206 protein-coding genes, 12 tRNA genes, 1 other RNA gene and 2 pseudogenes (2 of these 221 running past the window's edge) are annotated in these 226,986 nt (G+C 69.2%); 118 read left to right on the top strand and 103 right to left on the bottom strand.

What is annotated here, in order from left to right; translation table 11 throughout:
• On the bottom strand, positions 1-81 hold the 5' end (the start) of the coding sequence (locus J8M50_RS04410) for a helix-turn-helix domain-containing protein (protein WP_010352064.1). It extends 1,179 nt beyond the left edge of the window; only the first 81 of its 1,260 coding nucleotides appear in the window; it begins with the start codon at positions 79-81; the stop codon falls past the left edge of the window.
• 176 nt (positions 82-257) lie between these two features.
• Between J8M50_RS04410 and J8M50_RS04405 the strand changes: the two genes are divergently transcribed.
• From J8M50_RS04405 to J8M50_RS04375, 7 genes are all read left to right on the top strand, one after another.
• Positions 258-689 carry an ATP-binding protein gene (locus tag J8M50_RS04405; protein ID WP_010352065.1) on the top strand — a complete coding sequence of 144 codons (432 nt, stop codon included), beginning with the start codon at positions 258-260 and terminating at the stop codon, positions 687-689.
• A gap of 39 nt (positions 690-728) precedes the next feature.
• Positions 729-2,012 (top strand): UDP-N-acetylglucosamine 1-carboxyvinyltransferase, encoded by a 1,284-nt coding sequence (locus J8M50_RS04400; protein WP_010352067.1) that lies wholly within the window; start codon positions 729-731, stop codon positions 2,010-2,012.
• Entirely contained in the window at positions 2,009-3,205 is a 1,197-nt protein-coding gene (locus J8M50_RS04395; protein WP_029183626.1) for a metallophosphoesterase, read from the top strand. The genes J8M50_RS04400 and J8M50_RS04395 overlap by 4 nt, the downstream gene beginning before the upstream one ends.
• The gene (dcd, locus tag J8M50_RS04390) at positions 3,202-3,741 is read left to right on the top strand and encodes a dCTP deaminase (RefSeq protein WP_010352069.1); all 540 of its coding nucleotides are present in this window, start codon (positions 3,202-3,204) and stop codon (positions 3,739-3,741) included. Before J8M50_RS04395 ends, dcd begins: the two co-directional genes overlap by 4 nt.
• On the top strand, positions 3,738-4,274 hold the full coding sequence (locus J8M50_RS04385; protein WP_010352070.1) for a dCTP deaminase: 537 nt from the start codon (positions 3,738-3,740) through the stop codon (positions 4,272-4,274). The genes dcd and J8M50_RS04385 overlap by 4 nt, the downstream gene beginning before the upstream one ends.
• On the top strand, positions 4,271-5,356 hold the full coding sequence (locus tag J8M50_RS04380; protein WP_010352071.1) for a glycosyltransferase family 4 protein: 1,086 nt from the start codon (positions 4,271-4,273) through the stop codon (positions 5,354-5,356). The genes J8M50_RS04385 and J8M50_RS04380 overlap by 4 nt, the downstream gene beginning before the upstream one ends.
• 121 nt (positions 5,357-5,477) lie before the next feature.
• Positions 5,478-6,512 carry a serine hydrolase domain-containing protein gene (locus tag J8M50_RS04375; protein WP_010352072.1) on the top strand — a complete coding sequence of 345 codons (1,035 nt, stop codon included), beginning with the start codon at positions 5,478-5,480 and terminating at the stop codon, positions 6,510-6,512.
• 66 nt (positions 6,513-6,578) lie between these two features.
• Here J8M50_RS04375 and J8M50_RS04370 read toward each other — a convergent pair whose 3' ends face one another.
• Positions 6,579-7,739 (bottom strand): hypothetical protein, encoded by a 1,161-nt coding sequence (locus J8M50_RS04370; protein ID WP_141655551.1) that lies wholly within the window; start codon positions 7,737-7,739, stop codon positions 6,579-6,581.
• Positions 7,740-7,951: 212 nt separating this feature from the next.
• On the opposite strand from J8M50_RS04370, the gene J8M50_RS04365 reads away from it, so the two are divergent.
• The gene (locus tag J8M50_RS04365) at positions 7,952-8,329 is read left to right on the top strand and encodes a hypothetical protein (RefSeq protein WP_141655552.1); all 378 of its coding nucleotides are present in this window, start codon (positions 7,952-7,954) and stop codon (positions 8,327-8,329) included.
• On the top strand, positions 8,313-8,744 hold the full coding sequence (locus J8M50_RS04360) for a hypothetical protein (RefSeq protein WP_010352074.1): 432 nt from the start codon (positions 8,313-8,315) through the stop codon (positions 8,742-8,744). Before J8M50_RS04365 ends, J8M50_RS04360 begins: the two co-directional genes overlap by 17 nt.
• A gap of 356 nt (positions 8,745-9,100) precedes the next feature.
• On the opposite strand, the gene J8M50_RS04355 is transcribed toward J8M50_RS04360, so the two are convergent.
• Positions 9,101-9,664: a DUF4232 domain-containing protein gene (locus J8M50_RS04355; protein ID WP_010352075.1), complete on the bottom strand. Its 564-nt coding sequence runs from the start codon at positions 9,662-9,664 to the stop codon at positions 9,101-9,103.
• 167 nt (positions 9,665-9,831) lie between these two features.
• Positions 9,832-10,686, bottom strand: a complete 855-nt coding sequence (locus J8M50_RS04350) for a helix-turn-helix domain-containing protein (protein ID WP_010352076.1) — start codon at positions 10,684-10,686, stop codon at positions 9,832-9,834.
• Between the two features lie 176 nt (positions 10,687-10,862).
• On the opposite strand from J8M50_RS04350, the gene J8M50_RS04345 reads away from it, so the two are divergent.
• Complete coding sequence (locus J8M50_RS04345) at positions 10,863-12,284, top strand: MFS transporter (protein WP_078480613.1); 1,422 nt, start codon at positions 10,863-10,865, stop codon at positions 12,282-12,284.
• On the opposite strand, the gene J8M50_RS04340 is transcribed toward J8M50_RS04345, so the two are convergent.
• From J8M50_RS04340 to J8M50_RS04330, 3 genes are all read right to left on the bottom strand, one after another.
• Positions 12,197-14,329 carry a DEAD/DEAH box helicase gene (locus J8M50_RS04340; protein WP_010352078.1) on the bottom strand — a complete coding sequence of 711 codons (2,133 nt, stop codon included), beginning with the start codon at positions 14,327-14,329 and terminating at the stop codon, positions 12,197-12,199. The two genes, J8M50_RS04345 and J8M50_RS04340, sit on opposite strands and share 88 nt — an antisense overlap.
• A gap of 200 nt (positions 14,330-14,529) precedes the next feature.
• Positions 14,530-15,006 carry a hypothetical protein gene (locus tag J8M50_RS04335; protein ID WP_010352079.1) on the bottom strand — a complete coding sequence of 159 codons (477 nt, stop codon included), beginning with the start codon at positions 15,004-15,006 and terminating at the stop codon, positions 14,530-14,532.
• 68 nt (positions 15,007-15,074) lie between these two features.
• The gene (locus tag J8M50_RS04330) at positions 15,075-15,425 is read right to left on the bottom strand and encodes a metallopeptidase family protein (RefSeq protein ID WP_010352080.1); all 351 of its coding nucleotides are present in this window, start codon (positions 15,423-15,425) and stop codon (positions 15,075-15,077) included.
• 56 nt (positions 15,426-15,481) lie between these two features.
• Between J8M50_RS04330 and J8M50_RS04325 the strand changes: the two genes are divergently transcribed.
• The 6 genes from J8M50_RS04325 (at position 15,482) to J8M50_RS04300 (ending at position 21,697) form a co-directional block, all read left to right on the top strand.
• Positions 15,482-16,915 (top strand): metallophosphoesterase family protein, encoded by a 1,434-nt coding sequence (locus J8M50_RS04325; RefSeq protein WP_010352081.1) that lies wholly within the window; start codon positions 15,482-15,484, stop codon positions 16,913-16,915.
• An 81-nt stretch (positions 16,916-16,996) separates the two neighbouring features.
• Positions 16,997-17,069: transfer RNA gene (locus J8M50_RS04320), tRNA-Glu, on the top strand.
• A 35-nt stretch (positions 17,070-17,104) separates the two neighbouring features.
• A tRNA-Asp gene (locus J8M50_RS04315) sits at positions 17,105-17,179 on the top strand.
• 27 nt (positions 17,180-17,206) lie between these two features.
• A tRNA-Phe gene (locus tag J8M50_RS04310) sits at positions 17,207-17,280 on the top strand.
• A gap of 266 nt (positions 17,281-17,546) precedes the next feature.
• A complete protein-coding gene (hrpA, locus tag J8M50_RS04305; protein WP_010352082.1) occupies positions 17,547-21,524 on the top strand; it encodes an ATP-dependent RNA helicase HrpA in 3,978 nt (1,325 codons plus the stop codon).
• 98 nt (positions 21,525-21,622) lie between these two features.
• Positions 21,623-21,697 (top strand) — tRNA-Asp (locus J8M50_RS04300).
• 573 nt (positions 21,698-22,270) lie between these two features.
• Here the strand turns inward: J8M50_RS04300 and bldC are convergent.
• Positions 22,271-22,477, bottom strand: coding sequence for a developmental transcriptional regulator BldC (gene bldC / locus J8M50_RS04295; RefSeq protein WP_003949541.1), 207 nt, complete (start codon positions 22,475-22,477; stop codon positions 22,271-22,273).
• Positions 22,478-23,024: 547 nt separating this feature from the next.
• Positions 23,025-23,867: a DUF8083 family protein gene (locus J8M50_RS04290; RefSeq protein WP_010352089.1), complete on the bottom strand. Its 843-nt coding sequence runs from the start codon at positions 23,865-23,867 to the stop codon at positions 23,025-23,027.
• A gap of 221 nt (positions 23,868-24,088) precedes the next feature.
• Here J8M50_RS04290 and J8M50_RS04285 point away from each other — a divergent pair, with 221 nt between their 5' ends.
• Both J8M50_RS04285 and J8M50_RS04280 read left to right on the top strand, forming a co-directional pair.
• On the top strand, positions 24,089-25,180 hold the full coding sequence (locus J8M50_RS04285; protein ID WP_010352090.1) for a Leu/Phe/Val dehydrogenase: 1,092 nt from the start codon (positions 24,089-24,091) through the stop codon (positions 25,178-25,180).
• Between the two features lie 293 nt (positions 25,181-25,473).
• Positions 25,474-25,737: a DUF3073 domain-containing protein gene (locus tag J8M50_RS04280; RefSeq protein WP_050372848.1), complete on the top strand. Its 264-nt coding sequence runs from the start codon at positions 25,474-25,476 to the stop codon at positions 25,735-25,737.
• A 134-nt stretch (positions 25,738-25,871) separates the two neighbouring features.
• Here J8M50_RS04280 and purM read toward each other — a convergent pair whose 3' ends face one another.
• The 3 genes from purM to J8M50_RS04265 all read right to left on the bottom strand — a co-directional run bounded on the left by purM (position 25,872) and on the right by J8M50_RS04265 (position 29,465).
• The gene (purM, locus tag J8M50_RS04275; RefSeq protein WP_010352091.1) at positions 25,872-26,939 is read right to left on the bottom strand and encodes a phosphoribosylformylglycinamidine cyclo-ligase; all 1,068 of its coding nucleotides are present in this window, start codon (positions 26,937-26,939) and stop codon (positions 25,872-25,874) included.
• A 45-nt stretch (positions 26,940-26,984) separates the two neighbouring features.
• Entirely contained in the window at positions 26,985-28,514 is a 1,530-nt protein-coding gene (purF, locus tag J8M50_RS04270) for an amidophosphoribosyltransferase (protein ID WP_010352092.1), read from the bottom strand.
• Positions 28,515-28,679: 165 nt separating this feature from the next.
• On the bottom strand, positions 28,680-29,465 hold the full coding sequence (locus tag J8M50_RS04265) for a maleylpyruvate isomerase family mycothiol-dependent enzyme (protein ID WP_029183627.1): 786 nt from the start codon (positions 29,463-29,465) through the stop codon (positions 28,680-28,682).
• A gap of 163 nt (positions 29,466-29,628) precedes the next feature.
• Here J8M50_RS04265 and J8M50_RS04260 point away from each other — a divergent pair, with 163 nt between their 5' ends.
• Positions 29,629-29,925, top strand: a complete 297-nt coding sequence (locus tag J8M50_RS04260) for a hypothetical protein (RefSeq protein ID WP_010352094.1) — start codon at positions 29,629-29,631, stop codon at positions 29,923-29,925.
• Here J8M50_RS04260 and J8M50_RS04255 read toward each other — a convergent pair.
• The 4 genes from J8M50_RS04255 to J8M50_RS04240 form a co-directional block, all read right to left on the bottom strand.
• Entirely contained in the window at positions 29,912-30,556 is a 645-nt protein-coding gene (locus tag J8M50_RS04255; RefSeq protein ID WP_010352095.1) for a hypothetical protein, read from the bottom strand. The genes J8M50_RS04260 and J8M50_RS04255 overlap by 14 nt on opposite strands.
• 3 nt (positions 30,557-30,559) lie before the next feature.
• Positions 30,560-30,826 (bottom strand): hypothetical protein, encoded by a 267-nt coding sequence (locus J8M50_RS04250; RefSeq protein WP_010352096.1) that lies wholly within the window; start codon positions 30,824-30,826, stop codon positions 30,560-30,562.
• Between the two features lie 44 nt (positions 30,827-30,870).
• On the bottom strand, positions 30,871-31,821 hold the full coding sequence (locus tag J8M50_RS04245) for a hypothetical protein (protein WP_158002779.1): 951 nt from the start codon (positions 31,819-31,821) through the stop codon (positions 30,871-30,873).
• Between the two features lie 89 nt (positions 31,822-31,910).
• Complete coding sequence (locus tag J8M50_RS04240) at positions 31,911-33,032, bottom strand: alpha/beta hydrolase family protein (protein ID WP_010352098.1); 1,122 nt, start codon at positions 33,030-33,032, stop codon at positions 31,911-31,913.
• 145 nt (positions 33,033-33,177) lie between these two features.
• Between J8M50_RS04240 and J8M50_RS04235 the strand changes: the two genes are divergently transcribed.
• The gene (locus J8M50_RS04235) at positions 33,178-33,681 is read left to right on the top strand and encodes a hypothetical protein (RefSeq protein ID WP_010352099.1); all 504 of its coding nucleotides are present in this window, start codon (positions 33,178-33,180) and stop codon (positions 33,679-33,681) included.
• Between the two features lie 65 nt (positions 33,682-33,746).
• Here J8M50_RS04235 and purL read toward each other — a convergent pair whose 3' ends face one another.
• From purL to purS, 3 genes are read right to left on the bottom strand one after another with little or no spacing between them, the layout of a single operon-like run.
• Positions 33,747-36,005: a phosphoribosylformylglycinamidine synthase subunit PurL gene (purL, locus tag J8M50_RS04230; RefSeq protein WP_010352100.1), complete on the bottom strand. Its 2,259-nt coding sequence runs from the start codon at positions 36,003-36,005 to the stop codon at positions 33,747-33,749.
• Positions 36,002-36,682 carry a phosphoribosylformylglycinamidine synthase subunit PurQ gene (purQ, locus tag J8M50_RS04225; protein ID WP_010352101.1) on the bottom strand — a complete coding sequence of 227 codons (681 nt, stop codon included), beginning with the start codon at positions 36,680-36,682 and terminating at the stop codon, positions 36,002-36,004. Before purQ ends, purL begins: the two co-directional genes overlap by 4 nt.
• Positions 36,679-36,942 (bottom strand): phosphoribosylformylglycinamidine synthase subunit PurS, encoded by a 264-nt coding sequence (purS, locus tag J8M50_RS04220; protein ID WP_010352102.1) that lies wholly within the window; start codon positions 36,940-36,942, stop codon positions 36,679-36,681. Before purS ends, purQ begins: the two co-directional genes overlap by 4 nt.
• Before the next feature lie 292 nt (positions 36,943-37,234).
• Here purS and J8M50_RS04215 point away from each other — a divergent pair, with 292 nt between their 5' ends.
• The 8 genes from J8M50_RS04215 to J8M50_RS04180 all read left to right on the top strand — a co-directional run bounded on the left by J8M50_RS04215 (position 37,235) and on the right by J8M50_RS04180 (position 41,681).
• Complete coding sequence (locus J8M50_RS04215) at positions 37,235-37,552, top strand: histone-like nucleoid-structuring protein Lsr2 (RefSeq protein ID WP_010352103.1); 318 nt, start codon at positions 37,235-37,237, stop codon at positions 37,550-37,552.
• A gap of 133 nt (positions 37,553-37,685) precedes the next feature.
• Positions 37,686-37,757, top strand: a tRNA-Gly gene (locus J8M50_RS04210).
• A gap of 80 nt (positions 37,758-37,837) precedes the next feature.
• Positions 37,838-37,910 (top strand) — tRNA-Gly (locus J8M50_RS04205).
• Positions 37,911-38,038: 128 nt separating this feature from the next.
• Positions 38,039-38,986 (top strand): ABC transporter ATP-binding protein, encoded by a 948-nt coding sequence (locus J8M50_RS04200; protein WP_029183630.1) that lies wholly within the window; start codon positions 38,039-38,041, stop codon positions 38,984-38,986.
• A complete protein-coding gene (locus tag J8M50_RS04195; RefSeq protein WP_075661461.1) occupies positions 38,983-39,762 on the top strand; it encodes an ABC transporter permease in 780 nt (259 codons plus the stop codon). Before J8M50_RS04200 ends, J8M50_RS04195 begins: the two co-directional genes overlap by 4 nt.
• 13 nt (positions 39,763-39,775) lie before the next feature.
• On the top strand, positions 39,776-40,978 hold the full coding sequence (locus tag J8M50_RS04190; protein ID WP_010352682.1) for a sensor histidine kinase: 1,203 nt from the start codon (positions 39,776-39,778) through the stop codon (positions 40,976-40,978).
• A complete protein-coding gene (locus J8M50_RS04185) occupies positions 40,975-41,583 on the top strand; it encodes a response regulator transcription factor (protein WP_010352683.1) in 609 nt (202 codons plus the stop codon). The genes J8M50_RS04190 and J8M50_RS04185 overlap by 4 nt, the downstream gene beginning before the upstream one ends.
• A 25-nt stretch (positions 41,584-41,608) precedes the next feature.
• Positions 41,609-41,681, top strand: a tRNA-Gly gene (locus tag J8M50_RS04180).
• A 171-nt stretch (positions 41,682-41,852) separates the two neighbouring features.
• Here J8M50_RS04180 and J8M50_RS04175 read toward each other — a convergent pair.
• From J8M50_RS04175 to ffs, 6 genes are all read right to left on the bottom strand, one after another.
• A complete protein-coding gene (locus J8M50_RS04175) occupies positions 41,853-42,755 on the bottom strand; it encodes a phosphoribosylaminoimidazolesuccinocarboxamide synthase (protein ID WP_010352684.1) in 903 nt (300 codons plus the stop codon).
• Positions 42,756-42,824: 69 nt separating this feature from the next.
• Positions 42,825-44,264: a N,N-dimethylformamidase beta subunit family domain-containing protein gene (locus J8M50_RS04170; RefSeq protein ID WP_029183709.1), complete on the bottom strand. Its 1,440-nt coding sequence runs from the start codon at positions 44,262-44,264 to the stop codon at positions 42,825-42,827.
• Between the two features lie 425 nt (positions 44,265-44,689).
• Positions 44,690-46,756: a M48 family metalloprotease gene (locus tag J8M50_RS04165; RefSeq protein ID WP_010352686.1), complete on the bottom strand. Its 2,067-nt coding sequence runs from the start codon at positions 46,754-46,756 to the stop codon at positions 44,690-44,692.
• Between the two features lie 319 nt (positions 46,757-47,075).
• Positions 47,076-48,329, bottom strand: a complete 1,254-nt coding sequence (purD, locus tag J8M50_RS04160) for a phosphoribosylamine--glycine ligase (protein WP_010352687.1) — start codon at positions 48,327-48,329, stop codon at positions 47,076-47,078.
• A gap of 84 nt (positions 48,330-48,413) precedes the next feature.
• Positions 48,414-50,654, bottom strand: a complete 2,241-nt coding sequence (locus J8M50_RS04155) for a DNA polymerase III subunit gamma and tau (protein ID WP_223786160.1) — start codon at positions 50,652-50,654, stop codon at positions 48,414-48,416.
• 91 nt (positions 50,655-50,745) lie between these two features.
• Positions 50,746-50,842: signal recognition particle sRNA small type (ffs, locus tag J8M50_RS04150), an RNA gene on the bottom strand.
• Between the two features lie 97 nt (positions 50,843-50,939).
• On the opposite strand from ffs, the gene J8M50_RS04145 reads away from it, so the two are divergent.
• A tRNA-Ser gene (locus J8M50_RS04145) sits at positions 50,940-51,027 on the top strand.
• Between the two features lie 109 nt (positions 51,028-51,136).
• Here J8M50_RS04145 and J8M50_RS04140 read toward each other — a convergent pair.
• Positions 51,137-51,329: pseudogene (locus J8M50_RS04140) on the bottom strand (site-specific integrase); the annotation flags it as partial.
• 1,156 nt (positions 51,330-52,485) lie between these two features.
• On the opposite strand from J8M50_RS04140, the gene J8M50_RS50375 reads away from it, so the two are divergent.
• Both J8M50_RS50375 and J8M50_RS50005 read left to right on the top strand, forming a co-directional pair.
• Positions 52,486-53,555, top strand: a protein-coding gene (locus J8M50_RS50375; RefSeq protein ID WP_422397533.1) for an IS630 family transposase whose coding sequence is annotated in 2 segments (ribosomal slippage) — positions 52,486-52,972 and positions 52,972-53,555 — 1,071 coding nt in all. Because the reading frame shifts where the segments join, the coding sequence is not laid out codon by codon here.
• Between the two features lie 635 nt (positions 53,556-54,190).
• Positions 54,191-54,541: a sigma factor-like helix-turn-helix DNA-binding protein gene (locus J8M50_RS50005; RefSeq protein WP_075661459.1), complete on the top strand. Its 351-nt coding sequence runs from the start codon at positions 54,191-54,193 to the stop codon at positions 54,539-54,541.
• A gap of 6 nt (positions 54,542-54,547) precedes the next feature.
• Here the strand turns inward: J8M50_RS50005 and J8M50_RS04115 are convergent.
• A protein-coding gene (locus tag J8M50_RS04115; protein WP_223786159.1) for an IS5 family transposase occupies positions 54,548-55,359 on the bottom strand; the annotation gives its coding sequence in 2 pieces (ribosomal slippage) (positions 54,548-55,033 and positions 55,036-55,359; 810 coding nt in all).
• A gap of 99 nt (positions 55,360-55,458) precedes the next feature.
• Between J8M50_RS04115 and J8M50_RS04110 the strand changes: the two genes are divergently transcribed.
• From J8M50_RS04110 to J8M50_RS04085, 6 genes are all read left to right on the top strand, one after another.
• Complete coding sequence (locus J8M50_RS04110) at positions 55,459-56,373, top strand: hypothetical protein (protein WP_010352249.1); 915 nt, start codon at positions 55,459-55,461, stop codon at positions 56,371-56,373.
• 318 nt (positions 56,374-56,691) lie between these two features.
• Complete coding sequence (locus J8M50_RS04105) at positions 56,692-57,399, top strand: HNH endonuclease (protein ID WP_010352250.1); 708 nt, start codon at positions 56,692-56,694, stop codon at positions 57,397-57,399.
• On the top strand, positions 57,396-58,046 hold the full coding sequence (locus J8M50_RS04100; protein WP_141655555.1) for a hypothetical protein: 651 nt from the start codon (positions 57,396-57,398) through the stop codon (positions 58,044-58,046). The genes J8M50_RS04105 and J8M50_RS04100 overlap by 4 nt, the downstream gene beginning before the upstream one ends.
• A 357-nt stretch (positions 58,047-58,403) precedes the next feature.
• On the top strand, positions 58,404-58,790 hold the full coding sequence (locus J8M50_RS04095) for a hypothetical protein (RefSeq protein WP_010352251.1): 387 nt from the start codon (positions 58,404-58,406) through the stop codon (positions 58,788-58,790).
• Between the two features lie 301 nt (positions 58,791-59,091).
• Positions 59,092-59,937 (top strand): hypothetical protein, encoded by an 846-nt coding sequence (locus J8M50_RS04090; protein WP_010352252.1) that lies wholly within the window; start codon positions 59,092-59,094, stop codon positions 59,935-59,937.
• Positions 59,938-60,303: 366 nt separating this feature from the next.
• Complete coding sequence (locus J8M50_RS04085) at positions 60,304-61,725, top strand: ATP-binding protein (protein WP_010352253.1); 1,422 nt, start codon at positions 60,304-60,306, stop codon at positions 61,723-61,725.
• 23 nt (positions 61,726-61,748) lie between these two features.
• Here the strand turns inward: J8M50_RS04085 and J8M50_RS04080 are convergent, their stop codons facing one another.
• Positions 61,749-62,918, bottom strand: coding sequence for a hypothetical protein (locus J8M50_RS04080; protein ID WP_010352254.1), 1,170 nt, complete (start codon positions 62,916-62,918; stop codon positions 61,749-61,751).
• A 519-nt stretch (positions 62,919-63,437) separates the two neighbouring features.
• On the opposite strand from J8M50_RS04080, the gene J8M50_RS04075 reads away from it, so the two are divergent.
• Together J8M50_RS04075 and J8M50_RS04070 are read left to right on the top strand one after the other, a co-directional pair.
• On the top strand, positions 63,438-64,907 hold the full coding sequence (locus J8M50_RS04075) for an MFS transporter (protein ID WP_010352256.1): 1,470 nt from the start codon (positions 63,438-63,440) through the stop codon (positions 64,905-64,907).
• Positions 64,908-65,022: 115 nt separating this feature from the next.
• The gene (locus tag J8M50_RS04070) at positions 65,023-65,583 is read left to right on the top strand and encodes a GtrA domain-containing protein (protein ID WP_010352257.1); all 561 of its coding nucleotides are present in this window, start codon (positions 65,023-65,025) and stop codon (positions 65,581-65,583) included.
• 93 nt (positions 65,584-65,676) lie between these two features.
• On the opposite strand, the gene J8M50_RS50000 is transcribed toward J8M50_RS04070, so the two are convergent.
• Positions 65,677-66,045, bottom strand: coding sequence for an IS110 family transposase (locus J8M50_RS50000; protein ID WP_010352258.1), 369 nt, complete (start codon positions 66,043-66,045; stop codon positions 65,677-65,679).
• 755 nt (positions 66,046-66,800) lie between these two features.
• Here J8M50_RS50000 and J8M50_RS04055 point away from each other — a divergent pair.
• The gene (locus tag J8M50_RS04055) at positions 66,801-67,667 is read left to right on the top strand and encodes a phosphorothioated DNA-binding restriction endonuclease (protein WP_029183646.1); all 867 of its coding nucleotides are present in this window, start codon (positions 66,801-66,803) and stop codon (positions 67,665-67,667) included.
• Between the two features lie 346 nt (positions 67,668-68,013).
• Here J8M50_RS04055 and J8M50_RS04050 read toward each other — a convergent pair whose 3' ends face one another.
• The 4 genes from J8M50_RS04050 to J8M50_RS04035 all read right to left on the bottom strand — a co-directional run bounded on the left by J8M50_RS04050 (position 68,014) and on the right by J8M50_RS04035 (position 73,700).
• Entirely contained in the window at positions 68,014-70,170 is a 2,157-nt protein-coding gene (locus J8M50_RS04050) for a copper resistance protein CopC (RefSeq protein ID WP_010352260.1), read from the bottom strand.
• A gap of 98 nt (positions 70,171-70,268) precedes the next feature.
• Positions 70,269-70,736 (bottom strand): cupin domain-containing protein, encoded by a 468-nt coding sequence (locus J8M50_RS04045; RefSeq protein ID WP_010352261.1) that lies wholly within the window; start codon positions 70,734-70,736, stop codon positions 70,269-70,271.
• Positions 70,733-71,308 carry a GNAT family N-acetyltransferase gene (locus tag J8M50_RS04040; RefSeq protein WP_010352262.1) on the bottom strand — a complete coding sequence of 192 codons (576 nt, stop codon included), beginning with the start codon at positions 71,306-71,308 and terminating at the stop codon, positions 70,733-70,735. The genes J8M50_RS04045 and J8M50_RS04040 overlap by 4 nt, the downstream gene beginning before the upstream one ends.
• On the bottom strand, positions 71,295-73,700 hold the full coding sequence (locus tag J8M50_RS04035) for a penicillin acylase family protein (protein ID WP_075825634.1): 2,406 nt from the start codon (positions 73,698-73,700) through the stop codon (positions 71,295-71,297). Before J8M50_RS04035 ends, J8M50_RS04040 begins: the two co-directional genes overlap by 14 nt.
• A gap of 70 nt (positions 73,701-73,770) precedes the next feature.
• On the opposite strand from J8M50_RS04035, the gene J8M50_RS04030 reads away from it, so the two are divergent.
• Positions 73,771-74,466, top strand: coding sequence for a siderophore-interacting protein (locus J8M50_RS04030; RefSeq protein ID WP_029183648.1), 696 nt, complete (start codon positions 73,771-73,773; stop codon positions 74,464-74,466).
• Positions 74,467-74,490: 24 nt separating this feature from the next.
• Positions 74,491-75,069, top strand: coding sequence for an HhH-GPD-type base excision DNA repair protein (locus J8M50_RS04025; protein WP_010352265.1), 579 nt, complete (start codon positions 74,491-74,493; stop codon positions 75,067-75,069).
• Between the two features lie 691 nt (positions 75,070-75,760).
• On the opposite strand, the gene J8M50_RS04020 is transcribed toward J8M50_RS04025, so the two are convergent.
• A complete protein-coding gene (locus J8M50_RS04020; RefSeq protein WP_010352267.1) occupies positions 75,761-77,302 on the bottom strand; it encodes a helicase HerA-like domain-containing protein in 1,542 nt (513 codons plus the stop codon).
• 106 nt (positions 77,303-77,408) lie between these two features.
• On the opposite strand from J8M50_RS04020, the gene J8M50_RS04015 reads away from it, so the two are divergent.
• A complete protein-coding gene (locus J8M50_RS04015; RefSeq protein WP_010352268.1) occupies positions 77,409-77,705 on the top strand; it encodes a type II toxin-antitoxin system VapB family antitoxin in 297 nt (98 codons plus the stop codon).
• Between the two features lie 111 nt (positions 77,706-77,816).
• Positions 77,817-78,458, top strand: a complete 642-nt coding sequence (locus J8M50_RS04010; protein WP_370516613.1) for a LytR C-terminal domain-containing protein — start codon at positions 77,817-77,819, stop codon at positions 78,456-78,458.
• 83 nt (positions 78,459-78,541) lie between these two features.
• Here the strand turns inward: J8M50_RS04010 and upp are convergent, their stop codons facing one another.
• Positions 78,542-79,177, bottom strand: a complete 636-nt coding sequence (upp, locus tag J8M50_RS04005) for a uracil phosphoribosyltransferase (protein WP_010352270.1) — start codon at positions 79,175-79,177, stop codon at positions 78,542-78,544.
• A gap of 100 nt (positions 79,178-79,277) precedes the next feature.
• On the opposite strand from upp, the gene J8M50_RS04000 reads away from it, so the two are divergent.
• From J8M50_RS04000 to J8M50_RS03955, 10 genes are all read left to right on the top strand, one after another.
• Complete coding sequence (locus J8M50_RS04000; RefSeq protein WP_075661458.1) at positions 79,278-79,460, top strand: hypothetical protein; 183 nt, start codon at positions 79,278-79,280, stop codon at positions 79,458-79,460.
• A 336-nt stretch (positions 79,461-79,796) separates the two neighbouring features.
• Positions 79,797-80,309 (top strand): tRNA adenosine deaminase-associated protein, encoded by a 513-nt coding sequence (locus J8M50_RS03995; protein WP_010352271.1) that lies wholly within the window; start codon positions 79,797-79,799, stop codon positions 80,307-80,309.
• Between the two features lie 35 nt (positions 80,310-80,344).
• Complete coding sequence (gene tadA / locus J8M50_RS03990) at positions 80,345-80,770, top strand: tRNA adenosine(34) deaminase TadA (protein WP_010352273.1); 426 nt, start codon at positions 80,345-80,347, stop codon at positions 80,768-80,770.
• 55 nt (positions 80,771-80,825) lie between these two features.
• Positions 80,826-80,910: transfer RNA gene (locus J8M50_RS03985), tRNA-Ser, on the top strand.
• A gap of 1,003 nt (positions 80,911-81,913) precedes the next feature.
• Entirely contained in the window at positions 81,914-82,156 is a 243-nt protein-coding gene (locus J8M50_RS03980) for a FitA-like ribbon-helix-helix domain-containing protein (protein ID WP_010352274.1), read from the top strand.
• Entirely contained in the window at positions 82,153-82,590 is a 438-nt protein-coding gene (locus J8M50_RS03975) for a type II toxin-antitoxin system VapC family toxin (RefSeq protein WP_010352276.1), read from the top strand. Before J8M50_RS03980 ends, J8M50_RS03975 begins: the two co-directional genes overlap by 4 nt.
• A 127-nt stretch (positions 82,591-82,717) precedes the next feature.
• On the top strand, positions 82,718-82,894 hold the full coding sequence (locus J8M50_RS03970; protein ID WP_010352277.1) for a hypothetical protein: 177 nt from the start codon (positions 82,718-82,720) through the stop codon (positions 82,892-82,894).
• Between the two features lie 26 nt (positions 82,895-82,920).
• Positions 82,921-83,214 carry a Dabb family protein gene (locus J8M50_RS03965; RefSeq protein ID WP_010352278.1) on the top strand — a complete coding sequence of 98 codons (294 nt, stop codon included), beginning with the start codon at positions 82,921-82,923 and terminating at the stop codon, positions 83,212-83,214.
• 104 nt (positions 83,215-83,318) lie between these two features.
• Positions 83,319-84,179, top strand: a complete 861-nt coding sequence (locus J8M50_RS03960) for an RNA polymerase sigma factor SigF (RefSeq protein WP_010352279.1) — start codon at positions 83,319-83,321, stop codon at positions 84,177-84,179.
• A gap of 285 nt (positions 84,180-84,464) precedes the next feature.
• The gene (locus J8M50_RS03955) at positions 84,465-85,382 is read left to right on the top strand and encodes an RNA polymerase sigma factor SigF (RefSeq protein ID WP_010352280.1); all 918 of its coding nucleotides are present in this window, start codon (positions 84,465-84,467) and stop codon (positions 85,380-85,382) included.
• Positions 85,383-85,439: 57 nt separating this feature from the next.
• Here the strand turns inward: J8M50_RS03955 and J8M50_RS03950 are convergent, their stop codons facing one another.
• Together J8M50_RS03950 and J8M50_RS03945 are read right to left on the bottom strand one after the other, a co-directional pair.
• Positions 85,440-85,637: a hypothetical protein gene (locus tag J8M50_RS03950; RefSeq protein WP_141655557.1), complete on the bottom strand. Its 198-nt coding sequence runs from the start codon at positions 85,635-85,637 to the stop codon at positions 85,440-85,442.
• Positions 85,634-86,023 carry a hypothetical protein gene (locus J8M50_RS03945; RefSeq protein WP_010352281.1) on the bottom strand — a complete coding sequence of 130 codons (390 nt, stop codon included), beginning with the start codon at positions 86,021-86,023 and terminating at the stop codon, positions 85,634-85,636. Before J8M50_RS03945 ends, J8M50_RS03950 begins: the two co-directional genes overlap by 4 nt.
• A gap of 168 nt (positions 86,024-86,191) precedes the next feature.
• On the opposite strand from J8M50_RS03945, the gene J8M50_RS03940 reads away from it, so the two are divergent.
• From J8M50_RS03940 to J8M50_RS03930, 3 genes are read left to right on the top strand one after another with little or no spacing between them, the layout of a single operon-like run.
• Positions 86,192-87,034: a helix-turn-helix domain-containing protein gene (locus tag J8M50_RS03940; protein WP_010352282.1), complete on the top strand. Its 843-nt coding sequence runs from the start codon at positions 86,192-86,194 to the stop codon at positions 87,032-87,034.
• A complete protein-coding gene (locus J8M50_RS03935) occupies positions 87,016-87,285 on the top strand; it encodes a DUF397 domain-containing protein (RefSeq protein WP_010352283.1) in 270 nt (89 codons plus the stop codon). Before J8M50_RS03940 ends, J8M50_RS03935 begins: the two co-directional genes overlap by 19 nt.
• Positions 87,282-87,668 (top strand): barstar family protein, encoded by a 387-nt coding sequence (locus J8M50_RS03930; RefSeq protein ID WP_010352284.1) that lies wholly within the window; start codon positions 87,282-87,284, stop codon positions 87,666-87,668. The genes J8M50_RS03935 and J8M50_RS03930 overlap by 4 nt, the downstream gene beginning before the upstream one ends.
• Before the next feature lie 2 nt (positions 87,669-87,670).
• On the opposite strand, the gene J8M50_RS03925 is transcribed toward J8M50_RS03930, so the two are convergent.
• The 4 genes from J8M50_RS03925 to J8M50_RS03910 form a co-directional block, all read right to left on the bottom strand.
• The gene (locus J8M50_RS03925) at positions 87,671-88,333 is read right to left on the bottom strand and encodes a class I SAM-dependent methyltransferase (RefSeq protein ID WP_010352285.1); all 663 of its coding nucleotides are present in this window, start codon (positions 88,331-88,333) and stop codon (positions 87,671-87,673) included.
• A gap of 160 nt (positions 88,334-88,493) precedes the next feature.
• Positions 88,494-89,138, bottom strand: a complete 645-nt coding sequence (locus J8M50_RS03920) for a glycine-rich domain-containing protein (protein WP_010352286.1) — start codon at positions 89,136-89,138, stop codon at positions 88,494-88,496.
• A 10-nt stretch (positions 89,139-89,148) separates the two neighbouring features.
• Complete coding sequence (locus J8M50_RS03915) at positions 89,149-90,357, bottom strand: helix-turn-helix domain-containing protein (RefSeq protein ID WP_010352287.1); 1,209 nt, start codon at positions 90,355-90,357, stop codon at positions 89,149-89,151.
• Between the two features lie 219 nt (positions 90,358-90,576).
• Entirely contained in the window at positions 90,577-91,533 is a 957-nt protein-coding gene (locus J8M50_RS03910; protein WP_040835894.1) for an alpha/beta fold hydrolase, read from the bottom strand.
• A 63-nt stretch (positions 91,534-91,596) separates the two neighbouring features.
• Here J8M50_RS03910 and J8M50_RS03905 point away from each other — a divergent pair, with 63 nt between their 5' ends.
• Positions 91,597-92,544, top strand: a complete 948-nt coding sequence (locus J8M50_RS03905; protein ID WP_010352289.1) for a helix-turn-helix transcriptional regulator — start codon at positions 91,597-91,599, stop codon at positions 92,542-92,544.
• A 23-nt stretch (positions 92,545-92,567) separates the two neighbouring features.
• On the opposite strand, the gene J8M50_RS03900 is transcribed toward J8M50_RS03905, so the two are convergent.
• Genes J8M50_RS03900 through J8M50_RS03885 form a run of 4 tightly spaced genes read right to left on the bottom strand, consistent with a single transcriptional unit; the run spans position 92,568 to position 95,017 of the window.
• Entirely contained in the window at positions 92,568-93,353 is a 786-nt protein-coding gene (locus tag J8M50_RS03900; protein WP_010352290.1) for an alpha/beta fold hydrolase, read from the bottom strand.
• A gap of 12 nt (positions 93,354-93,365) precedes the next feature.
• Positions 93,366-94,226: a helix-turn-helix domain-containing protein gene (locus J8M50_RS03895; RefSeq protein ID WP_010352291.1), complete on the bottom strand. Its 861-nt coding sequence runs from the start codon at positions 94,224-94,226 to the stop codon at positions 93,366-93,368.
• Positions 94,227-94,251: 25 nt separating this feature from the next.
• Positions 94,252-94,785 (bottom strand): DUF6879 family protein, encoded by a 534-nt coding sequence (locus J8M50_RS03890; protein ID WP_010352292.1) that lies wholly within the window; start codon positions 94,783-94,785, stop codon positions 94,252-94,254.
• Positions 94,760-95,017, bottom strand: a complete 258-nt coding sequence (locus J8M50_RS03885) for a hypothetical protein (RefSeq protein WP_029183652.1) — start codon at positions 95,015-95,017, stop codon at positions 94,760-94,762. The genes J8M50_RS03890 and J8M50_RS03885 overlap by 26 nt, the downstream gene beginning before the upstream one ends.
• 187 nt (positions 95,018-95,204) lie before the next feature.
• Here J8M50_RS03885 and J8M50_RS03880 point away from each other — a divergent pair, with 187 nt between their 5' ends.
• Positions 95,205-95,639 carry a UCP032817 domain-containing protein gene (locus J8M50_RS03880; protein ID WP_010352294.1) on the top strand — a complete coding sequence of 145 codons (435 nt, stop codon included), beginning with the start codon at positions 95,205-95,207 and terminating at the stop codon, positions 95,637-95,639.
• A 74-nt stretch (positions 95,640-95,713) separates the two neighbouring features.
• On the top strand, positions 95,714-96,091 hold the full coding sequence (locus tag J8M50_RS03875; RefSeq protein WP_010352295.1) for a hypothetical protein: 378 nt from the start codon (positions 95,714-95,716) through the stop codon (positions 96,089-96,091).
• Positions 96,092-96,268: 177 nt separating this feature from the next.
• Here J8M50_RS03875 and J8M50_RS03870 read toward each other — a convergent pair whose 3' ends face one another.
• Positions 96,269-96,475 (bottom strand): hypothetical protein, encoded by a 207-nt coding sequence (locus J8M50_RS03870; RefSeq protein WP_010352296.1) that lies wholly within the window; start codon positions 96,473-96,475, stop codon positions 96,269-96,271.
• Between the two features lie 300 nt (positions 96,476-96,775).
• Between J8M50_RS03870 and J8M50_RS03865 the strand changes: the two are divergent.
• From J8M50_RS03865 to J8M50_RS03850, 4 genes and pseudogenes are all read left to right on the top strand, one after another.
• Positions 96,776-97,246 (top strand): annotated as a pseudogene (locus J8M50_RS03865) (MarR family winged helix-turn-helix transcriptional regulator); the annotation flags it as partial.
• A gap of 541 nt (positions 97,247-97,787) precedes the next feature.
• Positions 97,788-100,235 (top strand): MFS transporter, encoded by a 2,448-nt coding sequence (locus J8M50_RS03860; protein ID WP_462218600.1) that lies wholly within the window; start codon positions 97,788-97,790, stop codon positions 100,233-100,235.
• Between the two features lie 81 nt (positions 100,236-100,316).
• Positions 100,317-101,123: a YceI family protein gene (locus J8M50_RS03855; RefSeq protein ID WP_010352298.1), complete on the top strand. Its 807-nt coding sequence runs from the start codon at positions 100,317-100,319 to the stop codon at positions 101,121-101,123.
• Between the two features lie 10 nt (positions 101,124-101,133).
• Positions 101,134-101,601: a PPOX class F420-dependent oxidoreductase gene (locus J8M50_RS03850; protein ID WP_010352299.1), complete on the top strand. Its 468-nt coding sequence runs from the start codon at positions 101,134-101,136 to the stop codon at positions 101,599-101,601.
• 286 nt (positions 101,602-101,887) lie between these two features.
• Here J8M50_RS03850 and J8M50_RS03845 read toward each other — a convergent pair whose 3' ends face one another.
• Both J8M50_RS03845 and J8M50_RS03840 read right to left on the bottom strand, forming a co-directional pair.
• Positions 101,888-102,241 carry a hypothetical protein gene (locus J8M50_RS03845; RefSeq protein WP_010352300.1) on the bottom strand — a complete coding sequence of 118 codons (354 nt, stop codon included), beginning with the start codon at positions 102,239-102,241 and terminating at the stop codon, positions 101,888-101,890.
• Positions 102,242-102,478: 237 nt separating this feature from the next.
• Complete coding sequence (locus J8M50_RS03840) at positions 102,479-103,138, bottom strand: DUF1269 domain-containing protein (RefSeq protein WP_010352301.1); 660 nt, start codon at positions 103,136-103,138, stop codon at positions 102,479-102,481.
• 211 nt (positions 103,139-103,349) lie between these two features.
• Here J8M50_RS03840 and J8M50_RS03835 point away from each other — a divergent pair, with 211 nt between their 5' ends.
• Positions 103,350-103,988, top strand: a complete 639-nt coding sequence (locus tag J8M50_RS03835; protein ID WP_078480628.1) for a TetR/AcrR family transcriptional regulator — start codon at positions 103,350-103,352, stop codon at positions 103,986-103,988.
• A 26-nt stretch (positions 103,989-104,014) separates the two neighbouring features.
• Here the strand turns inward: J8M50_RS03835 and J8M50_RS03830 are convergent, their stop codons facing one another.
• From J8M50_RS03830 to J8M50_RS03795, 8 genes are all read right to left on the bottom strand, one after another.
• Positions 104,015-104,740: a TetR/AcrR family transcriptional regulator gene (locus J8M50_RS03830; RefSeq protein ID WP_029183653.1), complete on the bottom strand. Its 726-nt coding sequence runs from the start codon at positions 104,738-104,740 to the stop codon at positions 104,015-104,017.
• An 87-nt stretch (positions 104,741-104,827) separates the two neighbouring features.
• Positions 104,828-105,844, bottom strand: a complete 1,017-nt coding sequence (locus J8M50_RS03825) for a serine hydrolase (protein WP_223786158.1) — start codon at positions 105,842-105,844, stop codon at positions 104,828-104,830.
• 1,573 nt (positions 105,845-107,417) lie between these two features.
• Entirely contained in the window at positions 107,418-108,845 is a 1,428-nt protein-coding gene (locus tag J8M50_RS03820) for an MFS transporter (RefSeq protein ID WP_050987415.1), read from the bottom strand.
• 108 nt (positions 108,846-108,953) lie between these two features.
• Entirely contained in the window at positions 108,954-111,041 is a 2,088-nt protein-coding gene (locus J8M50_RS03815) for an ArnT family glycosyltransferase (RefSeq protein WP_010360252.1), read from the bottom strand.
• Between the two features lie 101 nt (positions 111,042-111,142).
• Complete coding sequence (locus J8M50_RS03810) at positions 111,143-112,462, bottom strand: bifunctional glycosyltransferase family 2/GtrA family protein (protein ID WP_010360250.1); 1,320 nt, start codon at positions 112,460-112,462, stop codon at positions 111,143-111,145.
• Positions 112,463-112,476: 14 nt separating this feature from the next.
• Positions 112,477-114,048, bottom strand: coding sequence for a sensor histidine kinase (locus J8M50_RS03805; RefSeq protein ID WP_029184646.1), 1,572 nt, complete (start codon positions 114,046-114,048; stop codon positions 112,477-112,479).
• Positions 114,045-114,785: a response regulator transcription factor gene (locus J8M50_RS03800; protein WP_010360248.1), complete on the bottom strand. Its 741-nt coding sequence runs from the start codon at positions 114,783-114,785 to the stop codon at positions 114,045-114,047. The genes J8M50_RS03805 and J8M50_RS03800 overlap by 4 nt, the downstream gene beginning before the upstream one ends.
• Positions 114,786-115,748: 963 nt before the next feature.
• Positions 115,749-116,627: a DUF2797 domain-containing protein gene (locus J8M50_RS03795; protein WP_075779120.1), complete on the bottom strand. Its 879-nt coding sequence runs from the start codon at positions 116,625-116,627 to the stop codon at positions 115,749-115,751.
• A 130-nt stretch (positions 116,628-116,757) separates the two neighbouring features.
• Between J8M50_RS03795 and J8M50_RS03790 the strand changes: the two genes are divergently transcribed.
• The 5 genes from J8M50_RS03790 to J8M50_RS03770 all read left to right on the top strand — a co-directional run bounded on the left by J8M50_RS03790 (position 116,758) and on the right by J8M50_RS03770 (position 121,944).
• The gene (locus tag J8M50_RS03790; protein WP_010350763.1) at positions 116,758-117,237 is read left to right on the top strand and encodes a hypothetical protein; all 480 of its coding nucleotides are present in this window, start codon (positions 116,758-116,760) and stop codon (positions 117,235-117,237) included.
• A 129-nt stretch (positions 117,238-117,366) separates the two neighbouring features.
• Positions 117,367-117,816 (top strand): hypothetical protein, encoded by a 450-nt coding sequence (locus tag J8M50_RS03785; protein ID WP_010350762.1) that lies wholly within the window; start codon positions 117,367-117,369, stop codon positions 117,814-117,816.
• Positions 117,817-117,916: 100 nt separating this feature from the next.
• The gene (locus J8M50_RS03780) at positions 117,917-120,445 is read left to right on the top strand and encodes a hypothetical protein (RefSeq protein WP_141655533.1); all 2,529 of its coding nucleotides are present in this window, start codon (positions 117,917-117,919) and stop codon (positions 120,443-120,445) included.
• A 122-nt stretch (positions 120,446-120,567) separates the two neighbouring features.
• Positions 120,568-121,002, top strand: coding sequence for a hypothetical protein (locus tag J8M50_RS03775; protein WP_010350761.1), 435 nt, complete (start codon positions 120,568-120,570; stop codon positions 121,000-121,002).
• Positions 121,003-121,410: 408 nt separating this feature from the next.
• Positions 121,411-121,944 (top strand): NUDIX hydrolase, encoded by a 534-nt coding sequence (locus tag J8M50_RS03770; RefSeq protein WP_010350760.1) that lies wholly within the window; start codon positions 121,411-121,413, stop codon positions 121,942-121,944.
• On the opposite strand, the gene J8M50_RS03765 is transcribed toward J8M50_RS03770, so the two are convergent.
• Entirely contained in the window at positions 121,922-123,256 is a 1,335-nt protein-coding gene (locus J8M50_RS03765) for a helix-turn-helix domain-containing protein (RefSeq protein ID WP_010350759.1), read from the bottom strand. The genes J8M50_RS03770 and J8M50_RS03765 overlap by 23 nt on opposite strands.
• Positions 123,257-123,379: 123 nt before the next feature.
• Between J8M50_RS03765 and J8M50_RS03760 the strand changes: the two genes are divergently transcribed.
• From J8M50_RS03760 to J8M50_RS03750, 3 genes are all read left to right on the top strand, one after another.
• Positions 123,380-123,610 carry a hypothetical protein gene (locus J8M50_RS03760; RefSeq protein WP_010350758.1) on the top strand — a complete coding sequence of 77 codons (231 nt, stop codon included), beginning with the start codon at positions 123,380-123,382 and terminating at the stop codon, positions 123,608-123,610.
• A gap of 38 nt (positions 123,611-123,648) precedes the next feature.
• Positions 123,649-124,092, top strand: a complete 444-nt coding sequence (locus J8M50_RS03755; RefSeq protein ID WP_010350757.1) for a glycine-rich domain-containing protein — start codon at positions 123,649-123,651, stop codon at positions 124,090-124,092.
• A gap of 100 nt (positions 124,093-124,192) precedes the next feature.
• Entirely contained in the window at positions 124,193-125,008 is an 816-nt protein-coding gene (locus tag J8M50_RS03750; protein WP_370516847.1) for a protein kinase domain-containing protein, read from the top strand.
• A gap of 254 nt (positions 125,009-125,262) precedes the next feature.
• On the opposite strand, the gene J8M50_RS03745 is transcribed toward J8M50_RS03750, so the two are convergent.
• The 3 genes from J8M50_RS03745 to J8M50_RS03735 all read right to left on the bottom strand — a co-directional run bounded on the left by J8M50_RS03745 (position 125,263) and on the right by J8M50_RS03735 (position 131,809).
• On the bottom strand, positions 125,263-128,871 hold the full coding sequence (locus tag J8M50_RS03745) for a DEAD/DEAH box helicase family protein (RefSeq protein WP_010350755.1): 3,609 nt from the start codon (positions 128,869-128,871) through the stop codon (positions 125,263-125,265).
• Positions 128,872-129,059: 188 nt separating this feature from the next.
• Positions 129,060-130,292, bottom strand: a complete 1,233-nt coding sequence (locus tag J8M50_RS03740; RefSeq protein WP_075662177.1) for a restriction endonuclease subunit S — start codon at positions 130,290-130,292, stop codon at positions 129,060-129,062.
• On the bottom strand, positions 130,289-131,809 hold the full coding sequence (locus tag J8M50_RS03735) for a type I restriction-modification system subunit M (RefSeq protein ID WP_010350753.1): 1,521 nt from the start codon (positions 131,807-131,809) through the stop codon (positions 130,289-130,291). Before J8M50_RS03735 ends, J8M50_RS03740 begins: the two co-directional genes overlap by 4 nt.
• Before the next feature lie 335 nt (positions 131,810-132,144).
• On the opposite strand from J8M50_RS03735, the gene J8M50_RS03730 reads away from it, so the two are divergent.
• The 6 genes from J8M50_RS03730 (at position 132,145) to J8M50_RS03705 (ending at position 137,128) form a co-directional block, all read left to right on the top strand.
• A complete protein-coding gene (locus J8M50_RS03730; RefSeq protein ID WP_010350752.1) occupies positions 132,145-133,083 on the top strand; it encodes a DUF3800 domain-containing protein in 939 nt (312 codons plus the stop codon).
• A gap of 196 nt (positions 133,084-133,279) precedes the next feature.
• Entirely contained in the window at positions 133,280-134,509 is a 1,230-nt protein-coding gene (locus J8M50_RS03725; protein WP_010350751.1) for a helix-turn-helix domain-containing protein, read from the top strand.
• A 280-nt stretch (positions 134,510-134,789) separates the two neighbouring features.
• Positions 134,790-135,005: a hypothetical protein gene (locus J8M50_RS03720; RefSeq protein WP_223786157.1), complete on the top strand. Its 216-nt coding sequence runs from the start codon at positions 134,790-134,792 to the stop codon at positions 135,003-135,005.
• 215 nt (positions 135,006-135,220) lie between these two features.
• The gene (locus tag J8M50_RS03715) at positions 135,221-135,523 is read left to right on the top strand and encodes a hypothetical protein (protein WP_223786156.1); all 303 of its coding nucleotides are present in this window, start codon (positions 135,221-135,223) and stop codon (positions 135,521-135,523) included.
• A 133-nt stretch (positions 135,524-135,656) separates the two neighbouring features.
• Positions 135,657-136,772 (top strand): hypothetical protein, encoded by a 1,116-nt coding sequence (locus J8M50_RS03710; RefSeq protein WP_010350748.1) that lies wholly within the window; start codon positions 135,657-135,659, stop codon positions 136,770-136,772.
• On the top strand, positions 136,769-137,128 hold the full coding sequence (locus J8M50_RS03705; RefSeq protein WP_010350747.1) for an ASCH domain-containing protein: 360 nt from the start codon (positions 136,769-136,771) through the stop codon (positions 137,126-137,128). Before J8M50_RS03710 ends, J8M50_RS03705 begins: the two co-directional genes overlap by 4 nt.
• Before the next feature lie 123 nt (positions 137,129-137,251).
• Here J8M50_RS03705 and J8M50_RS03700 read toward each other — a convergent pair.
• A tRNA-Arg gene (locus tag J8M50_RS03700) sits at positions 137,252-137,324 on the bottom strand.
• A 167-nt stretch (positions 137,325-137,491) separates the two neighbouring features.
• Positions 137,492-137,582: transfer RNA gene (locus J8M50_RS03695), tRNA-Ser, on the bottom strand.
• Between the two features lie 415 nt (positions 137,583-137,997).
• Between J8M50_RS03695 and J8M50_RS03690 the strand changes: the two genes are divergently transcribed.
• Complete coding sequence (locus J8M50_RS03690; protein WP_223786155.1) at positions 137,998-142,923, top strand: response regulator; 4,926 nt, start codon at positions 137,998-138,000, stop codon at positions 142,921-142,923.
• A gap of 40 nt (positions 142,924-142,963) precedes the next feature.
• On the opposite strand, the gene J8M50_RS03685 is transcribed toward J8M50_RS03690, so the two are convergent.
• Positions 142,964-143,542 (bottom strand): TetR/AcrR family transcriptional regulator, encoded by a 579-nt coding sequence (locus tag J8M50_RS03685; RefSeq protein WP_010360158.1) that lies wholly within the window; start codon positions 143,540-143,542, stop codon positions 142,964-142,966.
• Positions 143,543-143,663: 121 nt separating this feature from the next.
• On the opposite strand from J8M50_RS03685, the gene J8M50_RS03680 reads away from it, so the two are divergent.
• Positions 143,664-144,869 (top strand): MFS transporter, encoded by a 1,206-nt coding sequence (locus J8M50_RS03680; RefSeq protein ID WP_010360160.1) that lies wholly within the window; start codon positions 143,664-143,666, stop codon positions 144,867-144,869.
• Between the two features lie 463 nt (positions 144,870-145,332).
• Here J8M50_RS03680 and J8M50_RS03675 read toward each other — a convergent pair whose 3' ends face one another.
• The 5 genes from J8M50_RS03675 to J8M50_RS03655 form a co-directional block, all read right to left on the bottom strand.
• Positions 145,333-145,746: a VOC family protein gene (locus tag J8M50_RS03675; RefSeq protein WP_010355928.1), complete on the bottom strand. Its 414-nt coding sequence runs from the start codon at positions 145,744-145,746 to the stop codon at positions 145,333-145,335.
• A gap of 37 nt (positions 145,747-145,783) precedes the next feature.
• Positions 145,784-147,439, bottom strand: a complete 1,656-nt coding sequence (locus J8M50_RS03670; RefSeq protein WP_010355929.1) for a long-chain fatty acid--CoA ligase — start codon at positions 147,437-147,439, stop codon at positions 145,784-145,786.
• Positions 147,440-147,603: 164 nt separating this feature from the next.
• Positions 147,604-147,951, bottom strand: a complete 348-nt coding sequence (locus tag J8M50_RS03665) for a hypothetical protein (RefSeq protein ID WP_010355930.1) — start codon at positions 147,949-147,951, stop codon at positions 147,604-147,606.
• A 197-nt stretch (positions 147,952-148,148) separates the two neighbouring features.
• Positions 148,149-149,210, bottom strand: a complete 1,062-nt coding sequence (locus J8M50_RS03660; protein WP_063748096.1) for an NsdA family TPR-like regulatory protein — start codon at positions 149,208-149,210, stop codon at positions 148,149-148,151.
• Between the two features lie 140 nt (positions 149,211-149,350).
• Positions 149,351-150,217 carry a helix-turn-helix domain-containing protein gene (locus J8M50_RS03655; RefSeq protein WP_040837198.1) on the bottom strand — a complete coding sequence of 289 codons (867 nt, stop codon included), beginning with the start codon at positions 150,215-150,217 and terminating at the stop codon, positions 149,351-149,353.
• A gap of 221 nt (positions 150,218-150,438) precedes the next feature.
• Between J8M50_RS03655 and J8M50_RS03650 the strand changes: the two genes are divergently transcribed.
• Positions 150,439-151,296 carry an ATP-binding protein gene (locus J8M50_RS03650; RefSeq protein WP_010355933.1) on the top strand — a complete coding sequence of 286 codons (858 nt, stop codon included), beginning with the start codon at positions 150,439-150,441 and terminating at the stop codon, positions 151,294-151,296.
• A gap of 225 nt (positions 151,297-151,521) precedes the next feature.
• Here J8M50_RS03650 and J8M50_RS03645 read toward each other — a convergent pair whose 3' ends face one another.
• The 5 genes from J8M50_RS03645 to J8M50_RS03625 all read right to left on the bottom strand — a co-directional run bounded on the left by J8M50_RS03645 (position 151,522) and on the right by J8M50_RS03625 (position 155,191).
• Positions 151,522-152,085: a SigE family RNA polymerase sigma factor gene (locus J8M50_RS03645; protein WP_010355935.1), complete on the bottom strand. Its 564-nt coding sequence runs from the start codon at positions 152,083-152,085 to the stop codon at positions 151,522-151,524.
• A gap of 147 nt (positions 152,086-152,232) precedes the next feature.
• Positions 152,233-153,381, bottom strand: a complete 1,149-nt coding sequence (locus tag J8M50_RS03640; protein WP_010355936.1) for a lipid-transfer protein — start codon at positions 153,379-153,381, stop codon at positions 152,233-152,235.
• Complete coding sequence (locus J8M50_RS03635) at positions 153,378-153,758, bottom strand: MaoC family dehydratase (RefSeq protein WP_010355937.1); 381 nt, start codon at positions 153,756-153,758, stop codon at positions 153,378-153,380. The genes J8M50_RS03640 and J8M50_RS03635 overlap by 4 nt, the downstream gene beginning before the upstream one ends.
• On the bottom strand, positions 153,755-154,660 hold the full coding sequence (locus J8M50_RS03630; protein ID WP_010355938.1) for a bifunctional MaoC family dehydratase N-terminal/OB-fold nucleic acid binding domain-containing protein: 906 nt from the start codon (positions 154,658-154,660) through the stop codon (positions 153,755-153,757). The genes J8M50_RS03635 and J8M50_RS03630 overlap by 4 nt, the downstream gene beginning before the upstream one ends.
• 216 nt (positions 154,661-154,876) lie before the next feature.
• Positions 154,877-155,191, bottom strand: a complete 315-nt coding sequence (locus J8M50_RS03625; protein ID WP_010355939.1) for a hypothetical protein — start codon at positions 155,189-155,191, stop codon at positions 154,877-154,879.
• Between the two features lie 359 nt (positions 155,192-155,550).
• Between J8M50_RS03625 and J8M50_RS03620 the strand changes: the two genes are divergently transcribed.
• Together J8M50_RS03620 and J8M50_RS03615 are read left to right on the top strand one after the other, a co-directional pair.
• Positions 155,551-156,666 carry a bifunctional DNA primase/polymerase gene (locus J8M50_RS03620; protein WP_010355940.1) on the top strand — a complete coding sequence of 372 codons (1,116 nt, stop codon included), beginning with the start codon at positions 155,551-155,553 and terminating at the stop codon, positions 156,664-156,666.
• A 167-nt stretch (positions 156,667-156,833) separates the two neighbouring features.
• On the top strand, positions 156,834-157,268 hold the full coding sequence (locus tag J8M50_RS03615) for a hypothetical protein (RefSeq protein ID WP_010355941.1): 435 nt from the start codon (positions 156,834-156,836) through the stop codon (positions 157,266-157,268).
• Positions 157,269-157,318: 50 nt separating this feature from the next.
• On the opposite strand, the gene J8M50_RS03610 is transcribed toward J8M50_RS03615, so the two are convergent.
• Positions 157,319-157,405 (bottom strand) — tRNA-Ser (locus J8M50_RS03610).
• Positions 157,406-157,635: 230 nt separating this feature from the next.
• Here J8M50_RS03610 and J8M50_RS03605 point away from each other — a divergent pair.
• Complete coding sequence (locus J8M50_RS03605; RefSeq protein ID WP_223786154.1) at positions 157,636-158,424, top strand: hypothetical protein; 789 nt, start codon at positions 157,636-157,638, stop codon at positions 158,422-158,424.
• On the opposite strand, the gene J8M50_RS03600 is transcribed toward J8M50_RS03605, so the two are convergent.
• The 3 genes from J8M50_RS03600 to J8M50_RS03590 form a co-directional block, all read right to left on the bottom strand.
• Positions 158,421-159,461, bottom strand: a complete 1,041-nt coding sequence (locus J8M50_RS03600) for a hypothetical protein (RefSeq protein ID WP_141655603.1) — start codon at positions 159,459-159,461, stop codon at positions 158,421-158,423. The genes J8M50_RS03605 and J8M50_RS03600 overlap by 4 nt on opposite strands.
• Positions 159,458-159,790, bottom strand: coding sequence for a PadR family transcriptional regulator (locus J8M50_RS03595; RefSeq protein WP_010355944.1), 333 nt, complete (start codon positions 159,788-159,790; stop codon positions 159,458-159,460). The genes J8M50_RS03600 and J8M50_RS03595 overlap by 4 nt, the downstream gene beginning before the upstream one ends.
• Positions 159,791-159,913: 123 nt before the next feature.
• Positions 159,914-161,389 (bottom strand): S1C family serine protease, encoded by a 1,476-nt coding sequence (locus J8M50_RS03590; RefSeq protein WP_059044600.1) that lies wholly within the window; start codon positions 161,387-161,389, stop codon positions 159,914-159,916.
• Positions 161,390-161,625: 236 nt separating this feature from the next.
• Here J8M50_RS03590 and J8M50_RS03585 point away from each other — a divergent pair, with 236 nt between their 5' ends.
• From J8M50_RS03585 to J8M50_RS03575, 3 genes are read left to right on the top strand one after another with little or no spacing between them, the layout of a single operon-like run.
• Positions 161,626-162,465, top strand: coding sequence for a glycerophosphodiester phosphodiesterase (locus tag J8M50_RS03585; RefSeq protein WP_010354154.1), 840 nt, complete (start codon positions 161,626-161,628; stop codon positions 162,463-162,465).
• A 50-nt stretch (positions 162,466-162,515) separates the two neighbouring features.
• Positions 162,516-163,121 (top strand): ATP-binding protein, encoded by a 606-nt coding sequence (locus J8M50_RS03580; protein ID WP_063133262.1) that lies wholly within the window; start codon positions 162,516-162,518, stop codon positions 163,119-163,121.
• 41 nt (positions 163,122-163,162) lie between these two features.
• A complete protein-coding gene (locus J8M50_RS03575; protein WP_010354151.1) occupies positions 163,163-164,128 on the top strand; it encodes a DUF5926 family protein in 966 nt (321 codons plus the stop codon).
• A gap of 259 nt (positions 164,129-164,387) precedes the next feature.
• Here the strand turns inward: J8M50_RS03575 and J8M50_RS03570 are convergent, their stop codons facing one another.
• On the bottom strand, positions 164,388-164,942 hold the full coding sequence (locus J8M50_RS03570) for a hypothetical protein (protein WP_010354150.1): 555 nt from the start codon (positions 164,940-164,942) through the stop codon (positions 164,388-164,390).
• Between the two features lie 55 nt (positions 164,943-164,997).
• On the bottom strand, positions 164,998-165,663 hold the full coding sequence (locus J8M50_RS03565) for a bifunctional DNA primase/polymerase (RefSeq protein ID WP_010354149.1): 666 nt from the start codon (positions 165,661-165,663) through the stop codon (positions 164,998-165,000).
• Positions 165,664-166,277: 614 nt separating this feature from the next.
• Between J8M50_RS03565 and J8M50_RS03560 the strand changes: the two genes are divergently transcribed.
• Together J8M50_RS03560 and J8M50_RS03555 are read left to right on the top strand one after the other, a co-directional pair.
• A complete protein-coding gene (locus J8M50_RS03560; protein WP_010354148.1) occupies positions 166,278-167,882 on the top strand; it encodes a PP2C family protein-serine/threonine phosphatase in 1,605 nt (534 codons plus the stop codon).
• A gap of 130 nt (positions 167,883-168,012) precedes the next feature.
• Positions 168,013-169,467 carry an aminopeptidase P family protein gene (locus J8M50_RS03555; protein WP_010354147.1) on the top strand — a complete coding sequence of 485 codons (1,455 nt, stop codon included), beginning with the start codon at positions 168,013-168,015 and terminating at the stop codon, positions 169,465-169,467.
• 91 nt (positions 169,468-169,558) lie between these two features.
• On the opposite strand, the gene J8M50_RS03550 is transcribed toward J8M50_RS03555, so the two are convergent.
• Together J8M50_RS03550 and J8M50_RS03545 are read right to left on the bottom strand one after the other, a co-directional pair.
• Entirely contained in the window at positions 169,559-170,377 is an 819-nt protein-coding gene (locus tag J8M50_RS03550) for a triphosphoribosyl-dephospho-CoA synthase (RefSeq protein WP_010354146.1), read from the bottom strand.
• A gap of 102 nt (positions 170,378-170,479) precedes the next feature.
• Positions 170,480-170,917 carry an ATP-binding protein gene (locus tag J8M50_RS03545; RefSeq protein WP_010354145.1) on the bottom strand — a complete coding sequence of 146 codons (438 nt, stop codon included), beginning with the start codon at positions 170,915-170,917 and terminating at the stop codon, positions 170,480-170,482.
• A 216-nt stretch (positions 170,918-171,133) separates the two neighbouring features.
• Here J8M50_RS03545 and J8M50_RS03540 point away from each other — a divergent pair, with 216 nt between their 5' ends.
• The 9 genes from J8M50_RS03540 to J8M50_RS03500 all read left to right on the top strand — a co-directional run bounded on the left by J8M50_RS03540 (position 171,134) and on the right by J8M50_RS03500 (position 180,852).
• On the top strand, positions 171,134-171,892 hold the full coding sequence (locus J8M50_RS03540) for a hypothetical protein (RefSeq protein WP_010354144.1): 759 nt from the start codon (positions 171,134-171,136) through the stop codon (positions 171,890-171,892).
• Positions 171,893-171,985: 93 nt separating this feature from the next.
• Entirely contained in the window at positions 171,986-172,723 is a 738-nt protein-coding gene (locus tag J8M50_RS03535; RefSeq protein ID WP_010354143.1) for a YcnI family copper-binding membrane protein, read from the top strand.
• A gap of 77 nt (positions 172,724-172,800) precedes the next feature.
• Positions 172,801-173,460, top strand: a complete 660-nt coding sequence (locus J8M50_RS03530; RefSeq protein ID WP_010354142.1) for an SCO family protein — start codon at positions 172,801-172,803, stop codon at positions 173,458-173,460.
• The gene (locus J8M50_RS03525) at positions 173,457-173,894 is read left to right on the top strand and encodes a copper chaperone PCu(A)C (RefSeq protein ID WP_010354141.1); all 438 of its coding nucleotides are present in this window, start codon (positions 173,457-173,459) and stop codon (positions 173,892-173,894) included. Before J8M50_RS03530 ends, J8M50_RS03525 begins: the two co-directional genes overlap by 4 nt.
• 13 nt (positions 173,895-173,907) lie before the next feature.
• The gene (locus tag J8M50_RS03520; protein ID WP_010354140.1) at positions 173,908-175,845 is read left to right on the top strand and encodes a copper resistance CopC/CopD family protein; all 1,938 of its coding nucleotides are present in this window, start codon (positions 173,908-173,910) and stop codon (positions 175,843-175,845) included.
• 3 nt (positions 175,846-175,848) lie between these two features.
• The gene (efeB, locus tag J8M50_RS03515) at positions 175,849-177,120 is read left to right on the top strand and encodes an iron uptake transporter deferrochelatase/peroxidase subunit (protein WP_029183916.1); all 1,272 of its coding nucleotides are present in this window, start codon (positions 175,849-175,851) and stop codon (positions 177,118-177,120) included.
• A 68-nt stretch (positions 177,121-177,188) separates the two neighbouring features.
• A complete protein-coding gene (gene pheA / locus J8M50_RS03510; protein WP_010354136.1) occupies positions 177,189-178,124 on the top strand; it encodes a prephenate dehydratase in 936 nt (311 codons plus the stop codon).
• 524 nt (positions 178,125-178,648) lie between these two features.
• Positions 178,649-179,926, top strand: a complete 1,278-nt coding sequence (gene serS / locus J8M50_RS03505) for a serine--tRNA ligase (protein WP_010354135.1) — start codon at positions 178,649-178,651, stop codon at positions 179,924-179,926.
• 110 nt (positions 179,927-180,036) lie between these two features.
• On the top strand, positions 180,037-180,852 hold the full coding sequence (locus tag J8M50_RS03500; RefSeq protein WP_010354134.1) for an HAD family hydrolase: 816 nt from the start codon (positions 180,037-180,039) through the stop codon (positions 180,850-180,852).
• Between the two features lie 534 nt (positions 180,853-181,386).
• Here J8M50_RS03500 and J8M50_RS03495 read toward each other — a convergent pair.
• The 5 genes from J8M50_RS03495 to J8M50_RS03475 all read right to left on the bottom strand — a co-directional run bounded on the left by J8M50_RS03495 (position 181,387) and on the right by J8M50_RS03475 (position 185,184).
• Positions 181,387-181,605 carry an SGM_3592 family protein gene (locus tag J8M50_RS03495; protein ID WP_010354133.1) on the bottom strand — a complete coding sequence of 73 codons (219 nt, stop codon included), beginning with the start codon at positions 181,603-181,605 and terminating at the stop codon, positions 181,387-181,389.
• 81 nt (positions 181,606-181,686) lie between these two features.
• Positions 181,687-182,406 carry an ABC transporter permease gene (locus tag J8M50_RS03490; RefSeq protein WP_010354132.1) on the bottom strand — a complete coding sequence of 240 codons (720 nt, stop codon included), beginning with the start codon at positions 182,404-182,406 and terminating at the stop codon, positions 181,687-181,689.
• Positions 182,407-182,415: 9 nt separating this feature from the next.
• Positions 182,416-183,327, bottom strand: coding sequence for an ABC transporter ATP-binding protein (locus tag J8M50_RS03485; protein ID WP_010354131.1), 912 nt, complete (start codon positions 183,325-183,327; stop codon positions 182,416-182,418).
• Positions 183,324-184,220: an ABC transporter permease subunit gene (locus J8M50_RS03480; protein ID WP_010354130.1), complete on the bottom strand. Its 897-nt coding sequence runs from the start codon at positions 184,218-184,220 to the stop codon at positions 183,324-183,326. Before J8M50_RS03480 ends, J8M50_RS03485 begins: the two co-directional genes overlap by 4 nt.
• Positions 184,210-185,184 (bottom strand): ABC transporter ATP-binding protein, encoded by a 975-nt coding sequence (locus tag J8M50_RS03475; protein ID WP_010354129.1) that lies wholly within the window; start codon positions 185,182-185,184, stop codon positions 184,210-184,212. Before J8M50_RS03475 ends, J8M50_RS03480 begins: the two co-directional genes overlap by 11 nt.
• Positions 185,185-185,432: 248 nt before the next feature.
• On the opposite strand from J8M50_RS03475, the gene J8M50_RS03470 reads away from it, so the two are divergent.
• The 3 genes from J8M50_RS03470 to J8M50_RS03460 all read left to right on the top strand — a co-directional run bounded on the left by J8M50_RS03470 (position 185,433) and on the right by J8M50_RS03460 (position 188,760).
• Entirely contained in the window at positions 185,433-186,278 is an 846-nt protein-coding gene (locus J8M50_RS03470) for a M24 family metallopeptidase (RefSeq protein WP_050987231.1), read from the top strand.
• Complete coding sequence (locus tag J8M50_RS03465; protein ID WP_010354127.1) at positions 186,275-188,035, top strand: SDR family oxidoreductase; 1,761 nt, start codon at positions 186,275-186,277, stop codon at positions 188,033-188,035. The genes J8M50_RS03470 and J8M50_RS03465 overlap by 4 nt, the downstream gene beginning before the upstream one ends.
• A 173-nt stretch (positions 188,036-188,208) precedes the next feature.
• Positions 188,209-188,760 carry an RNA 2'-phosphotransferase gene (locus J8M50_RS03460; RefSeq protein ID WP_010354126.1) on the top strand — a complete coding sequence of 184 codons (552 nt, stop codon included), beginning with the start codon at positions 188,209-188,211 and terminating at the stop codon, positions 188,758-188,760.
• Positions 188,761-188,773: 13 nt separating this feature from the next.
• On the opposite strand, the gene J8M50_RS03455 is transcribed toward J8M50_RS03460, so the two are convergent.
• Positions 188,774-189,667, bottom strand: a complete 894-nt coding sequence (locus J8M50_RS03455) for an LLM class flavin-dependent oxidoreductase (RefSeq protein ID WP_010354125.1) — start codon at positions 189,665-189,667, stop codon at positions 188,774-188,776.
• A gap of 10 nt (positions 189,668-189,677) precedes the next feature.
• Positions 189,678-189,947 carry a hypothetical protein gene (locus tag J8M50_RS03450; RefSeq protein WP_010354124.1) on the bottom strand — a complete coding sequence of 90 codons (270 nt, stop codon included), beginning with the start codon at positions 189,945-189,947 and terminating at the stop codon, positions 189,678-189,680.
• Between the two features lie 172 nt (positions 189,948-190,119).
• Between J8M50_RS03450 and J8M50_RS03445 the strand changes: the two genes are divergently transcribed.
• Entirely contained in the window at positions 190,120-190,989 is an 870-nt protein-coding gene (locus J8M50_RS03445) for a Cof-type HAD-IIB family hydrolase (protein WP_010354123.1), read from the top strand.
• 76 nt (positions 190,990-191,065) lie between these two features.
• Here J8M50_RS03445 and J8M50_RS03440 read toward each other — a convergent pair whose 3' ends face one another.
• The 6 genes from J8M50_RS03440 to hisC form a co-directional block, all read right to left on the bottom strand.
• Positions 191,066-192,124: a M23 family metallopeptidase gene (locus J8M50_RS03440; protein WP_010354122.1), complete on the bottom strand. Its 1,059-nt coding sequence runs from the start codon at positions 192,122-192,124 to the stop codon at positions 191,066-191,068.
• A 125-nt stretch (positions 192,125-192,249) separates the two neighbouring features.
• Complete coding sequence (locus tag J8M50_RS03435) at positions 192,250-193,665, bottom strand: sensor histidine kinase (RefSeq protein WP_010354121.1); 1,416 nt, start codon at positions 193,663-193,665, stop codon at positions 192,250-192,252.
• A 108-nt stretch (positions 193,666-193,773) separates the two neighbouring features.
• Positions 193,774-197,376: a thiol reductant ABC exporter subunit CydD gene (gene cydD, locus J8M50_RS03430; protein WP_010354120.1), complete on the bottom strand. Its 3,603-nt coding sequence runs from the start codon at positions 197,374-197,376 to the stop codon at positions 193,774-193,776.
• Positions 197,377-197,460: 84 nt separating this feature from the next.
• Positions 197,461-198,462 carry a cytochrome d ubiquinol oxidase subunit II gene (gene cydB / locus J8M50_RS03425; protein ID WP_010354119.1) on the bottom strand — a complete coding sequence of 334 codons (1,002 nt, stop codon included), beginning with the start codon at positions 198,460-198,462 and terminating at the stop codon, positions 197,461-197,463.
• A 20-nt stretch (positions 198,463-198,482) separates the two neighbouring features.
• Positions 198,483-199,991 carry a cytochrome ubiquinol oxidase subunit I gene (locus J8M50_RS03420; protein WP_010354118.1) on the bottom strand — a complete coding sequence of 503 codons (1,509 nt, stop codon included), beginning with the start codon at positions 199,989-199,991 and terminating at the stop codon, positions 198,483-198,485.
• Positions 199,992-200,197: 206 nt separating this feature from the next.
• Entirely contained in the window at positions 200,198-201,289 is a 1,092-nt protein-coding gene (hisC, locus tag J8M50_RS03415; RefSeq protein WP_010354117.1) for a histidinol-phosphate transaminase, read from the bottom strand.
• 400 nt (positions 201,290-201,689) lie between these two features.
• Between hisC and J8M50_RS03410 the strand changes: the two genes are divergently transcribed.
• From J8M50_RS03410 to J8M50_RS03400, 3 genes are all read left to right on the top strand, one after another.
• Positions 201,690-202,799: a LacI family DNA-binding transcriptional regulator gene (locus J8M50_RS03410; RefSeq protein WP_050987230.1), complete on the top strand. Its 1,110-nt coding sequence runs from the start codon at positions 201,690-201,692 to the stop codon at positions 202,797-202,799.
• A gap of 230 nt (positions 202,800-203,029) precedes the next feature.
• Positions 203,030-204,130: a metallophosphoesterase gene (locus tag J8M50_RS03405; protein ID WP_010354115.1), complete on the top strand. Its 1,101-nt coding sequence runs from the start codon at positions 203,030-203,032 to the stop codon at positions 204,128-204,130.
• Between the two features lie 156 nt (positions 204,131-204,286).
• The gene (locus J8M50_RS03400; RefSeq protein WP_010354114.1) at positions 204,287-205,156 is read left to right on the top strand and encodes a hypothetical protein; all 870 of its coding nucleotides are present in this window, start codon (positions 204,287-204,289) and stop codon (positions 205,154-205,156) included.
• Positions 205,157-205,230: 74 nt separating this feature from the next.
• Here J8M50_RS03400 and thiC read toward each other — a convergent pair whose 3' ends face one another.
• Entirely contained in the window at positions 205,231-207,003 is a 1,773-nt protein-coding gene (thiC, locus tag J8M50_RS03395; RefSeq protein WP_010354113.1) for a phosphomethylpyrimidine synthase ThiC, read from the bottom strand.
• Between the two features lie 688 nt (positions 207,004-207,691).
• Between thiC and J8M50_RS03390 the strand changes: the two genes are divergently transcribed.
• Positions 207,692-209,128 (top strand): YibE/F family protein, encoded by a 1,437-nt coding sequence (locus J8M50_RS03390; protein WP_050987233.1) that lies wholly within the window; start codon positions 207,692-207,694, stop codon positions 209,126-209,128.
• Positions 209,129-209,254: 126 nt separating this feature from the next.
• On the opposite strand, the gene J8M50_RS03385 is transcribed toward J8M50_RS03390, so the two are convergent.
• The 4 genes from J8M50_RS03385 to J8M50_RS03370 all read right to left on the bottom strand — a co-directional run bounded on the left by J8M50_RS03385 (position 209,255) and on the right by J8M50_RS03370 (position 211,525).
• Positions 209,255-209,701 carry an SsgA family sporulation/cell division regulator gene (locus J8M50_RS03385; RefSeq protein ID WP_029183914.1) on the bottom strand — a complete coding sequence of 149 codons (447 nt, stop codon included), beginning with the start codon at positions 209,699-209,701 and terminating at the stop codon, positions 209,255-209,257.
• 97 nt (positions 209,702-209,798) lie between these two features.
• Complete coding sequence (locus tag J8M50_RS03380; RefSeq protein ID WP_010354110.1) at positions 209,799-210,647, bottom strand: IclR family transcriptional regulator; 849 nt, start codon at positions 210,645-210,647, stop codon at positions 209,799-209,801.
• A 152-nt stretch (positions 210,648-210,799) separates the two neighbouring features.
• Complete coding sequence (locus J8M50_RS03375) at positions 210,800-211,012, bottom strand: DUF5326 family protein (RefSeq protein WP_010354109.1); 213 nt, start codon at positions 211,010-211,012, stop codon at positions 210,800-210,802.
• A gap of 195 nt (positions 211,013-211,207) precedes the next feature.
• The gene (locus J8M50_RS03370) at positions 211,208-211,525 is read right to left on the bottom strand and encodes a cupin domain-containing protein (protein WP_010354107.1); all 318 of its coding nucleotides are present in this window, start codon (positions 211,523-211,525) and stop codon (positions 211,208-211,210) included.
• A 60-nt stretch (positions 211,526-211,585) separates the two neighbouring features.
• Here J8M50_RS03370 and J8M50_RS03365 point away from each other — a divergent pair, with 60 nt between their 5' ends.
• The 5 genes from J8M50_RS03365 to J8M50_RS03345 all read left to right on the top strand — a co-directional run bounded on the left by J8M50_RS03365 (position 211,586) and on the right by J8M50_RS03345 (position 215,304).
• Complete coding sequence (locus tag J8M50_RS03365; protein WP_010354106.1) at positions 211,586-211,963, top strand: phage holin family protein; 378 nt, start codon at positions 211,586-211,588, stop codon at positions 211,961-211,963.
• 6 nt (positions 211,964-211,969) lie between these two features.
• Positions 211,970-212,464, top strand: coding sequence for a low molecular weight protein-tyrosine-phosphatase (locus J8M50_RS03360; RefSeq protein WP_010354105.1), 495 nt, complete (start codon positions 211,970-211,972; stop codon positions 212,462-212,464).
• Positions 212,461-213,594, top strand: a complete 1,134-nt coding sequence (locus tag J8M50_RS03355; RefSeq protein ID WP_029183913.1) for a cystathionine gamma-lyase — start codon at positions 212,461-212,463, stop codon at positions 213,592-213,594. The genes J8M50_RS03360 and J8M50_RS03355 overlap by 4 nt, the downstream gene beginning before the upstream one ends.
• Before the next feature lie 212 nt (positions 213,595-213,806).
• Complete coding sequence (locus tag J8M50_RS03350) at positions 213,807-214,748, top strand: LysR family transcriptional regulator (RefSeq protein WP_010354102.1); 942 nt, start codon at positions 213,807-213,809, stop codon at positions 214,746-214,748.
• Positions 214,749-214,821: 73 nt separating this feature from the next.
• Complete coding sequence (locus J8M50_RS03345; protein ID WP_010354101.1) at positions 214,822-215,304, top strand: NUDIX domain-containing protein; 483 nt, start codon at positions 214,822-214,824, stop codon at positions 215,302-215,304.
• 3 nt (positions 215,305-215,307) lie between these two features.
• Here the strand turns inward: J8M50_RS03345 and J8M50_RS50370 are convergent, their stop codons facing one another.
• Entirely contained in the window at positions 215,308-217,809 is a 2,502-nt protein-coding gene (locus J8M50_RS50370) for a globin domain-containing protein (RefSeq protein WP_233450298.1), read from the bottom strand.
• Between the two features lie 546 nt (positions 217,810-218,355).
• Here J8M50_RS50370 and J8M50_RS03335 point away from each other — a divergent pair.
• Positions 218,356-219,222 carry a GNAT family N-acetyltransferase gene (locus J8M50_RS03335; RefSeq protein WP_010354099.1) on the top strand — a complete coding sequence of 289 codons (867 nt, stop codon included), beginning with the start codon at positions 218,356-218,358 and terminating at the stop codon, positions 219,220-219,222.
• 18 nt (positions 219,223-219,240) lie between these two features.
• On the opposite strand, the gene J8M50_RS03330 is transcribed toward J8M50_RS03335, so the two are convergent.
• Positions 219,241-220,446: an MFS transporter gene (locus J8M50_RS03330; RefSeq protein ID WP_010354097.1), complete on the bottom strand. Its 1,206-nt coding sequence runs from the start codon at positions 220,444-220,446 to the stop codon at positions 219,241-219,243.
• Between the two features lie 144 nt (positions 220,447-220,590).
• Here J8M50_RS03330 and J8M50_RS03325 point away from each other — a divergent pair, with 144 nt between their 5' ends.
• Complete coding sequence (locus J8M50_RS03325; protein ID WP_010354096.1) at positions 220,591-221,049, top strand: MarR family winged helix-turn-helix transcriptional regulator; 459 nt, start codon at positions 220,591-220,593, stop codon at positions 221,047-221,049.
• A gap of 47 nt (positions 221,050-221,096) precedes the next feature.
• Positions 221,097-221,564 (top strand): GNAT family N-acetyltransferase, encoded by a 468-nt coding sequence (locus J8M50_RS03320; protein WP_010354095.1) that lies wholly within the window; start codon positions 221,097-221,099, stop codon positions 221,562-221,564.
• 93 nt (positions 221,565-221,657) lie between these two features.
• Here the strand turns inward: J8M50_RS03320 and J8M50_RS03315 are convergent, their stop codons facing one another.
• Positions 221,658-223,043: a serine hydrolase domain-containing protein gene (locus tag J8M50_RS03315; RefSeq protein ID WP_010354094.1), complete on the bottom strand. Its 1,386-nt coding sequence runs from the start codon at positions 223,041-223,043 to the stop codon at positions 221,658-221,660.
• Positions 223,044-223,155: 112 nt separating this feature from the next.
• Between J8M50_RS03315 and J8M50_RS03310 the strand changes: the two genes are divergently transcribed.
• Together J8M50_RS03310 and J8M50_RS03305 are read left to right on the top strand one after the other, a co-directional pair.
• On the top strand, positions 223,156-224,070 hold the full coding sequence (locus J8M50_RS03310) for an MBL fold metallo-hydrolase (RefSeq protein ID WP_010354093.1): 915 nt from the start codon (positions 223,156-223,158) through the stop codon (positions 224,068-224,070).
• 91 nt (positions 224,071-224,161) lie between these two features.
• Positions 224,162-224,725: a dihydrofolate reductase family protein gene (locus J8M50_RS03305; protein WP_010354092.1), complete on the top strand. Its 564-nt coding sequence runs from the start codon at positions 224,162-224,164 to the stop codon at positions 224,723-224,725.
• Between the two features lie 6 nt (positions 224,726-224,731).
• On the opposite strand, the gene dnaB is transcribed toward J8M50_RS03305, so the two are convergent.
• On the bottom strand, positions 224,732-226,222 hold the full coding sequence (dnaB, locus tag J8M50_RS03300) for a replicative DNA helicase (protein ID WP_010354091.1): 1,491 nt from the start codon (positions 226,220-226,222) through the stop codon (positions 224,732-224,734).
• Between the two features lie 461 nt (positions 226,223-226,683).
• On the opposite strand from dnaB, the gene J8M50_RS03295 reads away from it, so the two are divergent.
• Positions 226,684-226,986: the start of an MATE family efflux transporter gene (locus tag J8M50_RS03295; RefSeq protein ID WP_029183911.1), read on the top strand. The gene runs 1,035 nt beyond the window's last position; the window shows 303 of its 1,338 coding nt (coding positions 1-303); its start codon is at positions 226,684-226,686; its stop codon lies off the right edge, out of view.

The following is a 226,986-nucleotide window of genomic DNA, read 5'->3' as shown; positions in this document are numbered from 1 at the left end:
CGTCTGCGAGCGCCGCTGCAACACGCGTGCCTGACGGATCACTTCGCCGATCCGTCTCGCCTCAGTCTGTGCCTCGGCCATCTGTGCCACGGCCCCTTCTGCCGCCGCCGATCCTGCCTGCTCAACCGAGCGTAACCGAGCGGCAATTGGACGCGATGCAGCTCCTGCATAAGTGATGCGGCGACGGCACACGGCGTGGCCCCGATTGCCTCCGAAGCGGTTGCGTGGAGCCGCCACACCGATCCAGGAGGCCGCTCATGGAAGCGCATCAGATCCACTTTCCCGTTCACGGCACCGCTGCTGCCTCCAGTTCGGCACGCCGGCGGCTCGCGATCGGGATACGGGGCTGGGACGCCTCCCTCGATCAGGAACTTCTGGAGACGGCGGAACTGGTCGCCGCCGAGTTGCTTGCCAACGCGGTACGGCACGCGGGCCACGGTCCCATCTCGGCCGGCGCCCGCTTGTACGACGAACGCCTGCTGATCGAGGTGACCGATGCCAGCTCCCAGGCCCCACAGGTCGGGCTTCCGGACGCGGAAGAGGAGGGCGGACGCGGCCTGCTCATCGTCGCCGCCTTCGCGGATCGCCACGGGATCGACCTGCTGCCCTCCGGCAAGCGGTGCTGGGCCGAGTTCAAGGTCACCGGTCCGGAACAGCCCTCACAATGCCTTCCCCCGCAAAGGAGTTGACGGTTGACAGCCGTAAGGATTCCCCCGGTCGCCGCTGAAGTGGTCGCCATCCGGCCCGGGACCCCTCTCGCAGGTTCCGTGACAGTCGACGGGTCCAAGAACGCGGCCCTGCCCCTTCTGGCCGCCGCCGCGACCCTGCACCGGCCGGTACACCTGGGCAACGTCCCGGCGAACACCGACGTCGAAACGATGCTCGCCCTGCTCCAGCAGTCCGGCTGGCACACAGCACGCCCCGTCTCCGATCCGCACACCGTGGCCATCCTGCCCAGCGGCAGGCCGAAATCGGGGCCCGACCCCGAGACCGCCGCACGCATCCGAGCCTCGTACTACCTCGTGCCGGCACTGCTCGGTGCATACGGACGGGCCCGGCTCCCCTGGCCGGGCGGATGCCGGATCGGGGAGCGCGGTATGGAGCAGCACTTCACGGTCTACGAGCGCTTCGGTGACCGCGCGACCGTCGACGACCGGGGCTACCTCGTGGAAGCAGCCGCCGCGCGGACCGGAACGGTCTCGATCATGCTGCCCTTCCGTTCCCGAGGTGCGACCATCGCCGCCGTTCTGCGCGCTGTCGTGGCCGGACGGCCGCTGAGGCTGGGTGGGCCCAACCTCTCGCCGGAAGTGCTCAGTGTCGTAGAGGCGTTACGGACGACTGGATGGCATTGCCGGGCCGCCGGGTCCCTTCTCTCGCTCGCACCACTCCCGACCACCCTCACGGAGGCCATCGCCTGGAAGGTACCCGGCGACAAGATCGAAGCCGGCACGCTGGCCTGTGCCGTCGCGGTGACGGGCGGCGACGCACGTATCTGCGGTGTACGCGGCGACGACGTCGTACCCCTGGTCAGCGCCCTGCGAAGGCTCGGCGTGCCGACCAGCGTCGAAGACGACGTACTGACCGTCCACGCCCACGACACCCGGCCCACCGGCCGGCCGCTACGAGCCGTCGCCTCCCTCTCCCCCGGCGGCCTGGACGCCGACTTCGAACCGTCCTTGATGGCTTTGGCCCTCACCCGCCCTGGCACCCATCTCTTCTCCGACACCATCAACCCCGGCCGCCACGGCAACCTCCTGCCCCAATTCACCCGTCTCGGCGCCGAGATCCACGACCTGTCGCCCACCAAGTGCCGCCTCACCGGCCCGCAGCAACTGACCGGGACCAGAGTGGAGGCCACCGACATCCGCACGGGCTCCGCCCTGCTCATCACCGGCCTCACCGCGCGCGGTGCCACCACGCTGGGCGGCCTCGACCAACTCCGGCGCGGACACGCCGACCTGCCCACCAAACTGCACGCCCTCGGCGCTGACATCTACGAGGTCACCCCATGAGCCGATGGTTACGGAAGATCATCGCTACGACCGACGTCCACTCGGCCTTCGATGTGGCCACGCCAATGCTCACGCACCTCCACACCGCCAGGGCCGAGAGCCTGATCGTGGACTGCGGCGACTTCTTCGAAGGGAGCGGCTACCACCGCTTCGGCAAGGGCCGGATCGAGCGCGAGATCCTCACCAGCCTGTACGACCTGCTCGCGCCCGGGAATCACGGCTGGCCGCACTACTTCGAACCAGGGCTGCACGAGATGACCTTGTGCGCCAACGCCTCCGACGCCAACGGCAAACCGCTCTTCGACCGGGTCTGCGTCAAGAGGATCGGCAGCCAACGGGTCGCCATCACGACGGTGATCGGTCCCCAGGCGTTCCACACGATCCCCACCCGCGACCGCAACGGCCACCACGTCACCGACCCCGCTCACGCCCTGCGCGAGGTGATGCTGGAGAACCACCACCGAGCCGACGCCTGGATCGTGTTGTCCCACTCCGGCTTCGAGAAGGACCTGGAGCTGGCCGCCGCCTGCCCGCGCGTGGACGTCATCTTTGCCGGGCACTGCCACAGCGACACCTACGGCCCGGTGCGCATCGGTGACACGCTGATCGTCAAGGGGTGTGAACTCGGCATCGGCTATGCCACCGCGACATCGGTCGGCAGCGGCTGGACCGCTCGCACATGCACCTTTCCCAACGCTGCCGCAGTTCCCGAAGACCTCGCCACGGTGCAGGAGAAGATTTCCTTCATCGGCCGGAAGCTGGCGAGTCCGCTCGGAACCGTGAACGAGCCCTATCGCAATGGCGAGTTGGACCGAAGCCGTCTGCTGCGAGAGATCGCCGGCCGACTCCGCTCCGGCCTCGGCGCGGACGCAGTGATCCTCAACGAGACCGCGCTCCGCTCCGTACCGCTCGGCGAAGTGCTCACCCTCGGCGACCTGTTGGCCGTCGAGCCCTTCGACAACCACCTCGTCCACGCCGCTCTTCCAGACGAGCGCGCTCAGCTCTTCGGGCAACTCGCCGAACATGTAGGCCCGTTGGCCATCGCCCCTATGCCTCTTCCATTGGCGGTGAGCAGCGTGCTGACAACCGACTACCTCGCCGACAACCACTTGGGCGGACGAACGCGCCAAGCCGGGCTACGACTTGGCCAAGCCGTACAACGCGTCGTTACTGCCGCAGGAGGCGAGCAGTGATCCTCACCGGACCCGAGATCACCGCAGCTGCCCGCGACGGTCGTCTGACCATCGACCCCTTCGAGCTGGAACAGGTCAACCCCAACAGCTACAACGTCCGCCTCGGTCCCACCCTGCTGACCTATGCCGACACGGTGATCGACTCCTACCGTCCGAACCTCACGCGTGAGTGGGAAATCGGGACGGACGGATACGTGCTCCAGCCCGGCGAGTTGTACCTCGGGCACACTCTCGAACACGTCGGCTCCGATTCCTTCGTGCCGCTGCTGTTCGGCCGTTCCTCGGTCGGCAGGCTCGGCCTCTTCGTCGAGATCACCGCCCCCATCGGCGACATCGGCTTCCACGGCCAATGGACGCTGATGCTCTCGCCGGTCCGTCCGGTGCGGGTGTACACCGGGATGAAGATCGCGCAGATCATGTTCTTCGTCTCCACCGGCGAAATCACCCCTTACCAAGGCAAGTACCAGGCCGCCACAGGCCCGCAGCCGTCGAAGTACTGGCGGGATGTCACCCCGTTGAAGCCGGTCGCCTCGTGATCCTCACCGGCCCCGCGATCAGCGCTGCCCTCCAGACCGGCGAGATCACGATCGACCCGTACGACCCCGCCCGCCTTTCCCCGAACGCCTACGACTGGCGGCTCGGAGACAGGCTCCGCATGTGTGCCGGTGACCTGGATACCGCCGCTCCCACCGCGTTCGTCGAACAGGCCATCCCCGCAACGGGTCTGGTGTTGCAGCCGGGGATGCTCTACCTCGGCATCACGCTGGAGAGGACCGGCTCGGAGACGTACGCGCAGATGCTCAACGGCGACCGCACCATCGGCGCACTCGGCATCTGGGTCCACGTCTCCGCCCCGCTCGGCCACCAAGGCCACGCCATCCGCTGGACGTTGGAGATCCGCGCTGCCAAGCCCGTCCGGGTCTATCCGGGGATGACGTTCGGCAAGCTCGTCTTCCTCACCGCCTACGGCACGCCTGCCAGCTATCAGCAGCAACTCTCCAAGTACGCGAACACGGAGGGCATCGACATCTCCCGCCTCTACGAAGAGATCCGCGGAGGAGTCCTGTGAGTCCCCATCCGGCCGCCACCCTGCTGGACCTGCCCGCCGGAAGCCCGGGCGGCAGCGTCGAACTCTTCCTCGATCTCTACACCGGTGACCGCCCTTTGATCCCGGCACGCGCGTTCATGCTGGGCCCGCCCGACGTCAGACACCACCTCCCGGCCGGGCTCGACCTGCTTCCCGTCGCCGGGAAGTGCTTGGAAGGCCCGGCATTCGGCCGTTACGTCGCAGCCCTGAGCGAGGCTCTTTCAGCCGCGATCGACCCAGCTCGGATCAGCGTCCTGCACCTCCAGCACCTCACCTTCGGAGCCAGCCCCGCGCTGATCCGAGCCCTGCCCCTGCACCCCCGCATCGCTCTGGTCCACGGCACCGACCTGATCTTCGCCGAGGCTCACCGCGATCAACTCCGTGTCCTGCGGGAGACCGCCAGAGCCGCCGACGCGATCGTCGTACCGACGGGAGCAATGGCCGACCGCCTCCTCGAACTCGCCCCGCAGACCGACCGCCGGAAGGTCACCCAGATCTCCTGGGGCATCCCCGATCACCTGCTCACTGACCCGCCACCCCGGCCACCCCGCACCACCAGCCACCTACGGCTGCTGTACGCGGGACGGCTGACAGCCGAGAAGGGGGCCGAGGCACTGGTCAAAAGCCTGGCGCCCGTGCCGGGTGTCGAACTGAGCATCGCCGCACCCCAGGCCCAATTCCACGCCCTGGCACCGTTGTTGCACCGGGCCGACATACGGCCCCGCTACCTCGGCTGGTTACGCCGCCCGCATCTGTGGAAGGTGTTCGCCGAACACGACGTGCTGGTCATGCCGTCCACCACCCTGGAGGCCATGGGCCTGGTCGCGCTGGAGGCCCAAGCCTGTGGACTGCCCGTCCTCCACCAACCCGTACCCGGCCTCAACGAGACCCTCGCCGCCTCCGGCGTCGCCACCGACTTCACCAACTCGGCTGCTCTCGCCCGCGATCTGGATCGGCTCCGAACCTCACCCGGCCTGCTGTCCGAGCTGCGGCAGGCGGGTTACGCGAACGCTGCTCGATACCCGCTGTCGCGTGCCGCACAAGCTCTGCTCGAACTCTCCTGAGCAGGTACGGAGACCAAGCCGTCCGGAGGCGAAGGCAGCCCCGCACGCCGTTCCTCCACTCATCCCGCCCGCGTCACTACGCTGACCGGCGGGATGCCCACTGCGAACAGGGAGACCATGCATGACGTACCGCATCGAACAACTCCTGAGCGAAGGCGTCCGCGACAAGGTCTACCCCGGCGCTGTATGGGCCGTCGGAGACGCCGCCGGAACTCACGTCCACGGCACCACAGGGGTCCTCGACCCCGCGCAGCCGGATGTGCCGATGCGGCCCGACACCGTCTTCGACGCCGCCAGTCTCACCAAGATCCTCGCGGTGTGGTCCTCCATCGGCTCCCTGCGGGAAGAAGGCAAGCTCGACCTCGACTCCCCCCTCGGTACCTTCTGGCCCGAGGTCGAAGACCACGCGCTCGGATCGGTGACCGCCCGCCAGTTGCTGACCCACACGGCCGGCGTTCCGCTGCGGGCCCAACTGAAGAACCTCTACGGCACCGACCCGCAGGACATCCGCGACGGCGTACTGAGAGAAGGACTGCACCGCCAGCCCGGAGAGGCCGTCGAGTACACCGACCGGGCCGCCCTCGTCCTCGGCTACCTCGCCGAGCACCTCTCGGGCCGACGCCTCGACCAACTCGCCACGGAGCGGAGCTGGCAGCCGCTCGGTATGAACACCACCCGGTTCGGGCCGCTGCCGACGGAGATCACCGCGAGGTGCGCACCGACCGAGTTCGACCAGGACACCGGGGCTCACCTCAAAGGCGTCGCCCATGACTTCTCCGCGCGGCTCCTGGGCGGCGTGTGCGGCATCGCCGGCGCCTTCACCGTCCTCGACGACCTCGCCGCGTTCCTGTGTCACATGCTGGGCGACACCTCTGCACCGGAGCAGGCCGGCTTCGGGCCGGCCTGGGTGACTGAGTCGCTGACGATCCAGACCGGTGAACTGGAGCCCGTACGCGGCCTGTTCTGGCACCCGGCTCCCGGAACCAAGCCGACCCAGGATGTCTGGGTGCACTACGGCTTCACCGGAACGGGCATGTGGATCTCCCCCGACCAGGGACGCTGGGCCGTACTACTGACCAACAAGCTCTACTACACCCGCGACCGCCAGCCCCTCACCGAAATCCGCAACACCTTCCGCGAACTCGCCTTCGGCTGAGACAGCGACTCTTTCGCCGTCAGCTCGAAGACAAATCCAACTGCTGCTGTGACCAGGAGTCGGCCGTCAGCGTGGCCGGAAAAGATCGAACGCGTCCCCGGTCTCTCGTCCGCCATGGCGTTTGTTGACCCGCCACATCACTAAGCCCGCAAGAGCAGGTCCCGCTACGGTGGCAGCACCATCGGGAAGTCCCGCCGCCGCTGCTCCCGCTGTGACAGCGACGATGCCGCTCACCATCAGAGTGAGTTGCCACCCCTCACGGTGTCGAACGGGCGTGAGCCCTTCCAAATCATTTTTCGGCAGAAGAGCCCCCAAGTGACCGTCAGAATAGCGCTCAGCAATGGTGATCAACATTTCGGCCAGGCGCTTCAATGCTTCGTCGCATTCGGGGCCGTCGAGACGCAGTGCTTCCTTCCGGAGGGCGGCAGCCACCAGACCAGCATGCTCTTGCAGCGCATGCCTCCGGTGCTTTACAGCGCGCTCCTTCAATGTAGGCCACCGCTTCCACGCGGTCAGTATGAAGTGTTCCGCTGAAAGCAGATGCCGCTCCATCATGGCGGCTGGTGACGATTCCCATGGATTATTCTGCCTTCGATAGGCGATTCCACAGCGGTTGGCTGCAGAAGCGAGCACCGCGGTGGCTCGGAATCTACGCTCAAGCGTTGCAGCCCACGCCAGCGAATTGATCACCCTCTGCAGCGGGTGCGTCCACCTGGGCGGTTCCAAGGGGCGACGGACCTGAGCATTGGGGAGTCCTCGGAACAGCCAGTACACAACCAGGACGATGAAGATCCACCGCATGGTCACACTCTGCAGGAGATGGAGGGCGATGCCGGGGTGGTCCCAGATTATTGCCGACTTGTTTTCCAGCCACGAAGCGGCCTTGACCACTTTCTCTACGGACAGGGGTTCAGGTGGTGACTCATCGGATGGAATGTCGGAAATCAAGACAAGAACGAGGATCCACCCGGCCAATGATAACCTCATGCACCATTTCCGAAAGGGCCTCCACAGTGCGGCGCTGAATGCCCAAGCGCGTACACCATCTGCGACGGGTCTGGGTATCTCCCAGTCCGGCTGCATCGCATTCAATGATTGCTGTATCCCGGCCAGCCTGTCTTGGCCATGCTGCTGTCGCGCGCTGTCGAACGCCTCGCGGAGGCCATGCTGGAACGCCCGTAGCTGCTCTTGAACTCGCGTGAAGCGATCGCGTATCTGTGTGATCACAGCCGCCTAGCATGTCACTGTAATGCTTCACTCGCGCCGCATTTCGTCTATGACGCCACTTTTGAAGCCAAGCGTGCCGACGGCAGACAGGCCGCTCGGGGGGGGGTAGTTGCGCGCGAGCGTCTGGGAGGAAGCGGTGTTGTTCATCGATCTCTCTGACAGAGTGCGTTGCCCTCCATAGTCTTGATGCATCCGAAGCGACAGGGGGATGCATGCCAGATTTGGGCTTTGTGGCTGAGAGCGTCACGACGGCACTTACCGGACTACTGGTCAGCGATGCCTACACATCCTTACGACCGAGGTTGAGCGCGATCTTGAGCCGCTCGCGAAACAACGAAGGCGCCAGCATCGAAGATCTTGACCGTCTTCGCGAGGTGGACCCCGCGAGGTTGCATAGCGCCGTGCACGAGTACGTCCAGCGACTTGCAGCGTCCGATGGACGCCTTGTCCAGCAGCTCCGGGACGTCCTGGGAGAGCCGGAGCCTCGTATTCAACTGAACGTTCACGACAACCAGTTCCGTGGGCCGACGCAGGTGGGCGGCATTCAGATCGTCAACATGCATGAGGTGGAACATGAGCCAGAACTCTGACGCCCCAGAGGTTCACCACAATGTTTTCACCGGACCCACCGTGATCGGCGGCACCCAGAATCTGGTCGGCGTCACCCCTGTCCAGACGTCCCTGCGGCCGTCGATGCTCTCGCAAGTCTGGACGACGATCATGCTGGTCTGGGCGCTCTGCCCGATGGCAGCCTGGTGGACGCAGTCTGTTCCTGATGGTGAACTCTTCTCAAGGCTCGCGGACCTCGTCCATGCCGCCACGCTGTACATATGGCTGGCCGGTGGCGTCGCTCTCTTCCTCGACGCGATGGTCTACTTGCTGTACCGGCACTGGCCTGTAGTGCAGCGAGCAATCACTCACCCCGTCACGTGGAAGCTGCGGTTGCTTGCAGTTGCCCTTGGGGGTGTTGCCCTGGCGACAGTCATATTCATGAGTGGTCAGTAGCTCGGGGCCAGGCGCGGTCGTAGTAGCGAATTATTCTGGTGCAGCGCGAACCTGCTGCTCAACGGCCCGCCATGCGTGAGCGATGCGTGAGCGGACGGTGCGGCACAGCCGATCACGGTGTGGCCGCCGCAGAGTGCGCCGCCCTGCCTGACCAGGTGGTTCCGGACACGGAGGAACCGTCCAGAACCACCCAGCAAGCCCTGAACAGGACTTTTAATCCATTGGTTGTGGGTTCGAGTCCCACAGGGCCTACTGCCGCAGGGGCGGGAAACCCCTCTGAACCGCTACGAAGCGCCCGGATCGACTTCGGTCGACCCGGGCGCTTCGGCGTTTTCGGGGCCTCTCCCCCTGTGGGGTCAGGAAGGCTTGACCGCCGAGACCGGGGTGGCGGTCACCTTGTTGTCGCACTCGGCCCACCACCCGTCGTTCAGAGCGACCTGGTGCTTCCCGGAGCGCGGCAGCCCGATGACCATCGTCGGAAACGCCGACGGCTTCTTGCCCGACACGCAGTAGCCGTCGCCCTCCCCCTGGACCTGGACGAACGTCAGCTTCACCCATGCCTTGCCGTGCGGCCGGACCGTCACGGTGGACGCCTTGCCGGTGGGGGTGACCTTGAGCGGGGTGTTGCGGGAAGGGGAGCCGTTGCCGGCGCCCGCGAGCGTCGGATAGCCCTTCAGGACGCACGTCTTCCGGGAGACGTTGGTGAACTGCACGACCGCCGCCCCGGTCCCGGTCCCGACGGGCGGGTGGGCGGCCTGCCGGGCGCTGACCTGGAGGGCGGAGGCCGCGCAGGCGGGCGGCGGGGTGGTGGTCGTCGTCGCCATGGCGGTGCCGGGCAGGATGCCGGTCACCGCCGCCGCGACGGCCGTGATCGTCGTCGTCGCCAGAGCCGCCCTGCGAATCCCGTTGCTGTGCCGCATGCTGTCGTCCCCCTGAGTCGTATCGCCCGCGGGTTCCGGTCGGTTGTCGCCCCGCGGTACGTGAGTGCAGACAGGGCGGGAGAGCGGCAGGGTTCCGTACGGCGACTGCTCGTGACAAAACGGTGACGACAGGCTGCACCCGCGCGGAGAGCCGATGGGCCACCGGACTAGCTCTGCCCCCGAGAGGGTGAGACGGAGGCGGCGAGGTCGAGGAGCGTCATCCTGTCGTGGTCCGGGCTGCCCGGCGGCGCCATGTAGACGACGAGCCGCTGGCCTTGCGCGCGGTTGAGGGACAGCCCTTCGTGCGAGAGCGTCATCGTGCCGACCTCCGGGTGCCGCAGCGTCTTCTCGCCGTCGCCGATCGTGTGCACCTCGTACCGCTCCCAGAGCCGGTTGAAGTCGGGGCTCTTGACGATCAACTCGCCTACGAGCGCGGCGAGATCGGGCGCGTCCGGATCGCTGCCGGCGATCGCCCGCAACTGGGCGACACACCCCTTGGCCTTCCGCTCCCAGTCCACCCACAGCTCGCGGGCGGCCGGGTGCAGGAAGACGTACCGCACGGTGTTCCGCTGCCGCTCCGGCCAGTCGGCGATGCCGTGGAGCAGCCGCAGCCCGCCGGGATTGGCCGCCAGCAGGTCGTTGGTGCGGCTCACGACGTACGCCGGGCTGGGCCGCAGCGTCTCCAGGAGCTGCCTGACGGTCGGACGGACCCGCCGTGACGGCAGGGGACGCAGCTCAGGTGCACGCCGCGCCGCGCGCGCCGCCAGCTCGTGCAGGAAGCCGCTCTCCTCCTGGCTGAGGCGGAGCGCGCAGGCCAGCGCCTCGATCACGGAGGGGCTCGGCCGGGTCTCCTTGCCGCGTTCCAGACGTACGTAGTAGTCGATGCTGACACCGGCCAGCGCCGCGACCTCCTCCCGGCGCAGACCCGGCGTACGGCGCGTACCGGGTCCGGCGGGCAGTCCGACGTCCGCCGGGCGTACGCCACCACGGCGAGCCCGCAGGAACTTCCCGAACTCGGTCATGCCGTCATTCTGCCAGCGGGGACCGGCCCGCAGCCTGGCCCTGTCGCACCCCCCTGTGGCGCCCCCCGGAAGACCACGGTCTGCCTCGCCCTCGCGCGCCTCACCAGCCTGGACAGGTGACCACTCTTGAACAGCAGCACACGGCCGCACCGAAGCTGATCCTGGCGACCACGCTCATGGGCATCTTCCTGCTCAACCTCAACACCATGGCGCTGAACGTGGCACTGCCCGGCATCGGGCGGGACCTCGGCGGCAGCACGGCGGGACTGCAATGGATCGTGGACGCCTACACGCTGATGTTCGCCGCGCTCCTGCTCTCCGCAGGCGCGCTCTGCGACCGCGTCGGGGCGAGCCGCGCGTACGGCGCCGGCGTCGCGGTCTTCACGATCGCCTCGGCCGCGTGCGCACTGGCGCCGGGGCTGGGCGAGCTGATCGCCGCCCGCGTGATCCAGGGGAGCGCGGCGGCGGTCATGCTGCCCTCCTCGCTGGCCCTCGTCCGGCAGGCTTTTCCGGACGCGGGCCGACGGGCCCGGGCCATCGCGCTGTGGACCGCCGGCGGAGCCGTCGCGGTCGCCGCAGGACCGGTGGCCGGCGGGGTGCTGGCCGACGCTCTGAGCTGGCGGGCGATCTTCTACGTCAACCTGCCCGTCGGCATCGCCACCCTCGCCGTGCTGACCCGCGCGGAGCGCTCACCGCGCCGCGCCGTGCCTCTCGATCCGTACGGCCAGCTCACGGCGATCGTCGCGCTCGCGGCGCTCACCTTCGCGGTGATCGACGCGGGGGAGAACGGCTTCGGCGAACCCAGGGTGCCGGTCTGCCTGGGGCTCGCCGCAGCGGCGACGGCCGCGTTCGTCATGATCGAGGCACGTACCGCCGCGCCGTTGGTCCCGCTCGGCCTCTTCCGTTCGCGCACGGTGACGGTCTCGGTCGTGATCGGCTTCGTCGTCAATGCCGCGTTCTACGGGCTGGTGTTCGTGCTGAGCCTGTTCTTCCAGGACGTGCTGCACCTGTCCGCCATGGCCGCGGGGCTGATGTTCCTGCCGATGACGGCCGTGATCGCCGGAGCCAACCTGGCCTCGGCCAGGGCCGCGGCACGCTTCGGGCCGAGGATGCCGATCGCCACGGGACAAGCGGTCCTCGCGCTGGCGATGTCCGGCCTGCTCTGGATCGACGAGGGCACCGGCAGACCGGTGATCGCGGCGATGCTCGTCCCGGTCGGCCTCGGCCTGGGCTTCTTCGTACCGTCCCTGACCGCCGTCCTGCTGAACGACATCCCCGCGGACCGGGCCGGAACGGCCGCCGGGATCCTGAACTCCTTCCGGCAGACGGGCGGCGCGCTCGCCGTGGCCGTCTTCGGAGCCCTGGTCGCGGACCGGGGCATCGCGGGGCTGCGGGTCGCCCTGTGCGTCGCGGCCGTGGCGCTGATGGCCACCACGGCAGCGGCCCTCATGCTGCCGAACGGCAGAAGGGCCCCCCGCCGAAGCAGAGGGCCCTCCAGATTCACTCAGACTCAGCCGTTGCGCTTCCAGCGCGGCTTGTCGTCGCGACGGAAGGACGAGGACGACGACGGGCCCGTGCCCGTGCCCGAACCCCGGTGATCGTCACGGCGGAAGGACGGACGCTCGTGGCCGCCGGCGCGGAAGCCCGGACGGTCGTCGCGACGGTCACGGTTGAAGGGACGGTCGCTGCCACGGTGACCGGAACGGTCGTCGCGACGGAAGCCACCACGGTCGTTGCTGTCCCGACGCTCGAAGCCCGGACGGTCGCTGTTGTTGTCACGGCGCTCGAAGCCCGGACGCTCGTTGTCCCGACGCTCGAAGCTACGGCCACCACGGTCACCACCGCGGTCGTCACGGCGGTCACGGTTGAACGGACGGTCGTCGCGACGGAAGCCGCCACGGTCGTTGTCCCGACGCTCGAAGCCCGGACGGTCGCTGTTGTTGTCGCGACGCTCAAAGCCACGCCCACCACGGTCGTCCCGACGGTCACGGCCGGCCGGACGGTCGTCACGGTCCCGGCGGAACCCGCCACGGTCGTTGTTGTCCCGACGCTCGAAGCCACGCCCACCACGGTCACCACCGCGGTCGTCCCGACGGGACTCCCGCTCCCGGCGCTCGGCCGCGACCTCGGCGGCGGCGGCCTCCTCGACAGCCGCCTGAACCTCGGCGACGGCCTGCTCCTGCGCCTCGGCGACAGCGGCCTCCGGGTCCTCGCCACGCTCACGCGCGACGCGGGCCACCAGCCGGTCGGCCTCGTCACGCAGCTCGGCGGCACGCTTCTGCGCCCGCTCCAGCTGCTTGGCGAGCTGCGCGACCTCACGCTCGGCCTGCTGAGCCGCGTTGCCCGCGGACTCGGACTGCACCTCGGTCATCGACCGGGCACCGGTGATGTCCGCGACCTCGGGCTCGAACGCCGACCCACCCTGGATGATGTGCCGCCCGGCGTCGACGCCGGCGTCCTCCATGAGGCGGAAGATCTGGCGGCGCTGGTGCGGCAGGGACAGCGATACGACGGTCCCGGTGCGACCGGCGCGAGCGGTACGCCCGGCGCGGTGCAGGTAGTCCTTGTGGTCCCCGGCCGGGTCCACGTTCAGGACGAGGTCGATGCCGTCGACGTGGATGCCGCGCGCGGCGACGTCGGTGGCGACGAGGACGTTGACGTACCCGTCCTTGAAGTCGGCCAGGGTCCGCGTACGGGCGCCCTGGGTCATGCCGCCGTGCAGCGCGTCGGCCTTCACGCCGGACTCGCGCAGCTGCTCCGCGACGCGGTCCGCGCCGAGCTGGGTGCGGACGAAGATGATCGTGCGGCCCTTGCGGGAGGCGATCGCGGCGGTGACCGGCGCCTTGTCCTTGGGCTTCACGATGAGGATGTGGTGCGACATGGTCGTGACGTTGCCCTGGGCGCTGTCGACCTCGTGCGTGACGGGGTTGTTCAGGTAGCGCTTGACCAGCGTGGAGATCTCGTTCTCCATCGTCGCGGAGAACAGCATCCGCTGGCCGCCCGCCGGGACCTGGTCGAGCAGCTCGGTGACCTCGGGCAGGAAGCCCAGGTCGGACATCTGGTCGGCCTCGTCGAGGACGGTGACCTGGACGTCTTCGAGGGAGCAGGCGCCGCGGTTGATGATGTCGCGCAGCCGGCCCGGGGTGGCGACGAGGATGTCGACGCCGCGCTCCAGGGCGTAGATCTGGTTGCTCATCGACGTACCGCCGCAGACGACCTTCATCTTCAGGCCGACGACGTCGCCGTAGGGCTGGAGCGCGTCCGCGACCTGCATCGCGAGCTCGCGGGTCGGGGTGAGGATGACGGCGCGCGGGCGCTTCTTCTCGGTACGGCCGCCGGCCAGCCGCGCGAGCGTCGGGAGGCCGAAGGAGAGGGTCTTGCCGGAGCCGGTGCGGCCACGGCCGAGGATGTCCTTGCCGAGCAGCGCGTCCGGGATGGTCGCGGCCTGGATCGGGAAGGGGGACGTCACGCCGTTCTGCGCGAGCTTGCGCACGACACCCTCGGGGAGACCGAGGTCGGCGAAGGTGCTCTCGGGAGCGGAGGCCTCGACGGTCTCGTCCGAAACGACGGTCTCTACGACCTCTTCGGACTCGATGACCTCGACGACCGACTCGACGACCTGATCAGAACTGGAAATGGACATGCGTATGCGAAACCTTCCGGAGTCTCGTCGGCACGCGCCCGTCAACTCCGTGATTTCTGCAATACGACCGCCTCTATGCGGTCCGCCACGGCTGGGGAGAGTACGCGCCACACGGCGCGCTCTGCGTTGGCGCCGGGCAAATGGGATCAAACGATCTACCACCATACGCACCTCACCCCCCACTAGGCAAATCCCGCAGGTCAGCCCCCGGGCGCGGGCTCCTGCGCGGACGGCGACGGCTCCACCGGAGACGGCTCCGGCGAGGACGACGGCTGCGGCGGGGACGGCGTCGGCGGCTCGGGCGAGGACTGCGGCGGCTCGGGTACGGCCGAGCGGCTCGGCGACGGCCTGCCGGGGCCCGGCTTGCCCGGTTTCGGCGCGGGCGCGGTGGGCGAGGCGCTCACGGAGAGCGACGCGGACGGGGTCGCCGAGGGGGCCCCGGTGCCGTCACCGTCGGGCGCGCCCTTGTCGTCGCCCTGGTGCGGCGAGCCGTTCACGTACCGGCCCGACCCCACCTTGCCGCCGTCCGGCGCGGCGTCCCCCGGCCGGCCCGCCGACTGCGACGGCTTCGCGGCGCCCGCGCCGTCACCGTCGTCCCCCACGCTCATGCAGCCGGAGGCGGCGGCGACGGCCAGCACCGAGGCGGCCAGCCGGACGGAAAGGGAACAGGAGCGCACGGGAGCCTCCGGGTGAGGAGTGGGAAGTCATCCCTCCCAACTCCCGCCGGACTCAAGAAGACACGCGATCAGCCGTACCCCAGCGCGTGCAGCCGCTCGTCGTCGATGCCGAAGTGGTGCGCGATCTCGTGGACGACCGTCACCTCCGTCTCCGCGACGACCTCCTCCCGCGTCCCGCACATCCGCAGCGTCGGCCCCCGGTAGATGGTGATCCGGTCGGGCAGGACACCGGCGTACCACTCCCCCCGGTCGGTCAGCGGCGTGCCCTCGTACAACCCGAGCAACTCCGGGTCGTCCGCGGGTGGTTCGTCCTCGACGAACACCGCCACGTTGTCCATGAGCCGCGTCAGCTCCGGGGGGATCCGGTCGAGCGCCTCGGCGACCAGTTCCTCGAACTCCTCGCGCGTCATCTCCAGCACACCCCCATTGTCCGGCACGGCACATATCCGCACACGCCCCCGGGCATACGGCACCAATGGTCCGTCTCCGGGAGTCCCTGATCCGCTGGCGCCGCGCCCTCGCCATGGTCACCGTGGTCGTCGCCGGCGCCTGGCTGGGCCTGCTGACCGTCGGCGACGTCCGTACGTCGGTCGGCCCGATGGATACGACGATGACGCTGCGGCCGTCCCTCACCGGCGGCACGAAGATCAACGTCTCCCCGCTCGGCGCGCTCTCCTTCGCCACCCACACCGCGCCCGTCCGCCTCGACGTCAACGTCGACCAGCTCGACCCCGTCCGCTCCCAGGCCCTCGTCGACCACCCCGAACGCCTCTCCGGACTCCAGGAGGAGGTGGCCCGCGACGCCTCCCACGGCGCGCGCGACCTCGCCGTACGCTCCTGCGCGGCGGTCGTGACGGGGGCGACGGCGCTGGGGCTCGCGGTGTACCGGCGTCCGCGCAAGGCCCTGCTCGCGGGCGGCCTCGCGCTGTCGCTGCTGGCCGCGTCCGGCGTCACCGCGTACGCCACCTGGAAGCCGGAGTCCGTGCTGGAACCCCGCTACTCCGGGCTCCTGTCCTCCGCGCCCTCCCTGGTCGGCAACGCCCGCGGCATCGTCACCGACTTCGACGTCTACCAGCGGGAACTCGCCCGGCTCGTGACGAACGTGACCAAGCTGTACGACGTGACCTCGACGCTTCCGGCGTACCAGCCCGACCCCACGACCGTCCGCGTCCTGCACGTCTCCGACATCCACCTCAACCCCGCGAGCTGGAAGATCATCGCGTCGCTCGTCGAGCAGTACGACGTGGACGTCATCGTCGACTCCGGCGACACGATGGACCACGGGTCGGCGGCCGAGAACCCCTTCCTGGACCCCATCCCCGATCTGGGCGCGCCGTACGTCTGGGTGCGCGGCAACCACGACTCCCTCGTCACCCAGCGGTACCTGGCCGGGCTGCGCAACGTCCACGTCCTCGACGAGGGGCGCGCGGTCACCCTCGCCGGGCTGCGGTTCGCGGGGATCGGCGATCCCCAGTTCACGCCGGACCGGTCGGCGGCCCGGGAGAAGGGCGTCCAGGAGGCCGCCGGACGGCAGCTCGCGGGCGCGCTGCGGCTGGGGCCGCCGGCCGACATCGCGGTCGTCCACGAGCCGTCCGCCGCACGCGAGGTCGACGGGACCGTTCCCCTCGTCCTGGCGGGGCACCTCCATCACCGGGAGACCGAGGTCATGAAGAAGGGCACCCGGCTGCGCGTCGAGGGGTCCACCGGGGGCAGCGGGCTGCGCGCCGTCGAGGGCAAACACCCCGACCCCATCGAGGCGTCGATCCTCTACTTCGACCGCGACAGCCGACGGCTCCAGGCGTGGGACGAGATCCGGCTGGGCGGGCTCGGGGAGACAACAGCCCAGGTCAGCCGCCATCTCACCCAGGAGAACAAGCCGCAGCCGCGCCCCTCTCCCTCCCCCTCGTAAACCGTTTTGGCGATACCCCCTGCCATCCCATATGCTTCAACACGTCCCCGACGCGCTGCGAAGCGCCCAGGCGGGCCGATAGCCCTCATCGTCTAGCGGCCTAGGACGCCGCCCTTTCAAGGCGGTAGCACGGGTTCGAATCCCGTTGGGGGCACGCAACACCTGTGCGACACTGTTCGCACAACGCAAGGTCCTGTGGAGCAGTTTGGAGTGCTCGCCACCCTGTCAAGGTGGAGGCCGCGGGTTCAAATCCCGTCAGGACCGCTGGAGTTCCACTTGCTGGATCTCCTCGGCTGGGTAGCTCAGTTGGTACGAGCGACCGCCTGAAAAGCGGTAGGTCGCCGGTTCGACCCCGGCCCCAGCCACAGCACAGACCCTGATCCTCGGATCGGGGTCTTGTTGTTTCCCCCACACCCGTGAGGCCGCGCCCGCGGCGGAGCCGCAATCGGACACAGCAAATCCCGTCAGGACCGCTGGAGTTCCACTTGCTGGATCTGGCGGTAGGTCGCCGGTTCGACCCCGGCCCCAGCCACCTGATCCCCGGATCGGGGTCTTGTTGTTTCCCCTCCCGGCCCGCCCCGGGCAAAAGCGTTCGCCAGTATTTTCTCCGGGATGAGATCCTGGGGAGCGTATGTCTACGCAGCCTGCCCCCGCCCTCGGGAACCTCGCTTCCCGCCTCGTCGAGTTGTCGTTGCGCGATGCGCAGCGGCTCGGGCGACGGATGGAGGGTGCGCGGAAGATCCGGAAACCGGAGGCGCGTGCCGCCGTCCTCGCCGAGATCGGGGAGGAGGTGGAGCGGTGTGCCGAGCGGATGGCCACAAGAGCTGGGCGCGTGCCCGCCGTCTCCTACCCCGAGCAGCTCCCCGTCAGCCAGAAGAAGGACGACATCGCGGCGGCCATCCGCGATCACCAGGTCGTCATCGTCGCGGGGGAGACGGGGTCCGGCAAGACCACCCAGATCCCCAAGATCTGCCTTGAGCTGGGGCGCGGCGTACGCGGCATGATCGGGCACACCCAGCCCCGCCGGATCGCCGCCCGGACCGTCGCGGAGCGCGTCGCCGAGGAGCTGCGTACGCCTCTCGGCGAGGCCGTCGGCTGGAAGGTGCGGTTCACCGACCAGGTCGACCCGGACGCGACGTTCGTGAAGCTGATGACGGACGGCATCCTGCTCGCGGAGATCCAGACGGACCGCGAGCTGCGCGCCTACGACACGATCATCATCGACGAGGCGCACGAGCGGTCCCTGAACATCGACTTCCTGCTCGGATACCTCGCGCAGCTCCTGCCGAGACGCCCCGACCTGAAGGTCGTCATCACATCCGCGACGATCGACCCGGAGCGCTTCTCCCGCCACTTCGGCGACGCCCCGATCGTCGAGGTGAGCGGCCGGACGTACCCGGTGGAGGTCCGCTACCGGCCCCTGCTCGAAGAGGACGCCGAGGACTCCGACCGCGACCAGATCACGGCGATCTGCGACGCGGTGGAGGAACTCCAGGGCGAGGGCTCCGGCGACATCCTCGTCTTCCTCTCCGGCGAGCGGGAGATCCGCGACACCGCCGACGCCCTCGAAAAAAAGAAGTACCGCTTCACCGAGGTACTCCCCCTCTACGCCCGCCTCTCCCACGCCGAACAGCACCGCGTCTTCCAGCCCCACACCGGCCGCAGGATCGTTCTGGCGACGAACGTCGCGGAGACCTCGCTGACGGTCCCCGGCATCAAGTACGTCATCGACCCGGGCTTCGCGAGGATCAGCCGCTACAGCCACCGTACGAAGGTGCAGCGGCTGCCGATCGAAGCGGTCAGCCAGGCGAGCGCGAACCAGCGCAAGGGCCGCTGCGGCCGGACCAGCGACGGCATCTGCATCCGCCTGTACAGCGAGGACGACTTCGTCACCCGCCCGGAGTTCACGGACGCGGAGATCCTGCGGACGAACCTCGCCTCGGTCATCCTCCAGATGACGGCGGCCGGTCTCGGCGACATCGAGAAGTTCCCGTTCATCGACCCGCCGGACCACCGCAACATCCGCGACGGCGTCCAACTCCTGCAAGAACTCAACGCGTTGGACCCGGCGCAGAAGGACCAGCGCAACCGGCTCACACAGACGGGCCGCAAGCTCGCACAGCTCCCCGTCGACCCCCGGCTCGCCCGCATGGTCCTGGAGGCCGACAAGAACGGCTGCGCCCGCGAGGTCATGGTGATAGCCGCCGCGCTGTCCATCCAGGACCCGCGCGAGCGCCCGTCGGACAAACAGGCGCAGGCGGACCAGCAGCACGCCCGCTTCAAGGACGAGACCAGCGACTTCCTCGCGTTCCTGAACCTGTGGCGGTACGTGCGGGAGCAGCAGCGCGAGCGGGGTTCCAGCTCGTTCCGCCGGATGTGCAAGCAGGAGTACCTGAACTTCCTGCGCATCCGCGAGTGGCAGGACATCTACACCCAACTCCGCACGGTGGCCAAGCAGATGGGCATCCATCTGAACGAGGAGGACGCCGACGCGGACCGCATCCACGTCTCGCTCCTCGCCGGTCTCCTCTCCCACGTCGGGATGAAGGACGTGAAGGAGACGAAGGACGCGACGGCCAACCCGCGCAAGGAGGGTGGCCGGAACGAGTATCTCGGCGCCCGCAACGCCAAGTTCGCGATCTTCCCGGGCTCCGCGCTGTTCAAGAAGCCCCCGAGGTTCGTGATGTCCGCCGAGCTGGTGGAGACCTCGCGCCTCTGGGCCCGCGTCAACGCGCGCATCGAGCCCGAGTGGGTCGAGCCGCTCGCCGAGCACCTCCTGAAGCGGACGTACTCCGAACCGCACTGGGAGAAGGACCAGGCGGCGGTGATGGCGTACGAGAAGGTCACGCTGTACGGCGTACCGATCGTCGCGCAGCGGAAGGTCAACTACGGCCGGGTGGACGCGGAGGTCAGCCGCGAGCTGTTCATCCGCAACGCGCTGGTCGAGGGGGACTGGCGTACGCACCACAAGTTCTTCGCGGACAACAGGAAGCTGTTGAGCGAGGTCGAGGAACTCGAACACCGCGCCCGGCGGCGGGACATCGTCGTCGACGACGACACGCTGTTCGACTTCTACGACCAGCGGGTGCCCGAACACGTCGTGTCCGGCGCCCACTTCGACTCCTGGTGGAAGCACAAGCGGCACGAGCAGCCCGAGTTCCTGGACTTCGAGCGGGAGATGCTCATCCGGGAGTCCGCGGAGGCGGTCACCAAGGCGGACTATCCCGACAGTTGGCGCCAGGGGCAGCTCAAGTTCCGTGTGACGTACCAGTTCGAGCCGGGGGCGGACGCGGACGGCGTGACCGTGCACGTCCCGCTCCAGGTGCTGAACCAGGTCACGGACGACGGCTTCGACTGGCAGATCCCGGGCCTGCGCGAGGAGTTGGTGACGGAGCTGATCCGTTCCCTGCCGAAGCCGATCCGGCGGAACTATGTGCCGGCGCCGAACTTCGCAAAGCGCTTCCTGGATGCGGTAGTTCCTCTTCAGGAGCCGCTGACGACCGCCATGGCGCGGGAGTTGAAGCGCATGGTCGGCGTCCCCTTCGACGCGGACGACTTCGACTGGGCCCGCGTCCCCGAGCACCTGCGCATCACGTTCCGCATCGTCGACGAGCGGCGGCGGAAGCTCGCCGAGGACAAGGACCTTGAGGCGCTGCGCCTCCAGCTCAAGCCGAAGGCACGGCAGGAGCTGTCCAAGGTCGCCGCGGCCACCGCCGAACGCGAGGGCGGTGAGTCCCTCGAACGCAAGGGCCTCACCGACTGGACGATCGGCTCCCTCAGCCGGGTCTTCGAGACCCGGCGCGCGGGGCAGCCCGTCAAGGCGTACCCGGCGCTGGTCGACGACGGGGACACCGTCTCCGTACGGCTCTTCGACACGGAGGCCGAGCAGCAGGCGGCGATGTGGAAGGGGACGCGGCGGCTGATCCTGCGCAACATTCCGGTCAACCCCGCAAAGTTCGCTTCCGAGAAGCTGACCAACGCGCAGAAGCTCGCGCTGTCGGCGAATCCGCACGGTTCCATCCAGGCGCTGTTCGACGACTGCGCGATGGCCGCCGCCGACAAGCTGATCGGGGACTTCGGGGGGCCGGCCTGGGACGAGTCGTCGTACCGGAAGCTGTACGACAAGGTGCGCGCGGAGATCGTCGACACGACCGTGCGGACGGTGGGGGCGGTGCAGCAGGTCCTCGCCGCCTGGCAGGCCGCCGAGCGGCGCCTCAAGGGCGTACGCAGTCCGGCGCTGCTCGCGAACCTCGCGGACGTGCGGGCGCAGCTCGACGCGCTCGTGCGGCCCGGGTTCGTCACGCAGGCCGGGATCCGGCGGCTCGGCGACCTGATGCGGTACCTGGTCGCGGTGGACCGCCGGCTCCAGCAGATGCCGACCAACGTCCAGCGGGACACCACCCGCATGGAGAAGGTCCACGAGATGCGGGACGAGTACGCCTGGCTCCTGGAGCAGCTCCCCAAGGGGCGTCCCGTGCCCACCTCGGTCCTGGACATCCGCTGGATGATCGAGGAGCTCCGGGTGAGCTACTTCGCGCACGCGCTGGGCACGGCGTACGCGATCTCCGACAAGCGGATCGTGAAGGCGATCGACGCGGAAGTTCCGTGACCGGTCACTGACGGAGGGTGAGTTCGACCTGGCCACTCACCCTCCTGTACAGTCCTTCTCGCAGCCAGGGAAACCCAAGCCCCAGCCGCACAACGCAAGGTCCTGTGGAGCAGTTTGGAGTGCTCGCCACCCTGTCAAGGTGGAGGCCGCGGGTTCAAATCCCGTCAGGACCGCATCATTAAGAGGCCCGTCATCCGTCAAGGATGGCGGGTCTTCTTCGTTCCCTCCCCAGATTCAGGGTGCGGCTCTGTGCCCCCTGTAGCCCGCCTCTGTCGCTCCCCGGTGAACTTCTGCCTGACCGTCAAGATCGTGCCCCCACAGGGCCGTTGAGGGGTTCTGTGGCGTACCGGTGAGAAGTGGAGGTGGGTCGGGGCGCGTGTGCGGGTAGGTATGGAGGTGCGGGGAAGTTCCTTAGGGGAAGCGGGGGTTGGGGGCAAGAGGGTGGGGGTGTGATGGGTGTCACCGGGATTGTTCGCCCGAGTGGGGTTCTTACCCGCCTCCTACAAGGGGTCAATTTAATATGTGCAATTGCACTGGTCCGAAAGGACGTGCGAAGCGCACAAAAAAATCGCGCTGGACTCGGCGGAGCCCAGCGCGATCGACGACACACCCGTGAGGGTCAGGGGGTCCTGTTGGGGCAGGGCCCGCGCCGTATGGAGCTGTGGTGCGGCAAAGCGGTCATGCGGTGAAACGGTTGGACATCACGGCTGATGGGGGGACCGCCGTGATGCCCGCTCAGTCGGCGGTCAGGCTTCGCTACGCTGCTGCGGAATGCCCGCAAGCAGTGCGCGAACCTCAGCCTCGCGATAGCGACGGTGTCCGCCGAGCGTACGGATGGACGTGAGCTTCCCGGCCTTCGCCCACCGCGTGACCGTCTTGGGGTCGACGCGGAACATGGTGGCGACCTCAGCCGGGGTCAGCAGCGGCTCAGCATCAGGGGTGCGAGCGGTCATGAGCGGCCTCCTCGGGAGAACCGAACCTTCTCGGTTCTTTCCTCTAAATTCTGCACCTTGACCCGCGTTGCCCGAAATGGGCGGACGAGGGTCGAGTCGGTTATAGGACGAACGGCTTGTCCTCGGCACTACAACTACACCATCTGTCCAGCCGCGTCGGCCAAACCGATGGAATTGCCCTCCCAGGTAGTCATCAGCCGCGGAAGCCGATGGACCATGCCATAGCGGACAGTCACACCACTGTGACGATCAGTCACGGCGGTGATCAGGAGTCACAAGACCCCCCAAAGCAGGTAATGCTGAGCCAGAACCTCCCCCGGGCTCCTTGTCCTATTTTGGCACGAGGAGCGGCAAGGGACGCAAGGGCCAGTTACGTGCGATCTGTCACGCTTGACACAAAAGCCCGGATCGGGACCAACGTCCCGTCAGTTTCCGAACCTCAGGACGAAGTACGGCAGACCGTACGCTGTTCGACAACGTTCGAGCCGTGACCTACGTCACTTTTGATGACGGATCAGTTACTTGCAACGTCTTGTTAACTCACTGGTCAGTTCGCTGACCTCAGATCCCGCACCGCACGCCACCGCTCGACGAGCCGCACATAAGCCGCCCCGGCGGCCTCCCCGTCACCGCGCCGCAGGGCCTCGATCCCCTCGGCGACGTCCGCCGCGGAGTGGTCGACCTCCAGGTCCCCGGCGGCCAGGACGTGCACGAGCCCGCCGTAGTCGACCTCGACGAGCGAGCGGGGGTGGAACTCCTCCAGCCAGCGCCCGACGTCCACCAGCCCGTCGATCAGCGGCCCTTCGTCGACCGCGTCCCGAAGCGCCCGCAGCCCCCGCGCGACCCGGCGCCTGGCCTGCACCATCGGCGTCCGGTAGCGCAGCGTCGGCGGCTCGTCGGCGGTGCCCTTGTCGTAGCGCCGCTCCTCGTCGGAGACCAGCAGGAACCAGTTCAGCGGCACCTGCCAGGTCGCCGTACGGATCCAGGGCCGCGCGTCCGGATTGCGCTCGCGCCAGCGCTCGTGGTCCTGGGCCGCCTGGCGCCGGACGACCTCCGGGACCGCCGCGTCGAGGACCGGCCCGGGGAGGTGCTCGTCGAGTGCGGCGAGGGCCTCCCAGCCGCGCAGCCGGGTCCGCCAGGGGCACACGCACAGCACACCGTCCGCCTCGACGACGAACGCGTCGGTGCTCTCGTGCACCGGCACCGCGACCGGCGGGGTGGGCAGCAGGTCGGCGAGCGAGCGGCGCAGTTCGTCCTGGTACGAGGGCCTGTGCGGGCGCCGGGCGTAGCGCGCCCAGTGCTCGCGCTCCGGCTCGGGGAAGGCGGCCAGGGGCTCGTACACGCGCAGATAGGCCGCGTACGGAACGGTCACCGAGGACACCTTGGGCACGCCTGCTCCCTCCCCAGCCGGCCGATCGGAAAACCTCCCGGAACCGGTCACGAATGAACCCGAAAGCCGTGCAAATCGTCGCACGTGCGTACTCCGCGCGGAGGTGATCCCCCGCACAGCGCATCCGGTGGCCGGAAAAGCTCTACGCTCGTGCCGACAGGCCCCGCCACCTGTACGGGGCCGAGCCCCCAACCGCCGCTAGTTACTTGGGAGTCACTACCGTGGCTGACGTATCCAACGGCGTCCTGCACACCCTGTTCCACTCCGACCAGGGTGGTCACGAGCAAGTCGTGCTCTGCCAGGACCGCAAGACCGGCCTGAAGGCCGTCATCGCACTGCACTCCACCGCGCTGGGCCCCGGGCTCGGCGGGACCCGGTTCTATCCGTACGCCTCCGAGGAGGCCGCCGTCGCCGACGCGCTGAACCTCGCGCGCGGGATGTCGTACAAGAACGCCATGGCCGGTCTCGACCACGGCGGCGGGAAGGCCGTGATCATCGGCGACCCGCAGCGCGACAAGACCGAGGAACTCCTGCTCGCCTACGGCCGGTTCGTGGCCTCGCTCGGCGGGCGGTACGTGACGGCGTGCGATGTCGGTACGTACGTCGCGGACATGGACGTCGTCGCGCGCGAGTGCCGTTGGACGACCGGGCGTTCACCCGAGAACGGCGGCGCCGGGGACTCCTCGATCCTCACGGCGTTCGGGGTCTACCAGGGGATGCGCGCCTCCGCCGAGCACCTGTGGGGCGACCCCTCCCTCGCCGGCCGCCGCGTCGGCATCGCCGGGGTCGGCAAGGTCGGCCACCACCTCGTCGGCCACCTCCTGGAGGAGGGCGCCGAGGTCGTGATCACGGACGTCCGCGCGGACGCCGTACGGCAGGTCCTCGACCGGCATCCCTCGGTGCGGGCCGTCGAGGACACCGAGGCGCTGATCCGCGTCGAGGGACTCGACGTGTACGCGCCCTGCGCGCTGGGCGGGGCGCTGGACGACGAGTCCGTGCCGGCGCTGACCGCGCGGATCGTCTGCGGCGCCGCCAACAACCAGCTCGCCCACCCCGGCGTCGAGAAGGATCTCGCCGACCGGGGGATCCTCTACGCGCCCGACTACGTCGTGAACGCGGGCGGGGTCATCCAGGTCGCCGACGAGCTGCACGGGTTCGACTTCGAGCGGTGCCGGGCGAAGGCGGCCGGCATCTACGACACGACGCTCGCCATATTTGCTCGCGCGAAGTCGGACGGGATTCCGCCGGCCGCGGCGGCCGACCGGATCGCCGAGCAGCGGATGCATGAGGGAGCCCTCGCGCGGGGGTGGTGACCGCCCCGTAGAGCTTGGTCGCGGTACCGCCGGGAGGAAAGTTGGAGAGAACTCTCACTCTTCCCGGCGGGTCGGCCGCCAATAAGTGGTTAAAATCGCCACTGACCAGCCACGACGGCATGTCGTACCGAGGCCGGGCGCACGCGCCAGCCACGGGCGACGTACCGTATGGGTTCGGGCTCAGGTACCGTGGGAGCCCTACGGACGGCCTCTCCACGGAGAGTCCGTTCTGGATCATGAACGCGTGTCAAGACTCTGGGGCCGTCGAGCCCCATCGTTGAGGGGGTCGAGCCATGGGGCGCGGCCGGGCCAAGGCCAAGCAAGCGAAGGTCGCCCGCCAGCTGAAGTACAACAGCGGCGGGACTGATCTCTCACGCCTGGCCGAAGAGCTGGGCGCATCGCCATCAAGTATTCCGCCGAACGCTGAGCCGTTCGAGGACGACGACGATGATGATGGGCAGGATGACCCGTACGCACAGTACGCGGAGCTGTACGGGGACGATGACGACGACGATGAGTCGCCGCCGTCCCAACACCAACATCGCCGCGGCGCGTAGGCCTCCGGCGGTTTGGCCGCACCCGACCCGGTCCGGGGATCATCGGACCGGGTTTTGTGCTGCCGTTTTGGGCCGTCTTTCGGGTGCGGGTCAGCTGTGGCTGGTCGCGCAGTTCCCCGCGCCCCTAAAAGACTTCAGCTCGCGTAGTTGCCTACCAGCTCCGCGCCTGTCGTGTGCGTGCCACGTGCCTCGATTTCGCCTGCCACCCAGGCCTCCACTCCCCTGTCCTCCAGGGTCGTCAGGGCCGTGTCTGTGAACTCCTCCGGGACGATGGCGATCATGCCTACGCCCATGTTGAGGGTCTTTTCCAGTTCCAGGCGTTCTACCTTGCCCGTCTTGCCTACCAGGTCGAAGATCGGGGCCGGGGTCCACGTCGAGCGGTCCACCACCGCGTGGAGGGTGTCCGGGATTACTCGGGCCAGGTTGGCTGCCAGGCCGCCGCCTGTGATGTGGGAGTAGGCGTGGACGTCCGTGGTGCGGGTCAGGGCCAGGCAGTCCAGGGAGTAGATCTTGGTGGGCTCCAGGAGTTCTTCTCCGAGGGTGCGGCCGAGTTCTTCCACCCTTGTCTCCAGCGCCAGGTTCGCCTGGTCCAGGAGGACGTGGCGGACCAGGGAGTAGCCGTTGGAGTGGAGGCCGGACGCGGCCATCGCGATGACCGTGTCGCCCTCGCGGATGCGCTCCGCGCCGAGGAGGCGGTCGGCCTCCACGACGCCGGTGCCCGCGCCGGCGACGTCGAAGTCGTCCGGCCCCAGGAGCCCGGGGTGTTCGGCCGTCTCGCCGCCGACCAGGGCGCAGCCGGCCAGGACGCAGCCCTCCGCGATGCCCTTGACGATCGCGGCGACACGCTCGGGGTGGACCTTGCCGACGCAGATGTAGTCGGTCATGAAGAGGGGCTCGGCGCCGCAGACCACGATGTCGTCCATGACCATCGCGACCAGGTCGTGGCCGATCGTGTCGTACACGCCGAGGCGGCGGGCGATGTCGACCTTCGTGCCGACGCCGTCCGTGGCGGAGGCGAGGAGGGGACGGTCGTACCCCTTGAGGGCGGAGGCGTCGAAGAGGCCGGCGAAGCCGCCGAGGCCGCCGAGGACCTCGGGGCGCTGCGTCTTCTTCACCCACTCCTTCATGAGTTCGACGGCGCGGTCGCCCGCCTCGATGTCGACGCCGGCCGCGGCGTAGCTGGCACCGGTGCTCTCAGACATGGTGTGACTTTCGTTTCGTACTGCGGAGGCTTTGGACCGGCCTGCTTACGGACGACGGATCGCGTCGACGGCAGCCGGGGCGGCCGTGCCTGCCGCCAGCTCGGTCTCCAGGAGCTGCTTGCCGAGCAGCTCGGGGTCCGGGAGCTCCATCGGGTACTCGCCGTCGAAGCAGGCGCGGCAGAGGTTCGGCTTGGCGATGGTGGTCGCCTCGATCATGCCGTCGATGGAGATGTACGCCAGGGAGTCGGCGCCGAGCGACGTACCGATCTCGTCGACCGTCATGCCGTTGGCGATGAGCTCGGCGCGGGTCGCGAAGTCGATGCCGAAGAAGCAGGGCCACTTGACCGGCGGGGAGGAGATCCGGATGTGGACCTCGGCGGCGCCGGCCTCGCGGAGCATGCGGACCAGGGCGCGCTGGGTGTTGCCGCGGACGATCGAGTCGTCCACGACGACCAGGCGCTTGCCCTTGATGACGTCCTTCAGCGGGTTCAGCTTGAGCCGGATGCCGAGCTGGCGGATGGTCTGCGAGGGCTGGATGAAGGTCCGGCCGACGTACGCGTTCTTGACCAGGCCGTTGCCGAAGGGGATGCCGGACGCCTCCGCGTACCCGATCGCGGCGGGGGTGCCGGACTCCGGAGTCGCTATGACGAGATCGGCCTCGGCGGGGGCCTCCTTCGCCAGTTTCCGGCCCATCTCGACGCGGGACGCGTAGACGTTCCGGCCGGCGATCTCGGTGTCGGGGCGGGCGAGGTAGACGTACTCGAAGACGCAGCCCTTGGGCTTCGCATCCGCGAATCGGGAGGTGCGCAGGCCGTTCTCGTCGATGGCGATGAACTCGCCGGGCTCGATCTCGCGGACGAAGCTCGCGCCGCAGATGTCGAGCGCGGCGGACTCCGAGGCGACGACCCAGCCGCGCTCCAGGCGGCCGAGGACCAGCGGGCGGATGCCCTGCGGGTCGCGGGCCGCGTAGAGGGTGTGCTGGTCCATGAACGTCAGCGAGAAGGCGCCGCGGACCTTCGGGAGCACCGCGTGGGCGGCCTCCTCGATGGTCAGGGGGGTGCCGTCCTCGTCGCGCTGGGCGGCCAGCAGGGCCGTCAGCAGGTCCGTGTCGTTCGTCGCCGCGACGCGGGGCGTACGGCCGCCCTCCTGCTTGGGCAGGTCCGCGACCATCTCCGCGAGCTGCGCGGTGTTGACGAGGTTGCCGTTGTGGCCGAGCGCGATCGAGCCGTGCGCGGTGGCGCGGAACGTCGGCTGGGCGTTCTCCCAGGTGGAGGCGCCTGTCGTCGAGTAGCGGGCGTGACCGACCGCGATATGGCCCTGGAGCGAGCCGAGGGATGTCTCGTCGAAGACCTGGGAAACGAGCCCCATGTCCTTGAAGACGAGGATCTGGGAGCCGTTGCTGACCGCGATTCCCGCGGATTCCTGGCCTCGATGCTGGAGGGCGTAGAGCCCGAAGTAAGTGAGCTTGGCGACCTCTTCGCCGGGAGCCCAGACCCCGAAGACGCCGCAGGCGTCCTGAGGACCCTTCTCACCGGGGAGCAGATCATGACTGAGTCGACCGTCACCACGTGGCACGGCTCCGAGTGTAGGCGAGGCCGAGCGCTGGTCCGAATTGGGGATACCGGTCAGTAGCCGGTTACTTCCGCGTTTCCGCAGGTCAGCGCGGTTCGGTCGGGTTCAGGGGGTCCGGTTTGCCGTACTGGTGAGTGAGGTGTCGCACATCATTCGGGACTTTGTGGCTTATGACATCAGGGGGAGGTAGGGGGTGAGGTCGGCTCGGTCGCCGCTGGCGGTGAGGGTGGCTTGGTCCAGGGCGTCTTCCCAGGTCAGGCGGCCTGTCGCGAGTCTTATCCAGGTCAGGGGGTCCGTCTCCACGACGTTCGGTGGGGTGCCTCTGGTGTGCCTCGGGCCTTCCACGCACTGGACCACCGCGAACGGGGGGACCCTGACCTCCGTGGACCCGCCGGGCGCCTTTTCCGCGAGGGCGTCGGTGAGGAGGCGGGTGGCCATGGCCAGCGCCTGCCTGTCGTACGGGATGTCCTGGCTCCCGAGGGCCTGGTTCAGGTCGTCCGTGTGGACGATCAGCTCGACGGTACGGGTGACCAGGTACTCGGCGAGCGGCATCGCGCCGGCGTTCGTCTGTACGAGGCGGGTGGCGGGGTGGGTGTCCAACTGCTCGGCGAGGGCCGCGGCTGTCGCGGCGAGGTCGGTGGGCTGCTGGGCCAGCTTCCGCGTGAACGCGTCGATCGCGGCGGCGTTCCCTGCCGTCGCGAAGGGCCAGTCCAGGAGGGTGGCGTCCTGTTTGCGGGGTTCCGGGAGGTCCAGGGCTCGGCCGACGGCGGTGACCGCCATGCCGATGTGCGCGAGCAGCTCTCGTACGGTCCAGTCGCCCAGTCTTGTGGGGCGCGCGAGGTCGGTTTCCGTGAGGGTGCGGGTGGTGGTGTCTAGGTTTGATAGTTGGGCTAGGACTGCGGTGCGGGTTTTGGTGGGGGGGTAGGTGCGGGGGCGGGATTTGGCGGGGGGCATGGGCGGGAGCTTATTGGGCGGGGGGTGCTTGGTGGCTTCCTTTTTGGCGAGGGGGTGGGGTGGAGGCGGGTGGGGTGACGGCAGAGGTCGGGATGGCGGTGGGGGCCGAGGTGGAGGCGGGAATCGGGGTGACGGCGGGCGCCGAGGCGGGGCGGAGTTCCGGGTGGAGGCGAGCGCCGAGGCGGAGGTGGAGTTCAGGGTGACGGCAGAGGTCGGGATGGCGGTGGGGGCCGAGGTGGAGGCGGGAATCGGGGTGACGGCGAGCGCCGAGGCGGGGCGGAGTTCCGGGTGGAGGCGGGTGCCGAGGCGGAGGCAGGAATCGGGATGGCGGCGGGCGCCGAAGCCAGGGGCGCAGTTCATGACGGCAGGGGGCATCGAGGTGGCGACGAGGTTCGGGGTGACGGCGAGGGGTGAGGCGGAGGCGGAGTTCGGGGTGGCGGTGGGGGTCACCAGTCCGTGAAGTCCAGGAGGCGGGTGCAGTGGGGGTCGTTCGTGGGGGTTCGTCTGAGGGGGTCGTCCAGGAGGGGGTGGAGGGCTGCTAGGAGGGCGGTTGTTGCGCCGGTGGGGCGTATGTCCGCCGCCGTGACCTCTGTGCCGTCCTCCTTTCTGTCCACGTACAGGCGGAGGCGGTCGGGGGAGGTTAGGAGGAAGCCTCGGAGGCGGGGGTTGGGGCGGGGGGTGTCGGTGGAGGGGTGTGTGAGGGCGTACAGGGCTACGTACGCTCTGTCGTCGCGAGCGGGGGGTTCGGGGGTGAGGTTCCAGGGGTCCACCTGGGTCAGGGGCATGCCCAGGGTCTCGCCGGTGCTGGGAGGGACTGCGGCTCCGGGGGTGTGCAGCGACCTGAGCGCGTCCCAGGCTCTCCAGGGGGTCAGCCCTTCCAGGCCCTCCGGGTCGATGAGCGGCATCTCCCAGACGGCCAGGTGTTTCGGGGCGTACTTGTGCCGGGGGCCCGTGACGATGCGGATCGCGTCCGTGGGGGTGGGGAGTACGCCTCGGATGTGGTGGCCGTCTGGGAGGGGGGTGTGGAAGTGGGTGACCAGGACTCGGGTGATGTCGGACTGGGATTCCGCTGTGTGTTCGTGTGGACGCACGGGTCAGTCGGACGTGTCTCCGGCGAAGACCTCGTCCATCGTGGTGGCGGTGATCGCGCGGTCGAACCAGCGGTACAGGGCGGCGAGGTTGGTGCAGGAGGAGATCAGGTCTCGGTCGGAGTCGGGGATCTCCACGCCGCGGCGGTCCAGCAGAAACAGGAGACCATGGACGCCGGCCTCCACGAGGCCCTCCTTGCGGCCTTGCTCGCGGCCCTCCTCGCGGATGCCTTCCGACAGGGGGGAGACGAAAGACGAAGTATCGATGACCACTGAGTCCCTTCATCTGTGGCCTGAACAGCGGTGACGTGCAGGGATCAGTCCGTGTGAACCTCGGCGAAGACCTCGTCCGCCGTGGTCGCCGTCATGACCCGGTCGAGCCAGCAGTCCAGGAGAGTCAGGTCGGTGCAGGACGCGATGCGCTCGCGGTCAGCCTCGGAAAGGGGGACGCCGCGGCTGTCCAGCAGACGAAGGATGACCTCTGCCTTTCCCTGTGCCCGGCCTTCCGCCCGGCCCTCTGCCCGGCCTTCTTCTCGGCCTTCTTCTCGGCCTTCTTCTCGGATTCCCTCCGACAGAGGGGAGACGAAGAATGAGGTGTCGATGGCCACTAGTTCCCTCCAGAGTTCGGCGTACGGGCCCTTGCCCAGGCCCTGGGCGGTGAGTTCGACGAAGTGGTCTGCCGCTTCCTCGTCGCGTTCCTGTAGGTCCCGCAAGGCGGATGAGAGTGCTTTCAGTATGGCTTGGATCTCCGGGTCACGGTGGTGGAGAATCGCGGACAGGACCGTCATCGGGATGTCCCGCGCCGCCTGCTCGCGGGTCGTGAAGACCGGGATGTTGTCCGGGCCCAGGACGATGGGGCGCAGGGTGAGCGGGCTCCACCCCTTGAGGCCGATGTCGAAAGGGCCCGTGGCCCACTCCGCGGTGGTGCGGTCCTCGCAGACGACCACCAGGACCGGCGGAATCCGGTACTTGGAGTAGAGGTAGCTGAGGTAATAGGCCCAGCTCGCCGGTTTGTCGGCGTCCTGCTTGCGCTGAGCCTCGATCGCCAGGAGGTAGCTCTCACTGTCGGCGGTCTCGATACGCAGCAGACTGTCCACCCGCCGCTCCAGCGGATGGCTCTCGGTGAGGTCGGTCGGCATCTCCTCGCTGGTGACGACATCGGCGAACGGGATGCCGTTCGCCCTGGCGGCCCGGACGAACACGCCGGGGTCCTGCTGGATGATCCGGTGCATTGCTTCATGCGGTGAACTGACCACGGCGTCCTTCATCGGTTACTCACTGTGAACGCCGTGATCGTAGGGCCGCCCTCCCGCGCAACGTCCGCCAACCGGGTGATGATCACCCGTTCGAGTGAGGCTCAGGCGTGCTGAAAGGTCACTTCCGGGTTCGCCGGGGTGGGGCCGTCGAGGAGGGGCTGGGGGACGGTGCGTAGGTGGAGGTCGAAGAAGGCGGTCAGGTAGGTGCGGGTGATGTCGCCGGAGCGGGGGCCCGGGAGAGGGAACTCGGGGTCTGTGATGCCGAGTTGGGCGGCGAGGACGGGGAGGTCGGTGAAGCTGAAGTGGCCCGCGTCCTTGACCGTCAGCCAGCGTTTCCAGCCGTCGAGTCGTTGCCAGGCGAGGTCCCAGGTCACGTTGCCGGGGACGTGCGGGGACTCGGCGCCGAGCATCAGGAAGGGACGAGCGCCGAGGCCGGACGGGGGTACGGCACTGAAGAAACCGCCGTCCAGGTTCGCGCCGGCGCGGAAGCGGAGGTCGGCGGCCATCGCGGGGACGGCGGTCGCACCACCGATGGAGTGACCGGCGACGCCGATACGGCGGGGGTCGATCATCGCGGCGTACGGGCCGTGAGCCGCCGTCAGTTCGTCCGTCACGAAGGACAGGTCCCGGGCCCGGCCCTCCGCGACCGCCGCCATCCCCGTCTCCTTGGACTTCTCGCACGCCACACACGGCAGCAGCCGCCCGCCGGGGAAGGTCGTCGCGACGGACTCGTACGCGTGGTCGACCGCAGCAACTACGTACCCCCGGCTCGCCAGTTCCTCCGAGAGGAGGGTCAACGTCGTGCGCGGCAGGGTGAATCCCGGGGAGAGGAGGACCAACGGGAAGCGGCCGGGGGACGGTTGGGCGTGCTCGGTCGTGTTCGTGCGGGTCGCGCTGAGTGTTTCGGCGGGTACGAGGCTGTCGTATCCCCGGTCTTTCAGGAGCCGTTCGGCTTCCGGTGTGGTCATGTACGGCGCCCGGGTGCCCGTTCCCCGCCGGGCGGGGTAGTACAGCGACACCATCAGCTCCCGCACGCCCGCCTCCGGCACCCACGGGTCCTGGCGGGTGGGGTCGACCAGGTGGAGGGTGTCGCGGCCGATCGCGTACGGGCCTGTGGGGGACGGGAGTTGGAGTTGGGTGGACGGGGGTGTGGTGAACGCCGTTGCGGATAAGGCGAGGAGGAGCAGGAGGGTGTGGAGGAGGCGGGTGGTGGTTCTGGTCATGGGGGGACGCTAGGGGGTTGGGGGGAGGGCGGGAATGGAGGTGGCCGGGGGTGTGGGGGTGGGGTCTGCTGGGGGGCAAGTCCTTGCAACCGGGCGGGAATTGGCTCCGCCGGTCGGACAATGGGCCCGGAGAGGGGGCGAGTTGATGGGTGCGGAGGTCTGGGGGGAGTGTCTGCGGCTGGGGCGGTGCCTTCTGCCACTGGTGGATGTGGAGCGGTGGCGGACGGAGAGTCGGTGGGAGGCCTTCCGGGCGAAGGGGATCGGCGTGGAGTGGGGGGAGTACGTGTTCGGGGTGTTCGCCGGGATGGTTTTTCACGCGGTGTTGCGGGACGCCGTCGCGAAGGGTGCGCCCTGTTCCGTCGAGACCCTCGACGCGGTGTCCCTGCGGACCGTCTCCGACGCGGTGAACGACCGCCCCGACTGGATGTTCCTCGCGGGCGTGCCGACCGCCTTCACGGACGAGGCCGAGGAGAAGGCGGTCCTCACGATCCGGCTGTGCATCCACTCCGGCGCCGGGCCGTCGCTCCAACTCTTCGCCCTGGCCCAGCACGTGCCACGCGCGCTGCACACGATCACAACACGTACGTCGGCCCCCGACCCGACCTGCGCGGACCTGCGCCGATGGGCCGACGCCGGTCTCAGCGGGTGAGGCTGGGATACGCGACGAGGTCCCGCCCGGAAACCGGACGGGACCTCAGCGTCGTACCGAGACAGCTACGCCAGCAGCGCCGGGATCGTAGCCTCGTGCGCCTCGCGCAGCTCAGTCAGCGGAAGCGTGAACTCGCCCTGGAGTTCCACCGATTCGCCGTCGACGACGCCGATCCGCGTCACCGGCAGGCCCCTCGCGCCGCACATGTCGTTGAAGCGCAGTTCCTCGGAGCGGGGGACGGAGACCACAGCGCGGCCCGCGGACTCCGAGAACAGGAACGTGAACGCGTCCAGGCCATCGGGGACGACCAGGCGCGCGCCGACACCGCCCAACAGGGCCGATTCCACGACCGCTTGGATGAGGCCACCGTCCGACAGGTCGTGCGCGGCGTCGATCATGCCGTCACGGGAAGCCGAGATCAGGATCTCGCCCAGCAGCCGCTCACGCTCCAGGTCGACCTTGGGCGGCAGCCCGCCGAGGTGGTCGTGGACGACCTGGCTCCACGCCGACCCGCTGAACTCCTCACGCGTGTCGCCGAGGAGGTAAAGGAGCTGGCCCTCTTCCTGGAAGGCGACCGGCGTGCGGCGAGCCACGTCGTCGATGACGCCCAACACCGCGACGACCGGCGTCGGATGGATCGCCGCCTCGCCCGTCTGGTTGTACAGGGAGACGTTGCCACCGGTGACCGGCGTCCCCAACTGCTGGCAGGCGTCGGCGAGTCCGCGCACGGCCTCGGCGAACTGCCACATGACAGCGGGGTCTTCGGGCGAACCGAAGTTGAGGCAGTCCGACACAGCGAGCGGCTTCGCACCGGTCGTCGCGACGTTCCGGTACGCCTCCGCCAGCGCCAACTGCGCACCGGCGTAAGGGTCCAGCTTCGCGAAACGCCCGTTGCCGTCCGTGGCGATGGCCACGCCGAGGCCGGTCTCCTCGTCGATGCGGATCATCCCGGAGTCCTCGGGCTGCGCCAGCACCGTGTTGCCCTGCACGAAGTGGTCGTACTGGGAGGTGATCCAGCTCTTGGACGCCTGGTTGGGAGAGGACACCAACTGGAGCACCTGGGCGCGGAGTTCATCACCGGAAGACGGGCGTGACAGCTTCTCCGCGCCGTCCGCCTGAAGCGCGTCCTGCCACGAGGGGCGGGCGTAGGGCCGCTCGTACACCGGCCCGTCGTGCGCGACCGTGCGCGGGTCGACGTCCACGATCTTGCCGCCGTGCCAGAAGATCTCCAGCCGGTCGCCGTCGGTGACCTCACCGATGACGGTGGCGATGACGTCCCACTTCTCGCAGATCGCAAGGAAGCGGTCGACCTTGGCGGGCTCCACGACCGCGCACATGCGTTCCTGCGACTCGCTCATGAGGATTTCCTCGGGCGAGAGCGTGGAGTCACGGAGCGGGACGTCGTCCAGGACGACCCGCATACCGCCGGAGCCGTTGGACGCCAACTCGCTGGTGGCGCAGGAGAGTCCGGCCGCGCCGAGGTCCTGGATGCCGACGACGAGCTTCTCGGCGAACGCTTCGAGCGTGCACTCGATGAGCAGCTTCTCCTGGAAGGGGTCACCGACCTGGACGGCGGGCCGCTTCGAGGGCTTGGCGTCGTCGAACGTCTCGGACGCGAGGATCGACGCCCCGCCGATGCCGTCGCCGCCGGTGCGAGCCCCGTACAGGATGACCTTGTTGCCCGCGCCGGACGCCTTCGCGAGGTGGATGTCCTCGTGCCGCATGACGCCGATGGCACCGGCGTTGACCAGCGGGTTCCCCTGGTAGCAGGCGTCGAAGACGACCTCGCCGCCGATGTTCGGCAGGCCGAGGCAGTTGCCGTACCCGCCGATGCCCGCGACGACACCCGGCAGGACGCGCTTCGTGTCGGGGTGGTCGGCCGCGCCGAACCGCAGCGGGTCGACGACCGCGACCGGGCGCGCGCCCATCGCGATGATGTCGCGGACGATGCCGCCGACACCGGTGGCCGCGCCCTGGTAGGGCTCGACGTACGACGGGTGGTTGTGGGACTCGACCTTGAAGGTGACCGCGTACCCCTGGCCGACGTCGACGACGCCCGCGTTCTCGCCGATGCCCACGAGCAGCGCATCGGACTGGGGGGCCTTCTCGCCGAACTGGCGGAGGTGGACCTTCGACGACTTGTACGAGCAGTGCTCGGACCACATGACGGAGTACATGGCGAGTTCGGCGCCGGTCGGGCGGCGGCCGAGGATCTCGACGACGCGCTCGTACTCGTCCTTCTTCAGGCCGAGTTCGGCCCAGGGCAGCTCGACGTCGGGGGTCGCGGTCGCATGCTCGACCGTGTCCAGAGGCGTGCGGCTCATGCGTTGACCAGCTTCTTGAGGATCGAGGTGAAGAAGGGGAGGCCGTCGGTGCGGCCGGTGCCGACGAGGGGCTCGACCGCGTGTTCGGGGTGCGGCATGAGGCCTACGACGTTGCCGGCCTCGTTCGTGACACCCGCGATGTCGCGCAGCGAGCCGTTCGGGTTCAGGTCCAGGTAGCGGAACACGACCCGGCCCTCGGCCTCCAACTGGTCGAGCGTGTACTCGTCCGCGACGTACCGGCCGTCCATGTTCTTCAGCGGGATGTGGATCTCCTGGCCCTGCGCGTAGTCGCTAGTCCAGGCCGTTTCCGCGTTGTCCACCCGGAGTTTCTGGTCCCGGCAGATGAAGTGCAGGTGGTTGTTACCGAGCATCGCGCCGGGCAGGAGATGCGCCTCGGTGAGGATCTGGAAGCCGTTGCAGATGCCGAGGACCGGCATACCGGACTTCGCCTGCTCGATGACCGTCTCCATCACCGGGGAGAAACGCGAGATCGCGCCGGCCCGGAGATAGTCGCCGTACGAGAAACCGCCGGGAAGGACGACCGCGTCGACCTGGTGGAGATCCTTGTCCTTGTGCCAGAGCGCGACCGGTTCGGCGCCGGCGAGACGGATCGCGCGCTGGGTGTCACGGTCGTCGAGACTGCCGGGGAAAGTGACGACGCCAATACGAGCGGTCACTTGGCCGCCTCCGCGACTTCTTCGACCTTGACCGTGAAGTCCTCGATCACGGTGTTGGCGAGGAAGGATTCCGCGAGATCGTGGATCCGCGCGAGCGCGGCCTCGTCCACGGGGCCGTCAACTTCCAGTTCGAATCGCTTTCCCTGACGGACATCCGCGATCCCGTCGAAACCCAGCCGCGGCAGTGCGCGCTGCACCGCCTGGCCCTGGGGGTCGAGGATCTCCGGCTTGAGCATGACGTCGACTACGACGCGTGCCACGGGCACTCCCGGTGGTGTGGTGCTTGGGTTCCTGCGGCTGTTCCGGCAGGTGGCTTCAGACTACCCGTACGAAATTTCTACGCGGGTAGAGTTGTAGGAAGCTACGTGAGCGCGATCACGATCCGGTATCGGAGAGGGGTGTTCGGGAAAAGTTACGGGAAAGATCTCTGATCGACCCCCGGCAGGTATTGCGTACCTGACACGCGGGGAGATTTAGTCGGCTTCACTTTTTATTACTTGGCGCTGTACCGTACATAAAAATTGGCATTTTCAGCCGAAGGGACCGATATTCGTGGCGCAGAAGGTCGTGGTCACTCTCTTTGACGACATCGACGGCTCGGAAGCGGCGGAAACGATCGCGTTCGGGCTCGACGGAAGGTCGTACGAGATCGACCTGAATGAAGCCAATGCCGAGAAACTGCGTACCGCGCTCGCGCCGTACGTGGAGGCCGGCCGCAAGCGGTCGCGTTCCGGCAAGGCGTACAAGCAGACGGAGGTCGCCCCCGACCCGTCCGCCGTCCGGGCCTGGGCCCTGGCGAACAAGTTCGACGTACCGGCCCGCGGCCGGATCCCCAAGAAGGTGTACGAGGCGTTCGCCGAGGCGCAGTAGCCCGGCCGTCGGCTGCCGCCGGGCCCCTCAGGAGGGCCTGGGGGCAGCCGACTTGCGTTACCCCCCTGCTGATCGGCTAATGTCTGGAGCACGCCGCCGGGCACGGGAGAAAAACCCAGGCCAGGCAGGTTGTGCGGGTGTAGTTCAGTAGCAGAACATCCCCCTTCCAGGGGGAAGGCGCAGTGTGCAATTCCTGTCACCCGCTCTGCATCGTCGTACCGGCCACTGTTGTGGATCAGGTAGGGTGGTGCTTGCGCCGATCGGTGGGAGCCGTTCGGATGCATTGCGGACGTAGCTCAGTTGGTAGAGCGCAACCTTGCCAAGGTTGAGGTCGCGAGTTCGAGCCTCGTCGTCCGCTCAGGGTCAAAGGCCCGGTTCTTCGGAACCGGGCCTTTTTCGTGCCCTGTTCAGGCATCTGACATTTGTCATGCCGGCCGGTGACATCGCGCACTGCTCCCCCCTCTCCCCACGCGGGACGCTGAATGCATGAACGCTCAGGGGACGAAAGAACACGTGATCGAGGCCGAAGGCCTCCGGCGTGTGTACGGGGGCGGGTTCGAGGCGGTCCGTGGAGTGACCTTCCACGTCGACCGGGGCGAGGTCTTCGCGCTGCTCGGCACCAACGGGGCGGGCAAGACCTCCACCGTCGAACTGCTGGAAGGGCTCGCGCAGCCGAGCGGGGGGCGGGTGCGCGTGCTCGGGCACGATCCGTACGCCGAACGGGCCGCCGTCCGGCCCCGGACCGGGGTCATGCTCCAAGAGGGCGGATTTCCCTCGGAGTTGACCGTCGTCGAGACCGCGAAGATGTGGGCCGGGTGCGTCAGCGGGGCCCGACCGATCGGTGAGGCACTGGAGTTGGTGGGGCTCGGGAGTAAACACCGCGTACGGGTCAAGCAGTTGTCCGGCGGGGAGCGGCGGCGGCTCGATCTCGCGCTCGCCCTGCTCGGCCGTCCGGAGGTGCTGTTCCTCGACGAGCCGACGACCGGGCTCGACGCCGAAGGGCGGCGCGACACCTGGGAGTTGGTGCGGGCGCTGCGGGACTCCGGAACGACCGTGCTGCTCACGACGCACTACCTGGAGGAGGCCGAGGGCCTCGCCGACCGGCTCGCGATCATGCACGCCGGGAGCATCGCCGTGTCGGGTACGCCGGCCGAGGTGACCGCCTCGCAGCCGTCCCGGATCTCCTTCGAGCTGCCGTCCGGCTGGTTCGTCGGCGATCTGCCGCCGCTCGGGGAACTCGGGGTGAGCGAGCACGCCGTCGAGGGGAGCGTCGTACGGCTGCGTACGCACGATCTCCAGCGCACGGCGACCGGAGTGCTGGTGTGGGCGCGGGACGCCGGGGTCGAGCTGGGGCGGCTGGACGTGCGGTCGGCCTCGTTGGAGGAGGCGTTCCTCGGGATCGCCTCGGAGCAGAAGGAAGAGGTGGCGGTATGAGCGGGGTCGCGACCACGACGCCGGGCGGGCGGATGAAGGCGCTCGCGCGGGCCGAGTTCACGTTGCTGGGGCGCAGCAGGAGCACGCTCGTGACGGCCGTGCTGGTGCCGCTCATGCTGCCGTTCAGCCTCAAGGCGTTCACCGACGACGAGATGCTGAAGGAGACCGGCCTCGACATCGGGCAGGTGCTGCTGCCGGCTGGGATCGGGTTCTCGCTGCTCTTCGGGGTGTACTCGGTGCTGGCCGGGACCTTCACGGTGCGGCGCGAGGAACTCGTCCTGAAGCGGCTGCGCACCGGGGAGCTGCGGGACGGGGAGATCCTCGTCGGGTCCGCGCTGCCGATGGTCGCGACGGGGATCGTGCAGAGCCTCGTCCTCGTCGCGGGGTGCACGGTCCTGCTCGACATGGACGCACCCTCCGCGCCCCTGCTCGCCGTGCTGGGAGTGGTGCTCGGGATCGCGGTGTGCGCGGCGCTCGCCGCGGTGACCTCCGGGGTGACGAGGTCGGCGGAGAGCGCGCAGGTCACGCCGATGCCGTTCCTGTTCCTCTCGATGATCTGCTCCGGGGTCGCCGTACCGCTGGAGGTGTTCCCCGACCGCGCCGCGTCCGTGATGGAGTTGCTGCCGCTGTCGCCCGCGATCACGCTGATCCGGGGGGCCTGGACCGGGGAGTTGTCCGCGTACGACGCGCTGGGGGCCGTGCTGACGGGGCTGGCCTGGATCGTGCTCGCCGTGTTTGCTGTGAAGCGGTGGTTCAAGTGGGAACCGCGGCGCTGAGGAACGGGACGTCATGCGGGGCTGGTGGGGGCGGAAGAGTACGCCGGAGAAGTTCGACACGTACACGCGGTGGTCGTTCGGGTCGTTCGGGCTGATCGAGGTGGGGGCGGTCGTGCCGTCGCTCGGGCCGCTGGGGCCGGGGTTCGGCGGGGTGGTGGTGACGCTGGTCGTGCTGCACGGGGCGGCCATGGTGGTGGTCGTCTCGCGGGCCATGGACTGGCATCGCGGGACCCGCGACCAGCCCGTACGGCTGCTGTACGGGTTCGGCGCACTCACCGCCGGCATCGGCCTCACGGCCCTCGCGATCGGCGAGTACGGCCCTGACGGCGGCAGAGTCGACAACGTCACCGGCGGCATCTACGGCATCATCATGGTCTTCGGTCCCGGCGTCCTCTGCTTCGGCCTGCGGGAACGCCGCCGGATGTACGCGGTCGTCGGCGGCTTCAGCGTCGGTACGGTGCCGGCGATGCTCGCGTTCGGCCAGCCCTGGCCCGCCGCGCTGGTCGTCGCCGTGGTCGTGCTCCTGTCCTCCTCCCTCTGCGCCGTCATCGGCGTCTTCTCCATCTGGATCACCAACGCCGTGTACGAACTCGACGACGCCCGCGAGGCACAGGCCCGGCTCGCCGTCGCCGAGGAACGCCTCCGGTTCGGGCGTGACCTCCACGACGTCATGGGCCGCAACCTCGCCGTCATCGCCCTCAAGAGCGAACTCGCCGTCCAACTCGCCCGGCGCGGGCGGGCGGAGGCCGTCGAGCAGATGGTCGAGGTGCAGCGGATCGCTCAGGAGTCGCAGCGCGAGGTGCGGGAAGTCGTACGGGGGTATCGCGAGGTCGACCTCGGGGTCGAACTCCTCGGTGCGCGGGGGGTGTTGAGCGCCGCCGGGATCTCTTGCGAGGTGCGTGGGGAGGTCGGGGAGCTGGCCGGGGAGGTGCAGTCCGTGCTGGGGTGGGTCGTGCGGGAGGCCACCACTAACGTGCTGCGGCACGGGGACGCTCAGCGGTGTTCCGTACGGCTCGTCGTGAGCGGTGAGCAGGTTGTGCTGACCGTCGAGAACGACGGGGCCTCTGACGGCGTCGGCGAGGGTGGGTCCGGGCTCGCCGGGCTCCGGGAGCGGCTCGCGTCCGTCGAGGGGACGCTGGAGGCCGGGCTCGTGAAGAGTGGGGTGTTTCGCTTGGTGGCTACCGTGCCGGTTTCTGTGAATGAGGTCACGTCATGACTGTGCGGGTGCTGCTCGCGGACGACGAGCATCTGATCCGGGGGGCGCTCGCCGCGCTGCTCTCCCTTGAGGACGACCTCGTCATCGTCGCCGAGGCCGCGAGTGGGCCGGAGGCGTTCGCCATGGCTCGGGCCCATGAGCCCGACGTCGCCGTGCTCGATCTTCAGATGCCGGGGGCGGACGGTGTGAAGGTCGCCACATCTCTCCGTACGGAGTTGCCGTCCTGCCGGGTGCTGATCGTGACCAGTCACGGGCGGCCGGGGCATCTCAAGCGGGCGCTTGCTGCGGGGGTGCGGGGGTTTGTGCCCAAGACCGTCAGTGCGCAGCGGCTTGCCGAGATTATTCGGACCGTGCATGCGGGGAATCGGTACGTGGACCCGGAGTTGGCCGCCGATGCGATCTCCTCCGGGGATTCGCCGTTGACCTCTCGAGAGGCGGAAGTGTTGGAGCTGGCCGCCGATGGGGCTCCTGTTGCCGAGATCGCTGAGCGGGCCTCTCTGTCCCAGGGGACCGTGCGGAACTATCTGTCTTCCGCCGTGTCCAAGTTGGGGGTGGAGAATCGGCATGCTGCTGTGCGGATCGCTCGGGAGCGGGGGTGGGTATAGTTGGGGGGCGCGCTTCGGTGTGTGTGCGGACGTAGCTCAGTTGGTAGAGCGCAACCTTGCCAAGGTTGAGGTCGCGAGTTCGAGCCTCGTCGTCCGCTTCAGTTGAAACCCCGGCCCGGTTTTGGGTCGGGGTTTCTGCGTTGTGTTTCGGGTGCGGGTCGGTGGGGGCTGGTCGCGCAGTTCCCCGCGCCCCTAAAGAACGAGCACTGGCCCGGCATGCAAAAGCTCCCCCGGGTTCCCTTGCGTCCCGGGGGAGCTTCTCTTGCCGTCTATGACCAGGTCTGGCCCGTCAAGCGTTCGTACGCCTCTACGTACTTCGACCTCGTTGCCTCGATGATCTCGGGCGGGAGGGGAGGTGGGGGCTGGGTGCCGTTCTTGTTCCAGGACGCTTCCGGGGACGTCAGCCAGTCTCGTACGAATTGTTTGTCGTACGGGTGTTGGGGGCGGCCTGGGTGCCAGTCTGCGGCCGGCCAGAAGCGGGAGGAGTCTGGGGTTAGGACCTCGTCCGCGATCAGTAGGGTGCCGTTCTTGTCGTGGCCGAACTCGAACTTTGTGTCCGCCAGGATGATGCCTCGGGCTCTGGCGATGTCTCGGGCTCGGCTGTAGACCGACAGCGTTGCCTGGCGGAGTTCGGCCGCTGTGTCCGCGCCTACCTCGCGGGCCACCTCCTCGTACGAGACGTTCTCGTCGTGGTCGCCCACCGCCGCCTTCGTCGCCGGGGTGAAGATCGGGGCCGGGAGTTCGCTGCCGTCGACCAGGCCCTCGGGGAGGGCCAGGCCGCAGACCGTGCGGGTCGCGTTGTACTCAACCAGGCCGGAGCCCGTGAGGTAGCCGCGGGCCACGCACTCGACCGGGAGCATCGTGAGGGACTTGCAGATCAGGGTGCGGCCCTGCCAGTCCGCGGGGGCGCCCTCGGGGACGTCCGTGCTGATCACGTGGTTGGGGACCAGGTCGGCGAGCTGGTCGAACCACCACAGCGAGAGCCGCGTGAGGACGCGGCCCTTGTCGGGGATCTCGCTGGGCAGGACCCAGTCGTACGCCGAGAGGCGGTCGCTGGCGACCATCACGAGGTCGCCCGCCTCGTTCTGGTACAGCTCACGCACCTTTCCGGTGTGCAGGTGGACCAGGCCCGGCACCTCGACGGGTTCGGGCTTTACTACGAATCCGGGCACGGTTCCTCCCCGTGGATCTGTACAGGTGCGTCGATTCTCCCGTATACGGTCCCCGGCCCGGTCGGCGGGTCAGTCCCGCTTGCAGATCCGGTCCAGGAGGTTCGCCGTCGCCCGCTGGATACGGGCGTCCACGTGGCCGGGGCGGTCCAGCGCCGGGGACCAGGCGAAGGTGCCCGAAGCGAAGACCAGGGCGCCGGAGGGGGCGCGGTACAGGGACGTCTCCTGGTGGCGCCGGATGCCGCCGGTTTCGTACGGGGAGTGCGCCAGCAGGACCCGTTCCTCGTGCTCCGGGAGCGCCGTACGCGGGAAGTAGCGGTCCGCCTCGCCCGCGACCAGGTGCTCGATCTCGTCGCCCTCGTGCGCGCCCGTCGCCTCCCACAGCCAGTGGTGGGCATTGCGGACGATCATCGGGCGGGGGGTGGGGACGCGGCCCGCGTACTGGATGCCGAGGAGCTGTTGCTCCGGGCGGTCGATCTCCCGCCACAGCAGCGACTTGCCGGGGCCCTTTCTCTTCCTGCACGTCAGGAGGCGGGCGGGGGCGCCCGAGGGGGACGGGCCCAGTTCCACCTGCCAGTACATGGTGTTCGCGGAGAGGAAGACGAGGGAGGTGCCGGCGTCCCTTGCCAGTTCCGTCGTACGGCGCATGTTCGCCGTCCAGTACTCGTCGTGGCCCGGGAAGATCAGGCCCCGGTAGCGGGTGGGGTCCACTCGTCCCGCGTGCAGGTCCCTCGCGTCGGCGTATGCCAGGTCGTAGCCGTAGCGCTCCGCCCAGCGGATGACGTCGTACGCGTGGCCTACGTGCAGGGGTAAGCCTGCGCCTGCGTACGGGCGGTCGAACGAGACCGTCGTCGCGGCGTCCGCCTCGCCCAGGAGGCGGCCCTTGTCGTCCCACGCGTGGTACAGGCTCGCGCCTGTGCTGCCGTCCTCCGGGTACAGGTTGTACGCCTGCCAGGTGATGTCCGGGAGCAGGAGGAGGAGGTCTGCGGGGCGGTTGTCCCTCACCGTGAAGGGGATGTGGGAGCGGTAGCCGTCCAGTGTTGTGAGGACCGCTACGTATGCCCCTACGTTCCAGTGGGTCGGGATCTGTAGGCGCCAGCTGAGCCACCAGTGGTGGCAGGAGACTGTGCGGTCCGCTGTCAGGGGTGGGGGTTGGACGATGCCTGAGAGGCGGGGGCTTGTGGTGATTTTTGCTGCGCCCTCGCCGTTGTAGTGGCCGATTCTGTAGACGTCCACGGTGAATTGTTGGGGAGGGTCGACCGTGATGTGGAAGTCGAGGGCCTCGCCCGGGGTTACCGCGCTGGGGGATGTGAAGCCCTTGATCTGGCGGTGTACGTCGTCTGCCGAGCGGGGGGCGCCGGTGGGGAACGTCTTGTCTCTCGGTGGGGGGACTCGGGGGGTGTGGGGGTCTGCATACCAGGGGATGATGCGGCCGTCTTCGAAGTAGGTCTCGCTGCCTCGTAGCCAGGGGAGGGGGCCCAGGGCGAAGGGGTCGGAGACGGCGTGGGCCAGGGCGCCGGATTGCCAGCGGGGGGTTGGGGTGCCGGGTGGGGGGGGTTCCGGGAGTTCGTCGGGTGCGGGTTCGTCGTGGCTTGTCGCGCAGTTCCCCGCGCCCCTTAGGTGCGTGGGTGGTTGCGGTGCTTGTTCGGGTGCGGGTTCGTTGTGGTTGCTCGCGCCCCGCGGCGGAGCCGCAAATTGATGCAGCCCCGCGCCCCTAAAGACCCTGGGTGGTTCCGGTGGTTCTTCGGGTGCTCTGCCCATCGTTGCTCCCCTCCCGCCTGCCCCCGTTGTCATGCTGTGCGTTTGGCCTATGTCGCTGGACCTTGCCTCCAGGGGCGATCTGTTCCAGCACATCACATAACGCGCTTAGTTAGTCACTATTCGTTGCTAATTGGTTTGAAGAGGAATCCACAGCTCCGGAACGGGTGGGGTGTGGTTCAGACCAGGCGGAGGGGTTTTTCCGGGCGTATGCCGAGTTCGACCAGCCAGACTCGGAGGGGGTCCGGGTCGCCGTCCTCCACCAGGCTCAGGACCCGGGGGGTCAGGTCGGGGGCTCGTTCGCCTGCGATCAGGAGGACCGGGCCGTCCAGCCAGTCCAGGCCCGGCGTCGCGCCCGCCGTGTCCATCGCCGCGCAGCAGACCATCGCGGTGACGTGGTCTGCCAGCAACTCCCGCTCCGTGCGCGGGGGTTGGAGGGGGAAGAGGGGGAGCGCCGCGTCGTCCCAGAGGGCCGTGTCGGGGCCGGGGGTGGCGTCGGGTGCGGGGCGGGGGGCGGCGGCTTCGTCGCGGGCCAGCTCTGCGCTGAGGCGGGCGGCCAGGGCGGAGGTACGGGGGGAGAGGGCGGGGGGGTCTTCGGGGTAGAGGTCGGATTCGTCGAGGTAGGGGAGGTCGTCGTCGGTGTGGAGGGCGGGGGTGTGGGAGGCGGGGGTGTGGGAGGCGGGGGTGTCCGGGTCGACCTCCGGCGCCAGTTCCAGCTCCGCCCCCAGCTTCAACTCCCTCTCCGACTCCGACTCCGGCCTCGGCTTCAACTCCCCCTCCGACTCCGGCTCCAGCCTCGACTCCAGCCTCTGCTCCGACTCCGACTCCGGCCCCGGCTTCAACTCCCCCTCCGACTCCGACTCCGGCCTCGGCTCCGACTCCAGCTCACTCTCCGGCTCCAGCTCACTCTCCGGGGCAGCCCTACGAGAGGGCTGGTCGGCGTCCGTTTCTTGCGCGTCAGCGCCTCGCTCACCCACCCCCACCTCGCCCTCCGTCAAATGCTCCAGCACCCGCGCCAACGTCGGCGCCTGCGCCCCCGGCGTCCGTCGTACCCCCATCGCGTCCAGCGTGCGGTGCAACCGGGCCGCGTCCGTGCGCCACTTTCGGTCCACCACCTCGTCCGGGTAGTCCTGCCAGCTCACCGGGGACCAGTCGGGGCCCGCCTCCGTGGGGCCGCCGTGGAAGAGGCGGGCGGCGAGGAGGGACGTGGCCTCGTCGATCGTGCCGGGTTCTTCGAGGAGGTCGCAGGCGGGGCGTTCGCCGAGGCGGGAGGTGAAGCCTTCGGCGAGGCGGTCCCGGCGGGAGAGTTCTGTCAGGGCGGCCACCACGCCCGCGTCCAGGCGGGACGGCCAGCGGCCCATGCGCCACGCGGGGAGCGCGACCCGCGTCAGCAGGCGGTCCCAGCCCGCGTACGCGAGGCCGACCTGTTCCTGCGCGACGATCCGCAGCCCGTAGTCGACGGCCTGCGCGCGCTCGGCGGCGGCTGCGGCGACGCCCCGTTCCATCTCCGCCGCGTGCACCCGGCAGCCGCGCAGCAGGAGCCGTACGACGTACCCGACGCCCGCGAACAACACGCGCGGGGAGCGGCTCGCGGTCACCGCGACCGCCGCGTCCAGCCCGCGCACGAAGCGGCGGGCGGCGGCTATGTCGGGGTGCGCGGAGGGGCCCGTACCGGCGACGACCGGCGCGAGGACCGCGCGGAGTTCGCCGACGCGCATCCACCACAGGAAGGGGGAGCCGATGACGAGGACCGGCGCCACGGCCGTACGCCGGTGGGAGGCGCCGGGGTCGGCGACCTCGTCGCGCCGGACGGGCTGGAGTGTGCCGTGCGCGCGGTGCGTGCGGTCCTCCAGCCAGCTGTCGCAGTCCGGCGTCAGGGCTATCGCGGAGGGCGCGGGGACGTCGAGCCGGTCGGCGAGGTCGCGGACCAGGCGGTAGAGGTCGGGCGCGGCGGACTCGGGGATCGGGACCGTCGGGCTGAGCGCCGGGCGGGCGCGGGCGACGAGGAGCGCGATCCCGGCGGCGGCCAGGAGGACGACGACGGCGACGACCGAGACGAGTCGGCGGGCCAGGTCCCAGCCGGGGCCGACCAGGTGCCCCGTACCTCCCCCGGCCAGCAGGATCACCGCCGCAGCCGCCGGCAGCAGGGCCACGCCCAGCGCGCGCCCGCGCATCCGCAGGACCGCGAGGGCCCGGGCACGCGCGGCCCGCACACCCGCCTCCACACCGACCGAACCGCCGCTCATGCCCGCATCACTCCCCCTCCCGGCTCGCTCGCTTCCGCCTGCCTCTGCTCACTCCCCCACTGTGGCACCCACCACTGACATCGCAATGCCGGTGGGCCAAGTGCCGGAACCTCGGCAGGCGCCTGAACACATGGCCCGCACCCTAGTTGGGGCGGGCACCCCCGTCAGCCGGATGGACCGACGGTCACTCGATGGAATGGCTTTGGGGAGAGGTGGCTGACGTGATCACGAGGTCGGCTGACGGATTCCCGGGGGCGCGGACAGCGACAGGGCCCCGTATCCACAGACGGATACGGGGCCCTTCGGGTTCAGTCGGTGCTCAGGACTGGGCCGCCGCCTTCGCCGCGATGTCCGTGCGGTGCTGGGAGCCGTCCAGGGTGATGCGGGCGATCGCCCGGTACGCGCGGTCGCGGGCGCCAGTGAGGGTGTCGCCGGTGGCGGTGACGGAGAGGACCCGGCCGCCGGCGCTGAGGATGTCGGTGCCTTCACGCCGGGTGCCCGCGTGAAGGACGTACGCGTGCGGGGCGTCCTCGGCGGTGACCTCTTCGAGGCCAGTGATCGGGTCGCCCGTGCGGGGGGTGCCGGGGTAGTTGTGGGAGGCGATCACCACCGTGACCGCCGCGTCCTCGCTCCAGCGCAGGGCGGGCAGGTCGGCGAGGGTGCCGTTCGCGGCGGCGAGCAGGACGCCGGCCAGCGGGGTCTTCAGGCGGGCCAGGACGACCTGGGTCTCCGGGTCGCCGAAACGGGCGTTGAACTCGATGACCCGTACGCCCCTGCTGGTGATCGCGAGGCCCGCGTACAGGAGGCCCGAGAAGGGGGTGCCGCGGCGGCGCAGCTCGTCCACCGTCGGCTGGAGGACGGTGTCGAGGACCTCTTGGACGAGTTTCGGGTCCGCCCACGGCAGCGGGGAGTACGCGCCCATGCCGCCCGTGTTCGGACCCTCGTCGCCGTCCAGGGCGCGCTTGAAGTCCTGCGCGGGCTGGAGGGGGACGACCGTCTCGCCGTCCGTGATCGCGAAGAGGGAGACCTCCGGGCCGTCCAGGAACTCCTCGATCACGACGCGGTCGCAGGCCGCCGCGTGCTCCTTCGCCTCGTCCAGGTCGCTGGTGACGACGACGCCCTTGCCCGCCGCGAGGCCGTCGTCCTTCACGACGTACGGAGCGCCGAACGCGTCCAGCGCCCGGGCGGCCTCCTCCGGGGTCGTGCACACGTAGGAGCGTGCCGTCGGGACGCCCGCGCCCGCCATGATCTCCTTCGCAAACGCCTTCGAGCCCTCCAGCTGGGCCGCCTCCTTCGAGGGGCCGAACACGGGGATGCCGGCGGCGCGTACGGCGTCGGCGACGCCGGCGACGAGGGGGGCCTCGGGGCCTACGACGACCAAGTGCGCGTCCAGCTTCTTCGCCAGCGCCGTCACCGCGTCGCCGTCCAGGGGGTCGACCTGGTGCAGCTCGGCCACCTCCGCGATGCCGGCGTTGCCGGGGGCGCAGGCCAGGTGCGTGACGGCGGGGTCGAGGGACAGGGAGCGGCACAGGGCGTGTTCGCGGGCGCCGGTGCCGATGACTAGGACGTTCACGGGGTCAGCGTAACCGCTGAACGCCGGGGGCCGATGGGGCTGTGCGTTCCTCCAAGGCCCCCGGCATTGGGGTGACGGTCCCCCCTACTCGTTCGTGATCTCCTCCACCACCGTCGCTCCCAGTTCCCGCACGATCAGTTCGTGGCCCGACAGGGCCGACTCGTTCAGGTCCGGGTCGTCGTCCTCCGGGACGTCGTCCTCGGGAGCCACTACCTCGTGGACCGGGGGCTGGGGCGTGGGTGCCGGGGGTTGGGGAGCCGACGGGGGTTGGTGCTCCGGCGGCGGGGGCGGGGCCTGGTAGGTCTGCTGGGGGGCCGGGGGCTGGTACGCCGGTGCGGGCTGAGCCGCGTAGACCTGCGAGGGCGCGCCGGCGCCTCCGCTCGTGTCCACCACCGCGTCGATCTTCCACTGCACGTTGAACTGTTCCGCCAGCGCCTGCTTCAGCGCCTCCTCGCTGCCGCTGCTCGCGAACTTGTCGCGCGCGCCCGCGTTGACGAAGCCGAGTTGCAGGGTCGTGCCGTCGAAGCCCGCGACCTGGGCGTTCTGGCTGAGGAGGATCCAGGCGAAGCGGCGGCGGTTCTTGACGGCTTCGAGGATGTTGGGCCAGAGCATGCGGGGGTCCATGCCGCCGGTCGGGGGGGTGTAGCCGGGGCCGCTCTGTGCGCCGGGGGGTGCCGCTGCCGGAGTGTGCGCGGGGGCCGGTGCCTGCGTGGGGCGGGCTGCGCTGCCGGGGTTCGCGGCCGTGGGCCAGCCGCCGGGTTTGCGGCCCGCGCCGGTGGGGGCGGGGGTGGGCCAGGCGCCGGGGGGGGCTTGCTCGGGGGGTGCGGTGGTGGGGGGTTCGGCGGGTGGGGCGTACGGGGCTGGGGGCTGGGGTTGCGCGGGGGCGGCGTACCCGGCGGGGGCCTGCGCGGCAGCGGCGGGAGCGGCCGGAGGCTGGGGCTGCGCGGCGGGGGCCTGGGCCGGAGGGGCGTACGCGGCCGGGGGCTGGGGTTGCGCAGGTGCGGCGTACGCGGGCTGCGTCTGTTGCGGCGTACCCGTCGGCGCTCCTCCCCGTACCGCCGCCCTTGCCGCAGCCACGCCGCCCCCCGGCGCGACCGGCATGTGCGCGTCGGACGTCGGCTCGTAGCCGGTCGGGATTCCCGCGGGCGGCGCGCCCGTCACGAAGCTTGTGCCGCGTTCGATGCGGTCCAGGCGGGCCAGGAGGGAGCGTTCGTCGCTGTACGCGGCGGGGAGGAGTACGCGCGCGCAGATCAGTTCCAGCTGGAGGCGCGGGGACGTCGCGCCGCGCATCTCCGTCAAGCCCTCGTTGACCAGGTCGGCCGCGCGGCTGAGCTCGGCCGCGCCGAAGACGCCGGCCTGGGCCTGCATGCGTTCGACGACGTCGGCGGGGGCGTCGATGAGGCCCTTCTCCGCCGCGTCCGGCACGGCCGCGAGGATGACGAGGTCGCGCAGGCGCTCCAGGAGGTCGGCGACGAAGCGGCGCGGGTCGTTGCCGCCCTCGATGACGTGGTCGACGACCTCGAAGGCCGCCGCGCCGTCGCCCGTGGCGAAGGACTCGACGACCGAGTCGAGCAGCGAGCCGTCCGTGTACCCCAGGAGGGACGTCGCCATGCCGTACGTCACGCCCTCGGCCGTCGCGCCCGCGAGGAGCTGGTCCATGACGGACATCGAGTCACGTACGGAGCCCGCGCCCGCGCGCACGACGAGCGGCAGGACGCCGTCCTCGACCGGGATGTCCTCCTGCCTGCACACCTGCCCGAGGTAGTCGCGCAGCGTGCTCGGCGGGACGAGGCGGAAGGGGTAGTGGTGCGTGCGCGAGCGGATCGTGCCGATGACCTTCTCGGGCTCCGTCGTCGCGAAGATGAACTTGAGGTGCTCCGGGGGCTCCTCGACGACCTTCAGCAGCGCGTTGAACCCCGCCGACGTGACCATGTGGGCCTCGTCGATGATGTAGATCTTGTAGCGGCTGCGCGCGGGGCCGAAGAACGCCTTCTCGCGCAGGTCACGGGCGTCGTCCACGCCTCCGTGCGACGCGGCGTCGATCTCGATGACGTCGATCGAGCCCGGGCCGTTGCGCGCGAGGTCCTTGCACGACTCGCACTCCCCGCACGGGGTCGGCGTCGGCCCCTCCTCGCAGTTCAGGCACCGCGCCAGGATCCGCGCGCTCGTCGTCTTCCCGCAGCCGCGGGGACCACTGAACAGGTACGCGTGATTGACCCGGTTGTTGCGCAGCGCCTGCTGCAACGGATCTGTCACATGCTCCTGCCCGATGACCTCGGCGAACGACTCCGGGCGATAACGGCGGTACAGCGCGAGAGACGACACGCCTACGAGGTTATAGGCGCCCACTGACAAACCGGGCCGCGTGGTGGGGACGACCGCTCGCGGAGGGGTCCGTACGCCGGCCGTACGCCAACGCGAAGACCCCCCACGCACCCGCCAGAGCCGACCTACCCTTGCTGCCTTCCGGCCCTGGGGGAGTTCAGTCAGATAGCGCCGCGTGAGGGGCTGACCCCAGCCTACCCGATCCCCCACCCCCTCCTTCCCCCCTCTCCCGCCTCCCCCGAACGGGTTCGCAACCACCCTCCGACGTCATGTAATGTTCCGACCGGAGGATTCGCCTAGTGGCCTAGGGCGCACGCTTGGAAAGCGTGTTGGGGGCAACCCCTCACGAGTTCGAATCTCGTATCCTCCGCCAGTGCCTCACCGGGCACGATGTCGAAGGGCCCCACCGTTCGCGGTGGGGCCCTTCGTCGTTGTCCGTCTCAGTTTCCGTCTCAGCTGTCTCAGTCCGTTTCCGGGAACTCTCAGAGCGCGTCGCCGACTTGTTGCGCGACTTTCCGGAGCATGGTCCCCGTCACGTGCATGTACCGGGCGCGCATCCGAGCCGCTCCCCCAGGCTCCCAACCCATGATCGAGTCGATTGCGACGTCCGGGACGCCAAGGATCAGGAGGACGGTCACGGCGGTGTGGCAAGTCATGGAGACGGCCGTTCCGTACAGAGCACAGGACGGGGGCTGAGCATGATCAGCACGCTTGCGCACCGGGTCGTGGTCCACGACAGCGACGACGGTCACACGGTCACGGCAGAACTCTTCACGGACGTACGACGGGAAGGCCCCCATGCTGAGCACGATGGCTACCCCCAGGTTCCTGATGCGAATGTTGGACCCGGCACCTGGACGACGGCCGGCCGTCAAGACTCTTCGGCCCCCACGACGCCCGCACAGAGACCGAGGCGAACAACTGGGTCCCACGATCCTGCGCACCATCTCACCGGAACTCGACTCCGACGCCTCCCAGGAGGCATGGGAACAGCTCTACACCCAGCGCATAAACACCCGCCGAGCCCTGTTGCGCCGCATGCCTTGGCCGGTGCCCGTCACCCATGCCCACACACTCATCAGCTGGACCATAGGCCCAGTGGCCTTCCTGCCACTGGCACACCAACAGACCACGCAGAACTCCCCACATGCGCATACAACTTCAATCCTCACACGCCCCGAACAACCGACTGAGTTACAACTTTCTCGGCTCGCTCCGCTCCCCGCACAGCGGATGGACCGAGACCCGTGAGACGGATACTCCGCAGTGAGCAGTCAAGGTCAGAGCAAATGCCTCTGGCAGGGAATCGGCCGACATCGGGATGGAGGGGCGCCATCGCCGACTGCCGACCCGTAGGGGTGCGCGAGGGAGATCCCATCCCGTCCACCGTCGCCCCAGGCAGAGCTGAGCAACCGGGATGGGAGCTGAGCGAGTCGCAGGCGAGGCAGAGCAGCAAGTTCTCGCTTTCTCATCCCGAGGCATGAGTACTTGCACCTTCACCTCCAAGCCATCCCTCGATCTCGCTGCGCCTCCAATACAGGCGGTACAAGATTCGGTGTGGTGACGGGAACGGTCCCCTCTTTGGCCCCTTACGCGCCAACCAGCTAGTGATCGTTTTCGGGCTCACCCGCGCAAGTGCAGCAGCTCCAGCGGTATCAACCCAAACATCGCCATCGGGCAGCTCCGGCAAGCCGAACAGCCGCCCTGCCGGGACCTCCTCGGCTTCAACCAGGGCCTCCAGCAGCGACTCATGGTGGACGGCTAGAGATCTTTAATGGTGGGGGTTACGTCGGGTCGTGACGTCTGCCGTGGGCTGCGCTATGCCGGAGGGATGAGGTATTCCGATGGCGGTGGGCTGACGGCCGAGGAGCGGGCTCGACGCGAGCAAGTCCGGCTCGCGGCAGCCGATCTGATCGAGGCGGGAGCTGGTGACGGGGAGGTGGCCCGACGGTTCAGGGTGACGCGGATGTCGGCGAACCGCTGGCGGCGGGCACTGGCCGCGGGCGGTCGCCAGGCCCTGGTCTCCAAGGGGCCGGGTGGTGCCCGCTGCAAGCTGGATACCGGTCAGTTACGGGCCCTGGAGACGGTGCTGGAAGCCGGTCCGGCCGCGTACGGCTGGAGTGACCAGTGCTGGACGCTGGCGAGGATCGCCGAGATCGTGCGCCGCCGGTTCGGTGCCGAGTACACCCTGGCCGGGCTCGACCTGCTGCTGCACCGGATCGGCTGGAGCGTGCAGATCCCGGCCCGCAGAGCCGCCGAGCGGGACGAACCGAGGATCGCCGCCTGGAAGGACGAGCAGTGGCCCGTCATAAAAAGAAGGCGGCGGACCTGGGCGCCTGGCTCTGTTTCGAGGACGAGGCAGGACAGGGCCTGAGGCCGCCCAAAGGCCGCACATGGGGCCGTCGAGGCCGCACCCCGGTCGTGAAGGTCACCGCCGCGGGCACCAAACGGGTCTCGATCGCGGCGCTGATCTGCACCAAAGACGGCCGTCGGCCACGGCTGATCTACCGCATCCACCTGGACCACGGCCCTGCCAAAGGCCGGCGCAAGGGCTTCACCGAGACCGACTACGCCCGGCTGCTGGATGCCGCGCACCAGCAGCTCGGCGGCCCCATCGTCTTGGTCTGGGACAATTTGAACACGCACGTCAGCCACACCATGCGACGACTCATCGCCGCACGGTCATGGCTGACCGTCTACCAGCTGCCGCCCTATGCCCCGGAGTTCAACCCGGTCGAAGGCGTGTGGTCGCACCTGAAGAGGTCCCTGGCCAACCTCACCAGACACAGCCTCGAACAGCTCACCACGCTGGTGAAGAGCCGACTCAAACAGATGCAGTACCGACCCGGTCTCATCGACGGCCTCATCGCCAAGACCGGCCTCGACCCCCAACCGCCGTAACCTCAGCCATTAAAGATCTCTAGCGTCACACTTCGCTCGTTCACACACCCCTCCCTCGCAGTTTTAAAGCTGCGCTTCAAGCTACACCACCCTCACCCAGGAAATCGTTGGTTTCAAATGGCCGTGTTGGCTATTCCTGCGTAGCGCCCGGTTCGGCGCCAAGCTCACGGAATATCGAGGCCACCTGGTCGTCAGGGATCCGCTGAAGCATCTGCTGCTTCAGCTCGAGGTCTGCCCGCTTACTCCTGTGGTCGAGGATGTCGCGAATGATGCATCGCAGCACCCATGCCACTCCGGGAAGAGATCCCAATGACGCCAGTTCACCAAGGATTTGCACCTGGGTCTCCTGGGGTGAGAAACGGCCCGGCCAGCCAGTCGCCGAACGAGCCCGTTGAGTCGCCAGTCCCACTGGGGAAAAATGGCAACAAAAAAGCCCGAACTTTAGGTTCGGGCAACAAAAAAGAAAGAGAGTCAACTCTCCGTCTTCAGCCTCCGGGCATGCCGGGGACGCCCCTCACTATGCGACAACTGCCATCAGGTGTCAACGGCGAACCAAGCACAGCAGGTCACGAGTGTTGCTTGCGCCTACCCTCAGGCACAGGAGCCCCCGCCGTGCGACAACTACGCTTGTCGCCATGCCTCTGCCGACGGACGACCCCATCACCCTGCACCTATACGGCATCGCCTGGGGGAAGGCTATGGAGCGACTCCCAGGGCCACCTCACAGTACGTCCGGCCCGGTGACAAGTGCAGAGCACTTGGCGCTACTCGCCACCCTGGCCGACTTCTCCGCAGGGCTGGAAACCAACATTCTTACTGCGACTTATTATGCCTGCGAATTTAAGGTATCTCAGGCGGAGATTGGACGTAGCTGTGGAATATCTCGTCAAGCAGTCCGCCAGCGACTAGCCAAGGCTGCAGCCGCAAGAAAAACGCATCAGCGAGATTCGTCTTACTGGGATTACGACTACCCAGAGGATGACTAACAACGGCTAACACAATGAGCTGAGTTGTCGGTGGGTGATCAGGCAGCAGGCCATCTTGAGGAACGCTTCGTGCATGTCGGCCCGCCGTTCCCAGCGGATGCGCAGGCGTCGGAAGCCGTGCAGCCACGCGAAGCTCCGCTCGACCACCCACCGGTAGGTGCCCAGTCCGGTGCCATGCCGGGTTCCACGGCGGGCGATGGCGGCAACGATGCCGCATTCGCGGACCTGGTCGCGGTAGATGTCGTGGTCGTAGCCGCGGTCGGCGAAGAGCGAGTCGGGCTTGCGGCGGGGACGGCCGACGCGGCCGCAGACAGGCGGGATCGCGTCGGGCAAGGGCAGGAGCTGGGTGACGTCGTTGCGGTTACCGCCGGTCAGCAGGACGGCGAGCGGGGTGCCGTGCCCGTCGGTGATCAGATGATGCTTCGAGCCGGCCCGGCCCCGGTCGACCGGCGAGGGGCCGGTGTGGCTCCCCCTTTTAGGGCCCGGACGTGAGAAGAGTCGACCACGCAGCGGGACCAGTCCAGCCGCGAGGCCGCGGTCAGCTCGGCGAGCAGGACCTCGTGCAGCCGTTGCCATACGCCGGCCTCGTTCCAGTCCCGAAGCCGACGCCAGCAGGTCATGCCCGAGCCGAAGCCCAGCTCCTGGGGCAGGTACTCCCACTGGATGCCGGTGTGCAGCACGTAGAGGATTCCGCACAGCACCTCCCGGTCCGGCAACGGCTTACAGCCCGGATACCGAAAGCGTCGTTCACGCTGCGGCAGCAACGGCTCCAAGCGGTCCCACAGGTCGTCCGACACGATCCACGGCGATCTCCCCACACCCGACCGAACGCTCAACTCCCACTTCGGACACGGCGATCAGTGTCGATCCACCTCATTGTGTTAGCCGTTGTAAGTCGCACGGGTCCGATTGATGCTGTGCGCCTGGCCCAGATGCTCAACTCGCATCTGATCTCCTCGCTGGGCCAGGTATCGGGCATGCTCAGCCCTGTGAGCACCGACAGCAACGATCACCCTTTGAACGGCAGCAACGGCACCGCGCACAGTGTCGGTGCAGATCTACCCAGGACAATTGCCACCCTGGACGAGGTAGAGGCGTACAGAGTCCTAGTGACGGGAGCCAACTGGGCCACCCTCGGGCACGCCTATGGGCCGGCCGCTGAAGCACCCAGGAGGCTGGCAGAACTCCTCGCCCAGGAACAGAGCGTCAGGACCAAAGCGCTCAACTACCTGCACCACACCCTGCACCACCAAAACACTCTCTACGAGGCGACGGTGCCCGCAGCACTGTGCGTGGCCTCGATCCTTCCGAATCCACGAACCACCCGCACTGTGGCCAACAGCCACTACTCGTCCCCCCTATGCATGCGCGCCGAGCTACTCCTCTGGATCGCCTCGGTGGCTGACGCAGTCACAGACGAGGCCGACGCCTTCAGCCGACGACAGGGATTCCCCCTGGACGACTACCCGCCAGCCGTCGGCATCCGAACGATTCGACCGTCGCTGCACTCAGCAGCCGTGGCATACGTCGATGACGCCAACCGGCAGGTAGCTGAGGCGGCGATCACAGCGTGCATTCCACTTCTGGACGATCCCCGTCTATTGCACCACCGCACATCACTGATACCCGCGATCCGGCAGATCCTGGGAACCAGCGAACGATGGCAACACAGAGAGCAAGCCATCGACGCCCTCGACACATGGGGCGAGGACTCCACAGGCCTGGAAGGCCAGCGGAACCCCTTCCTGTTCTGTGACAATGACGCCCCAACGCGCAGCAGCACGTGGTCCACCGACACAAGCGAGGGCTACAGCGAACCGCCGCCCTTCTGACGCAGCCCGGTGATCACGACCTGCCAACCCAGTGAGTTACAACTTTCTCTACTGGTTCAAGGCGGCTCGCTCCGCTCACCGCGCGCAGGCCCAGCCCCCGGCCGGGCCTGCGCTCCTGTCTCCGCCCCGCTCCAGCCCGTCCGGCGCCCGCGCCGCGCGCATAGCAATCAGCCGCTTGATGCCAGAGAAGGGGTACGTCGTGGCTGGGGCGGTCGGCTCCGCGCTCGTCGGGTCTTTATCGGCGAATCGGTGGCCAGGAGGTTGTGGGCTCTGGCATGATCTTTGGGATACACACTATCTTCACAAGGGGAGTGCTGGATGGCGTGCGTCTCGGGGCGTCCGAGCCTGAGCCAAGACGTCGATCGTGCCCTGTTTGCCGAATCGGCGGGAACTTGCCTTCTGTGCAATACCACTCTTTTTCCAAGCGACCCCGCACGCAAGAGGTCTATCTCCATCGCCGAACGGGCTCACATTGTCGCATACAGCGACGACGGCCCACGTGCGAATGCTGATTTATCACAAGAGTTCCGGGATGACCCGGCAAATATCGTTCTCCTATGCCCAAATTGTCACACCAAAATTGACAAAGCGCCCGAGAGTTATCCTGTCGAGTCTCTACTCAAAGCAAAGAAGGACCGACAGCGGGCCATTGCTTACATCGGCGGAACACCAACCTTCGCCAATCGTAGAGCTGCCCAGAAAGCAGCGAGACGCCTTTTGTTGCGCAACATGACGTCGTTCAAGACGAAGGGGCCCAACCCCGAGACAGGTGCAATCTACTCACGCGAGCAGGCTGCAATCTGGTCCGATTGTGTCCTGAATGAAATCGTGCCGACCAATCGGCTCCTGGTGGCACTGGTCGAGGTGAATGAGGATTTGGCCACTGCTGGAGAGATGGAAACGGCAGAACTACTTAGACAACATACTAACGCCCTAGAAAGTAAACACAGAGGAGAAACCCTCCTCGGGCCGGCGCCTCGCTTCCCGAAGCGGGCAGAAGCTCTCTTCAGCGAGGCGAACAAATGACTGAGATCCTCTATCTCACCGATTGGTTCATCCCCAAAATCGCGCAGCATAGCGCAGTTAAGTCATCGAAGCGCCTTTCCGCCAACCGTCTTGGTGTACTTCGAAGGGATGGTGTTGCTCTAACGATCGCGCCGGTTCAGGTGGAGATCTTGTCCGCGGATCTGGTGGAACAGATTCTTCAGGATGACATACCGACGATTATCTGTCTGGTCCCTAAAGCTTCGCACTACCTGTGGTCTGCCCGCGAGCGCGCCACCGAGCTGGGTTCAGATGTGCAGACAATGAGCGAAGTATTTTGGTCGATGACCGAGGAGGACCCACAGGGGTTCTTGTCGAACGACGTGACCGTTACCAGAAGAATCTTGCGTCAGCACTCACAGGCCCATCAAGTCGAGATGATTTGTGAGTCTTCTATGCGGATTGCCCGAGCGGGGGGAATGTCCGACGTCACAGTATCCGTTGAATATGGATATGAGTTCGGCGAGGAGGCTCTAGTGAAGGCATTGGATCGCCACCCAGGGATGGACGTCGTGTTGAACTCCAATCCCAATGGAAGGATGACAGCGGCAGCACTCGAGCACGCCAAACACGCCGGCGTTCGCCTATTGAACCTGAGCTCCCTTATGGGAGCGCTAAAAAATCCGTAACCGAGCCACCTTGCCATACGTCGAACAAATCCTCGATCAGGTCCTTACCTGTTGTTCAGTAAATCTCACCGAGGTGCAGCTACACGTATTCGGCTCCGCCATAAAGCCTGACAATCGCCAACCCAAGGATGTCGATATTCTATTGGTATACAGAGAAGGAAATCTGAGCCTGGCGCATGACATCTGCGACAGAATAAGGAGCCTTGTCACCTATCCGCCGATTGACATCCTGGCGCTTAGCCTAGAAGAAGAAAGAGAGACCAATTTCATTGAAGGTGTAAATGCGAAGCGCTTTTGGCCATCAGAAGACGCGGCTAATTAGAGCGGCACGCGTCGACGACTTCAGGGGAGGGCGAAGTGGCTGATCTTCAGGAGACGGCTGGGGCATGCGAGGACGAGGGCGGATTGATGCAAGACAACTTGGGGCGTCTGCGGACCTCATTGGGCTTCGACAGACTCGGCAAGCATGTTCTCAGCTCAATTGCTCGTGAGCTTGAATCCGTTGGCCTCGGGTACTTCCCGCTCGCCGTCTTGGATCCTCGGTGTAACACGGAGCCGCGTAAGGACCAGCAGTTGTGGGTGTACACGCGGGATGGGGGCGAGCGTGCCCGTGTCCTGGATGCCATTCTGCGCCCCCAGTCATACAACGTACGAAGCGCCTTGGACGGATTGGTGAGCGGCGACCACTCGTCACTGACTGCGGATGAGAAGCTGCGCGAGGTCCAGAAGATCGTCAACGCCTGAGCACGGTGCGCCGCAACTCTGCCTTTGGCTGAGCTGCGGCGTGCCATACACGTGCCAGATCCTGCGGGGAACCACGGGGAGTACCAGGGAACCACTCGGCCGCCCACCAGTCGTAGGCGCCGCTCCACCGCAGGTCAGCCCAACGGTCGATCGTGGAAAACCCAAGCTTCCCAAGCTCAGGTCTTCTGCCCGCTCTCGCCGTGCAGCCTCACCGCTTGCAGGAGACAAGAGCGCAAGTTCACCGTGCCGAGGTCGACGGAGGCATACGCTGCGGACCAGGGCAGTGTGGGGCGGAGAACTGATGGTGCCAAGAGGCCACGCGGGCAGCTACTTGTACTGGTCGGAGCGCCGCGTTGCCGAGATCGCATCTGACAACGGCATCAAGCTGGACAGTCGGCCGAACTGGACTCTCAAGGCCGCCTTGCAAGGCATCGGGGTCGAGTTCGGCAACGGAAACCGAGGTGACCTGACCCGCCGCGAAAAGGCCGACAAGATCGAAAAGTACATCGGTGCCAAGGCGGCCTCCGCCCTCGACAAGCCACCTCCTGCTCGCTTCGCCAAGGGGGCCGGCCGGATCCACATCGCCAGATTCATTGGTGGGCCGGAGCGAGACAAGGGGGCGATGTTCCACATCAGGACGACCAGCAGTGCAGGCCAGCAGATCGATCTTGTGCTCTTCGGCAGCATGGACAACTTCCCCGGACGGATTCTGCGCCCAGCAGACGCCCCCGAAGCCGGGTGGTTCTCATCGGCCTGGCGCGCCATCGCCGAACTGCTGGAGAGCCGAGGCACCAGGAACACGTCTCAATGGGATGATCCCGAACAACTGTCGGTGGAAGCTCTGAACATTGCACTGCACCAAGGCTCCATCGGCACAGAAGAAGAGCACGAAGCCCGCCCTTGGACACGTGGATACACGCTCGCCCACGCAGATGACAGCGAGTGGTTCGCTCAGGTCTACACCGACGTCCTACTCACCGAGAGCCGCTGGCGCCTTTCGGGCAACATGCTTGGAGCGCAACGCATCATCGTCGGAGCCCCAGTGTGGATCCGTACCGGCAGCCCAACATCCCTGATCCGCTACGCGCGGCTGCCCGACCGGCCAGCAGAAGGCACCCGGCGCCGACGGCTACCGTTCCTGCGCTGACGACGCCAGGATCCTGGGTCTACCGTCTCAGTTTCCGTCTCATTCACCCGGGTTCACCAACCTTCAGATGAGTCCAGAGCTCCGCACTCGCTCAATGGCCAACCGCCTATGAACGCAGGTGAACGCCCCTGTACACATCCCACCACCCCAGTTGGAAAGCGTGTTGGGGGCAACCCCTCACGAGTTCGAATCTCGTATCCTCCGCCAGTGCCTCACCGGGCACGATGTCGAAGGGCCCCACCGTTCGCGGTGGGGCCCTTCGTCGTTGAAGCGCGCCGGGCGGAGAGCGTGCCGGGGCAGCTGCCTCGGAATGGTATCGGGAGAGATAGTATCTCTGGCGATACCATCTCTCCCGGGAGGCTTGTCGTGCGTCGTTTCATCGGGCGGGAACACGAGCTGAACGTGCTCGGCAGCGCCTTGCGGGCGGTTCACGATGCCGTCGGGTCGGCGAAGCCGGGGCAGTGTGTCCTCATGCGGGGGAGGCGGCGGGTCGGCAAGTCCAGCCTCGTCGAGGAGTTCCTCCGGCGTACCGGGGCGCCGTGCCTCTTCTTCACCGCCGCGGGCGGCACCGCGGAGGACGAGCTGACGGAGCTGCTCGACGCCGTCGCCCGATCCAGCCTGCCGGAGCGGGAACTGTTCTCCGAGGAGACCCCGGCACAGTGGAACGCGGCCCTGAGGCTGCTCGCCGAGTTGCTTCCCGACGACAGCCCGAGCGTGGTGGTCATCGACGAGGTCCCGTATCTCATGGACCGCATCGACGCCTTCGAGGGCATGCTCCAGCGGGCATGGGACCGGCTGCTCAGCCGGAAGCCGGTACTGCTGCTCCTGGTCGGGTCCGATCTGTCGATGATGGAGGCGCTGAACAGCTACGACCGTCCCTTTCACCAGCGGGGGCGGGAGATGATCGTCGGGCCGCTGAACCCCGCCGACATCGGCGAGATGCTCGACCTGTCCCCGGCAGCGGCGTTCGACGCCGCGCTGGTCACGGGGGGTCTCCCCTTGATCTGCGCGGAATGGCGGGCCGGGGCCGACGTCCGGGAGTTCCTCCGCGACTCGCTGGACAACCCCATCTCGGCCCTGCTGGTCTCCGCCGAACGCTCACTGGCCGCGGAGTTCCCGCCGCAGGCGATGAGCAGGGAGGTGCTGCGTGCCATCGGGTCCGGGGAGCGGACCTTCACCAACATCGCGCGCGCGGCCGGCGGTATCGCCCACACCACGCTCACCCGAGCCACGGACGTACTGACCGAGAAACGGGTCGTGGCCGCCGAACTCCCCCTCTCCCTGAGGCCGTCGAAGGAACGCCGCTACCGGGTGGCGGACCCCTACCTGCGGTTCTGGCTCGCGTTCCTGGGTCCGCACATGGCGGAGATCGAACGGATGCGGGGGGATCTCACGCTGAGCCGTATCCGGGAGCGGTGGACGAGCTGGCGGGGCCGCGCCATCGAGCCCTTGGTGCGGGAATCCCTCGCCCGTCTCCTGCCGGACGGCTCCCTGCCCGCCGCCCCGGCGATCGGCGGGTACTGGACCCGCAGCAACGACGTCGAGATCGACCTGGTGGGCGCCGACCGGCAACCGGTGGCCCAGCAGTTGCTCTTCCTCGGCTCGGTCAAATGGCTGGAGAACTCCGCGTTCGACAGCCACGACCTGGCCGCATTGCAGAAGCACCGGGCAGCGATCACCGACGAGCCGGTACCGCTGGTGGCGGTCTCCCGAGGCGGGGTCGGCTGTTCCGGCCTTCAGGCGGCGTACGGCCCCGAGGAACTGCTCAGCGCTTGGCGCAGGGTGTGAGCGGGAACCGAGCGCCCCGCCGGTCACCACCCTCCCGGCGCCCCCTGTACTGACCCCGCTTCGGGAAACGTTCCTCCTGTCGTGTCCGGGGTCTGTTTTCCTCGTCTGCGGCGCCGGTCCCGTACCGGGCGGAACAGTACGTACGCCGTCGACACCACCACGAACCCCAGCCGCAGCAGGCCCCGCGTCGGGTCGTTCATGGTCGTCAGGACCGGTACGTAGAGGGTGAGGAGGCCGATCCAGGTCCACCAAGGGATCAGGCGGCGTTGGCCGATGGTGTCCCAGAGGAGGGTGCCCAGGAGGACCGAGGCCGTGTAGTACGTGTAGACGCTGGGGTCGAGGGCTATGCGGGCGTTCGCGCCCAGGAGGACTACCGCGGGCCAGCGGCCTCGGGCTACGGCGAGGCAGCCGAGGGTGAGGCCTAGGGCCGCTTGGGCGGGGCGGCCCCAGGGGGGTGTGTCGGGGGCTCCTACGCCCAGCCAGCGCAAGGGGGATGCCGGCTGGACCGGGATCGTGAATTGCGCCGCCGCGTACGAGTGAGGGGCGCCGATGAAGAAGGGGAGCCACGCCGCCGCCACCAGGGCCGCGCACCAGAGGAACGCTCGGAGCCAGTCGCGGCGAGGGAGGGCGAGGAGGAGGGGGAGGAAGGCCAGCGCCGTGGGTTTGGAGTCGAGGGCCAGGGCCAGGAACGCGCCGGTCATCGCCGCGTTGCCGCGTGTGAGGGAGCGGACCGCGAGGGTCGTGAAGAAGAGGGCCAGTACGTCGTCCAGGTGCCCGAACCTGACCGAGACCTCGATCCACATCGGGATGAACGCGAGCCCGGCGACTAGGACGCGCAGGCGCAGGCGCTGGTGGTTGGTGCCGGTGCCGAGGAGGTGCCAGGCGGCGCTGCGGCCGACCAGGACGAGGATCGCGAGGCCTAGCAGCGACATGAGCGCGGCGGCGAGGAACTGTCCCGTGCGTTCGGGGAACGGGTCGAAGAGGCCCGCGACGAGGAAGCTGACCGGGCCCATCTGGAGCTCGGGGTGGTGGGCGTAGAGGTTGAGGCCGCCGCCCGCGCCGCCGTAGATCAGCTCGCCGCCGGTGCGCAGGTAGTGCCAGGAGAACCCGCCGTGCGGTTCGACGACGGCGAACCACAGGAGTGTCCAGGCGGCGAGCAGCACGAGGTGCGTCCGCTGACCGATGACCGGCACGTGTCGTCTCTTCCTTCTCGGCCCTCTCGACCCGCGTCGTACCCGTACGACAGGGGTCCCCTCCTAGAGATGGCCGAAAAGGGGTGGGGGTTCACGGCTGGGCGGTGCGGGTGTTCACAGGGTGACTCCCTCTCAGGTATTAACCGGGTACCCCTACAGCCGTACGAGACCTTGAAAGTGCAAGTAGTCTGGCGAGCGGCTGATACCTACGGCGTCGTCCCGTACCCCGTAGGTCCTAGTACCCCGGAGCCACGCCCAGCGGAGCGCGGTTCCGGAGCGTGTCGTGTCCCGTGGGGACGGGGAGCGGCGCGAGTGCCGGGCCCGGCGGCGGAAATACCCCCCTTTTCCGCGCCGGGTCCGGCGTCACATCACGGGGCCGGCAGTGCCGCACGAGTCCCACCGCACGCGAAGAATTAGCTTGCGTGACTCAAGCAACCCTGTTTATGATTGCGTAAGTCAAGCAATCTCTTGATGTCGGACGCACCTCTCTCCCCCCTTCCCTCCCCCGGAGGCCCCGCCATGTCCACCGCACTCCCCCGACCCGCCTCCGCGGGAACCGCCCCGCCGCAGCCGAACGCCGTGGTGGCGGTGCTGGCGCTGGCCGGGATCGTCGTCTCGCTGATGCAGACCCTGGTCATCCCGATCGTCCCGGAGCTGCCGAAACTGCTGGACGCGCCCGCGTCCGACACCGCGTGGGCGGTCACCGCGACGCTGCTCGCCGCCGCCGTCGCGACGCCGGTCGTCGGGCGGCTCGGGGACATGTTCGGCAAGCGCCGGATGCTGCTCGTCAGCATCGTCCTGCTGGTCGGCGGCTCGGTGGTGTGCGCGCTCGCCGACTCCCTCGTACCGATGATCATCGGGCGCGGGCTCCAGGGGCTGTCCGCCGCCGTCGTACCGCTCGGGATCAGTATCCTGCGGGACACCGTGTCCGCGGAGAAGCTCGCGGGGTCGACCGCCGTCATGAGCGCCTCGCTCGGTGTCGGTGGGGCGCTCGGGCTGCCGATCGCCGCGTTCATCGCGGAGAACTGGGACTGGCACATCCTGTTCTGGACGTCCGCCGCGCTGGGTGTCGTCTCGTTCCTGCTGGTCATGGCGTTCGTACCGGAGTCGACGAACCGCGCCGGGGGGCGGTTCGACCTCGTCGGCTCGCTGGGGCTTTCCGCCGGGCTCGTCTCGTTGCTGCTCGCCGTGTCGAAGGGCGCCGACTGGGGGTGGACCTCCGGTACGACGCTGACGCTGGGTGCCGTCGCCGTCGTCGTCCTGCTCGCCTGGGGCTGGTGGGAGCTGCGGGCCGCGCAGCCGCTCGTCGATCTGCGGACCACCGCGAAGACGCAGGTCCTGTTCACCAACCTCGCCTCGATCGCGCTCGGTTTCTCGATGTTCGCGATGTCCCTGGTGCTGCCGCAGCTGCTCCAGCTGCCGGAGCAGACCGGGTACGGGCTCGGCGAGTCGATGATGACCGTCGGGCTGGTGCTCGCGCCGCAGGGGTTCGTGATGATGGTGATGTCCGCGCTGTCCGCGAAGGTCACGAAGGCCAAGGGGCCCAAGGTCACGCTGATGATCGGGGCGCTGATCGTGTCCGGGGGGTACGCGCTCAACATCGCGCTGATGTCCGAGGTCTGGCATCTGGTGCTCGTCTCCTGCGTCATCGGCGCGGGGGTCGGGTTCACGTACGGTGCGCTGCCTGCGCTGATCATGGGCGCGGTCGATCCGTCCCAGACGGGGGCGGCGAACAGTCTCAACACGTTGATGCGGTCGCTGGGGACGTCGTTCGCCAGCGCCATCGCGGGGGTTGTTCTCGCGCAGATGACCACGGATTTCGGGGGGCGGGCGCTGCCGTCCGAGGGCGGGTTCAAGGTGGTCATGGTGATTGGGGCGGGGGCGGCGCTTGTTGCTTTCCTGCTGGCGATGTTTATCCCGAAGGGGCGGGGGGCGGGGGCTGCCGGGGAGGGGGCGGTGGAGGCGGAGGCGGAGGGGGCTGCGGTGTAGCGCCCGTGCGGGGGTTCGGGGGCGGTTGGGCTTCGGTACGTCCTTCGGTACGCCCTCGCCCTTCGCCCTTCGCCCTTCGCCCTTCGCCCTTCGTACGAGCCTGAGGAGCGCAGTCATGGAACGGAACCCTGTCCCCGCCACCGGCCCCGTCGCCTCCTTCCTCCGCTTCGTGCTCTGCGGGGGTGGCATCGGGGTGTTGTCCAGCCTCGCTGTGCCGCTGGTCGCGATGTCGGTGCCGTGGGTGGTCGCGAACGCGGTCGTCACCGTCGTGTCGACGGTGCTGTGCACTGAGGTGCATGCGCGGTTCACGTTCGGTACGGGGCGGGGGGCGGGGGTTCGGGAGCACTGGCAGTCGGCGGGGGCGGCGGGTGTGGCGTACGTCGTGACCAGTGGGGCGGTGGTGGGGTTGCATGCGGTGATGGTGGCGCCGAGTCTGGTGACCGAGCAGATTGTGTACCTCGGCGCCTCCGGCTTCGCCGGGATGGGGCGGTTTCTGGTGCTGCGGTGGTTCGTCTTCGCGGGGCGCGGCGGGCGTGGGGGGGCGGTCGGGGTTGCCGGTGTTGTCGGGAGTGGCAGGTGGGGGTGGGCTGTCGGGCGGGGCTGCGTTGTCGGCGCTGTCGTGATACCGAGTGAGGGCGGGCTGCCGGATGGGGGCGGGCTGCCGGCGCCGTCGTGATGCCGGGTGGGTTTCTGGTGCTGCGGCTGGTCGTCTTCGCGGGGGGGGCGGCGGGGGTGCTTCTATCTGTTCGGTCAAGGGCTGTGGGCTTGGTCAGGCTGTTTGTTCGTGTCCGGGCTGGTAGAGAGCGCGGTGCTTGAGCATGGCGTGTAGGACGTCGACGCGGCGGCGGGTGAGGCAGATGAGGGCGGCGTTGTGGCGCTTGTTCTCCGTGCGCTTCCTGTCGTAGTAGGCCCGCGATTCGGGGCTGCTGAGCGAGGCGAACGAGGCCAGGAACAGGGCCCGTTTGAGCATCTTGTTGCCTCCGCGGGGCGGTCCTTCGCCTCGGATGGAGGTCCCGGAACGACGGGTGGTGGGGGTCAGTCCCGCGTAGGAGGCCAGGTGGGCGGCGGTGGGGAACGCGCCGGCGTCGCCGGCCTCGGCCAGGATGCGGGCACCGGTCCTGACCGCGACCCCGGGCATGGAGGGTGAGGACCTTCGCGAGAGGGTGGGCCGCCGGCAGGGCGGCGGCCCTCGTCTCCAGGACGGCCCGGCGCTTGAGGAGGACTGCGAGGGCCTCGGCCAGGCCGGAGACGATCTCTCCTGCCGAGGCCGTGCCGGGAACCGTGACGGTCTGCTCGGCCAGCGCGGTGGTGATCTGCTCGGCCAGGGGGTGGGCACCGCGCATCCGCGGCGCCGCCTAGAGCATGACCTGCGCGATCTGCTCGGTGCCGGACTGGGCCCGTTCGGCCGGGGAGCCGAAGGTCTGCAGCAGGGCCAGCACGGCCACGAGCCCGAACCGGGCTCTACGAGGAAGGTAATGGGCAGAGTCGGCCGCAGGTGCCGGTGCTGTCGGCGGTGCCGGGCGGGGCTGGGCTGTCGTGATGCCGGGTGGAGTGGGCTTGTCGAGTGGGGGCGGGCGAGGCTGAACTGCTGGGCAGGGCCAAGCTTCCGGGTGGGGGGGCCTCCGCGTGGGGGGCCTCCGGGTGGGGGGCCTCCGGGTGGGGGGCCTCCGGGTGGGGGGCCTCCGGGTGGGGGGCCTCCGGGTGGGGGGCCTCCGGGTGGGGGGCCTCCGGGTGGGGGGCCTCGCTTGGCCTCGGCCCCGCGTGGTCTCAGGCCCGCCCTGTCACAATCTCGCCACGTCATAACCCCGCTCTGTTATAGCCCCGCCCCCTCACAACCTCCCCCCGTCACAGCCCCGCCCCCTAACAGCCCCGCCCTGTCATAGCCTCGCCCTCATGGACTGGCTCGGACGGGTGGCGGATCTTCGGCAGTGGACTCGGCATGGGGTGCGGGCGCCGCATAAACCGCTTCTTCTGCTGTACGCGTTGGGGCGGTTCCAGCAGGATGCTGGGGAAGGGCTCAAGTACACAGCCGTGGAAGGGGAGTTGAAGCAGCTCCTCGCCGAGTACGGGCCCACCCGGCCGACTTCGCCCTCGTACCCCTTCCATCACCTCACCAGCGACGGGCTGTGGGAGGTCCGTACCGACCTCGGTGACGGCAGTCCCGGTAGCGGAGTACGGCAGTTGAGGGAATCCGGCGCGACCGGGCGGCTGGTCCCCGAACTCCGCTCCGATCTGCGGCGCCAGCCCGAACTCCTCTGGAAGCTGGCCCGGTTGATCCTGGAGCAGCACTTCCCGCCCTCTCTGCACGCGGAGTTGTGCGAGGCGGTGGGACTGGACCTGGACCCGCTGTACGCGTACTCCCTCACGAAACGCCAGCAACGAGACCCCCGCATACGGGAGTTGGTCCTCAGGGCCTACGACCATCAATGCGCCTTCTGCGGCTACGACGGCCTCCTCGACTCCCGCCCCGTGGGCCTGGAGGCGGCTCACGTGCGCTGGTGGTCGTACGCGGGGCCCGACACGTTGGACAACGCCCTGTGCGTCTGCGCCCTGCACCACAAGCTGTTCGACAAGGGCGTCCTGGGCATCTCCCCCACCCACCACATCCTGGTCTCCCCCCTCTACACCGGCACAGCTCCCGCCTCCCACACCCAGGTCACCGCCCTGGCCGACCAACCCCTCCGGCTCCCCGACGCCCACCCCATCGCCCCGCCCCACCGGAAGTGGCACATCAAGCAGGTGTTCCGAACGGCGGCTTGAGGAGGGAGAGGCTCGCGCCGAACCGGTACGTCAAGAAGCCCGAACCGTACGACAGGGTCGCCCCGGAAATTGCCGTGCGGCGGGGGCGCGGGCCCTGTCGGACCAAGCCGCACGGCAGCCGAGCCTGCGGGACGCTCCCCGCACACCAACTGAGGGCAGCCGCCTCATCCACGTGCCGCAGCTACAGCCAGCCGCGCCACACCCCACCGACCCTCGCGGTCACCCCACGACGACCGCCCAGCAACCCAACAGCCCCCCCGACCCACGAACCCTGCGTCAGGCGGCGGCAGTTGGAGTAAAGGTCGCTCGACAAGCGAACCGTTCCCCAACTGCCGCCGCCCTCCCCTCACCTCTCGATCCGCACCTTCTCCTCCACGCTCACCTGGTCGATGTCCGACACCCTCACGGTCACCCGCATCGTCCAGTCCCCCGCGATCGGAAGGCTGAGCGCGTCGGCCGCCCAGTAACCGCCCCGGTTGACGAGCTTCGCTTCGAGAGGACCGATGTCCTGGCTCGGCAGGCTGAAGGAGACGCGGAGTTCGGGAACCGTGGCGAAGCCGCCGTCGGCCGCGTAGACGACCGCTTCGAGGGAGTTGGGTCCCACCCGGCCGGGGTCGAGAGTGATCTGGACGGTGCCCTGCGCCTTGACGCCGGGGGAGGAGATACCGAAGGGCACGCGGGTCACCGAGGTCGTGAGAACGCCGACCTCCTGGCTGGACGACGTCGCCGCCTCCGCTTCCGCGCGGCCGGGCAGAGTGCCCGTGAGAACGGTCGTGATGACCAGGACGATCACCGAGACGACGACCTCCAGGAGCACCGAACGCCGCAGCGCACGGCGTTGCGCGTCCTCCGCCGGGGTCAACTCCTCCGTGTCGAGGCGGGACTTCAGCGAGAGCGGCGACTGCGGCGGCCTCGGCCCCTGCGACGCCCCACCGGACTCCGAACCGGACGCCTCACCCGGCGCCCCGGCCGACCCCGACGCCTCGCCCGGCTCCAACGTACCGACCGACCCTGACGCCTCACGCGCCCCCAGCGTCCCGACCGACGCCGACGCCTCGCCCGCCTCCAGTGCCCCGTCCGACGCCGACGCCTCGCCCGCCTCCAGTGCCCCGTCCGACGTCAGCCGCTCGCCCGTCTGTGACACCCCCTCCGCCGTACCCGCCCCAGCAACCTCCGTATCCGCCTCGACCAGACCAACCCCACCCCCGGAACCCCCGGCCCCCACCGTCTCCACCACCCGCTCCCGCACCGCGGAACTCACCGCACTGCTCAACGCGCTTCCCCTCGTCTCGCTGACGCTCTCGGCCGACTTCAACCGCCTCACGACCCCGCGTGACCACGCCCCGACCGCCAGCAGCACCAGAACGGCCGCCAGCTTCGCGAGCAGGATGCGTCCGTAGGAGGACTCGGTGAGCGCGGTGAGCGAGCCGAGGCCTCGCCAGGACTGGTAGACACCCGTGACCACGAGGACGACCACACAGGTCGCGGCGGTACGGGAGAAGGCAACGATCACCCGCGCGGGCACCGGAACAGAACTCCGGTTCAGCACGGAGAACAGGGAGGTGAGACCCCCCAACCATACGGCCATGGACAGGAGATGAAGCACCGTGGAGGTCATCGCGAGCGGCACCTGGATGCCCGCGGAGGCGTGCTCGGCGGCGGCCCAGGTCAGCGCGAGGCCGAGGATGGTGACGGCGCCCGCGGCGAGCGTCGCCCTCTTGGACCACCACTTCTGCCACATGAGCAGCGCGAGGACGCCGAGGAGCAGCAGCCGGGCCAGCAGCGCGAGCCCGGGGCGGGAGGTCGCGGTCCGGGACAGCGAGGACGGGTCGAGGATCTCGGCGATCCCGGCCCCGGTCTCGTAGGGGCCGCGCAGGAAGAAGAGGACGACGGTCGCCCCGGCGAGCGTCCAGCCCCCCACCCGCAGCGGTCGGCGCAGCGCGCGCGTGTCCGGCGGGCGGCAGACGGCGATGAAGACGGCCGTCCCGATGAGCAGCGCGGCGGCGACGTACGCGGCGTAACGAGTCAGCGTGTAGAGGCTGTTGGTGGTCGGGTTCTCCACCGGGCCCGCCGAGAGCGGCGCCAGCGTCGGGGACGGCTTGCCTATGGAGAACGTGAAGGCGCCGGAGACGGGGTGGCTGTCGGCGGAGACGACGCGCCAGGCGACGGTGAACGTGCCCGTGCCCGCGTCGTCCGGCATCGTGACGCGTACGGCGTCCGAACGGCCCGGCACATGGCTCGCCTTGCCGGTCTTCACCCGCTTGTTCTCGGGGCTGAGGACGCGGATCGAGTCGTCGAGGAGCCCCACGGACTCGGTGAATCTGAGGGTGACCTCGCCGGGGACGGTCCGGACGACGCTCCCGTCGGCCGGGTCGGTGCCGGCCAGCGCCGCGTGCGCCGACGCCGTACCGGCTCCGCCGAACAGGAGCAGGACCAGCATCGTGCCGAGCAGCACCGCCCCGCGCCGCACCGCGGCCCGCCGTTTCTCACCCACGTCGTTCACTCCGCCTCCGTACCGGCCGCCCCTTGGGTCCATACCTCCCTTTACGTACGGCCCCGGCCCCGGCCGCGCTCACCTCTTGCCCCACCGGCAATCCCCCCTTACCTCCTGCACAACCCCGCAATACGCTCCGCTTGAGATGGGTAACGCTCCGTGAGCGGCCCGAGTTCCCCGTGCTCGTACTCCTCATAGGTGAATCCCGGCGCCATCGTGCACCCGAAGAACGTCCACCCGCCGACCGGCCGCGCGCCCATCCACGTGCGCGCGGGCACGGTGAGCTGGACGGCCTGCCCGCCGAGGAGGTCGGGCCCCAGCACCGCCGTACACGCCGAGCCGTCCTCGGCGAGGAGCAGCATCTCCAGGGGCGCGCCGAGGTAGTGGTGCCAGGTCTCGTCGTGGGGGAGGCGGTGGAGGGCCGAGTAGTCGCCGGTCTTCAGGAGTACGACGATGGCGGTGCCGGAGGGGCGGCCGTCCGGTGTCGGCGGGCCGGTCCAGGTGCGGTGGAAGAGGCCGCCCTCGCGGGGGATCGGTTGCAGGGAGTAGTGGGAGATCAGCTCGTCCGGAGTCACCCGGGGAACGCTACCTCCCGGGTGAGGAAGGCCAATTGGGCCTTCTTCGCGGGCAAGTACACGTCCGGGAGATCGACTTCGGGGAGCGTGACGACCGGGCCCGGGGTGAAGCCCTGGCGGAGGAAGCGGGCGACGGCCTTCTCGTTGCGGAGGTCGGGGTCGACGACGACGCGGCGGTGGCCGAGGGTGAGGAAGACGTACGCCGCGTACGTCCCCAACAGGGCCGCCGACCAGCCCGGTTGGCGTTCGCCGGGTGCCAGCAGGACGTGGACGCCCGCGTCCCCCGGCTCGACGTCGTAGCCCTCGCCGACCCGGTCCGCCGCCGGGTCGTACAGCTGGAGGAGTGCCACCGGGGTGCCGTCCAGCTCGGCGAGGAAGGCGTGGTGGGTGGTCAGGGTCGCCATGTGGGCGTAGATCTCGGTGACTTGGGGTTCGGTGAGGCCGTTCATGCCCCAGAACTCGGCGCGTTGAGCGGTGACCCAGGGATGGATCGTGCGGGCGTCCGCCTCGGGGTCGAGGGGGCGGATCCGGACGGTGCCGAAGCCGGGGACGGGCTGTTCATGGACGTACATCGTGCTCCTTGTGCAAGCGGTTCCAGTCGGTTTCCACGGGGGCCAGATCTCCCTTGAGCCACAAGGGGAGTTGGGTGCCGTGCGGGACGATCCACCGGCTGCGGCGCCGGTCGGCGAGGTCCCACACGTACCGCGCCACCGGGCCCCGCGCCGCGCGGTCCGTGACGCCGGGGATCGCGGTGGTGCACAGCACGCAGTCGTGGTCGCCGGAGAGCGGGGGCGGGTCGTACGTGTCGTCCGGCAGCGCGCGCCAGGGGGTGAGGCGGTGGGTGTCGCCCCACTGCGCGGGCGGGCGCGTGGCCACGGTCTCCAGGGCCTCCCGTACGGCCGCGTCGCGGTCGATTCCGTACAACTCCTCGGCGCGCAGCAGGTGTTCGAGGGCGAAGCCGATCCGGGGGGTGAGGGCTAGCCAGGGGAGGAGTACGTCGGGGTAGGCGGGCGGGGTCGTGAGGGCGGCGAAGGCGGGGTGGGCGGCGAGGGTGCGGACGACTTCGCTGCGGAGGGATGCGTACGACGCGGCGTCCGTACTGGTCGCGTCCATGTGGCGGTTCCAGCGCAGCAGGCGGTTCCTGAGGGTTTCCGCTTCTGGGGTGAGGTTCTTCAGCGCCGCCACTCTGTCCAACAGGGGTCCTGCTGAGGCGAGTTGGGTGTCCATGTGGATCGTGCCGATCTCCTCGGGCGTCCACTTCTCGCGTTCCTGGAGGAGGTTCCTGATGCGGTCCGCTCTGTGCGCAGGGGCGAACTCGACACCCAACTCCCTTGCCGGGCCTCGTTGGTTGGCCATCACCGCGATGCCGTCGGTCAGTTCGGCTCGCGGCATCTCCTGCCAGCCCGTCCACTCGTGGCCCGGTTCCCAGGCCGGGACCAGGCGGACGCGGTTCGCCTGCGCGCGGATCGGGACCCGGCCCGCGACCCTGTGCAGGGTGCCTCCGGCGGTGTCGGCGGCCTGGACGACGTTCACGGGTTCGCACCAGGTGTCGAGGGCGGCGTCCACATCGCCCACATCGCGGGCCCTCAGCAGTTTGAGGAGCGTGCTGAATCCCAACTCCCGCGTCACGCGCGGCGGGTAGCGCAGGCTCAGTGCCAACGGGGTCGCGTCGTCCAGCCCTTCGGGGCCACCGGCGATCACCGGGCCCCGGGGGGTCTCCAACACCTCGATCTCTACGGGGGGTTCGCCCGCGACCTCGATCAGTTCCGTGTGCCGGTGGACCCGGCGCCACACCCCGTCCGGGTCCAGCGCCTCCACGCCGGCGCCGGTCCGCCGTAGCCGCTCCTGGTACAGGTCCTGGTAATCGGCCATGGCGTTCGTGATCGCCCAGGCGACGGTCCCGGTGTGCCCGAAGTGCGCGATCCCTGGAACGCCGGGGACCGCGAGCCCGACGACGTCGAACTCGTCGCAGGCCAGGCGGACTTGCTGGTAGATGCCGGGTTCCTCGATGAAGCGGTGCGGATCACCGGCGATCAGCGCACTGCCGCTGACCGTCCGACTCCCGTCCAGCAGCCACCCGTTGCTCCCCGAGGTGGCCGGGCCGTCGGTGGCGAACAGGGGGACGGCGTCGGGGCCGAGGTGGCGTATCGCTTCCTCGCGCCAGAGTTTGGCGGGGAAGCCGGCGAACAGGATGTGGACGGAGAGCCAGATGGCGAGGGGAGTCCAGGGGGACCAAGGGCCGGGGGCGAGGCCGACGCGTTCGAACTCGGGGGTGGGGTAGGGGGGTTGGGCAGCGGGCGAGGCTGGGTCGGGAGCCGAGGGAGCCGGTACGGCGAAGGGGCCGCCGGGCACCGCCTCACCAGCCGAACCGCCTCGCCCTTCGCCGGTCCGGCCCTCTCCGCCCTGCTCATCGCCGCCTCGACCGACGCGGTCCCGACCGAAGTCGTCCCGGCCAACACTGTCCCGCCCGACACCGCCCCAGCTAACGCCGCCCCGCCCGACGTGATCCCAGCCGAAGTCGTCCCGCCCCACGCGGTCTCCGCCAACGCCACCCCGCCCAGCGCCGCCCCCACCAATGCGGTCCCGGCCAACGCCACCCCGCCCGCCAGTCCGACGCGAGCCCACACCCTCAACGCCGCCCGCCTCCGCACCCCCAACCCCCAACCCCTCATTGACCCCCTCCACATACGCCCGCACCCACCCCGCCGTCTCCGGATCCCTCCCCTCCAACCCCTCGAAGCATCTTCGGGCCGTGTCCGTCAGCCTCGCGCGTCGCGCGAACGTGTCCCACGCCAGCGCCTCCGCGCCCAAGAACGCCGCCGATGTCCCCTCCGCCCTGTGGCGTTCCACCTCCAGTTGCCATGCGCGGTCCCGGGCCGTCATCAAGCCCTGCGCGCGGGCCAGCGCCGTTGCCGTGGTTTCGCGGAGGTGGGGGACGCCGAACGCGTCGCGGTACGTGGTCATTCTGTGCGGGTCCTTTATTTTAGGTTAGCCTTGCCTAAGTTAAGCAGCGTACGTGAGAGGTGGAGGCAGTATGGCGCAGGGGCGGGGCTGGGAAGGTGCTGTTCTGAAGCTCATGCGGGCCCGGGACTTCACCCTCACCGTGACGGCGAACGAGCAGGTCAGCGCCGAGTACCGGCGGATCAGGGTCACGGACGGCGGGCTGCTCGACGCGAATCCCGTGCATCCGACCATGTGGGTGCGGCTGTGGTTCCAGAACGCCGGGCGGCCCCATCAGCGGGCGTACACACTGGTCGATCCCGACCCGGAGAGCGGTACGTTCGCGTTGGAGTTCGCGTTGCATGAGGGCGCCGCCAGCGACTGGGCTCGTGGGGTCGAGGTCGGCGGCACGATCGAGGCGACCGTCCAGGGGACCGGGTTCGAGAGTCCCGTGCCCTCGCCCACCCACGTCCTCGCGATCGGCGATCCCGCGTCGCTGCCCGCGATCAACTCCCTGCTGGACTCGATGAGTTCCGTGCCGGCCACCGTGTGGTTCGAGGGTGGGGAAGGTGAGTTGCCGTTCCGGCATGGGGTACGGCGGGTGCCTCGTGGGGAGTTGGTCGAGCGGGTTCGGCTGGAGTTGCCGGAGGTGCTGGACGGGGCGGAGGCGCCGTACGTGTGGATCGCTTGCGATACGCGTACTACTCGGGTGCTCTCCGCGTACGTCCGTAAGGAACTCGGCGTTCCCAAAGAGCGGGTCCATGCGCTTGGGTACTGGCGCGCGGGGTGACCTCTTCGGCGGGATCATCTGGGTATGGACGTCACTCTGCATCTTGCGCAGGATTCCGAGGCCGATGAGTTGCTCGGGCGGTCGGCCCTGGCGGCGTTGGTGGGGATGCTGCTGGATCAGCAAGTTCCTATGGAGTGGGCCTTCAAGGGGCCTCGGACCATCGCTGATCGGTTGGGGGTGGATGATCTCGATGCGCGGGAGATCGCCGGGATGGATCCTGAGCGGTTTGCTGCGCTGCTTTCCGAGAAGCCTGCGGTGCATCGGTATCCCGGGTCTATGGCGAAGCGGGTTCAGCAGCTCTGTCAGTTTCTTGTCGAGCACTATGACGGGGACGCGGAGGGGGTGTGGGACGGGGTTGGTAGTGGGGGTGAGTTGTTGAAGAGGTTGGAGGGGTTGCCGGGGTTTGGGAAGCAGAAGGCTCAGATTTTCTTGGCGTTGTTGGGTAAGCAGGTGAGGGTTCGGCCGGAGGGGTGGCGGGAGGCTGCGGGGAGTTATGGGGAGGCCAAGGTTTTCAGGTCCGTTGCGGATATTACTGGCGAGGACTCTTTGGCCAGAGTTCGGGCATATAAGCAGGAAAAGAAGCGGGCTGCCAAAGAGGGTTGAGTGTCAGAGTGCGGGTCGCATTGGGCTGGTCGCGCAGTTCCCCGCGCCCCTAAAAACACCGAAGCTACCCGGCGCTTCGAATGCGCTGCTCCGAATGGGTTGATTCACTCACCCCCGTGACTCGACCCCCGCGCGCCTTGGGCATCCCCCCTGTGTGAGTGGTGCACCGCTTCTTTCTCGATCGCGGCTCTGGCTGCGGGCGTTGGTCGTGGTGCTCGCGTTGCTGGTGCCCGGGGAAGTCTGCACGGTTCCCTGCGTGGCCATGGCTGTCGAGAGTGTCGAGTACGACGTTGTCGACAGCGGACTCCGGCCGACCGCCGCGCCTGTCGCGCGGGGCGAGAAGGTGTTGCGGCCCGCGTTCATTTCTCGCGTGGGCGTCGAGGCGGTCGGGAGGGTGCCTCGCGAATTCCCGACGCCTCCCGTCCCCTTCGGGATTTCCTCCGTGCGTTGTGTGGTTCTGCGGTGCTGATGAGAGCGGTGTGAAGAAACCCCCCTCATCCTTCACTCAGAGCTAGGAAACCCGGCCATGCCCACAGATCCTTATGCGGTCCTGCGTGCTCTGTTGCGCGCGGAAGCCCGGCGTGCGGCGCCCACGGAGAAGCGGACGGAAAACGAGCAGCAGCCCCAGGCGCAGGCTGAGCAGAGCCGCTAGCTGAAAAGGTGGCGGACCGAAAGGAACCGGTCCGCCACCTCACCGCCTCCTTTTCGCCGTACCGAAAAGGGACCGCGTGATTTCCCGGCCCAGTTGCGTACCGATCGACCGCGCCAGGGATTTGAACATGCCGCTGCCCACGACCTGTTCCACCATCGACGACTGGCGCTCCTCCCGCTCACGAGGAACCTCCGCCTTCTCCGCCGGACGCCGCTGGAGTTTCTCGTACGCCGATTCTCTGTCCACAGCCTGTGCATAACGTTCGTGGAGCGGGGACGACGCCACCGCCCGGTCCAGGACGCCCGCGTCGATCGGCCCCATCAGCGACTCCGGCGCCCGAAGTCGCGTCGCCGCAACGGGCGTCGGCGCCCCCTTCTCGCTCAGGACGGTCACGACCGCCTCCCCCGTTCCCAGCGACGTCAGGAGTTCCTCAAGGTCGTACGCGGAATTCGGGAACGTCTTGACGGTCGCTTTCAGCGCTTTCTGGTCGTCCGGGGTGAATGCGCGCAATGCGTGCTGGACGCGGTTGCCGAGCTGGGCGAGGACGTCGGCGGGGACGTCCTTCGGCGTCTGCGTGACGAAGAAGACGCCGACCCCTTTGGAGCGGATGAGGCGGACGGTCTGGGTGATGGAGTCGAGGAACGCCTTCGAGGCACCGTTGAAGAGGAGGTGCGCCTCGTCGAAGAAGAAGACGAGTTTGGGTTTCTCCGCGTCGCCGATCTCCGGGAGGTCGTGGAAGAGGTCGGCCAGCAGCCACATCAGGAAGGTGGAGAAGAGTTGCGGTTTGTCCTGGATCGCCGGGAGTTCGAGGACCGACACGATTCCCCGGCCGTCGGGGGACAGCCGTAGGAAATCGGCCGTGTCGAATTCGGGTTCGCCGAAGAAGTCGGACATGCCCTGTGCCTCGAAGGCGGTCAGGGAACGCAGGATCACGCCCGCCGTCGCCGTAGAAAGGCCGCCGATCGTTGTCAGTTCCGCCTTTCCCTCGTCGGACGTGAGGAAAGCGACCACCGCGCGGAGGTCCTTGAGGTCGAGGAGTTCGAGGCCCTTCGTGTCGGCGTAGTGGAAGATCAGGCCGAGGGACTGCTCCTGCGTCGGGTTCAGCTGGAGGACCTTGGAGAGCAGGACCGGGCCGAAGCTGGTGATGGTGGCGCGTACGGGGATGCCGTGGCCGATGCCGCCGAGGGCGTAGAAGTCCGCGGGGAATCCGGCGGGAGTCCAGCTCTGGCCCACTTCCGCCGCTCTGGCCCGCACCTTCTCGCCCGCCTCGCCGGGTGCCGACACCCCCGACAGGTCGCCCTTCACATCCGCGAGGAAGACCGGGACCCCCTGCGCCGAGAGCTGTTCCGCGATCAGCTGGAGCGTCTTCGTCTTGCCGGTGCCCGTCGCGCCCGCGACCAGGCCGTGGCGGTTGAGGACGGGCAGCGGGATACGGACGGGGGCCTCGGGGTGGGGCGTGTTCTCCCAGAGGAGGGCGCCGAGGTCGAGCGCGGGGCCCGTGAAGGCGTACCCGGCCGCGATCTCCGTGACCTCGGCCGGCGTCGGCCCGTTCGCGCCCGTCGGCTGCGGCTGCGTACTCATCGCCTGCCCCTCGTTCCCGGTTTGCCTCGGTACATGACGTTATTTGCAGCGTCGCACTCCGTCGCCGTGGCTGCGCCCGGAAGGTCTGGGCCGGTAGGCTTTCCGTGTGATCTTCAAGCGCATCGGAAACGGCCGGCCGTACCCCGACCACGGCCGGGAGAGCACCCGGCAGTGGGCGGACGTCGCACCGCGCCCGGTCCGCCTCGATCAGCTCGTGACCACGAAGCAGCAGCTCGATCTGGAGACCCTGCTCGCGGAGGACTCGACGTTCTACGGCGACCTCTTCGCGCACGTCGTGAAGTGGCAGGGCGATCTGTATCTGGAGGACGGGCTGCACCGGGCGGTGCGGGCCGCGCTTCAGCAGCGGCAGGTGCTGCATGCGCGGGTGCTCGAACTGGAGTGACGTCCACCCTTGGGTGGCCTCGTTGCCCCTTTCGGGTGCAATCCGTGTGACCGGGCGGTGTCGGATGATCGTTTATTCGTCATGGGCGCGCTGGAGCACTACGCTGCGCCCATGAGCATGCTGACTCCCCCCGGCATGGGCGGCAAGTACCGCATCACAGGCGACAAGTACCCGCGTATGCGGCGATCTCGGCGGCGAGGGCGGCTCGTTGTGGGCGTCGTCGCGTGCGGGGCCGTGCTCGGGGTTGCGGGGTGGGGAACCATGCAGCTCGTGGATGTCTTCACCGGTGGGGGTGGGACCGCTTCCGCGGCGTCCGTCTCCGGCGACTGTGCGGTCAAGAAGGCGGTTCCCACTACGGCCGCTGTGGTGCTTCCCAAGCCTGCGCAGATCACCGTGAACGTTTTCAACGCGACCACCCGTAGTGGGCTCGCCAAGACCACCGCTGATGAGTTGAAGAGGCGGGGGTTCAAGGTGGGGCAGGTGGGGAATGCGCCTGCGCAGTTCGACAAGAAGGTTGTCGGGACCGGGGTGTTGGTGGGGTTGCCCACCGCGTCCGGTACGTCGTTGTCCGTGCTCGGGGTTCAACTGCCGGGTGCTCAGCGGCGGATGGATGCGGCTCGGAAGGATGCGTCCGTCGACCTCGTCATCGGGAATGGGTACAAGGCGCTGGCTGCGCCTGCCGATGCCGCTAAAGCTCTGACCGCGTTGAGTGTGCCTAAGGCCGCCAACGGGGGTGCCAAGAAGGGTTGTTGAGCGGGTGCGGGTAGTGGGGGGCTGGTCGCGCAGTTCCCCGCGCCCCTAAAGAAACTCCACCACCCGCACTTCAGAAGGAACCGCTACTCCGCCGCGCCGTACAGGCGGTCCCCCGCGTCTCCCAGACCCGGCACGATGTACCCCTGCTCGTTCAAGTGGTCGTCCACCGCCGCCGTCACCACCGTCACCGGCGAGCCCGCCAGTTCGCGTTCCATGACCTCGACCCCCTCGGGCGCCGCGAGCAGGACCACCGCCGTCACGTCGTCCGCGCCTCGGCGGATCAGTTCGCGGATCGCCGCCACCAGCGTGCCACCCGTCGCCAGCATCGGGTCCAGGACGTACACCTGGCGGCCCGAGAGGTCCTCCGGCATCCGGGTGGCGTACGTGGACGCCTCCAGGGTCTCCTCGTTGCGGATCATGCCGAGGAAGCCGACCTCCGCCGTGGGCAGGAGGCGGACCATGCCGTCGAGCATGCCGAGGCCCGCGCGGAGGATCGGTACGACGAGGGGGCGGGGGTAGGACAGCTTCACGCCGGTCGTCTCGGTGACCGGGGTGACGATGTCGACCTGTTCCGTACGGACGTCCCGGGTCGCCTCGTAGGCGAGGAGGGTGACCAGTTCGTCGGCGAGGCGGCGGAAGGTCGCGGAGTCCGTGCGCTGGTCGCGGAGCGTGGTGAGCTTGTGAGCGACCAGAGGGTGGTCGACGACGTGGAGACGCATACGTCCAGATTAACCGGGCACGCACCCGGGTCGCTCTGGCGTCGGACCCCCGAACAGAGGGACAGTGGGATGACCGACTTGGACCGGGGTGGTGTGAACTGTGCCGGAACGCGAAGAACCAAACGAAGAACGTACGGAGAGCGCGGCCGACCGACGTCGGCGCCGGGCCCGCTTCCTCAGGGAGCTGGCGGAGGCGCGGGAGCTGCGGGACCGGGTCCAGCCGAGGAGGGCGAAGGCGGCGCGGCTGCGTCACGCGATGCGCATGCGGACGTTCCGTTGGTGACACCCCCGCGCCCCCTTCGTACCCCCTTCCATACCCCCCTTCGCGTGCCTGAGGTAAAGATCACCGCCGTCTCTCCGTCCTCAAGCCCCGCCCATGCTCTGCCAGATGGCAAAGCCGCGTACGATCCGCTGTTGGCGGAAGCGAGTGCGCTGGTGGGGTCGTGGGGATCCGCGATCAAAATGCCGGACACAGGGTGCCGAAGACGTCCCCTGGAGCCCTTGTTTCTGCCACGATTCCGAGTGGGTGGGGCTCGGGGCCGACGCCTCTGGACCACCTGAAGACCTCCGCCGGGGGGACCCCCAACCGGCACACCTTTGACCAGCTGGGAGAGTCACGGTGTACTTCGCCGCACTGCTCGCGCGCACCGAAGACGGGTGGGAAGCGAGCGACACAGAGCTCGACGACGTGGAAACCCTGTCGGATCTGGCCGACCTGGCCCGCGAGTCGTCCGTCGACGACGACACGGTCCTGGTCCTGATCGAGCAGGAGGACGCCTGGTTCAGCGTCGTCCGTGTGGACGGCGAGGACGACCCCCGCGTCTACGTCTCGGACGCCTCGGTGGCCGCCCGCAGTTCGTACGGCGAGGTCCTGCTCGCCGACCTGCTCGCCAAGGATTCCGGGGACGACCTGGACGCGCTGGACCTGGACGGCACCGAGGACGGCGAACAGGACTCGGACGCCGACGAGGAGCCGGCCGGCGAGGCCGTACCGCACGGCCCGGTCGGCGACCCGCGCCTCCTCGACGACCTCGGTATCTCGGAGAAGCAGCTCCAGTCCCTCGACCGCGACGCGCTCGGCGAGATCGCGGACGCGCTCGGCGCGACGGAGATGCTGGAAGCCGTCCGCTGACCCCCGACCCCGTACGCGACCCCTGGCACCCCGCGATGCGGCTCGCCCTCGCCGAGGCGGAGCGAGCCGGTCCGGACGTACCCGTCGGGGCGGTCGTCCTCGGTCCGGACGGTACGACGGTGCTGGCCGCCGCGCACAACGAGCGTGAGGCGACCGGCGATCCGACCGCGCACGCGGAGGTGCTGGCGCTGCGCCGGGCGGCGTCGGCGCTGGGTGCGTGGCGGCTCGTCGACTGCACGCTCGTCGTGACCCTCGAACCGTGCGTGATGTGTGCCGGGGCGCTGGTGCAGTCGCGTGTCGACCGGGTGGTCTACGGCGCGCGGGACGACAAGGCCGGTGCCGCCGGTTCGGTCTGGGACGTCGTACGGGACCGGCGTCTCAACCATCGTCCCGAGGTGATCGGCGAGGTGCTGGCAGATGCCTGTGCGACCCTCCTGACCAGCTTCTTTCGTAGCAACTGACAGGCCGCTAATACCTGGTACCGAGCACGTCACGGGGTGCTGTAAAGTTGTTCTCGGTAGCGTGTCCGAGCGGCCGAAGGAGCTCGCCTCGAAAGCGAGTGTGGCGCAAGTCACCGAGGGTTCAAATCCCTCCGCTACCGCAGGTGAATGAGGGGTTGGCTCCAACTGGAGCCAACCCCTCATCGCGTTCCGTCTCAGTTCGCCCTGACAGCCAAAGCGACTGTGCCAACTGGGCCCCCTCAGACTCACGCCGGCCACACCCTCCCCTGCGAAGAGGTCCACGATGCAACCAAGGCGTGGAATCACCCACAGGTAGGGGTCGACGAGCCGGTGTCTCGCCGACCACGTACGTAACAACCGCTGACCTGCACAGAGTTGATTCTTGAGCGACGTCAAAGTACGTGCGCGGCAGATGAATTGCGGAATTCCCCACAGCCCGCTGTATCGTCCTGGTTACTCCTTCCGGGGACAACGGCCGCACCTTCCAGCTGGGGGCGCGGACGCGCCCCCAGTAGTGCGGGGGTAATTCCCCGCTTCCCGGCCTCACAAGGCCAAGAAGGAGGCCGATCTTGAAGCTGCTTCAGTGGCTGAAGGATCGGTGGCGAGACCATGTACGCCCGCATGTCTCCTCGGAGCGTGTGAGCGCGACCTGCGAGGTCTTCCTCGTAATCGCGTGGCTCTACGAGCGCGGACTGTGGTCTTAGAACACGTGAGCCCCGACTGAGTGATCAGCCAGGGCTCACAACGCCACCAAAGCCTCGCCCTCGTAGTCCGCAGGAGGCAACCTGCGGGGGGGCGAGGTCTGGCCGTCTTGGCGAACGCTACCAGTTTGGTAGCCAGCATTTGAACGCTGTGGTTCGTGAATACGATTCGCGGAAGCCATCCAAAGTCGTTCGATGGAACTTCACGCCGATCATTTCGACGAACCAATTACGTGACGCCAAAAATACGTTACAGCCCGGTACAGCAAGAAGAATCGCTGGTCAGGCCGCCGGGTTCGCCCTGTCCCGCTTCCAGATGAGTCCGCCGGACTCCTTGGCGAGCCTGTGCGGCGCGCGGAGGCGGCGCACCTTGGCCCCGGATATCGCGCCACTCGCATCCGACAGCACTGCTAGCATTGAAAGCAACCCGAGGGGAGTAATCATGGCGAATCTGACGATCCGGGGACTGGACGACACAACCCACGCGCGGCTGCGCATGCAGGCCGCGCGGCACGGCCGGTCGATGGAGGCTGAGGTGCGTGCGATTCTCAGCGAGCAGCTCGCGCCCGACAGCTCCTCCCGCCCACTGGGATCTCGCATCCGTGAGCGATTCACCGGGCTGGGCGGAGAGGAGCTGGAACTGCCTACTCGGCAGGATGCGCCGCGCTCGGCGGTCTTCGAATGATCATCCTCGACACCAACATCCTGTCGGAGCTGGTGAAGCCGGTTCCGGAGCAGCGGGTCATCGACTGGCTCGACAGCCTTGTACCTGATGAGGTCACGACGACTGCGGTGACTGCTGCAGAGCTTTGGTACGGCGTACGTCGACTGCCGGACGGCAAGCGCAAGGCGGAGCTTGTCGCAGGCATCGATGCGATGCTGTTCGAGGACCTCGGCGGACGCATCGAAGTGTTCGACTCGGCTGCGGCCACTCGGTACGCGGACATCGTCCTGGCCCGAGAGAGGCTCGGTCGCCCGATCGCCACCGCTGACGCACAGATCGCGGCGATCTGCGCCCGACGCAAGGCGACGCTGGCGACCAGGAACATCAAGGACTTCGAGGGCACTGGTGTCACGCTGGTGAATCCTTGGAACGACGCCACGACGCCACGCGTCTGACCGTGCCGGACCTGTTGAAAACTCGGTCAATTCCCCTGATCCGTACGATCAATACGATGAAATGCTTGGCGCGAAAGCTACACTCGCGGCCGGTAGCCAGGGGGATCCAAGTCGCAGGGGAGGCGCGGTGGCGGTGCAGGCCAAGAAGATCGCCGTCTACGTGCTCGTCGTGTTCGTGCTGTACGTGATCATCACGGACCCGGCCAGGGCGGCGGACTACGTCCAGCTAGGGTTCGAGGGCATATCCAACGCGGCGAAGGCCATCGGGGACTTCTTCACGTGGCTCGCCGACGGGGCCAAGTAGCCGCTCTGCCTTCTTGGGAGCGTCCGATGATCCGCCACCTGGTCCTGTTCAAGCTCAACGACGGTGTCACGCGCGAGGACGAGCGCGTGGTGGCCGGGGAGGCCGCGTTCCGGGCGCTGCCGGGGCAGATCGAGGACGTCGAGTTCTGGGAGCTCGGCTGGAACCTCTCCGACCGGCCGATCGCGTACGACTTCGCGATCAACTCGTCGTTCGCGGACGCGGAGGCGCTGAAGCGGTACGCCGAGCACCCCGCGCACCAGGCCGGGGTGGCGCTGTGGCGTGAGTTCGCGACGTGGGTCGTCGCCGACTACACCTTCTGAAAGTGCCATTCATCCCTCAACACGGCGTTATGCGGTGCTTGCACACAGTGGTGATGTCTTGTGATGCTATGACCGCTTTTGACGGATGAACGGCGGATGAAGAGGTGGCGTTGCCCGTGTCGGCCAGTACTGCGCCACCCCAAGCGGATGAGGAAACGGTTCCCGAGGCCCCCGAAGCCCCGGAGCTCTCCGAGAGACAGCGCCGGGGTGCGGACACCCGGGCCCTGACGACCGTCCTCTTCGGCCAGCTCAAGGAGTTGCCGCCGGGTACGCCGGAGCACCGCCGGGTGCGTACGGCGCTCATCGAGGCGAATCTCCCGCTCGTGCGCTACGCCGCCGCACGGTTCCGCTCCCGCAACGAACCGATGGAGGACGTCGTCCAGGTCGGGACGATCGGTCTGATCAACGCGATCGACCGCTTCGACCCCGACCGGGGCGTCCAGTTCCCGACGTTCGCGATGCCGACGGTCGTCGGCGAGATCAAGCGGTACTTCCGCGACAACGTGCGCACCGTCCACGTACCCCGCCGCCTCCACGAGCTGTGGGTGCAAGTCAACGGCGCGACGGAGGATCTGACCACCGCGTACGGCCGTACCCCCACCACCGCCGAGATCGCCGAGCGGCTGCGGATCGGGGAGGACGAGGTGCTGTCCTGCATCGAAGCCGGCCGCTCGTACCACGCGACCTCCCTGGAGGCCGCGCAGGAGGGCGACGGGCTGCCTGGGCTGCTCGATCGGATCGGGTACGAGGATCCCGCGCTGGACGGCGTCGAGCACCGCGACCTCGTACGGCACCTGCTCGTGCAGCTGCCGGAGCGGGAGCAGCGGATCCTGTTGCTCCGTTACTACAGCAATCTCACCCAGTCGCAGATCAGCGCCGAGCTGGGGGTCTCGCAGATGCACGTGTCCCGGCTGCTCGCCCGGTCCTTCCAGCGGCTGCGGTCCGCCAACCGGATCGAGGCGTAGATCCTCCCGGTTCTGGGAATCGTAAGCAGGATCGATACGTCACCGTCACGAGCGAATCGTCCCGACGGCCCTTTTGGGGCCGATTCGGGCTGAGACCTCGTCATACACCGTCTGTGCAGGGGTGTTTCGTCAGTCACATGTCGACATGTCACTACAGCGTGTTGCCGACATGTGACATTCTGCCGGAAGCGCGTTTGCCGAGGCTTCGGCTCCGGTATTCAGGTGAAGGCCGACGTTCCACCCGGAGCGCCAGCCCCGACCGTCCCGCGACCCAAAGGGGGTGGCATGTCCGCAGACCAGGGCAGCTCGAAGGTGCTCACGCTCGAGAAGAGCGCGTCCGCGCCCGCCGTGCCCGCCGAGCCGGACCCGCTCGACGACGTCACGGCCGACGTCCCGGCACTCACCGCCGGACCGGCTCCGGCGCTTCCCGCCCCCACGGAGGCGATCGACACCCGGACCCTGTCCCGCTCCCTGTTCCTGCGGCTCGCCGCGCTCGACGAGGACAGCCCTGAGCGTCCGTACGTCCGTGACACGCTCATCGAACTCAACCTGCCGCTCGTGCGGTACGCGGCTGCTCGCTTCCGGTCGCGCAACGAGCCGATGGAGGACATCGTCCAGGTCGGCACGATCGGGCTGATCAAGGCGATCGACCGGTTCGACTGTGAGCGTGGGGTTGAGTTTCCGACCTTCGCCATGCCTACCGTCGTCGGCGAGATCAAGCGGTTCTTCCGGGACACGTCCTGGTCGGTCCGTGTGCCTCGGCGGCTTCAGGAGCTGCGACTTGCTCTGACCAAGGCCAGTGACGAGCTGTCTCAGCGGCTCGATCGGTCTCCTACCGTGCCTGAACTCGCCGCCGTTCTCGGGGTGTCCGAGGAAGACGTCGTCGATGGGCTTGCCGTCGGGAACGCGTACACGGCGTCGTCTTTGGACTCGCCCGCTCCCGAAGACGACGGTGGCGAAGGGTCGTTGGCGGATCGGCTTGGGTACGAGGACACGGCGCTTGAGGGCGTCGAGTACCGGGAGTCCCTGAAGCCGCTGCTTGCGAAGCTGCCGCCTCGTGAGCGCCGGATCATCATGCTTCGCTTCTTCGCGAACATGACTCAGTCGCAGATCGGGGAAGAGGTCGGGATCTCGCAGATGCACGTTTCGCGGTTGCTCACGCGGACGTTGGCTCAGCTGCGGGATGGGCTCATCTCTGACTGACGGTTTTTTGCAGGGCAGTTGGCCGCCGAGGGGTTCTTCGGCGGCCTTGCTGTTTTTCTAGGCTCTGGTGATCGTCGCGGCTACGAGGCTGATGACGCTGGTGGCCGTGAGGAGGATCGTCCACAGGGTGGGGGCGAACTTGGGGGTGGGGAGCGGGGGTTGGGGGGTGTGGGGTGGGGGTGCGATGCGGGGTGGGGGTGTTGCGTAGGTCGGGGGGACCTGGGTGATCTGGCTGGGGTGGGGGCGGTAGGTCACTTGGGGTGCGCCTGCGTGTGGTGGCGGCGGAGGAGGACGTTCGCGTCTGTGGCCGCGCTGTAGTCCTTGGACTTGTGGGCCGTCCTGCGGAGGGTGGCGAGTTCGTCGCAGGTGGGGCAGTCGGGGTACGGGCGCGGGGGTGCGCTGAGGTCGATCGCCGGCTCCAACGGGGGGTTCTTCGCGGGGTCGTTGCGGGTGAGGTGGTTCGCGGCCTTCACGCCGGCGCTCAGGCGCTCCTTGTCCGTCGCCGGGCGCAGGGTCTTGGGGTCGGCCTGCCACTCGGTGCCGCCGCCGACGGGGCGGAGCATGGCGTACTTGCCGAGGAGGGCCTGGTATTCGCCGACCTTGTCGAGGGCGGGGTCGTAGAGGAGGGTTCCGGGTTCCATGGGTTTCTGTCCTTTCGCCCAAGTTCTATACGGAATGCGGCAGTTGTAATACTCTGCGTATTCCTGGGTAGTACGAGGATGGCCCACGGGAGATGGCCGTACGGGTCGAATCGGGTCTGGTGCACCGCTTCTTGGGTTCGTGCACCACTTAGGACGGAGGGGACAGGGATGGCGCGGAGGCGTCCGGTCACGGGGATGAGCCAGGAACCTCGGGAGCGGTTCCGGCAGGTGATCAAGGAGCACCGGGAGAAGCGCAAGCTGAGCTTCAGGGAGTTGGCGAAGAGGCTGGGGTGGGATCAGTCGCTGCTGAGCAGGCTGGAGAGCGGGGCGACGATCGGGAGTCCTCAAGTCGCCATCGGGCTCGACACGTTCTACGGGACGACGCCGCTCATCTTGACGTTGTGGGAGCTGGCGGCTGCGGACAAGCAACAGTTCAGGCCGCAGTACCGGCCGTACATGGAGCACGAGGCGAAGGCGGTCGCCCTGTCGCAGTTCTCGCCGACCAGGCTGCCGGGGTTGCTTCAGACGGAGGCGTACGCACGGGAGGCGCTCTCAGCGGGTGGCTTCGAGGGGGAGGAGTTGGAGCAGCAGGTCGAAGCTCGCATAGGTCGCCAGGCCATCCTCGAGTCGGAGGATCCACCCGTGTTCCGCACGGTCCTCTCCGAGGCGTCCCTCCGGAATTCGCTGCGTGATCCAGCCGCGTGGCGCGAGCAGTTGGAGAGTTTGCTGGAGGTGTCCGAACTCCCGAACGTCACCATCCGGGTGCTGCCGTTCGGCGTCGGACTGCACGGTCTGGACACCACCGACGTGATGCTCCTGCGGCTCCTGGACGGGAGGACCGTGGCCTACGTGGAGAACGACCTAGACGGCGATGTGGTCGAGAAAACCAGCGAGGCCGAGTACCTCTTCCGTGCATATGATGCCGTGTGCGACCTGGCACAAACGCCTGCCGAGTCGCGCGCGTTCATCTTGCGGCTGTTGGAGGAAGTACCGTGCGATCCGTCGACCTGACCAACCTCTCGTGGCGCAAGAGCAGTTACAGCAACTCCACCGGCGGCAACTGCCTCGAAGTCTCCGCCGACCTGCTGAACATGGCCGACTGGCACAAGAGCAGCTACAGCAACTCAACTGGCGGCGACTGCCTCGAATTCGCCCCCAACCTCCCCTCCCTCGTCCCCGTCCGCGACAGCAAAGCCCCCACCCTCGGCGCCCTCCTCTTCACCGCCGCCTCCTGGAACACCTTCGTCGACTCGGTCAAGTGACCCGGACCTACGTCCTCGACGGCACCCAGATCCACACCCTCGACGACTTCTGGCACACCCTCGGCTCCGCCATCAACGGCCCCGGCGGCTACTTCGGCCGCAACCTCGACGCCCTCGTCGACTGCCTGCGCGGCGGCTTCGGTACGCCCGACGACGGCGACTACGTCATCGAGTGGCACCACCACGACGTATCCCGCGAACACCTCGGCCACCGGGAAACGGCCCGCCAGCTGGAACTCCGCCTCGCCCGCTGCCACCCCACGAACCGCCCCTCAGTCCTCGCGGACCTCACGGCGGCCAGAGAGGGCCGGGGCGAGACCGTGTACGACTGGCTCCTGACCATCTTCGAGGACCACGCACCCGGCGTACTGCGGCTGCGGTGAGGTCAGGACGGCCGGGCGGTGACGATCAGCGTCCCCAAGGCCCCCTCCTCCCGGTTCGGCCACACCCGCGCCCTCACGCCAGTGAACCCGTGCCGCTTCAGGATGTCCGTCCACTGCTCCGCGCTGTACTGCCAACGGCACACGGTCAGTTCGCGCTCCCGACCCTCCAGCCACCTCCCACCCATCCGCTGCGCGCCGTACTGACCGGCGACGGGCTCCCGGTGGGAGAACGCGAACGTACCGGCGGGAGCCAGGCGTTGACGTACGAGAGGGAACAACTCGTCGGGGTCGACAAACCACACCGCACCCCACGTCGAGTAGATCGCGTCGAACTGCCTTGTCCCGTCGGCGAGATACGCGCACGCCTCCGCATGGATGAACGTCAACTCCGCAACGTGGGACCAGAACCGACGAGCCCTGTCGACCTGGACTCCGGAAAAGTCCACGGCGACGACTTCCGTACCGCCGCTCGCGAGATACGCGGCGTTCTCCCCCTCCGCCGGACCCAGGTCCAGCGCCGTCGCAGGGGAGTTGAGAAGTTCCGCGCCGGGACCGCCGTCGTCCGATCCGGTCCAGTCGAAGCGCTGCGCCGCAGGGGGTTCCTGGAGAGCTGGACGGTACCTGTCCCAGTACTCGGGCGGGGTGGTGGGAGCTGAGCCGGACACGGGATGCCTCCGGGAGTCATGTGGCTTGGTGGAGCGCCAAGTTACTCCCGTGACCTCCGCTGTGGGAGCGAATACCGCTATCCGCTCGTAGCCGGGCAAAAAGGTGCCCGGAGACGCGGTGTGCGCCTCCAGGCGTGGGGGAATCCGACCGGCCTGCCTTTCAGTGGCACTCCTCCCCGGGACGGCACGGACCGCACTTGGCGTAGTCCGCCTCCCACAACTTCCAGTCCACGGCGAAGCCGTTGTCCGCGATGATCCGGGCGGTGCGCTCCACGGAGCCGTCGTACTTGAAGGCGATCTCCGGGATGTGCTCCAGGAAGCGGCCGTCGAAGTCCCTGGCGCAGAACTCCCGGTAGTTGCGGGTGTCGAGGATGAACACGTGCACGGCGATGTCCACGATCCGGCCGCAGCACATCTCTAACCCCTGACCCCACTTCTCGATCGCGGTGATCAGATAGGAGATCGCGGCGCCGAACAGCCGGGTGGCCATCACCTCGTCGAACGGGTGGTCCCGCATGAGGAGTTGGATCTCACGGTCCCAGACCTCCGGGGCGACGTACTGCCTGGGGTCTCGTGGTTCGACGGCGGTAGCCGTCGGCTCGGGCGCGGTCAATGTCATGGCGTGCTCCTCCCGATCGGGCTCGACGAGTGCCAGCCTGCTCCCGAGGGCGGTCCAGCCGTGGCCGCCGTCCTCGGGCAACGCCGTCACGACACCGGTGCGCTCGCTTCCGGTGTCGTACGCGAGATCCCCGCGCCGGGGCTTCCGGCGCGGGCCGGGGACAGGGCTGGTGCTTCCTGCCGTCATGCTTCGAAAGCTAGGAGCGCAACTGCTGGCGCGTGGAGGCTCGTTCGGCGTACACGATCTTCCGGAGGGTGGCCCTGGCGATGGGGTGGTTCCGTACGAGCTGAGGAGCGATCCGCTCGGCCTCACGGAGTTCGGTGAGCGCCTGACGCCGGTTGCCGTCCCATAGGTGCGCTCGCGCGAGGTCCATGCGGTGATGGCCGCGCCGGGAGTTCGGCAGTGCTTCGAGCCGGCCGGGGTCGGCGTCGCGGTTCAGGCGCAGCGCCTGGCGCTGGTCGCTCATCTCCAGCGCCACGTTGATGCTGTGGACGGTCACGTTCCCGGACGAGAAGGTCAGGGAGTGCCGGTCCGCCACCGGAGCGGGTTCCTGGTCCGTGCGGTCGGCGGCCTGCCTCGCCAGCGCTATCCGGTGCTCGGCCTCGGGGCGGTTGTTCGCCCGTGCCGCCGAGACGGCCGCGCGCAGTTGGAGGCTCCCCCAGGCGCGGACGGCGAGAGGGCGGCCCGCCTCGTACTCCGCCTCGATCCCCCGTAGCGCCTTGTCCGCCAAGGCGATCGCGTCGGACCAGTCGGCCGTCGCCCACATGTCCCACACGCGCATCCAGTCGGCCACAGCGGGCAGTACGGGGTCTCCGGACAGACGGGACGCCCATGCCGCCCGCTCGCACGTCGCCGCGATCAGCTCCGGGTGGCCGAGGGAGTGCGCGGCGGTGTGCGCGAACTTGCAGCACACCGCGTAGATCCCGAACGCCTCTTCCCGCTCGTGTCCCCGCGACCTGTCGGCCAGCGCATGCGCCTCCCGGAAGAAGTCCGGCAGGCTCCGCAGGACGGCGATGTTCGCGGCGGCGTCCCGGAGCCGGTGCAGGCGGGTCATGTCCGCCCACAGCTCCGCCGACGTACGCGGGGTGCCGTCGAACACCGGGGTGAGGTCGTAGCGGCGCAGTTCCCGCAGGATCGACGCGGCGGCCGGCTGCCACCGCTCGTCGGACGAACTCCCCAGGTAGGGACGGGAGATCAGATCATTGGGGTGGCAGTGCAGGGCCGCCGCGATGGAGTTGACGAGTCCGGCCCGGTCAAGTTCGATCCGCCCCTTCTCGACCCGGGACACCCATCCCTGCGTCTTTCCCACCGCCACCGCGAGATCGGCCTGCGGCATCCCCAGACCGAGGCGACGCCGTTTGATCCGCAGGCCGATGGCCTCCTGCTCCTCCAACTCATACGCCATGACCGAACCGTCCGATTCCGTGGAGTCGAGCCTCTGCCGGAACGGTACCCGCGTCCGGACGACCGCAGCAGGCCGTACGTGGTCCTTCCCGTTCGAGCCTCGGCCCGGGGCAGGCCGTACAGAGCATCCCGCCCGGGGTCCCCGACCCGTACGCGCAGCAGCGTGACCGTACCGACCTGACCGTCCTGCCGGGCGGCAACGACAGCGCGACGTTTCCGGCTAAACGGCGTCCTGCCGCGCCAGCCATTCCGTGATCGCCCGGTTCGTCTCTTCCGGCTTCTCCTGTTGGATCCAGTGACCGCAGTCCAGGCTGACCACGTCCACCCGGGGCACGAACTCCGCCAGTTTCTCCGACCGTTGGATCACATCCCGGGCGCCGTAGATCATCAGCGCGGGCTGCCGGACCACCGGATCCACGTCCGCCAGCACGTGCCAGTTGCGGTCGAGGTTCCGGTACCAGTTCACGCCGCCCGTGAACCCTGACGATGCGAACGCGGAGACGAAGAAGGCCAGTTCGCCGTCGCTCATCACGGGCTCACCGAGCGGTGTCTCCGCTCTGGCGAGATCGATCAGCGCCATGCCCGGCCGGGGTTCCCTGGGGGGCTCGTTCTTTCGGTACAGGTTGCGGAGGAACCGGTGGGGGTTCTCGTCGAACACGGCGTCCGCGACGCCTGGTCGCCGGTTGAAGTGGACGAAGTAGAAGTCGCCGCCGAACATCTCTTCCATGGAATCGATCCAGGGCTTCTCGCCACGTTCCTGGTAGGGCAGGCTCAGGTTGATCACTCTGTTCACACGGTCCGGGTGCAGCAGGGCCAGCCCCCAGACGACCATGGCACCCCAGTCGTGGCCGACGAAGGTGGCGTCGTCGTATCCGTAGTGATCGAGAAGTCCGACGAGATCACCGGACAGGTGCTCGATGTCGTACGCCGCCACGTCGGCCGGACGGGACGAATTCCCGTACCCCCGCTGGTTCGGGACGATGACGTGGTAGCCCGCCGCGACCAGGGCGGGCACCTGGTAGCGCCAGGAGAAGGCGTGCTCCGGCCAGCCGTGGCACAGGACGACGGGCTTTCCCGCGTTCTGCCGGCCCGCTTCGAACACTTCGAGTTCCACGCCGTTGACCGGGACGAGGGTGGGCTCGGGAAAGTCTGCTGGATCGAACGTCGATGAAGTCATGCCGTCATCCTGGCGACCGAAACCGGTCACCCCATGACCGGTTTCCGTGGAAATGTTGCCTCCGTGCGAACCGACCGGCTGGTGGCCGTCCTCCTTCTGCTGCAACGGCGTGAGCAGGTGACGGCGGCGGAGGTCGCCCGGGAACTGGAGGTCTCCGAGCGCACCGCCCGCCGCGACCTCGACGCCCTGGCCATGGCCGGGGTGCCGGTGTACTCCGTGCAGGGGCGGGGCGGCGGCTGGCGCCTCGTGGGCGGCGCCCGTACCGATCTGTCCGGGCTGACCGCGGGTGAGGCCCGCGCCCTGTTCCTGGTCGCCGGTCCGGCCTCGGCCGCGACGCCCGCCGTGAAGGCGGCTCTGCGCAAGCTCGTCCAAGCCCTGCCGGAGCCCTTCCGGGGGCAGGCCGAGGCAGCGGCGGCGGCGCTGGTCGTGGACCCGCAGCGGTGGGGGGCGAGCCGGGTCGAGCACCGGCCGCCCCGCTTCCTCGACGCGCTCCAGGACGCGGTGATCCGTGGCGTCCAGGTACGGCTCGGCTACGTCGACGGCAAGGGCGCCGAGACCGAGAGGACCGTCCACCCGCTGGGCATCGTCGCCAAAGGTCCGTCGTGGTACCTCGTCTCCGACACCGAGGCCGGGCGGCGGACCTTCCGCATCGACCGCGTGTCGTCCGCCGACCCGACCGGCGAACCCGTGCGCCGGCCCGAGGACTTCGACCTCGCCGCGAGCTGGCGCGAGATCGCCGACGCGGTCGACCGTGGGCGGATGCCCCTCGAGATCCAGGCGGTCTGCGTGCCCCACGGGATCGGCCTGCTCCGGCTGGCGCTCGGCAACCGGCTCCAGGTGGGGGGCGCCACGGCCGACGGCCGCATCGAGGTGCTGATCCGTGGCTACGACGAGTCCACGCTCGCCGGGGAACTCTCCGGGCTGGTCGCGTGGGTCGACGTGACCGGGCCTGCGGGTGTGCGGGACCAGTTGGCCGCGATCGGGCACGCGCTCGTCGAGCGGTACGACTGAGACGTCCCACGGTGCCGTCGCCGCTACCTCCCGAGGAACTCCCCCAGCACCGCGCCGACTTCACCCGGCGCGTCCATCGCGATGAGGTGTGCCGCGTTCGTGAACTCCACGAGTTCGGCGCCGGGGATCTCGGCCGCGTACCTGCGCGCGATGTCCTGGAAGTCGGGGACGTCCAGCTTGCCGAGGGCCATCAGGGTGGGTACGGAGACGGTGGTGAGGTCTCCGGTGCCGGGGCCCTGGGAGTGCTCGCCCACGACTTCCTGGTTCGCCAGCAACGTCCTTAGAGGGCCCCGCAGTTGCTCCGCCAGCCCCTCCCCGACCTCGTCCCAACTCCGCGCGGGACCCCGCAGCCACATGTCCAGGTCGAGCTGCACAGCCGCGTCGAGGTCACCCGCCTCCAGCGCCGCCGTCTCCGCCGCGTCGTACGCGATCATCTCCGCCGACCAGTCGTACCCCGGCCAGGGCGCCGTCAGCATCGCCAGTTCCTGTACGCGGTCCGGATACGCCAACGTGAAGTCCAGGGCCACCCGGCCTCCCCAGGACGCGCCTACGAGGCGTACGCGGCCGTATCCGAGGTGGTCCAACAGCCGCGCCAGGTCGTCCACTTCGCGGAACGAACCGGTCGGGGGCGCGGACTCCCCGAACCCACGAAGGTCGTACCGCACCACGGCGTACCGCTCCGCGAGCGCGGGCACGACGGCGTCCCACATCCGGTGATCGGCGACACCGGCGTGCACGAGCACGACGGGTGGGCCGTCGCCGGTCACGTCGTAGGCGAGGTGTCCTAGGGCGTCGTGGAGTTGCTGCATGCAGGGATGATCTCAGGCCTGGTCGAGGGCCTCGATCGCGCGGAGGATGAGGGCGCGGGCCTCGGGGCCGTAGACGGCCATGCTGCGGAGGTGCTCGAACGCCTTCAAGTAGAGGGTTGTTTCGGCGGGTTGGGTGATGCGGACGCGGGCGGAGATCAGCTCTACGGACACGAGTTTGTCGTCGTAGACGTGAAACGTTTCTCGTGGCCATTGGAGCCGGTCCCGGACCGTGAACGGGATGATGCCCAGCGAGACCTGGGGAAGTGTTCCCGCCGTGAGCAGATAGCCCAACTGCGCCGCCATAGTGTCCTCGTCCCCGATCTGGTGGCGCAGGACCTCTTCCTCGACCACGAACACGAACCGGCGTCCCGGCTCATGGAGCACTCGGGAGCGTTCGATGCGGGCACGGGCGGCTTCCTCGCTGTCGTCCACCGGGAGTTCGTGGAAGCGCGCGGAGATGCGCAGCACAGCGGCGGCGTACCCCTCGGTCTGAAGGAAACCGGGCACCAGTGTGGACGAGTAGACGCGGAAGAGACGGCTCTCCCGGAACAACTTGGCCGAGCTGCCCTGGAGTTGCTTCAGCCCGCTGCGCATCTGGTGACGCCACTCCGTGTACAGCGACTCCGCGTGCAGGGACTGGGTTATCAGGTCGTCCGCCTGGTCCTGCGCCTCACAGGCGGTCGCCCAAGCACGAATGTCCTTGGGCGACGGGGCAGTCAGGGCGTTCTCGATACGGGACGTCTTCGCGTGGTGCCAGCCGCACCGCGCGGCCAGTTCAGCGACCGTCAGCCCCGCCTCTTTGCGAAGGCCACGAAGCCGTCGGGCGACGGCCTCGCGTGCGGCCTGGGCGGAAGAGGACGGAGAGGAGGGCATGAACTGGCCTGTACGGTCGGAAACCTCAGCGGATCTTGTACTCGCTGTGGGGGATGGCGCGCGACCATACCGCCTCGAAGGCGTCCACGCACAATTTCGCCGCCTCGGGGTTGTCCACCCAGATCTCGGGGCCGAGTGAGGCGCCTTCGCCCGAGAAGTGGTTCCAGTAGACGACCTTCTCGTCGAACACCCAGAAGTCGTTCCCGGGCAGCGCGATGTCGGACGCCTGGCGCCGGGGCAGCCAGCGCACCACCTCACCGGCGGCCACGTTCGTGAACGTGCCGCTGTGGAGGAACCGCGTGTACTCGCTGACCGGCTCCGAGACGATCCGCGCCCTGCGCATGACCACGCCCCGGTTCACGGTCCCCTGGACGAGGTCGAGCCAAGGACGCCACCACGTGGACCGGTCGGCGTCGGGGTTACGCCCGTTGCCCGCCTTCCAGTCCGCGAAGGGGCCCTTCTCGTAGTCGACGTTGTAGGAGTCCCTCATCTCCAGGTGCACGGCTGAATGCTGTGCGCTCCGGAGATACTTCTCAAACTTCTCCGCGTTCGAGGACATCGCACGCCTCCCTCAACATGTCGATCATGCTCGCCGGAACACGGACTACGCCCTCGTGGTCCGGAATCCCCTTCGCGTGACCCGGCACCTCGTACGCGGCGCACTCCGCTTCGAGCGCCTCGTCGGGCTTCCAGCCCTGTACGACGATCTCCCGCTTCTCCTGGTCGACCCAGAGGGTCGGACTGTCGTGGTCACCGGTGTTCGGGTCGATCCCGATGAACAGCAAAGGCATGTCCGCCTCCATCACTGAGATGTGCGTTCTTGTGCACAAGATTCTCGACCAACTGCCTTCCACACAAGGCTAATTACCGGCCATGTTCCCTCGCGAGAGTGGCTCTCTGCACAACTATGCACATCGCTGGCGCCCGCTCACCCCGCCTCCCTACCGTCGTAACCCACCGGCTCAGAGGAGGCACCCCATGACCACCACCGCACTCCCCACCCGCACCGGCCGTTCCCTCGTCACCGACGCCGAGTTCGAGATGCTCGCCGCGTTCTGCGCCGACGAGTACACCCTCGACCGCCCCCTCGCGGAGCGGGTCGTCGACCAGGCCCTCGCCCTCGTCCACGTCATGGGCACCACCCGCGCCGGCGCCGAGATGGCCCCCTCCCAGCAGGTCGACCCCGGCTGGCACACCCTCGTCCTGCACACCACCTGGTACGCCGACTGGTGCCAGCGGACCTTCGGCTACTTCCTCCACCACGAACCGAACAGCAAGACCCGCACCCGCACCCTCATGAACGACGTCGCCACCCGCCTGCGCACCGCCGGATTCACCGTCGACGACCACCTCTGGGACACCACCGCCAACTGCAACCCGCCCGCCTGCTGCGGCGACGGCCCCTGCTGCTGACCCCCACCCCCACCCCAGCGGCCCGGCCACCCCCGCCGGGCCGCCCCCACCCCTGCCCGAACGGACACCCCACCGTGCCCACCCACCTCACCGCCACCAGCCGCGTGACCGTCTTCCCTCTGGAAACCCTCTCCGTCGCCTACACCACCCACTCCTCCGACACCCGGGGGCTGGGTGACGTCGGGCTGGTCGCCGTCCTCCACGACGAGTTGAGTGAGGGCGAGGAGTTGTGGAAGCTGGCCGAGCAGCTCGGGGGGCGTAACTCCCGGCAGGATCAGGCGAGATGGATCCTCACGCAGGCGTACCGGGCTCGGGTCGTGTCGTCGGGGGAGCAGCCGTGTGCGGCGTGGGTCGCCGTCGTCGGGCGGCGGTACGAACTTGGGGCGCTGTTCGCGAATCACGAGGTTCTGGTGACGGGGCGGATGAGGTTGGTGGGCCGGGTAGGGGGGTGATGCCGAGCGGGGTTCAGGACGTGATCGGAGCGGCGTTCACCGCACAGGAGCGGCGTTCACCACAGCGGCGGCGTTCGCCTCAGCCGCGTACCCCCCACACGACCAGGCCCGCGCCGTCCCGTTCGGGTTTCGGGAAGCGCGGGCCTGAGGTCGAGGGTGGGGTGGTCCCCCGTGGGGTTAGTTGAAAGCCAGCCACGCCACCGCCGCCACGACCACGACCACCGCCACGACGACGGCGATCAGGCCGACGCGAGGGCCGGAGGACGTGCTGGGGGTGGCCGCCGGGGACGACGCCTGGGGGGCGCCCTCGTCGACGAACGCGCGGAACATCTGGGTGCTGCCGGCGGGGTCGTAATTGCCCTGCGGGTTCTGGTTGTTAGCCATGCGTCGAGAGGTTAGCGAAGAGGGGGGTGGGGGCCCAAGCGGGGGTTCCCGCAGCAACGCCCGAGGGCAGGGGGCGCGGTGTGCTTCGTGAGGTGGCGGAGGAGGGGTGGTGGTCGGTCGGTGGAGGGTCGTGGCAGGGGGTGGGGGGCCATGACCCGTACGACACCCCCTCCCACCTGCACATTTACTCTCGCAATACTTGCCTTTGCCAAGTTTTTGTCAGCCTAACCGTCCTTTTGTTTGCCTGTAGCAACCAACGACTCTTACGGTTGCTCCAGGCAACGAAAGAGGGAGGCAGGGATGGCCAGGCAGGCGCAGTTCGCGGAGCTGGCGCGTCAGCTCAGCGCTTTCGGGGCCGTGAAGCGGGAGCTGGAGCGGATCCTGCCGCCGGACTGCCCCGCGGGGTCGACCGCCGTGCTGGGCCTGCTCGGGCGGTACGGCGAGATGCGGATGACGCACCTCGCGGAGCTGCTCTCGGTCGACATGTCCGTCAGCAGCCGCCACGTCGCCCACCTCGTGGACCGGGGCTGGATCGAGCGCGCCGCCGACCCCGCCGACAAGCGGTCCCGCATCCTGCGGCTCACCCCGGCAGGCCGCGCCAAGCTCGCGGAGCTGTCGCGGCGGAGCGAGGAACTGCTCGCCGAGCGGCTGGACGGCTGGTCCGCGAAGGACGTCGACCAGTTGACGCGGTTGCTGACGCGGATGCGCGCGGAGTTCGACTGCCGGCCGGGGCGGCAGGGCGCCGTACGGCCGGTGCGGGACGGTGAGCGGTACGCCGATGAGCCGGGGACCGGCGTCGGGAACCGGCAGGACGGTGACGTACGGCTCGTACGACCCGGCACGCCGGACTCCGACGGCCCTCGCCTCGGCGGCCCGGCCACCGGCAGCACCGGCCCCGGCGAGCCGCGTACCGGCAGCGCCGACCCCGGCGACCCCGCCACCGGCGTACCCCGCCCCGGCATCTCGGTCACCGGCAACCCCGGCCCCCGCGAGCCGCGTACCGGCAGCGCCGACCCCGGCGACCCGGCCACCGGCGCCCCCGGCCCTGGTGGCTCGGCCACCGGCGCCCCCAACCCCGGCGAGCCGCATACCGGCACCGCCGCCACCGGCGTACCCCGCCCAAGCGACCCGCACCCCCGCGAGCCCCGTCCCCAGCCGCCCCCTCCCGTACACCAGCGATCCACCCGTACACCCGCGACCACATAAGACAAGGAATCTCATGGCTACCACCACACCGCCCGGTGTGCGGGCCCACGGCAAGCACGGGGGCGGAACCCCGGCACCCCACGCACACGCACACGCACACGCCCCCATGTCCCACCGGCAGATCATGGAAGCCCTCTCCGGGCTGCTGCTCGGGATGTTCGCGGCGATTCTGTCGTCGACCATCGTGACCAACGCGCTGCCCAAGATCATCAAGGATCTTGGGGGCGGGCAGTCCGCTTATACGTGGGTTGTGACCGCAGCGCTGCTCGCTATGACCGCCTCAACTCCCCTGTGGGGCAAGCTCGCTGACCTCGTCAGCAAGAAGGCGCTCGTTCAAATAGCCCTGGTCATCTACATCGTTGGGTCCGTCATCGCCGGACTCTCCCAGAACTCGGGGATGTTGATCGGCGCGCGCGTCATTCAGGGGCTCGGCGCCGGTGGGCTCACCGCGCTCGCCCAGATCATCATGGCCGCGATGATCTCGCCCCGTGAGCGCGGCCGTTACTCCGGCTACCTCGGCGCGACCTTCGCCGTGGCGACCGTCGGTGGGCCGCTGATCGGCGGCGTCATCACGGACACGAGCTGGCTCGGCTGGCGCTGGTGCCTGTACGTCGGCGTGCCGTTCGCGCTGATCGCGCTCGGGGTCATCCAGAAGACGCTGCACCTGCCGGAGACCAAGCGTCAGGTCAAGGTCGACTGGGCGGGCGCGTTCTTCATCACCGCCGCCGTCAGCCTGCTGCTCATCTGGGTGACGTTCGCGAACGACAAGTACGACTGGCTGTCGTGGCAGACGTACACGATGGTCGGCGGCGCGCTGGTGCTCGGCGCGGTCTTCGTCTTCGTCGAGACCAAGGCCAGCGAGCCGATCATCCCGCTGCACCTGTTCCGCAACCGCACCATCACGCTCGCGTCGATCGCCTCGCTGTTCGTCGGTGTCGCGATGTTCTCCGGGACCGTCTTCTTCAGCCAGTACTTCCAGCTCGCGCGCGACAAGTCCCCGACGATGTCCGGGGTGATGACGATCCCGATGATCGCGGGCCTGTTCGTCGCGTCGACCGTCTCCGGGCAGGTCATCACCAAGACCGGCAAGTGGAAGGCGTGGCTGGTCGCGGGCGGCGCGCTGCTGACGGCGGGCCTCGGGCTGATCGGCACGATGCGGTACGACACCGACTACTGGAAGATCGGCCTCTTCATGGCCGTCATGGGTCTCGGCGTCGGCATGATGATGCAGAACCTCGTCCTCTCCACGCAGAACCAGGTCGCCCCGCACGAACTCGGCTCCGCCAGCTCGACGGTGACCTTCTTCCGCTCCCTCGGCGGAGCCGTCGGCGTCGCGGCGCTCGGCTCGGTCATGTCGTCGCGGATCACGCACTACGCGAAGGACACGATCACGTCGCTCGACCCGCAGTCGCAGGCCGCCGCCGCGAAGGCGACGGGGACCGGTGCGCTGCCGGACATGAACTCCCTTCCGGGGCCGGTGCGTTCGTGGCTGGAGAGTGCGTACGGGCACGGCATCGCGGACATCTTCCTGTACGTCGCTCCCATCGCGTTCCTCGCGTTCTTCGTGACGCTGTTCATCAAGGAGGTTCCGTTGCGGACGACGGGGGCCATCGCGCAGGCGGCTGGTGTGGACGAGGCTCCGGTCGCAACGCCGGTTCCCTCGTGGGCGGAAGCGGAGGCCGAGGTCGACGAGACGGCGAAGGTCCCGGCGCTCGTCGGAGCAACTGCCGTACAGACGCAGGCCGTTACCTCCACCATCACCAACTCCGCGAGCACGGGCGGCGGTTCGGAAACCGGCACCGCCATCCACGGCTACGTACGCGGCGCCGAGAACGCCCCCGTCCCCACCGCCGCCGTCACCCTCATCTCCCTCGCCGGTCGCCAACTCGGCCGCGCGGTCGCCCAGTCGGACGGTTCCTACGGCGTCGACGCGCCCGGTTCCGGCTCGTACGTCCTCATCGCCTCCGCCGACGGGTTCCAGCCGCAGGCGTCCACGATCGTCGTGAACGGCGAGCCGGTCGCGTACGACATCCTGCTCAGCGGCACCAGCGGGCTCGCCGGTGTCGTACGGGCCGCCGAGGGCGGGGACGGCGTCAAGGACGCGATGGTCGTCGTCACCGACGTACGCGGGGATCTGCTCGCCACCGGGACGACCGGGGAGCACGGGGAGTTCTCCTTCGGGGAGTTGGTGCCGGGTACGGTCACCGTCGCGGTCAACGCGAGCGGGTTTAGGCCGCGTGCGCTGCCCGTCGAGATCGGGATCACCGGGGTCACCCGCGCGGAGGTCGTCCTCGACGCGGGGGCTCACCTCCAGGGCGTCGTCCGCGCGCCGCACGGTCCGCTCGCCGACGCGCGCGTGACTCTCGTCGACGCCGCCGGGAACGTCGTCGGGACCTCCACCACCGGCCACGACGGTGCGTACGCCTTCTCCGACCTCGACAGCGGTGAGTACACCGTCATCGCGACCGGGTATCCGCCGGTCGCGGCGGGCCTCACGGTCGCCGGGCACGGAGTTGACGGGCACGACATCGAACTCGGCCACCCGGGCGAGTGAACCGGCAGTGAGCAGGGGCCCGTGGTGGGTAGCCATTCCCGCCGCGGGCCCTTTTCGGCAGACTTTCAGAGGAGTTGTGGCATGGCGTTGAGCGCGAGGATCCGGACGAAGGACGGGTGGGCCGTGCCCCATGCCGTCGTGACGGTGACCGATATGAGCGGTACGCAGGTGGTGCGGGCCGAGGCGGACGACGACGGGCTTGTGCGGGACTCGACGCCGCTCGCGCCTGGGGCCCACACCGTCATCATCACTGCCGTGGGGTACGCGCCTGCGGCTTCCACGGCGTTGGTAACTGCGAGTGGGCGCGCCGAAGTTGGGAACGTCGTGCTTGCTCGGCAGGGGGGTACGGAGTTGCCGCCGCCCGGGGTCTGGACCGTCGATCCTGTGCACTCCGCGGTGAGTGCCGTTGCTCAGCATCTCGGGATCTCCAGTGTGCGGGGGCGGTTCACGGAGTTCAGTGCTTCTGTCGAGGTCGCGCCTGATGATGTGACCAAGTCCCGGGTGGAGGCGGTGATTCGGGCCTCGTCCATCGATACGGGGAACTCGATGCGGGATGAGCATCTGAGGTCCAGTGACTTCCTCGACGTCGAGACGTATCCCGAAATCACCTATCGGTCCACGGGGTTGAGTGTTGCCGGGGCCGATCGGTGGACCGTTCATGGGGAGTTGAGTATGCGGGGGGTTGTTCGGGACGTTGATCTCGATCTCTCCTACCTTGGGACCGGGGGTGATCCTTGGGGTGGGACCCGGGCCGCGTTTCGGGCTACCGCCGAGTTGCGGCGGGAGGACTTCGCGATGAACTACAACCAGGTTGTGGCTGCTGGGATCGCTGCGATCGGGACGACACTGCGGGTCGAGCTGGATGTGCAGGCCGTTCAGGGCTCCTAGGGTGGGTGCCATGGCTATCGCTACGAACACGCGCGTGTCCCTTGAAGAGCTCCTGGAGTTTGTGCGGCCCCGGCATCGGGCGTTGTTGATCACTCGGCGGGGGGATGGGGGGCCGCAGGCTTCGCCGTTGACCTGTGGGGTGGATGACTCGGGGCGGATCGTGATGTCTACGTACCCTGAGCGGGCCAAGACGCGGAATGCTCGGCGGGATGAGCGGGTGAGTGTCGTGGTGCTGAGTGATGAGTGGAACGGGGAGTGGGTGCAGATCGACGGAGTGGCGGAGGTTGTGGACTCGCCGGAGTCTGTGGAGCCGTTGGTGGAGTACTTCCGGAACATCTCTGGGGAGCACCCCGATTGGGATGAGTACCGGGAGGCGATGGTTCGGCAGGGGAAGTCGATTATTCGGGTTACGCCGGAGAAGTGGGGGCCGGTGGCTACGGGGGGCTTTCCGGCTCGGTTGAGTTCGCCGGACGCCTAAAGGGGTGGGGGGTATCTGGGAGTGCGCGAGTTCCGGTAGTACGTGGTTGCTCGCGCAGTTCCCCGCGCCCCTAAAAGACTTGGGGTGATCCGGCGATTGCTCGCGCCCGCGCGGCGGTAGCCGCACATCGATACAGCCCCGCGCCCCTAAAAGACTCGGTTGCTCGCGGCCGATCGGCACAGCCCCCCGCGCCCCTAAAAGACTTGGTTGCTCGCGCCCGATCGGCACAGCCCCCCGCGCCCCTAAAAGGCAGAGCCTTCGCGCCTCCCGGCGTCCGAAAAGCTCCCTACCGCATCCTCCCCGTCACGTCCGCAAACGCTTCCGGGCCGAACGGGGACCCCTTGTACATGTACGGGTACTCCAGCCCCGCCGCCGCGTACACCAGCGCCCTCCTGCGTTCCCGTTGGAGTGCTGCCTCCTCCGAGTTTGCCCATGCCTCCGCCTCTGCCCGGCGGCGGAGGATCTCGGCCGCCTCTGCCTTCGAGGGGCTCGTCCAGGGGCGTGACCAGGGGCTTTCGGGGATTACGGGCTCGGGGGCCGGGGGTGCGCAGCACTTGCGGCGGGTGCCCGTGGCGGGCAGGAGGAGGGTGATCAGGGTGCAGAGGTACGCCAAGAAGGCGTGCGCGATAGAGTGGCGCATGGCGACAGAGTCCTTAGCAGGTAGATGTCGTCGGGCCCCTTCAGCGGAGTGTTCGTGCACTCCGAGCCCTGAGGGGGCCACTTTTTTTGTGGTTCAGAATCACCGTAGCACTGAGATCAGCGAGTTGGAGCAAATCTCGGCGAACTGAGCAACTTTTTCTTCGAGTTGGGTGCGCCGAGCGAATGGAAGCCGCGGTGGGGGAATCCCACCGCGGCTTTCGGATACCGGCCCCACCCCTCAGTCGTCGTCGCTGTCGTCGTCGAAGAGCAGGGCGCCGAGCAGTACTCCACCGGCCAGCCCACCCGCCGCACCCAGAGCCGCGGCCCCCATGCCCGAACTGTCGGAGTGCTGCTCGGTGTTCTGGGGGGTCACCTTCGTGGCGCCGTCTTCCCAGGACCACTTTCCGGCGGGCTGCTCCGCGTGCAGCGCGTGGCGGATCTCGTCCTCGTCCTGCTGGCTGAGCGAGGTGTGCAGGACCTCGCCGCCGTACCGGGCTATGCGCGGCAGGGCCTTGTCCGCGGTCGCCTCGCCGATCACCGCGATCACGGCGGCGGTGCCGGGTGCCAGGCGCTCGCCGAGGCTCTTGATGAACTGGGTCCGGTCGTCGTCCTCGGCCGTCGCGCCGGCCACTCCGCCCGCGGCGGCGCCGATGGCCGCGCCGAGCAGCGGCTGCAACAGCAGCAGTCCGACGAGGCCGCCCCAGAACGCGCCGCCGAGAGCGCCGGAGGCGGCGGGGTGGGGCCTGCCGTGGAGGGTCACCTTGCCGTCGAGGTCCCGGGTGAGCAGTACCGCGTCGGCCACCTGGACGGTGTGTTCGGTCTGGAGGGCGCGCAGTTCGGTGAGCGCCTGGCGGGCGACGTCCTGGGTGGGGTAGGAGATGGCGATCATGTCGGTCATGGGGTGTCTCCTGGTGCGTTCCGTGACGAGTGGCGTGCGGTGTCGCTCGGCCTTCGGTAGCGCCTTGCGGTGACAACATCTTGAAGTCGGTCGATCGACCCAGTCAAATGAACATGTCCGTGTCGTGGATCACTGCGGGCGGCCCTTGCCGTCCGGGGCGGGCCATGATCTAGTCGGTCGATCGACCAAGTCGTACGAGGGAGTCCACCGCATGGCTCATGTGCCAGCCGCAGTGCGCCGCACGCAGATCATCGAAGCCGCCGCAGCGGTCATCGCGCGCGATGGCGTCGCCGGTGCCACGACGCGACGTATCGCCGCAGAGGCCGAGCTGTCGCTGGCCACGCTGCACTACGTCTTCAAGACCAAGGACGACATCCTCGCGGGGGTGCTGGAATCGCTCATCGACCACGCGGACCAGGACAACTCCACGCTCGCCGCGCACCTGGTCACCCCGGCCGGGGCGGGGCCGCCCGTGCCCTCGGAGGTGGTCCACCATCTGGTGCGCACCGCGTGGGGGCTCGTGTGCGGGGATCTGGTCAGCCAGCGGGTGGAGTACGAGCTCACGCTCTACGCGTTGCGTACTCCCGAGGCGGCGCATCTGGGGCGGACTCTGCGCGAGTACAACCTCACCGCGATCGAGCGGATCGTCCGCCAGGGGCTGGAGTACACCGGGCAGGTGAGCCGGATTCCGGCCCGCGAGCTGGCTCACCTCATCTACTGCGCCGTGGACGGGGTACTGCTCGACCATCTGGTGGACCCCGACGGCGACCGGGCGGACCGCAGCCTCGCGCACCTGGCCGGGGCCGTGCTCAGCCTTGTCGGCACTCCGCCGGGGGCTGTGAGCGTTTGACTTGACGCCGTGCCGTCGGCTTGTCCTCAGCGGCGGTTCGTCATCGACTGGATGCCCGCCAGCAGCAGGTCCAGGGCGAAGGTGAAGTCTCTGTTGTGCATCTCTACGATCGTCGCCGTGCCCCTCGCCTCCACCAAGTCCTTTGTCTCCTCCGCGATTTCGGCCATGTCCGTGCTCGCGTTGAAGAGGGCCAGGGACTCTCGGTAGTAGTCGTCGGGGGAGAGGCCCGCCTCGGCGGTCTGGGCCAGGAAGTGGGCCTCCATCGTGCCGAAGCCGTAGACGAACTGGAAGACGGCGGCGATGACGCCGGTGATGTCTTCGAGGGGCAAGTTCGTTCTGCGGACGGCTTGTTGGATGGCTCGGGCGAAGGTGAGGGCGTGGGGGCCGATGTTGAGGTAGCGGCCGGCCAAGGGGGAGGACCAGGGGTGGCGGACCAGCAACGTGCGGTACCAGGTGGCCAGTTGGCGGAGGTCCGTCTGCCAGTCGTCGGACGCCGGGGGGAGGGGGACTTCGCCGTAGACCTCGTCGAGGGCCAGTTCGAGGAGTTCGTCCTTCGTCTCGACGTACCAGTAGACCGACATCGCGGTGACGTTCAGCTCTGCGGCCAGGCGGCGCATGGAGAACTTTTCGAGGCCCTCGGCGTCGAGGAGGCGGACGGTGGCGACGGTGATGCGGGGGCGGTCGAGGCCGGTGGGCTGGTTCGACTTCCGGCGGCGCTCCTTGTCGGCGAGCCACACGCTTTGCCTGGTCACAGGCCCACCTCCCGTTTTGCGCCCATTGCAACAGCCTAAGGGGGCTCGGGGCTGTCCTGGGAGGTGGGCGTGCGGGCGGGGGTGGCGTTACTTGGGCTGGGCGGGCTGAAGCTTGAGCTGCTTGATCAGGCTCTGGAGGGAGGGCTGGAGGTCCTGGGAAGGCGACTCCAGCGGGTACAGGCCGTGGTGGACCGCGCGGGCCACCCCTTCGATGGTGCCTATGCCGTAGGTCCACCCCTCTTGCGCCGGATGCCCGGCAGGGACCCTGTTGTTCTCGGTGAGGACGACAAGCCCGTAGTCGTAGTCGTCGCCGGTGAACGCGGCCATGCTGTTCACCTTCCAGTCGAGCCTGTCGTAGGGGTCCACATCGGGATTGTTGGAGCGCTGAAGCCAACCGTTCTTGACGTGGACGACAGCGTTCTTGGGGGCTCCGGCCGGGGTTCCCCATCGCTGGTCGGACTGGACTTTATTCATGAGGTCCAGTGCGTAGGCGCGCGCGTCCGGGGTGAGCACCGTGTCACTGTTGTCCGTGAACACTTTCAGGAGTTGGAGCTGATCCGCTGCGGTGACCTGGCTGAGCCCCCAGAAGCCCTCCTTGTCGAGGACGGTGTTCTTCATCCCGACCCGGTCGAGGAATTCCTGAATCTTGACCGGGTTCGGCGCGGAGGGATTTGTGAGGTCCGAGAGCTTCCGCCAGAGAGTCGTGGCCGAGGCGTTGTCCGAGGCGGTGATCATTTTCCGGGCGAGGGTGTCGTCGTCGCCGGTCAGGGGGCCCTTGTTCTGGTAGAGCAGCGCACCCAGGATGGCCGTCTTGATCACGCTTGCGGCGTCTTGCTGCCGGTTCTCGTCGTACGTGCAGGAGATACCGTGTTTGCGGTCGTAGAGGGCAACCGAAGCCACACTTTCGCGGCCCTGAAGGGCCTCGTCTATGCCCTTCGCTATATTCTTGGCCAGCAGATCCCCGGCGGGCCCGTACTTATCCGAGACGCATGAGGCCCCGGCCGCCCGACCGTCAGTCGTATCCGCAGATGCGGCCATTGGCAGCGCGGCCACGAGGGCTATCACTCCGGCCCCCGCCGCTATATACCTGTACACAGTCGACATTTCGCCCTTTTCCGCAGAACGCTTCAAGCTGTTCGCCTTAGCGAATTACGGTGCCGCACAATAGCACAGGGCCCAGAAAGGGAATAGAGAGTTAAATGCCACCTTTTCCATTCAAGGGCGCTTAATACCTTTTGGGAAGCTGTCTGGCTCGAACTCAGCCTCACGGCTATCGACCTGCCGACCTGGATGCGCGCCCTGCCACTGGACGGCGGGCTCACGGCTGCCGGCCGTCGTGCGATCACCACCGGTCCCGGTCCGGTGAGCCTCAACAGGGCCTCTGACGACGGCGATCCGAGCCACGACCTGCGGATTCCGACAGCTCGACCGGCTACGCCACTCGGCGGGACGCCATCGGCGGCCACCGCCTGCGCTTGCGGATTTCAGCGGCCTGGCCCTGGAGAAACGAACCGGCCACAGCCTTCCACCGCCTCGCCTCGCCGCCCTGTCCGGTCGTGTCCCCTGTCGTGGTGTAGCCGATCGCGGTCCGTCGCCTCCGCATTGGAGCCGTCCGGTAAGTGCCGCCACCAGCCGTCGTGCGATCACCGCCGGTCCCAGCCCGACGAACCTCAACAGGGCCTACGGCAACAGCGATTCGAGCCGCGACCTGGGGATTGCGTCAACCCGACCGGCCACACCACTCACCGGGACGCCATATCAGCGGCCACCGCCTGCCCCTGCCGATTTCAGCAGCCCAGCCCCGGAGAAACGAACCAACCACGACCTTCCACCACCTCGCCGCACCGCCCACTCCGGTCGTGTCCCCCGTTGTGGTGTAGCCGATCACGGCCCGCCCCCTCCGCATTGGAGCCGTCCAGTAAGTACCGCCACCAGCCGTCGCGCGATCACCACCGATCCCAGCCCGACGAACCTCAACAGGGCCTCTGACGGTGGCAATTCGAGCCGCGACCTGCGGATTCCGTCAGCCCAACCGGCCACACCACTCGCCGGACGCCATATCGGCAGCCACCGCCTGCCCTTGCCGATTTCAGCAGCCCAGCCCAGGAGAAACGAACCGGCCACAGCCTTCCACCGCCTCGCCGCGCCGCCCTGTCCGGTCGTGTCCCCCGTTGTGGTGTAGCCGATCGCGGTCCGTCGCCCCCGCGTTGGAGCCGTCCGGTAAGTGCCGCCACCAGCCGTCGTGCGATCACCGCCGGTCCCGGTCCAGTGAGCCTCAACAGGGCCTACGGCGACGGCGATTCGAGCCACGACCTGCGGATTCCGACAGCTCGACCGGCTACACCACTCGCCGGGACCTCATCCCCTGTCCCGCCAGCTGACTGACAGACCCTGCCCGCCATGACCCGAAGGACCTTGGAGAACCCGGCCGATGCGCCGGGGCTCCGTCATGGCCGAGCACCGGAATCGCCTCGGCCACTCGGCACTTGGTGGCGTCCCGCCGAGTGGTGTAGCCGTCCGGACCGGGCCGGGCCGAAGTGCCACGTCGGTGCGCGAGCCGGTCAGGGCAGCGTGGGCCGCCATGAGCCCGGCGTGTCAGGCCGAACCCGGTCGCGGCCTGCGGCGCCGCCAAAGCCGGCCAGCTACGCCACTCTGCACCTTGCCCCTCAGCGACACCTCATCGCCCCGACCTAACGGCGAGGCCGGGTGTCTTGTCGCCAGCCGCCCGGCGCAGGAGCACGCCGGCCACCACACCCCCCGCCACCACCGCCGCCGCCCCTACCAACTGCCCCTCCCGCAGCCCCTGTTCAAGGCTCGCCGACGACGTCAGCACCGCCCCCAGCACCGCGACCCCCAGCCCCGCCCCGAACTCCCCCAGCATCCCGTTGATCCCGGCCCCTACCCCCGCCTTGGCCGGCGGGATGGAACTCATGATCGCGTGCGCCATCGCAGGGTTGGCCAGCGCGTTTCCGGCCCCGACCAGTACCAGGCCGAGCAGTGTCCCGGCATACCCCCGCTCCCCCAGCACCCCGATGGACACGAGCCCGCACCCCATGACGACCATGCCGAGCAGGATCGTCACCGGCCCCCCGAGCTTCGCCAGGATCTTCGCCGCGAGCCCCGAGAAGTTGAGCAGGATGACGGCTATGGCAAGCGGCACCGTGCGGAGACCCGCCTCCAATGGACCGTAGCCGAGGACTAGTTGAAGGTGCTGGGTGAGGAGGAACAGCGCCCCGCCCATCCCGAACGTGACCAGGACGGCTCCTGCAACCGCCCCCGTGAACTGGCGGTTGCGGAAGAAGGACATGTCGAGCATGGGATACGGCACCCGGTTCTCCCACCACGCGAACACCGCGAGTACGAGCACGGCGACCACCCCGCTCCCCAACACCCGCGCCGACAGCCAACCGTGCTCGGGCCCGGAGATGATCGCGAAGACGAGGGACGACATCCCGACGGTCGAGAGCAGCGCACCGAGCAGGTCGGGCCGGTCCCCCTGGGGGTCCTTGGACTCGGGGACGAGAACCACCGTAGCCACCAACGCCACTGCCGCGACAGGCAAGTTGATGAGAAAGATCGCGCCCCACCAGAAGTGCCCGAGCATGAACCCCCCGATCAAGGGCCCCGTCGCGAACCCGAGGGAGTTCACCGCCGCCCAGATCCCGATCGCCTTGGGCTGCTCGTCGGGCGGAAAGATCTGCATGGCGACCGCAAGGGTGGTGGTGACGAGGAGGGCACCGCCTACGCCCATCCCGGCGCGAGCGGCGATGAGTTGGGCGGTGGAGGAGGAGAGGGTCGCGACAAGGGAACCGGCGCCGAACAGCACGAGGCCGGTCGCCAGCATCTTCTTGCGGCCGTACCGGTCCGCCGCGCTGCCCGCCGTGAGCAACAGGCCCGCCTGGACGAGCGAGTACGCGTTGATCACCCACTGGATGTCCGAGGTACTCGCGCCCAACTCCTCCTTGAGGGACGGGATCGCGACGTTCAGGACGGTGTTGTCGAGCAGGACGGTGAGCTGCGCGAGAGCGATCACGCCGAGGATGAGCCAGCGCTGGGGGTGACCCGGCGCGGCGGAGGGCGGCGTCTGTGTCAGGTCGGTGGCCATGATGTACACCGTAGAAGATCCCTATACGACGTACAAGGCACGAACGAGAAGAGGGCGGCGACCCCTGGAGGTCACCGCCCGCCCTCAGCGAACCGTCAGTGCTGTGCCCTAGCTGCTCGCCTTCTGCGTCAGGTCGTAGAACGTGGCCGACCCCACCGTCACCTTCTTGAAGTTGGCCTCGATCCAGGTCGTGATCTGGGACGACGTACCGGTGGAGGAGCCGCCCATCATGCCGCCGCCTCCACGCCCGCCCCCACTTCCGCTGGAGATGAAGTAGTGGATCTTCCCGTCCTCGACGTACTTCTTGAACTGGGCCAGCGTCGGGGACGGGTCGGTGCCGTTGAAGCCGCCGATCGCCATCACGGGGTCACCGGTCGCGAGCTGATAACTCGCCGCGTTCTGCGCGCCGATGGCTGCCGCAGCCCACGTGTACTTGTCGCTGTCGGTGCTGATGAGCTTCTTGGCCTCGGAGGTGACACTCGCGCCGTTCAGGAGACCACCGGCACCGCCGCCACCCATGCCGCCTTCCCCAGTGGTGGAGCCGCCGGGGAAGCCTTGCCCCTGCCCCTGCTGGGACCGGCCGCCCTGCGAACTCCCGTTGCCACCCTGGGAGTTGCCGCCCGCGCCGCCACCGAAGCCGAAGCCGTTACCGCCGGTGCCACCCGGGAAGCCACCGGTGCCATTGCCCTGCTGGCCCTGACCGCCCTGCGCGTTACCCCCTTGCTGGTTCTGGCCGAACCCGCCCATGCCACCCCGCATACCGCCACCGAACCCACCCCGGCCGCCCATCATCGACGCCCCCGCAGGCCCCGCAGTCACAATCGACCCGGTGTGCCCCTCCTGAAGCGTGCTGATCGTGTAAGCCGCAGGCCCACCCAACGCAGCCACCAAACTCACCGAGACCGCAGCCAGCGCGAGTTGACGGCTGATACGCCCGGCGAAAATCAGACCCAACGCCCCGACCAAACCGCCGACCAGCACGAGCCACTTCAGCCAAGGCAAGTAATCCGGCGTCCGGTTGAGCAGCACGTACCCCCAGGCAGCCGCCGACACACCAGCCGCCGCCAGCGTGATCGACGCCCAGACCTCACCCCGCCTCTCCCACAGAACCCCCGCCCCCATCCCGACAACCGCCGCGATGTACGGCGCGAGCGCCACCGTGTAGTACTGATGGAAGATCCCCGCCATGTAGCTGAACACCACGGCGGTCATCACCAGCGACCCACCCCACACGAGGAACGAACTCCGCGTCACGGACGTCCTCTTGAACTTCCGCGTGGCGACCAGCCCACCCACCAGCAGGATCAGCGCAGCGGGCAGCAGCCACGAAATCTGGCTCCCGACCTCGGAGTTGAACATCCGGTCCCAGCCGGTCTCACCCCACATCCCGGTGCCACCACCCCCGCCACCTCCACCGACGGACCCGGTCTCCTCGCCGTTCAGACGGCCAAGTCCGTTGTACCCAAAGGTGAGTTCGAGGAAGGAGTTGTTCTGCGACCCCCCGATGTACGGCCGCGAGGAAGCGGGCCACAGCTCGACGATCGCGACCCACCAACCGCCGGAGACGACCAACGCCCCGGTGGCGGCGGCAAGTTGACCCAGCCGCTTCTTCAAAGAAACGGGCGCGCAGACCCCGTACACAGCAGCCAGCGCAGGCAGGATCAGGAACGCCTGGAGCGTCTTCGCGAGGAACGCGAACCCGATCGCCGCGCCCGCCCAGAGCAGCCACTTGGTCCGCCCGTCCTCCAGCGCACGGACGACGAGATAGCAGGCCACCGCCATGAGCAACGCGAGCATCGCGTCAGGGTTGTTGAAGCGGAACATCAGCGCGGCGACCGGCGTCAACGCCATCGTGGCCCCGGCGATCAGCCCCGCGCCCGGCGAGAACCGGCGCCGTACCGCCGCGTACACCACCGCGACCGTACCGACCCCCATCAGCACCTCGGGGATCAGGATCGCCCAGGAGCTGAGCCCGAAGATCCGTACCGAGAGGGCCATCGGCCACAGCGAGGCCGGGGGCTTGTCGACGGTGATGGCGTTGGCCGCGTCGAGCGAGCCGAAGAAGAAGGCCTTCCAGGACTGCGAGCCCGCCTGAACTGCCGCCGAGTAGAAGGAGTTCGCGTACCCGGAGGAGCTGAGGTTGTAGAGGTAGAGGAGGAAGGTCGCGACGAGGAGGCCGAAGAAGGCGGGGCGCACCCAGGCCGCGTCGTCGGGACGACCGCGCCAAAATCCATGCAAACGCGACGACTTGGCCGCTTCAACGCCAGACGGAGCCCACGTACGTTCCTGAAGAGTCGTCATCGCCGGTCCTCCCGCGCATCGTTGTCGTACGGACGAACCGGAGACAGCCGCATCGTCTCGTCCCGCCACTCCTCAGCGGCCTTGTCCGGAAAGACCCACGCCCTGAACAGCAGGAACCGCAGCACGGTCGCCGCGAGGTTGGCGGCGATCAGCACCCCAATTTCCGTAGCGTGCGCGGGACTTGACGTCGCCGCGTTCAGCGCGGCCAGCGACCCGCTCGTCAGCGCGAGGCCGATGCCGAAGACGACCAGGCCCTGTGCCTGATGCTTCACCGCGCTGCCGGACCCCCGTACCCCGAAGGTCAGCCGGCGGTTCGCCGCCGTGTTCGCGACCGCCGACACCAGCAGCGCGAGCGCGTTCGCGACCTGCGAGCCGCTGAACGTACGGAAACCGGTGTACAGCAGCAGATAGAAGAGCGTCGACAGACCGCCGACCACGCAGAAGCCGACGAGCTGCCGGGCCAGTCCCTTGGGTACGTCCATGATCTCGCGGTCGCGGGGATCGTCGCCGAACGGCCTGGTCAGCCGGTCCAGGGGAAGCGAACCGGTGGCCAGAGCCTTCCCAACGCGCCATACCCCTCTCAGGTCATCGGTCGCCGTCTTGACGATGTGCACCGTGGAGTCGGGGTCGTCGACCCAGTCGACCGGGACTTCGTGGATCCGAAGGCCCGCCCGCTCCGCGAGGACCAGCATCTCAGTGTCGAAGAACCATCCGGTGTCTTCGACGAGCGGCAACAGCACCTGTGCCACATCGCGCCGGATCGCCTTGAACCCGCACTGCGCGTCCGAGAACCGCGCCTGGAGCGAACTCCGCAGGATCATGTTGTACGAGCGGCTGATGAACTCCCGCTTGGCGCCCCGCACTACGCGAGAACTGCGGGTGAGCCGGGAGCCGATCGCCAGGTCGGAGTGGCCCGAGATCAGCGGGGCCACCAGCGGGAGCAGGGCGTTGAGGTCGGTGGACAGGTCGACGTCCATATAGGCGAGCACCGGCGCGTCCGAGGCCGACCAGACGGTCCGCAGCGCCCTGCCGCGGCCCTTCTGCTCCAGCCGGAAGGACCTGACGCCCGGGAGTGTCGCCTCCAGGCTCTTCGCCACCACCGGGGTGGTGTCGATCGACGCGTTGTCCGCGATCGTGATCCGGAAGGGGTAGGGGAAGGTCCTGGCGAGGTGGTCGTGCAGACGCTCGACGCAGGGGCCGAGGTCCTTCTCCTCGTTGTACACGGGGATCACGACGTCCAGGACAGGCGTTCCGGCAGCGCCGGCCGGGAGGTGCTCCCGCGCCGGCAGTGTGCCCGGAGAAGAGTCGGTTCGCATGTCAACGACTCTCCTCAGACGCCCTGTTGTACCCATGTGCCGGGACTGTGCTGGCCCTGTGAGTCGCGTTGCCAGTTCGTTTCGGGGGACGGCTGCGGGGCGAGCGCGGGCAGGTGCACCGTGAACACGGTCTGCCCGGGGACGCTGTCGACGGTCACCGCACCGCCGTGCGCGGTCGCGACGGCCTGGACGATCGCCAGCCCGAGGCCGGTCGAGCCGGTGTTCCGCGAACGCGCCGAGTCTCCTCGCGCGAACCGTTCGAAGACGTGCGGGAGCAGGTCCTCGGGGATGCCCTGGCCGTTGTCGTGGACGTCCACGCAGAGCCAGGGGCCGCGCCGCTGGACGCGCGCCGTCACCGTCGTACCGGGTGGGGTGTGTGTTCTCGCGTTCGCGAGCAGGTTGACCAGCACCTGTTGCAGGCGTGCCGCATCGGCGCTGACTATCGCCGGTTCGTCCGGGAGTTCCAGCCGCCATACGTGGTCCCGGCCCGCCGCGCGCGCGTCGCTCACCGTGTCGATGACCAGGGGTACGAGGTCGGTCTGCTCGAACTGGAGGGGGCGGCCGGCGTCGAGGCGGGCCAGCAGGAGGAGGTCCTCCACCAGGAACGTCATCCGGCCCGCCTCGGACTCGATACGGCCGAGGGCGTGGCGGGTGTCGGGGCCGACCTCTTCCCGTCCTCTGCGCGTCAGTTCCGCGTAGCCGCGGATCGAGGCGAGGGGAGTACGCAGCTCGTGGCTCGCGTCGGCCACGAACTGCCGTACGCGCATCTCGCTCTGCTGCCTCGCGTGCAGGGCGCCGTGGATGTGGTCCAGCATGCGGTTGAGCGCGGCGCCGACCTGGCCGACCTCCGTGTGGGGGTCCGTCTCCGACTCCGGGACGCGTTCGCTCAGGTTCACTTCGCCTGTGTGCAGGGGGAGTTCGGAGACCCGGGTGGCTGTGGCGGCCACCTTGCGGAGGGGGCGGGTGGCCACGCCCACGAGGATGTAGCCCGCGATGCCGGCCGCGATCAACCCGGCTGCTGTGACGCTGAGTTCGGCGATGACTAGGGTGCTGACCGTGTTGTCGGCGTCCTTGGTGGGGATCGCGACGTAGAAGTCGCCGTTGACGCCCGTCGTGTACTTGACGCGGTAGCTGCCCAGGCCGGGGATGTCGACGGTGTGCTCGTGGCGGTCCTGCGCCGTGGCGTTGACCGCCTTCATCTGCGTCTCGGTGAGCGCCTTGGAGCCCATGTCGTAATTGCTGGACTTCTGGCCGACCGTACCCGCCGTGACCGCGCCGTTCTCGACCCGCGCGATCAGGGTGGAGCTGCCGGGCTGGGGGCCCCGGGTGACGAACTCCGTCAGGTCGATGGACCTGGACTGCTGCTGCGGGCCGCTCGTGCCGGGGGGTCCGAAGTTGCCCGACGCCCGCGCCGAGACCTCGCGCAGCTGCCCGTCCAGTTGGTCGTACAGGTGCTGGCGCAGCGTCAGCGTCGTCACCGTACCGATCACCGCGCACACCACGGCGATCAGCGTGACCGATGCGACGACGAGCCTGGCCCGCAGAGTGCGTCGCCTTTGTGGACGCGGCCGTCGTCGTCCGCTCATGACTGCGCGGGCTTGATCAGGTAACCGGCGCCGCGCCGGGTGTGGATCATCGGCTCGCGGCCCGCGTCGATCTTCCTGCGCAGGTACGAGATGTACAGCTCGACGACGTTCGCCTGGCCGCCGAAGTCGTACGACCAGACGCGGTCGAGGATCTGCGCCTTGCTGAGCACCCGGCGGGGGTTGCGCATCAGGAACCTGAGCAGCTCGAACTCGGTCGCGGTGAGGTGGATGTTGTCGCCGTCCCGCGAGACTTCGTGGCTGTCCTCGTCGAGGGTGAGATCGCCGACGACGAGTACGGAGTCGGAGCGCCGGTCCGCAGCGCCGGAACGCCGGATCAGTCCTCGCAGCCGCGCGACGACCTCTTCCAGGCTGAACGGCTTGGTGACGTAGTCGTCCCCGCCTGCCGTGAGCCCCGCGATGCGGTCCTCGACGGCGTCTTTGGCGGTGAGAAACAGCACGGGCACATCCGGCAGATCTCTCCTGAGCCGCCCCAGCACGGCGAGCCCGTCCATGTCCGGCAACATCATGTCGAGCACGACGGCGTCCGGCCGGAACTCGCGCGCGGTCTGTATCGCGCCGGTCCCGTCCCCGGCACTCCGGATCTGCCACCCCTCATAACGCAGGGCCATGGACAACAACTCGGTGATCGACAACTCGTCGTCCACCACAAGCACTCGGACGGGGCTCCCGTCCGGCCTCAGCAGTTCGGTACGCCCCTGGGGCGAGGTCGTGGTCATGCTGGACACGATGTCGAGGGGGTCTTAGAGGGGGCTTTCACTTGTCTGTGAATTGGCTGAGAAACGGGTTGGGGGGTCTCAGGGGGTGGGATGGGGGTGGGGGGGTTGGGGGGGCTGTTGATGCTTGAGGGGCGGGCGGAATCAGAGGTTCCAGGCATGGGGGCTGGGGGGAGCTTTACGGGGCTGTAGGGGGTGAGGGGGTGGCTCGCTCGGGGGGCATGGGGGGCGCTCGGTACGGAGGGTGCCGGGGGGCGTCTGTACGGGGGGCGGGGTGCTCCGGACGGGAGGTGCCGGGCGCTTCGGGGGGGTGCCGGGGGCGTCCGCACGGAGGGTGCGGGGCGCTCCATACAGGGGGTGGCCGAGGTGCTCCGCGCAGGGGGTGCGGGGGACTCGGTACGGGGGCGCCGGGGGCGTCCGCGGAGGGGCCGGGCGCTCCGCACGGGGAGCCGAGCGCTCGGTATGGGGGGGCGTCGGGGGGCGTTCGCACGGAGGGTGCGGGGTGGTCCGCACGAAGAGGGCCGGACGCTCCGCATGGGGTGCCAGACGCTTGGTACGGGGGCGGGGGGGCTTCACACAGGGGGTGCGGGGGGCGTCCGTACGCAGAGTGCGGGGCGGTCGGTACGGGGGCCGGGGGGCGTCCGCACGGAAGGGGCCGGGCGCTTCACACGGGGGGGGCGGGCGGCTCCCGAACGGGGGGCGATGCGCTCCGTACAGCGGCCGGGCGCTTGGTACGAGGAGTGCCGGGAGTGTCCGTACGCAGGGTGCGGGGCGTCCGCACAGGGAGCCGGGCGGTACGGGGGAGTCCGTACGGAGGATGCGAGACGCTCGTACGAGGGGGGCGGGGCGCCCTGTACCGGGGCCGGGCACTTGGTACGGCGGATGCCGGAGGCAGTGCTCCGTACAGGGGGTGCTGTTGGGGTGCTCGCTGCGGCCTCACTCAGACGCCCCCTCCCCCGGCCCACCTCAGAACAACCCCGCCTGCTCCTCCACCGGCTCCTTCGGGAACGGGCGTACCGGGAACTCCCCCGCCCCCACGCCGGCCGACGTCAGGTCCCAGCCGGTCATCAGCCTCGTATCCAGTACGACGATCCCCTGTGCGGACGTATCGATGTGCAGGTCAGGCCCCGCCGCCGCCACCAACTCCCCGGCGATGGCGCCCCCGGCGACCAACTCGGTGACCTCCCCCGTCGCGGGAGGCGCGGTGCGGAGGCCGAACGGCTCTGTGTGGTCGACGGGTTGGAAGGGCTGGGGTACGAGGGTCTCGGGCCAGCCGGGGAGTTGGAGCGCGCGCCCGTGCAGTACGCCCAGTTCATCGAACCCCGCGTCGACAGAACGCGCCGCGTCACCTCGTACCGCCCGCTTCTGCCCGTACGACACCCGGTCCCCCACTTTCAACGCGACCCGCAACACCTCCTCGGCCCGCCGCGCAGCCATCAACGGCCCCTCCCCCAACCACGTAAAACACACGGCCCCCTGCTCCAGCAGCCGATCCGACCCCCGCTCGACAGCCGTGATCCCCACCTTGAGCAACCCGCCCCCGAACCAGGCGAGATACACCCGATATCTCCGCGGATCATCGGCCTTCCCATCCGCAGCCACGGACCCCACCCGATCCAGCCGCCCACACTCCTCGCACCGCCCCCCGGTACTCCGCGCCCCCACCCCCCGCCGCCCCGCACACGCATTCCCCCGAGCCCCAAGACACCCCCGAGTCCCCTCAACCACCCCGAACCCAACAGCCTTCCCCCACCCCAACGCACTCCCGGCACCCCCTTCCCACCGCAACACGGGCCCACTACCCGCGCTCCACCTCAACCCCGCGCACTTCCACGTCTGCCCCATGCACCGAGCGTAGATCCCGCCACTGACAACGCCCCTCAGTCACAAATGCATCACTCCTCTCACGAATCCTCCACACGCCCTGATCTCGGGCACTACGGTCACCCCACCTGAACCGCCCAGGGGGGACAAGATGACCAGCCCGTACGCCACACCCATGCCACCCGCACCCCGCCCGCCGGACATCCGCCCGCTCCGCAGACGTAAGCGCGTCTGGCTGGGCGGCGCGGGACTGTTCCTCGTCGGTGCGCTGATAGCCGCCCCGGCGAACGACAACAAACAGCCGGTCGAGACGAAGACGAAACCCTCGGTGACGGTCACCGCGACGGTGACGACGACCCCGGCGCCGGGCCCCACGGTCACCGAGACGGCCACTCCCGAACCGGCCCCCACGGTCACGGTCACGGAAACGACGACCGCCGACGCCAAGCCCGCCGACCTCACCTCCCAGGACGACCCCGGCACCTGCTCGATCGTCTCCAACTCCGGCAACTGCTACTCGGCGGGCCAGTTCTGCCGCAAGTCGGACCACGGCTCGACGACGACGAACGCGAGCGGCAGACGGATCACGTGCGCGTACAGCTCGAACGCGTGGCGGTGGACATACGCCTGACGCAACGAGTCCACGGAGTTGTTGGCCCTGCGTCCCCATTCCACAGAAAGGCATTGATCGGCCTCTCGGTCAGGGCAACGATCGCCGTCAGTGGGATCTGCCCATGCACCACCCCGGAGGAGACTTTCCATGCGGACGAAGAACCGAGTGCTCACGCTGCTGGCAGCCAGCGCGCTCTTTGCGGGCAGTTTCCTCACCCTCGGGGCGACCAACGCGGCAGCAGCCGACTGGACCTTCAAGAAGGCCGGTTCCGAGACCGACGGAAGCTTCCACATCGTCGCCTACAACCCGAGCGGCGAAGTCGCGGGAACCATGGACTGGGACGCGAATCCGCTGCCGGGCGGCGAACCCGGCGACGCGTTCCGCGTGTCCGACCACCTTGAGGACTCGTGGGGCATGGAGGCCACGATGACCGCCCCGGTGGCGGGCCTCAAGGCCACCACGCGCGGGCAGGCGGCTCCCTACAGAAGCCCTTGGACCCGCAGAGATCTGAGAGAGGGCACCCCGGTCTCCATCCGACTCTGCGCGGTCAGGGGCACCTCCTCACACTGCGGCGGCGTGTACAGCGGCCACGCGTAACCACTCACCGATCACCGCGCCTCGCCACATCCCGCCCCTCTACAGTGAACCCATCGTCGCCTGCGGCGAACGCAGGGGGAGCAGTCAGGGGGGACAGTCGATGTCCGTTTTCCACGCAGGACGAGTCCGAAGACGTACCGCAGTAGGGCTGACCGGAGCAGCGCTGGCCGCCTCGACGCTGCTCGCGCCCACGGCAACGGCGTCCGAGGGGAAACCGACCACCGTGGGCACGGTCTCGGCACAGCGGACCGGGACCGAGTCTCTCCGTACCGGCCGGAGCGTCGAGTCGGGCGACGGCGGGCACGTGGAACTCGTGGACGGCCACGACGTACGGCTGACGGCACCCCCGGAATCCCCCGCCGCCCGCTACTCCATCGCCTCGACGAATGGCACGGTGTCCGTCCGCGCGGCGGGAGACCGCACGACCACGGAACTCCCGACGACAGCACGCCCCAGGACCACACGCACCGCCGCCGCATCGACGTACCCGGTCAAGCTGACGATCACGAACGTCCCCAGCGTCCAGTCGAAGCTGTTCTACGTCTGGGACCGCAAGACGTGGACGCCGTACCTGGTCGACAGCGACGCCCCCGGCGCCTCGGCGACCGTGAAACTCCCCCCGGGTGACTACTTCGCGGTCGCGCTGCGCAGCGACTGGCAGCAGCCGAGCTACCTGCTGACCAGCACGTTCACGGTCGGCACGGCCGCCAGGACGGTCGCTTTCGACCAGCCCGCGGCGAAGGAGACCGCGCTCCGTACCGACGACCCAACGGCCGTCCGGCAGTCGTCCGCCGTATGGATCGGCGTCCCGGGCGGCGACCTGGCGGGCTTCGCGGGCGGGGGTGACGGCAAGGTGTACGTCACCCCGTTCTCGGTACCGGGCGTCTCCCTGCGCGTGCACGACGTCCTCGGCAGGAAGGGCACCTCGGCGAGCACCCCGAGCCCGTACCGCTACGACCTCACGCACAGCTTCACGACGACCGTGCCCGCGTCGCCGATCGTGACGGTCCGTACGTCGGCCTTGGCGAGGACCGTCACGAAGGTGGGCGCGCCGGGCACGCGGGCGCCGGCTTTCCTGCAGAGTTCCCCGTCCTTCAACGAGTGGACGGGCGTCTACATCGGCTCGTACGTGCCGGTCGCCGGTTCGGTCACCGAGTACGTCACCCCGGGCATCGCCTACAGCCGCTTCCTGTCCACCGACCCGAGCACGCTGTCCCTCCCCGACCGCACCCTGCCCGCGGGAACCACCGCAGGCGAGACGCTGGGCGCGGCCCCGCTCCAGCCGCTCCGCTCGCGGTGGGGCGGTTCGGAGCGGTACGCCGGGAAGATCCGCCTGACCGAGCGGCAGTCCTTCGGCGACACGGCCGGGCACGAGGGGCTCGACAGCCAGGCGACGTACGCCTACCGGCTCACCTCCTCCGACGGCGTCACCTACGCCCAGGCCCAGGGCCTCGACGCCTACGCCACGCTGACGTCCGCGAGCCTGCCGGCGACGAAGACTGCGTACGCCCTCGACCAGACCGTCCACCGCCGCGTCCCCAACTCCCGCCTCTCCACGGACGTACACAACGAGTGGACCTTCAGCTCGGACAGCACGTCGGGCCGGGAACTCCCGCTGATCGACGCCCGGTTGACCGTTCCGGGCCTGAACGGGTACGGCCGTGCGGCCACCGGCCCCGTCCGGATCGAGGCGAGCGCGACCACCCGCGCGGTGACGACCAGCACCAGGGTGACCGGGCTCGCCTGGTCCACGGACGACGGCACGACCTGGACGGACCTCCCCCTCGCGGCGGACGGCTCGACGACCCTCACCGTCCCCGCCACCGTCTCCTACGTCTCGCTGCGCGTCACCGCCGACGACGACCAGGGCGGCACCCTCCGCCGCACGATCACCCGAGCGTTCGCGGGCCCGGCCCCACGGGGTGACGAGAAGGCGGGTGCGACCCGTATCTCGAACGTCGTGGTGAACGGCGGCAGGCCGGTGAAGCTGACCTACGAGCCGTTGCAGGATTTCGAGGCGACGTTCACCGCCACGGATCCGTCCGGCATCGCCGGCGGCGGCATGTACCTCTACAAGGGGGCGTACGACACCCCCGACGCCGTCCTCCACAGCACCTGGCCAGCCACCTGCACCAAGGTCAACGCGACCACCGCCACCTGCGAGGCCAGCTTCGCCTACATCCACCCGCGCGTGACGCTCGGCCGCAACTCCTTCGCGGGCACGTGGAGGGTGGCCGCCTGGGCCGAATCGACGGACCGCAAGAGCTACACCGACCTCCACGCCGCCGCGTCAGCGGCCATACAGCACGACACGACCCTGACGACAACAGACGCCACCCCGGAGCCGATCGCCAAGGGCAGAACCCTCACGATCACCGGCAGACTCTCCGCCGCCAACTGGGAAACAACCGGCGGCTACCCCGGCTACGCCGGGGTGAAGGCAACCCTCCAGTTCCGCAAGAACGGAACATCCGCCTACACGACGGTAAAAACCGTCACCACGGACCGCGCGGGAACCCTGAAAACCACCGTACGAGCATCTGCGGACGGCTTCTGGCGCTACGTCTTCCCGGGCTCCCCGAACGCGGCCCCCACGACCGCCGCACAGGACTACGTCGACGTCCGCTGACCTGTTCCTACACGGCACCGACCGTCAGCGAGTAGTCCACACCGACGCTGAAGCCCTCGGACTCACCCTGAATCGTCAGTGTGTGTTTCCCCATCACCTCACAAGCTCCAGGAGTAGTACCCATGAACGGAAGACGCCGCCGACTGCTGTTGGCCGCTGTCACCCCCATGCTCGAACCCGGTGAACGGGTCGAGGTGGCGACGATCGTGAACCTCAGCTCCGTCTCCGTACGCCGGACGGCGACCTTCGCAGCAGCCTCGGCGATCATGAGTGCCGGTGGACTGGCCATGATCCCCACACCGACCCCCATGTACTTGGCGATGACCGACCGCCGGATCTTCGTCTTCCGCGCGAACCCGACCTTCGCCAAACCCGAGGAACACCTGCTGACGATCCCCCGCGCCGGCCTCGTCCGCTCCCAGATCAAGGAGCGCGTACTCAACTCCTCCTTCACCATCTCCTCCCCGGCCGACGAACAGGGCTTGAAGATCACCTTTCCCCTGATCAGCCGCAAGGACCGCAACGCGATCGCTGCCAGTCTTCCCTTGGCCGCCTGACCACAAAAGCACCGAAGACTTCAGATCTTTCCGGCGTTTTGACCAATTTACACACGGAAGAATTTAAACCTGCAACCCTCCGATCTGTAGCCATAAAGAGAGCCAGCATTGATAGTCATACATGATGCCGGGGAGGGATAGGCGGACAGCAGCGACCCTGGCCGGTTGCTGCGCTTGCCGCACTCGGTACCGTGCAAGCAGGAGAGGGGCTTCTCGGTAGACCTCCTACGAGTACGGACTCGGCGGGAGCCTGAGTTCAGGGCCGCACGCCAAACGGACTCCAACTGCTCGACCGGACACTGCCGGGTCAACTGACCCGCCAACAGATTTCGTCACATTGACGCAAAAGCGAGTCCTCTCGCGGTGCGGGTCTGAGATCCTGGAGTCCGATCGAGAGGGGCCTCAGGCATGGAGTGGAAGACCCACGGGGAACGGCAGATCTACACGAACAAGTGGGTGAATCTGTGTCTGGTCGACGTCCAGCAGCCTGATGGGCGCAGATGGGAGTACCACGTCGTCCGGCTCCGCCACCTCGCCGTGGCCGCCGTGGTCAACGATCGCCAAGAGGTCCTGATGATGTGGCGCCACCGCTTCATCACGGACTCCTGGGCCTGGGAGCTGCCCATGGGCCTGGTCGAGGAAGGCGAGACCCCTGAGCAAGCGGCGGCCCGGGAAGTCCTCGAAGAGACCGGCTGGCGCCCCGGCCCCATCAAGCCCCTCATCTACGCCGAGCCCGCCAACGGCATCACCGACTCCCAGCACCACGTCTTCCGCGCCGACGGCGCCACCTATGCCGGACCGCCCACCGAGAAGAACGAGTCCGACCGCATCGAGTGGATTCCCCTCTCAGAGGTACGGGGCATGATCGACCGGCGTGAAGTCGTCAGCAGCGGGTCCCTCGTCGGGCTCCTCTACCTGCTCATGGACGAAGCGACCCGTTGACCGACGGCAAGACGGCCCGGAGCTGAGCCTCGAAAGCCAGTGCAACCGGTTCCTGCCGGTGCGGCGCCAACTGGTCGTAGAACTCCCGGAGATGACCTGTCACACGCTCGGAGGAAACTGCCGACGCCATGTCCAGGGCCTGTGTGGCGGTGTGGCACGCCTGTTCCAGCTTGCCCTGGTCGAGTTGCGTACGGGCCAGCCACAACGCATGAAACGCACGGCCCCGTTGGTTCGCACAGGCCTCCTGCCGCAAGGCATCCGCGATCAGAGGTTCGGCGATCGCCGCTTCGCCCAGTCGGCCGTGGGCAATGCCGGTGTCCACGATGAGCTTCGGTTCGTCGAAGTACGTCACCCATGACGGGTCCGGATCACCCGCCTCGATCTGCTCGAAGCTGCGGTGTGCTTCCCCGATCGCCCGGTGGGTGGCATCCCGGTTGCCGAGGGTGGCGTGCGCGAAGGCTTCACGCATGGACAGCATCGACAGGACGCGCGGGGTGGTGCTGAGAGACGAACGGGCCTGGTCCTGGGCGGCGGTCACGAGTGCGAGGGAGTCCGCGGGCTTGTCCTGGTAGGTCGCCTGCAAGCTCATGCAGGCAAGGACATTCGCCATGAACTGACGATCGTCGATCTCCTTGGCCAGCTGGAGGGCCTCCGTGAAGTACGCGCGGGCCTGGTTGTACTGGCGGGCGTCGAAGTAGGTCCAACCGGTGAGGCGGGCCAGCTCGGCCGCGATGCCGTACAGGCCGTTCTGGATGGACGGCGGCCGGTTCTCCTTCAAGAGTCCTACGACGTGGCGGAGTTGACCGACGACGGCCGGCCGTAGTGCCTCGCCGCCGTGCTGGTCGTCCCGTCGCCAGTAGTCCTCGATCGATGAGCGGAAGGCTTCAAGTGTCGCCGCGCTGAGGCTGGTTCGGGTAGCCAGAGCCAGGATGCTGTCCACTTCGGGACCCGGCAGAGATACGGGAACCTGCTGCTCCGGTACCTGGGGTGCCTCCCGCTCGGCGACCGCAAGAGCCTGCGGCGTCTCCCACTCGCGCCGCGCGAGGCCGAGCATGTGTCCGGGGATGCGCAAGCCGTCCGCGATCCGTTCGATGACGTCCATGTGCAGCAACTGACGGCGTCCCGCGACCACTTCGCCCACTCGGCTCGGAGTCAGCTCGCAGCGCCTGGCGATCATCGACGGGTAGATACCCGCGCGGACCTTCAGCAGCCGGAACACCCGGGCGAAGTCCCGTACCCGGCACGCCTCGATCATCTCAGGATCGGTGAGCAGTCTGGAGGGCAGTTCCTGCGGCCGGTCGGCATTGGACATCGGCAGGCTCCGGATACGAGGACTACTCAGCGTCATGCCGACTCTACTCGCAGCACCATTACCCAAGTTGGGTAATCAGCCTGACCTTTCAGAGGTGACTCCCCGATCGCGATTCTCCTGTCCATGGCGAGCAAGCAGCAGACCGGACCGGGTATCGGCGACCTGGCGAAGGACAGTGCCAGCGGGCGGATCGGCGTCGTCATGGACGAGGTCGGTGGCCGGGTGCAGATACGGCCGCTCAGCGGCGGCACGGAGTGGGACGCGATGCCGGAGAACGTGGTGGCGCTGAGCGCGCGGGAGGAACTGACCACGCGCCTGGCCATCAAGAACGGCAACAGCCGGAACGGCTTGTGACGCGCGCCATGCGTACCCCACACACGAGGAGCTTTCGCATGACAGCAACGACGAACGACCAGAAGACCGGCCGAGCAGTGGCCGGTGAGGAACTGTTCGAGAGCCTCGCCCACTTCGTGGTCGTCCACAACGGCCAGTCCCCCGAGCAGGCCGAACGGATCGCGGACCAGGCGGTGGCCTTCGTGGTCACAGCAGCCACCGCCACCGTTTCCATGGTCCCGTCCGACGACGTGGACCTCGGTCTGCACGCGCTCATCCTGCACACCAAGGAGTACGCGGACCTCTGCGAGCGGTACGCGGGCCGCTTCCTGCACCACAATCCGAAGCCGGGTGGCGGGACCCGCGACCCTGAGCACATCGCCGCCTCGGTACTCGCCATGAAGGCGGCCGGGTTCATGGTCTTCGACGAGCTATGGACCATCGACGGCACGAACCTCGCGAACTGCGACTCGGACTGCGGCCGGCCGTACGGTCAGGCGTAGAACAGAACACCGGCGAGCGCGGCTGCCCCCGCCTCACAACCGACCGCGCTCGCCCGGAAGCCCCGAAGGAGAAGACACGTTGTCCGGCCCACCCACCGATATGCCGACCGTCGTGCTCGACGCGCTCACCCCCACGAGCCGGCGCCTGGTCGCAAACCGCCGGGGCTCCACGGTCTGGGAAGTGGAAAGCCCCCGGGGTCACTACGCCGTGAAGCTCGGCCATCCCATCGAGGCCACCCCCGACTGGCCCGCCCAGCCCTGGACCGCCCTCGCCCCCGCCCGCGAGGGCGCCGTGCTGCACAGCCTCGGCCGCGACGACGTCGCATACGGCGAGTGGGAGCACGGGACGTGGAACATCCAGCCCTGGCACCCCGGACCGGACCTGTACGCACTGTGGGAACCCCGCCGCCGACACACCCCGGCCCGCGACCCCCACATCAGCATCACCCCGGGCTGCATCGAAGCCCTGGCCGAACTCCACGCCCAAGGCTGGTCCCACGGCGACGTACAACCCGCCCACTTCATCACCGGCCCGGACCAGGTCCACCTCATCGACCTCGCCCTCGCCCACGGCGGCGACATCCCCAAGCCGTACGACTTCCCCTACCGAGGCTGCCTCGTCCACTACGAAGCCCCCGAGATCTCCCGCAGCATCCTCGACACCGGCCAGGCCGAGCCAACTCCAGAAGCCGACGTCTACGCCCTCGGCGCCTCCCTGCTCATCTCCGCCACCGGCCGGCGAGCAGTCGAGTACCCCGACGACGCCCCACGCCCCGTACAGAGAGAAGCCGTGGCCAACGGCAGACGCCGCCCCGTGAAAGCCCCCGGCAAGCTCGGCCAACTCGTCGACGCCATGCTCAGCCACGATCCGAGAGACCGGCCCACCCTCCAGGAAGCCCGCGAGCTGTTGAGGTAAAAGCAAAGGGCCCCGGATTGCTCCGGAGCCCCTCGATCATGTGCACTCGGCAGGATTCGAACCTGCAACCTTCTGATCCGTAGGATCGGGCGAGCTGTTGGACGGGCGCTCCGCCTTCCCTCCTGCTGATCGCTGATGATCGTGATCAACGGTCTCTGTGTGCCGCCGTTGCCGTCAGGGTTGCCGTCAGTGCGGGGACAGTGGCACCGGTTCGCAAGCATTAGAAAACGTTCTTGATCGACGCGACGCTGAGCCTAGGCCGCCAAGGTAGTGGGCGTGGCTGTCCGCTCCAGTTTCTTGAAGATGACGTTGAGAACTTCGAGTTCCTCACCGGTGAACAGGTCGTCGGGGCCACCCGGGGCAAGATTGACAAACGAGTCCTCGTAGAGGTCGCCCAGCCCCAGGATCCCGCGCTTTGCCACCGTATCGATGATCAACGTCAAGAAGTCGAGCTGGCGGGCGCTGAGCTGCTTGCCCGTGCAGAAGGCCTCGAAGGCCTTCTGTGCCGCCTGTCGGTCCAGTCCGCATAGCCCGCGCACGAACAGCCCGAGGCCGCCGGAGGACCGCACCTCGTCGAGGTCCTCCGGGGAGGCGATGGCCTCTGCGAGGAAGATCTCTTCTAGGTCCGCGAGATCGATTTCGGTGATCTGCTCGTTGAGACGCAATTTGCGCACCGCCGGCTGGTCCTCGTGGCGCAAGAGGTAGGCCCGGGCCTTCTGCTTGAAGCGCTGCTCGTCCGTACCCTGGGGCATCCCTTGGATCTCGGCCTCGATAATGTCGCCGAGCTCGTCGGCGAAGTCGGTGTAGACGACGTTCCGCTTGACCTTGGGGTCGGTGAGACGCGCGAGCCGGCGAATACGGCGGCGCATGTCCTCCAGCATCGGGAGTGTCACGTCGTTCCACCACTCCTCGCCCGCCACCGCTTCCAGCAGCTCGGCCTGTTCGCCGACCGCCGGGATGTTGGTCTTGGTGAGCAGGTTGGACGCGATGTCCTGGATCTTCGTGCGCAGCTTGGCGAAGTCCTTGCCACCTTCCAGCGCAGCGAGTTGGAGACCGTACGCCATCAGGTCGAACCGCTTGGCCTCCTCGCCCGTCTCCTCGTCATCCGGGCGGAACTCGCTGGGCAGTCCAAGCAGGTGGTCGCGGATCGCGGTGTCCGCGTCGTCGTCCACCCGGTGCCAGCTGCCGAAGGCGCTGAAGACCTCGACCTCCCGGCGGTGCGGGCGAACCAGGACGTTGTCCAGGTTCATGCCGGTGACGGTGTGGTGCAGCCGGTGGGCCAGCGACCAGCGGATCTCCGCCTCGGTGCTGATCGCGTCGGGGCCAGCGTCACGTGCCGGGTCGGGCTGCTGCCGCTTGTCCAGGACCCGGACCAGGTCGAGCTGGCGCTGGAGGAGCTTTTCGGTGAGGGTTACGGCCCTGCGCCCCTCCGACCGGTCGAGCTGGCTGTTGAAGAAGTCGATGTTGCCGCAGAAGTCGAAAACGTAGAAGTTCCGCTTGCCGTGGTCGGGGTTGTCGGGGTCGGGGCCGTAGAGGGCGGGGCGCAGGCGTGTGCCACGGCCGATCATCTGCCAGAACTTGGTCTTGGAGAAGACCGGCTTGGCGAAGACCAGGTTCACCACCTCGGGCACGTCGATCCCGGTGTCGAGCATGTCGACGGAGATGGCGATGTCGGGGGCGTTCGGCGGGTTCTTCGGGTTGGAGAAATCGTCGATGAGGGACTGGGCGTACGTCTCCTTATACGTGATCACGCGCGCGGTGTGACCGGCGCCCTGCGGGTAGTTCGCGTTGTAGCGCTCCTCTATGTACCGGGCGTGGTCGTTATTCTTCGCGAAGATGATCGTCTTGCCGAGCCGGTCGCCGCCCTCGACGCGGTGGCCGCGCGTCATCAGCGTCTCCAGCATCTTGTCCACGGTGTCCTCGTTGAAGAGGAACTTGTTCATCTCGTGCCGCCCCACCGCGTCCGGGATGTCACCGTCCTCGGTCCACTCCTTGGCGTCCCACTCGGCCTTCTCCTCCTCCGAGAGGTCGGCGTAGCGGATGCCCTGCTCCATGAACTTCAGCGGCACCTTCACCACCTTGGGGAGGACGAGGTAGCCCTCGGCGGCAGCTTCATGGAGGTCGTAGGAGTCGGTCGGGACCCCGTCCTCCATAGCGAACAGCTTGTACGTGTTGTGGTCGATGTCGTCCTTGGGTGTCGCCGTCAGTCCGAGCAGCAGCGAGTCGAAGTAACGGAACAGCTCGCCGTACTTCGCGTACACGGAGCGGTGCGCCTCGTCGATGACGATCAGGTCGAAGTGGCCGGGCCCGAAGCGGCGGCGGCCCGCGCCGTCGATGACGTCGATTTGCTTCATCATCGTCTGGTACGTGGAGAGGTAGACACGGGCCGCGGCGGCCTTGTCGTCGAGGAGGCTCGCTGCGGGCGTGTTCGGCAGGTTCTCCTTGAACGCCTTCATGGCCTGGTTGACCAGCGCCTGGCGGTCGGCGAGGAACAGCACCCGCTGCGCCCAGCCCGCCTTCATCAGCTGGTCTACGAGGGCCACGGTGGTACGGGTCTTGCCGGTGCCAGTCGCCATGACGAGCAGCGCCTGACGGCTCCGGTCCCGCTCGAATGTCTCGCCCACCCGTTTGATCGCGCGGAGCTGATAGGGGCGGCCGGCGATCTTCTCGTTCACCGGTGTGGACGTGAGGGAGAGGCGTCCGGCGCGTTGGCGGATGTGCCAGTGCAGCTCGTCCTTGGTGAAGAAGCCCTGCACCTGGCGGGGTGGGTAGCCGAGACCGTCGTCCCAGAGGTAGGTCTCATACCCGTTGGTGTAGAAAATCACCGGGCGGCGGTTGAACTGTTCCTGGAGCGCGTCGGCGTACAGCTTCGCCTGCTGCTGCCCGTCGCGGGCGTCACGCTGGGTCTTCTTGGCCTCGACGACGGCGAGGGGCCTGCCGTCGTCGCCCCAGAGCACGTAGTCGACGAACCCCTTGCCCGTCTTGGTGGGCATTCCGGAGGCGATCGGGTACTCGGTGTCCTTGCCCCGGGTGAGGAGGTCCCAGCCCGCTTCTTTGAGGAGCAGGTCGATGAAGGCGTCCCGGGTCGCCTCTTCGTCGTAGTCGTGAGTGTCCCGCACGGCCTGGTTGGCGGCCTTCGCGGCGGCGATCTGCTCCTTGAGCTCTTCGAGCTGCCGGGCGAGGTCCGCGTTCTGGGCGCGCTCGGCCGCGAGCTGCTCGGCCTGCGCCTTGAAGCGTGCTTCGTCCTCCGCCTCCTTGGCCTTGAGCTCGGCCTGCTTCAGCGCGCGGGCCTGAGGGGAGAGGGGGCGCGGCACGAGGCCGGTGTCGAACTCCAGGCCGGCGGGCGGCAGCGCGGCGACCTGACGGGTGTAGGTCCGAGCGAACCAGTACAGGGAGTGGAACAGCTCCTTGACGCTGGCCTCGGCGACGGACTTCGGGACCGGGGCGGCCTTGTGCACGGCGTTGTTCCCGTGCCGGCGGATGAGGTCCATCTTGGCGTTGATCATCGGCCCGACGAGCTGCCGGAAGCTCGGCTCGTGGAGCATCGCCGCGAGGTCTTTTTTGTAGGGCTCGCTGAGGCTGCTGTCCTTGTCGTACATCCACCGGGCCGTGATCTCGATGGCGCGGCGGGCGTAGAAACAGGCGGCACGGGGGTCGTGATGGATCAGCCGCTCGGCACGGATCGCCTCGTCGTACAGGGCGGGCCACTCGGCACGCAGGAAGGCGAAGTTGCCTCCGGCGGAACGGCCGACGTTGTCGGCGGCGGCGCGGTCGTGGGCGTGTTTGTCGTGGCCGGTCTGGCTCTGGCCGTCGCTGTTCCGGTCGCCGCTCTGACCGCTGTGGCCGTTCTGGTCGATACCCATGCCGGTGCGGTGCCCTCCCCTGTATGCGGCCCTTCGTACGGCCCGGGGCGTCCTTCCGGACCCGTATAAGGCCGACGTGTCCGTCCGTCTCCTACGGCAGCGCCACCCGGGGGCCAGGCTCCCCTGCCCGGCCACACGGACGGCGTGTGCTGCGACCGGTGCTGCGCACCGGGTCCGGCGCGAGCCGCTTACGCCGCGTCGCCGGTGGCTTCATGATCCCAGAGAGTGCCGGAGAAGGCACGGTGTTGCAGGGAAGTGAAGAGTTCGTCGAGGGTGGCGAGGTGGGTGCGGTGCACTTGCTGATGTGCTTGCACCCCCTCGATCCGCGAACGGAACTCTTTCTGCTGCTCGATCGGTGACACCGGCAGAGGGAAAGCGCCAAGCTGAGTCTTGTTGATTGAAGCGATACCAGTTGTCTGTTTTGCGGTACGCAAGAAATAGCTCTTCCCGTAGCTCGACGAAATTACCCAGTTCAAGTAGACTGGATCGACCTCTTCGCGATCCATCACCCGAACCCGGAATACGTGATTTTGATGGATACACAAAGGCAGCTCTTCGTTCCATAGAGTTCCCCGGCCTAGTTTGTCCGGGTCTCCACCCTCAGTCAGTAGCAAGTCCTCTGATTGAAGCCTAAAGCGTTCAATCTCGGCCGACGAGACGGAAATATTCTTGACTGTCGAGAGATTCAAGGCCCGATCCTGCACGTTGGCGACTGCCAGGTATGGAACGGATTGAAGCTCCTCACGTGGCTCCTTGCGCCCCTTAGTGATGCCCGAAGCAATATAAGAGACGCTTGAAAGCGGCACATTTTGATTCGCTTCGAAGAGGTCGCCGAACATGTCGAGGAAGAGGGACTGAGCGAGGTCGTCGAGGAGAGTGATGGCTTCGCGGCGCTTGGCACGGAGGGTGTCCACCTGGTCAAGGACGACGGCGATGCGCTTCTGCTCCGCGAGAGGCGGGAGTGGGATGGCGAGCTCGGAACAGCGCTGCAGATCGAGGTTGGCGATGTTAGTCGTTTGGCGGCTGAAGCTGCGCACCACTGCCTGCGTTCGAGAGCTGGAGAACCAGTGGTATAGGTACCTTCGATCCACAATATCCGGGTTCCCGCGAAGTGCTGTGACGAACCCGCCGAAGGTAGCATCAGATTCCAATGAAGGAACCCACGAACATTTCCCAATCAGATTCCAGCTATTAGCACTTGACACGAGCAAGTCGCCAGCTTGTAGATATTGCTCAGTTCGCTTCACAAAGTCGGCGCCAATAGCCCACACATCGGACAGATCAAGCTCCGCCTGAACATTCTTTGTCCGAAGACACCAAACCGATCCATCGACACCAAGAGGCACCACGTCTCCTGGCTTGAAGGTAATTCCTCGAATGAATGAGGCAACATCTCCGAGACGGGCTGATTCGACGCTCACGTCAGCATTCCCTTCAACTCCTCCGCGCCCTTGGCGATCTCCTCATTCAGCTGCTCCAGGTCCGCCAGGATCTCCACCGGTGTCCGCGTCTCGATCTCCTCGTGGACAATCTCCTTGTAGCGGTTCAAGGACAGGTCGTACCCCTGGGCCGCGATGTCCGCCTTGGGTACGCAGAAGCTCTGCTCGGTCCTCGCCCGGTCCCTCTCCGTGCCGTCTCGTTCCTGCCAGCGGGCCAAGACGTCCGGGAGGTTGTTCTTCATGAGTTCGCCTGGCGTCAGCGGGTCGCCCTGCGGGCGGACGCCCAGGCGCTCCTCCGGAAGCAGCGGGTTTCGCTTGTCGTCCAGGCTCAGGCCGTCCGTCTGCACGTCGTAGAACCAGACGTGGTCCGTGCCGCCCGAGTCTGTCTTCGTGAAGAACAGGATCGCCGTCGAGACACCGGTGTACGGCTTGAAAGCCCCACTCGGGAGCTTGACCACCGCCTGGAGCTGCTGATCCTCCACAAGAATCCGGCGCAGTTCCTTGTGCGCCTTCGTCGAGCCGAACAGCACCCCGTCCGGGACAATGACGGCGGCGCGGCCACCAGGCTTCAGCAGCCTCAAGAAGAGAGCCAGGAACAGCAGTTCCGTCTTCTTCGTCTTGACGATGCGCTGGAGGTCCACCGCCGTGGACTCATAGTCCAGGTTCCCGGCGAAGGGCGGGTTCGCGAGGATCAGGGAGTACCGCTCGGCCTCGCTGGCCGCGCTCTCCGCAAGTGAGTCTCGGTACCGGATGTCCGGGTTCTCGATGCCATGCAGCAGCATGTTCATCGAGCCGATACGAAGCATCGTGGAGTCGAAATCGAAGCCGTGGAACATCGACTCGTTGAAGTGCTTGTGCTGCTCCACTCCTAGCAGCGCGTCACGATGTACCCGCTGCACGTACGACGCCGCCTGCACCAAGAATCCGGCCGTGCCACAGGCCGGGTCACAGATCTCGTCGCGCGGCCCCGGCTGGGTCATCTCGACCATCAAGTCGATGATGTGGCGCGGCGTGCGGAACTGGCCGTTCTGGCCGGCCGAGGCGATCTTCGCGAGCAGGTACTCGTAGATGTCGCCCTTGGTGTCGCTCGTGTCCATGGAGATGTCGTCGAGCAGGTCGACGACCTTGGCCAGCAGGTTGGGCCCCGGAATCGTGAACCGGGCATCCTTCATGTGGTGGGAGTACGTCGAGTCGTCCCCGCCCATGCGACGCAGGTACGGGAAAACGCCGTCGGCCACGAGCCCATACATGATCTCGGGGTCCTTGACCTTGAAGTTCTGCCAGCGCAGATCCTGCTGGTCGTCCGAGAAGAAGGGGTCCGGGTCGGGCTTGCCCGTTGCCGTCGCCTTGCGGTCCTTGCGGGTCTGGATCTCGTCCAGCCGCTTGATGAAGAGCAGGTACGTGATCTGCTCCATCACCTCCAGGGGGTTGGCAATGCCGCCCGACCAGAACGCATCCCAGACGCGTCCCACTTTGCTCTTCAGTTCGCCCGTAATCACACAGAGGATCCTACGGCCGCCGAACCCCACGCCATCCAGACTTGACAAGCCCGAGACTCCACCCCTATGCGTCTCAGACGTCGACCTCTGCGCACACCGTCTTGCCGGGCCTACCATCCCGCTGCTTCGCTGTTGCGCCGTCAGCCTGGCGGCGTTCCTCGGCTTCGCCCGTCAAGGTTGGCCGAAACCCGTACCACCTATAGTGCTCTGAGCTTGACCGACCGTAGTCGTGCCCGACAGGATCTGAATCAGCAAGCAAAATATCGCGCATATGGCTGCGCAGACCCTGTGGCCGTCCCTTCGGGGGCGGCCACAGATGTGTTTCGGGAGATTCGGTGCATCTGTGCTACATCGACGAGGCGGGCAACGGGCAGACACTCGACCCCATGAGGCCTGACGCCCCTCCGGTCCTCGTCGTCGGCGGATTCACCGTGCCCCGGGCCCAGGTCAAGTCCCTCACCTGGGCCTTCCTCGACGTCAAGAAGCACTACCGGCCGCAGTTGCGGAACGCGGACCAGCTCTCCGAGGTGATCCAGCAAGAGATCAAGGGCTCGGACGTCCGCAAGAACCTCCGTGCCGGCAACCACGGCTGGCGACGTGCGGCCATGGAGCTGGTGGCTTCGCTGCTCCACATATTGGAATCCCACGAAGCCCGCATCCTCGCCCGCGTGTGGGTCAAAGAGGAAGGGCTGGCGTTCGACGAGTCCGGCGTGTACCCGGCCTCCGTCGCCGCGCTGAACGAGACCTTCCAGGCTCAGCTCGCCCATGAGCACTCGCGCGGCATGATGGTCCTCGACAGCCGCACGAAGGTGAAGAACGCTCCCAATGTGCACTGCGTGACCACCCGCAAGTACCGCACGGGCGGTGACAGCCTCCGTGGGGTGATCGAGTCGCCGGTCTTCGGCCACAGCGACACCCACACGCTCCTCCAGGTAGCCGATCTCGTGGTGTCCTCCCTGCTGTTCCCCATCGCGTGCCACGCCTACCTGGGCGACGTGACGTGGAATGTGCACTGTGACGACGCTTACCGGCCATTGCGGGAGCAGTTCGGGCGGCGGCTGAAGAAGCTGCAGTTCCGGTACCAGGACCCCCTGGGGAAGTGGCGCGGCGGGATCGTCGTGTCCGACCGGCGAACGCAGCAGCCGTCCAGCCTGATGTTCGGATCTAAGAAGACGGTCACCGTGCCGACTACCGCGATCCCGGGACAGCCAGGAGCTCCGGCCCCCGAGCGGCGCGACGCCGAGCCGAACGGCGATTTGCCGCCTCTCCCGTAACGGGACCCACGTCTCCCCTGTCTCGGTCCCTCTGACGCCGGAGGCCTCTGTCGTTGCGGAGCACTTCCTGGCCTGTGGCACTCCTCGTACGGCCCCAGGCCTGGGTACCGTCAAGGGGAGAAGCCCCAACGGATGGAGCACCGATGTCTCGCCGCCCACTTGAACGCCGGCGCCTCACCCACAAGGGGGCGCGCTGATGCTGGAAGAAGCCGAAGAGATCGGCCGTCGCGCGCGCCGCGCACGGCTCCGCCTCGGCATGACGCAGGCCGACCTCGCCGCCGCCCTGGGCAAGACGCAGGGGTGGGTCTCCAAGATGGAGCGCGGGCACATCGAACTCGACCGCGTCGGCCTGCTCAACCTGCTCGCCTCGGAGCTGCACGTACACCCCAACGACCTCATCGGGCGTCCGTACAACAGCTCCCCGGCCGAGAATCAGTGGCAAGTCGCCGCCGCGTCCATCCTTCGCGAGCTGCGCCGGTACGACCTGACCCCCGTCTTTGACGGCACTCCCAGGTCTGCCCGTCAGCTCTGGCAGGAGACCACCCGTCTCCACCGTCTCCGCGATGCCGCCGCCAACGTGGCGATCATGGAGGTGCTGCCTGACCTGTTCCGCGAGACGCGTGCCCTGGCCGAGGTCACCACTGGGCACGAGCGGGAAGAGGCGTACGCGATTTACGCGGTGTGCTGCAAGTTCGCCCACACTTCCGCGCATGCCCTAGGGCACCCTGAGCTGGTCGCCATGGCCTGTGAGCGGGCTGCATGGTCGGCGCGACAGTCCGGTGATCCCGTCCTGCCGGCTGTTGCCGACTGGATGCGCGTCTGGGACATGTGGGCTACGGCGGACTGGGACGACGCCATTGCCCTGTCGGACAAGGCGATCCGCAGCGTGCAGGAGGGATACGACCTGGGTGAGCCGCTCGCCGTGCGGGCGTGGGGTTCCCTGCAACTGCGCGCGGCCATCTCCGCCGCTCGGGGTGGTCACCGCGCGGAAGCTCGTGAGCGGGTCGACTACGCGCGGACCGCAGCGGATCGAATGACGGAGTACGCCGGCCCTCCGGTGTACGACCGCCACAGCACGACCTTCTCGCCCGGCAACGTGCAGATCCACGCAATCAGCGTGGCGCTGGAGATGCACGAACAGGGCAAGGCACTGTCGATAAACCGGCGTACGAGTCCGGACCTGATCGAGTCGCTTCCCAACTCCCGCCGCGGTCATCATCACATGGACCTGGCGCGTGCCTGGCTGTGGGACGGGAATCGCGACTCGGCGCTGAAGGAACTGGAGAAGGCCGAGCGCATCGCGCCCCAGCTCGTTCGCAACCACCCCATCGCTCGGTCAACCCTGCGCAGCATCGTGTACGCCGAGCGAGCGAGCACCCGTGAGAAGCTGCGCCGCATGTCGGACCGCTTCCACCTCGACGGGTGAGGGTCGTATTCCTGCGGTTCATATTGGACCCTGAGCACACACCTAGCTTCGGGGCATGGCCGATCGAACCTCGAAGCAACTCCCCACGCCCAGGACTGCGTTAGCCGCAGGCAGCCCCTTTCACCCACGCCTTGGCGACCTCGCTGTCGACCTCGCCAAGGACGGAACGGTCGGGGTGGTCGTCGCCCTGCCCAGCGACAGTTCGGCGTCGTACCAACTGCGTCCGCCTGGCGGTGGCGTGGACTGGCGCGCGAGGTCGGACGGAAGCACCCTCCGGCCCGTGCCGGTACCTGTCACCCACGTCACGCCCATGCGGCGAGACGCTGCATACGACCCCCGTGCACAGCAGGCGGGCCTGGCGGTAACCGTCCACTACGAGGACGGGGGCGCATGCGAGTCGCTACTCGTTCTCACCCCCGCGCAAGTCGAGCTGTTCCACACCCAGCTCGACCGCATGATCAAGGCGAGGGAATCGGCCCAGGATCGTAAGCGGTGAGCCCGAACGTGCTGATGCTCGCCCCACCGACCTCTGCACGTGCCCTCGTGCGACCTCCTGTCGCATTCCGCTGTGAATCCACCGCCCACGACCTCAGTCGCTCCTGCGAAGTCCTGCTCGCCACCTACCACGGCCGTTCCCCACGCCTCGCGGCCCGGTGGCTGAGAGCCTCCGCGCACCGCCTCGCCCGGCTGCTGTCCCCGGGCCTCGGGGCCATGAGTCTCGCTGACGCGCCGCTCGTCGTCACCGGGCCGGAGATCCCGCGTCCCGATGTGGAGTTGCGTGCCTGGGCCGAAAGCGACCAGGCGTACGAGCACGCGCTACGCGCTCTCGCCGCAGGCCACGCGTTCATGTTCACCGTGACGGACTACGACGCCCGGTACTCCCTCCGCGTGTACCCGTTACCGGCCCGCCGGCCACGCCTCCCGCAACATCCCGCCCTCGCCGAGGGTCCGCCCGATCCCTCGACGAGGGTGGGCCGTCACCGACGCCCCCGCGGGCGTCGCCCGACCCGATGACTCCCGCCCCCGCGTCTCTTCCGGTTCCCCCCGGCGCGGGGGCGGGTCCACCACGCAAATCACAGTTCAACCGCTGAACGCGCACCCGCCGCTCTGCGGCGCAGTCCTGCCCATCTACCGAGGGGAAGACGCGGTGACCACCTATCCCGTATCGCCGAACACCGTTCTCGCCAACGCGCTCACAAACGCTGAGGACCTGCTCAGGCCGCACATAGTCGTCGCGGCTCCGGAGCGGATCGTGTTCGTGGTGGGAACGCAGATCAACGGAGCGCCGCACATCGGAACGTCCCTGGTTCAGTCGCTCACGTTCGCCACGGCGGCCCGCATCCGGGACAAGTTCGACGTACCGGCCGAAGTCCAGTTCAGCGCCCTCGACAACGCCCCGTATGCCATCGTCACCGACAAGGAGACCGGTCACCGCTACCAACGGGCTTACGCGCAAGCCCTCGGTGAAGACGGCATCGCGGAACAGGTCGACAAGCTGTACCGCCCGCTCTTCGCCGCTCTGTCCGAGCGGCTGGAAGTGCCGTACTCCATCGAGACCTACAGCCAGCAGCAAGCAGGCGAGCACTACCGCCGTACCTGGCTGCGTGTGTTGCCCCGTATGGCAGCAGCCCGCTGGTACCTGTCTCCGTCCTCCGGTCGGCCACACGTTCGCGTTCCCTGCCCGCGCCCCGGCTGCGGATGGGCCGAGAAACACGCCGAACGCACCCGCGTCCGTGACGACGGCTTCGAGCGGGCGACCATCTCAGCCGTGTGCCTGCACCACGGCACATACGAGGTCGTCATCGAGCCTGCGAGCGGCGGCTACCTCGACCTCGCCACCCTGTACCGGAACCTCGTCAAGGAACTGGCCATCGCCGGAACGGACGGCACGCTGTACGTCATGGTCAAAGGCGGCGACTGGATGCCCGGCTGCCTCCTCGTCGACGGCGCCCTACAGGCCGTCGGCCTCACCCACGGACAACTGCCCGCCCGGCTGTTCTGCCCCCAAGTGGTCACCGACACGGGCGCGAAACTGTCCAAATCCCTTATCAGGGAGGGGCAAGCGCCCTTGCCGGACGGTGCGGCCCCGTGGATGCTCGACACCCGGGAGTGGCCGGGGTCGTTGGCTGAGTACGTCGACCGTCTGCTCAGTCTGACCGACGTGTTACTCGCTGATCCACGCCACTTCTTCCGCTCGTACTCGGCCGGTGAACTCGGCCGACTGATGACCACCGCAACAGCTAGGAGCGTTCCCGCCCCATGACGGAAACCGCCGCCGCTCGCGTCCGCGAACTGAACCTCTACCGCCGGTACTTCGATCTCGTCGCCGCAGGTGAGAAGAGCATCGAGGTGAGGGTGAAGTATCCGCACCTCGAAGACCTGGCCGCCGGAGACGTCATCCGCTTCCGGATCAAGGGCACGGACGAGACGTGCGACGTCCACGTGAATCGGGTGACGGAGTACAAGACGTTCGAGGAACTCCTCGACGGGGAGGGTCCGGCGAACGTCAACCCGGCGTCCTCCCGCGAGCAGCAGCTCGCCAACATCCGCGAGATCTATTCCGCGGAGAAGGAAGCACTCGGAGCGCTCGCCATCGAAATCGAGCTGCTGTCCCGATAAGCCGCTGTACCGCCCCCGAGCGGTCCGGACGGTCTGGTCCTGGACGCCCTGAAGAGCGACGGCAATGATCCGAACGAAAGCCAGAGGCCCCGTGGATTCCTCCACGGGGCCTCTGGTCTGCTGTGCACTCGGCAGGATTCGAACCTGCAACCTTCTGATCCGTAGTCAGATGCTCTATCCGTTAAGCTACGAGTGCTTGTTTTATTGTTTCCCGCGTCTTCCGTTCCTGGCCTTCCGGCCGCTCGCGGTGACAGGAAGAACATTACATGACCGGCGCCGTCATGTGAAATCCGATAGGCGTACCCCTTGTGAGCTGGGGAAACGACGAAACCCCGGTCGCGAGGACCGGGGCTTCGGGTGCTGCGGAGGCGGAGGGATTTGAACCCTCGATGGGCTTTAAGACCCAAACCGCATTAGCAGTGCGGCGCCATAGACCGGACTAGGCGACGCCTCCAGCACAACCGCCCGCGTGGGTGCGAGTGGTGCGTGCAGATGATGACACAGGCGAGTGCTGTGTCACCAATCGGTGTCCACCGTACTAGGAGGCCGGGGGCCAGGGCAAAGGGGTTGCCGGCGAGGAGGGGAGGGACCGCACAGCGACGCTCCTGCACAACAACGCCGAGCACGTCCACACCGACGCGGAGCACCTCACGGAAACCCCGCCCCCCTCACCCCGTACACATCCCCCACCCCCGCAAACCCCCTTCGCACCAACGTTCGCACCCCCACCCCCTCCATGCGAGCTGCCTCTCATCCGGCTCCGGAGGAAAGGCACCTGCCCTTAGACTCCCTCGCGTGACACCCCGCGGGCCGGTTGGCAAGATGGCCCGAGCGGTAGGCAAGGTGCGGTGACAGGGAGGAAGCGTCTCGTGAGCAGCAGGCCATCCCGAGGCGCTGCTCGCCTCGCGGCGATACTGGACGCCCTGCCCGACGCGTTGGTGCTGGTCAACGCCAACGGAACGGTCGTGAACGCGAACACGATCGCGCTGGAGGCGTTCGAGACGCCGGGGACCGCGCTCGTGGGCCGGGGGCTGCTGGATCTGCTGCCGGAGTTCGACTCCAAGCTCATCCCGGGCTCGATGCGCAGGCCCGACCACATGGACCCGAGGGGCCGCACCAAGCCCGCGAGGATGATCGCCCGCCGCACCGACGGCGTCGAGTTCCCGGTCGAGGTCACCAGCGCGAACCTGGAGAACGGCCAGCAGGCGTACGACGGATACGGCTACTCGCCCGACGAACTGCTGATGCTGGTCGTACGCGACCTGTCCGGCACCGTCGACACGGAAGCGGAGCTGGCCCGCTCGCAGCGGCAGACGGAGATGATCCTGCGGGCCGCGTCGGAAGGCGTCGTGGGGACGGACACGGACGGCAGGATCGTCCTGGTCAACCCGGCCGCCGCGCAGATACTGGGCTACCGGGCCAACGACCTCGGCGGCAAGGAGCTGCACACCCTCGTCCTGCACTCGCGCCCGGACGGCTCCCCGTTCCCGTACGACGAGTCCCCGCTCGCGGACACCCTGCGCTCGGGCCGCAAGCACCGCGTGCGCGGCCAGGTGCTGTTCGCGAAGAACGGCGACAAGGTCTCGGTGGACCTGACGACGGCGCCGGTGCGGGACGGTGACCAGCTGGTCGGCGCGGTGATGACGTTCACCGACCGGCGGCCGTACGACGTTCTCGCCAAGGAGAAGGAGACGGTCGAGGCGGAGCACGCGCAGGAGCTGGAGCGGCTCGCGGAGGAGCACGCCTCCGACCTGACCGCGCTGCGCCAGCGCCACGTCGCGGAGATCGAGGAGCTCACCGAGCAGCACGCGGAGGACATCGCCGCAGGTGAGGACCGGTACGCCGCGCTCGGCGAGCGCGAGAAGGATCGGTACGAGGCTCTCGCCGGCCGGCACGACCAGTTGCTCACGCTCCTCGGCCGCTCCCTGCGCGGCCCCCTCGACGAGCTGCGCCGCGAACTCGCGACCCTCGCCGCCGACGACGCCGGGCAGCTGTGGCCCGAGGCGAACCAGGTCCTGCACCACCTCTCCGCCGGGTACTCCCGCATCACGACCCTCATCGACAACGTCCTCGGCTACCAGCTCCTCGACACGGGGGAGGCGCAGGTCAGCCGTACGAAGGCGATGCTGGACGCGGTCGTCGCCGCGGGGGTCGACGGCGCGGTCGAGCTGATCGGGCCCGGGCGTGTGCAGTTCGCCGTCCACGCGCCGCCGATCGAGGCCGAGGTCGACGCGCGTCTCCTCGCGACGGCGCTCGCGCACCTCGTCGCGGACGTCGCCGGCGTCGACGCGACCGGCAACGCGCCCGTCTCCGCCGGCGGGTACATGGACAACACGGTCGTGGTGGCCGCCGCCCAGCGCGGGGAGGTCGTACGGATCGAGGTCCGGGGGCCGTACGGCGGCGGGGACCCCGTGCATGAGCCGATCGTGCGGGGGATCGTGCGCGCGCACGGCGGGGTGCTGCAGACCGTCGAGGTGCCGGGGATGAGCGGGAGCGCGTACGTCCTTGAGGTGCCGCTCGGGGGTGGGGCGGGGGTCGTGCCGGTGGAGGCGCCGGTCACGGACGAACCTCGGCGGGTCCGGCGTAGCTCTGTGGACGCGTTCCTTGAGGGGGACGACGGTGAGGGTGCCGTTCCTCCCACCGGGCGGCGGCGTCGGGGGCGGCCCGCTGCCGAGGAGGACGAGGTCGCTGTCGAGGCGGGCGGCGAGGGGTCGGGGCGGCGGCGGGGTCGGCCTGCCGCCGGGGGCGACGAGGTGGCCGAGGGCGCGGTCGTGACCGCCGCCGAGCATGCGGCGGGGACGGCTGCGGTGGGGGCGGGTCTTGGGGCGGCGGTGCCTCCGCAGGGGGTGCCGGTGCCGCCCGGGGGGATGCCGGTTCCGTCTGGCGAGCAGAACGCGTTGGCGTTGACTTCGGGGACGCCTTCGGGGAGCGAGGCGCAGGGGGAGCCGACCGGGCGCCGGCGGCGGGCGTTGGCTGCGGCGGGGGAGAGGGCGGTTGCGCAGGAGGGGGGGCAGCGGGCGGTGTTCGCGTTGCCTCCGGCTGAGGCGGATCGGGGGGTTGGGGGGGTGCCGGGGCAGGGGGGTGCTGCTCAGGGGGTTCCGGGGCAGGGGGTTCCGGGGCAAGAGCTTGTGGCGCAGGGTGGTGTGGCGCAGGGGGCTGCGGCGATGCAGGGCGTTCCGGCGCAAGGAGTTCCGGGGCAGGAGGTTGCTGCTCAAGGAGGTGTGCCGGGGCAGGGGGTTCCGGGACAAGGGCTTGTGGCGCAGGGTGGTGCGGCGCAGGGGGCTGGGGCGATGCAGGGCGTTCCGGCGCAAGGGATTCCGGGGCAGGGGGGTGCTGCTCAAGGGGGTGTGGCGCAAGGAGGTGTGCCGGGGCAAGCGGCTGTGGCACAAGGGGTTCCTGGACAAGGGGTGCCGGGGCAGGGGGCTGCGGCGATGCAGGGCGTCCCGGCGCAAGGAGTTCCGGGGCAGGGAGTTCCGCCTCAGGGGGTCCCGGCTCAAGGTGCCGCGCCTGTGCAAGGGGGGACGGCTCAGGGGGCCCCGCCGATGCAGGGGGTTCCGCCTCAAGGGGTTCCCGCTCAAGGTGCCGTGGCGATGCAGGGGGTTCCGGCGCAAGGGGTTACGGCTCAAGGTGCCGCGTCGGCGCAGGCTGTTCCGGCGCAAGGGGTGCCGGTTCAGGGGGCCGTTCCCCCGCAGGGCCTTCCCGCGCAGGTGCCGCAGGGGGTCGTGCCGCCCCAGGGGGTTCCCGTACCTCCGCAGGGCCAGCCCGTCATGCCTGGGCAACCTCAACTTCCCGCGCAGGGCCAGCCTGTCGCCCCTGGTCAGCCCCAACTCACGGCGCAGGGTCAGCCCGTTGGACCCGGCCAGCCCCAACTTCCCGCGCAAGGCCAGCCCGTCATGCCCGGCCAGCCCCAACTTCTCGCGCAGGCTCAGCCCATCGCCCCCGGGCAACCTCAACTCCCGGCGCAGGCTCAGCCTGTTGTACCCGGTCAGCCCCAACTCACGGCGCAGGGCCAGCCTGTTGCACCCGGCCAGCCTCAACTCCCCGCGCAAGCCCAGCCCGTCGCCCCCGAAGGCGCCGAACACGCCGGGCGGCACGACGCCATCCCCCACGACCAGGCCGACGACCACACCCCGCCCCAGCCGCACCCGGCGAACGCGCCGACAGGGCGCCGGCGTCGGGCCGTCGCCGTGCCTCCGGGCGCGGATGCCGATGACGTCCAGGGCATGAGCGCGGAGGTCGCGGCGCAGCAGGCGCAGATTCCGGGACAGGTCCAGGTCGCCGGACAGGTCCAGCCCCAGTTCCCCGGACAGCCCCCCGCCCAGAACCCGGCGTCCCTCCCCGCGCAGGCCGCGCAGAGCCCCGTACTCGACGCGGGCGCACCCGGAACTCCCGTATCCGGGGCCCCAGTTCCCGGCGCAGGTGTACCCGCAACTCCCGTACCCGGCACCCCTGTTCCCAGCGCAGGCGCACCCGGCAACCCCGTACCCGGCACGGGCGTACCCAACGCGGGCGCGCCCGCAACTCCCGTACCCGGCGCCCCCGTTCCCGGCGCAGGCGCACCCCAGCCTCACCCCGCCCCAGGTCAGACCGGCCACATCCCCCTCCCCCCGCAGCCCGGCCACACCGGCCACATCGCCATGCCCCTCCCCGCCGAAGCACCCCCCGCACAACCCCTCCCCGCCGAAGCCATGGACCCCAACTCCGCGCAGGCGCGGGCGATCAGCGTGCGGACCCTCGGGCAAGGCGTGCCGTTCACCCGGCAGGCCGCTCAGGTTCAGCAGCCGCAGGCTCAGGCTCAGGGGACCTCCGGCGGGCGGCGGCGGAAGTTGGGGACCCCGCCCGGCCCCGAGGCCCGGCCTCACCCCGCCGCCGAGCAGCCCATCGCGCCCTCGCTGCCGCACGCCTCCCTCGCGGGCCAGAACCGGCTCGCGACCGGCACCGAGGGCGCCGGACGGTCGTACGCCATAGGCGCGCCCGACTCCAACGCCGCTGAAGGGCCTGAGCCGTTGGACGGGCCGGGCGGCGCCGTGGAGGTCGCCGACACGCCCCGGCCGCAGCCGATGGACGACGAACTGCCCCCCGAGCCGCTCGACAACCCGCGTCGGCTGCTCGTCTGGCCCGCGCCGGACGTCATCACGCAACAGGCGCTGAGCGACCGCGGATACCGGCCGGTGATCGTCAACTCCCGCGAGGAGGTGGACGCGCAGATCGCCGCGTTCCCGGCGGCGCTGTTCGTGGACCCGCTGACGGGGCCGATCACCCGTACGGCGTTGCAGTCGCTGCGTACGGCGGCGGTCGCGGCGGAGGTTCCGGTGCTGGTGACGGCCGGGTTGGGGCAGGCGACGCGGGAGGCCGCGTACGGCGCCGACCCCGCCGTCCTGCTGAAGGCGCTCGCGCCCCGCGACAGCGAGCAGCATCCGCCGCGCGTCCTGCTCATCGAGGAACATGCCGAGATCGCGCTGGCGTTGACGTCGACGCTGGAGCGGCGGGGGATGCAGGTCGCGCGGGCGGCGAGCGACGCGGACGCGGTGATGCTGGCGGGGCAGTTCCGGCCGAACCTGGTGGTGATGGACCTGATGCAGGTCGACCGTCGGCAGGCGGGGATTCTCGACTGGCTGCGCGCGAACGGGCAGTTGACCCGGACGCCGCTCGTCGTCTACACGGCGGCTGTGGAGCAGCCCGATCTGCCTCGACTCGCCTCCGGGGAAGCGGTGTTGTTCCTCGCGGAGCGCTCGACGAGCAGTGAGGTGCAGTCGCGGATCGTGGATCTGCTGGCCAGGATCGGGACCAACTAGGTTCTGCGCGGGGGGACTTGGGGCCCCTTCGCGACGTACCTCAGGTCGCGACCAGCCGCCGGGCCGCCTCCTTGATCGACGACCTCAGCCGGTCCCGGTCCGTCTCCTCGCCGCCCGCGAGGATGCGGCTCATCTGGGGGACGACCGTCATCCAGTTGGCCAGGGAGATGATGAGGAGGAGCAGGTCGGCCGGGGGGATCGCGTCGGTGATCACGCCGCGTTCCTGGCCGTCCCGCATCGCGTCGACCTTGTGGGCGTAGTGCTCGCGGCGGGCCTTCTCGTCGGGGAGTTCGGCGGTGCCGTACTCGATGCCCTCCCAGTACAGGAGGCGCAGGAGGTCGGGGTTGGCCGCGTGGTAGTCCATGAGGCGGTCGAGCCAGCCGTCGATGTCGTCCGGGTCGACGGGGACGGCGGCGGCGAGGTCGACCATCCTGCGGCTGAGGACCTGCGTGAACAGCTCCGCCTTGTTGCCGTAATAGACGTAGATGAGCTGTTTGTTGGCCTTCGCCTCGGCCGCGATGCGGTCGATGCGGGCGCCCGCGATGCCGTACCGGGCGAACTCGGCGACGGCGGCGGTGAAGATGCGCGCCTTGGTGGCCTCGGGGTCTCTGACTGCCATGGGATCAGGGTAGCGGGGATCACTCCATAACCAACTGGTTGGTTGACAGGGAATGGAGGGCGCTTCCAGACTGTTGTCGCCAACCAACTGGTTGGTTGTGGGTTCGAAGGAGCCGAACGTCATGCGGTCACCGTCCCTCTCCGTGTCCTCCGCCCAGGTGCCGGTGAAGTCGCCGCCCGCCCAGGCCCTCCTGCTGCCGCTCATCGCGCTGTGCACGGCCGTCACCGCCGCGAACATCTACCTCGCCGCGCCTCTACTGCCGCTGATGGCAAGGGACTTCGGGACGACCGCGTCCGCCATCGCCTGGATCGCGTCCGTCGCCCAACTCGGTTACGCCGCGGGGCTGTTGCTGTTCGCGCCGCTCGGGGACCGGGTCAACCGGCGGCGGATCGTGGGGGTGTTGTCGGTCGTGACGGCCCTCGCGCTGGCCGGGGGAGCGGTGTCGGAGGGCGCCGGGGTGCTGGCGGTCGCCGTGTTCCTCGCGTCGGCGGCCACCGTCGTACCGCAGTTGCTGGTGCCGTTCGTCGCCGAGCGCGCGCCCGCCGATCGCCGGGCGCGGCATGTGGCCGCCGTCATAGCCGGGCTGTTCACGGGGATCGTGGCGGCGCGGGTGCTCGGCGGGATCGTGGGGCAGGCGTTCGGGTGGCGGTGGGTGTTCGTGGGGGCGGCCGTGCTGACGGCCGGGCTGGGGCTGGTGACGGCCTCGATGCTGCCCCGGGAACCCCGGGTGCGCGACGGGGCGCCCCTCTTCGCCGGGCACCTCGGCATACCGGCGCTGCTGCGGCACTCCCCCGACCTGTGGCGCGCGTGCGTACGGCAGGCCGGGATGTACGGCGCCTGGTCGGCGCTGTGGACGTCGCTGGCCCTGCTGCTGACGGGCTCCGGCTACGGACTGTCCACCGCGACGGCCGGCCTCTTCGGCCTGTTCGGCCTGACGGCCAGCGCGGTGGCGCCGCTCGCCGGGGGTCTGGTGGACCGCTTCGGCGCCGGGCACGTGGTGCGGGGCGCGTATGCGCTGGCCGCGCTGTCGGTGCCGCTGTTCTGGTGGGGCGGGCATGCGCTGGCGGCGCTCTTCGCGGCGGCGGTACTGATCCATGCGGCGCTGGTGGCATCCCACGTGGCGAACCAGACGCTGGCCCTGACGACGACGTCTTCGCCGAGTGTGGCGAACAGTGCGTATGTGGTGGCGGGGTTCGCGGGTGGGGCTACGGCTTCGGCGTTGGCGGGGGTTGCGTATGGGGGGTTCGGGTGGGGCGGGGTGGTTTTGGTGGCGGGGGTTTGGTTGGGGTTGGGGTGGGGGGCGACGGCGGTACGGCGGGCGAGGTAGGGGCGACGGCGGTACGGCGAGCTAGGCAGGGGGCGACGGCGGTACGGCGAGCTAGGCAGGGGGCGACGGCGGTACGGCGAGCTAGGCAGGGGGCGACGGCGGTACGGCGAGCTAGGCAGGGGGCGACGGCAGTACGGCGAGCTAGGCAGGGGGCGACGGCAGTACGACGGTGAATCCGCACCCCCAGCCGCACCACTCCCAGACCCGCGCCCGCTCCACTCGCCCCGCGCAGCTGCGGCCAGCCGCGCCACCCCCACGGACCCGCCACCCGCTCCACTCGCCCCGCGCAGCTGCGGCCAGCCGCGCCACCCCCGCCGACCCGCACCCGCTCCTCACCCCGCGCCGCTGCGGGCAGTCGTGCCGCTAGGGGCGGCACGGGTGGGCGCAGCGGCACCCCGCCAGCGCGGGTGAGCGCCAACGCCCCCACCCCCGCCACCCACCCAGCCGCACCCGAACCACGGCCCTACTGGTTGCGCTGAGGCCAGACCGGACCCTCGTCCGTCCAGACCACGCCCCTGTTGCGGCAGAGGCAGAACGGGTGGCCGACAGGGTCGGTGTAGACGCGGAACCCGTAGCCCTCGGCATCCGTGTGGTCCCGCTGAAGGCTCGCCCCAAGGTCCAGCACCCGGCGCTCCTCCGCCTCGATGTCATCCACCTCGAAGTCGAGATGGAACTGCTTGGGATGCTCGCTGCTGGGCCACTGCGGCGCGCGGTAGTCCTCCACCGGAGTGAAGGCCAGCTCGATCCCACCGAACTGGATCCCGGCCCAGTGCTCGGTGCTGCTCTCCTTGACGGGAACCCCCGTCACCTCGGAGTAGAAGGCGGCCAGCTCCATCGCGTCCGGGCAGTCGATGATGAAGTCGGTAAGTCGTAGCATCCCGCGATCTTCCCACGTCAGGGGCACCGCGCGCCTGTCAGATCTCCGTGACCTCCAGCTCCCCCTCCGCGTACTGCCGCCGCAACACCTTCTTGTCGAACTTGCCCACACTGGTCTTCGGCACCGCCCCGATCACCGTCCACCGCTCGGGCAGCTGCCACTTGGCGATACCCCCCTCATCCGCGAGGAAGGCCCGCAGCTCGGCGAAGTCAGCAGCCGCACCTTCCTTCAACACGACGGTGGCAAGGGGCCGTTCACCCCACTTCGCATCGGGAACGGCGACCACCGCAGCCTCGGCGACAGCGGGATGCGCCATCAGCGCGTTCTCCAGATCCACGGACGAGATCCACTCACCCCCGGACTTGATGACGTCCTTCGCCCGGTCGGTGAGCGTGAGGAACCCGTCGGGAGAGATCGTCCCGACGTCCCCGGTCTTGAGCCACCCGTCCGCGCTGAACTTGTCCTCGGGCCGCAGGAGTTCGGCGTCGGGCCCGTTGTAGTACGCCCCGGCGATCCAGGGCCCGCGGACTTCGAGTTCACCGGCGGAGGCACCGTCCCACGCAATCCGCTCACCCTCGGGCCCGGTGAGCCGCGCCTCGACCCCGGCGGGGAACCGCCCCTGCGTAACCCGGTACGCGAACTCCTCCTCCGTACCGATGACATGCGCGGGCGGCCGGGCGATCGTCCCGAGCGGCGACGTCTCGGTCATCCCCCACGCGTGACAGACCCGCATCCCGAGTTCGTCGAACGCGGTCATGAGCGCGGGCGGACAGGCGGACCCCCCGATGGTGACCTGCTGAAGGCTGGAGACCTCGCGCGGCCGGGCCGTGAGTTCGGCGAGAAGCCCCTGCCAGATCGTCGGCACGGCGGCGGCGTGCGTCGGCTTCTCGGACTCGATCATCTCGGCGAGCGGTCCGGGCTGGAGGAACCGGTCGGGCATCAGCATGTTGACGCCGGTCATGAAGGTCGCATGGGGCAAACCCCAAGCATTTACATGAAATTGGGGCACGACAATCAGAGAGAGATCCTCGTCCGTGAGCCCCATCGACTGCGCCATGTTGACCTGCATGGAGTGCAGATAGATGGACCGGTGACTGTAGACAACTCCCTTGGGATCACCGGTGGTTCCGGACGTGTAGCACATCGACGCGGCACTGCGCTCGTCCAACTCGGGCCAGTCGTACGAGGTTTCCCGCCCGGCGATCAACTCCTCGTAGTCATGCACCCGTACGGCCGCGTCCGCGAGCCCGGACCGGTCCCCGGGCCCCGAAATCACCACGTGCTCAACGGTCTTGAGATGCGGCAGCAGCGGAACGAGCAGCGGCAGCAGCGACCCGTTGGCGATGACGACCTTGTCCTGAGCGTGGTTGGCGACCCACACCAACTGCTCAGGAGGAAGCCGGAGGTTGAGGGTGTGCAGCACGGCACCCATGGAAGGAACGGCGAAGTACGCCTCGACGTGCTCGGCGTTGTTCCACATGAGCGTGGCTATCCGCTCGTCCCCTGTGACCCCCAGCTCATCCTTCAACGCATGAGCCAACTGCGCCGCCCGCTCAGCGACCTCCGCATAGCTCCGCCGCTGCGGCTCCGCCTCACCCGTCCAGGTCGTCACCTGCGAGGACCCATGGATCGCGGCCCCGTGGGTCAGGATCCTCGAAATCAGCAGCGGTACGTCCTGCATCGTGCTCTGCACGGAGTCCTCCCGGGCGACATTGCCTGCGACGGAACTGGTTGAGCCCGATTCTGCGCACATACCGATCGGTATGTCACTAGGAAGGGCGGGGTGGATCGGCTCACATTAAAGCGAAGGTCAAAAGACCAGGTGGGACCGGCGACCGAAAACCTCCCCGCACCCCCTCAACCACTCTCCGACATCACATTGGCAAACGCTTCCGCCCCGAACGGAGCGCCCCGGTAGTAGTACGGATACTCCAGCCCCGCGGCGGCATACACGAGCGCCCGCCGCCGCTCCCGCTGAAGCAGGGCCTCGGGATGCTCGGCCTCGTGCCGAAAGATCGCGGCGGCCTCTTCCTTGGACGGCGAGGTCCAGGGACGCGACCAGGGACTTTCGGGGATGACGGGCTGGGGCGCGGAGGTGGCGGCGCGCTGGACACAGCACTTGCGGCGGCTGCCCGTGGCGGGCAGAAGAAGGGCGATGATGGTACGCAGCGATGCCAAAATGGCATGCGCGATAGAGTGACGCATGGCGACAGTTCCTTTAGTCGGTGTTTGTCGTCAGGCCCCATCAGCAGAGTGTTGCTAGCACTCTGAGTCCTGGTGGGGCCACTTTTTGTTGTGGCTGAGCATCACGCTAGCACTGAGATCACGAAGTTGAAGCAAATCTCAGCGAACTCGGCAACTTTTCCTGCGAGTTGAACGCACCAGTCAGTAACGAGCCGCCGCTAGGCAACCACCAACTCCCGCACCCGAGCGCCAAAGTCGACGACGAGCCGATGCCGCCCGAAGGCCCGCATACGCTGCTGAAGATCCTGAACCGCCTCGACCGCCCGCGACGACTTGACCTGCCCGGCGAGCTTCAACGTCCGCACCCCAGCGGCGTACGCAGCCTCAAGATCCCGCCGCTGAAGATACGAACCGGCAAGAGCGGCCTGCGACATGGCCCCGCGCCGCGCCCGCTTCTGCCGGGCGGCATACGCGATGGACCACCGAGCATGCTCCTCGGCGGCCTCGGCATCGCCCAGGTCCCGAAAGGTGTTCGCGTGCTCGCCATGCAGATACGCCGGATCAATGAACTCCGCCCAAGCGGGCCCCTCGCCGAACTCGACCCGCTCGTACGCCTTCTCGGACTCCACAACCGCATGAGCCGCAGCGGACTTGTCCCCCAGCAACGCGAGCGCTCGCGCCTCCAGGCACCAGAGGTCAGCCAGACAGGCCGGCGAATCGGCCCTGCCCAGCCCTTGCCGCCCCACCTGAGCAAGCCGTCGCCCTTCGGCGGGGTTACCGAGAAGCGTCGCCTGATCCGCCATCCCCGCAAGAACATGCGCACCGAGCGCCACATCGCGCGACTCCTCGGCAAGACGCAGCGACTGGATCAAGTGGCGCTGGGCGATGCGGTGTTCACCGTTGTCGTAAGCCATCCACCCGAGCAGGTAAGTCTGTTCGGCAGCCGCCACACACAACGCACGCCGTACGTCGTCACCGTGGGCCCGGCGCAGCAACGGATACACGTGCTGATTCATGTACTCGGCCAGGACCAGCCGTCCCGCTCCACCGCCCTGGAAGATGTCCACGCGCTGGAACGTCGCGAACATGTTCTTCACGGCGGACACGTCCTCAAGGCGTACGGGTGGGACTGGCCCCGGTTCCTGGTCAAGGGTGTTCAACAGCCGGTCCCGCAAAGGGCCGACCCCTGCGGTGACCGCGAATGGTGTGGCGGCAAGGAACTTCCGACGGTCCACGTCAGCTCTCCTCGGGTCTGCGACAGCTTCAACCGTAGGCCGCAGGAGGGGAGTTGTGGGCGATCAGGCGTTGCCGAGCGGCCCCTTGGCGATGGCGGCGACGAAGGTGGCGAGGTGTCCTCGGGGCATCAACAGGGCAGGCCCGTCGGACGCCGTGTCGCTGTGCGCAGGCTTCCGGCGTGGACTCAGACGCTCTTCCTGATCTCCGTGATCAGTTCCGCCGACGCCTCGGGCGGCAGTGCGGTGGTCGTCAGTCGTTGCCAGGCGTCCCGGTGCGTCGCGACCTTTTCGCGCTCCTCGATGATGTACGACGCCGAGGACAGGCCCTCGATGTGGACGACGTCGAGGTCGGCGTGCGGGCCGAAGCCCAGGATCACGAAGCTTCCCACCTGGCCGGCGTGCAGGGGTGCGTCGGAGGGGAGCACCTGGATGTGGACGTTCGGCCGCTTGCCCATGGTGAGCAGTCGGCCCAACTGTTCGTCCATCAGACCGTCTACGTCGGAGGTCGACCGCAACGCCGCTTCGCTGATGATCGCCCGGAGGGTGAGCGGGGTCTCGCGAGTGAGGACCACCTGACGAGCGAGCCGTACCTCGACCAACGCGTCGACGCGCGCTTCGACGTCCGCGGACATCGCCGTCGCCCTGATGATCTCGCGCGCGTACTCGGACGTCTGCAACAGGCCGGGAATCGCGCCGAGTTGCCAGTACGAGACGGACTCCGCCTCGGCCTCAAGGCTGATCAGGTCCTCGTACACCGGCGTGAGTGTCCCGCGATAGGAGTGCCACCAGCCGCGCCGCACCCCCTCGTTGGTGAGCGCCAGCAACGCGGCTCGCAGTTCGTCGTCGACGTCGCGCCCGAGTCCGGCGTACAGATCCAGCAGGTCTTCCAGGTCGTTCGGCTTGGTCGGGCTCTTGGCAGTCTCGATACGCGAGAGCTTGGATGTCACGAACCGCCCACCCGAACGCTCCGACACCTCTTCGAGCGTGAAGTCACCGCGAAGTGCCCTGAGCTTCGCCCCAAGACGCCGACGGCGCACAGTGGGTGCACTCACGTCGTACCCATCCCTCCCGAGTCCTGCCGGACAGTGTGCCGCGCTGTCTCAGGGGCTGTCACCTGCACTCGAACAGGCATGTGCAATTTTCTACAGAATAGTGAAGCGGCTTGCGCAGCAGCCTGCTTGAGGAGCAACCTGGTGCGGCGAAATGCACACACAGCCACACTCGCGTCACGCACTGGATGTGCAGAGTGGCTGCCTCCCACAAGGGGACCTGCATGATCCAAAGACCGCCGCCCCCACCCGTTCTCGTACTCCCCGGCGAACCCTCCTCCGCCGGAGCAGCCCGGAAATTCGTACGTGCATACGTCGAGTACCACGTACCGGGCGTACCTGAGGACTACGTCGAGAACATCGTCCTCATCGCCTCCGAGATGACCACCAACGCCATCCGCTACGGCACCGAACCCGGCGACTCGATCCGGATCACCATCGACGCGGACGAGCAGGAAGCCCGTATCGAGGTCCAGGACCCCACCCGCCGCTCCCCGAGGCGGCGACCCGAATCCGGTGAACGAGGAAGAGGGCGGGGCCTGTTCATCCTGGACGCCGTCTGCGGGGACGAGTGGGGATGCCGGCCCGCCCCGTTCGGCAAGGTCGTCTGGGCGAGGGTCCGCGCGCCGCAGGCACCCGCACCGGGCCCCGATTTCATCGCCGGTCTCACGGTCCTCACCTGGCTGGACTTCACCCCCGCCGGAACCACACCGTGGCTCCTGATCGGCTACCCTCCGCCGAGCCACCCGCCCGAGACCACCGAGTCAATCGCGAACGGCCTACGCGCACTCGGCACCGTCCTCCAACTCCGGCCCACCACCGAGCGCGTACCCGACATCGGCAACCGCCTCCGGCTCGGCGGCCGGACGGTCGCGCTCGACTACGGCCACGACCACTACCTGCTGCACGTCCCGGACGCCGACGAAAAGTGGCGTACGCACATCGCTCAGGGCAACCGCGTCCACCTCGCCGTCTGCCTCGACGCACTCCCCGTACGCATCGGAATCGAGGACGCCGCCCGACTCATCCAGCACGCCGACGGCCGGGTGCTCATGGGGGCGACGGGGGTACGGGGTCGCTGAGGTACAAGACGGGTCGCCCCGGGGTGTAGGAGACTCCGGGCCGACCCGCCTGGCCCGACCCTACAAGCGGCGTACGGCCGCCCTGCCGGAGGAGGAACAAAGGATGAGCACCGCCCGCGTCCGCGAACTGCATCTCCACCGGAAGTACTACGCCTTGAAGGAGGCACTGGGCGCGCTCGCGATCGGCATCGCGCTGGTCACGCCGTGAAGCCTCAGCGCCGTCCCTCAGTCGCGGGCCAGCTCCAGTTCCGGGTCCTCGCGGAGTTTGCCCAGTGCCCGCGACACCGCCGACTTCACCGTGCCGATCGAGACGCCCAGCACCTCCGCCGTCTGTGACTCGCTGAGGTCCTCGTAATACCTGAGGACTACCATCGCCCGCTGCCGCGCGGGGAGCTTCAGGATCGCTCGCCACATCGCGTCGTGGAGGGCCTGTTGTTCGGCCGGGTCCTCGGCGGAGCCGAGCGTGTGCTCCGGCTCGGGCAGCTCGTCGCACGTGAACTCGTCGACCTTGCGCTTGCGCCACTGGGACGTACGCGTGTTGAGGAGGGCGCGGCGGACGTAGCCGTCGAGCGCTCGGTGGTCCTCGATGCGGTCCCAGGCGACGTACGTCTTCGCCAGGGCGGTCTGGAGGAGATCCTCCGCGTCGCACGGGTTCGCGGTCAGCGAGCGGGCGGTGCGCAGGAGCACCGGCTGCCGGTCCCGGACGTAGGACGCGAACGACGGGTACCCCGGGCGGACGGTGGTCCGCGCCCCGCGGTTCGCAGCGCTGGTGCAGACGGGTGTGGTCATGTCTCCACGCTAGGAGGGAGACCTCGTGGTCCGGATCGCCCGCAGGTCCCGAAGAAGAATCCCCCTCAGGTTGTAGGGGTGGTGCTGGCCCCACCTCCTGAAGGTGGAGCGCTGATACCCAGGTACTACGGGATGACCCCTGGGGAATCATCTGTCCGCCGTAAGAACCAGACCCGACGTAGGCACCCCGGTACCCGCCGTGACGAGCGCGGTCCCGGCGCCGGGCACCTGGTTGACCGCCGTCCCGCGCAGCTGCCGTACGGCCTCGGCGATACCGTTCATACCGTGGAGGTACGCCTCCCCGAGCTGCCCCCCGTGCGTGTTCAGGGGAAGCCGCTCCTCGGCGACGTAGTCCCCTCCCTCTCCAGGACCACAGAACCCGAACTCCTCCAGCTGCATGAGGACGAACGGCGTGAAGTGGTCGTAGAGGATCCCTACGTCGATGTCGGCGGCCGTCAGCCCGGAGGCTCGCCAGAGTTTCCGCGCGACCACCCCCATCTCGGGGAGTCCCGCCAGGTCGCCCCGGTAGAAGCCGGTCATCGCCTCCTGCCCCTTCGCCGCGCCCTGCGCCGCCGCCGCGACGAGTACGGGGGGCCGCGCCAGGTCCCGCGCGCGCTCCGGGGTCGTCACGATCAGCGCCTGGCCGCCGTCCGTCTCCTGGCAGCAGTCGAGGAGGCGCAGGGGTTCGACGATCCAGCGCGACGCCGCGTGGTCCTCCAGGGTGATGGGACGACCGTAGAAGTACGCGGCGGGGTTGGTGGCGGCGTGCTTGCGGTCGACGACCGCTACGTGGCCGTACGCCTCTGGAGTTAGGCCGTACGTGTGCAGGTACCTCTGGGCCGTCATCGCGACCCACGACGCCGGGGTGAGGAGGCCGAAGGGGAGGGTCCAGCCGAGGGCGACGCCTTCCGCGGACGGCTCACGCCGGGTCACTCCTGAGCCGAACCTGCGGCCCGAGCGTTCGTTGAAGGCGCGGTAGCAGACGACGACCTCCGCGACTCCCGTCGCCACCGCCATCGCCGCTTGCAGGACCGTCGCACACGCCGCGCCACCGCCGTAATGGACCCGGGCGAAAAACCCCAACTCGCCTATCCCGCATGCCTGCGCGAGGGTGATCTCGGGGTTCGTGTCCATCGTGAACGTCACCATGCCGTCGACGTCCGTCGGCCTGAGACCGGCGTCGGCTATCGCGGCGCGTACGGCCTCTGCGGCCAGGCGGAGTTCGCTGCGGCCCGAGTCTTTGGTGAACTCGGTGGCGCCGATGCCGACGATGGCCGCGCGTCCGGCGAGGGTCATCGGACCGTCACCTGCACGGTGCCCGTCACATGCCGCCCCCGGCTGTTGTCGCCGGTGACCCGGACCGTCACCTCGTCGCCCTCGACCCGTTCGATCTGGCCCGTCAACTGCATGGTGTCTCCGGGATAGTTGGGGGCTCCCAACCTGATGGCGACCTTGCGCAGACGGGCGTTGGGCCCGAAGTGGTCCGTGATGTACCTGCCCACAAGGCCGTTGGTCGTGAGGATGTTCATGAAGATGTCCGGGGAGCCCTTGGCGCGGGCGGCTTCGGGGTCGTGGTGGACGTCCTGGTAGTCGCGGGACGCGATGGCACCGGCGACGATCAGCGTGCGGGTGATCTCGATGGTCAGCGGCGGAAGTTGGGCGCCTTCCCTCATGCCGATTCCTCCCCCGCGCGGAACACCGGAAGCGTCAACTCCTCGTCGTACGCCCGGAATTCGAGCGTCACCGGCATCCCGATGCGGACCTTGTCGTACGGCACGCCGATCACGTTGCTCACCAGCCTCGGCCCTTCCGCGAGTTCGACGAGAGCCACGGCGTACGGGGGGTCGAAGGCCGGGAACGGGGGGTGGTGCATGACGACGTACGAGTAGACCGTGCCCTCGCCGGACGCCTCCTGCGTGTCCCAGTCCGGGGAGCCGCACTCCGTGCAGCCGGGGAGCCAGGGGAAGCGGAGGGTCGTGCAGGCGGTGCAGCGCTGGAGGAGGAGGCGGTGGTGCCGGATGCCGTCCCAGAAAGGGGAGTTGTCGCGGTTGATGACGGGGCGGGGGCGGCGGGGGGCGTCCTTCTTCGGGGCTGCCGGTGCGTACTTGAGGATGCGGAAGCGGTGCGTTCCGATCAACTCGCCGGTTTCCACGCGGAGATCGGTGCGCGTCGTCACGAAGTGGCCGACGCCGAGCTTCGTGGACTTGCGCGCCGACACCGACTCGATCACCGAGTCGAACGTGACCCGTTCGCCGACGCGCAGGGGACGGACGTACTCCTGCTCCGAGTCGGTCGCGACGACCGCCGTACAGCCGAACTCGTCGAGCAGCGCGAGGAGTTGCTCGTACGCGTCCGTGCGGGACGGGTGTCCGGAGAGGCCGCCCATCGTCCAGACCTGGAGCATCGTGGGCGGGGCGATCGCGTCGGGGCCGGTGTACGCGGGGTTCGTGTCGCCGAGCGCCTCGCACCAGTGGCGGATCATGGGGGCGTTCACGGGGTCCTTGGCGAGTCCGGCGACGGTTGCGGGCAGGCCCTCGTACGCCTTGAGCTGTTGCTCGTAGGAATCGTCCGGCATGGCGCGCTCCCCCCGGCTGGAAGATTTCTGACTGTCCGTCAGATCATCTGAACTGTCAAGGACGGGCCGCCAGTTGAAGCGCGCTGGGATGCGTGCAAACGCCTGCGCGGCGAAGCCCGAGAGCCTCGCCGCGCAGACGTCTACCACCCCGGTGAACACACCCCACGCTCGGTCGGAGGGCCGGTGCCGGTGCGCCGGCCCTCCCGGGTCAGCGGGTCACCACCACAGCGGGGCGAAGGTGACCTGCACGTTGTGGTTGCCCTGGTTGATGGCCGTGAACGCGGAGCCGTTCACCTGGGCCGTGTTGCTCTGGTTGGTCGCGCCGGAGCCCACGGCGTTCTGCTGCGTGGTGGACGAGTTGCCGTTGTTGTCGCCGGCCACGCCGCTGCCGATGATGCTGGCGACGCCCGCGTTCGATCCGTCGTCCGCGAAGCCGCCGTTGTCCGCCGCCGCGACGCCGGTGAAGAGAGCGGCGGCGAGCGGGAGGGCGGAGACGGCGGCGACGATGCGGGCGGTACGGATGCTTGCCATGTTGTTCCTCCAGAGAACCCGGCCTGGGGCCGGGATTGCATGAACTACGGCTGTTACCGGGGCAGTTGGCCGACCGTCCCGGTGGTGCTGACGACGTCGCGAGATCAGAGTTGCCCACCGGACCCCCGGACAACCACCCCCTACGGCCTGATTAGCACGCAAGCGTGATGACCAGTCGATAAACCCCTTTCACTACCGTTCTTCGCGTGCCGTCACTTCCCGGGCGCGTCGTGGGGGCCGTATCCCGTACGCCGCATGGGGTGAAGCGTTCCGGCAGTCCGGCCGGTGACGGGGTCCCGTACCGCCGTCCGGGTCTGCGCCCCCTCCCGTTTTTCGAACGAGTGTGCGAAACTGGGGGTATGGCCACCACCGACCGGCAGGCCACCACGCTGGCCCTCGCCCACGCGCTCTCGGCCGCCGAACGCGGCCTGGCCGTCATCCCCCTGTCCCGCACCAAGCTCCCGGCGCTGCGCTCCCCCCACCGCCTCGATCCCCCCGGCACCCCGCCCTGCCACGGCGAATGCGGGCGCCCCGGGCACGGGGTGTACGACGCGACGGCCGATCCGGCGCGGATCCGTGCGCTCTTCGCGATGGCGCCGTGGGCGACCGGGTACGGCATCGCCTGCGGGCTGCCGCCGCATCGGCTCATCGGGGTCGACCTCGATACGAAGGGGGATACGGATTCCACTGGCGCGCTGCGGGAGTTGGGCTTGCGCCACCTCTTCACCATCCCGCCGACGGTCGTCGTCATCACGCCGTCCGGAGGCCGGCATCTCTGGCTCACCGGGCCGCCGGAGGTCGTCGTCCCCAACTCGGCGGGGCGGCTTGCGCCGGGGATCGATATTCGGGGGGCGGGGGGTTATCTGGTCGGGCCGGGGTCTCGTACGGAGCGGGGGGTGTACGGGGTGGCGCCGGGGACGGGGCATCTGGCACCGGCGGCGTGTCCTTGGGCGCTTCTGCGGTTGCTGGTTGCGCCGGGGTGGGTGGGGGGTTCTCGCGGCGGCGCCGGGGGTGGGTCTGGCTTCGGGGGCGGGGGTGGCTCCAGGGCGGGGGGCGACTCGGGGTCTGGCTCCAGGTCGGGCTCCAACGCCGAGTCCGGGTCCGGGTCGGGCGCCGGAGCCGGATCGAGGTCCAGGGCAGGGTTGGGCTCCGGAGCCAGGTCGGGGACCGGGGCGGGCTCCAACACCGGGGCCGGGTCGGGCTCCGGGGCCGGGTCAAGTTCCAGGACGGGGTCAGGGTCAGGGTTCCAACACGGCCAGGGACTGGTCCACTTCGTCCTCTCCGCCCACGAAGGCCAACGCAACACCCGTCTGTTCTGGGCGGCTTGCCGTGCGTACGAGAACGGCCTTGCCCTGTCGGGGGAGTTGCTCGAAGCAGCGCTCCGCACGGGGCTGACGGAACGGGAGGCGCGGTCAACTCTGGCGTCAGCGGCTCGACTTACGGGGTGGCGGGGAGAGGGGGGCGTACGGAGGTGAGGCCGCCGGGGGCGTACAGCGTCACCGAATCCCCATACCAAGATCCGAGCCCCACCCCCCGAACTACCCCCGAAACGGCGCGAATCGGAGCGCCCGGTAGCGAAAAGGAGCGCTTTCGTGGGTAAAAGTGGGAACTCCGGCCCACGACACGCCTAAGGTTTCCGACCATGTCCCTGACCCGAGTCGTTCTCCTGTCCGGCCGTGCGGTCGAGCTCTCCGACATCCGGCTCTCCTCCACGTACGGCGGCCTGCTGGAGGGCTACCCCTGCGCCCGCGTGAACGACATGAAGATCAACGGCCTGCTGCGGGGCGCGGAACGAGACACCCCCCGTACACCGGTCCACCTGGTGGAACCCCCACGCGAATACCCCACCGACAACCCCAAGGGCCCCTTCGGCCCCATGGAGGTCCTCCCCCCGGTGGCCTGCGTGGCCTCTTTCCACTCCACCCCGGTCTCCCCCGCCCTCGACCCCGTCCTCCACCGCTCCACCCTCACGGTCGTCTGGTTCCAGCAGACCCCCGAGGTCCCGACGGGCACGAACGCGGACAAGCGCCTACGCGCCCTGGAGTGGGAGGACCTGGCCCACGACAACGAACTCTGACCCAACCCGAAAGGGGCGCCCCTCTCCCGAGGAGCACCCCTTCTCACCTGCGGTGGGTGTGGGATTTGAACCCACGGTGACATCGCTGCCACGACGGTTTTCAAGACCGTTCCCTTAGGCCGCTCGGGCAACCCACCTCGCTCCGGTTCCACCTGGGACGGAGCGGGTACAGCGTACCCGGCAGCGGGGGGCCGCGGCGTGCGTGGTGGGTGGGGTGGAGAACCTCACAAGGTCGTCGCCGACTCGCCACCCCGGCAGGGGGGCGAGTGGTTATCGTGACCTCGCCGGTCGACGGGAGGGGCGTACGGGTATGGGGTCGGGTGTGGTCTTGGCCGCTGGGCTCAGTGAGTTTCAGCAGAATCTCGTCGTGGCCGTCGTGGGGACCGTCGTCGGGGTGCTCGGGACCGTGGCCATCGAGCGGGTGAAGATGCGGCGGGAGCCGGTGAAACGGCTGTCGTGGGAGGCCGAGGTGCACAACGCGATGGTCTCCACGGACGATTCGATCCGGCAGCGGCTGCGGCTCAGCTACAACGGGGTCTCCATCGACGGGCTCAGTTCCATCGAGTTCCGGGTCGAGAACACCGGCAACCGGGTCGTGAAGGACGAGCAGCTGAGGTTCCGGCTGCCGACGGGGGCTCAGGTCATCGAGGCCACGCCCACGTCCGCGCCGGAGCGGGAGATGGGGGTGGTCCGGCGGCCCGAGCGGGAGCAGGACGCCGGTGAAGTGGTGTTCAGCGTCGCCCAGTTGGAGCGGGGGCAGACCCTGGCGCTACGGCTGTCCGTGTCCGCGCCCGACGTGTCCGGCTGGAAGGTGTTCGCGCACAACGACGAGGGGGACGTCGAGTTCCACGAGCGGTCGGCGGCGCGCAGGAAGCAGGACCGGGAACACGTACCCACCTTCTTCACGCTGGCGTTCCTGCTGGTGGCCGTCCCGCCGCTGGTCTCGCTGCTCGGGGACGCAGGCAGGCTCGCCGCCGTGGTCGTCGGCGGCGCGCTGCTGGTCGCCGTCACGCCCCACGTCGCACCGACCGGCCGTACCCTGCGCGACTTCCTCACGCAGAAACCCGAGCCGTCCACGCAGGTCCACATCGGGAGCGTGGCGGAATCCACCTTCTCGGTCGGCGATCGCTCCTCCGCGCAGACCACCCACACCTAGGTCCTGTCCGGGCGCAGCCACATGAGAGCCGTGTACCCGACCAGGCACGTGAGCCCCGCGACGTACACCCAGAACATCGATGACGACGGGTGGAGTTCATCCCAGGAGAAGGCAACGGCCAAGACCGTGAAGGCCGTTGTCGCGTTGCGCTCGCGGTGCGCCAGGCGGCGCGTACGGCGGGGGCCGTCGGCGAGCTGGAGGGCGTAGACGTCGGCCGGGCCGAACACCTCCTCCGGGACGCCTCCGTCCAGATGCCGGCGAGCCTCCTCCACGTGCGCGCGAGCCTCGGCGCGCGGCATGGCGTGGCGGGTACGAAGGAGAGCTTCGAGGTGGGTCGGCCAGTCGCCGGGGCGGGGCGCGAACCAGCGGTCCGGAACGGGGAGCGTGAGTGCCGCGATGCTCAGGGCCAGGCCCGTTGCCGTCAGGGTTAGGGCGGGTAGGGCGAAGGACGGTTCCTCCGGTAGGAGTGTGGACGCCGTGACGCCCCCGGCGAAAACAGCGAGGGCTCCTGCCCCGAAGCCTCGCGTACGCCGGCCCGCCGCCCGCATCGCCATCGCGATGATCAGCAGGACGACGACCCCCAGCACCGTCCCGGACGCCGTCAGCGACGACCAGCTCGGGTGCAGCCAGAAGCCCTCGTCGAGCCAGGCCGCCACGCCCAGGAACACGCCCACGCCGCCGAGCGTCGCGAGGTACGTCCGGAGGCGGTCCGTCGGGGTCATGCCCTGGGCGTCGCGGCCGGCGCGGTGGGTGTCGTCGACGCGTTCCTCGGTGACCGTGCGGGCGTAGTCGTGCGGGTCGCCGAAGAGGTCCGTGGCGGTGCGGCCCGAGTCGGTGACCGCCTCGTGGGCCTCGGCGAGGACGCGGGCGGGGAGGTCCTCGGGGACCTGGGGGTTCAGGAGGAGGCGCGCTTCCACCGCCGCCGCCCACTGCTCATCGGCAGCGCGCTGCCAGGTGAGGGTCATACCGCGGCTCCCCTCGCCGGTCCCGCCGTCGCCCTCTCCACCGGTCCTGCCGTAGCTCCCCTCAACCGTCATGCCCCGGCCCCCTTCAGAAGCGTGCCGACGACACCCGTCAGCTCCCCCCACATCGCCCTGTCCCGCCGCAGCCGCTCCCGGCCCTCTTCGGTGATCCGGTAGTACTTGCGGCCCGGTCCGCCCTCCCCGGCCCCCCACTCGATCTCCACCGCACCCTCCTCCTCCAGCCGCGCGAGCGCGGGGTAGAGCGTCGCGGGCTTCACCCCCGACAGTCCCGCCTCGTCGAGCCGGCTCAGGAGGGCGTAGCCGTAGTCGCGCTCCCCTGCGTCCAGGACCCCGAGGAGACAGAGCGGCAGAACCGCCCGCGTCAACGCCGTACTCACCGTCATCCCCCCGACTTCCCGACTATTCGAGTTCCCAGAATAGTCGGGAACACGTACGTCACGGAAGGCGCCCACAACGGGTAAGGGGCGCCCTCCATGGAGAGCGCCCCTTACCCGTACGGCAAATCGTCAGCTGTCGCCCGTCCGCGACGCCAGCGTCAGCTCCGCGGTCTGGGTCTTGCCGCCGCGTTCGTACGTGATCGTCACCTGGTCACCCGGCTTGTGCGTCCAGATCTCGCCGATCAGGGTCGGCCCGGAGTCGATGACCGTGTCGTCGAGCTTGGTGATGACGTCGCCCGCCTTGAGGCCGGCCTTCGAGGCGGGGCCGCCCGCCTCCACCGAACCCTGGTCGCTGATCTTCGCGCCGCCGGTGCCCTCCTCCAGCGACACGGACGCGCCGATCTTCGCGTACACCGGCTTGCCGGTCTTGATCAGCTGCTGGGCGACGTACTTCGCCTGGTTGATCGGGATGGCGAAGCCGAGGCCGATCGAGCCGGCCTGGCCGGTGCCGAGGCCGCCGGAACTGCTGGACTGGATCGCGGAGTTGATGCCGATGACGTTGCCCTGCGCGTCCAGGAGCGGGCCGCCGGAGTTGCCGGGGTTGATCGAGGCGTCCGTCTGGAGCGCGCTCATGTACGAGCTGCTGCTGCCGCTGCCGTCCGAGGAGGCGACGGGACGGTTCTTCGCGCTGATGATGCCGGTCGTGACCGTGTTGGACAGCCCGAAGGGGGCGCCGATCGCGATCGTCGAGTCGCCGACGGCGACCTTGTCGGAGTCGCCGAGGGTGAGCGGCTTCAGGTCCGAGGGCGCGTTCTTGAGCTTGATGACGGCCACGTCGTACCCCTGCGCGTGGCCGACGACCTCCGCGTCGTACTTCTTGCCGCTCGGGAACGTCGCCGTCACCTTGCCGCCGTCGACCGCCTCGGCGACGACGTGGTTGTTGGTGACGATGTGCCCCTGCGTGTCGAAGACGAACCCGGTGCCGGTGCCGCCGTCGCCGCTGCTGGACTCGGCCTGGATGGTGACGGTGCTGGGGAGCGCGCGCTGGGCGACCCCCGCGACCGTGCTGGCGTCACGCTTGACCGAGCCGCCGCTGTCCGAGGCGGAGACGGTCGTCGAGCCGCCGTCGTCGTTGTCCTTGGCCATCGTGTAGCCGATCGCGCCACCGAGACCACCGGCGACCAGCGCCGCCGCGAGCACCGCCGCGACGAGCCCGCCGCGCCCCTTGCGCCGGGGCGCGGGCTCCTGCCCGTACGCCGCACCCCACGCGCCGCCGGCTCCCGCGCCGCCGTCCGCGTACGACGGGACGGGCGGGGCCGGGGGAGGCCACGAGGCGTCGACGGCGGTCGGCGCGGGGGCGGTGCCGTAGCTGTCGTACGGGGCCGCGCTCGGGGGCTGGGGCGTCTGGGGGGCGCTCTGCGTGTGCGCGTACGGGTCCTGGGCGGGCTGCTGCTGGGGAGCCGGCGGAGGCCAGTCGCCCTCGGCACCCGCGCCCGCCGCCGCGTCCCGCACGCCCGCGTCCGCGGCCGTCGTCGGAGAGTCCACCGGCACGGGAGGTGCGGACGGGGCCGGGGGTACCTCGGTGCCCTCGTTCTCGGTGCTCACAGCGTCTTCTCCTCGGTCCACGGCTGTCTGTCGAGTGTGCGTTGCCTCTACGCTTCAAGCTTTTCCCACAGGCCGTCAGAGCACCATAAGCGGTGCCTGTGGGTCGGCGAGGCTTCCTTATGTGCGATATCAGACGATACGACGGACATACCGGGCACTCACGCAGAACATCTCAGACGGTTCTCAGACGCCCGTCCCGGATCTCGCACACCCCACGCCGATGGGACCATGGCGCGGTGACCCACGCACGGCAGCACCACATCCAGGTAGTCGCCCACCGAGGCGCCTCCGAGGAGGCCCCCGAGCACACCCTCGCCGCGTACCGCAAGGCCATCGAGGACGGCGCCGACGCCCTTGAGTGCGACGTACGGCTGACCGCGGACGGGCACCTCGTCTGTGTGCACGACCGGCGCGTCAACCGGACGTCCAACGGGCGCGGGGCGGTGTCCGCGCTGGAGCTGGCCGAGCTGAACACGCTCGACTTCGGCTCCTGGAAGACGAAACGGGCCGCCCGCGCGCGCGTAGGGGACGAGGAGGAGCCCGACTGGGAGTTCCGCCCCGAGGACCGCGAGCACACGTCCGTGCTGACGCTGGAGCGGCTGCTCGAACTCGTCGCGGACGCGGGACGGCCGGTGGAGCTGGCGATCGAGACGAAGCACCCGACGCGTTGGGCCGGACAGGTGGAGGAGCGGCTCCTCGCGCTGCTGAAGCGGTTCGGGCTGGACGCGCCGGCCGATCCGGCCGAGTCCGCCGTACGGATCATGAGCTTCTCGGCGCGGTCGCTGCACCGCGTGCGCGCGGCGTCGCCGACGCTGCCGACCGTGTACCTGATGCAGTTCGTCTCGCCCCGGCTGCGGGACGGGCGGCTGCCGGTGGGGGTGGGGATCGCGGGGCCGTCGATGCGGATCGTGCGCAGTCATCCCGCGTACGTGGAGCGGCTGAAGCGGGCGGGGCACCAGGTGCACGTGTGGACGGTCAACGAGGAGGAGGACGTCGACCTGTGCGTGGGGCTGGGGGTCGACGCGATCATCACGAACCGGCCGGGGGCGGTGCTGCGGCACCTCAGGACGCCGTAGTCGTCACGGGGTGTGCACCGGCGCGTTCGGTGCGTGTACCGGTGTGAAGAATGCGTCAGCGGACGGACATCCACCGGTTTCCGGTACAGGCCAAGGGGGCATCCACTCGGTGGCGTGGGGCGAAGGAGGTCTCGGGGGTGGCGTTGGTGGTGGCACAAGAGGTGCCCACGTCGTCGAGCATGGCCGTGTCGCATGGCCCTGCGGGCGTGGGCGCGGCGAGACACCGTATGCGGGACCAGCTGCGCGGCGGCGGGGTCTCCGAAGCGGTCATCGACGACGCCGTACTGATCCTGTCGGAACTGCTCAGCAACGCGTGCAAGCACGGACGGCCGCTGGGTGACGCGCTCGCGGGCGACGGCGACGTCCGCGCGGCCTGGCGGGTCGACGCGCGGGGGCGGCTGGTCGTCGAGGTCACGGACGGCGGCGGCCCGACCCGCCCCTCCCCGGCCCACCCCTCCGTCACCGCGCACGGCGGCCGGGGGCTGAACATCATCTCCGCGCTCGCGCACGACTGGGGGGTCCGCGACGACATCCACGGCGAGGTCACCGTCTGGGTCGTCGTCCACAACGACGTCCACGACCCGGACGCGCGCACGGACTTCGCCGACGGGGTCACGCCGTCGCTGACAGGGCTGGACTTCGACGATCTCGACTAGGCTCCCGGCGTACCAGACCAGCCGTACCCGGGAGACAGTCGATGGCCAAGAAGCGACCCCAGACCAAGGCCCAGGGGCCTCAGGTGACCGCCGGAGAGATCCCGGTCGTGGGGGCGCGGGAGCCGTGTCCCTGCAACAGCGGCCGTCGGTACAAGGCGTGTCACGGCCGGGCGGCGGCGCAGGCGGTCACCGAGCTGGTGCACCGGCCGTTCGAGGGGCTCGCGGGGGAGTGCGACTGGGTCGCGCTCAGGGAGCTGGTGCCCGCCGCCACCGCCGAGCTGACGCTCAAGGGCGGGCTGCCTGACGGGGTGCCCTCCGTGACGCTCGCCACCGTGCTGCCGATGGCGTGGCCGGCGCTGCGGCGTGACGACGGGTCCGTGCTGCTGGGCCTCCAGAACGACACCGCGTCCGGGGACGTCAGCCGGGACCTCGCCGACAACCTCCTGCGCGCGCTGGAGGCCGAGCCGGGTACGCCCGTACAGGGTCGCCGTACGCCCGCCGACGGTCCCCGGCTCCAGGATCTGCTGGATCCCGAAGGCGGGTTCGAGCCAGTTGTCCGGCCCGGCTTCGACTTCTGGGTGCCGGACACCGAGCACGCGACGGCGGACGTGACGGCGTCCCTGGAGCGCGCGAACGAGGCCGTGATCCCGACGGTCAAGCTGTCGGGCGTGGACGCCGCGTACTGGTGCGAGACGCCGGACAAGAACCACCTGCGGTGGGTCATGCCGTACGCGGAGGAGCGTCTTCTGGACGCTCTCGCGCGCCTGCACGCGGCCGGCGCCGCGGGTCTCGGCGAGGGCACGCGTCTGGTCGGTTCCTTCCGGGCGCACGGCCTGACCGTGCCGGTCTGGGACCTGCCGAGCGAGGTCCGCGCGGAGGACGTCGAGAAGCCCGCCGCCGAGTTCGCCGAGCGCCTCGCGGCGGCCCTGGCCACGGACGCCCCGCTGACCCCGGACGAGCGCCGCGCGCGCGGCGGTCTGACGAACCGCCAGGTCACCCTGAGCTGACGCGGGACTCGCCCGAGCGGGTGACTCCGCTCACAACTCCCGTACCCCGTAAGGCCGGTCGGCGCCGGAAACCGCCGCTCAGCGGTTGTCCGGAAAGCCTCCGGAACCCGAAAGAAAACGCGAGATCGAATTTGCTTGGAGCCGATCTCTTGTTACGGTTCGAGTAGCCCGGTTGCTGGTGCATCCCCCGTCGCCAGCAACCGGGTCTTTTCATGCCTCTGTGGCAAACCCGCGCCGCTTCACAGTCCGGCGCGATGCGTCAACTCCCCGTCTCCGGTGCGGAGTTGCTCCCGGAGCGCAGCAGCAGCGGCCCGTCGTCCCCGTGCGCGAACTCCGACACGGCGCTGTAGCCGTCGAGCTCCCCCCGCGTCCGCTCACGCGGCGTCTCACAGCTCGTGGGCTCGTCCCCGGCGCCGACGGCGCACCGCAGCCCGACCGTCCGCCCGTCGGGCCCCAGGAGGCTCAGGACGGCCTCCAGGGCGCGTCCGGTGCCGTTGCGGTAGTAGGTCCGCGCCCAGGTGTCCGCGCCCTGCGTCAGGACGCACGTCTGCGCCTCCACGCCGTCCGGCGAGGCGAGTTCGGGACCGCAGCGCGCGGCGGTGGCGATCCCGAGGCCCAGCAGCCGCGCGGGCGACGGCGATGCGGCCGGCTTGGGATCGTCGTAAGGACGCGGCTCGTACGGCGGGACGACCGTCCGTACGGCGTCGTCGAGCACGTTCCCCTCCTCACCCACCGGGCCCGCCGACGCGAGGGTCAGAGGGAGCACGACGGCGCACAGGGCCGTGGCACCGAGGGCGAGGAGGCGAAGGTTCATAGCGGGAAGATAACGAGCACGCGTGCGCGTACGGCCCGTTCCGCGCCGGGCGGCCCTACAACTCGGGGGCGCTCACACCCGTACGAGTGAGGACGTCGACGACCGTGTCGACCACGGCCTCCACGTCGGGCACCCAGGGCGTGGCCGAGCCGGGCAGCGGTGCGCGCTCCCAGCGGATGTCGCCCTGGCCCGAGAGGGAGGGCGGGAGGGCGAGGTAGCCGCCCTCGCCGTGGAAGCGGAGCGAGCCGGGGACGTAGTCCTTCGCGTACAGGAGTTCGCCGAGCTGTTCCATGGAGTACGGCTTGACGAGGATCGCCCAGCGCGCGGGCGCGGCGACGACGGGGCCGAGGCGCATGCCCTTCGCGTCGAGTTCCACGAGGGCCTGGGCCGCCGCGCGCGCGGGGAGGCTGATCGCGCAGGGCGCTGCGGCGCCGGTCGCCAGGATGATCGGGGCCGTCGGGCGGTTCGTCCACCACCAGCGGACCATCCGGCCGTCGGTGGTCGCCGCGAGGAGGCCGGGGTCGAAGGGGTGCGCACCGGGCATCGTGCAGCCCGGGTCGGGGCAGGAGCACCGGGACCGGCTCTCCGGGTCGGCCGGTGCGCCGGGGAGCACGGGCCACTGCCACTGCGTCGCGCAGGTCAGTGCTGCTTCGATCAACTCAGGCATCCCGTCGCCGCGTTGGGACAGAAGCCTGCGTCGCCTTCCGAGGATCTCGCGCATGAGCGCTCGTTCCTTTCCGTTGCACCGCTGGCAACACCGTGGGCCACATCACACCATGTGTCGATCACTTCACTGTGCGTACCTGTTGGCGCATCACACCCTTGCACCGGGCAAGAGGAACCCCTGAACTGCGTCGCGCAAAAGCCTGGGCATGGCGGGGGGTGGCGAAGTCTGGCGTTTTGCCGTCCCGCGTATTTCTCTCCGCCTCCGCCACGGAGGATGGGGCTCGGTCGTCGATGGCTATGACGCCCGGGTCGGGTCACCAGGTTCCGGGCGGCTGGCACCACCCCTGAATCCCTACCGAGTACGTACCCATCACGACCGGTGTGACGCTCTGTGGAACAAGGCCAGTCGACCTCAATCACCCGGAACCCGAGGCGGTTTTAAGCCAACTTTGCATTTCTGTCCAAGACTCACTCTCCGTTCATGAGCACCTCCCGGACACCGGGAATCCCGATAGGACAATGCTGGACATCCCATCACGAGTGCGTGTAGATGTGGAGACACTGCCGGCGGTGCAGAATGAGCAGAATGACATGGGGGTTTGCGATGCTTTTGAGCAAAACGCACCGGTCCGAGAGCCGGACGCCATGAACGCCCCTCACCCTCCGAAAGTGGCCGGAATCGATTCCACGGTTCCCGCACCCGCCCACACTGCCGCGCCCGTGTCCGCGGGCCCGCCCGCCGCGGCCGTCCCGCTGCCCTCCACGGCCCCCACCTGCACACCGGCACCCGGCACCGCCCTCCAGGACCGGCTCGCCGGCTGGGTCTCGGACCTCACGACGCTCCACGAACTCACGGAACGTGTCTCCCGTACGGACACGCTCCCCGAGGCCCTCGACGAGCTCCTGCGCGCGGGCGCGGCCCTCGTCGGCGCGGCGCGCGGCCTGGTCGCCCTCGAACCCTCCGACGGCCCCGCCACGACCACCGCGCTCGGCCTCGACCGCGCGGCCCTCGGCAGCCTGGAGACGGTCCCGCGCGCGTCCCTCCCCCACGGCCGGCTCCTCGACGGCCGCACGGAACGGGAGTTGATCGTCGCCGATCTGTTCGCGGAGGAGGGGCTGGATCCACGGCATCGCGAGGTGGCGGGGCGGTTGGGGTATGCGGCGGTGTACGGGGTGCGGTTGGAGCGGGATGCGGGGGGCGGGGTTGCCGGGGGCGGGACGGGGGTCGGGTTCGGGCGGTTGACGGGGAGAGGGGGGTCGGCGGGGACGGGGGGACCGGACGAGGCCGTCGCCTCCGGCGTTCCCGGCAACTCCCTTGTCCCCAGCGGGTCCAGCGGCACCGGCGCTGCATGCGACTCCGGCGTCCCCGGAGGGGTCCGTGTCCCCGGCGTTCGCAGCGCCGCCGACACTCCCGACCCCGTGGCGCGGCCGGGCTTCTCCGGTGCCGTTGTCTGGCTGTACGACGAACCCGGGGCCCCCGATGAGCGGCGGCGGCATCTCGTCGAGCTGTACGTGCGGTTCGCGGCGGCGCATGTCGGACGGTTGCTGGAGGTCGAGAGCACGCGCGCGTGTATGGCGACGATCTCCGAGGAGTTGCTGCCCTCGCGGTTGCCCCGCGTGGCCGGGGTGCAGCTCGCCGCGCGGCATCAGCGCGGGGCGCGGGGTGGCGGGGACTGGTACGACGCACTGCCGTTGCCGGACGCCGCGCTCGGGCTGTCCGTCGGGTCCGTCACCGGCGCCGGGCCCAGCGCCGTCGCCGCGATGGGGCGGCTGCGGGCCTCCCTGCGCGCGTACGCCGTGATGGAGGGCGAGGACCCCGTCGCCGTCCTGTCCGACCTCGAACTCCTCCTGCGGCTCACCGAACCCGCCCGCTCGGCCACCGCGCTGTTCGCCTACTGCGAGCCCGCCCTGCGGAAGATCACCCTCGCCGGGGCCGGACACTGCCCGCCGCTGCTCGTCGGGGACCGGCGTACGGAGTTCGTCGAGACGTCCGTCTCCGCGCCGCTCGGCATGCTGTCGTGCTGGGAGGCGCCGAGCGTCGAGCTGGAGGCGGAACCCGGAGAGACGGTTCTGCTCTACACGGACGGCCTGCTCAGGCGTACCGGCGATCCCGTGGACCGCGCGTTCACGCGCCTGCACGCGGCTGCCGCCGGGGTGCCGAAGGCGTTGCGGGGCGACCCCGGGGCCGTCGCGGACCATGTGCTGCGGGCGATGGTGCCGGACGGGGCGGGCGGCGCGGAGGACGTCGTGCTGCTGGCGGCGCGGTTCGAGTAGGACCGGTAGCTCTGTGGGGGGACGGAGGAAGATAGCTCTATAGAGGGGTTTGCCGGATTCCGCACATCCGTACGATGGGGGCAGTCCCGATGTCGTGGGACGGTCCCGTGCCGTATGGAGGAGGAAGACCGTGGCTGACGAGCTCACCCCGGAAGGCGACACCGAGGAGCCGGTCAAGCAGCGCAAGAACGGGCTGTACCCCGGGGTCTCGGACGAACTCGCCGAGAACATGAAGTCCGGGTGGGCCGACACGGAGCTGCGGGACCTCACCGCGATTCCGCAGGCCGCCGAGACGGCTGCCCGGCGGGCCGCGCTGTCCGCGCGGTTCCCCGGTGAGCGGATCGTCGTCCCCGCCGGGAACCTCAAGGTGCGGTCCAACGACACGGACTACCCGTTCCGGGCGTCCGTGGAGTACGCGTACCTCACCGGCAACCAGACCGAGGACGGCGTCCTCGTCCTGGAGCCCGTCGCCTCCGGCGGGCACACCGCCACCCTCTACCTCCTCCCCCGCTCCGACCGCGAGAACGGCGAGTTCTGGCTCTCCGGGCAGGGCGAGCTGTGGGTCGGGCGCCGGCACTCCCTCTCCGAGGCCGAGCAGGTGTACGGGGTTCCCGTATCCGACGTCCGCGAGCTCGCGGACGCGCTCCGCGAGGCGACCGGGCCCGTCCGCGTCGTCCGTGGGTACGACGCCGGCATCGAGGCCGCCCTCCACGACAAGGTCACCGCCGAGCGGGACGAGGAGCTGCGGGTCTTCCTCTCCGAGGCGCGGCTCGTCAAGGACGCGTTCGAGGTCGGGGAGCTCCAGAAGGCTGTCGACTCGACCGTGCGCGGGTTCGAGGACGTCGTGCGGGTCCTCGACAAGGCCGAGGCGACGTCCGAGCGGTACATCGAGGGGACGTTCTTCCTTCGGGCTCGGGTCGAGGGGAATGACGTCGGGTACGGGACGATCGCCGCCGCCGGGGCGCACGCCTGTACTTTGCACTGGGTGCGGAATGACGGGCCTGTGCGGTCGGGTGAGCTGCTGCTGCTCGATGCCGGGGTCGAGACCCACACGTATTACACCGCCGACGTGACTCGGACTCTTCCCGTCAACGGGCGGTTCAGTGATGTGCAGCGGCGGGTGTATGACGCGGTGTACGACGCTCAGGAGGCCGGGATCGCGGCTGTGCGGCCCGGTGCGAAGTATCGGGACTTCCATGACGCGGCTCAGCGGGTGTTGGCCGAGCGGCTTGTCGAGTGGGGGCTTGTCGAGGGGCCTGTGGAGCGGGTGTTGGAGCTGGGGCTTCATCGCCGGTGGACCTTGCATGGGACCGGGCACATGCTGGGGATGGACGTTCACGACTGTGCTGCGGCTCGGGTGGAGTCGTATGTGGACGGGACGTTGGAGGCGGGGATGGTGTTGACCGTTGAGCCCGGGTTGTATTTCCAGGCTGATGATCTGACGGTGCCTGAGGAGTATCGGGGGGTTGGGGTGCGGATCGAGGACGACATCCTGGTGACGGAGGAGGGGAACCGGAACTTGTCCGATGGGCTGCCTCGGCAGGGGGATGAGGTGGAGTCTTGGATGGCTTCGCTTAAGGGCTGAGGTTGTGGGGATGGCCGGGTTCCAAAGGGGTGTCTGGCCATCACTGCGGGGTGCGGGTTGTCTGTGGCTGGTCGCGCAGTTCCCCGCGCCCCTAGGGCGTTGCTGGTAGGGCGTCCACAAAGAGAGCGCCTGCCAAGAGTCCTGCGCTTCCCCTTGGGCTCCAGTTCCGTTCGTTCAAGTCCCCGTCGAACTCCTCCAACGCCACCCTCCCCTCCCCCGTCGCCACCCCGCCCGCCTCCAGCACTCCCCTCGCCCCCGCCTGGACGTGCCTCAAGCCCAACGGGCCCGCCATGTGCAGGAGTTCTGTGTCCTGGAGGGTCGATATCACCGTCAGGAGGGCGTTCAGGCGGGCCTCCTCCTCGGATGCGCCCGCTGTGCGGGACGTCGACAGGGTCGTCAGTGCTCTGCGGACGTGAGGGAAACCCGCTCGGGCTTCTCCTCTTGCGCCCGCTGCTCCGTACTTCGCCGAGACCGTCGAGCCCCGGGACGGGCGGCGAGGGGCCGTGCGGTCGGGGTGGGCTGCTATGCGTTTGGCCGTCGTGGTGACGTCCTCGCCACGGGCCAGGGGGTCCAGGGCCGCCGCCGCGACCAGCAGTCCCAGGGTCCACAGCGCGCCCCGGTGTCCGCCTCCCGCCAAGCCCACGGAGTGTTCCGTGCAGCGCCCTATCGAACCCAGCTCCGCCCGCAGCCCCGGCGTCGCCTCGCCCGTCCGTCTCGCCGCCGCTGCCATCGCCGCGAGACCCGGTGTCAGCGCCCGCGCCGACCACCGCAGACCCACGTGATCCCGTCGAGTGACCCGCGCCGCCACGTCCCGCGGGTCCGGCAACCCCGGCTTCGGTGCCAACGCGAGCTGGCCGGTCAGCGCGTCCACAGCGGCTCGCGCGAGTGCGTCGTCGGCGGGGCTCTTCATCGGCGTACCTCCTGGGAGGCGCCCTTGCGGGTTCCCGTCATGCCCAGGAAGGTAGGAGACGTGGCCGTCAGTTTCTTGAGGATGCGCTGAGAGGGAGCTGTGTCACACCGCGACCAGCGGAGCGTTCTCGCGCCACTTGAGGATCTTGTCGAAGCTGACGACCGCGCCGCCGAGGCCGGGTTTGTTGCCGATGTGGACGTGGTCGGCGAGCTGCTGGATGAGGAAGAGGCCGCGCCCCGCCTCCGCGTCGGCGGCGGAGACTCTCGGCGTTCTCCCGGCCTGCGCGAACCCGGGCCCGGAGTCGGTGACCTCGATACGGCACTTCTCGCCGTCCAGGTACGCGGTGACGCGGAACGCCTCGGACGTGGTCCCCCCGCCGTGCTCGACGGCGTTCGCACAGGCCTCGCTCAACGCGACGGAGAGGTCGTAGCAGACGTCGGGATCGACACCGGCCGTCTCCATCGTGCCGAGCAGCAGACGCCGTGCGAGGGGCACGCTCGCGGCGTCGCGCCGCAGATGCAGTGACCACCAGATGCTCATGTTCCAGCCTCCTGGTCGCGGCTCTGGTCGCGGCTCGACATACCGATACCTATTGCCCCCTGAGGGCTGATGTAAGCGCGATTTCCGCGTGATCCCGCCCATGTGGCGGATGCGTGCGGGGCCGGAATCGGTGTATGCGCACCTCAGAAAGCTCCCCGCGTCTCCCCCGGACCTGCCGTCCGCCGCCGATTCGCCCAGTGCGATGATGAGCCCGCCATGACTGTCCCCCTCCGGCTGATCCGGGCCGCGGTGTTCGCCGCGGTCTGCGTCGTGCTGGCCGCCGTCGGACACGCGCTCGCGTCGTGCGCGACGATCCCGGTGTGGACGCTGGGGGCGGGGTTCCTGGTGATGTGCGCGCTCGTCGCTCCGCTGTGCGGGCGGGAACGCTCGCTGCCGGGGATCGTGGCGCTGCTCGCGGCCGGACAGACCGCGCTGCACGTGGTGTTCGGCCTCGGCCAGCACACGTCCGGCGGCGCCTCGATGGCGTCCATGCCGGGCATGGCACCCACCCCCGACGCCGACCTCGTCGCACAGGCCGCGCGCCTGCTGTGCGGGACGACGGTCGCCGCGATCAGCCCGGAACACGCGTACCGCATCCTCACCGAGGCGCGGGTGTACGACGCCGCCGCGCACCCCGTGCCCGTCGGCGAACCCGAGCTGCTGCCGTCCCTGCCGATGCTGCTCGGCCACGTCCTCGCGGCCGTCGCCGCCGGCTGGCTCCTGCGGCGCGGGGACAGCGCGCTGCTGCGGCTGATCGACCTGTCGGTGCGCGGGGTCGCCGAGGGGGCGCTCGTACGGTCCCTGCGCGGGGCGCTCACGCTGGTGCGCGCGCTGCTCGCGGGGCTGCCCGGCGTACCCGGCATCCACACTCCCCGCGCGGATCAGCTCGCGCCGCCTCGGCTGCGGCACGCGGAGCTTCAGCACACGGTCGTACGGCGAGGGCCGCCGGTTTCGGGTCTCACCCTCGCCGCCTGACACGACGGACCGCCTCCCAGGGGAGTGGCCGGCGTCGGGCGGCATACGCACGCGCGCGTGCGCCCTCACCCGACCCACTCACCGTGGAGTGCCATGAACCCCCGTCGTCTCCTCGCCGCTTCCGCCGTCGCCGGGACCGCCGTCCTCGCGCTGTCCTCCCCCGCCTTCGCGCACGTCTCCGTCGTCGCGGAGGGCACCGCCGCCAAGGGCGGGTACGCGGTCGTCGACTTCCGTGTCCCGAACGAGCGCGACAACGCGTCGACGGTGAAGCTGGAGGTCACCTTCCCGGCCGACCACCCGCTCGCGTCCGTGATGCCGCAGCCGGTGGAGGGCTGGAGCGTCGTCGTCACCAAGGGCACGCTCGCCAAGCCGCTGAGCGTGCACGGCAAGCAGATCACCGAGGCCGTCACGAAGGTCACCTGGACCGCCGCCGCCGGCAAGGGCATCGCGCCCGGCTTCATCCAGCAGTTCCCGCTGTCGGTGGGCGCGCTGCCCGAGGACACCGACTCGCTGGTCTTCAAGGCGCTCCAGACCTACGACAACAAGGAGGTCGTCCGCTGGATCGAGGTCCAGGCGGACGGCGCCGAGGAGCCCGAGCACCCGGCCCCGACCCTGGCGCTGGCCGCCGCGTCCGCCGACGGGCACCACGGCGGCGGCGCCACCGAGGCCGCCGCCGCGAACACGACGACCACCGCCGCGTCGTCCAGCGACACCGACAGCACCGATACGACGGCCCGCGTCCTCGGTGTCGTGGGCATCGTCGTCGGGATCGCCGGAGTGGCGTACGGCGTGCTCGCGGGACGTCGTCGTACCGCATCGCCCGAAGCCTGAGCCTGATCCGCGTGGGCGCGCGCCGGTTCTCGCCAGTGCGCGCCCCGTCTCCTTCCGAACATCTGGGACATTTCTCCATGCGCAAGAAGACGTACGCCACGGCCGCCCTGCTCGCCGCCGCCGTGCTCACCCTCTCCGCCTGCGGGAGCGGTGACGACAACTCCTCGTCCGTCGCCTCGGTCGTCGAAGAGGGCGGCAACACCAGCGAGCAGGCCGCGATCGTGCTGGACCAGCCCTTCACCAAGCCGAACCTGGTGCTGACCGACGCCACCGGCAAGAAGTACGACCTGCGGGCCGCGACCAAGGGGCAGCCGACGCTGCTGTACTTCGGGTACACGCACTGCCCCGACGTGTGCCCGCTGACCATGAACAACATCGCCGTCGCCAAGTCGAAGCTGTCGAAGGCCGAGCAGGACAAGCTGCGGGTCGTGTTCGTGACGACCGACCCCGCGCGGGACACCCCGGCCGCGCTCGCCTCCTGGCTCAAGGGCATCGACCCGCAGGTCGTCGGCCTGACCGGCGACTTCGCGACGATCCAGGCCGCCGCCCGGACCGTCGGCATCACCATCGAGCCGCCGCACAAGGACAAGAACGGCAAGATGGTCTCCACCCACGGCACGCAGGTGGTCGCGTTCTCGCCGAAGACCGACGGGGGCTACGTCCTCTACACGGAGTCGGCGACCGTCGACGACTACATCAAGGACCTGCCGAAGCTGATGCAGGGAGCCAAGCCGTGAGGCTCGCCGCCGCAGGGGTCGGGGCGGTGCTGCTGCTCGCCGGGTGCGGGTCCTCCGACGCGAGCGGTCCCGCTCTGTCCGTCGGCGCCGCCTACATTCCGCAGCCCGTCTCCACCATGGCCGCCGGGTTCCTGACCATCAGCAACAAGGGCGGTACGAAGGACGAGCTGACGTCCGTGACCAGCCCCGCCGGGCCCGTCACCGTGCACGAGACCAGTGGCGGGACGATGACCGAGGTCAGCTCCCTCGATGTGCCCGCGCACGGTCAACTCGTGTTCAAGAGCGGCGGTAACCATCTGATGTTCGAGAAGCTGGAGCGACTGCCGAAGCAGGGCGAGAAAGTGACCGTGACCCTGCACTTCGCCGAATCGAAGGCCATGGAGGTCGAGATTCCGGTGGAGTCGGCGACGTACGTCCCGAAGACCGGGAACTGAGGGAGGGAAACACATGCCGTCGGCCACCACCTCGCGCGTGCGCACCTGGGTGCTGCTGTTCCTGGCCGTCACCGGAGCGCTCCTCGCCGGTGCCGCGCCCGCGTCCGCGCACGCCGCGCTCACCGGCAGCGATCCCACGCAGGGGTCGGTGGTCGCGCAGGCCCCCACACAGGTGACGCTCACGTTCTCCGAGAAGATCGCCACCGACCGCGACTCCGTGCGCGTCCTGGACCCCAAGGGGAACCGGGTCGACGCGGGCGCCGCGAACAACACGGGCGGGTCGTCGTACGCCGTGCCGCTGCGCAGCGGGCTGCCGGACGGGACGTACACGGTCACGTACCAGATCGTCTCCGAGGACAGCCATCCCGTCGCCGGGGCGTACACGTTCTCCATCGGGGCCGCCTCCGAGACCAGCGTCTCGGCGTCCGTGCGGGAAGCCGGGGGCGGGGTCGTGGGGGCGCTCTACGACGCCGGGCGGTATCTGTCGTACGCCGGGTTCATCGTCCTCGTCGGTGGCGCCGCGTTCGTGCTCGCCTGCTGGTCGCGGGGGAGTTCCGTACGGGCCGTGCAGCGGCTCGTCGTCGGGGGGTGGCTGACGCTCACCGCGTCGACGCTGTTCCTGCTGCTCGTGCGCGGGTCGTACACCGGGTCCGGGAAGGTCGGGGACATCTTCGATCTGTCGCTGCTGGGGGATGTGCTTCAGACCAAGGCGGGGGCCGCGCTGGTGTCGCGGCTGCTGTTGCTTGCCGCTGCCGCGCTGTTCATCGCCGTGTTGTTCGGGGCGTATGACAAGCGGGACGACGAGGAGAAGCGGGATCTGCGGTTCGGGCTGGCGGTGGGGGGGACGGTTGTCGCCGCCGGGTTGGCTGCTAGCTGGGCGTTGGCCGAGCATGCGTCGACGGGGTTGCAGGCGGGGATCGCTATGCCGGTCGACATCGTGCATCTGCTGGCGGTGGCGGTGTGGCTGGGCGGGCTCGTGACGCTGCTGGTCTCGCTTTATCGGGGGCCTGTGGAGCATCCCGTCGATTCGGGTGCCGTGCGGCGGTTCTCGCAGATCGCGTTCGGGAGTGTGCTGGCGCTGGTCGCCACCGGGATCTACCAGTCCTGGCGGCAGCTCGGGTCGTGGTCGGCGTTCACGGAGACGTCGTACGGGCAGCTGCTGCTGGTGAAGATCGGGCTGGTGGTCGTGCTGGTGGGGATCGCTTCGGTTTCTCGGCGGTGGACGGGGAGGCTGGTGGGGGCCGGGGCTGTTGAGGGGGCTGCGGATTCCGAAGAGGCGTCGGCTGCCGAGGAGGACGGCGCGCAGGTCAAGGAGCCTGTCGCCGTACGCAAGGGGGCCGACTCCGCCGACAGCGCCACGGGTGACCCCAAGCGCGCCTCTCAACTCGCCCGGCAGCAGGCCGCCGTAGACAGCACCCGGCAGAAGAAGCTGCGGGACGGCGACGCGAACCGGTTCGGGCTGCGGCGTTCCGTGCTCGCCGAGGCCGGTGTCGCCGTCGTCCTGCTCGCCGTGACCACGATCCTCACGTCCACCGAGCCCGGACGTACCGAACTGGACGCCAAGGCCGCGAACTCCGTGTCGTCCGGTGCCGTCTCGGACGGGACCGGCGGCGCGCTGACGCTCGACATGAGCTTCGACACCGGCGGAGCCAAGGGCAAGGGCGTCGTCAGCGTCGACATGGACCCCGCCGGGACCGGGGCCAACGAGCTGCACGTCTACCTCACCGACGCGAACGGGCAGCCCATCGACGTCCCCGAGCTGAAGGTCTCCTTCACGCTCGAATCCCAGAAGATCGGGCCCCTGCCCGTCACCCCCGACCACATCACCACCGGTCACTGGGCGGCGAACGGAGTGCAGATCCCGGTGGCCGGCGAGTGGAAGATCGCCGTCACCGTCCGGACCTCCGACATCGACCAGACGACCGTCTCCAAGAACGCGCAGATCGGCTGAACCGTGACCCTTTCGGAGCCCCGTACGACCCCGGAAACGCCTACGCAGGAAGGACTTTCACGCCGGGCGCTGCTCGGTACGGCCGGTGCGGCCGGGCTGGTGCTCGGTGCGGCGGGCGGTGCGGGGGTCGCGTATGCCGCCGCGCCGGGTGAGGCGACGCCGTTGACGTCCGTGGGGGCGGAGGCGGTCGCGTTTCACGTGAAACATCAGCCCGGGATTCTTCAGGGGCTCCAGGCTCGTGGGCATGTCGTGGCGTTCGACCTGGCGGCGGGGGCGGGGCGGGCGCAGGCCGTCGCGTTGATGCGGCGGTGGTCGCAGACCGCTGAGCGGCTGATGGCGGGGGAGGCCGCGGGGCAGGGGGACACCGGGATCGCGATGGATGCCGGACCCTCCTCGCTGACCATCACCTTCGGGTTCGGGCACAGCTTCTTCGCGAAGACCGGGCTGGAGAAGCTGCGGCCCGTGGGGCTCGACCCGTTGCCGAGTTTCTCCTCGGACCGGCTCGACAAGGCTCGTAGCGACGGGGATCTGTGGGTGCAGATCGGGGCCAACGACGCCCTCGTCGCCTTTCACGCGCTGCGCGCGATCCAGAAGGACGCGGGGAGCGCCGCGAAGGTCCGCTGGCAGATGAACGGGTTCAACCGGTCGCCGGGGGCCACCTCCCACCCCATGACCGCGCGGAATCTCATGGGGCAGATGGACGGGACGCGCAATCCGAAGCCGTCCGAGCCTGACTTCGATCAGCGGATCTTCGTACCGGCGTCCGGCTCGTCGTCGGAGAACCCCGCGTGGATGGCGAACGGGTCCTACGCCGTCGTCCGCCGGATCCGGATGCTCCTCGACGACTGGGAGAAGCTGACCGTCGCGGCGCAGGAGCAGGTCGTCGGGCGGCGGAAGGCGGACGGCGCGGCGCTGTCCGGGGGGTCGGAGACGACCGCGATGGATCTGGAGAAGGTGGACGCGAAGGGGGATCTGGTGGTGCCGATCAACGCGCACGCGCGGATCTCGCGGCCGGATCAGAACGGGGGTGCGGCGATGTTGCGGCGGCCGTTCTCGTTCCACGACGGGATCGACGCGGACGGGACGCCTGACGCGGGGTTGCTGTTCATCTGCTGGCAGGCCGATCCGTTGCGGGGGTTCGTGACGGTGCAGCGGAAGCTGGATCGGGGGGATGAGCTGTCGAAGTACATCCGGCACGAGTCGAGTGGGCTGTACGCGGTACCGGGTGGGGCGGAGAAGGGTGGGTACGTGGGGCAGGCGCTGCTGGAGGGGTGAGGTCACGCAGGTTCACTCGACCGTGAGATGCGTGGGCCGCGTTTCGCAAGGGCCATTAGGGTGAGGCCATGCCTGCCAGCTATGCGTATCTCGGTCCCGAGGGCACCTTCACGGAGGTCGCTCTGCGGACGTTGCCCGAAACGGCTACCCGGCAACTGGTTCCGTACGTGTCCGTGCAGTCCGCGCTGGACGCGGTGCGGGTCGGCGAGGCCGAGGCCGCGTTCGTGCCGATCGAGAACTCCGTCGAGGGCGGGATCACGACCACCCTCGACGAGCTGGTCGCGGGCACCCCGCTGATGATCTACCGCGAGGTGCTGCTGTCGATCACCTTCGCGCTGCTCGTGCGGCCGGGGACGAAGCTCTCCGAGATCAAGACGGTCTCCGCGCACCCGGCGGCCCAGCCGCAGGTGCGGAACTGGCTGAGGAAGCACCTCCCCGACGCGCTCTGGGAGTCCGCCGCCTCGAACGCGGACGCGGCCCGCCTGGTCCAGGAGGGCCGGTACGACGCCGCCTTCGCCGGCGAGTTCGCCGCCGCGCGGTACGGCCTTGAGGCCCTGGAGACCGGCATCCACGACGCGGAGAACGCGCAGACCCGGTTCGTGCTGGTCGGGCGTCCGTCCCGGCCCGCCGCGCCGACCGGCGCCGACAAGACCTCCGTCGTGCTGTGGCAGAGCGACGACCACCCCGGCGGGCTGCGCGATCTGCTGGGCGAGTTCGCGACGCGGGGGATCAACCTCATGCTGCTCCAGTCCCGGCCGACCGGGGCGGGGATCGGCAACTACTGCTTCTGCGTCGACGCCGAGGGGCACATCAACGACCGGCGGGTGGCGGAGGCCCTGATGGGGCTGAAGCGGATCTGCCGCGAGGTGCGGTTCCTGGGCTCGTACCCGCGCGCGGACGTCGTCGACGCGGGGGATGTGGCGGTGCCGTTCCCGGGTACCTCGGACGCGGAGTTCGTGGCGGCGTCGGAGTGGGTGGCGCGGTGCCAGGACGGGCGTTTCTAGTAGTACAGGCGTACTGCTAGTTATCCACAGGAGTTATCCACAGGTGGGCTTCTCGACCTGGGGATAAGTCGACTGCTCGGTGGTACTCAGTCGACAAATCGGCACCCTGACCCTCAGGTTGTCCACCGGTGGGTAGGTCACCCTTCGTCCACTTGTTTCCTGCGCGCAATCCTTTGGAGCGACGCGTTTCCACTCGAAAGTGGATACGAGGCGCGTTTAGGACAGAATTTCCGGGTACGGGGCAACATGCGGGAAAGATCGTTTCCGATGTCCACAGATCTTTCGCACACCCTGTGGATAACTTTTCCCGGGGTGTGGATCACTGTGGACAACCGGCCCCCAAGTCCCTTCTTCCACAAGGCAGTCGAGTCAACTTCGAGCCCCTGGGGTGATCAGTCTCAGGGAAGGCGGCGGATTCCCTTGACACATTCCGCAATTCCCTCATAACGGGTCGTAACCGGCTTTTCGGGGCGGGGGAAATAGTCGGTCGTGGGCCGTCGGTGCACACCGGTAGCCTTGGGCCTGTGATTGACCTTCGCCTGCTCCGTGAGGACCCCGACCGTGTGCGCGCGTCGCAGCGTGCCCGTGGAGAGGACGTCGCGCTCGTCGACTCCCTCCTGTCCGCCGACGAGCGGCGCAGGTCGTCCGGCGTCCGCTTCGACGAACTCCGTGCCGAGCAGAAGCAGCTCGGCAAGCTGATCCCCAAGGCCGCCGGGGACGAGAAGGCGGAGCTGCTGAAGAAGGCTTCGCAGCTGGCGTCCGACGTCAAGGCCGCCGACGCCGAGCGCGACGCGGCGGACACCGAGACCCATGAGCTGCTGCTCCGGCTCGGCAACCTCGTCCATCCCGACGTACCCGTCGGCGGCGAGGAGGACTTCGTCACGCTGGAGACGCACGGGGAGATTCGTGACTTCTCCGCCGAGGGGTTCGAGCCCAAGGACCACCTGGAGCTGGGGCAGCTGCTCGGCGCGATCGACGTCGAGCGGGGGGCCAAGGTCTCCGGCTCGCGCTTCTACTTCCTCACCGGGGTCGGTGCGCTGCTTGAGCTGGCGCTCGTCAACGCGGCGATCTCGCAGGCCACGGCCGCCGGGTTCACGCCGATGCTGACGCCGGCGCTGGTGCGTCCGCAGTCGATGGCCGGGACCGGGTTCCTCGGGCAGGCCGCGCAGGACGTCTACCACCTCGACAAGGACGACCTGTACCTCGTGGGGACGTCCGAGGTCGCGCTCGCCGCGTACCACATGGACGAGATCCTCGACGCGGAGCGGCTTCCGCTGCGGTACGCCGGGTTCTCGCCCTGCTTCCGGCGTGAGGCCGGGTCGCACGGCAAGGACACGAAGGGAATCTTCCGGGTCCACCAGTTCGACAAGGTCGAGATGTTCTCGTACGTCGCGCCCGAGGACTCCGAGGCGGAGCACCGGCGGCTGCTGGAGTGGGAGAAGCAGTGGCTCACGTCGCTTGAGCTGCCGTTCCGGGTGATCGATGTCGCTACCGGTGACCTCGGGTCGTCCGCCGCGCGGAAGTTCGACTGTGAGGCGTGGATTCCTACGCAGGGGAAGTACCGCGAGCTGACGTCCACGTCCGACTGCACCGAGTTCCAGTCGCGGCGGTTGTCCATCCGGTACCGGGAGGGCAAGACGGTGCGTCCGCTGGCGACCCTCAACGGGACGTTGTGTGCTGTGCCGCGCACGATCGTCGCGATTCTGGAGAACCATCAGCAGGCGGACGGGTCGGTTCGGGTGCCGGAGGTTCTGCGGCCATTCCTGGGCGGGCGTGAGGTTCTGGAGCCGACGGGTTCTTGAGCCGGTCGGGGTTCTGTAGGGGGCGTCCCTTTCTGGGGGCGTCCCCTGTTATGTGCGCGGGGGGTCTCTGGCGGGGGTCGATCCGAGTGAGGGTGGCTTGAGTGAGTGCTGTGAATGAGGTTGGCGCGGGGAGTTTTCCGTACAAGCTGATCGCGACCGACCTCGACGGGACGCTGCTGCGGGCCGACGAGTCGGTGTCACCCCGTACCCGTGACGCTCTCGCCGCGGCGACCTCCGCCGGGGCGACCCATATCGTCGTCACCGGGCGTGCCGTTCCCTGGACCCGGCACATTCTCGACTCCCTCGGCTACACCGGGCTCGCCGTCTGCGGGCAGGGGGCTCAGGTGTACGACGCCGGCGCGCATCGGCTGCTGACGTCCGTGACGTTGGACCGGCAGCTCGCGGGGGTCGCTCTCGCGAAGATCGAGGCGGAGGTGGGGCCGCTGTACCTCGCGGCCAGCCGGGACGGGCTGGACGGGGAGGTGCTGGTCGGGCCGGGGTACGCGAGTGTGGGGAACCTGCCGGCGACTCCGCTCACTGATGTGACCGAGCTGTGGGCTGCGCCGCTGAACAAGATCTACGTCCAGCATCCGACGCTGGGGGACGACGAGTTGGCGGAGGCGTCCCGCGTGGCCGCCGGGGGCTTCGTCACGGTCGCGATGGCTGGGCCGGGGATAGTGGAACTGTTGCCGCTCGGCCTCTCCAAGGCCACGGGCCTCTCCCTCGCAGCGCGACGCCTCGGCCTCAAGTCGGCCCACACGATCGCCTTCGGCGATATGCCGAACGACTTGCCGATGTTCGCGTGGTCCTCGCGGGGGGTGGCGATGGCCAACGCGCACGAGGAGCTGAAGGCGGTGGCGGACGAGGTGACTGCGTCCAACGAGGAGGATGGGATCGCGGTGGTGTTGGAGCGGTTGTTGGGGTGAGGTGGGGGTGGGTTCTGGAGGTTGCCGGGTGCGGGTAGTGGTGGGCTGGTCGCGCAGTTCCCCGCGCCCCTAAAAAGACAGGGTGCAGGTCTGTGGTTGGTCGCGCCCGCGCGGCGGTAGCCGCATATCGATACAGCCCCGCGCCCCTGAAAGGCCGGACCAGCTAGCCGGTATGGGGTTGCACCCGCACTCGACATCCGATCCGCACCCTGTCTTTTAGGGGCGCGGGGAACTGCGCGACCAGCCACACACAATCTGCACCTGCCCACCTACCCCTCGGCCGATCCTCCGGGTGGGCGGCCCACGCGAGAGCGATCTCGCGTGCTCGAAGTGGCCGCCCCGGGCGTCCTCAACACACGGGCTCGGACGGAGTGAGCGACTACTCCGGAGCCCTCGGCGGACTGCCCTGAAGGAAGCGGGACGTACTGCCCCGCTCCTCTCCCGGTACGTAGCACCGCCCCAAAACCGGCGATGCGGACACAACTACTGTGCCCGCTCAGCCAGTTGCCCGCCACTGATTAAAACGCCGGCCCTCTATTTCCGCCGCCACCGCTTGCGCCGAGCCTTGCTGAAGAACCACCCCGCAGGCGGCTCGTCGGAGCGCCAGGGCTGCGGTTCCGGCGCCTCGCGGCTCCACTTCGCGGACAGCATCCGCGCACGGGCTGACGGCTCGGCCGCCTCCGCACCCCGCACGAAGTCCTCGTCGAGAACAAGCTCGTCCCAGACCTCGTCCCGTGATCGTTCCTCCGGCATCCTTCCCTCCTGTCCCCGTCCCGATTTACGCCAGTGTGCCCGGACGGAGGTGAAACCTCCGTCAAGGCCGACCGGCACCTCTTATTCCTCCCCGGCGAGCGTGAGCGTGCGCAGCTTCTGTCCCGCGTACCAGGTCGCGAGCCCGGTGACGGCGACGAGGAAGATCACCGCGGTGGTGAGCCCGACGTCGGAGGTGACGAGGTCACCGCCGGTCACCTCGTGCGCGACGGCAAGGGACCACTGCTGAACGCTGAGCGTCCGCGCCCCCGGCACGAGGGACCCGAACAGCGCCTCCCAGACGAGCGCGTAGACGAGCCCGAAGACGACGGCATGCCGGGAGACGGTCCCGAGCAGCAGGAACACGGCCGCGTAGGCGATGGACGCGACGAGCGCGGCGACGGTGTACGCGACGGCGATCTGCTGCCCGTTCCCGTTGAGGATGAACCCGGCGACGAGGGTGGGCAGCGCCGAGAACACCATGGTCACGGCGATGGCGACGATGAGCTTCGTCGAGATGATCGTCGGCCGCTTGATCGGCTTGGACAGCAGATACACCACGGACCCGTCGTCGATCTCGGGCCCGATCGCGCCGGTCCCGGCGATGACGCCGATGATCGGCACCATCGTGGCGAGCCCGAGCCCGCCGAGCAGGTCGACGGCGGTCTGGTCGTCGGCCCCCGCGAGGGCCCGCACGATGACGGCGATCACGATGAGCAGCATCGGCAGCGCACCGAGGATGAGCGCCCGGCGCCGGCCGAGCAGGGCCCGATAGGTGAGCCGGGCGACAGTGGGGTCGTACATCAGGGCCTCCTACGCCGCGACCAGATACGAGAACACGGACTCAAGGGACTCGTCGGACGGCGAGACGGCGAGGAGCCGGATGCCGTGGTCCCGGGCCACCCGCGGCAGCAGGGCGGTGAAGCGGCCGAAGTCGACGGCCTGGATCAGCAGCGCGCCTTCCGCCGTGTCGACCTCGATACCGGCGGTCGACGGGTCGGCGATGAGCGCAGCGGCGAGCGCGCGGTCGTCGCTGGAGCGCACGACGTAGCGGTGCGGCCGGTCGGTCATGAGGCGGCGGATACGGCGGAAGTCGCCGCTCGCCGCGTGCCGCCCGGCGACGATGACCTCGATGTGCCGGGCGAGCTGCTCGACCTCCTCCAGGATGTGCGAGGAGAACAGGACCGTACGGCCCTCGTCGCCCATGCGGCGCAGCAGGTTCATGAGCTGCATGCGCTGGCGGGGGTCCATGCCGTTGAAGGGCTCGTCGAGCAGGAACAGCGAGGGGTCGTGGACGAGGGCGCTGGCCATCTTGACGCGCTGGCGCATGCCCTTGGAGTAGGTCTGGATCCGGCGGTCCTGCGCGTACTCCATCTCGACGGTGGCCAGCGCCTTCTGGGCGGCCTTGGCGCCGAGGCCGTGGAGTTCGGCGTTGGCGACGACGAACTCGCGGCCGGTGAGGAAGTCGTACATCGCCTCGCGCTCGGGGACGATGCCGATGTGCTTGTAGACCTCCTCGTTGCGCCAGACGGGGACGCCGTCGAGGGTGACCGTGCCGGTGGAGGGGGCGAGGAAGCCGCCCATCATGTTGATGAGGGTGGACTTGCCGGCGCCGTTGGGGCCGAGGAGGCCGGTGACGCCGGGGCCGATGGTCATGGTGATGTCGTTGACGGCGACCACGTTGCCGAACCAGCGGGAGACGTGGTCGAGGGAGAGCGTGGTCACAGGCCCACCTTCCGGTAGCGGCGGATCAGCAGGCCGTAGCAGGCGGCGATGAGTCCGAGGGTGACGAGGACGTAGACCGCGCCTTCGCCGTTCGACGGGCCCACCCCGCCGGGGAAGGCGGAGCTCGCGCCGAGGAACGCGGTCTGGATGCCGTCGATCAGTGTGATCGGCGAGAAGAGGCCGATCCAGGGGATCGAACCGCCGCTGGACTGCTCGTGCGCGATGGCCTGGAGGGTGGAGACGGCGCCGTAGGAGATGGTCAGGACGGCGATGACGGCGGCGATGCCGAAGCCGCGCCGGGGGGTGACCGCGGCGACGACCAGGCCGAGGCCGGCGAAGAGGAGGGAGAGCAGTGCCACGGAGACGAGTCCCTGTGCGAAGCCTTCGGTCTGGTCGGCGAAGTCGAGTTTGGCGAGCAGCGCGCCCACGTACAGGACGAGCAGCGGGGCGGCGGTCAGCGCGAACAGCGCGGAGGCCAGCGCGGCGAACTTCGCGAGGACGTAGTCGGCGGTCTCGATGGGCCGCGAGAAGTACAGCGGGACCGTCTTGAAGCGCAGGTCGCGGGAGACCGACTGGGGCGCCTGGGAGGCGACGTACAGGCTGATGACGGCTTGCAGGACGATCGCGTACCGCGTGTAGTCCAGGGGGAGTTCCTTGGCCTTCGTGGCGACCGCGACGGCGACCATGATGGCGGCCGGTACGAGCATCACGACGAACAGGAGCATCGGCAGGACCTTGGACTTCACCGAGCGGCCGAGGCCGTAGGCGCCGCGCAGGGACTGCGCGTACAGCGAGCGGCGGGCGTAGGCGCGGCCGAGGCGGGGGCCGTCGTAGCCCCGGTAGCCGATGTCGTGGATGCGGGAGGTCTCTCCCGCGGTGTGGTCAACCGCCATGGCCGACGGCCTCCTTGCTCTGCGCGCTCTGCTCGTCGGCGGTGGTGAAGACCTCGGAGATGTGGTGTCTGCGCTGTTCCATGCGGACCAGGCCGAGGCCGAGGTCGGCGACGAGGTCGCGCACCAGGTCGTACGTCTCCTCGCCCTGCGCGGTCAGCAGCAGGAGGTGGCCGGCGCCGGGGAGGCCCGCGCCGCCGTCCTGGACGTCCGCCCCGCGCGTGAGGAGCGCCTCGCGCAGCGCGCGGGTGCCGTCCGGGTGGTCGTCGGTGTCGGTGACCTCGACGGCGAGGGTGGTGGTGGTCTGGGTGAAGTCGGTGGTGGAGCTGGAGCGCAGGAGCTTGCCGCCGTCGATGACGACGACGTGGTCGCAGGTGCGTTCCAGTTCGCCCAGGAGGTGGGAGGTGACCAGGACCGAGATGCCGAAGTCGGTGTGGATACGGCGGATCAGGCCGAGCATCTCGTCGCGCCCGACGGGGTCGAGGCCGTTGGTCGGCTCGTCGAGGAAGACCAGCCGGGGGTCGTGGACGAGCGCCTGCGCGAGTTTGACGCGCTGCTTCATGCCGGTCGAGTAGCCGCCGATGGGCCGGTAGCGCTCCTCGTACAGCCCGACGTGCCGCAGCGTGTCCGCCGTGCGCTCGCGCGCCGCCGTGGGCGGGAGGCCGGACATGCGCGCCATGTGGACGACGAACTCGGTCGCCGAGACGTCCGGCGGGAGGCAGTCGTGCTCCGGCATGTAGCCCACGCGCTCGCGGATGGCGGCGCCCTTGGTCGCGACGTCGAGTCCGAGCACTTCGGCTCGGCCCTCGCTCGCGGGGGACAGACCCAGGAGGATCTTGATCAGGGTGGACTTGCCGGCGCCGTTGGCACCGACCAGTCCGGTCACACCGGCTCCGATGTCCACGGACAGCCGGTCGAGAGCGGTCACCCTCGGGAACCGCTTGCTCAGGCTTTCGGTCGCGATCACAGTCACAGTTCGAAGGTAGTGACCCGGCACATACTCGGTCGTCACTCCGGAGAGCCGTCTTCACCCCGTACCTGAGATGTAGGGGACGGCTAAGGGACCCCCTACCTGAGAGGTACGGGCGGGCCTCGATGTCCGGGCCAGGTATTACCGGTCGGCGTCACCCCACCCTATTGACGGTTTCTCTAACAAGTGCCAGATTCGGCGTGGTCAAGTTACGGACGCGTATCGCAACCGCACGGCGAGGTGCCATGACAACGGCAGTGACCCCCGATCCCCGCGCCGACCTGCGGGGATTTAGCCAGGTCCAGCGGCTCGCCTACGCGTGCGCGCAGGACGTCGCGGCCCGGCTGACACCGGGCGTCACCGAACGCGAGGCCGCGCACATGCAGCGCCGGTGGATGCGCGAGCGCGGCGTGAAGGACTGGTTCCACCTCCCCTTCGCCTGGTTCGGCGACCGCACCGCGTTCACGAACTTCCGCATCCCCCTCCAGTTCTTCCCGACCAACCGCCGCCTGGAGCCCGGGATGCCGTTCATCCTGGACCTCGCGCCCGTGTACGAGGGCTACACCGCCGACATCGGCTACTCGGGGTCGCTCGGCGCCAACCCCGTACAGGAACGCCTGATGGCCGACCTGGAGGCGCACCGCGAGCTGATCCTGAAGGAGGTCCGCGAGCGCAGGCCGCTGCGCGAGATCTACCAGGACGTGGACCGCCTCATGGCTCTCCAGGGTTACGCCAACCGGCATCGCGCGTACCCCTTCGGTGTGATCGCCCACAAGGTCGACCGGGTGACGCAACGGCGTTTCTCCCCGCACCTGTTCGGATTCGGCGCCCAGTCCCTCAAGGGACTCGCCTCGGACGCCCTGCACGGGCACCGCGACGGATGGTCGCCGCTGTGGTCGCCGTACCGTTTCTCCGACCACCCCCCGCAGCCGGGGCTGTGGGCGGTCGAACCGCATCTCGGATTCCGGGGCACCGGCGCGAAGTTCGAGGAGATCCTGGTCGTCACGGACTCCAAGGACCAGGCGGAGAGCGCTTTTTGGCTGGACGAAGACCTGCCGCACGTGCGGCAGTGGGCGGAGGGGAAGAAGTGACGATGCTCGACGGGGCGCGCGAACGCCGGATCACCACCGGCGGGATCGAGCTGTGCGTGGCGGAACTCGGCGAGCTGGGGAACCCCGTCGTCGTCCTCGTGCACGGCTACCCGGACACGAAGGAGGTGTGGGCGCCGGTCGCGGCACGCCTCGCGGAGCGGTTCCATGTGGTGCTGTACGACGTGCGCGGGCACGGCAGTTCGAGCGCGCCGAAGCCGCTGCGGGGCGGGTTCACGCTGGAGAAGCTGACGGACGACTTCCTCGCGGTGATCGACGCGGTCAGCCCGGGGCGTCCGGTGCACCTCGTGGGGCACGACTGGGGGTCCGTGCAGTCCTGGGAGTTCGTGACCGTCGCGCGCACGGAGGGCCGTATCGCGTCCTTCACGTCGATGTCGGGACCGTCCCTCGACCACTTCGGCCACTGGATCAACCGCCGTCTGCACCGGCCGACTCCGCGCCAGGCCGCCCAACTCCTCGGCCAGGGCGCCAAGTCGTGGTACGTGTACGCGCTGCACACCCCCGTCCTGCCCGAACTGGCCTGGCGCGGGCCGCTCGGCAAGCGCTGGCCGGCCCTGCTGCGCCGTACGGAGAAGCTCGACGACCCCTCGTACCCGACCGCGTCCCTGCCCTCCGACGCCGCCAACGGCGCCTGGCTGTACCGGGACAACGTCCGCGCCCGGCTGAGCCGCCCGCGCGCGGACGCCTACGCGCACGCGCCCGTGCAGCTCATCACGCCGCTCGACGACGCGTTCCTGTCGCCGCGGCTGTACGACGAGTTGGAGACGTGGGCGCCGCGCCTGACCCGGCGCACGATCCCCGCCAAGCACTGGCTCCCGCGCACGCGGTCCGAGCAAGTCGCCTCCTGGGTCGCCGAGTTCGTGACGTCCGTCGAGGCCGGGCAGGCGCGTTCGGCGACCCCGTCCGGCGTGCACGCGGAGCGGTTCGCGGGCCAACTCGTGCTGGTCACCGGCGCGGGCAGCGGCATCGGGCGGGCCACCGCGTTCGCCTTCGCGGAGGCGGGTGCGCGTGTGGTCGCCGTCGACCGGGACGCCGAAAGCGCCGAGCGTACGGCCGAGTTGGCGCGGCTCGTGGGCGCGCGGGAGGCGTGGGCGGAGGCCGTGGACGTCTCCGACGAGAAGGCGATGGAGGAACTCGCCGACAAGGTACGGCAGTCGTACGGTGTGGTCGACGTGCTGGTCAACAACGCCGGCATCGGCATGTCGGGCTCGTTCTTCGACACGAGCACCGAGGACTGGCGGCGCGTCCTGGACGTCAACCTGTGGGGCGTCATTCACGGTTGCCGCCTTTTCGGGCGGGACATGGTCGAGCGCGGGCAGGGCGGGCACATCGTGAACATCGCGTCGGCCGCCGCGTACCAGCCCTCGCGCGTGCTGTCCGCGTACGGCACGTCCAAGGCGGCCGTCCTCATGCTGAGCGAGTCCCTGCGCGCGGAGTTGGCGGGCAAGGGGATCGGCGTGAGCGCGATCTGTCCCGGGCTGATCAACACGGGCATCGCCTCGACCGCGACGTTCGTAGGGGTCGACGCGCAGGAGCAGGAGCGGCGGCGGGAGAGGTCGTCGCGGATGTACGGGCGGCGCAACTACCCGCCGGAGAAGGTCGCCGACGCGGTCGTGCGCGCGGTCGTCCGCAACGACGCCGTCGTACCGGTGACGCCGGAGGCGAAGGGGTCGCGGCTGCTGTCACGGCTGTCGCCAAGGGTGTTGAGGGCGTTCGCGCGCTACGAGCCCCGGCCGTAAGGGAGTTGGCCAAGTAGCTTGTATACGGCTTGAGTTGCCCAAATGCCGGATTCCTCCCGTCAGTTATCCACAGAATCCCCAATTCCCCTGTGGATAACTACGGTTGGTTGTGGATCAAACCTGGGGACGAAAATTGGGTGCGTGATCCACATCTCTCTCCGCACACTGAGGGGATGACCACCGACCAACGCACTGTGAAGGTGTCCAAGTACCTCTCGAAGCACCTGCGCCACCAACCGGAACGCATCGGCCTGCGCCTCGACGCGGCCGGGTGGACCGAGATCGACACCCTCCTCGCGGCGACCGCCGCGCACGGCTTCCCCATCACCCGCGAGGAGCTGGACCACGTCGTCGCGACGAACGACAAGAAGCGCTTCGCGATCGAGGGCACGCGGATACGGGCGAGCCAGGGGCACAGCGTCTCGGTGGACCTCGCGCTTCCGGCGACCGTGCCGCCCGCGTATCTATTCCACGGCACTCATCCGCGCGCCCTCTCGTCGATCCGCGCCGAGGGTCTGCGGCCGATGAACCGGCACGACGTCCACCTCTCCCAGGACCGGGAGACGGCCACGCGTGTCGGCGCGCGACGAGGGCGGCCGGTCGTCCTCACCGTCGATTCCGGGGCCATGCACCGGGACGGGCACGTGTTCCAGGTCAGCGCGAACGGGGTGTGGCTGACGAAGGCGGTGCCGGTGGAGTACATCCGGTTCGGCGAGGCCCACTGATCCCGGCACCCCCTCAGCCGAGCTGCGCGAGCCCCTCGGTCGCGATGGTCTCGAAGACCGCGAGATCAGTGGCGAAGTCCGAGTCCGGGACGGGCCAGTGGATCACGAGTTCCGTGAAGCCGAGTTCGGCGTGGCGTCCGGCGAAGTCGACGAAGGCGTCCAGGGAGCCGAGGGGACGGGCGCGGTCCGGGGTGAAGCCGGTCAGCAGGATCTTGTCCAGGCCGGAGGCGTCCCGGCCGACGTCCGCGCATGCCTTGCCGAGCTTGTCGAGCTGGCCGCGGAGTGCTTCGACCGACTGCTCCGGGGTCCCCGTCTCGAAGAGTTTCGGATCACCGGTCGTGACCCATGCCTGGCCGTGCCGGGCGGCCAGCCCCATGCCGGACGGCCCGGTCGCCGCGACGGCGAAGGGCAGCCTGGGACGCTGCACGCAGCCGGGGATGTTCCGCGCTTCCTCCGCCGTGTAGAAGGTGCCCCGGGCCGAGACACGGTCCTCGGTGAGCAGACGGTCGAGAAGGGACACGAAGTCGGCGAAGTGGGCGGCCCGCTCCCGGGGAGTCCACGCCTCCTGCCCCAGGGCGGTGGCGTCGAAACCGTTGCCGCCGGCGCCGATACCGAGGGTGATCCGTCCGCCGGAGATGTCGTCGAGCGTGATCAGCTCCTTGGCGAGCGTCACCGGGTGCCGGAAGTTGGGGGAGGTCACCAGCGTTCCGAGCCGCAGCCGCTCGGTCGCCGTCGCAGCCGCCGTCAGCGTCGGCACCGCCCCGAACCACGGCTTCTCGCGGAAGCTCCGCCACGACAGGTGGTCGTAGGTGTACGCGGCATGGAAGCCGAGATCCTCGGCCCGCCGCCAGATCTTCCGGCCCTCACTCCAGCGGTGGATGGGGAGGATCACGGTACTCAGTCGCATGCCATCGACCCTACGTCGCGTTTCGGGCACGCACGACTGACGACGGACCGGCCAGCACCCGATACAGGTACCGGCATGCCTCGTCCTCGGCGGCGAAGCGGTGCTCCACCGACAACCGCCCACGCTCCCAGCCACCGACGAACCAGCGCCCGTCGGGATCGAGGTCGAGCACGGCACCGCCCTCGACCAGACGGCCGCCGGGAGCCTCGCCCCGGATCGCGTACGTGACGCCGTCCACCCCCGCCTCGACGAGGGCGGCGGCCAGCTGCCGATGGTCCATCAGCGCGACTCCTTGAGGTGACCGAGGCCGATCAGACCCTGTACCGGCTTGCCGGCGGTGAACTGTAGTCCGCCCCGGCTGCTCGAAGGCGGGCGCGCCCTTCCAGGTCGCCTGCGTCTCATCCGCGCACACGCCCCCACCCCCGTGCGCCCCCGTACGGGACAATGCCCCCGTGACCTCAGCAACCCGGCAGCCCGAGACCCCCGCCGCCATACACCGCCCCCGTCTGATCGCCACCGACCTCGACGGGACGCTGTTGCGGGACGACGGGCAGGTGTCGCCCCGGACGGTGGCCGCGTTGGCGGCTGCCGAGGACGCGGGGATCGAGGTGTTCTTCGTGACCGGCAGGCCCGCGCGGTGGATGGACGCCGTCAGTGACCACGTGCACGGACACGGGCTCGCGATCTGCGGCAACGGCGCCGCGGTGGTCGACCTGCACGGCGGCCCCGGCACCCATCGCTTCGTGAAGGTCCGCGAGCTGGCCAGGGAGAACGCCCTGGACGCCGTCCGGCTGCTGCGGGAGGCCGCGCCGGGGACGGTGTACGCGGTGGAGCAGACGTACGGGTTCTACCAGGAGCCGGAGTATCCCAAGATGCACATGGAGATCCCGGACGACCTCGCCCCCGCGGAGGAACTGCTCGCGGCGGACGGACCCTGCGCGGGGGAACCGGTGCTGAAGATCCTCGCCTACCACCGCACGCTGGACCCCGACGAATTCCTCACGCTGGCCCGCGAGGCGATCGGGGAGCGCGCCGAGGTCACCCGCTCCAGCCCCAGCGCCCTCCTGGAGATCGCGGGCCCCGGCATCTCCAAGGCCAGCACCCTCGCCCTGTGCTGCGCGGAACGCGGCATCGCCCCCGAGGAGGTCGTCGCGTTCGGGGACATGCCGAACGACGTCGAGATGCTGACCTGGGCGGGCCGCTCGTACGCGATGGGCAACGCCCACCCCGACGTGATCGCGGCGGCATCGGGCCAGACGGCCGCGAACAACGAGGACGGCGTGGCGGTGGTGATCGAGAGGCTGGTGGCGGAACGGGCCTGACGGCTGCGGGTAAGGGGCGTTCGCCATGGCGGGTGCTCCTTACGGGATCAGCACCCCCACTGAAGATCTACCCGTCTCACCCCAACCCCACCCCCCGCTCCGCCAGCCACGGCACCGGATTCACCGCCGAGCCCATCTCCGGCGTCACCCGTACCTCGAAGTGCAGGTGCGGGCCCGTCGAGTTGCCGGTGGTGCCGGTCTGGCCGATCCACTGGCCCGCGGCGACGCGTTCGCCGGGGTCGACGGCGACCGACGAGAGGTGGGCGTACTGGGTGTAGTAGCCGCCGGGATGGCTGATGACGAGCTGGACGCCGAAGCCGTCGCCGCAGGCCACGCGGACGACCCGGCCCGCGCCCACCGCGCGGACGGGCGTACCGATCGGGACGGCGAAGTCCTGGCCGGTGTGGCGGTGGGCCCAGCGCGCGCCGCCGCTGCCGAAGGGGGCGGAGAGGCGGTAGGACTCGACGGGGGCGACCCACCCGCTGGAGGACGGCGTCCGCGGGAGCCGGATCGCGCCGGGACAGGAGCCCGCCGCGACGGACGCCGCCGCCTGCCCCTGGAGCCGCCACCGCGCCTCCTCCAGCTTGCGTTCGATGTCCTGCTTGAGCCCGGCGAGTTCGGCGGTCCGCCGCTCCAGCACCTGCCACGCGGACGCCGCCCGCGCCGCGTCCCCCGCGAGCCGCTCCTCGACGGCCCGGCGCTTGCCGAGCGCGCTCCCGACGGCCAGATTCGCCTGCGCGAGCACGTGCTGACCGCGCATCAACCGGTCGGGGTCGCCGTCCAGCACGACCCGGACCACCATCGGCAGCCCACCCCCGTCCCGGTACTGGGCCCGCGCGATCCGCCCGAGATCCTCGTGCAGCCTGCCGAGTTCGCGCAGCTCCTCGGCGCGCAGCTCCTCGTACCGCTGGGCCTTCGCGCGCTGCGTCTCGGCCTCGCGGCGGCCGGCGTCGTACTCCTGGGACGCGGCGGCGGCCTCCTCGTACAGCTTCGCGACCTGCGCGCCGAGGCCGTCGCCCGGACCTCTCTCGCCGTCGCCGGTGTGACCGTCGGCGGAGGTGGGGCGGGCCGCGAGGACCGCCGCCGCGCACAGCAGGACCGGGACGAGCAGGGGGCGGCGGCGAGGTGAGCGCATGTCAGCGATCGTGTCCCAGGGGACGGGTGGTGTGCCTGTTCACGTCATACGACCGGGGGACAGCGCGTCCGGATGGCCCAACGCCGGGTGACACACCGTCACGCCCGGTTGACCCCGGCCGGGTTTCAGTACGGCGCCTCCCACACCACCGTCGTCCCGCCACCGGGTCCCGGACCGTAGGTGCTGCCGCCGCCGAGGGACTCCGCACGCCGCACGAGGTTCAGCAGCCCGCTGCGGCGCCCCCCGTCGCCGATGCCGACACCGTCGTCCGCGACGGTCAGCCGTACGCCGGGACGGCCGCCGGGGAGCGTCGCCGTGGCGTCCACCACCACGTCGATACGCGTGGCCCGCGCATGCCGGAACGCGTTGGACAACGCCTCCCGCAGAGCCGCGATGAGGTTCTTGCCGGTCGCCTCGCCGACGAGCGTGCCGACGTCGCCCACGAACCGGCAGTCGGGCCGGAAGCCGAGCGGTACGGCGGCCATCGCCACCTCGCGCAGGACGCGCGTGCGCAGGTGGGTCGGCGTCTCGTCGGGGCCCTGGCGCAGGGCGAAGATCGCCGTGCGGATCTCCTGGATGGTGACGTCGAGTTCGTCGACGGCCCGCCCGACCCCCTCGCGCACCTCGGGCGCGACGGCCTCCCGCTGCGCGCTCTCCAGCGTCAGCCCCGTCGCGAACAGCCGCTGGACGACCAGGTCGTGCAGGTCACGGGCGATCCGGTCGCGCTCCTCGAACACCACGAGCCGCTCCCGGTCACGCTGCGCCTCGGCCGCGATCAGCGCGAGCGCGGCCTGTTCGGCGAACCGGCGGGCGAGATCGCGCTCGGCGTCGGTGAACGTCCGCCGCCCCCGTGCGCGCGGCAGGCAGAGGGTGCCCAGGAAACGGCCGTCGCCGCGCAGCGGGAGCAGCAGGACGGGGCCGTACTCGGCGGCGTGCGAGGTGACCGAGCGGGGGTCGGTGGCCGCGTCCTCGACGTACACCTCCTCGCCGGCCAGCAGCGCCGTGACCAGTGCGCTGTCCCCCGGGACGACCTCGCCGAGCATCCCCGACGGGGGGTCCGAGGCGACGGCCGCGATCTCCAGGCCGCCCTCCTCGGCGGGCAGCAGGACGACCCCGGCGGCGGCCTCGGCGAGGGTGCGGGCCCACTCGGCGACCACCTGGAGCGCGTCGTCGGGGTCGTCGCCGGCCAGCAGCGCGGTGGTGACCGCCACGGAGCCGTCGATCCAGCGCTCCCGCTGCCGCGCCGCCTCGTACAGCCGCGCGTTGCCGATCGCGATCCCCGCTTCCCCGGCGAGGGCGCGCGCGAGGTCGAGATCGGCACTGTCGAAGGGCTGCCCGTCCCGGCGCCCGGCGAGACAGAGGCTGCCGTACGACTCGCCGTGCGCACGGATCGGTACGGCGAGCGCCCAGCCGGAGCCGTCGCCGTCCACTTCGACGGCGGCGTCCTGGACGCCGAGGAGGGTCACGGCTGTCGCGGGGATGCGCTCCAGCTCACCGCCGACGGACCGCAGGGCTTCGAGGAGACGGGGGTCGACTGCCATGGGGGCAGGGTAATTTGCCCCATTTATGAATCACGGCGCGACGCTCACGCGCAGCCCTCGCGGCCCTGTTTCACGTGAAACCAGCCGTGTTTCACGTGAAACATCGCCTCACCCAGCCGCCACCAACAGCTCCGTCGCCTCCTCCCGCTCCACCATCCCCCGCAACGGCCCCTCCACAGCAGCCAACTCCGCATAGGAACCCCGCTGCACCACCCGCCCCTCGTCCAGCACGATCACCTCGTCCACCGCGTCCAGCCCCGCCAGCCGATGCGTGATCAGCAGCGTGGTCCGCCCCTCGGTCGCCGCCAGCAGATCCGCCGTGAGCGCGTCGGCCGTCGGCAGGTCGAGGTGTTCGGCGGGCTCGTCCAGGACCAGCACAGGGAAGTCCGCGAGGAGCGCGCGGGCCAGCGCGAGGCGCTGACGCTGGCCGCCCGACAGCTTCGCCCCGTGCTCGCCGACGAGCGTGTCCAGGCCGTCGGGCAGCGCGTCGGCCCACTCCAGGAGCCGCGCCCGCCGCAGCGCGTCGCGCAACTCCCCCTCGTCCGCACCCTTCCGCGCGAGCAACAGGTTCTCGCGGACGGTGGAGTCGAAAAGGTGCGCGTCCTGCGCGCAGAGCCCGACCAGGGCGCGTACGTCGTCCCCGTCGAGCGCGTACGCGTCGACGCCGCCCAGCGTGTACGTCCCCGACTCCGCGTCCAGGAACCGCAGCAGCGCCTGCGCGAGGGTCGTCTTCCCGGAGCCGGAGGGACCGACGACGGCGATCCTGCGGCCCTCGGTGAGCGTCAGGTCGACCCCGGCGAGGGCGGCGCGCCCCTGTCCGTCGTACCGCGCGGTGAGCCCCTTCACGGCCAGCGGGAACGGCGTGGCCGGCGCCTGCCGGGGCCGCTCCGGCTCGCGTACGGGCGCGGGGGAGTCCAGCACCTCGTACACCCGCTCCGCGCTGCGGCGCACCCGCTGCCGGTACTGGACGGCGAGCGGCAGCCCGAGGACCGCCTCGAACGCGGCCAGCGGCGTGAGCACGACGACGGCCATCGACACGCCGTCCAGCCGCCCGGAGACGACCCCCTGGGCCCCCACCAACGCCGCCGCCGCGACGGTCAGCCCGGAGACCAGCGCGGTCAGCCCGTCCCCGAGCGCGGTCGCCGCCGCCCCGCGCGAGACGATCCGCGTGAGCACCCCGTCGGCCGCCCGCACCTCGTCCGTACGGCGGTGCAGGGCGCCGGCGACGGTGAGTTCGGCGGTGCCGGTGAGCAGGTCGGCGACTCGGGTGGCCAGCACCCCGCGCGCGGGCGCGAGCCGGCGTTCGGCGCGCCGGGAGACGGCACCGGTGACCAGCGGGACACCCACCCCGGCGAGGAGCAGTCCGGCGGCGAGGACCGCACCCGCCTCGGGGAGCAGCCACGCGGTGAAGGCGACCGACCCGGCCGCCACGACGACGGCGGACCCGACCGGCAGCAGCCAGCGCAGCCAGTAGTCCTGGAGGGCGTCCACGTCGGCGACGAGCCGCGACAGCAGGTCCCCGCGCCGCGCCCTGCGCAGTCCGGCGGGCGCGAGCCGCTCCAGGCGCCGGTAGACGGCCACCCGGGTGTCGGCGAGCATCCGCAGCACGACGTCGTGCGAGACGAGCCGCTCCGCGTACCGGAACACGGCCCGCCCGATCCCGAACGCCCGCGTCCCCGTGACGGCCACCATCAGGTACAGCACCGGGGGCTGCTGCGAGGCCCGCGAGATGAGCCACCCGGACGTCGCCATGAGCCCGACGGCGCTGCCGAGCGCGAGGCTCCCGAGAAGCGCAGCGAGCAGCAGCCGCCCCCGACGCGGCCCGGCCATGGCCCGCACCCGAGCGAGCACGCCACGCATGGACTCGCCGGGTGCAGCCTCACCCGGCGCCCTCACAGCGCGCCCCCTGAGGTCCCCGGCTCCCTCGGCACCCCGATCCGCCGGGAAATCTCCGTCCGCCTCAGCCTCCCGAGCCTCCCCCGTCACAAAGAAGTCCGCCTGCGTGAAGCCGTGCTCCTCCCCCACGCCGACAGCCACCGGAACCCGCGCCCCGCCCCCAACCTCGGCTTCCCCCTCGCCCCGGGCCTCCGCGATCCGCACCACCCGGTCCGCCACCCCCAGCAACGCCGGCCGATGCACCACAAGCAGCACAGTCCGCCCCTCCGCAAGCCGCCGAACCGCCGCGACAACCTCCGCCTCGGTCGCCCCGTCCAACGCAGCCGTCGGCTCATCGAGCAGCAACACCGGCCGGTCCGCGAGAAACGCACGCGCCAGAGCGAGCCGCTGCCGCTGCCCGGCAGAAAGCCCGGCACCGTCCTCGCCGAGCACGGTGTCCAGCCCAGCGGGCAGCGCATCCACGAACTCCAGGGCGCCCGCGTCCGCAAGGGCCCGCCGGACAGCCGCGTCGTCAGCGTCGGGACAGGCCAGCCGGACGTTCTCCGCGATCGTCGCGGCGTACAGGTGAGGCCGCTGAGGGACCCAGGCGATCCGCGAGCGCCACTCCTCCAGGTCGAGCCCGGCGAGGTCGGCGCCACCGATCCGAACCTGGCCCTCAGCGGGGCGAGTGAAGCCGAGCAGGACGTTCAGCAGCGTCGACTTCCCGGCACCGCTGGGCCCGACGAGGGCGACCGTCTCGCCGGGTGCGACGGTGAGCGAGGCGTTCTCGACGGCGGGGACGGACCGGCCGGGGTAGCGGACGGTCACCCCGTCGAAGGTGATCGCACCCTGCGGGACAGCGCCCGTGCCGGACACCGGGACCGGCTCCTCCAGCACCGCGAAGATCTCCTCGGCGGCGGCGAGGCCCTCGGCCGCCGCGTGGTACTGCGTGCCGACCTGCCGCAGCGGGAGGTACGCCTCCGGCGCCAGGATCAGGATGACCAGGCCGATGTAGAGGTCCATCTCGCCGTGCACGAGCCGCATCCCGACCGTCACCGCGACCAGCGCGACCGAGATCGTGGACAGCAGCTCCAGCGCGAAGGACGAGAGGAAGGCGATCCGCAGCGTCTTCAGGGTCGCCTGGCGGTACTCGCCGGTGATCTTCCGGATCGACTCGGCCTGCGCCTTGGCCCGCCCGAACACCTTCAGCGTCGGCAGCCCCGCGACCACGTCCAGGAAGTGCCCCGACAGCCGCGACAGCAGCCGCCACTGACGGTCCATCCGGGACTGCGTGACCCACCCGATCAGCATCATGAAGACCGGGATCAGCGGCAGCGTCCCGACGATGATCGCCGCCGACACCCAGTCCTCGGTCACGATCCGCGCGAGCACCGCGACGGGGACGACGACGGCGAGCCCCAACTGGGGGAGATAGCGCGAGAAGTAGTCGTCCAGGGCGTCCACGCCCCGGGTCGCGAGGGCGATCAGCGAACCGGTCCGCTGCCCGCCGAGCCACCCCGGGCCGAGCGCCCCCGCCCGCTCCAGCAGCCGTCCCCGCAACTCCGACTTCACGGCAGCGCTCGCGCGGTGGGCGGCGAGTTCGGTGAGCCAGGCGACCAGCGCGCGACCAGCCGCGACGGTCACCAGCAGAAGCAGGGGAGTGCGGAGGTCATTGACCGAGTGGCCGTGCTGGAAAGCACCGACGACGATCTCGGCGATGAGCATGGCCTGAGCGATGACGAGGAGAGCGCCGACGACACCCAGTCCGACGACCGCAGCCATGAACAGCCGGGTGGCACGCGCGTACCGGAGCAGACGCGGATCGATTGGTTTCACGTGAAACACACCCTCTTCCCCTGGGGGATGTTTCACGTGAAACATCCCCCACATCGGACCTCACATCAGACCCTCACATGCGATTCAGTGCGCTTCAGCGATGTGCTGCGTACCGATCCGCTTCCGGAACACCCAGTACGTCCACCCCTGGTAGAGCATCACCACCGGCGTAGCGATCACCGCGCACCACGTCATGATCTTCAGCGTGTACGGGCTCGACGAGGCGTTCGTGACCGTGAGGCTCCACTCCGGGTTCAGCGACGACGGCATGACGTTCGGGAAGAGCGTCAGGAAGAGCATCGCCACGGCGGCCACGATCGTGACCCCGGAGAGCGCGAACGACCAGCCCTCGCGCCCGGCCTGGTTCGCGACGAGCGCCGCGACCAGGGCGGCGACGGCCACGACCAGGGCGACCAGGCTCTTGCCGTCCCCGCTGTCGGCCTGCGTCCAGACCAGGAAGGCCAGCGCGAGGACGGCGGTCACGAGACCGACCTTGAGTGCCAGCGCCCGCGCCCGCTCCCGGATGTCACCGACCGTCTTCAGCGCCGTGAACACCGTGCCGTGGAAGGTGAACAGGCTCAGCGTGACGAGCCCGCCGAGGACGGCGTAGGGGTTGAGCAGCTCCCAGAAGCCGCCCACGTACTCGAAGTTCCGGTCGATCTTCACGCCGTGCACGATGTTGCCGAACGCGACGCCCCACAGGAACGCGGGGATCAGGGAGCACCAGAAGATCGCCTGCTCCCAGTTGCGCTGCCAGTTCTCCTCGGGCCGCTTGGCGCGGTACTCGAAGGCGACGCCCCGGACGATGAGGCACAGCAGGATGAGCAGCAGCGGCAGGTAGAAGCCGGAGAAGAGGGTGGCGTACCACTCGGGGAAGGCGGCGAAGGTCGCGCCGCCCGCGCTGAGCAGCCAGACCTCGTTGCCGTCCCAGACCGGGCCGATGGTGTTGATGAGGACGCGCTTCTCCACCCGGTCACGGGCGAGGAGCTTGGTGAGGACGCCGACCCCGAAGTCGAAGCCCTCCAGGAAGAAGTAGCCGGTCCACAGGACGGCGATCAGGACGAACCAGACGTCGTGCAGTTCCATGACGGTGCAGCTCCCTCGGCCTAGTACGAGAAGGCCATCGGCTTGTCGGCGTCACGCGCCTCGCCGCCGATCTTCGTGGGCGGGTTGAGGTCGGCCTCGGTCAGCTCCGGCGGGCCTGCCTTCACGTACTTCGCGAGGAGCTTGACCTCGACGACCGCGAGGATCGCGTACAGCGTGGTGAAGGCGATCATCGAGGTGAGGATCTCGCCCTGGGAGACACCGGGGGAGACCGCGTCGCGGGTCTGGAAGATGCCGTAGACGACCCAGGGCTGACGGCCCATCTCCGTGAAGATCCAGCCCCAGGAGTTGGCGATCAGCGGGAAGGCCAGGGTCCAGATCGCCAGGCGCCAGTACCAGGTGGTGAGTTGGGGACCGAGCGCCTTCTTGCGGAAGAGCACCAGGTTCGGCACCTCGTCCTCACCGGTCCTCAGGTGCTCGGGCAGCATGAACTTCTTGCGGGTCAGCCACAGTCCGAACATGCCGACCGCCAGCGACGTCATGCCGAAGCCGATCATCCAGCGGAAGCCCCAATAGGCGACCGGGATGTTGGGGCGGTAGTCGCCGGGGCCGAACTTCTCCTGCTCGGCCTTGTTGACGTCGTTGATGCCGGGGACGTGCGAGGTGAAGTCGTCGTTCGCGAGGAACGACAGCAGGCCCGGGATCTCTATGGCCACCGAGTTGTGGCCCTTCTCGACGTCCCCGTAGGCGAAGACGGAGAACGGCGCGGGCGCCTCGCCGTCCCACAGGGCCTCGGCGGCGGCCATCTTCATCGGCTGCTGCTTGAACATGACCTTGCCAAGGGTGTCGCCGCTGATCGCGGTGAGCAGACCGGCGATCACGACGGTGATGAGGCCGAGCCGCAGCGTCGTCCTCATCTCGACGATGTGCCGCCTGCGGACCAGGTGGAAGGCGGAGATGCCGACCATGAACGCGCCGCCGGTCAGGAACGCGGCCGTCAGGGTGTGGAAGGCCTGCGCGAGCGCGGTGTTCTGGGTCAGGACGAGCCAGAAGTCGGTGAGTTCGGCGCGGCCCTTGGCCTCGTTGATCCGGTAGCCGACCGGGTGCTGCATCCAGGAGTTGGCGGCGAGGATGAAGTAGGCCGACAGGATCGTCCCGATCGAGACCATCCACATGCAGGCCACGTGGATCTTCTTCGGGAGCTTGTCCCAGCCGAAGATCCACAGGCCGATGAAGGTGGACTCGAAGAAGAAGGCGATCAGCGCCTCGAAGGCGAGGGGGGCGCCGAAGACGTCGCCGACGAAGCGCGAGTAGTCGGACCAGTTCATGCCGAACTGGAACTCCTGCACGATGCCGGTGACGACGCCCATCGCGATGTTGATCAGGAAGAGCTTGCCCCAGAACTTCGTCGCCCTGAGGTACTTCTCCTTGCCGGTCCGCACCCATGCGGTCTCCAGCCCGGCGGTGAGCGCCGCGAGCGAGATCGTCAGGGGGACGAAGAGGAAGTGGTAGACGGTGGTGATACCGAACTGCCAGCGCGCCAGTGTCTCTGGCGCCAGGGCCATTTCCACGTCGTCAGTCTCCTTACGTGCCGTGGTACTGCGGCAGTTTGCCCCTTATGTCACACACAACAGTGGAGCAACTGGGACACGCTTGTGAACGCGTTCACATTCACAAGCAATTATGGCGCATACCCGTTCGAGACTTGACGGGAGGGGGGGCCTGTTTGGTCACAGGCCCCCCGAGACGTACCCCTCACGCACCCCCGCAGGGACTCTCAGCCCTCCTGAACGAACCCCTCTTTGATGAACCCCTCCGTCACCTTCAGGAAGATGTCGTTCGCCTCGGTCTCCCCGATCGTCACCCGCGCCCCCTCCGGGAACGGCCGCACCACGACCCCGGCCCGCTCGCACGCGGCGGCGAACGCGGGCGTCCGCTCCCCCAGCCCCAGCCAGACGAAGTTGGCCTGCGTGTCCGGGACGGTCCACCCCTGGGTGCGCAGCGCGTCGACCACCCGCGTGCGCTCGGAGACCAGGACCCCGACGCGGCCCAGGAGTTCGTCCTCCGCGCGCAGGGACGCGACGGCGGCGTCCTGCGCGAGCTGCGTGACCCCGAAGGGCACCGCCGTCTTGCGCAGCGCGGCGGCGACGGGCTCGTGGGCGATCGCGAAGCCGACGCGCAGCCCCGCGAGGCCGTACGCCTTGGAGAACGTGCGCAGGACGCAGACGTTGGGACGGCTCCGGTACAGCTCGACGCCGTCGGGGACGTCCGCGTCGCGCACGAACTCGCGGTACGCCTCGTCCAGGACGACCAGGACGTCGCCCGGCACCCGGTCCAGGAACCGCTCCAGCTCGGCCCGCCGCACGGCCGTACCCGTCGGGTTGTTGGGGTTGCAGACGAAGATCAGGCGGGTGCGGTCGGTGATCGCCTCGTACATCGCGTCGAGGTCGTGGACGTCGCCCGGGGTCAGCGGGACCTTGACGGAGGTCGCGCCGCTGATCTGCGTGATGATCGGGTACGCCTCGAAGGAGCGCCAGGCGTAGATGACCTCGTCGCCGGGGCCCGAGGTCGCCTGGAGGAGCTGCTGGGCGACGCCGACGGAGCCGGTGCCGGTGGCGACGTGGGAGACGGGGACGCCGAAGCGGTCGGCCAGTTCGGCTGTCAGCGCCGTACACGCCATGTCCGGGTAGCGGTTGAACGACGAGGCGGCGGCCGTGACGGTCTCCAGGACGCCGGGCAGCGGCGGATACGGGTTCTCGTTGGAGGACAGCTTGTAGGCCACCGGTCCGCCCTCGGCGGCCGGCCTGCCCGGCTTGTAGGTGGGGATCCCCTCCAGCTCGACCCGCAGCTTGGGGTTCGTCTCGCTCACCACAGTCCTCCTCGCGACCGGCGCCGGTACTCAATTCTGCTCACCTTATGAGGATTCGGCACGTGCACGTCAGCGGCCGTGCGGACCTCGTTCGTCACACGCGCATCAGGGGCAACACCGTACGAAGGCCGACGAAACAGAGGGCGCGACGCACATATATCTACGCGCCGGTGGCACGCGCCGTGGCGCGCGTCCCTCGTACAGGTGAGTTGAGACCTCTTCGAGACATCGGTGCCTCGCCAGGCTCATCAGCGTCGATGCCACAAGTAGTGCCGTTCGAACGGCCAACTGACTTTGTTTCTCAAGTACTTGGCGACTTTGACCTTGCAGAAACGTGCCTGTCGATGTGTGCATATGCGTCCGCCCTACCCCACCTCATGAGCCCTACTATCGGCACGCCATGACAGCAGCAGGGAAGCACCAGGTGAGCCGCGCGGAAACCTCACGCCGAGGCAGCCGGCCGGGCCGAGCGGGTATCAGGGACGTGGCCGCCGCCGGAGTCTCCATCACGACCGTTTCCGACGCCCTGAACGGCAAGGGCAGGCTCCCTGATGCCACCCGACGCCATGTCCGCGAGGTCGCCGACCGGCTGGGCTACCGCCCGTCGGCCGCGGCCCGCACGCTCCGTACGGGTAAGTCCGGCCTGATCGGACTGACCGTCACCACGTACGGGGATGAACCTTTCACCTTCACCGAATTCGCGTACTTCGCCGAGATGGCCAGAGCCGCCACCTCGGCCGCGCTCGCCCGCGGCTACGCGCTCGTCATCCTCCCGGCGACCTCGCGCCACGACGTGTGGTCGAACGTCGCCCTGGACGGCACGGTCGTCATCGACCCCGGCGACCAGGACCCGGTGGTCAGCGAGCTGGTCCGGCAGGGTTTACCCGTCGTCTCCGACGGCCGCCCCTCCGGTCCGCTGCCGGTCACCGCGTGGGTCGACAACGACCACGAGGCCGCCGTACTGGACATCCTCGACCACCTCGCCGACGCCGGCGCGCGCCGGATCGGGCTGCTCACGGGGACCACGACCGACACGTACACGCACCTGTCGACCACCGCGTACCTGCACTGGTGCGAGCGCGTCGGACAGGACCCGGTGTACGAGGCCTATCCGGCGCACGACCCCTGCGCGGGAGCCGTCGCCGCCGACCGGCTGCTCGCCCGGCCCGACCGTCCTGACGCCGTGTACGGCCTCTTCGACCCCAACGGCACGGACCTCCTCGCCGCCGCCCGCCGCTACGGCCTGCGCGTCCCCGAGGACCTGCTCCTGGTGTGCTGTAGCGAGTCCACGGTGTACGCGAGCACCGAACCCCCCATCACCACGCTCTCGCTGAAGCCGCGCCGGATCGGCACCGCGGTCGTCCAGCTCCTCATCGACGCGATCGAGGGCGTCGACTCGGACCGCCCGGTCGAGCAGGTGATACCGACGGAACTGATCATCCGCACCTCCTCGCAACGCCGTCCGCCGCGTACGACGGTGAGCCCGCCGCGCACGCCCGAGGGGAAGTAGCCGGCCGTCCCCGGGGCCGTCGTGCGGTGGGTGCGGGACACCGGTACGACGGCCAAGCACGGGTCAATCGGGGCGAATGCCACGCACCGGCGCGCGCCCGAACCGATTCACCACCCCTGGGTCATCACATGGCCCGATCCGCATTCCTATGATGGGCCCACGACACCGCGGGCCGCTGCGACCAGGCAGTCCGAAGCGGTGCAGCTGCGGCGCGATGGTGGAGGGGTCTGATGACTCAGGGGGCCGGTCAGGGACCCGAAGCGGAACGGACGGCGACGTTGCGCGACTTCCGGGTGCCCGCGTACGTCCATGAGACCGGCCCGTACGACCCCGCCGGGCATCCCGGCGACGCCGTACCGGCCGACGAGCAGGCGTACCCCGAGGGGTACACGCCGACCCAGCGCGACCTGCCGGTCATCAACCGGGGCGACACGCTGCGGATGCCGACCGTGGAGCCCGTGGTGGCCACGGACGGGCCCGGACCCCTGTTCGTCGTCGGCGACGTGCACGGCTACATCGACGAACTGCACGCCGCGCTGCGGGAGAAGGGCCTCATCGACGAGGCCGCCCAGTGGTGCGCGGGCAACGCGCGGCTCTGGTTCCTCGGCGACTTCACCGACCGCGGGCCCGACGGCATCGGCGTGATCGACCTGGTCATGCGGCTGTCGGCGGAGGCGGCGGCGGCGGGCGGCTACTGCAAGGCCCTGATGGGCAACCACGAACTCCTCCTGCTGGGCGCCAAGCGGTTCGGCGACACCCCCGTCAACTCCGGGGCCGGCACCGCCACCTTCCAGGCGGCCTGGCTGCTCAACGGCGGCCAGAAGTCCGACATGGACCGCCTCCAGGACCACCACCTCCAGTGGATGGCGCGCCTCGACGCGATCGAGGAGGTCGACGGCCATCTGCTCGTCCACTCCGACACGACCGCCTATCTCGACTACGGCGACTCGATCGAGGCCGTCAACGACAGCATCCGCGAGGCGCTCACCCGCAACGACGCGGACGAGGTGTGGGATCTCTTCCGCAAGTTCACCAAGCGCTTCTCCTTCCGCGACGAGGGCGGCGCCGACGCCGTCCGCGCCCTCCTCGATACGTACGGGGGCACCCTCATCGTTCACGGGCACAGCCCGATTCCCTATCTGCTGGGCGAAGTCGGCTCCGAGGACCCCGACGACGACACCGGGCCGAACGTCAAGGGACCGCACGTCTACGCGGAGGGACTCGCCATCGCGATGGACGGCGGAGTGACCATGGCCGGAAAGCTGCTGGTCCAACAGCTGCCCATGGATAATCGGACGTCCACCGGGCAGGCGACCGGCAAGGAGGACTGATCGCCGGCGGCACGGGCGCGGGCCCAATTTCCGCAAACCCCCTGTCACCTTGAGCCGTCGCCGCTCTACCATCGGCTTATCCGTAGCAGGCTCCCCTCCGTTTCTGCCCGACGGCTCGTTGGCATGCGAGCCCCAAGCCCTACGGAGCATCGGGGGATGCACATGAACAGCGTTCCGCAGCACCTGCACAGTGAGGACCGCCAGGAGTACGAGCGGATCCTCGACGAGGCGCTGCGCTCCGCCCCACACCACCCGGAACTGGCCGGTATCGGCCGGCGCCTCAACCCGGTACAGCTGCGCACCATGGCGCTGGGCGCCACCGCGTTCATCACGGCCGCGGCGGCGACCGAGTACCAGCACTACGTGAAGGTCCGCGAGGAGCTGCGCCACCCGGCGCCGTCCTCGTCGTCTTCTTCGGTCTCTTCGGCCCGCGAGTCCGGGGACGCGGCGAGCGGGGGTGCGGGGATCGCGGCCGGCCTGGGGGAGGCCGCCGTCGAGCCCGCCGGGGCGGGGGCCGTCGCCGTCGCCGCCGTCCTCACGCCGGTCCTCGCCGGGACCGCCGCGGTGATCTTCCTGCTCGTCGGCTACCTCCTCAAGGCGCTCGACCGGCCCCCGGCGTTCGCCGACGCGCTGGTCAAGGCCGGCTGGGTGTTCGGGGTGGTCACGGCGCTGGCGATCCTCGTCGCCACCGTCGGGCTGCTGCTCACCGCGCTGCGCAACCGGCCCGCGCTGGAGGCGGGGCCGTACAACGAACAGGCCCAGGAGGTCGAGCGGGCCCGGGAGGCCTGGCGGACCGCCCTGCTGGAGCGCGGCTTCCTGCCGTACTTCCGCGAGGCGCTCACCGAACAGGGCCCGGCGGCGACGGTCCCGCGCACACCTCCGCCGAGCCGCCTGCCCAAGATCGGATACGACAGTCCCGGCTTCACCAGCCCCGACGACGGCCCCGATCCCGGCCACCGCCCGAGCTTCTCCAGCCCGGACTACACGAGCCCGGACTTCGGCGGCCCGGACAACCAGCCCGACTAGAGCCCGACCACCCCCGATGACTCCTGGCCCGCGTCCCCTTGCAGGGGGCGCGGGCCAGGGGGTTCACGGCGTCCTCAGTCCGCGATCGGCAGATACACCCGGTTCCCCGCCGCCGCGAACTCCTTCGACTTCTGGGCCATGCCCTCCTCGATGTCGGCCCGGCTGCCGCCGTGTTCGCGGCGGATGTCCTGGGAGATCTTCATCGAGCAGAATTTCGGGCCGCACATCGAGCAGAAGTGCGCGGTCTTGGCCGGTTCCGCCGGGAGCGTCTCGTCGTGGAAGGCGCGGGCCGTGTCGGGGTCGAGGGCCAGGTTGAACTGGTCCTCCCAGCGGAACTCGAAGCGCGCGTCGGACAGCGCGTCGTCCCAGTCCTGCGCGCCGGGGTGCCCCTTGGCGAGGTCGGCGGCGTGAGCGGCGATCTTGTAGGTGATCACGCCGGTCTTGACGTCGTCGCGGTTGGGCAGACCGAGGTGCTCCTTCGGCGTGACGTAGCAGAGCATCGCCGTCCCCCACCAGGCGATCATCGCCGCGCCGATCCCGGACGTGATGTGGTCGTACGCGGGCGCGACGTCCGTGGTCAGCGGGCCGAGCGTGTAGAACGGCGCCTCGTCGCAGATCTCCTGCTGGAGGTCGATGTTCTCCTTGATCTTGTGCATCGGGACGTGCCCCGGGCCCTCGATCATCGTCTGTACGTCGTGACTGCGGGCGATCCTGTTGAGTTCGCCCAGTGTGCGCAGCTCCGCGAACTGCGCCTCGTCGTTGGCGTCCGCGATGGAGCCGGGCCGCAGGCCGTCGCCCAGCGAGTACGTGACGTCGTACGCGGCGAGGATCTCGCAGAGTTCCGCGAAGTTCTCGTACAGGAACGACTCCTTGTGGTGCGCGAGGCACCAGGCCGCCATGATCGAGCCGCCGCGCGAGACGATGCCGGTCTTGCGGTTCGCGGTGAGCGGGACGAACGGCAGCCGGACGCCCGCGTGGACCGTCATGTAGTCCACGCCCTGCTCGGCCTGTTCGATCACCGTGTCCTTGTAGATCTCCCAGGTCAGCTCCTCGGCGCGGCCGTCGACCTTCTCCAGCGCCTGATAGAGCGGCACCGTGCCGATGGGGACGGGGGAGTTGCGCAGCACCCACTCCCGGGTGGTGTGGATGTTGCGGCCGGTCGAAAGGTCCATGACTGTGTCGGCGCCCCAGCGGGTCGCCCAGGTCATCTTCTCGACCTCCTCCTCGATGGAGGACGTCACCGCCGAGTTCCCGATGTTCGCGTTGACCTTCACCAGGAACCGCTTGCCGATGATCATCGGCTCGATCTCCGGGTGGTTGACGTTGGCCGGCAGGACGGCCCGCCCCGCCGCGATCTCCTCGCGGACGACCTCGGGCGCGATGTTCTCCCTGATGGCCACGTACTCCATCTCCGGCGTGACCTCGCCCCGGCGCGCGTACGCCAGTTGCGTGACCGCCTGCCCGTCCCGGCTGCGGCGCGGCAGGCGCGGGCGGCCCGGGAAGACCGCGTCCAGGTTGCGCAGGCCACCGCGCGGCGAGGTGTGCTTGAGCCCGTCGTCCTCGGGGCGGACCGGACGGCCCGCGTACTCCTCGGTGTCGCCCCGGCCGATGATCCAGTTCTCCCGCAGGGGGGACAGGCCCCGGCGGACGTCCGTCTGCTCGGACGGGTCGGTGTACGGGCCCGAGGTGTCGTACAGGGTGACCGACTGCCCGTTGGTGAGGTGCACTTGACGGACCGGCACCCGCAGATCGGGGCGCGAGCCCTCGACGTACGCCTTGTGCCAGCCGATGGACTTCCCGGCCTCGTTCTGTGTGGAGGCAGGCGTGCGTGCGTCCTTGATGGTCATGAGACCTACTCCCTACGCCGGCATTACCCGGTAACAGGTTCAGCGGTCGACGCAGCGGCTTCCGTCTGCCGATGTTTCATGTGAAACATCACTCGAACCCGGTGACGTTTCACGTGAAACACCGCGAAGACGAAGGTCAGCGCCCTCTCAGCCCGGTGCTCCGAGCTCCCGCGTGTGCAAAGGTGCCTCCACGCTAGCGGTATTTGTGGCGCGGTGAACAGTGGGCCTCTGCCGTTCTTGCGATGATCGGTCGGTGACCACGACACCCCGCTCCCCGTTCCCCCCGCCTCCCGAACGGCCCCGCCGCCCCGGCACCGCGCGCGATGCGGGTGCGGGGGACGGGTACGGGGGTGAGGAGCCGTACGCCGGTGAGGGAGCGGGGCCTGTCGCCGGGCAAGGTGACGCGGGTCCTGGACGCGGGCCCGCCTCGGGCAACCGCCCCGGCACTCGGCTGGGTTCACTTCAGCGGAGGGGGCCGCTGCTGAGGCCGGGTGCGGAGGGGCCGGGGTACGACAGCGGTGCTGTGCCGCGTGTTCCCGGGCCGGACAGTGGTCCCGTACCGCGTGTGTCGCCGTACGACAGCGGGCCTGTGCCGCAGGTGTCGCCGTACGACAGCGGGCCCGTTCCTCAAGTCTCCGCGCAGGGCAGCGGGCCCTCCCCCCAGGTCTCCGCTCACGACAGCGGCCCCATCCCCCGCGTCCCCGATCACCAAGCCCACAGCGGCGGTTCCGGACACGGCGAGCATCACCACGAACCCGGTGACGCGCACGGCGGCGGGCACGGTGACTCGCACGGCGGGGGGCACGGTGGAGGGCACGGCGGTGGCCACTCCCACAGCCATGGCCCCGCCGCCCCCGTCTCCCGGCACCTCCGCAAGGTCATCGGCGCGATCCTGATCCCCTTCGCGGCGGCCGTGGTCGTGGGGCTCGCGGTGCTGTGGCCCGGTGGCGCGCCGCCGCACGAGCGGACCGGCGTCGGGTTCGACCGGCAGACGCAGCAGGCGACGGTCACGAGGATCGAGAAGCTGAGCTGCGCCTCCGTCAACGCGTCGGGGGTGCCGCCGACCGGTGACACCTCGACCGCCGAGGGGTCCTCGGCGGTGCAGCAGGCGGGCGGGACCTGCAAGCGGGCGACGATCCGGGTGGACACGGGCAGCGACAAGGGCCGTACGTTCGCGGAGATCGTCCAGCCCGACCAGTCGCGGCAGCTGAAGCAGGGTCAGAAGGTCGTCGTCGCGTACGAGCCGTCCGCGCCGAAGGACCTCCAGTACTCCGTCGCGGACATCAACCGGCGGTTCCCGATGGCGCTGCTCGCCGGAATCTTCGCGATCGCGGTCGTGGTCGTCGGACGGCTGCGCGGCGTCATGGCGCTGGTCGCGCTGGCGATCAGCTTCATGATCCTGAACTTCTTCATCCTGCCGGCGATCCTCCAGGGCTCGAACCCGCTGGTCGTGGCGGTGGTGGGGGCCAGCGCGATCATGCTGATCGCCCTCTACCTGTGCCACGGCCTCTCGGCACGGACATCCGTCGCCGTGCTCGGCACGCTGATCTCACTGATCCTGATCGGCATCCTCGGCTCGCTGTTCATCGGCTGGGCCGCGCTCACGGGCAACACGGACGACAACACCGGCCTCATCCACGGCCTGTACCCGTCGATCGACATGAGCGGTCTGCTCCTCGCGGGCATCATCATCGGCTCGCTGGGTGTCCTGGACGACGTGACGGTCACGCAGACGTCGGCGGTCTGGGAGCTGCACGAGGCGAACCCCACGATGGGCTGGCGCGGGCTCTACCGAGCGGGCATCCGCATCGGCCGCGACCACATCGCCTCGGTCGTCAACACCCTCGTCCTCGCGTACGCGGGCGCCGCGCTCCCGCTGCTGCTCCTCTTCTCCATCGCCAACAGCAGCGTCGGTGCGGTGGCCAACAGCGAGTTGGTGGCGGAGGAGATCGTCCGCACCCTGGTCGGCTCGATCGGGCTGGTCGCTTCGGTGCCGGTCACGACGGCCTTGGCGGCGCTGGTCGTCTCGGCGGACCGCCCGGACGGGAAGTCCGCACCGGCGACGCCGTCAGCTGCGGCTCCCGCGCCGGCAAAGGGAGGGCGGGGGCGGCGCCGCAAGCACTGACCGCCCGGTGAGGGTGTCGGGGGGCGGGGCGAGGGGCCGAGCTCTCAGCCCCAACCCCAGCAGAACCGTTCCTGCAACTCTCCGGAACCGCTGAAGCGTTTCCCCGCCCCCACAGCGCGACCCCTCTCACCCCGCGCTCTGCTCCTCCGCCAGGATCCGCCCCAACGCCTCGTCGAGATGCGCGTCGAAGTCCGCGAAAGATCCCTCCTGGCCCAGCGGAACCACCCGGTCCGTGCGGTCGAGGAAGGCGATGAGGGGGGCCGCCGAGGAGCGGAAGACGGCCTGGTCGGCGCCCACTTGGAGGCGGATGAGGACCTCGCCGAGGGATTCGGGGTCCGTGGGGGCGACCCGGACGTCGCCCTCGCCGCACGGGCGGCCCACGCCGTCGATGAGGAGTTCGCGGCCGAACGTCCAGGTCACCGGCGCGTCCCCGGGCAGATGGAAGGTGAGCCGGACGGCGTACGGGTCGTCCGGCTCGTACTCCAGCCCCACCGGGATCCGGAACGAGAGCTCCTCGGAGACGAGGAAATTCATCATGACCTCTGCCTGAACTGTCTGAACGGACTCACGCATCGCCTTACCCCGTCTGTGCCGTCGAGTGGCCGGGAATGTACCTATGACTGCAACGCATCTTGCTGAAAGTACACACGGGGTCACAAGCAGTGATTTTTCAGATGCTGATAGAGAGCGCGAGCGCCCCCACCGCGCACCCGACCTCGCGCTCCAGCGCCCGCACGGCGGGAAGCAGCCGCTCGGCCTGCCGCACGGGCAGGGACAGCGCGACGGTGGCGGCACTCGCCCCCACGGTGATCGGCAGGGCGGCGCAGACCGTCCCCAGCAGATACTCCTGCCGCTCGGTCACCGCCTCGGTGCGCCGCGCCCCGGAGAGCCTGCGCAGCAGACTGTGGCTGTCGCGGACGGTGTACGGCGTGAGGGCGCTCGCGGGATACCGGTCGAGGTGGTCGCGCCGGGCCCCGTCGTCGAGCTGGGACAGCAGGCACTGCCCGATGGCGTGCGCGTGCCCGGTCTCCCGGAAGTCGGCCCACTGCTCGACGGCGGGCGACTCCGGCGTGTCGGCGACGTACAGCGTCTCGATCTCGCCGTCGCGGTACACGGCGTAGTACACGGGCGCCCCGACGGCGTCCCGCCACTGCGCGAGCGTCTCGACCAGCGTGCTGCGACGTTTCTGCGCTGCCCCTGCTGAGGCCAGCCGCTCGGCCGCCTCGCCGAGGAAGAACAGCCCCTTGTCGCGCCGTAGATAGCCCTCGTGGACGAGGGTGCGCAGCAGGTGGTAGGCGGTGGGGAGGGCGAGGCCCGTCTCTCTCGCGAGCTGTTTCGCGGGAGCGCCGTACACGTGTCCCGCGACGCTCTCCAGGAGGCGCATCGCGCGCTGGACCGAGCCGATGAGGGTGGCCGTGGAGTGCGGCTGCTGCGGGACGGCCGCCGGAGCGGCCCGTGGTCCCGGCGGGCGGGCGGGGGGTGCGCCCGGTTCCGCGGGGGAGGTGTCAGCCGTCGCCAAGGGGCACTCCCGGAGCGCGAGGGGTGGTCCGTGCGGGCTCGTCCCCGCGTCGGATTCCGGACTCTAACGGCCCGTACGGCCGCGCCGCCGCGCTGCGCGGGAAACTTCCCCCGCCCGAGGGAACCGGCGTTCCCTGTTACCGGTCTCCCGCGTCACCAGTCGCTGCGGGAGGAGGAGCTAGAGGTGAACTTCCGTACGACGTAGACCAGTCCGCCGACCAGCGCGACGAAGATCAGCACCTTGAACAGCAGCCAGACCACGAAGCCGACGACGCTGGCTATCAGCCCGCCGAACACGACGAGGGCGATGACCGGCACCGCCACCCACTTCACCCACCACGGCAGTCCCGAGAGGATCTCTCGCATCGTCCTTGTCCCCATCTGTGCGCCGGCCGGCGGCCTTTCGGCCACCGGCCCTTCTTCGGATGTCCTGCTTCGATGCTAGGTCCCGGCGGGGGGCGGGCGGGGGGTTCGCACCCCTTGTCGTCCCCTGACCCGTCCCCTAGGGGAAGGGTGGGTTCCGGCTCAGCCTTCCGGTGGGGTTCGGCGCTCCGGCGGGCTTCAGCCCTCCGGCGGCGAGAACACGACCAGCACCCGCAGGTCCTCGCTGATGTGGTGGAACTTGTGGGCCACCCCGGCGGGCACGTAGACGACGCTGCCGCGCGCCACCTCGGTCGTCTCCATGTCGACGGTGATCGACGCGCGCCCGCTGACCACGAAGTAGACCTCGTCCTGGTTGTGCGGGTTCTGTGGATCGTGGGTGCCCGCGTCGAGCGCGTACAGGCCGACCGACATGTTCCGCTCGCGCAGGAACTGCAGGTAGGCGCCATCGTTGGCGGCTCGTTCCGCCTCCAGTTCGTCCAGCCGGAATGCCTTCATCGCCCTCGTCCCGCTCGTGGCCCGTACAGGCCGTCGATCTTCTCTGGAACGATCAGACACATGAAGATTTTCGTAGTCAAGACGATCGCCAACGCGGGCGCCCTGGCGGTCGCCGTCTGGCTGCTGGACAAGATCACCCTGACCGGTGACAGCACGGGCAAGAAGATCGGCACCCTGCTGATCGTCGCGCTGCTGTTCGGGCTCGTGAACTTCCTGGTCAAGCCGGTCGTGAAGCTGCTGACCTTCCCGCTGTTCATCCTCACGCTCGGCCTGATCACGCTGGTCGTCAACGCGCTGATGCTGATGCTGACGTCGTGGCTGGCCGACAAGCTCGACCTGAGCTTCCACGTGGAGGGCTTCTGGACGGCCGTGCTCGGCGGTCTGATCATCTCCGTCGTCTCGTGGGCGCTGAGCCTCGCCCTCCCCGACGGCGACTGATCACCGATGACCTATCGCGTCTGCTTCGTCTGCACGGGCAACATCTGCCGTTCCCCGATGGCCGAATCGGTGTTCCGCGCGCGCGTGGCGGACGCCGGTCTGTCGGGGAGCGTCGAGGTCGACAGCGCCGGTACGGACGCGTGGCACGAGGGCGAGGACGCCGACCCGCGCACGGTCGAGGTCCTGCGGGAGCACGGGTACGGCACGGCGCACACGGCCCGCCGGTTCGAGCGCGCCTGGTTCGCGGACCTCGATCTGGTGATCGCCCTCGACGCCGGCCACCTCCAGGACCTGCGCCGCCTCGCCCCGACCCCCGAGGACGCCGCCAAGGTCCGGCTCCTGCGCTCGTACGACCCCGCCGCGACCGAGTCCGCCCTCGACGTCCCCGACCCCTACTACGGGGGCCGTGCGGGCTTCGCGGCGTGCCTTGAGATGGTGGAGGCGGCGAGCGACGGCCTGCTCGCCGCCGTACGGCAGGACCTGGAGGGGCGGACGACATGAGCGACACAGGGATGGGTGAGGGTACGCGCGCGGTGCGTGCCGGGCTGCCCGAGCCCGTCAAGTACGAGCCCGCGCTGCCCGGCCCGGTGTTCGCCGCCCACTACCACCTCCCCGGCGAGCCGACCGGCCCGTACACCTACGGCCGGGACGAGAACCCCACCTGGACGCTCCTGGAGCGTGCCGTGGCCGAGCTGGAGGCGCCCGGGGAGGACGGCGTCGAGACCCTCGCGTTCGCCTCCGGGATGGCGGCGATCTCGGCCGTCCTCTTCTCCCAGCTCCGCTCCGGCGACACGGTCGTCCTCCCGGACGACGGCTACCAGGCGCTGCCTCTGGTGCGCGCGCAGTTGGAGGCGTACGGCATCGAGGTGCGCACCGCGCCGACCGGCGGGGACGCGCAGCTCGCGGTGCTGGACGGCGCCCGGCTGCTGTGGATCGAGACGCCGTCCAACCCGGAGCTGGACGTGTGCGACGTCCGGCGGCTCGCCGAGGCGGCACACGCGCGCGGCGCCCTGGTCGCCGTCGACAACACCCTCGCCACGCCCCTCGGCCAGCGCCCGCTGGACCTGGGCGCCGACTTCTCCGTGGCGAGCGGCACGAAGCAGCTCAGCGGGCACGGTGACGTGCTCCTCGGGTACGTCACGGGCCGCGCGGGGGAGGCCATGGCGGCCGTACGGCGCTGGCGCAAGATCGTCGGCGCGATCCCGGGGCCGATGGAGGCGTGGCTCGGGCACCGCTCGCTCGCGACGCTCTCCCTGCGGGTGGACCGGCAGAGCGCGACCGCGCTGGCCGTCGCCCGCGCGCTGAAGGACCGGCCCGAGGTGGTCGCGCTGCGCTATCCGGGGCTGCCCGAGGACCCCTCGCACGAGGTCGCCGCCCGGCAGATGCGCCGCTACGGCTGCGTCGTGTCGTTCACCCTCGCCTCCCGCGCGCACGCGGAACGCTTCCTGGAGTCCCTGCGGCTCGTGGACGACGCGACGAGCTTCGGCGGGGTGCGCTCCACCGCCGAACGCCGGGGCCGCTGGGGCGGCGACGCGGTCCCGGAGGGCTTCGTACGGCTCTCCGTCGGCACCGAGGACACCGAGGATCTGGTCGCGGATGTGCTGCGGGCGCTGGCGGAGTCTGCGGGCTGAGAGCCCTGCGCGGCCCTGGCCTGCGCTGCGGGCGGTCCGAGCCTCCCCCCTCGTGGTTCGGACCGCCCCTCGGTTCCGTGCGTCAAGAACCGCGCCAACCAGGCTAGTTGACTCAATGTCAATGTCCAATCACAGTAGCGGCAGGGACCTATCGGCATATTTATCGTTGGCCCCTCGTCGGGGCCGGGCGAGGTGCCGGAAGGGGGCGGGCCGTGGATCTGGCCTTGCTGCGCACCTTCGTGACCGTGCACCGGGCCGGCTCCTTCACCCGCGCCGCCGCGCTGCTCGGCCTCTCCCAGCCCGCCGTCACCTCGCAGATCCGCACCCTGGAGCGGCAGGTCGGCCGCCCGCTGTTCCTGCGCCAGGCCCGGGGCGTCACCCCGACGACGATCGGCGACGAACTCGCCCACAAGGCGGCGCCGCACCTCGACGCGCTCGTGGAGATCGCCGAGACCGGCCTCGACGAGGCCTCCTCGCTGCGGACCCTGCACCTCGCCGGACCGCCCGAGTTCACCGCCGGACAGGCCCTGCCCGCGCTCACGGAACTCACCGGCGAGGACGGCCAGGGCCTCGCCCTGCGCGCCTCCTTCGGCACCGCGGAAGAGGTCCTGGAGGGCCTCGCGGCGGGCCGTCACGACCTGGCGATCAGCACGGCGCGCCCACGGGGGCCGCTGCTGACGGCGACGCCGCTGTGCGACGAGGAGCATGTGCTGGTCGCCGGGCCGGAGTGGGCGGAGCGGCTCGGTGTGGGCGGTGGGTGGATGGACGGCGGGCGGATCGACCCTGGGCGGACTCGTCGCGCGAGTGCCGGCCTCCTGGAGAACCTCCCCGTCGTCGAGGTCCACGAGTCGTTGCCCCTCGTCGCCCGGTACTGGGCCTCCGTCTTCGACTCCCTCCCCGCCGCCTCCGGCACGGTGATCGTCCCCGACCTCCGCGCGGTCCTCGCGTGCGCGGTCGCGGGGGCGGGGCTCGCTGTGCTGCCCCGGTATCTCTGCGCGGCGGCCCTGGAGCGGGGGGACGTCGTGGCGCTGCACGAACCGGCGGTGCCGCCGCTGCGGACGTACTTCCTCGTGGTGCGGACGGGGACGCTGGCGATGCCGCACATAGCCCGGGCGCATGAACGGTTGCTGCGGGCGGCAGCGGCGTGGCGATGATGTTTCACGTGAAACCGAGACCGACCCCGGGGTGCGATGTTTCACGTGGAACCAAGCGGGCCACATTCCTCCCATGACCGTCCGACCCGTGGTCAAACGCACCGCACGCGCCGTTCTGCTGGACGGTGACGACCTGATCCTGATCAAGCGCACCAAACCCGGCCTCGATCCCTACTGGGTCACCCCCGGCGGGGGTGTCGAGCCCGAGGACGAGACCGTCGTGGACGCCCTGCACCGTGAGGTGTACGAGGAACTCGGCGCCAAGATCGCTGATGTGGTCCCCTGTTTCGTCGACACCGTCGAGCACATCGGCGAGGACGGCGGCGCGACCGGCGTGAAGGTGCAGCACTTCTTCGTCTGCCATCTGGAGTCCATGGACCCCGGTCTGCGCCATGGCCCCGAGGTCGACGAACCGATCGGCGACTACGAGATCGTCCGGGTGCCCTTCACCCGCGTCGGGATCGCCTCCGTCCACCTCGTCCCGCTGTCGCTGCGGCACTATCTGGACGGCAACATCGAGGGCGTGCGCGCGATGCACGCCCCCGATCTCGGCTGACCCCTACCCGGCGGCGACCAGTTCCGCGACGGAGTCGTGCCGTATCCGCTCCTTCGGGATGCCCGCGCCGCGCAGTGCGTCCACGCCGCTGCGGATCATGCCGACCGGGCCCGAAAGGTACGCGTCGTACTCGTCCCAGGGGCCGAACGTGCGGATGGCGTCCGGGAGTTGGAGCAGGCCGTGCTTGTCGACCACCGGGCGGACCTCCAGCCAGGAGTGGGACTGCTGGAGCCTCAGCATCGTGTCGATGTCGTAGAGGTCGTGGTCGGTGCGGGCGCCGTAGAAGACCTCCATCCGGCGCCGGGTGCCGTGTTCCGCGACGTCCTCGACCAGGGCCTTGATCGGGGCGATGCCGGTGCCGCCGCCGAGGCAGAGCAGGCCGCTGTCACGGGTGTGGTCGACCGTCATCGTCCCGGCGGGCGGGCCCAGCCGGATCACGTCGCCGGGGTGTGCGCGGTGCACCAGCGCGTTGGAGACCCAGCCGGCGGGGACGGCCTTCACGTGGAACGAGAGCAGGCCGTCGGAGCGGGGGGCCGAGGCGAAGGAGTAGTGCCGCCAGATCCTCGGCCACCAGGGGGTCTCCAGGCTCGCGTACTGCCCGGCGAGGAACGGGTACGGCTGGTTGGGCCGGACCGTGATGACCGCGATGTCCTGCGTCCGTAGCTCGTGCGAGACGACTTCCGCCTGCCACCAGGGCGGGGCGCGCAGCTCGTCGACGGCCGCCGCGTCGATCATCACCTGGGAGATCGTCGTGTACGTCCGTACCCAGGCCGCCTCCGTCTCCGGGTTCCACACGGACTGGGCGTACTTGGCGAGCGCCCCGATCAGGCACTCCCCGACCGCCGGGTAGTGCTCGGCGCGCGTGCCGTACTTGCGGTGGCCCCGGCCGAGGTTCTGGAGGTACTCCACGAGCACCGGCGTGTTGTCGACGTGCTCGGCGGCCGTCAGCAGCGCCTTGAGCAGCCGGTCCCGCTGGGCGTCCATGGCGGGCGGGAACAGCGGACGCAGGTCGGGATGCCTGACGAACAGGAGCGCGTAGAAGTACGAGGTGACCTTGTCGGAAACCTCCCCGATGGCGGCCATGGTCCGCCGCACGAGCACGGCATCAGGCGACCCCTCGGGAGCGGGTTCCGCCCCCTCCAGACTCCCGGCCCCAAACGCCCGGAACGGCTCCGGGGCGGCTTCCAGGGACTCGTCCTGAAGGACGTCCGGGGCGGAGGCCCGGGAGAAGCCAACGGCGGGCCGAAAGGCATCGGGCACGAACGAGCCGGAGGGCTCGGGGGCGGGTTCGGGGGCGTCCGGGGTGTACGCCTGGAGGGGTTCAGCCTCGGCCTGCGGTGCCTTGGGGGGCAGCGGGTGAGCAGCCTCGGGGCCGGACTCGGGACGGGGCGCCTCGTAAGAGAACGGCTGGGGGGTCTCTGGGGCGGAGTCGGGCTCGGGACGGGTTCCCTCGTGGGGGAAGGGCTGGGGGGCTTCGGGGCCGGGCTCGGGGCGGGCGGCCTCGTGCGGCAACAGCCGGGCGGCTTCGGGGCCCGAGTCGGACCCGGGCCGGGTTGTTCCGTGGGGGAACAGCTGGGCGGAGCCGGACTCGGGGCGGGCGGCCTCGTGAAGGAACGGCTGGGCCGCCTCCGGGCCGGGCTCGGGGCGGGGCGCCTCGTGCGGCAACGGGCGGGAGTGCTCGGGAGCCGACTCGGCTTCGGGGCGCGGCGGTTCCTGGATGAACGGCCGGAAGAACTCCGGGTCAGCGTCGAGGTCGGAGTCGGGCTCGGCCTCGGTCCGGGGCCCCTCTTCGGCGAACTGCCGGAAGGACCCGGGCTCGGGGTGCGGTGCCGCCAGCGGGTTCTCGGCGCGGTGCTGGTCCCCGGTTCGGTGTTGCCCCTCAACCCGGTGCTGTTCCTCGGCCAGGTGCTGCCCCTCAGCCCTGTGCTGTTCCTCGGGCGGCGCTGTCACGTGGGCGGCTTCGGCGGGCAGTGGTTCGCTCGGCGCCGTGCGCTGGGCCGGTACCTGGAGGGACTCCGGGACGGCGAACGTGTCGGTGGAGGGCCGGGACGTGGACACCAGTGGAGGTACCGCTGTCGCGGGCGCCGGTATGAGCTTGGGGAGGACAGTGGTCCCGGGGTCGGACGGTACCGGGGCGGGCGGCGCGGTTATTCGGGCGCCGAAGTCGGGGCGGGCGGTATCGGGGTGAGCAGTGTCGGGATGGTGGCTGTCAGGACGGCCCGCGTCCTGCGGCAGACCACCACCGAAACCCGCTGCTCCAGAACCCGCCGCACCAGCACTCGCCGTCCCCCGCCCCACCGGCCGGAGGCCCGCCAAGCGCCTGCCCTCCGTGGCCTGCGGTTCGGTGCCCCGCAGGGCTGCGCCTTGTTCGGAGCCCTGCGATTCCGTGCCAGGGCCCGATGCCGGCTGCTTGCGCGGCTTGAACCAGCCGTCTCCGCCGCCGGACGTGCCGTTGTCGGCCGACGTGGTGGCCGGAGCGTCCATGGTGTGCCTCGCCTCGAACATCTTTCGGTCGGTCTGCACTCCCTGCCTCGGGAAGTGCCTGCTCCCCCTGCGAACGGCTATGCCCACCTGTTCGGTTCCGCAGCCGCTTCGCCCACAGGGCAGCATCCCACCCCCACCCGGATGCCCTGGCCGTATCACCGCGAATGCGGGTCCTCGATCTCTCCGTCCCGTTAGGCTGCGTCGCCTCGTCTCAGTCGCAATCGGAGTCGACCATACCGGCCGCAGTTGACCACACAAGCCCCGCCTTCCCCTCACCGGGGTCTTACCCAGGGGCGATTCACCGTTTCGCTCAACTACCGGGCGCGGCACACCAATTCGTAGACATCCCCCAGATCCCTCCCTCCGCCTGCAACGCGATTCCGCCGACCTGCGGCCCTTCACCCACCGATGTTTCACGTGAAACGTCCTCTTCGTTTGCCGGTTTCACGTGAAACATGAAGCCTCCCCCCTGATCGCCGGGCATGTTCCCCCGGCATGGCCAAAACCGCGTATGTCTCCGGGGAAAGAGGTGGACGCCGGACCCACCGGTCGGACAGCCTGACCTGCGTGTCGACTCCTTCCCCCACAGCTCTCCCCATCCGCCGCCTGACGCGCAGCGACCTCCTCGCGTGCGCGGACTTGTCCGAGGACCGGGGGTGGCCACGCGAGGAGCACAAGTGGGGCCTCCTCCTCACCGCCGGGAAGGGCTACGGCATCGACGACCCCACCGGCGGCCTGATCGCCGCGTGCGTCGTGACCGAGTACGGCCCTCAGGAGCACCCCGAACTCGCGGCGATCGGCATGGTGCTGGTCGCTGAACGGCATGCCCGTCGGGGCGTCGGCCGCAGGCTGATGCGGCATGTGGTCGCGGAGCACGGCCCCACCCCGCTGACCCTGCACGCGACGCCGAACGGCCGCCCGTTGTACGAGGAGCTGGGCTTCAAGACGACCGGCCGGGCCGAGATGCTGGTCGGCCGTTTCACCCCGTCGGGGCCGGCCCCTTCGGTGGCCACCAGGGCGGCGACGGCCGAGGACCTCACGGAGATCCTGCGGCTGGACGAGGAGGTGTTCGGCGCCGACCGGACCCGCATGATCGCCCGACTGCCCGCGTTCGCCGACCAGTTGAGGGTCGCGGTGACCGACGGCCGGATCGTGGGGTACGCGGCCGTCTGGCCCAACATGGACACCCATGTCGTGGGCCCGCTCGTCGCCCGCGACACGGAGACCGCCAAGTCCCTCGTCGCCTCCCTCGCGGCCAACACGGACCGCCCGCTGCGCACGGACATCGACGTACGGCACGAGGAGTTGCTGGGCTGGCTGAAGGAGCAGGGCCTTGAGGGGGTCTTCTTCAACGCCGTGATGACGTACGGCATCCCGGGCCTTCCCGGCGACTGGACCAGACGGTTCGCTCCGCTGACGGTGGCGGCGGGCTGATACGTCGATGCGGTGCGTTCAGTGGTGGACGGCGGTCTCCTGACGCCCCGTCGCCCCGGCGACCACCGCGCTCGGGACGGTGTCCCGGCGTTCCAGCACGGCCGAGAGGACCGCGAGCAGAAGCGCGGAGCCGGCGAGGGCAGCGCCGACCCAGTTCGGCGAGGTGTAGCCGTGGCCCGCGTCGATGACGAGGCCACCGAGCCAGGCCGCGAGCGCGTTGCCGAGGTTGAAGGCGCCGATGTTGACGGCCGAGGCGAGCGTCGGGGCACCGTGGGCCTGGTCCAGAACGCGCTTCTGGAGCGGCGGCACGGTCGCGAAGCCCAGCGCGCCGATCAGGGCGATCGTGACGGCCGCGAGCGCCTTGTGGTGGGCGGTGAGGGTGAAGAGGGCCAGGACGACCGCCAGGGCGCCCAGCGAGACGTACAGCATCGGCATGAGCGCGCGGTCGGCGTACCGGCCGCCGACGAGGTTGCCCGCGACCATGCCGAGGCCGAAGAGGACCAGGAGCCAGGTAACGGAGCCGTCGGCGAAGCCGGTGACGTGGGTGGCCATCGGCGCGACGTAGGTGATGGCCGCGAAGACGCCGCCGAAGCCGAGGACGGTCATCGCCATGGCCAGCAGGACCTGGGTGTTCCGGAAGACGGCGAGTTCGTGCCGCAGCCGCACCCCCTGCGGCCTGGGCAGGTCGGGGACGAGCCGCGCGACCCCCGCGAGGCCGACCACGCCCAGGACGGCGACGAGGGCGAAGGTGACGCGCCAGCTGACGTGCTGGCCGACGAGCGTGCCGAGGGGTACGCCGACGACGTTGGCGACGGTCAGGCCGGTGAACATCATCGCGATGGCGCCGGCCTTCTTGTCCGGGGCGACCAGATCGGCCGCGACGACCGCGCCGATACCGAAGAAGGCGCCGTGCGCGAGGGAGGCGACGACGCGCCCCACGAGCATCACGGAGAAGACGGGGGCGACGGCGGACAGCACGTTGCCCACGATGAACAGCCCCATCAGCAGCATCAGCATCCGCTTGCGCGGGATCTTCGTGCCGAGCGCGGTCATCAGCGGGGCGCCGATCATCACGCCGAGGGCGTAGCCGGTCACGAGGTAGCCCGCGGTGGGGATGGAGACCCCGTAGTCGGCGGCGACCTCGGGGAGCAGTCCCATGATCACGAACTCGGTCGTGCCGATGCCGAAGGCCCCGATCGCGAGAGCCAGGAGCGCGAGAGGCATGGAGGGTGACACCTTCCCAGTTGATTGCAGGAGCGCTTTACCCTCACTGACATTAGTTGCAGACGCGGGTTATATGCAAGCGCCGACTATCGCGGGGCTGGCCTATCCTGGTTCCCAGCCGCTCCCGGACGGAGGAGGACGCCCATGACCGCGACGGACCCCGCACTCACCGACCTCGCCCAGGGCTGGTGCGCCCTCTCGCTGCTGCACGGCAGGATCGAGAGCCACATCGAGCGCGCCCTCCAGGCCGGTCACGACCTGAGCGTGCGCGAGTACTCCCTGCTGAACGTGCTCAGCCGCCAGCACGACGGCGACGGCGGCCATCTCCAGATGAAGCAGGTCGCCGACGCGGTCGTCCTCAGCCAGAGCGCCACGACCCGCCTGGTCACCCGCCTTGAGGACCGTGGCCTCCTGGAGCGCTACCTCTGCCCCACCGACCGCCGGGGCATCTACACGAACGTCACCGAGGCGGGCCAGAAGCTGCTGGACGAGGCCCGGCCGACCAACGACCGGGCACTGCGCGAGGCGCTCGACGCGGCGGCACTGGACCCGAAACTGGCCCCGTTCGTCCAGGTCATCGAGAACGCGCCGGCCTCCGTGTAGACCCCGGCCCCTCCTGTCTCCCGGCGTGCACGCCTAGGCTTCGAGCCATGGAAGATCTTGAAACGGCCGACCTGACCATCCGCAGCGCCGAGACCGACGACCTGTCCGCGATCGTCGCCCTCCTCGCGGACGATCCGCTGGGCGCGCAACGGGAGTCGCCGGACGACCTCACGCCGTATCTCGCGGCCTTCGAGCGGCTGGCCGAGGATCCGAACCAGCGCCTCGTGGTCGCCGTCCGCAAGAGCGAGGTCGTCGGGACGCTCCAGCTCACGATCGTCCCGGGGCTCTCCCGGAAGGGCAGCACACGGTCGATCATCGAGGCGGTGCGGATCCGGGGCGACGAGCGGGGCAGCGGGCTGGGGACGCGGTTCATCGAGTGGGCGGTGGCGGAGTCGCGGCGGGAGGGGTGCCAGTTGGTGCAGCTGACGTCCGACGCCACTCGGGTCGATGCGCACCGGTTCTACGAGCGGCTGGGGTTCGAGGCGTCGCACGTGGGGTTCAAGCTGGCGCTGTAGACGTTTCACGTGAAACACACCGCACCTCATGTTTCACGTGAAACACGCCCCTCAGGCTCGCCCCCGCACCCCCCGTTTCACGTGAAACACGCCTCAGCCGATCCCCCTCCACCCCTCCGGGTCCACCCCGCCCGGCACCGCCGCATCGTCCTCGTACGGCTGGCGCGTGAACACGAACGAGCCGAGGTCCAGGTGGCTCAGGGTGCCGTCGGGGCGGCGTACGGGGGTCAGGCGTTCACCGGCGTAGTAGCCCTCCAGGCCGGTCCAGGTGCCGTCGGCGGCGGGCGCGAAGCGGGACTGGCGGCCGGCGCGGCCCAGCGGGGCCAGGGACAGGAGGCCGTCGGCGGTCCAGCGCACGGCGAAGGCGTGGGTGCCCCAGTACCACGGGCCGACCAGCTCCAGGGTGCCCGGATCGACGGCTGTGAGCGGCTTCCAGGGCTCGGGGACGCGGGGTTCGGCCTCCGCGACGATCCGGACGAGATCGGCGCCCAGAGAGGCCAGCAGCGGCCCTGAGGTGCAGTTGGTGAGGGCGACCGCGGCGACGTCGTCGGCCACGGCGATCGTGAGCGTGGCGAGGTAGCCCGGCAGGGAGCCGGAGTGCCCCACGAGGACGCGGCCGTCCTGGTGCTGGACCTGGAGCCCGAGCCCGTACCCGGCACCGACGGCGAGGTCAGCGGCCTCGGACGGCGCGGCGGGGGCCCGCATCTCCCGTACCGTCTCGGCGCCGAGCACCCGGTCGTCGCCGTCCGTCAGGAACACGGCGAACCTCGCCAGGTCCCGTGCCGTCGACCAGAGCTGTCCCGCCGGGGCCATCCGGCCGAGGTCCTCCACGGCCTCGGGGAGCATCGCGTCGGCCCAGGGATGCACCGCCCAGCCGCCCGCGTACGGCATCTCGGGGCGAGCGCCTGTCCGGGTGAGACCCAGGGGTTCAAGCACTTCACGCCGGAGAACCTCCTCCCACGGGGCTCCGCGCAGCTCCTCGACCAGGGCGCCGAGGAGGGTGTAGCCGGGGTTGGAGTAGTGGAAGCGCCGCCCGGCCGGGTGCGGGGAGGGGCGCTCGCCCAGCACGTCGGCGAGTTCGGGCCGAAGCCGCCCCGGCGTCCGCTCCCACCAGGGACTCGGCGACTCCGCCGCCAGCCCGCCGGTGTGCGCGAGCAGTTCGGCGATCGTCACCTCCCCCACCCCGGTCCCGGCGAGGTGCTTCTCCAGCGGATCCCCGAGGTCGATCAGCCCCTCGTCCCGCAGCCGCAGCACGAGGACGGCCGTGAACGTCTTGGTGATCGACCCGATCCGGTACTGCACGTTCCCGTCCGGCCCGTGCCCCTCGACCGACGTCCGGGACCCTTCCCACACGACCCGCCCGCCCCGCACCACGGCGGCGACGAGCGACGGCGTCCGCCCCTCGGCCTGGGCGACGGCGATCCGGTGCAGCAGCGCGCGGCGCGTACCGGGGAGCAGTTCTTCCTGAGGTGTCGTCATGCGCCCAGTCCACCCGCCCGCCGGGGCCGCGTCGAATCCATTTCCCCGCCGGCCGTCACAGACCGGGAGGGTCTCCGGTCATAGGTGGGGCCACCACACAGAGGAGAACAAGATGAGCCCCGCAGACATCGCACGCCCCGCCGCGCCGACGTACGACGAGTTAGTGCCGTCGCGCTACGCGCTGAAGGTCGGCGACATCGACGTCCTGATGATCAGCGACGGCGTGCTGCCGATCTCCCCCGGGACGCTCGCCACCAACGCCGCCGCGGCCGATCTGTCGGCCTGGCTCAGCGACATGTTCCTGTCCCCCGAGGTGATCGACTGGCCGCTGAACGTCGCCGTGGTGCGCAGCGGCGGCCGGACGATCCTCGTCGACTCCGGTCTTGGCACGGAGTTCCCGGGGTTCCCGCGCGCCGGTCAGCTGGCGACGCGGCTGGACGCCGCCGGCATCGACCCCGCGTCCGTGACCGACGTCGTCCTCACCCACCTGCACATGGACCACATCGGCGGACTCCTCGTCGAGGGCCTGCGCGGCCGGCTCCGTGCGGACCTGCGGGTCCATCTCGCGGCTGCCGAGGCCGAGTTCTGGGCGGCGCCGGACTTCTCCCGCACGGTCATGCCGGAGCCGGTGCCGGACGTGCTCCGGACGACCGCGTCGCGGTTCCTGGACGTGTACCGGGGCCAGTTGCGGCCGTTCGAGAAGGAGTACGAGGTGGCTCCGGGCGTCCTGATCAGCCGTACCGGCGGGCACACTCCCGGCCACAGCGTCGTGCGCCTGGAGTCCGGCGGCGAGCGGCTGACGTTCGCCGGTGACGCCGTGTTCCAGTGCGGGTTCGACAAACCGGACTGGCACAACGGCTTCGACCACGACCCCGAGCTGTCGGCCCGCGTCCGGACCGAGCTCCTGACCGAGCTGTCCGCGACCGGCGGGCAACTGGTCGCCTCCCACCTGCCGTTCCCGTCCGTCTGCCGCGTGGCGACCACCGGGAACGCCTTCCGTTTCGTCCCGGCCGTCTGGGACTACTGACCCCGGCCCCAGCGGCGCGGGGACTCGTCGATGAGTTTCCCGCGCCGCGCCGGTCCGTACGCGTGAGACCGACTCACGGAAGGCTTGCGCCATGCGGAAACTGATCTACGGCATGAACGTGTCCCTGGACGGCTACATCGCCGCGCCCGGCGACGACATCGGCTGGAGCGTGCCGAGCGACGAGCTGTTCCAGTTCTGGACCGACCAGCTGCGGGAGACCGAGCTGACGCTGTACGGGCGCAAGCTGTGGCAGACGATGAGCCCCCACTGGCCGACCGCCGACCAGCACCCCGACGCCACCCCGGCGGAGATCGTGTACGCGCGCCGCTGGCGGGACATGGCGAAGGTGGTGTTCTCCTCGACGCTCGACAAGGTCGACTGGAACACCCGCCTGGTCACCGGCGACGCGGTCGCCGAGATCACCCGGCTCAAGGCCGAGGACGGCGGCCCGATGGAGATCGGCGGCGCGACGCTCGCCGCGGCGGCCGTGCGGGCGGGCCTGATCGACGAGTACGTCCTGGCCACCGCCCCGGTCCTGCTGGGCGGCGGCACCCCGTTCTTCACCGCGCTGGACACCTGGGTGAACCTGACCCTGGTGGAGACGCGGACACTCCCCGGCGGCGTGATCCTGACCAGGTACGCGACGCGGCGCTAGCGCCCGTCAGGTCTGCGCCATGTCCACGAAGCGGGAGTAGTGGCCCTGGAACGCGACCGTGATCGTGGCGGTCGGGCCGTTTCGGTGCTTGCCGACGATGATGTCGGCCTCGCCCGCGCGCGGGGACTCCTTCTCGTAGGCGTCCTCGCGGTGGAGGAGGATGACCATGTCGGCGTCCTGCTCGATGGAGCCGGACTCACGCAGGTCGGAGACCATCGGCTTCTTGTCGGTGCGCTGCTCGGGGCCACGGTTCAGCTGCGAGAGCGCGATGACCGGGACTTCCAGCTCCTTGGCGAGGAGCTTGAGGTTCCGGGACATGTCGGAGACCTCCTGCTGACGGCTCTCGGAGCGCCCCTTGCCGCCGGACTGCATGAGCTGGAGGTAGTCGATGATGACGAGCTTGATGTCGTTGCGCTGCTTGAGGCGCCGGCACTTCGCGCGGATCTCCATCATCGAGAGGTTCGGCGAGTCGTCGATGTAGAGGGGCGCGGCGGAGACCTCGGGCATCCGGCGGGCGAGCCGCGTCCAGTCGTCGTCGGTCATCGTGCCGGAGCGCATGTGGTGCAGGGCGACCCGCGCCTCGGCGGACAGCAGGCGCATCGCGATCTCGTTGCGGCCCATTTCGAGGGAGAAGATGACGCTGGCGAGGTTGTTCTTGATCGACGCCGCGCGCGCGAAGTCCAGCGCGAGCGTCGACTTGCCCATGGCGGGACGGGCCGCGATGACGATCATCTGACCGGGGTGCAGCCCGTTGGTGAGGGAGTCGAGGTCGGTGAACCCGGTCGGCACCCCGGTCATCTCCCCGCTGCGCGACCCGATCGCCTCGATCTCGTCGAGCGCGCCCTCCATGATGTCGCCGAGCGGCAGGTAGTCCTCGCTGGTGCGCTGCTCGGTGACCGCGTAGATCTCGGCCTGGGCGCGGTTGACGATCTCGTCGACGTCGTCGTCGCCCGCGTACCCCATCTGCGTGATCCGCGTCCCCGCCTCGACCAGCCGGCGCAGCACCGCGCGCTCGTGCACGATCTCGGCGTAGTACTCGGCGTTCGCCGCGGTCGGGACGGTCTGGACGAGGGTGTGCAGGTACGACGCCCCGCCCACCTTGTTGATCTCGCCGCGCTTGGTCAGCTCGGCGGCGATCGTGATGGGGTCGGCGGGCTCGCCCTTGGCGTAGATGTCGAGGATCGCCGTGTAGATCGTCTCGTGGGCCGGCTTGTAGAAGTCGTGGCCCTTGAGGATCTCGACGACGTCGGCGATGGCGTCCTTGGACAGGAGCATGCCGCCGAGGACGGACTGTTCGGCGTCGAGGTCCTGCGGCGGGACCCGTTCGAAGGCCACCGCGCCGTCCCACTCGCCGTCCTCCCGGCCCCGGTCGTGCTGGTCGTCGCGACCCCGGCCCCGGCCGCCCCCGCCGCCCTCGCCCCGGCGGCGCGTCGGGGGAAGACGATCGCTGGGGCCACTGTCCGCCCACGGGTCGTCCAAGGGCTCGGAAACACTCACCGAGCGACCTCCATCCCGTCCGCCGAGCGGACCCTCGCCGTGTCTTCATTTCTACGGCACGGCACTGACAAATAAGAGGCCCGACTCCGGTTGTCGCGCGTCGGTTTTGCGGGGGTTTCCCCGGCCGACGGTCGGAGCGGGCGCCGGACCACGGTAGGCCCCCCAGCACCGTCAGCCAATCTGGTTATCCACAGGCCATGTGGATGACGGCCCCGATGCTGTGGACAACTCCCCGAAACCTGTGCACGAGTCGGTGGACAGTGCTGTGAACAAGCCCTCGCCTTTTTCTTCGCACCCCGCCTGACCTGCGACTTCCCCATCCACCGGCTGTGCAGAAGAAAAACTTCCCCACTCGGCCCAAGATGACCTCGAACAGCGCACGAAAGGACACGGAGCGAGACGATCAGTAAGGACTCAATCCATCTTGCGACACTTACCTGTGGACGATTAGATTAGTGTTCATGACATCGGCCCCCACGACCACCAAGGCCACCAGACGCCGCCACGACCGCGAGATCGTCGCGCTGGCCGTCCCGGCCTTCGGCGCCCTCGTCGCCGAACCCCTCTTCGTCCTCGCCGACAGCGCGATCGTGGGCCACCTCGGCACGGCACAGCTCGCCGGACTCGGTGTCGCCTCCGCCCTGCTGACGACGGCCGTCAGCATCTTCGTCTTCCTCGCCTACGCCACGACGGCCGCCGTCGCACGCCGCGCGGGCGCCGGTGACCTGTCCGCCGCGATCCGCCAGGGCGTGGACGGCATCTGG

Origin of the sequence: Streptomyces acidiscabies (assembly GCF_020010905.1) — a bacterium.
GTDB lineage: Bacteria > Actinomycetota > Actinomycetes > Streptomycetales > Streptomycetaceae > Streptomyces > Streptomyces acidiscabies.
This window is presented reverse-complemented; position numbering and strand designations above follow the sequence as displayed.

What these genes read in the sequence shown, in the direction of transcription:
- J8M50_RS03910 (WP_040835894.1), bottom strand. Translation starts at nt 91,533, where the DNA reads ATGACTTCATCGACGTTCGATCCAGCAGACTTTCCCGAGCCCACCCTC.
- J8M50_RS04345 (WP_078480613.1), top strand. Translation starts at nt 10,863, where the DNA reads ATGGGCATCTTCCTGCTCAACCTCAACACCATGGCGCTGAACGTGGCA.
- J8M50_RS03940 (WP_010352282.1), top strand. Translation starts at nt 86,192, where the DNA reads ATGGCGCGGAGGCGTCCGGTCACGGGGATGAGCCAGGAACCTCGGGAG.
- J8M50_RS03790 (WP_010350763.1), top strand. Translation starts at nt 116,758, where the DNA reads ATGACCAGCCCGTACGCCACACCCATGCCACCCGCACCCCGCCCGCCG.
- J8M50_RS03795 (WP_075779120.1), bottom strand. Translation starts at nt 116,627, where the DNA reads ATGGGGCAGACGTGGAAGTGCGCGGGGTTGAGGTGGAGCGCGGGTAGT.
- purL (WP_010352100.1), bottom strand. Translation starts at nt 36,005, where the DNA reads ATGAGCCGCACGCCTCTGGACACGGTCGAGCATGCGACCGCGACCCCC.
- J8M50_RS03895 (WP_010352291.1), bottom strand. Translation starts at nt 94,226, where the DNA reads ATGCCCTCCTCTCCGTCCTCTTCCGCCCAGGCCGCACGCGAGGCCGTC.
- J8M50_RS03980 (WP_010352274.1), top strand. Translation starts at nt 81,914, where the DNA reads ATGGCGAATCTGACGATCCGGGGACTGGACGACACAACCCACGCGCGG.
- J8M50_RS03450 (WP_010354124.1), bottom strand. Translation starts at nt 189,947, where the DNA reads ATGGACCATCGGCAGCTGGCCGCCGCCCTCGTCGAGGCGGGGGTGGAC.
- J8M50_RS04100 (WP_141655555.1), top strand. Translation starts at nt 57,396, where the DNA reads ATGACTGAGATCCTCTATCTCACCGATTGGTTCATCCCCAAAATCGCG.
- J8M50_RS03460 (WP_010354126.1), top strand. Translation starts at nt 188,209, where the DNA reads ATGACCACCGACCAACGCACTGTGAAGGTGTCCAAGTACCTCTCGAAG.
- J8M50_RS03805 (WP_029184646.1), bottom strand. Translation starts at nt 114,048, where the DNA reads ATGAGCGGACGACGACGGCCGCGTCCACAAAGGCGACGCACTCTGCGG.
- J8M50_RS03470 (WP_050987231.1), top strand. Translation starts at nt 185,433, where the DNA reads ATGACAACGGCAGTGACCCCCGATCCCCGCGCCGACCTGCGGGGATTT.
- J8M50_RS04235 (WP_010352099.1), top strand. Translation starts at nt 33,178, where the DNA reads ATGGGTGCGGAGGTCTGGGGGGAGTGTCTGCGGCTGGGGCGGTGCCTT.
- J8M50_RS03835 (WP_078480628.1), top strand. Translation starts at nt 103,350, where the DNA reads ATGGCTCATGTGCCAGCCGCAGTGCGCCGCACGCAGATCATCGAAGCC.
- J8M50_RS04195 (WP_075661461.1), top strand. Translation starts at nt 38,983, where the DNA reads ATGAGCGGGGTCGCGACCACGACGCCGGGCGGGCGGATGAAGGCGCTC.
- J8M50_RS03375 (WP_010354109.1), bottom strand. Translation starts at nt 211,012, where the DNA reads ATGCGAGAGATCCTCTCGGGACTGCCGTGGTGGGTGAAGTGGGTGGCG.
- J8M50_RS04200 (WP_029183630.1), top strand. Translation starts at nt 38,039, where the DNA reads ATGAACGCTCAGGGGACGAAAGAACACGTGATCGAGGCCGAAGGCCTC.
- J8M50_RS04185 (WP_010352683.1), top strand. Translation starts at nt 40,975, where the DNA reads ATGACTGTGCGGGTGCTGCTCGCGGACGACGAGCATCTGATCCGGGGG.
- J8M50_RS50370 (WP_233450298.1), bottom strand. Translation starts at nt 217,809, where the DNA reads ATGTTCGAGGCGAGGCACACCATGGACGCTCCGGCCACCACGTCGGCC.
- J8M50_RS04240 (WP_010352098.1), bottom strand. Translation starts at nt 33,032, where the DNA reads ATGACCAGAACCACCACCCGCCTCCTCCACACCCTCCTGCTCCTCCTC.
- bldC (WP_003949541.1), bottom strand. Translation starts at nt 22,477, where the DNA reads ATGACCGCTCGCACCCCTGATGCTGAGCCGCTGCTGACCCCGGCTGAG.
- J8M50_RS03685 (WP_010360158.1), bottom strand. Translation starts at nt 143,542, where the DNA reads ATGGCAGTCAGAGACCCCGAGGCCACCAAGGCGCGCATCTTCACCGCC.
- J8M50_RS03550 (WP_010354146.1), bottom strand. Translation starts at nt 170,377, where the DNA reads ATGAAGAGCCCCGCCGACGACGCACTCGCGCGAGCCGCTGTGGACGCG.
- J8M50_RS03780 (WP_141655533.1), top strand. Translation starts at nt 117,917, where the DNA reads ATGTCCGTTTTCCACGCAGGACGAGTCCGAAGACGTACCGCAGTAGGG.
- J8M50_RS03570 (WP_010354150.1), bottom strand. Translation starts at nt 164,942, where the DNA reads ATGAACCTTCGCCTCCTCGCCCTCGGTGCCACGGCCCTGTGCGCCGTC.
- J8M50_RS03370 (WP_010354107.1), bottom strand. Translation starts at nt 211,525, where the DNA reads ATGAAGGCATTCCGGCTGGACGAACTGGAGGCGGAACGAGCCGCCAAC.
- J8M50_RS03360 (WP_010354105.1), top strand. Translation starts at nt 211,970, where the DNA reads ATGACCTATCGCGTCTGCTTCGTCTGCACGGGCAACATCTGCCGTTCC.
- J8M50_RS03480 (WP_010354130.1), bottom strand. Translation starts at nt 184,220, where the DNA reads ATGGCGGTTGACCACACCGCGGGAGAGACCTCCCGCATCCACGACATC.
- J8M50_RS03765 (WP_010350759.1), bottom strand. Translation starts at nt 123,256, where the DNA reads ATGTCCAATGCCGACCGGCCGCAGGAACTGCCCTCCAGACTGCTCACC.
- J8M50_RS03630 (WP_010355938.1), bottom strand. Translation starts at nt 154,660, where the DNA reads ATGCCGGACGATTCCTACGAGCAACAGCTCAAGGCGTACGAGGGCCTG.
- J8M50_RS03810 (WP_010360250.1), bottom strand. Translation starts at nt 112,462, where the DNA reads ATGCGAACCGACTCTTCTCCGGGCACACTGCCGGCGCGGGAGCACCTC.
- J8M50_RS03310 (WP_010354093.1), top strand. Translation starts at nt 223,156, where the DNA reads ATGAGCCCCGCAGACATCGCACGCCCCGCCGCGCCGACGTACGACGAG.
- J8M50_RS03315 (WP_010354094.1), bottom strand. Translation starts at nt 223,043, where the DNA reads ATGACGACACCTCAGGAAGAACTGCTCCCCGGTACGCGCCGCGCGCTG.
- J8M50_RS03405 (WP_010354115.1), top strand. Translation starts at nt 203,030, where the DNA reads ATGACTCAGGGGGCCGGTCAGGGACCCGAAGCGGAACGGACGGCGACG.
- J8M50_RS04090 (WP_010352252.1), top strand. Translation starts at nt 59,092, where the DNA reads ATGGTGCCAAGAGGCCACGCGGGCAGCTACTTGTACTGGTCGGAGCGC.
- J8M50_RS03845 (WP_010352300.1), bottom strand. Translation starts at nt 102,241, where the DNA reads ATGCGCCACTCTATCGCGCACGCCTTCTTGGCGTACCTCTGCACCCTG.
- J8M50_RS04010 (WP_370516613.1), top strand. Translation starts at nt 77,817, where the DNA reads ATGAGCATGCTGACTCCCCCCGGCATGGGCGGCAAGTACCGCATCACA.
- J8M50_RS03615 (WP_010355941.1), top strand. Translation starts at nt 156,834, where the DNA reads ATGTCCCTGACCCGAGTCGTTCTCCTGTCCGGCCGTGCGGTCGAGCTC.
- J8M50_RS03725 (WP_010350751.1), top strand. Translation starts at nt 133,280, where the DNA reads ATGCTGGAAGAAGCCGAAGAGATCGGCCGTCGCGCGCGCCGCGCACGG.
- J8M50_RS03325 (WP_010354096.1), top strand. Translation starts at nt 220,591, where the DNA reads ATGACCGCGACGGACCCCGCACTCACCGACCTCGCCCAGGGCTGGTGC.
- J8M50_RS03620 (WP_010355940.1), top strand. Translation starts at nt 155,551, where the DNA reads ATGGCCACCACCGACCGGCAGGCCACCACGCTGGCCCTCGCCCACGCG.
- J8M50_RS03855 (WP_010352298.1), top strand. Translation starts at nt 100,317, where the DNA reads ATGGCGTTGAGCGCGAGGATCCGGACGAAGGACGGGTGGGCCGTGCCC.
- J8M50_RS04190 (WP_010352682.1), top strand. Translation starts at nt 39,776, where the DNA reads ATGCGGGGCTGGTGGGGGCGGAAGAGTACGCCGGAGAAGTTCGACACG.
- J8M50_RS03880 (WP_010352294.1), top strand. Translation starts at nt 95,205, where the DNA reads ATGACCACCACCGCACTCCCCACCCGCACCGGCCGTTCCCTCGTCACC.
- J8M50_RS03635 (WP_010355937.1), bottom strand. Translation starts at nt 153,758, where the DNA reads ATGAGGGAAGGCGCCCAACTTCCGCCGCTGACCATCGAGATCACCCGC.
- J8M50_RS04165 (WP_010352686.1), bottom strand. Translation starts at nt 46,756, where the DNA reads ATGAGCGGCGGTTCGGTCGGTGTGGAGGCGGGTGTGCGGGCCGCGCGT.
- J8M50_RS03705 (WP_010350747.1), top strand. Translation starts at nt 136,769, where the DNA reads ATGACGGAAACCGCCGCCGCTCGCGTCCGCGAACTGAACCTCTACCGC.
- J8M50_RS03490 (WP_010354132.1), bottom strand. Translation starts at nt 182,406, where the DNA reads ATGTACGACCCCACTGTCGCCCGGCTCACCTATCGGGCCCTGCTCGGC.
- J8M50_RS04365 (WP_141655552.1), top strand. Translation starts at nt 7,952, where the DNA reads ATGCCAGATTTGGGCTTTGTGGCTGAGAGCGTCACGACGGCACTTACC.
- J8M50_RS03305 (WP_010354092.1), top strand. Translation starts at nt 224,162, where the DNA reads ATGCGGAAACTGATCTACGGCATGAACGTGTCCCTGGACGGCTACATC.
- J8M50_RS03675 (WP_010355928.1), bottom strand. Translation starts at nt 145,746, where the DNA reads ATGCTACGACTTACCGACTTCATCATCGACTGCCCGGACGCGATGGAG.
- J8M50_RS03385 (WP_029183914.1), bottom strand. Translation starts at nt 209,701, where the DNA reads ATGCGTGAGTCCGTTCAGACAGTTCAGGCAGAGGTCATGATGAATTTC.
- J8M50_RS03785 (WP_010350762.1), top strand. Translation starts at nt 117,367, where the DNA reads ATGCGGACGAAGAACCGAGTGCTCACGCTGCTGGCAGCCAGCGCGCTC.
- J8M50_RS03540 (WP_010354144.1), top strand. Translation starts at nt 171,134, where the DNA reads ATGACTGTCCCCCTCCGGCTGATCCGGGCCGCGGTGTTCGCCGCGGTC.
- J8M50_RS03645 (WP_010355935.1), bottom strand. Translation starts at nt 152,085, where the DNA reads ATGACCACACCCGTCTGCACCAGCGCTGCGAACCGCGGGGCGCGGACC.
- J8M50_RS04325 (WP_010352081.1), top strand. Translation starts at nt 15,482, where the DNA reads ATGGTCCGTCTCCGGGAGTCCCTGATCCGCTGGCGCCGCGCCCTCGCC.
- J8M50_RS03680 (WP_010360160.1), top strand. Translation starts at nt 143,664, where the DNA reads ATGCGGTCACCGTCCCTCTCCGTGTCCTCCGCCCAGGTGCCGGTGAAG.
- J8M50_RS03665 (WP_010355930.1), bottom strand. Translation starts at nt 147,951, where the DNA reads ATGCGTCACTCTATCGCGCATGCCATTTTGGCATCGCTGCGTACCATC.
- J8M50_RS04105 (WP_010352250.1), top strand. Translation starts at nt 56,692, where the DNA reads ATGGCGTGCGTCTCGGGGCGTCCGAGCCTGAGCCAAGACGTCGATCGT.
- J8M50_RS03975 (WP_010352276.1), top strand. Translation starts at nt 82,153, where the DNA reads ATGATCATCCTCGACACCAACATCCTGTCGGAGCTGGTGAAGCCGGTT.
- J8M50_RS03770 (WP_010350760.1), top strand. Translation starts at nt 121,411, where the DNA reads ATGGAGTGGAAGACCCACGGGGAACGGCAGATCTACACGAACAAGTGG.
- J8M50_RS03640 (WP_010355936.1), bottom strand. Translation starts at nt 153,381, where the DNA reads ATGACCCTCGCCGGACGCGCGGCCATCGTCGGCATCGGCGCCACCGAG.
- hrpA (WP_010352082.1), top strand. Translation starts at nt 17,547, where the DNA reads ATGTCTACGCAGCCTGCCCCCGCCCTCGGGAACCTCGCTTCCCGCCTC.
- J8M50_RS03945 (WP_010352281.1), bottom strand. Translation starts at nt 86,023, where the DNA reads ATGGAACCCGGAACCCTCCTCTACGACCCCGCCCTCGACAAGGTCGGC.
- J8M50_RS03775 (WP_010350761.1), top strand. Translation starts at nt 120,568, where the DNA reads ATGAACGGAAGACGCCGCCGACTGCTGTTGGCCGCTGTCACCCCCATG.
- upp (WP_010352270.1), bottom strand. Translation starts at nt 79,177, where the DNA reads ATGCGTCTCCACGTCGTCGACCACCCTCTGGTCGCTCACAAGCTCACC.
- tadA (WP_010352273.1), top strand. Translation starts at nt 80,345, where the DNA reads ATGCGGCTCGCCCTCGCCGAGGCGGAGCGAGCCGGTCCGGACGTACCC.
- J8M50_RS03535 (WP_010354143.1), top strand. Translation starts at nt 171,986, where the DNA reads ATGAACCCCCGTCGTCTCCTCGCCGCTTCCGCCGTCGCCGGGACCGCC.
- J8M50_RS04395 (WP_029183626.1), top strand. Translation starts at nt 2,009, where the DNA reads ATGAGCCGATGGTTACGGAAGATCATCGCTACGACCGACGTCCACTCG.
- pheA (WP_010354136.1), top strand. Translation starts at nt 177,189, where the DNA reads ATGCCTGCCAGCTATGCGTATCTCGGTCCCGAGGGCACCTTCACGGAG.
- J8M50_RS03400 (WP_010354114.1), top strand. Translation starts at nt 204,287, where the DNA reads ATGCACATGAACAGCGTTCCGCAGCACCTGCACAGTGAGGACCGCCAG.
- J8M50_RS03520 (WP_010354140.1), top strand. Translation starts at nt 173,908, where the DNA reads ATGCCGTCGGCCACCACCTCGCGCGTGCGCACCTGGGTGCTGCTGTTC.
- J8M50_RS03860 (WP_462218600.1), top strand. Translation starts at nt 97,788, where the DNA reads ATGTCCCACCGGCAGATCATGGAAGCCCTCTCCGGGCTGCTGCTCGGG.
- J8M50_RS03825 (WP_223786158.1), bottom strand. Translation starts at nt 105,844, where the DNA reads ATGTCGACTGTGTACAGGTATATAGCGGCGGGGGCCGGAGTGATAGCC.
- J8M50_RS04355 (WP_010352075.1), bottom strand. Translation starts at nt 9,664, where the DNA reads ATGCGGCACAGCAACGGGATTCGCAGGGCGGCTCTGGCGACGACGACG.
- J8M50_RS03440 (WP_010354122.1), bottom strand. Translation starts at nt 192,124, where the DNA reads ATGCGCTCACCTCGCCGCCGCCCCCTGCTCGTCCCGGTCCTGCTGTGC.
- J8M50_RS03965 (WP_010352278.1), top strand. Translation starts at nt 82,921, where the DNA reads ATGATCCGCCACCTGGTCCTGTTCAAGCTCAACGACGGTGTCACGCGC.
- J8M50_RS03435 (WP_010354121.1), bottom strand. Translation starts at nt 193,665, where the DNA reads ATGGCAGTCGACCCCCGTCTCCTCGAAGCCCTGCGGTCCGTCGGCGGT.
- J8M50_RS04055 (WP_029183646.1), top strand. Translation starts at nt 66,801, where the DNA reads ATGGACTGGCTCGGACGGGTGGCGGATCTTCGGCAGTGGACTCGGCAT.
- J8M50_RS03745 (WP_010350755.1), bottom strand. Translation starts at nt 128,871, where the DNA reads ATGGGTATCGACCAGAACGGCCACAGCGGTCAGAGCGGCGACCGGAAC.
- J8M50_RS03355 (WP_029183913.1), top strand. Translation starts at nt 212,461, where the DNA reads ATGAGCGACACAGGGATGGGTGAGGGTACGCGCGCGGTGCGTGCCGGG.
- J8M50_RS03900 (WP_010352290.1), bottom strand. Translation starts at nt 93,353, where the DNA reads ATGCAGCAACTCCACGACGCCCTAGGACACCTCGCCTACGACGTGACC.
- J8M50_RS04265 (WP_029183627.1), bottom strand. Translation starts at nt 29,465, where the DNA reads ATGCCCCCCGCCAAATCCCGCCCCCGCACCTACCCCCCCACCAAAACC.
- J8M50_RS03715 (WP_223786156.1), top strand. Translation starts at nt 135,221, where the DNA reads ATGAGTCTCGCTGACGCGCCGCTCGTCGTCACCGGGCCGGAGATCCCG.
- J8M50_RS03545 (WP_010354145.1), bottom strand. Translation starts at nt 170,917, where the DNA reads ATGAGCATCTGGTGGTCACTGCATCTGCGGCGCGACGCCGCGAGCGTG.
- J8M50_RS03530 (WP_010354142.1), top strand. Translation starts at nt 172,801, where the DNA reads ATGCGCAAGAAGACGTACGCCACGGCCGCCCTGCTCGCCGCCGCCGTG.
- J8M50_RS04030 (WP_029183648.1), top strand. Translation starts at nt 73,771, where the DNA reads ATGGCGCAGGGGCGGGGCTGGGAAGGTGCTGTTCTGAAGCTCATGCGG.
- J8M50_RS50000 (WP_010352258.1), bottom strand. Translation starts at nt 66,045, where the DNA reads ATGCCCGGGGTCGCGGTCAGGACCGGTGCCCGCATCCTGGCCGAGGCC.
- J8M50_RS03800 (WP_010360248.1), bottom strand. Translation starts at nt 114,785, where the DNA reads ATGACCACGACCTCGCCCCAGGGGCGTACCGAACTGCTGAGGCCGGAC.
- J8M50_RS03580 (WP_063133262.1), top strand. Translation starts at nt 162,516, where the DNA reads ATGCGTCAGCGGACGGACATCCACCGGTTTCCGGTACAGGCCAAGGGG.
- J8M50_RS04020 (WP_010352267.1), bottom strand. Translation starts at nt 77,302, where the DNA reads ATGAGTACGCAGCCGCAGCCGACGGGCGCGAACGGGCCGACGCCGGCC.
- J8M50_RS04405 (WP_010352065.1), top strand. Translation starts at nt 258, where the DNA reads ATGGAAGCGCATCAGATCCACTTTCCCGTTCACGGCACCGCTGCTGCC.
- J8M50_RS04075 (WP_010352256.1), top strand. Translation starts at nt 63,438, where the DNA reads ATGTCCACCGCACTCCCCCGACCCGCCTCCGCGGGAACCGCCCCGCCG.
- J8M50_RS04040 (WP_010352262.1), bottom strand. Translation starts at nt 71,308, where the DNA reads ATGTACGTCCATGAACAGCCCGTCCCCGGCTTCGGCACCGTCCGGATC.
- J8M50_RS03575 (WP_010354151.1), top strand. Translation starts at nt 163,163, where the DNA reads ATGGCCAAGAAGCGACCCCAGACCAAGGCCCAGGGGCCTCAGGTGACC.
- J8M50_RS03750 (WP_370516847.1), top strand. Translation starts at nt 124,193, where the DNA reads ATGCCGACCGTCGTGCTCGACGCGCTCACCCCCACGAGCCGGCGCCTG.
- J8M50_RS03915 (WP_010352287.1), bottom strand. Translation starts at nt 90,357, where the DNA reads ATGGCGTATGAGTTGGAGGAGCAGGAGGCCATCGGCCTGCGGATCAAA.
- purM (WP_010352091.1), bottom strand. Translation starts at nt 26,939, where the DNA reads ATGTCTGAGAGCACCGGTGCCAGCTACGCCGCGGCCGGCGTCGACATC.
- J8M50_RS03885 (WP_029183652.1), bottom strand. Translation starts at nt 95,017, where the DNA reads ATGCCTTTGCTGTTCATCGGGATCGACCCGAACACCGGTGACCACGAC.
- J8M50_RS03755 (WP_010350757.1), top strand. Translation starts at nt 123,649, where the DNA reads ATGACAGCAACGACGAACGACCAGAAGACCGGCCGAGCAGTGGCCGGT.
- J8M50_RS03625 (WP_010355939.1), bottom strand. Translation starts at nt 155,191, where the DNA reads ATGGCAAGCATCCGTACCGCCCGCATCGTCGCCGCCGTCTCCGCCCTC.
- cydB (WP_010354119.1), bottom strand. Translation starts at nt 198,462, where the DNA reads ATGGAACTGCACGACGTCTGGTTCGTCCTGATCGCCGTCCTGTGGACC.
- J8M50_RS03820 (WP_050987415.1), bottom strand. Translation starts at nt 108,845, where the DNA reads ATGGCCACCGACCTGACACAGACGCCGCCCTCCGCCGCGCCGGGTCAC.
- J8M50_RS03650 (WP_010355933.1), top strand. Translation starts at nt 150,439, where the DNA reads ATGATCCAAAGACCGCCGCCCCCACCCGTTCTCGTACTCCCCGGCGAA.
- J8M50_RS03455 (WP_010354125.1), bottom strand. Translation starts at nt 189,667, where the DNA reads ATGCGACTGAGTACCGTGATCCTCCCCATCCACCGCTGGAGTGAGGGC.
- J8M50_RS03320 (WP_010354095.1), top strand. Translation starts at nt 221,097, where the DNA reads ATGGAAGATCTTGAAACGGCCGACCTGACCATCCGCAGCGCCGAGACC.
- J8M50_RS03760 (WP_010350758.1), top strand. Translation starts at nt 123,380, where the DNA reads ATGGCGAGCAAGCAGCAGACCGGACCGGGTATCGGCGACCTGGCGAAG.
- J8M50_RS03495 (WP_010354133.1), bottom strand. Translation starts at nt 181,605, where the DNA reads ATGCCGGAGGAACGATCACGGGACGAGGTCTGGGACGAGCTTGTTCTC.
- J8M50_RS03955 (WP_010352280.1), top strand. Translation starts at nt 84,465, where the DNA reads ATGTCCGCAGACCAGGGCAGCTCGAAGGTGCTCACGCTCGAGAAGAGC.
- J8M50_RS03410 (WP_050987230.1), top strand. Translation starts at nt 201,690, where the DNA reads ATGACAGCAGCAGGGAAGCACCAGGTGAGCCGCGCGGAAACCTCACGC.
- J8M50_RS03920 (WP_010352286.1), bottom strand. Translation starts at nt 89,138, where the DNA reads ATGACGGCAGGAAGCACCAGCCCTGTCCCCGGCCCGCGCCGGAAGCCC.
- J8M50_RS04070 (WP_010352257.1), top strand. Translation starts at nt 65,023, where the DNA reads ATGGAACGGAACCCTGTCCCCGCCACCGGCCCCGTCGCCTCCTTCCTC.
- J8M50_RS04245 (WP_158002779.1), bottom strand. Translation starts at nt 31,821, where the DNA reads ATGAAGGACGCCGTGGTCAGTTCACCGCATGAAGCAATGCACCGGATC.
- J8M50_RS03365 (WP_010354106.1), top strand. Translation starts at nt 211,586, where the DNA reads ATGAAGATTTTCGTAGTCAAGACGATCGCCAACGCGGGCGCCCTGGCG.
- J8M50_RS03850 (WP_010352299.1), top strand. Translation starts at nt 101,134, where the DNA reads ATGGCTATCGCTACGAACACGCGCGTGTCCCTTGAAGAGCTCCTGGAG.
- thiC (WP_010354113.1), bottom strand. Translation starts at nt 207,003, where the DNA reads ATGACCATCAAGGACGCACGCACGCCTGCCTCCACACAGAACGAGGCC.
- J8M50_RS03345 (WP_010354101.1), top strand. Translation starts at nt 214,822, where the DNA reads ATGACCGTCCGACCCGTGGTCAAACGCACCGCACGCGCCGTTCTGCTG.
- J8M50_RS03870 (WP_010352296.1), bottom strand. Translation starts at nt 96,475, where the DNA reads ATGGCTAACAACCAGAACCCGCAGGGCAATTACGACCCCGCCGGCAGC.
- J8M50_RS03595 (WP_010355944.1), bottom strand. Translation starts at nt 159,790, where the DNA reads ATGACGGTGAGTACGGCGTTGACGCGGGCGGTTCTGCCGCTCTGTCTC.
- J8M50_RS50005 (WP_075661459.1), top strand. Translation starts at nt 54,191, where the DNA reads ATGCCTCTGCCGACGGACGACCCCATCACCCTGCACCTATACGGCATC.
- J8M50_RS03890 (WP_010352292.1), bottom strand. Translation starts at nt 94,785, where the DNA reads ATGTCCTCGAACGCGGAGAAGTTTGAGAAGTATCTCCGGAGCGCACAG.
- J8M50_RS03600 (WP_141655603.1), bottom strand. Translation starts at nt 159,461, where the DNA reads ATGACGGTTGAGGGGAGCTACGGCAGGACCGGTGGAGAGGGCGACGGC.
- J8M50_RS04035 (WP_075825634.1), bottom strand. Translation starts at nt 73,700, where the DNA reads ATGACCACGTACCGCGACGCGTTCGGCGTCCCCCACCTCCGCGAAACC.
- J8M50_RS04360 (WP_010352074.1), top strand. Translation starts at nt 8,313, where the DNA reads ATGAGCCAGAACTCTGACGCCCCAGAGGTTCACCACAATGTTTTCACC.
- J8M50_RS03330 (WP_010354097.1), bottom strand. Translation starts at nt 220,446, where the DNA reads ATGCCTCTCGCGCTCCTGGCTCTCGCGATCGGGGCCTTCGGCATCGGC.
- J8M50_RS04350 (WP_010352076.1), bottom strand. Translation starts at nt 10,686, where the DNA reads ATGACCGAGTTCGGGAAGTTCCTGCGGGCTCGCCGTGGTGGCGTACGC.
- J8M50_RS03840 (WP_010352301.1), bottom strand. Translation starts at nt 103,138, where the DNA reads ATGACCGACATGATCGCCATCTCCTACCCCACCCAGGACGTCGCCCGC.
- J8M50_RS04025 (WP_010352265.1), top strand. Translation starts at nt 74,491, where the DNA reads ATGGACGTCACTCTGCATCTTGCGCAGGATTCCGAGGCCGATGAGTTG.
- J8M50_RS04340 (WP_010352078.1), bottom strand. Translation starts at nt 14,329, where the DNA reads ATGTCCATTTCCAGTTCTGATCAGGTCGTCGAGTCGGTCGTCGAGGTC.
- J8M50_RS04375 (WP_010352072.1), top strand. Translation starts at nt 5,478, where the DNA reads ATGACGTACCGCATCGAACAACTCCTGAGCGAAGGCGTCCGCGACAAG.
- J8M50_RS03565 (WP_010354149.1), bottom strand. Translation starts at nt 165,663, where the DNA reads ATGCGCGAGATCCTCGGAAGGCGACGCAGGCTTCTGTCCCAACGCGGC.
- J8M50_RS04280 (WP_050372848.1), top strand. Translation starts at nt 25,474, where the DNA reads ATGGGGCGCGGCCGGGCCAAGGCCAAGCAAGCGAAGGTCGCCCGCCAG.